The following is a 163,471-nucleotide window of genomic DNA, read 5'->3' as shown; positions in this document are numbered from 1 at the left end:
CTATCGCCAACATCGAGTTATCATCGTTTAGGGCGTGGACTACCAGGGTATCTAATCCTGTTCGATCCCCACGCTTTCGTGCATCAGCGTCAATACCAGCTTAGTGAGCTGCCTTCGCAATCGGAGTTCTAAGACATATCTATGCATTTCACCGCTACTTGTCTTATTCCGCCCACTTCAAATGGATTCAAGCCCATCAGTATCAAAGGCACTGCGATGGTTGAGCCACCGTATTTCACCCCTGACTTAATAGGCCGCCTACGCACCCTTTAAACCCAATAAATCCGGATAACGCTCGGATCCTCCGTATTACCGCGGCTGCTGGCACGGAGTTAGCCGATCCTTATTCTTCCAGTACATTCAGCTAGATACACGTATCTAGGTTTATTCCTGGACAAAAGCAGTTTACAACCCATAGGGCAGTCATCCTGCACGCGGCATGGCTGGTTCAGGCTTCCGCCCATTGACCAATATTCCTTACTGCTGCCTCCCGTAGGAGTCTGGTCCGTGTCTCAGTACCAGTGTGGGGGATTCTCCTCTCAGAGCCCCTAGACATCGTCGCCTTGGTAGGCCGTTACCCTACCAACTAGCTAATGTCACGCGAGCCCATCTCTATCCTATAAATATTTAATCAACCGAACATGCGAACTGTTGATGTTATGCGGTGTTAATCTCTCTTTCGAGAGGCTATCCCCCTGATAGAGGTAGGTTGCTCACGCGTTACGCACCCGTGCGCCACTCTCACCATCTTCGAGCAAGCTCTCCGATGGATCCCGTCCGACTTGCATGTATTAGGCCTGCCGCTAGCGTTCATCCTGAGCCAGGATCAAACTCTCCATTGTAAAATGAAGTTTTTGATTCCAACTATTTATAATAATCAGAATTCTTTTTTTATATCTCTGATCTTGGATCGAATTGAACAATTACTTGAATTTGTTCATGACTTTCGACTTTCGTCTGTCTACTCGTCACGCTTACATGATTGTGTTTTCTTAAAGAACTTTTCGCGCTTCAACTTCCGTATCCGCTATATTCCGAGGGCATTGCGCCGTCTTTATCTTTTTTGTTTTTCCCTTCGTTTCCGTTGGGACTGCAAAGGTAGAAATCTTTTTTGAACTTCCAAAAACTTTCTGAAGTTTTTTTTTCTTTTCTCTTTTTCGATTTCCGCGTTTAAAATAAACTGAGCGGGATTTTAAATCCTGCCAGACTTCTCTTAAACCCTTCTTTTTTCATGATTCCCTCTTTCGGGGTAACCGTCCCTCCCTTGCGGAGTGGTGCAAAGATAGGAAGTTTACTAACAAACTTCCAAGCCTTTTGTTCTTATTATTTTCATTTTATCCTTAACTACCTGTAACGGTGTGAGATTCTTTTTGTAAAACAGGTGATCGGAAGGCTGGAATGGCTCATCCGGCCGCCAGATTGGGACAGATAGCGGCATCAGGCAACGAAAACATCCTGAATTGCACCTGCCGGATCTATTGCCCCACCGACATAGCAAAGGGAGATCGGAAAACGCAAACATAGCCGAACAGAGAACAACAGAAGAATACCGCAGCACAGCAAAAGAATGAGAGCATACACCGCTCCGGATTACCCATTAAATGAACACACTCTTTTACTACTTTACTTAAGGTTTGTTTAGGTATAGCTTAGGTTATAGCTAAATAAATCCTAACCAAAAGCTAACTAAATACTAATTAAAATCTAACTTAAAGAAGAACTAAATAAAAGCGAATAAACATAACATTATGTAAATAACCCTACAAGTGTCCCAGCATCCAACCAGAATCACCATGATATAGGCATTTTTGGAGGGTTTATGGGATCAAAGAAAATGAGCAAGAGAAAGCGTTCAGCTTGTAACACGTTTAGAATAACGACTAAGTTCAAAAAACATAACAACCAAACAAAAGGCTCCGAATCAATTTAGATGATTCGGAGCGTCAGACGTTATTATAGTTTACATGCTCTAATCTCTTAATGCTGTAAGATCAGCCTTAGGCTTGGGCAAGTTCATGTTTTTAATTGCCAGGCGACAGGCATCAACCATTTCCTGCGTCATGGTATAGGTATACTTTCCATAATCGTCGTATTCCAACGTACCAACAAAAAAGAATCCGTATTTATCAAATAAATCTGTCAAATCCAATTTGGCCACTTCGCAGGCTGTTTTAACAAAATTCAGTTGATGAACGGCAGGATTACGCTCTCCCATCATCCGATCGGAGCTCCAATCCGAACGCTGTCTTCTCGGTTTATTCATATTCTGCTGACGGAAATTAAACAATGGACGTGTCTGGTGTACGTGGCCTACCTCAATTCCGGGACTAAAGTTGAACTGATAAGTAATACCAAAAGGCAAGTTAACTTTTGCGAAGAGACTTGCAAAAAGGGTATTCTGCTTGTTCATCCGGTCATTGTAGGTCATATTTAGAAAAGGATTACGGGCATTCAATCCGCTATCACCTGTCGGAATCCGCCTTAATGTGCCATCCGGATTGTATTTACCACCAGCGCGCCCCACATCTGCTCGCCATTTCAGAAAACCAGAGCCATCGTAAGCACGTTGATTACGTACTAGCGGAGCTACTCTCCAGTTGATATTCGCCGTCAACACGGGTTTATCGCCTGTTCCTTTTTTGGTGGTAATGGCAACTACCCCTGTAGCAGCTTTAGCACCATAAATAGCCAATGAGCGCGCGAGAAAAACATAAGCCACAAATCAGCCACAAAAGGTATTGTTGTTATACTTTACACAAATTGCAGCACTCAATCAAAATGCAACCGTTCAAGTTCGTTGTATTAAAAAATAAAAATAATCTCTTCTTATTCGTTATTTAAACAGAATCCCCCAAAAAGAGTCTTTTTATAATGCTTACCCTGTTGGGTTTGCAAACTGTATCGGCCCAAGAAACTCCAACAGCGATCTCTAAAGGAAAATGGATGGTCGAAACGAATCTCTCGCCACTGACCGGCCTTTCTACTTCCGGCTTTAGCTTTTATTCCAACAATGGCGCCCAGCTCTGGTCTGTAGGCGGTGAAGCAGGTTATTTTTTCCAAGATAAACTAGCTGTCAAAGCAGGATTAGGTTTCACTGGTCAAAGATATGTATTCGATTTTGATGGCCAAAAAATCGAATTGAATTCTACGCATTCGTTTATTTATAAAGCGGGATTAAAATACTATATTATCAATCAATTTCCCGTGCAGGTAGATCTAGGTGGTATTAATAGTGGTGGCGAGAATGCTTTCATTTTCGGAGGTCAACTCGGTTATGCCCTATTTTTAAAAGAAAACATTGCCATAGAGCCGGCAGTACGTTATGATCATGGCCTAAACGACAATGCCGATGGCATCAATGCTTTCAGCGCAAGAATAGGTTTTTCACTGCATTTCTAGAACAATTAAAACAATAAAAGGGGAAATGATTAGAATCATTTCCCCTTTTATTGTTAGTATCCTTTCTTTTTTAATGGATGCCTTTGAAAATTCTATTCCATCGTATTTTGGAAAGCCCATTGCCATCTGCATTCCAGCTCATCCAGGTAAACAATGCTTTTCCGACAATATGATCTTCCGGAACAAATCCCCAATCCCGCGCATCGAGCGAATTGTGCCTATTGTCGCCCATCATCCAATAATAATCCATTTTAAAGGTGTAGGAATCTGTTCGGTTTCCATTGATATAAATCCCATCCGATTTCTTTTCCAACTGGTTATTTTCATACACCCGGATAGCTCGTTCGTAGAGTGGAAAGGTCTGTGCATTTAGAGGAATAGTCATGCCTTTCTTAGGAATGACAAAGGGGCCAAAATTATCGTAGTTCCATTTGTATTGTGGATCGTTTGGAAAGGTGTTTGCTTGGGCAACTCCCGGTTTTTCCAAGTTCATTTGCATGGATTTGACATTGGACCAGGATTTCACCATTGCCGCCTGTTCTTGGGTTAAAAAGATGAGATAAGCGCCGGGCTGAATGGGAGAGACTTCTATTCCCATATCTTTCAAGCGCTGTTCGTCCAGACCAGTCTCATCGGTGATCACAATATAATCCATTTGACTTTCCGGAGCAACAAAACCTGGCTTGTCGTTCACAAACAATACCCCTTCTTTCATATCGATTTTATCTCCCGGCATTCCCACACATCGCTTAATCAAATGTTCACGTTTATCTACTGGGCGGGTCTGAATCGTAAATTGTTGGTGTACGGCTTCACGTCCCATGCTACGCACCAAATCATAATAGGGCAAATCCTGATTTTCCACAGCAACAGTATCACCTGCTGGTGCATTAAAAACGATTACATCATTCCGTTTGATCTCTTGAAATCCGGGCAATCGTTTATAGGGTAGTTCAATAAGTTCAGAAAAAGCTTTCCCTCCTATTAATGGCATCGTATGATGTGCAAAAGGAAAGGCTATTGGTGTATTGGGGATGCGGGGACCGTAATTTAGTTTACTCACAAAAAGATAATCGCCAATGAGTAAAGACTGCTGCATAGAACCCGATGGAATCATAAATGCTTCCAATAGAAATCCACGAATTAGCGTTGCAGCGACAGTTGCAAACACAATCGCATCCGCCCATTCACGCACCATCGATTTTTTATAGGGGTATTTTTTCTTATAATCTATATACGATTCATGCGCAATTCCCAGCTCAGAGTCCTTTGTCATCAGCTTACCTGCCTCATTTGCAGCTTTAAGGTTTTTGGCATAAAGACCATTCAGAAATTGCACGTTTTTATCGCTACCCCAAATTGGCAGTACAATAAACGGAACCAATACTGCAGCACAGTTTTCCCAAAACCTTCTCTTTCCAAAACAATGAATAAAATCGAGGTAGAGGTTATAAAAGACAAAAACATTGACAATCGGAACAAACAACAGGATAAGTTGCCAGGTTTTCTTGCCCAGAATGCGCGATTGGATCCACTGGCTATAAAGAGGAACAATTCCCTCCCAGCCTCTGCGCCCTGCTTTTTCAAATAGCAACCAAAAGCCGTAGGCTGCGACTATAGTCAATACAATAAAGATGGTAAGTATCATAAATTCGTTTAATTGCAGTATTAGTCAATATAAGATCTTAATAAATAAACAGTTTCTTCTTTCCCTCCGAAGAGGCATTTGAAGATTGGATCTCATTATAGCGCATAAGGTACTTTATAAAAAGATCATAATCATACTTTTTTTCCTTTTCAAATTCTGCGAATAACTCCGGTTCGTCATTGATCAAACGCCCTAAAGCGATAGTCCGCTTCTTCTTACTGTTACTAAAAAGTCCATTCGTATTGCTATTTATTTCAATCACCTCGCCGGTTGACTTTTTTAATGCATAGGCATATTTAGACTTACTGACTCCAATGGATAACATCGTACCTCCACCGCCTGTACCAAACATCATTCCGCCGCCACCACCGAGATTCAAATTAGACACATAATAAACCATTATTTCTCCATCAACCAGCACTTCTGCAAAAGTTGGCTCCTCTGTATAATATCGACCTATTTGAAATACTTGTGGAGAAGTTCCCTGAACAGGTTCCAAGCCATTTTCGACATAAGAGGGTGCATAGACTTTTCTTTTTGACTCCCAGTAAGCACGAAATACCTGATCTGGGGTAAAAGTTAGTTTCTCTTTCTGTTGATTTTCAAATTTGAGTTTGTGATCCTTGATGGAGGAGATTTTTCCATAAAGGGTATCTGCGTTCATAAGCACTACGTAATCTGATTTATTTGTGCCTTCCTGTGCTCGTGCTGTCATCGAGATCCCTACACAGGAAGACAAAAGCACGGCCGTTAAAATTGATATGGCTTTCATTGGAGTCTGTATTTGTCAATAGCTTATGAACCTATTAACCTATTTTGATTGTATTAATGATATACTCGGCACTCTCTGTCCAAGCTTCATGTAAAACTACATAAAAATATGAAATTCAAGTTCGGCCTTAGGAGTTTTAACGTTTGTTAGCATTTTGTTTTGCTAGGTGCTGTCCTACAATACTGCGCAAAGATTTTAGGACCCCGTGTTTCTCAAGCAAACAACAGCTGTACTACAAAAAACAAAGCCACATCATTTTCGGTGATGTGGCTTACCCAATAGCTCATGCAATAAGGTTAACTTTTATATTTACTTTCAAATGCTGTGGATGCTTGATTGACACCATTGCTCATATTTTCAAATGCTTTATTGATATTTTCAAGCAATGCAGACTCTTTAGCAGCATCAGGTGTCTTATTTTTTCGGAGTTCAATCAATTTCGGATAATCCTCCGTAACGATTTTTTTATACCCATTTAAGCCATCAAGAACTGCTTTTTGGAATGTCGCATCGCCTTTGAAATCTCCCAGATCTTCGACTTTCTTGATATCATTATTCAAAGATTTTTCCCAATCTGCGCGGACCTGTTCGGCTTTCGTATAATCGGAGCCATTCATGGCGGCATTCATGTCTGTCACATGTTTTTCACTACTGTTTATAACGGTAATAATTGAATTGTTGTATGCTGCAGGATCTTTTTCTCCCGAACCACAACTTGATAGGCTCAGAACCGCTGCGGTCATCATGCCCGTAATAAATTGTTTAATCATTTTGATCTATTTTGTTGATATATTTCAGTATTTAATGCTCATTTACACAAAGATAGCCTTCAAAACAACTGAATTTCATCACGGAAATCAGGGATTTCTGCAGCCATTCAAGCTAAAGGGACATTAACTGATTGCGAAAGTTGTGATTGCCATTACGTTGGTCAAAGCGGTCTGCGAGTTGATCCGCCAGTTTCCCATAATGATTAGCCAATTCGCTAGCGGTGTAGGTATTTTTCCCTTGAAAAAAATTATGCTGATTGCCGAGCTCAAGCATAAAAGATTCATCAGAGCCAAAATTCCTCATGGCTTCACAGATATAGCAGGCCAACTGAAACATGGATCGATTGTCGGGACCATCAGCCCAAGGCAAAAATCGTTCGATCCATTCCTTCGCTTTACCAATATCGGTATAGGAAAAATAGGTTGCTAGTTTAATTGCCGAAATCAAAATTGCGGAGTCCTTTTCTTTCTTAAACACCTCCTTTTCTGCCAGTAGCGCCATTTTATCGGCCTGTTCAGTATCACCTTGCTTAAGACCTTCATAAGCCAGGTTCACTGCCGTACGCAAAGGCACATGCGAACAGGTAAACTGGCCTTCAATTAAAGGTAAGGCTTTATCGACTGCTGGGCTATAGCCATCCTGTAATAGTGTTGCTGATACTTCTGCATCCATTTCACAGGCTTCACAATCGCTCATGTCATCTCTTTGCATAGCATTTACGTTTTTCAATGCGCGCTCGATAGCGACAATATCTTTTTGCGCCAGCGCATCACTCAGCTCCTCATTGTATATGGCACGCTTACCATAACCGTTGCGGATCAATCGTTGTTCAAAGTCGCCCAAAGCTGCTTCAATCTGCTCACGGCTGACAGCAGGATTATCGTATAATTCGGACATCATCCATTTGTATTGCCATAAGAAATCTTCTTCATTAAAGAGTTCCGGATTTTCATCGTAAGCTTGTAATATCCACGCAAATGCGGGTAACGACTCAGTTGAAAAAGCGAGGTCTATCTCTTCACTGATTAAATCTAAACGAAGGTCATATCCCCATTCAATATCTTGGTTTTCATCTGCAATCCGTATAGCCTGTGTCAATAGATTAACCTTCTCAAAGGTATTGTCTACGCGTGCAACCTGATTGCGCAGTTTCTGAATTTTAAGTGTATACATCTTCTTATTCTCTTCTTTTAATGAAATATTTCCTTTTTAAATAAGCTCTCTAAAAGGTAAAGGGAAATTCTGACCTAGTGTAGAAATCCCTCAACCGCTTTAAAGATTCACAAAATTATCCAACCCCATGACGATGAGGCTTTTCAGGGCCTCGTTCATAACCTTCATTTCCCGCTCTTGGACAGGGTACTTGCCCAAAATTAGCGCCTGCACGTAAAGCACTTCCATAACTGAACGAAGCATGTAGACATCTTTTATATCCATTAGCGTTTTGATCAACGCATTGTCAGCATTTAAACATAACGTATTCTGGATCTTATTTGGCCTCGATGTCTTGAGTACTTGCGCAAAAGGATTTGCATTTTCCTTTAATTGGCTAATCGTATTTTCTACATTATTTTGCTCCATTTTTGTAAAAATAGCCGGCGTATCAATCGGTTTAAACCGTCTAATTTCAAGGACGCAGCTATAATCGTCTAAAATGCGCTGCACTTCTTTCTGAAAAGAAACATAGTGATTGTGCTCATCTTCATGAATTGGCTGAAACGTTTCCAGGAGCTGATTGGGCGACATCTCTGTTATCTTATAATCGCTATATTTTTGTTTGATCCTGCGGAGCAACTCCGTATCAAAGGTATAAGAAGCATTCACAAGAATCATTCCCTGTGTATCGGCCATACGGTCAATCTGTTTGAAATCCTCAAAATCAGCGCAGTAATAGAGCTGCTGTTGCTGATCGATGATATTTTGGAAACTCCGCTGTCCGCGATTGGTTTCAAACGGGATATCAGCTAAAAAAATAGCCAGGAAGTCGGGATCTTCGAGCGCAAAAGCTTTTAAATGGAGATAATGTGTCTGGATAATACGTATATAAATATCGAAGTCTATCTTCTTCACTTGTTGCAGGTACGTTTTGAGCACAGCTGCAATTTCTTTTCGCGCCTGCCGCAATAGATCATTTTTCATCAGAGACTCCCGTGAGGCAGTAGCACTAAGTTCCTCTGTATTGACAAGCATCCGGACAAAAAATGCCCAATTTGGCAAAATAGACTGATCTTCTTCGGCAAGAAACATACGCTTCAAGTAAATTCGGTGACGCTGCTTACTGCTAAACTGGGTACGGAAAGGTAAAATATACAACACACCCTTTGCCTTACCCGCCTTCGTTTCAAATGGAATTGCATCCAAAAAGTTGACATGAAAGAGTTCTTTGCCTATAGCAAGCAATTCCGTCTTCGAAATCGATGGAGCAAGCCATTTGGGTTCTTCTTTATGGATGACCTTTTCGGCACCTCCTACTACAATAGAAATGGTTTCTCGCAGCGCATCTCCATAAAACTTGATTTTTTTCTCAAAATAATCCCCTTCAAAAATATAGTTGAATTGCTTTTTAGGGCTTAGGATAACCCGTGTTCCGACAGGAATATCTTCTGCCAGACGCTCGATTTTATAGTCCCCTTCAGCTCTAGCCGTCCAACGTAGAGGCAGTTGTTCAAGAGCGGATTTTGTTTCAACAATAATCTCATCGCTGACCACAAAACAAGAAAGCAGTCCAATACCAAACTTACCGATAAAGTCCTGAGCATCCTTGATGTCCTTACTCTTTGAACTCTCCCCGATAACCGACAAAAATTGATGAATATCGGCCTCCTTTAGGCCTATTCCATTATCGCTGAACAGAAACTTCGGCTGTTCAGTGCCTGGCAGCTCAATCGTTATTTTTCCCTGATGTCGTTCATCCAAGTGTTTCAATGCTGTAATTGCATCCACGCCGTTTTGAAGCAGTTCCCGAATAAATGTATTGGGATCGCTATAAAGGTGTTCTGAGAGCAGTGCGATCATTCCTTTCAGATTGACCTGAAAGGAATAGGATTTTTCTTCTTGCATGTTTTTCTTACTTTCTCGTTCTCTTTGTCAATCGAATAGCATCATCATGTCCATTGTCTGCCGCCCGTTCAAACCACTCCAGGGCAAGATCTTCATTTTCTTCTACCCCGTCCCCCATGAGATAACAGTTGGCCAGTTTATATTGTGCGTCAGCATGATCAGCTTCGGCGGCCTTCATAAGCCATTCGACTCCGTCTTGAAGGTCCATCGGTACGCCATCTCCTTCCAGCAGTTGCACCGCAACAAAGTAAGTGGCATACACATTCCCTTGCTGCGCCACTTCCATAAAATACCCATAGGCGGCTGCTTTATCGATCTCGGTACCTATTCCAAAATAATAACAACGGGCCAATCGGTAGCTCGCCTGCTGATTTCCTCGCTCCGCAGCTTGAGTATAATATCCAAATGCTTTTGTCGGCTGCGCTTCCACGCCGATACCAAACTCATAGCACATGCCAATTCCCTCCGTCAGATAGCCAAGTTTTTCGGCACGCATGTAGTAATCAAAACCTTTGTCGTATTCTTCCCGCTGATCATAGTCGAAGAAAAAGTAGTCGCCAAGCAGCAAGAGTGCCTCAGCTACATTTTTTTGTGCTGCCTCTTCCAAAAGCTGAAGACCATGTGCTACATTCTGTTGCACCAAACCGGTCAAATAATATCGTCCCAATACGTAAATTGCATAAGGGAACCCCAGATCGGCAGCTTTCTTAATGTTTTCCTGTGCTTTAAATGTATCTTGGTTCAATCCATAACCATACTCATAACAGAGACCCAGATCTGTCAAAGCCTGTACATGATTTCGTTCAGCAGCCTGTTGGTATAAAGCAATCATCCGGTCCAGATTTATCTCCGTACCTATGCCCCCCCGGTAACATCGCGCCAGTTCATATATACTATTTAGCTCCTGCATCCCGGCTCCGGTTTCAAAGGCGGTAAAAGCTGCTTTCGGTTGGGGAGCTCCGGACTGGTGATAATCATTTTCCAAATAAATACCTTTTAAATAATAGGCATAGGGATAGCCAAGATCTGCCGCACGCGAGAAATAATCAAAGGCCAATTTATAATCCGGTTCGGATTTTAATTCAGCAGCTAAACCCATTTCAGTCAGCGCAGTAGCGTTATTATATACTGCCGCTTCCTCGAAGTAAGGCAATGCAGCCGCCAGATCAGGCGCATCATTATGGATTCCATATTTTAAGAATCTGCCGACTTGATATAAAGCTTGTGGCAGTTTATCTTTTGCAGCGTCCTGATAGTAAGCAAAGGCGGCTTTGTAATCCGGAGCCAAACCCTCGTAACCAGATTCGAGCATATTGCCTAGGCGCAACTTCGCGTAAGCAATATTTTTTTCCGCCATTGCGCTGAAGCGCTGGAATGCTGATGTTTCATTCTTTGGGAGGAACTGACCTTCGAGGAGGATTTCAGCAAGTTCAACCTGCGCTTCCACATAATTATCTTTCTCGTCGAGCAGATGCAATAAAGATAATCCCTTTTCGATGTCCTGCAGCACGTTCTGATAGAGATAGAGACAAGCAAGACGATAGCCCGCATAATTATTATTATAATCATATGCTTTCTGGAGATACCACAGCGGTTCTTCGAAATCCTGTTTTTCCAGACGGTCATTGCCTAATACCTGAAGTTTGATAAGTGCTATTTGCACCGCAGCATCCATCATTCCGTATTCAAACAGCTCTTGATATTCCGGTATAAGAAGCTCCTGTTCAATTAAGGAAGCCGCCCCCGCACGTTTTATTTCATTCAGCACAAATCTGCAGTAACGAGACTCAGCCATCGCAATACCCTCTTCCAGTGTTTGCAGGCGTTTTTCCTTGTCCTCTTTACGCGCATAGTAAAATTGTAGCGCCTCATAATAATGGCGCAGTAGTTTCCTCTCCGGAGACTGCTTGAGCACCTGTATACGGTCAAAGACTTCTTCATATTTATCGGTCCAGACATCAATATGGGCAGCATATGCAATTCCCCAAAGATATCCGCCCAAAGCGAGTGCATCCAGTTCGGCCTTGGCGCTATCGCGGTCGATATCGGCCAGCAAACCTAAATAATTGTAGTATAGATAAAGGGGTCTTGCCCATTCAACCCCAGCATCGATGCCTCTCTTCAAATAAAGGGAAGCCTTTTCTTTCTCTACCACATGTCGGCGACATAAAATATGCTGTAAGCCAAGCTCCACCCATGCATGAGGATTGATCGCAGCATAGCGCTCTAATATTGTCCGTATTTTATCAATAAAAAAGGAATAATCCTCTTCGTTCAGATATACGTTTACGGCAAAATCAGTTCCTTTTTCAAATAATGCATCATAAAGTGCAGCCGCACTGGACTGCTCCAAGTTGTGCTCAAAATAAATCAGGACATCAAGCCATATATCGGGCGTAATTCGTTTCGAAAGGTCAACTGTCAATTGATGTTCAGCCGATTGCAATGCGGCAACTTTAATAGAATATTCTTCACTTAACTTCATATATCATCGTATGTACTACTTGTAAAACATGCTTTTTATACTCTTTAGGCGCCAAAAAGCAATAAAAACTTTGCCACTGTATCATACAGTCTATTCTGTTATTATAATGCAACTATATTGCTTTTAAAATCTTTTCACTATATTTGTTGCAACTTAATTGCAATACATACTACTTGGAATACATATGGATTGCACGACTTACGCTTTACGAATCGAATCCACATAGATGAATAGGTATATTATTTTTTCAATTATCGCAGCACAACAACTATTTCTCCCGTGTTATGGACAGGAGGAGAGCATCGAGCTTGAAGAAGTTAAAGTTGGCGGGCGACGTTATCACCGCGCAGCAGAGGGCGCATTATCGATCCAGCTGTTGACTGCCGACTCTATACAAAAATACCAGACGGGAAGTTTAATGCAGACATTAAGCCGGCTTCCCGGTGTCAGCGCCATCGGCATAGGTGCCAATCAATCTAAACCCCAGATTAGAGGGCTCGGATTTAATCGTGTGGCCACGGTAGAAAATGGCATTAAACATGAAGGCCAGCAGTGGGGATTGGATCATGGACTGGAAATCGATCAATTCAGTGTGGGAAGTGCCGAGGTACTTAAGGGGGCCAGCTCATTTCTATATGGCTCAGATGCCATTGGCGGTGTCGTTCGGTTAGCACCGCCAGCGGAACTACAGGAGACAGGTTTTAAAGGGCAGTTTAACCTATTGACAAAGTCAAACAACGCGACTTTTGGCGGATCGCTACAAGCACAGGGCAGAAAGGGGAATTGGGTATTTGGAGGTGGATTCACGCACTTGGAATATGGCGATTACCGAGTACCCACAGATACCGTCTATGTCTACAATTATGCGGTACGCCTGAAAGATCGGCATGTTCGCAACACGGCAGGACGAGAAACACATTTTCAACTACGTGGTGGATATCTATCGGATCGTTTTTCTTCGATTTTCTATCTGAGTAATTATCATACAAAGTTTGGCTTCTTTGCCAATGCGCATGGCTTGGAACCACGGGGCGTAGATACAGCTCTTTATGACAAATCCAGTCGGGACATTGGTTTCCCTAGCCAGACGGTCAATCACCTGAAGCTTATTAACCGCAACTTTATCGATCTGGATAAGCATAAGCTTTGGATAGACCTGGGTTATCAGAAAAACTATCGGCAAGAATACAACAATTACACCGCGCATGGTTATATGCCACCTGTTTATCCAAAAGATATGACTATCCCAATCAATTTGGAAAGGTTGTATGACAAACAAGTCTATAGTATCACTGTAAAAGACCAATTTGAGTTGGCCAGACATCGACTTACCCTAGGTGCAAATGGAGAGTATCAGGACAATCGGATCGATGGCTGGAGCTTCCTCATCCCCTCTTTTAACCAAAAAGCAATGGGCCTATTCGTCTACGATCAATACAAGCTCGCGGACCAAACGATGCTTTACGGGGCGTTGCGTTACGATTACAGCCATATTCAGACCTCACCTTATCAGGATTGGTTCGAATCACAGCTGGAAGACCATCAGTCGGGAAGAATAGTTCGGGCTTCAGCGCTCAGTCGCCGTTTCAATAGCCTGGTTTGGTCTTTAGGAGCGGCACATCAATTCGGAGATCTGGAAACCAAAATCAATCTAGGAAAGAGTTTCAGGGCCCCTATTGCACAGGAGCTCGGTGCTAATGGTGTCAACTATCACTACTTCAGTTATGAAAAAGGTAATCAATCCTTGTCGCCCGAACAATCCTACCAGCTGGATTTATCATTGACCTGGAGTCCCAGAAAAGTCTTTGTCGCCTTTACGCCGTTCTTTAATTACTTTTCCAATTATATCTACCTCAACCCCACGTCGCGCTACGATCAATATTATGGTGCCGGCAATCAAATCTTTGAATATATGGAAAGCCGTGTTCGCCGCTATGGAGCTGAATTGAAGCTCAGCTATCAGCCTTTAAAACAATGGAAAGTAGAATTATTGGGCGAATATGTCCGATCAGAACAACTATCTGGTGCAAAGAAAGGCTATACACTTCCGTTCTCTCCGGCACCTTCAGCGTTGATGGACATCAGCTGGACAGCAAAAAATAGCAAATATTTTAAAGAGACCTACTTTTCCGTCGATTGCAAATGGACAGCTGCGCAGCATCATATTGTTCCGCCAGAAGAGTCCACAGCAGCTTATCAGGTTTTCAACTTTCGAGCAGGCACACAGCTGCGGTTTTCGGGATCTGCCCTCCAATTACGCTTACAGGTTCAAAATCTATTTGATAAGAAGTATATGGATCATACCAGCTTTTATCGGCTGATCTCATTGCCTGAACAGGGGAGGAATTTTATTCTATCCGTTGGAGTTCCCTTTGGAAAACAGTCCAGATCATAACATGAATCACCGTGAATGAAGAATAAAAATAACATCTACCGAAAGACAACCGCTTTAAATAAGCCTTTGATCGCAATGAATTACGTGAATCGAAGCGTACAGTAAACTCTTATACAATTTTGTAACGAAGACACCTGAATAACCGAACATCACACAGGCATGCTAACAATAAAAGATATACGAATGAATAAAAATTTAAAAATGAAACGATCTCCTATGAAAACAGTCCAAAAATATACACTTATCGCGGTGTTACTTACGATGGCCGTTGCCTGTAAGAAAGATAAGGAAAGTATCGACACCGAAAAACCGGTCATCGCCATCGATTCCGAAACAGCCTTTCCAAAACAGTGCAGCACCATTAAACGCGGTACAAGCTTTACTTTCCACAGTAAGCTATCCGACAATGTAGCGCTCGGAAGCTATAGTATTGATGTACACCACAATTTTGACCATCATTCGCATAGCACAGAAATCGGAGAGTGTACTATAGAACCTATCAAAACGCCTATCAAACCCTTTACTTTAGTCAAGACGGTCAATATTCCGGGTCAGCCACAGCAATACGATGCCGAATTAAAGATTGATGTACCAGCCGATATCGATCCGGGCAATTATCATTTTATGATCCAGGTGACTGACCTGGCGGGATGGAGCAGCCAAAAAGGAATCAGCATCCGTATACTCGAATAATACCATACATATTTATCAACTCAATTTAATTAAATCCATTTTACATGAAAACTAGAAACATTCGCTTCTTCTTCCTGTTAAGTACAATTCTTTTCGGTTTTTTATCATCCTGTAAGAAAGATAACGAGGAAATTCCAGCACTTGCAAAGCCCCAGATTACCGCACTCGAAATCGGCAGTGGCAATAACAAAACTGTTCAGGCAGGATCAGACCTTCATCTTGAAGGCGATATTCTCGCCGAAGCACTCATTGCTAAGATCGAAATAGAGGTTCATCAGGAAGGTGGTGGTCAATATAAGTTCACAAAAGCCTATACGGATGGGAAATACATTGGTGTAAAAAATGCGACATTTCATGAACACATCGATGTTCCGGCGGATGCACCCGCAGGAGCCTATCATTTTCATTTTACAGTAACCGACAAAGCCGGAAATACAACTACTGTAGAATCCCCATTAACCATACAAGGTACAGATGCCAAAGTTGCCTATAAGCTTATATTTACGGAAGTAGCCGGCGAAGCCCATGGAGACCATTTCCATGATCTTGCCGACAAAGAAAAGGTAGAACCAATTGTTATCAGCTTTGATGAGAAGGGAACAGTATTGGCAGGAGGACATGCTCACCTCCATCCCGCAGGGATCTATAAAATTGAATTAAAACAATTTGATACTTCTTCAAAAGAAATCCAGGGGCAATACATTGTCAATAAAGCAACAGCAGACTACTATAAAGCGTTCCTTACAGGTGGTTCTTTTGTTCTTAATCCCAATAGCAATACAGGAAGTGGTGCGATCTTTCAAACGAAAGAGGCGACCTACGGTGATGGCACTGCAGTCAACGGAGCAACGGAGACCACAGGAATCATCACGTACTTTACAGCAGGAAAAGATAATGAAGGCGAAAAAAATGTAGTCTTTGTACTTCGCAAATTTAACGATGCAACCACAAAAGCAAAAGTTACCCGTGCTGATTGGAACTCTTCGGATTATGTCGCTAAGTTTGCTGGTCAGGATCTCATAAAACTATCTTTTGAACTCCACGCAGAGGAAGGAGAAGATTAGTTAGCGCAATAAACTCGGCCTACTTACCAAAAAAACCTTCATGATTTCGCCCCTATGAGTGCGTGTAAAATCATGAAGGTTTTTTTATTTGTACAGAAATATCGGCCTAGTCCCTTACTTTCGTAAGCACATTTCCCTCTGAATCGAGTACCACCTTCCACTCCTCTTTTCGACTTTTCACTTCAAACGCATAACTCACTTTCTGCTCGGCGGTAATTTTTTTTGCGTCTTCAATGCGATAGCCCGGAAAATCTCTTTTCACCCGGTTCAGCACACTCTTCGGTAGTTCTCTTTTGTTGATTTCAGTTTTATACCGCAAAAGTTTTCCGTTATGCTGAAACCAAGCTTCCTGGTCAATGCCAAATAAACCCGTTTCAAACTCAGCTTCATAAACATTCCCCTTCAATTCCCAATCTACTTTTTTGGCTTTTGGAAATTTCTGCTGGAAACTATTCACCACGACAGCGGGAACTTGACTTTGTGGTATATCTTGAGCAATAGCTCCTGTTGTTGTCAGTGCAAGTACGAAAGCACTCCAGATTAATTTACAGTTCATGATTCTATTTTTTAGTGTACTACAAAGTAAAAAAGCGAATCTGTAAAGATTTGGGAACACATGCCTGCTCCTGGAATATTTTCTAAGGGACCATATTGAGCTGAAAGCTATGCTGATGGTTTTCATAATGGTAGACGATTGCAAAACCATAGAGGTGACAGATGGCCTGCACAATGGCAAGCCCCAAGCCAGTACCTTTGGATGCTGCATCTGATTTATAAAAACGGGAGAATACCAGGTTAGCATCCAACGCTGCATGTGTACTTGTATTGGACACGGTCAGCCCTTTGTTCGTTATATGGATATTCACCTCGCCACCCAATTTATTGTGGAACAAAGCATTTCGTAGGAGATTTGATACCACTATATTTGCCAAAGCACCATCCATCTGTACACTCAGCTGATCTTCTTGTACAACATTGATTTTTACCTGTTTAAATTCAGCAATAGCCTCAAACTCCGCCACAATATTTAGTACAAGCGTATTGAACGAAAGATCCTCATTGTGCAAAAATTGCTTATTCTCAATTTTACTCAACAGCAACAAGGATTTATTGAGGCGAACAAGCCGCTCTGCAGTTGCCAATACCGCTGCAACAGTCTCAGACTGTTCCTGGTTCAACCCCTCTGTTTCCGCCATGATTTCCAATTTGTTGATCATAATGGCCAACGGTGTCTGTAATTCATGCGAAGCATTGCCAATAAACTGTTTTTGTTGTTCATAGCTTTCCTCGTTATGGCGAATTAAGGTAGCCACAGCAAGCTGTAGATCTTTAAATTCTTGGATCTGCGTATCCATAGTAGGCTTCTGCTTGGTTTTACCTAAACGAAACCGTGTCAACTGATCCAAGAAAATATATAATGGTCCCCATAAACGTTCTATTACGACTTTATTGATGGATACGATACTGATGACCAACAAAACAAATAAAATAACAACAGAATAAAAGAGATTCTTGATTAGATCGCTTTCTTCGATCATCGAGTTGATGATCGAAAGTTCATAATAATGTCCTTGATGTTCAAATGCTGTCGTCAACATTCGGACTGGTTCCAGCTCCGGTTCGGGATCATCATCGTCCTGCATATACAACATGGTGTCCTTATAAACGTTTTGCATCTTCAGGGCTTGTTCTTCGGAAATCTGGCGTACCTTATAGTTATTTATACCAAACTCTAAATCTGGAGCTACGGTGGGATTGCTAGAAAGTTCCTGGATAATGAGCCGCTTTTGGTTTTCGAGTTCTTCGTCGATATTATCGTGGATCACCTCCAGCATAAATAGATAGAACACTGTTGACCAGAGGGCGATGACCACCAACACGGAGATAGAAAGATACTTTAGTGTTTGGTTGGCTAATCTCATTTTTCGACAAGTTTATAACCGATTCCATATACCGCTTCAAAATCCACATCAGCATGACTAGCCAAGAATTTTTTGCGCAAGTTTTTTATCTGTGAATAGATGAAATCAAGATTATCCGCTTGGTCCGTATTATCGCCCCATACATGTTCTGCCAGCGCACTTTTGCTGACCAGTCTATTTTTGTTCAGTAAGAAGTAGTTGAGCATATCGAACTCTTTCCGATTTAACGGCACAGGCTCCTGTGCAATAAATAAGCAGCGTTCATTGAGGTCCAACACGATGTTTCCCATTTCCAATGTATGCTTACCTTCCCGTTGTTTCCTTCGTAACACGGCTTTAATCCGTGCGTTCAGCTCAGCAATATGAAAGGGTTTTGTCAAATAGTCATCGGCTCCAAGTTCGAGTCCCTTTAGCTTATCGTCCAAAGAATCCTTTGCGGAGATAATGATCACATTATCGGACTTACCCTCATTTTTGAGCTGATCGAGGATCTGCAAACCATTGCCTCCAGGCAGCATGATGTCGAGCAGGATACAATCGTAATCATAAACAGCGACTTTCTCAAGGGCTGATCCATAATCAGCGGCAGTTTCTACCGTATATTCTTCCTTAAGTAAAGATGTCTTCACAATTTCCCTTAAATCCGCTTCGTCTTCAATAACCAATATTTTCATCTTCTTAATTCTATTTAGAGGAAAACTTGTGTAAACAATAGTAATCTGTCCATGCTAAATGACAATTTACATACACAATTGTTTATGACAAATGTACCTTGAATTTGGGAAAGATTTAGGAATACACTGCTAGCCTCCTATTTTAAGCTGACATCCAGGTAAACCGAATGACGTCCGTAAGTATCATAAAAAGGTTTATAAAGCACATCATCAATGTAAAATTCCAATGTTTCGGGATTCCCTTTAATAGACTTAGCAATATCCTTTGCGTCTAAGGTTACTTTACGCCAGTCCTTTCTTGCTGCAGGTTCTTGGGCTGCTAATAAGACTGGTCCATAAAACAGACTTGCAATATTGGGCTGATCCATAACCGGATCCAGATGAAACTGAAATGGCATTTTAAGGTTGATCACATCCCCATCTTTCCAGTTACGGTTTAAGGTCAGGTAAGTTCCGGGCTCAGCCTTGATTTTTTGATCAACACCATTGATTGTAACAAAAAATCCCTTTGTTGCCCAGCTTGGCACCCGCACATGAAGTTCAAATTTCCCATTCCCCTTTATCTTAAGCGATGTTTGATCCGCTTTCGGGAAACTTGTTTGTTGCTCGACGCTGATTCCGCGTTCCGTCCAATGTAAGGTAGAAGGAATATACAGATTGACATACAGCGCCTGATCATCCTTGCTCCTAAAATAGATCGTATTCTGCAATTTGGTACTGCTCTCAATAGCCGTACCATTACAGCAGGTAAAGCCTTTCATATCAGCATTTCCAAACTGCTTGATAGATCCCGCGCGTAAAGGCACATGATACGTATTGGCCGGACTATTTTCCGCAACAGACGCTAAGATATGATTGTATAATCCACGTTCATAATAATCCATCAACTCTGCGCGCTGATCGAACATAAACAGGTCACTTGTCAATTTCAGCATGTTATAGGTTGCGCAGGTTTCGTTCTGCCCGCCTGCAGAAAATCCATTTTCATATAATGTCGCCGGCTCGCTAATAAAACATTCGGCATTAGCCGGATTTCTTGCCCCAGCCACACCACCGATACTATACATATAATCGTTGGTGGCTTTATACCAAAAGTTGTCCGCTATTTTATAATATTCAGGCTCATTGGACACCCGGTATAGCTCCATACTGCCCACAATTTGAGGAATATGCTGATTGGCATGTAGCCCTCTAAAAGTATCTACATTTTTGGCCAGTCCATGTGCATGCGCTGCGTTGCCGTAGAACATATCAATATTGTCAAATAAACGGGCGGTTTTTAAATAGTTCTCTTCACCCGTTATACGGTATAACCTTGCCATCACTTCATTCATCCCGCCAAATTCGCCGGCGATATAGGTATTCCACATTTTGATCAGTGTGTCGGTCGGGACTTGATTTAAACGCGTATACACCCAATTTCCCATTCCCTGCGCGATCTGCAATGCTTTTTTATTTCCACTTACCTCATAAACATCCAACAGGCCGGCCAAGATCTTATGCAGGGTATAATAAGGAGCCCAAATTTGGTTCTTCTGCCCGCCATATTTTGCACCATGCTCGAGCATAATAAACTGATCCGGGGGATAGGCACTGATAAAACCTAGCCCCCAGTTCCAATAATCTGTACGGATTCCTTCGTCACTCAGGTCAGAATCATAAGCCGATTTACCGGGGCCATAAGGTACCGCAGCAGGATCTGCGACATAAGCCTGCCCCGCTTCTTTCCCTTGCCTCGGTGCGCCCGACAACTTTGACAAGGCATAAAGCACGTTGACCATGGTATCCATCTTCCCCATAAATTTTGACTGGAGCGCTTTATCATACCCTGTGCTCGCATACGCCTGTGCAATTGCCGTCAGGTAATGTCCTGTAGCATGACCCCGCAGTTTGATATCCTGACTGTCCCACACTTCCAAAGGCTGCGCACCTGCCGGTTGCTTCTGCCCAAACGCGTGACGAAACATATAGAGGAATGAATTGGGATCCGATTTTGCCAATGTATCAATGAATTTATTCCGATTTTCAATAAACTTCGTTTGATGATGCTTTACATCCGTATTAAGGGAAACCTGATCCAAATGAAATGCGTCCAATTTTAAGTTAGGCAAGTTGGACTTTGCCCGCCCTTTAACGGCAATGATGGCTTTCGGTTTCAGATCAGTCCCGGGAACACGCCCCGTGACTGTATAAGCTGTTTGCTGCGAGACCGCACTATTGTCGGTTGGTGCAGGCCACAACACACGCACTTTCGGCCCTACCATACCGTCTTTATAAGTCCCGACGACATAACTCGGCAATCGGGGTAGCTCACCGACCTCCGTTTCCACGGTCACGTCTGTTACCCCTGTTAAAAAGGCATTATAAAGCTCCGCTTTGTTCATTGGAAATCGCGGTAAGTCATCCTCAGCCTTACCCTTAGAAGCAATATCTTCACTTACACCCTTCAATGCGTTTCTGTACACCATGCCGATCTGGTTTCGATTCAGTGGCACGCGATAAATCCGAAAATCATGCAATAGTGCATTTAAACTTACGTTTCCACCCAACAGGGATTTTCCGATGTATAAAGTCCTCTTACTACCGGTCTGTCCAAAAACTTCAGCCAACTCCTGTGGGATATCTTTAACCTCTCCAGCAGGCATACCATCCAAATACGTTTGCATAGCACCTGAAGCTATGTCAACCACAATGGCCAGATGCACCCATTTGTTTAATGGCACAGCCGAAGAGACTGCATTTTTTACTTCGGTCTTCTTTCGGGCGATTATCCCCATGTAGCCATTTTGCTGCACTGTACCAGTTGCTGTTCCAGCAAAATGCCGGGCGATGTCTTGTCCAAAATCGAATAAATACTGGCCAGACTGCGCTGCGCGTAAGTACACCCAGCCTGTTATGCTGATCGACTCGAGATCATTGAGCACTTGCGGTGGAAGTACGACGAAATCATCCTTTCCTCCTGCCAGAGAAAGCACCTTTGTAAATTGCTTATCTGAAACAAATGAAGCTTTTGTGCCCTGAAATTTACCGTGCAGTCCATTGCGCGACCAATCCTTAAAATCCCCATCAAAGACATAACGGGCCACCATGCCTGTCTCACCAATACCGTCCAAGATCTGATCCCCACTCTGTGCCACAGCTATAGCTGTCGTTTTGATAAAAATCGTAAGAATTGCTGCAAAATATATCGTATATCTTTTCATATCGCTATTTATTATTCGCTGATGATTTAATGTTTAATGATCACCTTCTAGCTGGATGAACGCTGTTACCGTATCTTTTCCTTTTATTGTCTTTAAAGATGACGAACAAGATAAAAAGCAGCCTATTAAGCCTCCAAAGTCGAAGAATATGTTTTGTATTGCTGTCTATTTGACATTTATAAAATTAATGAGTATACATCATTAAACATAGGTTTATTTTAGCCGATATTCTCCAGATTTTAACTACTGTCCGTCGAGTCTACTGTCGTCCACGGGCCCACAAATCCTACAGCCCGCCAGGAGAGGTAAAAACGCCAATATGCTACGAAAATGCTTCATGATCCGCGGTTCAATCCGGTCGCTTAGCAGATAAGCCACGGCGAGCATAAGAACTATAACACCTGAAAGGAGCAGGTATTTATTCAGATACAGATACAGGTGATTAAAAATGATAAAGCCGATGTGTTGATGGATTAAATACAGCGGATAGGTCAACATGCCAATTTTAACGAATTTCGGCGAATTGATCGCCTGAAGCTTTTTACAGGAAACCAGCAACATAAGCAGGTAAAACACAACGATGGTGGTTCCAATAATATAAGGTGAAAAGTCACTGTGGAAAGTCCGTTCCAGCCAATGAATGCGCCCCACGGCACCATCGATGGAAATGTACAAGCACCAAGGTAAGGCCACAAAATGCTGGACTTTGGGCCCCTGTAAAAAGAGCTGACAAAATATAATTCCAGCAATAAAGTAGGCGCTCCAATCGAGCAAAAAGAACTCGTGGAGTGCGTCATAAATTTCAGAAGGCCCAACAAAAAAGCGCAAGCTGGACAATAGCAGCCAAAAATACACCAGGTAATCTAAACTTATTTTTTTAAATTGATTCAGAATAAGGAATAAAGCGATGATCAGGTAAAATTTCAACTCTACATAGAGCGACCAATAAGCGCCATCGACATCCCCCTGTCCCCATAGTTTTTGCACCATGGTCAGATTGGCCAATAGCTGTGTAAATGTGACATGATAACGCGGTGCGCCCCAAAAATAAGAAACGGTAAAAGTCAACAGCAAACAAATCCAATACATCGGATACAAGCGCTTGAAACGGGAATAGCAGAACTTACGCAACGAAAGATGCTTGATGGAAAAAGCGATCACAAAACCACTGATGATAAAAAATAAGTCTACGCCCAGGTAGCCATATTTAAAATATTCTCCGACGCCATCGAAACCCAGTAGCGACATATTTCCGGCAGCATACCCCCGATATAAATAATGATATAATACGACGGCAGATGCTGCAATAAAACGAAACAGATCGATTTGGTAAATTCTTTTGGACTCAGACATTTGGCTGCAAATATAGCCAATAATTTTGCCTATTCTTCCGAAATAGAATACCTTACAATTAAGTGTCCTACTAATTACGGATATTTGCTATTTTTACCGCTCATTCAAATGAGAAACCGATGCGCCATCTATCTTTCCTATTTATTGTTATCCTAATCGTAGTTTGTAACTTTCAGGCACATGCCCAAAACAGTGGTTGGGACAAGTTGGATAAGCAGCTATCGGAGGCAAGTAACGATTCGACCCGAATATTGGCTTATTACAAAGTAGCATCTGAAATCTATCGCAGCAATCCCACAGAGGCGCAAGAAATCGTTTCCAGAGGATTAGGCCTTGCTACCGACAAAAGGTTTGCGGCGTTGCAGATTGATTTATTAAATTTACAGGGAGTTATATACCTGAAGCTAAATAACTTCGATGAAAGTGTAAAAACCCATTTCAACGTACTCAAAAAACGAGAAGAACGCAACGACAAAAAAGGCATGATGCTTTCTTTTCTGAATATAGGAAACGTGTTTAATAAGAGCTACGACCCCGAGCAGGCCTTAAAATATTATCAACGCGCACTAGATCTTGCAAAGGAACTGCGCGACACGAGGAATCGAGCCAATATATCGACCAATATCGGGAATATATATGCCCAAAACGCATTAAATGGAGAGAAGAAACAGGATGTAGCGCATGCCATCGATTATTTAGTAAAAACGGTAGAGTTCTGTAAAGCCAATGCGCCGGATGTTGATCTTTTCAATACCTACATTTTATTGAGCTACCTCTATCTCAAGGCAGATAAACTTGAGTGGAGCACCTATTATACCGATCTAGCGATAGACATCACCACCAAGAAAAAAGATCCTGTTGGCGAAAGTTATGCCCGTATCAACCGGGCAAATATCTATGTCAAAGAAAAGCGCTTTGATCTTGCCGAACAAGAAGTCGCTCTCATCAAGGGCATCATTGCCAAAAGCGGCTTCACCAATCTAACAGAAGACCTACAGGGAGATTTCGATAAAATAGCAAAGGCGATCAAAGATCAAAACCAACACGTCATTCTCAGCGACCAGGACAGCTTGGACCGCAAATTTCATGAGGATGCTGCGACGCTTCGTGTGCGCATCAGGGAAGAACTTCGCGAAAAATATGAAAGTGAAAAAAAGGAGCTTGAAAACAAAAACCTACTCTTAAAAAACGCGCATGTAGAACGAGAAGCCCATTGGATAAAACTGATTTGGCTAGCCACCTTTTTTGTCCTTATAATTATCTCTATTATGGTTCTTTTACTCGTCAAAAAGAATAAATTATTACATCAGGAGAAATTGAAAGTAGAAGAACAGGCGACAGAAATCAAGCAGCAACACGCAGAATTGGTCCACGCAGATCGCTTTCGGGCTAGTATCTTTTCTGTCGTGTCTCATGATTTGAGAAGCCCTTTATCAACATTTCAGGCCTTGCTCTCCGTTTCAAAAATCGTTGACCTTCCAGCGCATGAAATTAAAAGTATGTTGATCACTATTGGATTCGGAAGTACTTTCACGATCCATATTCCTAGATAAACAGTGTTTTTCCCTAAGATCGTTTGCCTTTATTAGCTGCGGGTCTAATGAAAATGCTGTCTTCCAGGAAGATGATATTCTCACTGAAACATCTTGGCTTCGCAAAGACATGGATGCAGAAATTATTTACGGTGGGGGTGACAATTATCTTCGGATTAACTTCAAAAAAAGTAATAATTATGAAATCGTGCAGCTAAAGGGAGAACGAATTACAGGTATTAAAGAGGAAGGTACCTATGCCCTCACCGACAATAAAGATCTTGTGATTACTACAATAAAAAATCAGCAAAAGCTATCCCTACGTTATGTGCTAGTAAACGATAGGACGCTTAACCGTGTTAATGAAAAAGGAGAAGTGCTCAGCAATACCTATGAAGCGTATATAAAGCAATAAAACGGGGGCTATTTATGATTTTATAATCCGTTTTAAATATTCGCCATAACCCGATTTACTCAACGGAGCTGCTATTTTTAGCAGTTGTTGCCGATCGATATAGCCCATGCGATAAGCTACCTCTTCTATAGCACCTATTTTCATTCCTTGCCGTTCCTCAATCACTTGGACAAATTGCGCCGCCTGCATTAGGGACTGAATAGTTCCCGTATCCAACCAGGCCGTTCCGCGATCGAAAACACCCACTTTTAATTTGCCCTGACGGAGGTATTCCTTATTAACATCGGTAATTTCCAATTCACCTCTTGCGGAAGGCTTTATACTTTTAGCAATAGCAACGACATCGTTATCATAAAAATAAATCCCTGGAACGGCATAACTCGATTTGGGTTCTTCGGGCTTTTCCTCAATAGAAACAACATTTTTTTCAGCGTCAAATTCCACTACCCCATAACGCTCAGGATCTTGAACAGGATAGGCAAAAACAACACCTCCATCGGGGTCAGCACAAGACTGCAAAAGCTTTGATAAGCCCGATCCATAGAAAATATTGTCTCCGAGAATAAGGGCGACCTTATCGTTACCAATAAATTCCTCGCCCAATAAGAAGGCTTGTGCCAATCCATCGGGGCTCGGTTGCTCTTTATACTCAAACCGACAGCCTAATTGTGTACCATCACCCAGTAATTTTCTAAAATTTGGAAGATCCTGTGGTGTTGATATAATCAAAATCTCCCTTATCCCGGCCAGCATCAAGGTCGACAGGGGGTAATATATCATCGGCTTATCGTATACAGGCATCAGCTGTTTGCTTACCGCCAGCGTAAGTGGATGTAGTCGTGTTCCTGAACCTCCGGCCAATATAATTCCTTTCATAGTCTTTGTTTAGATCCTTCTTAATTTTTAAATTCTTCGGCCAACATTTTAGCCAGACTTATTTCCCAATGGGGTACCTCAACTGCAAAAACTTCCTTGATCTTCGATTTATCGAGCAACGAGTACTTTGGCCTGCGAGCAGGTGTAGGGTATTCACTTGTCGGAATCGGTTTTACCTGACAATCGAACGAACTGAAATCACGTATCGCTACAGCAAAGTCGTACCAGGAAATTTCACCTTCGTTGCTATAGTGATAGATCCCACCTTCCCATTCGGAGGAATCCACTATTTTTACTATTGCCAAGGCTAGATCCTTCGCATAGGTCGGGCTTCCAATTTGATCGTTAATGACACCTACTTCCTCACGCTCATCCATTAAACGACACATGGTTTTAACAAAATTTTTGCCGTAGGCGGAATATACCCAAGAGGTACGTATGATAATTGCTTCAGGGCACCATTTTTGGATTGCCTGTTCCCCCGCCAGTTTCGTTTGTCCATATACATTGATGGGGTCGGTTTCGGCAGTTTCTGTTAAAGCAGAAGCAGAAGACCCGTCAAAAACATAATCTGTTGAAATAGCGATTAAACGTGTACCATGCAAATGACAGTATTGTGCGATTTCTTCGCAAGCTACGTGATTGACCAAGTCAGCCGTTACCTGATCCTCCTCAGCCTTATCCACAGCCGTATAAGCTCCCGCGTGGATAATAAGGTCCGGCTCATACATTGCCAAAATTTGCTGTATGATGGTAATTTGATCCAATGGTAATTGTTTCCGATCCAAAAAATAACACTCCTTTTGGGTATTATCCAGCAAAAGATCTTTTAGCTCTGAGCCAAGTTGCCCTGAAGCTCCGGTGATAACAATGCGCATACCCTATGATATTAATTTCAAACGTAACCCTTCAAAGGATTGTGCCTCCTGATCCTTTTGTGAGAGAATCATTCGTTCGTTAGGAATTTGCCAGTCTATAGAAAGTTCCATATCCAATGGATTTACACCATCTTCCGACTCTTTATGATACTTGTTATCACATTTATAGAAAAAGACCGCATGTTCGGACAATACAGAAAAGCCATGCAAAAAGCCTCTAGGTACAAATAATTGTTTTTTATTTTCAGCCGAAAGTTCAACCGAAACATGCTGCCCAAAAGTGGGTGATCCTGGACGCACATCGACAGCGACATCCAATACTTTACCTTCAACAACACGGACTAGTTTTGCCTGTCCATATTCACCAATTTGCATATGCAAGCCACGCACCACGCCAAACTGTGATTTGGATTGATTGTCCTGCACAAAGTGTGGTGTGTAACCGAGTATCGCCGTTAATTTCGTTTCATTAAATGATTCAAAAAAATAACCTCTTTCATCCTCAAATACGGTCGGTTCAAGTATAAAACAGCCCTTTAATTTTGTTTCCGTATAGGTCATGCTATGCGTCTTTGTATTGGTTGTCGTAATATTTTTGATAATCACCCGAAGTCACGTGATCCAACCATTCCTGATTAGCTAAAAACCAATCTATGGTGCGGGATAAACCTTCTTCAAAAGTTACAGAAGGTTTCCATCCCAACTCCTGATTGATCTTCGTGGCATCAATCGCATAGCGCAAATCATGACCAGGCCTGTCTTTCACAAAGGTAATCAACTGTGCTGAGGTACCTTCAGCACGGCCCAGTTTCTCATCCATTTGTTTGCATAGCTCCTTGATGAGGTCTATATTTTGCCACTCATTAAATCCACCGACATTATAAGAATCTCCGTTTTTCCCTTCGTGAAAAACCAGATCGATGGCTTTGGCATGATCAATCACATATAACCAGTCGCGGGTGTATTTTCCATCACCATAAACAGGCAGCGGTTTATGATTTAAAATATTATGAATACATAGGGGAATCAATTTCTCGGGGAAATGATTCGGTCCATAATTATTGGAGCAGTTTGTCAGAACAATAGGCAAGCCATAAGTATCATGATAAGCCCGCACAAAATGATCGGAACTGGCTTTAGAAGCTGAATAAGGTGAATGTGGATCATACTTTGTTTCTTCGGTAAAAAAGCCCGTATCCCCGAGCGCGCCAAACACCTCATCCGTTGACACATGATGAAAACGTTTTCCTTCCAGATTATCCTTCCAGATTATCCGGGCAGCGTTCAATAAATTGACCGTTCCAATGACGTTTGTCATAACGAAAGCCATGGGATCGACAATAGAACGATCGACATGGGACTCCGCCGCCAAATGGATAATACCATCGGGCTGATATTCCTGAAAAATAACCGCGACAGCTTGCTGATCCGTAATATCCGCCTTAACAAAAGTGTAATTGGGCAAATGCTCTATATCCTTTAAATTTTCCAGATTCCCAGCATAGGTCAAAGCATCCAAATTTATAATTTGATATTCAGGGTATTTCAACACAAACTCACGGACAACGTGTGAACCTATAAAGCCTGCTCCTCCAGTAATTAAAATTGTTTTTTTCATATTATGATTCTCGAATATTTAGACCATTGGTCCGCGAATGATGAGTTCACCAAATAGTTCGCTAAAATTAGGATGATTTTTGTTAATTGACAAGTTTTAATCCACGAGTAAATGGAATAAACAAAAAAAGCCTTCTATTCAGAGGGCTTTTTACATCTTTATCGTGTTATTATCTAAAACTTACCTGTTTTATAATAGCATTACAATACATTCTTTACCACCGAATATACCGGTACTTCCGCGACGGATTCATGGATCAATTCAATCTCTTTTTCTTCCGGCACTGCATCCAGCACCTCGTATTCCGAATTTTGGGATTTAAACTCCGGAACGATCTGCTTCATTCCGGCGACAAGCTCCATAAAATCTGGCAACTGTGTATCCGCATCCAAAATCTGTCGGCAGATCGCATTAATACGCTCTGCTTTAAGCGACAATTCATCGTGGTTTACTTTCGCGATCATGATTTTTGGATGGTGTGTCTTTACCGTATTCTCATTATTCGCCAACAATTCCTCATAAATTTTCTCGCCAGGGCGCAGTCCAACAATTTTAATATCAATATCTTCCGGGTAACGATAACCTTTCAATTTGATCATGCGTTTTGCCAGATCTATGATTTTAACAGACTTACCCATATCGAACACAAAGATCTCTCCTCCTTTGCCCATCACGCCAGCCTCTTGCACCAATTGACACGCTTCGGGTATGGTCATAAAGAAACGCGTGATTTCAGGATGCGTCAGGGTCAGCGGACCACCATCTGCCATCTGTTTCTCAAAGAGCGGAATAACCGAACCATTTGAACCCAGTACATTTCCAAATCGGGTAATAATAAAGCTGGTGTTGGATTTACCACTGCAACTACTGACATAGATTTCAGCCATGCGTTTTGTTGCCCCCATGACATTCGTCGGATTGACAGCTTTATCTGTCGATACCATCACCATCTTTTTAGTGCCATATTGCATACAAAGATCAGCCACATTTTTGCTTCCCAATACATTGGTCTGAATAGACTCGTAGGGATTCGCTTCCATTAACGGCACATGTTTATAGGCTGCTGCATGAAAGACCAAATCGGGTTTGTATTGTGCAAATATCTTCTGCATAAAGGCATAGTTACGCACATCGCCTACCACGCAGTGCATCTGCTCAGATTGTGTTGCCTTGATCGATTGTTGGATATCATAAAGTGCAGACTCAGCCTGATCCAGCAGAATCAAAGTCTTGTAGTGACGCCTTGCGATCTGACGCGCCAACTCCGAACCGATAGATCCGGCCGCGCCGGTCACCAGGATTACTTTCCCCTGCATCTCCTGTGCGATCTCTGGGTGGTCCAATTTAATCGGCTTCCGTCCTAATAAATCTTCAATCTTTAACGGTCTGATTTCACGCTTGACCCCCGAATTAAGCAAGATTCGCGCGGGGGGCATAATCTTGAGTTCAAGCCCAATATTTTGAAACCAGTCCGAAACATACTCCAAACGCTCGGGATCGTTATTTTCAACGGCGATAATGACCTGGCTAATCTGGAATTTTTCGACATAGTCCTTTGTGATTTCGGTAATATCTTTAATTTTTATTCCTGCCAATCGCTTTCCTATCCGTGATATTTTATCTTCCACAAAAGCGACAACCTGATATTTGATCCGTTGATCTTCTTTTAATAAGGAATACGAAACCAAACCGGGTCTTGAAGCGCCAAAAATCAGCACGTTCTCGCCTTTTCTCGCAGGTAAAAACAGGTATTCATAAATTGTACGATAAACAACCCTTGCCCCGACCATGATCACCAATAAGATACAGGCCTGCATCGTCAAAACGCCATAGGAAAGACGCAAATAATCGCCTGCCATCGTGCCTTGACCAAAAACAGCCCTGATCAAAAATGTCAGCAACATAAGTACAAGATAGGCCGAAGCTACTGTTTTGAATATTTTAATGGTATCACGAATTCCCGTCTGCCTGACAATACCTCGATACGTATTATAGCAGAGAAAGGTGATAAAAAACACCGGTAATACGACCACAAGCTTCTTCAACATTAAAGCGATATCAAACACACCTTTGAAGTTGTTGACCACATAGTTTGAAAACACATAACTTCCAAATACAAACCACATATCGATCATTAAAATGACCCATCGTGGATTATCCTTGCGAAGACGTCTTTTTAAATCTCCCAGAGAACCCATCATAAATTTCTTTTTATTTTTATAATATTGTTTTAAGCTTTAGTCTTAAAAACCAATATATATGGCTTTTGCTATATTTTAAAGAGATCGCCAAGATAATTAAAATCTAACAAGCAATTAAACAATCTCCTACAATATCAATAACAAAAACCTATTCTTTGTTATTTGTCCACCATGAGGGGGACAAGCAAGTATTATACCGAAACTGTTACAGTGCTGAATTAATTATTAAAAATCACAAACAAAAGTAGTCGCAAGCGTATTCAGTCCATTAAAGCAACCTCTTGAGCTATTTTCTCATTCCTGTAAACAAAAAAACTGGCATATTGTTTGTAAAGTGCTATTAGGGGATATCTCTCGGAAATAAATGCCAGCACAATCATATATTGAATACCAACAAAATACCAGATATCCTTAGTTGACTTAGCATTTTTAAAACTATCATTATGGGCTTTTTTAGCAATTTGTTTGGTACCAATAAAAAATCATCCATTAGACCCTTGGCGCAGCTGGAATTTCTGGAAGTCGACATGCACAATCACCTGCTGCCGGGAATCGATGATGGCAGCAGTTCGGTACAAAATTCGCTAGCTTATATTGAAGGATTGCAACGCCTGGGGTTGAAGAAATTTATCTGTACACCACATATTATGGCTGGCGTTCATCCCAATACCAAATCAAGTATAGAGGAAGCACAAATTAATCTTGAAAATGGCCTTAAGAATATCGGCAGCAAGGTTGAGATTTATGCCGCTGCTGAACATATGATTGACGATGGCCTTTCCAATCTTGTTCGGGATAATGAGCTTTGTGTTATGCCTGGAGGCTATGTACTCATTGAGATGTCGTATTTATCCGAGTCGAAAGCGTTGTTTCATACGATCCGTGATATCCAAAAATTAGGCTACAAACCCATTCTTGCGCATCCCGAAAGGTATAATTATTATCATGGCAACTTTAATATCTACAAGCAGATTAAAGATGCAGGCTGTCTCCTCCAGCTCAACCTGCTATCCATCAGCCGTTATTATGGGGTCGACGTCAAAGCAATCGCGATGACTTTATTGAAATCAGGTATGTATGATTTTGTGGGCACTGACTTGCACCATGAAAAACATCTTAAAGCCCTTACAGATATTGCTGAAAAATATCCCCTCCGTGACATGTTAAAAACATCCCCTATTTTGAATCCGTCTCTTTTAGATCATATCAGTGCAGTAAAATCCCAGCATATTGCCGGATAGAAATTTATTGTCCAAAGCGCTTGACATTGACCTTTTTTGACTTCACTTTTAACACAAAAGGCTCCAGCACCAAATCGGCATCAAGTCTCACCGTTCCCGATTGGGCCTCTTGATCGGTAAATACATTTGCCGGGAAGCTCGCATTATCCAAATAGAAACTATAGGTGCCCTCTGGCAGGCCAAACTCAACATGTCCATCCTTATCGGTACGCATTTCGATAACCTTTCCATTCCTGTCTTTTGCCAACACTTTGTAAATATCTAAATTCAGATCAGTCTCCAAGCTGAGCCCTTGGGTATACTCTACACGAACAGCTCCCTGTACCATCCCCCCACGCTGAAGCGGAATCTGGACTTCTAAATTCGACTGCTGTATCACGATTTCTTTCGAAACCGCCATATACTGTCCCTGCTTTGGTGAAAAAAGCAAATATGATCCATACGGCAATTTTTTAAAGGAAGCATATCCCGCTTTATCTGTTACAAAAAGGATCCCTTTTACCGTAAAGCTATGGTCAACCATCGGAATATCCCCTTTATCAAATATTCCATTAAAATTTTTATCCTGAAAACAGAAAAAACGCGCATTCCCTGTCTTGATTGCTGGACGATCAAGATTTGATCCTTTTAAGTTTTGCCGAACACCAATGCGTAAATTGTTAAAATCATAGTCATATCCGGTTTTCATAACACTATAATTGTACTGAAAAAGACCGGTGAGTAAGGTATTTTTCAGCACACGGTAATTTATACTCGCGTTCCCTCCAAAACTATTCCCGTAACTACTACTCAGATTCGCCCGGGCATTGGCCACCCACTGTAATCTCTCCTGCAACAAGGTACCACTTACACGGGGTCCTAAAGAAAAACGCTTTCCAAACGAACGTCCTATTAATAGTGCACTTACCAGATCTGAAATCTGAAAAGCGCCTTGCTGGTAAGAAGCTGAAAGTCCCAAACTTTTGTAGTTGTAATTTAAATCTGTCCGTACTGCGAATAGCCCCGCAGCTTGATCGCTCATTGACACAAGCCCCGTCTCAGTAGTTACATTCAAGTTGTGCTGCAGGTTACGCGACCGAACATTTACCGTTGACAACAGGCGCCATGAGGTCGACTTGAGTTCACGGGTACCTGCGGCAAACATATAGGTTCCAATCTCACGATTATAGTTTGGCAATACGGAAAGCGTTACAAATGAACTCAAGGGCATATACATACTTAAATCCCAGCGCGAAGATTGGCTTGCGTAATTGAGAAAACGTGTATTGAGATAGCTTGGGTGATAGCGGTAAAAGGTATAACTTAGCGCCGCCGATAACTTACCCCAATTTCGATTTACACGTTCGACAAACTGCAAAGAACCACGACGATTCCCTGTATAATAAGGAGAACTATAAAAATTATCGGAGCTAAAACTCCATTTGGCAAAACGCTGGTCCATTCGCATACCCAATGCCCAGGAAGGCATGGATGAGTCCCGTCCTACGTGTTGGCCATTTTGGCTTTGAAGTCCAGCGGCGACAAAACCGCGCAGTACGGTGTTGCCTGCATATTTTTGTTTCAGAAAGTCAAAAGAATTTGCCCATAGCAGGCTCGTTGTACTATCCAAACCATTGCGATCGTAAAAAAGCTGACCTTCATAACGCCGGTGCTCAAGTTTATTTTCGGCCAGCACTACCTTTCCAAAAGCTGTATAACCGGGATCGCTGGAAGAGCTGTAATCCAGCAGATCCACAGCACGTTGCAACAGGCCTACTGTAAAATTGGCGGCCCGTGCCGTATCGATATGGTCAAATTTGACGCCTCTTCCAAAGGCCGAAGCCTCCATACTTTCCTGCAAATTTCCGATCGTGTAGGTATTATTTCCTTTCTGAAAGGCTGCAAAAGTATTGCTTAAAGCAGGCCGGTCCATTCCACCCGTTTTAGTCAGATAAGCACTGTATCGAATCTGCCCATTGGCCAGGCGATATTCTCCCTCCGACCTTAAATAAAAGGATTTTTGTTCACCGAGCAGGTTATCGAGCTGCAAATCAAAAAAATTACGCGAGTATGCGGCCAAATTCCCCCGGTTGTCAAATAATTGCTGGTAATTTCGATCGGCTGCAATATTGGACAAGAGCAGCGATAGATTCCCAAATACATCGCCATTCTCGTATAAACCAGTGATATTGAGCGCGTATTGCGCCCTATTCAACATATATTTCTCCACAGCAAAACGGAGAATGAGGAGCGTATCACGCCCTGCCGGAAGGAAAAGACTCTGCTCCTTAAATTTCGTGTTGCCAATGCGATCCGGAGAGGAAAACAGGATTTTGATCTGCTCATCAGTTGTACCATTATTGATAACTCGTGTCCGGATAAAAATAGAGTCACCCACATGCTTCAGATACTGCGGTTCCGAAACATCCTGCAGGATCACTGCTTTTTTTGGAGGCACATCGATAGCCATTGTCTTGTTGTCGACCAGATGAACCTGTGAATCCCGGAGCTGAATACCAACAGTTTGTCCCCTAAGCTGAGCGGGCGCCTGGACTTGTAGACGCTGGGTAATAAATCGTTTTTTACCCGCAGGTACTGTAAATGTTAAACGATCCGAACCTAGGGCACGTAAACCCTGCGGCAACAGCAACTTGAGCTCGCCTGTAAAATCCTGCCTGCTGTTGTTGATCAGCTGCAGATCGATACTATTGAGACCAGCCTCTAAGCGGAGCTGTTCCGGCAAAACGAGCTGCACCGGCTTTTCCTGCTGTGCCCAAACGAACTTGACCAGCAGCAATAACAGCGCGAAGACTGTAAATCTAATCTTATGAGAAGAGCATTTAAACACGCGATGGGGATCAAACTATTGTGGAATCAATAAATAGAGGAGAGACACGCTATAGCTTCCAGATTTAGAAGCCGACACCTGATCAGCCGTCAGATTCGCTTTATACTCCACATTAAAGGTTTGCGCTTGCTTTTTATCCACCGAAGCCGCCGATACAGCAACTTGTTCCTGTGTCGTTAAAAATACTTTGGGGTTGGATCTTATCCTGTTTATTCCCGTTCCCGCAGTTAATTGAAGTGACAGTGTCGACAATGGTAGTGTTCCGCCGCCATTGCGAACAAGCTCACTGTCAACCGACTTAACACGGAGCTCGTAGTCCGTTATTGAATTCACGCGGATTGCATTTGAAACCAACGAACTTACTCCCTGCATGTAGTCTTTTTGTGTCGAAAACTGCAAGGTGGCATTAGCGGCATCTGCGGCAATCTCCAAGCTATAGTCAGGCTCCATATCGACCATCCCACCGTCAGTCAGACGCGGCGGCAATTGCATTTCATAATTAATTTCCTGCGTCCCCAGCACTTTTCCGTTTTCACTATACAGGGTAAACAACAGGGGAATGCGGTACTTCAGGTAGGTATATTGATCAGGACTTAGATAGTCGTCCAGGTATTTACCTTGCGCAACAGTCAGCGCACTATAAAGTTGGTATTGCTGGTAATAGTTTCCATTGGAACTAATGGGTTGTTTCGCCCGGTTAATCAGCAGCACATCGTTGCTATTTTGCAAAATAATCGGCGTGCGGCTTGCGCCGATACCATCGAGACGAAAATTCGCTTCATTGTTATCTCCAGTCCACCGCAGGCTTATTTTGTCTACCGGAAATGTATTTCCGCTCCGGTTCCTTCCGCCTGAAATGGTGCGTATCGGTGCCAGCAAACGCACGGCGAGCGACCAATTTTTCTCGTTTACATTGAGACCATTCAGGTCAAATTGAAACACATTGAATCGATCCGGCGTGGTTTTCCCCAAATAGGAAGCCACTTCGAAATAGTTGTCCGACCAGACTGAAAACCGCAATTGTGCAATTAGAGGAGCTGCTGAAAACAGCCCCCACATCAACAACGTTATTATTTTAGTTCTTTGCCACATGTTTAAATTCCAATTCCGCGATCTTCACCACATCCTGATCGCCATAAAATGCCAATACTGAAACAAGGTAATTCCCAGATTTCAACGATTTGGGAATTGCAATATATTGTTTACGCTTATCACCGGGCAAGCAGTAAAAATTAAGATTGTCCACCACTTCCTTTTCACCTGTTTCCTGATTTAAAAACTCGGCACGCAATCTTCCTTCCAACCAGATATTGCCGGTCACATCGTAACTGACCTCCAGAAACTGTCCAACAGAATCTATATCTTTATAAACCAAGTTTGTAAGTTCAAGATCTGGCGTTTCCCTCCCATTGAAACGATGATAAACCTTTACGCCCGAACGAACGGCCAAACGGATATTAGCTCCTTCCTGTTTTTCTCTTGCCCTAGGGTTCAACTGCGTTACAAAGAGCATTGCCGTATGAACGGGTACTTCGGCCGTGAATTTTGCATCCTTAGGGACCTGCATATTCAGTTGCAACCGTTTTGATTCACCGGGTTTCAGCGAGAAATACGATTCCGATACCGACAGCCAGTTTGCGCAGCTTGTTGGCAGTGTTCCTTTTGGACTCAGTTCATTATCACCAACAGCTGAATAAGACCAATCTTCAAAAGACACCCCCAACTCGAGTGTATAATCTTTGCTCGGATTTGTCACATCCACATATTGCGTTTGCGCCTGCCCGGCATCGCCCACAAAATACAATCTGGGCGGACCAACTGTCAATCCCGTTTGAGCTAAAGCTATTGTAGCCGTAAAAAGCAAGAAAAATGAGGCAATCAGGTTCTTCATAATAATACAATTTGGCATAAAAATACATAAAAAAGCAGGTATCTTCCGATACCTGCATCTATATGATTTTCATAGCGTAGAATAGGATCTACTAGTTTGCTGCGATTGTGTATACCACATCGATGGTATATTTTGCTTTTGTATCTTTACCACCATTACCCAACAATTCTTTTACAGTTGCTTCATTAAGTGGTTTACCGATATATTTTACATCCAATTCTTTGTTCAATACAGAAGATTCAGCTGTACTTGTGCTTCCGAAAGGACCAAACTCCATGTTTACATCTGTAGAAGCAGTTTTACCATCCACTTGAATTTCAATTAATTTTTTAGCATCGTATGTGTTCGCACCATTTCCAGCTACTTTATTGAACTGACCGTTAGAAGACAAGGTTGCTTTTACTTTGTAACCAGAACCTACCGAAGATACTTTCAATTGTTTTGTAATCGATTTACTTACCCCATTTGTATAGTCAGCTGCCTTTTCGTATTTCAACGTTACTTCGTCATCATAACCAGAAGTCGGCGTACCATCTTGCCCAGCACCACTACCAATTTCAATCGATTGAAAAGGATTCAATTCAACGTTCACTTTTACTTTTGCTTGTGATTGTGCATTTACTGCAGTTACTGAACCGATGATCGCTGCTGCGAAGAAAATAATTTTTTTCATTTTGAAGTTTTTATAATTTTATTGACTTATTCGTTATTATCTATCCTCTTTGGACAAAACAAAAGTACAGCAGGAAATGAGGCAAAAAGTATGAATTTGAGTCCAAAAAGTATAAAAAAGGGAGCGCGTAGAATCTTGTAGCTATACAGCTACAAAGGTATGTAGCGGCACAGCTACGCCGACACTGGTGCATTAGGTGAGAAAGATTAAATTTAGACCGTTTTTATCTTGTTTCGATGCTATAGAGCACATCGTTCGTAAAAGTTACCGTATTATTTTTTTCCACATATTTCATCAAGCCATCTGCTCCGGGACCAGTGTAGGTAACATCGAACAGTCCATTGAGGGTGGGTGAATCTGAAGAAATGATCGTTTCCTTATTGGTAGAGAGGACGCTACTAGCTGTATTTATGGCTTGCCCTATATGAGTGGCAGTAGCTTTAACACGAATCAATGGTGCGGGAATTTTTTCTGTCTGTGCCTGACCGAGCTTTATAAAATCTTGATTGGTCATTTTGACCTTCACTTCATAGCCCGACGTGCTAAATACCGAAAGATGTGCTTTTTGGACAGACTCAACACCATTTTGATAATCTGCTAAGGTGTGATAGGCCAAGGTAACGGTCGATTGATCTGGATTAATAACAAGATGCTGCACATCGTGTAGCTCAATATTCAATCGAATCCCTGTCTGTGCGAAGGCTGTACCTCCTAAAAGAGCCAATCCCAAAAACAATATTTCCTTTTTCATAGCCTGATACCTGTTCTTTTGATGGTCTTATGGATCATCTGTGATTAATTGCGCAACTTTTTCCTTAGCAAATCTTAGCAATTAAGGAATCAGAATTGTGTAAATTCTAAGCTATGGATAATTTCATACGCTTTCGTTGTTCTATTATAAATATACCTTTTATCTCGAAAACGAAAGAATAAGAACAATTCTTTTTAATAGGAAAACATGTATTATTTTTAATACAGAACGGTTATTGCTGCCAGCGCTTGCGGTATTCTGTTGGTGTGAGGGATGTTTCTTTCAGAAAAAAGGTACTAAAGTTATTCACGTCTGTATACCCTAATTCCCAAGCTACTTGTTTGATCCTGAGTGAAGATTCCACAAGAAGCTTCTTACTGACACGGAGCAATTCTTTGGTGATAAGTTCTTTGGGTGTGGTACCCAGGGTCTCTTTGGTGAGATTGGTCAATTTTTTACTTCCTATATTTAATTGATCCGCGTAGAAAGCGACCTGTTTTTCCTTTTTTACATGTTTTTCAACTAGATCCTGGAAACGCCTTACCAAGGCCACATCTGTTCGTTGCCCCAGAAGCTCACCCGATAGCTTATCTTCAGCATATATAGCAGCCAAGAGCACGATTTGCTTCACGATATTATGTGCCAGATCGCGGTAAATTGCCTGATTATAATTCTGCTTGGACAGCTTCAACTGCATACCGACAAATTCATAGTACGTCGCGTATTCTTTGGGCACACTAAGTGTTCGATAGGTATATTCGCTTTTGTTAAATGACTTGAAGTTTCGAAGGAAGGCCGTATCAACCTCGGTACGTGCAAAAAAACTTTCCGAAAAATAGATAATCAAAAATGGGCGCTGTTCATTTGTGTTGGCTTCGATTTGTATCCCACGCGGAATCAAAACCAGGCTATACTCCTCAATCTCAGTGATCTGTTTATTGATCTGCATGCTACAGCCGCCACTTGACACAAAAAGAACGACATAGTTCTCTTTTGCTGTTGCATCCTTAATTTCCGAAGACTCCCGTTCTACACCAATAACCCGATGAACTCCAAATTCCATAATAATTATTTACCGCATGTAATGCCTGAAAAACATTTTACGTGCTTAGGCGTGAAGCAATTTAGTAAATAAATCCCGAACACAAAAACTCGCCTCATATTGTATCAACCTATGATTAAAATGATTAGGCAGCAGACCGACCCAGAAAAAGAAGCCTTTTTAAAAATAGTTTTTTTGTTTGAGATATCTGACCACCTGACTGGCCCCAGCAGAACTGAGATGATGCGTATCAAACCTATAAGAATCCCCAAAACTATCGTTGTGATGCTTCACATCTTTCAGTTTTATCTGTCTTCATTTTCAAGGCAACCTTATGGTAAGGAAGCAGGTATTCCCGTCATCAGAAGCACATTTCATACATTATTTTTCACAAATTATAATTGATAGATCAGCCTCCAAAAGCCACTAAGTGTTTTTTCTTTGCCACTAAGAGGCAATCCCACAGCCATACCGATAGCCAATTTGTTGTTAAGTCCTAACTTAATCTGGGGATGCAAAATTGTTCTTATCTCATCGGAAGAAATTTCCTGATTGACCTCAATACCGATAAAATGGTCTGTCTGTGGCACGGTATAATGAAATGAAGTGTTGAACTGCCATATCATATTCATTTTGGATGAAGCATAATGATACGCCAATTCTGGCCCTGTATAGACCAATGCATGCCAATTGTTATGCCAGTTTTTGGCAGCAATAAAGAATGGGTTAAAAGCTGTACCCCCGTCGACAAAATTAAAGATCTGCGTATATCCAACAGCTAAAGTCGTTGCATGTTTTTTGGAAACATAAAAAGAATATTGCGAAGATAAACGCAACCTTTCCAATTGATTGCTCGAAGATACATTCGCCATGCGGCTTCTTGAATACGTAAAATCCGTCTCCGCTTCCAATCCCAATCGATCTATAGGCGCAAATTCATATTCTAGGAGGTAGCCAAATTCGTCAGCCGAACGCGTTCTTTTGATATCAGCGCCGACATTAAACTCCTTCTCCCCCTTCCGCGCGCCAAGATCCCGTACAAGATCATTATATAAAGGTTCGGCATGATGTACTTTATCGGGCAGGGATTTATTTTCTTGGGCAAGGCCAGCAACTGAAGTGACGAGGGCACATATAAATAAACATGCGCGCAAGCACCGAGAAGTAAGTTTATTGTTTTCCATATCACAAACCTCGATGTGAAATATGGAAAGACTTGGGAATGTTCTTTTCCTGCTTCAGTAAAGAAATAGCAATGTATAATTCCTTAAGATATATTGATCATAAGCCCGACCAAACATACAATAATGCAGCGCAAAATGTTGGCACGATTAACCGTTAACACCGATTATCACTTACTTCCTCTTTACCCTCAGCAATCATTTCATTGACTTCGGCCATGTCACCTTCCTCCAAATGCTCAATATCTTCCGCCTGCTCTTCGGAATAGCGGTCGATAAAAAAGGTACAGCCCATGGGAAAATGATCGGACCCAACAGAAGGATAAATAAACAATTTGTCAATAAATACGGTCGGACTATGAAACAGCAGGTCCAAAGGCACTCTGAAAAACCAATAATTGGCATGAAAGGTGGAAAGAATACCTCGCCCGATGCGTGCATCAATCAATTTGCTGGTTTTTTTGAACAAGAGCGAAGATTTGGCCCAGGCCACATTGTTAAAGTCTCCTGTGACAACGACTGGCATTTTATAATCGCGTACCCGCTTGGCCACACTGAGCAGATCACCATCCCTTTCTTTGGAGTTTTCTTCTTCTGTCGGACTTGGTGGTGGTGGATGAACAGCAAAAAAGATAAAACGATGCCCATCGGCTGTTTCCAGTTCTGCTTCAATACTGGGAATATCATCTGCTACAAAATAATGCACTTGACATTTGTTAACCTTCAGATTGGTATAAAAATGCATACCGTAGGTATTGTCCAGGGTCACCTTCTCAAAATTGGGGTAATCGCTTTCCAATATACGTAGTGCTTTTTCCCAAGCAGCATCACTTTCCATGGTCAAAAAGATATGTGGCTTTTCTTTCTGAATCAGGTCAATAAAGCGATCATAAGCCGTATTGAATTGCAGCACATTACAGGAGATCACTTTGATACTATTAGATGCATCCTTGCCCTTTTCATATTTTTCGCGACGCCAAAATTTGGTGTAACGTATCAATATATAGGCGTGGTATACAATCAGCGCCAGCTGTATCCCCTGCAACCACCATATCCACGAATCTTTCCCCACGAGATAAAACCCCATTGCCAAAGCCGGCACCTGAAACACCAGCAGTTGCAGCTTCACAAATTCAGCTACCCGAAAGATCCAATGCTGGCTTTGAAAAAAAGGTAACACACTCAGTAAAATCAATATACTGGAGAATATAACATAGAAAATCAGCATATCGCTAACGCTAACATTTTAAACAAACTTAAATAAATTACACTTATTTTTCAACAGATTATCATTTCTCGATCGCTACTTAGCTATTATAGCCCCTTTTGCAAACTCTCCTGATAATCCACCCTTGTCCTGGCTAGCGCATTCGGGAAGTTCGTGTGGATATACGCTATCATTTGTTCCCGAATATAACAGCTTAGATAAAACAAAGCTAAAAATAAAAAATGATTGCTATTTCAATCATTTTAACTACTTTTGTTTATAATAGCGAACAAAAATAATATATGAGCTCTAAGAAACAAATCATTTTCCCTAAGTTAGCCAAACTTATGGAACAAGTAGGCGAAAATATTAAGTTAGCAAGAAAGCGTCGTAAATTAACAACTATTCAAGTTGCAGAGCGAGCTGGAATTGCGCGTTCAACCTTATACCTTATTGAAAAAGGAGATACAAGCGTCGCATTTGGCGCATATTTAAATGTGCTGCGGGTACTGGGGTTACAAAATGATGTATTGCAATTAGCAGCGGACGATGATTTAGGAAGAAAATTACAAGATCTCGAATTATTAAAGTAGCAAGCAATGGCACATAACAAATTTGATATATACGTATATGCGCACTGGAAAGGGATGAGAGAGCCTAAATTTATAGGGACACTTTCAGCACACTTTGCTAAAGGCAAAAAGGCATTCAGTTTTGAGTACGATAAGCTATGGTTGAAATCGGAACAACTTCAAATCTTAGACCCTGAAATACAGTTTTTTTCAGGGACACAATATGCTAGCGACAAAGGAAACTTCGGTATATTTCTAGACAGTATGCCCGACACTTGGGGGCGAACACTAATGAAAAGACGTGAGGCTCAGTTGGCGAAAGAGCGGAACGAAAAGACGCCCATCTTATATGATATCGATTATTTGTTGGGAGTTTATGACGAGAGCCGTATGGGAGCATTACGCTTTAAAACGAGTAAAGATGGCCCTTTTTTAGATGATAATAATCAAAAGCCAACTCCTCCCTGGTCATCGGTCAGAGAGCTGCAGCACGCTGCTGATGGGCTGGAAAATGACGAAAGCAACGACATAAAGGAATGGCTGACGATATTAATGGCTCCCGGATCTTCATTAGGAGGAGCCAGACCTAAGGCTAATATTTTAGATGATAATAATGAACTGTGGATTGCCAAATTCCCCTCTAAAAATGATATTTTTAACAAAGGTGCATGGGAGTTTTTGTCATACCAACTTGCCATTGGAGCAGGTATAAAAATGGCTCCATCCAAAATGGAAAGAATAGCTGGAAATTATCATACCTTTTTTACTAAACGATTCGACCGTGAAAAAAAAGATCGTATCCATTTTGCTTCGGCAATGACTATGACCGGCAATAACGAAGATACAATTCGTGACAATCCTGCGAGCTACCTGGAGATTGCTGAATTTATACAAACACATGGAACAATGATCGAAGAGAATTTGCAACAGTTATGGAGAAGGATTGTTTTCAATATTGCGATATCCAATACCGACGATCACCTACGAAACCACGGTTTCATTTTAACAGATGAAGGCTGGATTTTATCTCCAGCGTATGATTTAAACCCCTCAATTGAAAAAAATGGTTTATCATTGAATATCGATATGGAAAATAACGCCCTAGATTTTGCCCTGGCGATAAGTGTGGGGGAATTTTTTAGACTTAATACAACTCAAATGAATCGTATAATAGGTGAAGTACTGGAAAGCGTAAATCAATGGGAAAATGTTGCAGATAAGATTGGCATATCAAGAGCAGAAAAAGAACTAATGAGTAGAGCATTTAAAACACATTTATAGATCATCCATCACCTGCCTCTATTATTTTTCAACAGACCATCATTGATCAAGCGCTCCTCAGCTATTATATTTCCTTTTGCAAACTCTCCTGATAATCCACCCTTGTCCTGGCTAGCGCATTCGGGAAGTTCGTGTGGATATACGCTATCATCTCCTCGCGGATAAAACAACGCAGGTCAAAAGCTTGCCCCGAATTGCGGCAGCTCATCAGGCAGCGGATCTCCATGGTACGCTCTTTAAAGTCAGTTACCTGAAGCACATTGACTTTACCGTCCCAAAGGGGGTGTCCGGTAAGTAAGGCTGTCAATTTCTCACGCAATAGCTGAACAGGTACGGTAAAATCTGTATAGATAAATACGGTTCCCAATATTTCAGAAGTCGTGCGCGTCCAATTTTGGAACGGCTTTTCAATAAAATAAGTGATGGGCAGTACCAAACGGCGTTTGTCCCATATATTGACCACTACGTAAGTTAGATTGATTTCCTCCACACGGCCCCATTCCCCTTCGACTACCAGTACGTCATCCATACGTATAGGTTGTGTAAAAGCGATCTGAAAGCCAGCGAGGAGATTTCCCAAGGACTTCTGTGCAGCAAAACCGATGATAATTCCACCAACCCCCACGCCTGTGAGCAAGCCGGCGCCGATCTTCTGCATACTATCAAAGCTTAATAGGATAATCGCCAGTGAAATCACAATGATTAGGGTAACCACTACTTTTCTGATAAAGATGATTTGCGTCCTGATCTTACGTTCGCGCAGGTTATTCTCCTTGTTAATATCAAAACGATGATAGAGATAATCTTCAAAAACCTTAATACCCTGTATCAGCGCAACCGCAAAGAAACTGACGAGCAAAAGTTCGTTGATTTTGCTCACCGCACGAAATGTCCTTTCGTTAAATTGAGTAAACGGCAGTAAACTATTGAAAACAATTAATGGGATAAACACACTTAGTACACGATTAAAACGCCTAATAAAGGAACGGAAAAGGGAGTAGGATTCCTGTTGGATGGCCTGACGCCGTAGTAGAGGAATAAATATGAGTTTAATCAGGATACCGATCAAAAATGAAAAGAGGATTAATGCAATATTCCAGAGCCAGGCGGGCCACTTCTGTGAAAGTTGAATTAATGTTTCGTTCATCATGCTGTTCTTTCTTTGTGTTCACGATTTATTTTCCTATTTAAAGATAACCGCTATGAAGGCCTAACGTTTGTTTTATTTTGAGAAAGATCGGTTGACTAAGCGGTCGTCAATCTAGACAAATTTGCCGCAGTTGCATGAACAGCAAATTAATATAATCGACCTACATCTACTACGTAGTAAGCCCTGCTCCCAGAAAGAGCAGGGCTTACTTTATTCAGATAAAATGCTTTATGTACCGAAATAGTTCAAGCCAATATACAGGGCTACTGTTCGTATCGTCCTTATTGTGGCCGGAAAGGCCTGTAAATTCTATAGTTTTGAACGATAATGGATACAAGTGAATAAAAATCTATATTTTTAAGCTTTAGAAGGTATGGAAAATAAAAAAATCTCAATAAATGACATTGCGAAACACTTAAAAATAGCAAAGTCAACAGTATCACTGATCATTAACGGAAAAGCTGATGAAAGACGTATCAGTAAAGAATTACAGACTAAGGTACTGGACTATGTTAGGGAGGTTCGTTTTTACCCGCATCACTTAGCGCAAAGCCTCGCAACAGGCCGAAGCAACAGTATCGGACTTATTGTTGAAGATATTTCGGACTCATTCTTTGGACCAATAGCACTTATGATCGAAAATCTAGCCAAAACGAAGGGTTATAGAATAATGTATAGTAGCACCCTTGGTGACACCAATACAGCTGTAGAGATTATAAACTTTTTCAGACGGAGCCAACTGGATGGCTATATTATTGCACCAACCAAAGGAATAGAAGATCTAGTTAAAGAAATGGTGGATGAGCATATCCCAATTGTTCTATTTGACCGGGATCCCGTCGAAGGTGTAGATTTCGTCGGAACCAACAACAAGGGAGCAATGATTGAAGCTTGTATGCATCTTTATGATAATGGTTTTCGTCAGATTGGATTCGTTACACTCGAATCTACACAAAGCCAAATGCATGACCGATTATTAGGTTATAAAGAGGCCATGGAAAAATTAGCTATTGACCCTAAAGTTGCCTTTGTACCCTTTGAATCAAAAAAACCAGTCAAACAGCAACTCATTAAAGATTTTCTTGAAAAAAACCTGGAATTGGACGCTATCATCTTTGGAACCAATTATCTTTGTCTTGCAGGGTTGGCCGCGATAAATAAACTAACGGCTAATAGGAAAGTGGATTTCGGAATTGTGTCCTTTGACGATCATGAGGCATTTAACCTGATCTCTCCAACGATCACCGCCATACGCCAGCCATTGGAAGAACTAAGTAACAACATTATAAAATTATTGCTCAAGCAGATAGAAAAGGCACCAAGGAATAATAGTAGTCATGTCGTGTTGCCCTCAGTGATAAAGACAAGAAAGTCATCGGAAAGAAAAATCAATCTCCTCCCGACCAGCCTAAAAAACTAATCGACAGGAGATTATACAAAAAAATACAACCAGTTATTCAACTTTCATTGAAGACGCCTTATCGTTGGCCGTTGGAGTTAATTGTGAAAACAGCGGAGTATCCGTCGTCAGCACCCAGTTGGTTCCAGAGAAATTTTGGTGTTCATAGAGCGTCAAGCTAAGGCCATTTGGAACTCTCGCGGAGGATGCCCAATCATTTTCAATACCTTTGGCATTCAGATCTGCCAGATTATAGCTTCCTTTCGGTAAGAAAACTCCCTTTCCGCCATAATTGCGGTTGGTAGGGATAGTTCTTCGTCAGTAGCCGAAGAACTTACCAGATCTTTGGAACAAGCGGCAAAGACAAAGCTCAATATAAGTGGCAACTGTAGTCCATAAATTAATTTTCTCATAATTTTTATTTTAAAATGTTCTAATAACTACATTCAATTATTCAGACTATTTCATATAAAATGTTCCTACAACTGGAAAATGATCGGATTCTTTGTCCGCCCAAAATTGAACTGCATAATCCTTAACTTCAAAAGCGTGCTGTGGGGCATATATTAACCAATCACAGGTGTAAGTAGGTTTTGGCGCCGGTACCGTCCATTCGCAATCCGAGATCTGACAGGGAAGGGTAAACCACTTCTGCAGCGCTGGCATAGTCTGCGAGTTCGGCCGTGAATTCAGATCTGCACCCAAAATGATCGGCTTCTTTAAATTTTTGATTTCTGCCAAGATCTCAGCAATCTGTTTTAAACGGGTGGCATCGTCCTTTTTGTAGCCCAGATGGGTTGTCGCAAAATAAAATTGTTTACCTTGCTTTTCCAGCAACGCATAGCCAAAGGATCGTATATCATCCCCATCATTAGCAACGCTCAAATGAATGGACTTTGTTTGCAAAAGCGGATATTTTGAAAGGATAACATTGCCATAGTCACCTTTTTTCAGGGTGAGCGCATGTGCAAAAAAATAATATTTCATACCCGTCAGCGCCGCTATTTCCTTTGAAAAATCCATCGGATTTAAATCGGTATTGCGCTCTACTTCTTGTAGAGATACTACATCGGGATTGACCTTTCTGATTACCGCTGCAATAGCTTCAATACCCATTTTTCGAGCACTATAGATGTTGTAGGTCATCGTTTTGATCTCAACTTTACTATTCAATTTTTGGGCGGATGCTTCGTTCGTGCGAACTGATAACAGAAGAACGGTTACTAAAACACACAGAAGGGGGCGCAAGTTTAAATTTCTTGCTTTAGAGAAAGCCATCATAATGATCCTATTCTTTAATGTAAGTAAGAATGAGTTAAATTATATTATAGTTATTCGACAACGATCTTTCGGATAACGTGATTCCACGTATCAGCGACGTACAATGCTCCATCGGGGCCAAACTGCAGACCTTCGGGCTCATAAAATTTTGCTGATAAAGCATTTCCATTCTGGAGGCCGTTTGTGCCAGCAATACCTGCATAGGTGGTCACAGTACCATCAGCAGTAATTTTCCGTATGCAATGGTTTTTACGATCGGCAACATAGAGATTTCCACCAGTATCGAGGTCCATCTGTGCAGGCGTATTAAATCGGGCAGATGCACCATCCCCCTCTGCATTCCCTGTAACATTGGCATTTGGCCCTGCAAGGACTTGCACAGTCCCAAACGTTTTGCTTGTAATATCGTAAGGTACGCGGTATATACTGTGTGCATTGTAAGCGCCAGAAATAAACATGGTTTGACCATCTTTAGAGAAAATAATATCCATGACATTCACATTTTTTGAATTGATAGCAAACAGGCCCTCCAGGCTCCCATCGGATTTTAATCGACAGATCTTTCCGCCAGAATACACCCCCACAAATACCTCATCTGTCACTGGGTTCGTTGCTACAGCGGTCAATCCTCCTTGCGCGGACACAGCCGTCAAATTGTTGTACTTACCTGAAGATTTTGTCATTTTGCCCAGCCCCATGGAGCCATTTGCGTTATTGTCATTAGTAAGAAATAATGTACTCTGATCCATTGAAAAGTCAAAAGCCCGGAGACGTTCGAATAAAGGGCTTTCAAAAGCCTTAAGCAATGTGGTTACTTTATTATTTTCCGCAACTCGGAGCGCAGCAAAATTATCGCGGCTACTCGCCCCTTCTTCGACAAAATAAAGGGCATTATCTTTGCTCCATTTCAAATAGCGTGGTCCCGACAGTTTAGCCTGGGCATAGTCTCCATCTACATCATCCTTGGTACTTCCCAAATACGTGTAAACGACGGTTTGGTAACCATATTCAAAATTTTGCTTGTAGGTATAATTTTGACCATTTATAGCAAGTTTCACGCTGCCGGAACCGGCATTCTGTGGAATACGTGCCGTAATAATCCTTCCATTGGAACTCAATACGGTAGCCTCCTTATCATTGACGGTAACTTTTATTTTTGTTAGATCTGTTTCAAAGTTACTTCCGTACAACGCTATTTCAGTTGCAGATCCTCCAGAGATCGGCGTATACTGCGTAATTTGGACCGCATCAGTTTTATCAGGGTAAGACATGTCGCTGCCTTGATCTTTATTACAGCTCAAAATGCCCAGGGCGAGTGCCATCAATGCTGCAAAGCGGAGGGATCTGGAACCTGATCGTTTAGAAAAACACATTGTTGTCATGGTTTATTAGGTAAAATTTTTATGGATTTTTGATCAAAAAGTTAGCAATGACCGGAAAATGATCAGACTGCGAATAAGAACTGTAATCAACATCATAAGTTTCTGCGATTATCGCATCTGTGGGCGCATACATCAGATAATCTATAGTTCCATCCGGTTTAGGTGTCCCAGCCGTAAAACCACAATATCCATTGAGGCAGCCAGGTGTAAACCATTTGGTCAAAACTTTATAGCCCTCTTCTGTCGGTTTGGCATTTAAATCTGCAGACAAGATAATTGGTAACGTAAGGTCTTTGGTATATTGGTGGATAAGATCTATTTGATGGAGTCGATTTGCATTATCGGCCAAATGGTCCAAATGGGTTACGGCGAAACAAAAGTCCTTATTTTCTTTGGTCACCTTAACAGTTCCGAGCGCCCTGATGTATGCATTTGCTTCCGAAGTTACAACATCTAATAAATACGTTTTCGTCTCTTTAAGCGGAAATTTAGATAAGATTAAATTTCCGTATTCTCCTTTCACTAGGTCGCGCGCCTTAACAAAATAATAATAAGGCATGCCCGTGAGCTCCGAAAGCCGCTTACCCGTATCAAAATTCATATTGATGGAGTTTACCTCCACCTCCTGCAGTCCCACCAGTTCGGGATCATTTTTCTTGATCACTTCGGCAATAGCCTCTATGCCCTTTTTTTGCGCTGAATAGATGTTATAAGTCATGGTTTTGACAGATACACCAGTTACAGGCAGCTCTTCAACCTTGGTTTCATTTTTACTGCATGATACCAATAAAAAACCTATTATACTTAATGTTATGATTTTTTTCATCAGTGACTCGTTTTTAGTTTTCACTTTGCGTGCTATGTGATCAGTCATTTGCTATCAATTCTATGGTATCACTATAATTGACGACTCCGTTTACAGTCGCACTTACCCTGACGTAGATTTTGTTGCCATTTGCCTTGATCTTGTAAAAGTTTTCGACAAACTGTTTATCATTGGCCAGTTCAAAAATATGCGTACCTTCATCTATTTTGCCTTTAGCAATCTTTGTGACATAATTAGCATTATTTTCATCTACCCGCGGCGTATAGTTCCACATAACAGATACGTTGGTAAACGTAAAGGAGTCGTCCGCCTTATCAACCTTAAATGCTATTTCGACCCGGTTTCTTTCGGAAATAGTAGCCGAAGCCGTAATACGGGAAAAAGGAGTTGCCTTCAAATCGAACTGCGTCTCACCATTGACCTTGGTATAACCTTCACAAACCCCTATAAAAGGGCCATTTACGGAAACCCTGTACTTCCCATTAAACACTTTATTATTGGTATAAGATCCATCTGCATTCGCCCTGAAATCGACAGAAGCAGTCGCCTTTGTGCCTATTTCAAATAAAGAAACGAGCACGCCGCCCGATCCCTCCACAGGCAGCGGAATAGGCTTGTTAGTTTCCATGTCATATATGGTACCGTGCAGTCCGCCATTCGGAGCCTCCATATTATCGATCTCATTTTCACAACTGTTCATAACAGCAATAAGCATAACACCGAGCATAAAAAAAATATTCTTCATACTTATCATAATTGTATACATCTAAATTAATTACCGTAGCCCGGATTCTGAATCAGCTGCGGATTTGTGCTCAAGTCCGTAGGACTGATGCGGATATAGTAGTTTCTTTCCAGAAATAATCTCTTTTGTTTTGGAGGAACTCCAGTTTCAAAAGTATACTTCTTACTTTTGACATTGTACCAAGGATATAACGCTGTACCCCTATAGTTAGTAAGTCCTCCCTGGGATTCATCCAGATGAGCCACGCGCCACCGCTTGAGGTCCCAGAAACGGAGCTTTTCAAAAGCAAGTTCGACCTTACGTTCTTGTCTTACTTTAGCAGTGGATATCGTTGCAAGAGGTTGAATTCCGGCGCGTGCACGAATGTTATTTACAGCCTGAAGAGCTTCTGCATCTTTGCCACCAAGCTCCACGCAGGCCTCAGCAAAATTGAGGTATATCTCACCAAGACGAAATACCACCCAAGGTGTCTCCGAGCGCTTAGCATCAATATTTGTCATATCCGTGAGAGTTTCATCAAAAAACTTACGCATATAAAACCCCGTTTTTGACGCATCCCCAACGTCTGCACCACCGTCTTTACCCGAAGTATTGTACCTCACACCATCAATTGTAGCCACATTATCTTTGTCCGGCTGATTCTGCGCCTGATATTTTTGTCCCGAGCCGTTCTGTCCGTTAATTACCCCCCGTATCCATTCGACCTTACTGCCCTTTAAAGGAGCTCCGGGGACGTAGATGGAAGCAAACAATCGCGGGTCTTTCCCGACAAAAAGATCGTAGGGACTATCAAAACTACGAGGTGTCCCATCCGTATTTTTTAAGGCTAATTTACCGGCACTACCATCACTGTATTCAAATGCTTCGACCATTTCGAGCGTAGGTGTTACACCGCATCCCCACCCGTCACCACGATAGGAAAAAGGAGCATTCATCTTATCCCACATGTGACCTTTTCCCGCTGAAACATTGAATGTTTTCTGAAAGATATATTCCCCGTTATTCCCATTTACACTTTTGGAAAACAGTTCATAGAAGTTCTCTGCTCTGTCGGAATTTTTGTTATAAAGGCTGTAAGTGCCGGCCTCCAGCAATGCTTTTGAAGCATTATAAGATTCCGTAAAATAACGTGTTGCCTCATTGGCTGCTATACCCACATATCCTCGCGTTACAGCCTCGCCACTTAAATTTGCATTTGAACCATATTTAGCGATCGAGCCAGCATACAGCGAAGCACGGGACCATAAGGCAAGAGCTGCACCTTTGGAGGCTCTATATTTACTTTCTGCAGATCGCGATACCGGAAGTATGTCGCTGATCGCCTTGCATTCACTGATAATAAAATCGTAAACTTCCGATTCTTTATTTCTTGGAACCTGTAATGCCGAAAAATCGCCGGGCACATATTCTTGTGGTGTCGTTAGCAAGGGGACACCACCATAGCGTTTAACCAAACCAAAATATTGCATCGCTCGTATCCACCGTGCCTCGGCATCGACTAGGCGCTTCTCCTCGTCGCTCAAGACTGTATTCTCGCTCAGTTTCTTCAAAAAGTCGTTGGTACGCCGTATCTGCACATATCTAGTCGCAAACGGATCTTCAAATACATAATCACTATACGTATATATCGAATTGGCATTGCTAAATGCATAATCTTTTTGATAAGCTCCTGTGGCTTCATCCGACAAGGAGGTCAAATTAAGCAGATTGGATTTCCCGGTAAACCAATCGTCAAATTCATCTAATCTTAATCCTTCATCGTACATGGTGACCAATACAGACTGTATCGCCTGCGGACTTTTCCAGATGAGATCAGAGGTGATAATTCCACTGGTGAGCTCCCGGTCCAGGTAATCGTTACAACTATATAAACTCAGTGTAAATGCACAACTCAGAAGAAGTGGACTGAAATATTTCATTTTCATAGTATAGGGTTTTATAAAACTATATTAATACCAAAATTGAACGTTTTCAATTGTGGATAATAGCGCAATCGGCTTTGATTGCTTTCAGGATCTATATTTTTCAATAACGCATCACTCCCCGTGAAAGTCAGCAGGTTATTGGCATTAAAATAGACTCTGCATCGGTCAATCTTTAAAGACTCTATCCATTTTTTTGGAAGAGAATACCCTACTTCCAATGTTTTTAACCGTAGATAATCCGCTTTATGTAAAGACCATGAGTTATCAGACCGGTTATCCACCTGGCCAGTTACCCGGGCGGCGGGCATCGTGCCAGCAATCCATTCACTATTCGGATCGGCAGGATCTGCCCGATGCCATCTGTCTGTCATAAATGCAAATCCATTGCCGAGCCCCTGTTGAATAAACGGATCAAGGATATCTCCGCTGATGTAAATATCATGACCTGCAGCACCCTGAAAGAATAAGGTCATATCAAATCCTTTATAGTTTGCTCCCAGGTTTAGTCCATAATACATTCTTGGTGTTGCACCATGGCCTATCGGTTCCACATCGTTCCCGTCGATGATACCATCGCCATTCACATCTTTGAATTTTAAATCTCCAGGAAGCAGGGATCGATTTCCATTATTATCCTGCACAGGTGAGTTTAAAATATCTTCATAAGATGAAAATTGCCCAACGACCGTCTTCCCCCATCGGATATCCTTATTCCTGTCATTGTTATTGTTCTGCCAGTCATTGTAAAGGTTGGTTGATGCTGCACGTTCAACATAGCCATATCGAATGCGTGTAACGGAAAAATTGGCCGAAACATTATAAGCAAAATCAGCAATTTTATTTTTATGGCCTACCGTCCATTCAAAACCAGTATTGATATCAGAATTTAAATTCTCTTGCGGCATTGACTCGCCGAATGTCGTCGGGAAAGTACCTTGCCTTGTCGCCGGAAGGCCAGAGCGTTCGCGTCTAAACCAGTCGAACTCCGTATTGATCAATCCGTTTTTAAAGGAAGCCTCAAAGCCTAGATTCATGATATTAGACTCGTACCATGTCAGCCAAGGATTGGCCATTCCACTGCTTCTCAACCCAGAAGACAAGCCTCCTGTGCCCAGCACATAACTTCCCCCATACACATATCCATCGAGGTATTGGAATGCCGAAAAATCCCCCTCATCTCCCACTTTGGCATATGAACCTCTGATTTTGACATTATCAAAGTGGGGTAAGTTGTCTTTGAAAAATTTCTCTTCCGAAATCCGCCAGCCCGCTGACACTCCCGGGAAGAACCCCCATCTGCGGTCGCGCTGAAATTTGTAAGATCCATCATAGCGGAAATTCAGTTCAAGCAGATATTTTCGGTCAAAAGCGTAGTTGAACCGTCCCACTAAACCTGCGTGAGCCGTTTCTACACTTTTGCCGCTTGCATTCTGATTCTCGGTATCCCCTTTACTGATGTCGTCGATGATACCGATGGATGATTCCCTAAAACCTAATATATCGGTCAAACGGTCATGATAAGCTTCCCATAACAGTAAGCCGCTGACATCATGTTTTTGTCCAAATACACGGTTGTAATTGATCGAATACTGCTGTGTAGGCATATACAGATTTTCCATCTTGGACTCCAGACTTGCCTTTTTTCGTAAAGCAACTTCGGTATATTGATCGTTCGCCTGATTATACTGATAATCGCTCAACGCCTTTTGCCATGTTTTCCATTCGCTGTTCTTATAGTCATAAGCGACCATAGCGCGCAAAGAAAGTCCAGCTACCCACGGTAGCTTCCAATTTAGATCCACGGACCCATTGAACTCCCTTCTCAACCGCGACTCATATCCGCTATTTTCGATATAAGAGCTATGTATAGGGTTAGCCATATTTCCGATAGCCTGCCAGTAACTGGGATTATTGTTGGCATAAATGGAATAAATCGGGATAGCCATCTGTGCCTGCGTAAAAAGATCATCACCTCCATAGGGTTTTTCACGGTCCTGTAAACGACCTGTCAATTTAAATCCGACCGTGAAATTTGATGTAAGATTCAGATCTATATTGGAACGTAGATTATACCGTTTAAAGTTCCAGTCATCTGATTTCAAAATCCCCCCTTGATCAACATAGCCAACAGAATTATAATATTTGACCTTATCATTTCCGCCATAGATGCTGACGTTGTGTGAGCTCTGTGGAGCATTGTCACGCACCAAGGAACTCCACCAGTCAGTCCCTTGCGTTCCATTTTTGTAACTATCGAGCTGTTCCTGGCTATAAGCGGGCACCCCCGTGTATGGATTGGAGTTATAAATCGCTTCATTGTACAAGGATGCATATTCGTAGGCATTCATCATGCGGGGGTATCGTGTTACCTGTTGCAGTCCATAATAGCCATTATATTCTACTTTAGTCTTTGAATTGCTTCCTTTTTTTGTCGTCACCAATAAAACGCCATTTGAGCCTTTAAATCCGTATACTGCGGCGGCAGCATCCTTTAAGATAGATATAGATTCAATATCATTAGGATCTACCTGTGCAAAATCCCTTTGTACCCCATCTACAATAACGAGCATACTGCCATACCCGCGGATATCGACCGAAGCACCATCATCCCCCGGAGCACCGCTGCGTTGTACCGCACGGATCCCGGGCAATCGACCTGCCAGCATATTTGTGACGTTTGGCGTCTTTACCTTAATCAGCTCTTCAGCCTGTATGGATGCAACTGAACCTGTTACCGAAGCACGCTTCTGGACCCCGTATCCCACCACAACCACCTCGTTCATCATTGCCACGCTATCCTGTAAAATAATGGATAAGCTCGTTCTGCCCCCCAGCATGATTTCCTGGCTTTTATAGCCAGTGGCAGAGATCAATAGCGTTTCATTAGGTTCTGTTGTAATGGAAAACCTTCCAGTGCCGTCCGTACTGGTTCCGATAGACGGTGTGCGCTTTACTTTCACAGTCGCCCCAGCGATGGGATTGCTGGCAGCATCCATTACTTGTCCAGTTATCTGGATGGGCGCTTTGGCTATGACCATGCGTATAGGATTATTGTCCCATCGCTCATGCCCGTAAGCCGCGGATGTCATTAGTGCGAGCCCTAGCAAACTCACTTTTAAAGCTTTTTTGTAGGGCGCATTCAAATCACGCTGTATCATTCTATAAAATTTATTTTGGTTATTATTTTTTAATTAAAAAACGTAGACGTTCTTCAATATGGCCATATAGTTAAACTTATTTCTAATTAGGCAGCGGATCTAAAGCAGCTGGCTTATTGGGATCAAAAATGGCTACTCCTACCTTTGAATCAGCACAGCCATAATAGAGAAACCATTTCTGCTTAAAATAAACGAGGCCTTCGATAAACACTGTCCCGTCTACGTATTGACCGCTTTTTTCAAAAGCTTCCATTGGCCGCAGAAAAGGTACGTCCATCCTTGCTAATACTTTTCCCGGGTCTTTGCTATCGAAGAGGACCTGCCCCGCTGAATAAGTACCTTTATTAAACCGCTTATCTCCTTTTTCGGGATGGTTTTTGCCGTTATACAATAGTAGAATTCCTTTATCTGTCAGGATGGCGGGCGGGCCACATTCTGTTAATGAGCTGTCAAAATAACCCGCTCGCGGTGAAATGAACGCTTTGAGTTCACCTTTCTCATCTACAACCGGTTCCCAGTCAAGTAAATTATCCGAAGTAGCACCATATACACCGTGCTCGCCCCAATACATCCAATATTTACCGTTTACTTTAGTAATTATCTGCTTACCATGTTCCAGTTTAGTGACAATCGATGCCGATTTATGCGATCTGTTGACTAGGTCAGGAAGGATGTTCGATTTTTTAAAAATAGGTCCATATTTTGTCCAGTTTTTAAGATCTTTTGAGGTAGCTACCCCCAAGCGAGGTACTTTTCGATTCCATTGCGTATAAAACATCACATAGGTACCATCTTCAGCTTCTGCTATGCGCGGATCCTCGGTGCCACCAGGCCATTCAAATTCACGTTGATTGTCATTTCCAGGATAAAACACAGGCGTATGCTGGCGGTCAAAATGTGTCCCATCAGCACTCGCGGCTAGCCCTAGGCGGGAAGTTCGATGTCCGATTTTCACACCTGTCCTATCTTCAGCCCGATACAGCACATAAATACTATCACCTTTAACAACGGCGGCAGGATTGAAGGTGTCATTATTCTCCCACTGTACGAGTTTTCCAGTCATGGGATCCAAAAATGTTGTGGTGCTGTCCGGCTCGATTACAGGGTTTACACCTGCTGGACGAACGAAACCGCCCATTACCCAATTTGGACCGGAATGTGCTTGTTGTTTTTGCACGCTACAGCTCCAAATAGTTATCAAAGTAGCCATTATAGACAGCGACGTTACTAAATGTGTTTTATGTTTCATATGCTTTAACTTTTTAATTTATATTCTTGTCGAAATTTATTATAGATCATTTAATAGCCAATTTGATTTAGAAAACCGGTTTTGCAACGCGAAACTAAGAAGTTTATAGATCAATATCTTTTATTTGGAAGAAATTAACAATTATTTAATATAGGTAATCTTAGTTTATTTCCTCTAATACCTTACCTTTCGTTTCGGGCATAAACAGAATAAACACGAAAGACAGGATGACCATGAGTGCGTAGAATAGGAAAACATAATAACCGCCCAGCGTACTGCCCTCTACGATAATGGGAAATACCCAAGATATGATTGCAGCAAATAGCCAATGGGTCGTGCTTCCTAAGGAAGAGCCTTGAGCGCGAACTTCGTTCGGAAAAATCTCGGCCAAAAAAACCCAAATCACAGCACCTTGGGATAAGGCAAAAGATGCGATAAATCCCATAATGTAGAAAAGTAAAAATTGTGCGTTTACGCCTTTTAGGCCAAACGCGGCCAATAAAAGAAATAAGAACATACCTATGGCACCTGTCAACAGCAGTTTTTTCCGCCCAAAACGATCGATGATGCTCATGCCCAACAAGGTGAAGAGCAAGTTGGTACCACCGATAAAAATAGGCTGAAGGTAGGCTAATTCTGCATTAAATCCAGCCATTTCAAAAATCCGTGGTGCATAATATAGAATTGCATTGATTCCTGTCATTTGATTGAAGAAGGCAAGCAAAACAGCGAAGAGTATCGGTCTGGCATACCTTTTTTGAAAAAGTTTGACATTTTTAGCCGGTGTCTGAGACTGATTGCCCAGCATCTCAGCTTTTATATCTAGTCTCAAATAACTCGCATGCGCTTTGTCAATCTGTCCCCGTTGCAACAACCATCTGGGGCTTTCGGGAATGAAATTCAATAAAAGCACAAACAATAGGGCGGGAACGGCCATGATGCCAAGCATGTATCTCCAGCCTTCTGAGTTTACGTTCATAAAGAGAAAGTTTGTCAGATAGGCCGTAAAAATGCCGAGCACGATCATAATCTGAAATGTTCCTGTAAGTTTACCCCGGTCTTTTGCAGGAGCAATTTCAGAGGTATAAACCGGTCCGACCACAGAACTAATCCCAACAGCAAGCCCGCCCAGCAGGCGGAACAGCAGGAAAAATTCCCAAAGAGAAGCTACGGCGCAGCCCAACGCCGAGAGTAAATATAAAGAGGCAACAAAATAAAGCACGGGTTTACGCCCATACCTGTCGGCCATACGCCCGGCGATAATAGCTCCTATAATAGTTCCGATCAAGGAGATGGACACAGTAAGACCGTGGCGGACAGCATCCAGGTTCCATAGTTTTTGTATGATTTGTTCCGCGCCCGAGATGACGGCTGTTTCGAAACCAAACAAAAAACCTCCTAAGGATGCGATTAATGTAAATTTCCAAATAGGCTTCATATACTAAATGTCTTAAGGGTTAATCCTAGAAATAAGTTGCGTTCATCAAATGACGCAAGAGCTAATTTCATGTCAAGAGAGGACGCCAGTTTATCAAAAAAGTGAGCGTGAGCTTTGGCAATACTGCCACCAATGATAATTGTATCTGGAGTTAATGGACCAATATATTCTTTAATGAAAGTAATCAGTTCGTTGCTTAAGAAGTCAAAAGCTTCCTTTCTATAAATCTCCAAATGATCCTGTTGTACTAAATCCTTTATATTGTTTGCGGGTACCGATCCGAAGACTTTTTTTAAATGGGATAGAATGCCCCGGGTTGAGATCACATCTTCCACGATACCATTAAGGTAAGGCGCCGATCCTAAATTGAGATCTACAATCTTTCCATCCTCGTATAACGAAGAGCCTAATCCTGTTCCTAAGGTCAAGCCTATAATGCGCTTATTTTCCATTTTTTTGTCGACAACCTCCCCCAACAGAAATGCTGCAGCGTCGTTATAAAAGTGGATCGAACTTAGATCAATTCCAGTGATATGCGCAAAAAATGCTTTTAGATTAACGTTTAGTAACGACTGATATTTGTTCATTCCGTCCATTAGGGATATACCATTTTCGTAATCGAACGGACCAGGGCAAGAGATGAGAATTTCGGATGGCAGGAGCGTGGTTGAACTTAGGGTTTTGTCGATGGTTTGTTTTATTTCTGACAAAATCTGTCCTCTTTCTGCGTTGCTATTTACATTTCCGCGAAAGTAGGATCCGTCCATGACACGTGCAGAAGGCTCAAATACAAGACCAGCAGAACAATGGGTACCACCCAAATCGACACATAAAATTATATTTTCGGTATGAGGCATGTTATTTTTAAATTGGTTATCCGTAATGATTAAGCAAAACCGGTTTTGCTTAATTTTGCTAATATAGTACATAAATTTTAAAAACAACTATTTTTTATTTTTTTTGGCGAATATTACAGCTTACTCAAGCTTTGATCCATTAAAAACCAAAAACAATGTAATTTATTGAAGCACTGCGCTATAGCTATCAAAAGAGTCCAGACAAAGCATATTTATGCGGTTTTATTCAATAATGTTCGTCTTTAAACGTAAAAAACCGTCAAAAAATTTTAAAAATTGCACTTTTATGCTATATTTGATCTAAAACATATACAAACCGATTTCTAACCGCTATGAATTTTTTATGGAATAGCACAGTATTACCTTGCCCAAGCACCAGGTGCATTAGCAAAACAAATTAAACGAAACTAATCAAACAACAATTTTATTATGAAAAGAAGTATGCTCATACTAGTGAGTTTACTGAGTACGTATGGTGTCGCCCTGGCCCAAAAAATCGTTACCGGTAAAGTCACTACGACAGATGGGTCGGCATTAGGCGGTGTTACAGTTCTCGAAAAAGGCAAAAACACCCAGTCCATCACCAACAACAGTGGAATGTACAAGATCACCGTACAAGAAAACGCCACCTTAATTTTTAGACATGTCGGTTATAAACAAATCGAGAAAGCGCTTTTAGGCCAGCAAGTGCTCAACGTCAGCCTATCCGAAAACAGTTCCTCATTGGACGAAGTCGTTGTCACCGCATTCGGTATCAAGCGTGATCGTAAAACGCTGGGATATTCGACCCCAATTGTCGCCGGATCCGATGTATCCGAAACACAGCGTGAATCGTTTTTCCAAGGCCTCCAAGGTCGCGTACCGGGTCTTTCTATCAATAGTACAAGTGGTATGCCGGGTGCATCTGCACAGATCGTACTGCGTGGCTTTGCCTCTATCTCTGGAGACAATAATGCACTCATTGTAGTCGATGGCGTCCCCATCAACAATTCCACATTAAACGAAAATGATCTCGCCAGCAATGGTGCCAATAGGGATCTAGATTATTCTAATCGTGCCATGGATATTAATCCAGAGGACATCGAAACCTATACCATTCTCAAAGGCCCCGAAGCTACAGCTCAGTTTGGGAGCCAAGGTGCCGGCGGCGCTATTTTGATCACCACAAAAAGAGGCAAGGCCGGTAAGTTTACAGTCAATTATTCCTTATCTGGACGCGTTGAAACGGTAAATAAATATCCCGAGCGACAATATGTGTATGCACAGGGTACCAATGGTACGTATTCTGGGACCTCTGTCTACGCTATGGGGCCAAAATATCCTGAAGGAGCTACCCTCTACAAAGACAATGTCAACAATTTTTTCCGCACCGGGTATAACCAAAAGCATAACCTCTCCTTTGAAGGTGGTTCTGAAAAAGTGACCTACCGCTGGTCCAACGAATACAGCAACAATACCGGTATTGTACCAAATACAAGCTATAAACGCTTCTCGACCCGTCTCAACGGAACAGCTAAGTTTAACGAAAAGCTTGAATTCAACACCTCTTTCAATTATATCAATACACAGAACGATAAAGCCCGAAAAGGAAATACAGGTTATTTGATTACACTAATGCGCTTCAACCCGCTGTATGATGTTCGCGACTGGATTGACGAAAAAGGGAATCGTGTACTCCACAATTCAGATATTTACAACGAGCTCGACAATCCCTTTTGGGATGTATACCGCAATACCGCTAATGATGACGTAAACCGCATTCTGGCCACTTCCAATATGACGTATCGCGCAACGAACTGGCTAAGTCTAAACGGCATCATCGGCATCGACTTCGCCAACACACTGGGCCAAAGCGTTTACCATCCGCAATCCTACTCCGGATCTGGATCTTCGACCAATGTACGCAACGGATCCATGAATGTGTATCAAGTTAATGGCCGTGTGCTATCAGGATCATTCATGGCTACGGCAAATACAAAAATCGGCCGTGATATCAGCTTTCGGGCAAACTTGGGAACTGAATTTAAAGATTATAATACCCTCACCAACTCACAGTATGGCGAGGACTTTTACGATCCCAACTTTTACAGCATCAACAACACATTCCCGAGTACGCGCCTGGCAAGATCTGTTGCCAATAACTTTCGGACAGTTGGATTTTTGGCACAGGCTGGATTTGGATATCTTGACAACCTGCTGTATCTAAATTTAACCGGACGACTGGATGCAGCCTCCCGAATGATGCCCAATAATCCGTATTTTGGCTATCCATCGGCTTCGTTGGCCTTCAATTTTTCAGACTTGTCTTTCTTCAAAAATAAAGTGCAATGGCTCAGCGACGGAAAATACCGCATCTCTGTGGGAACAACGGGAAAAGCGCCCTTTAAAAGCTATTACACTTTATCTAATCTCGAGCCCAAGCTATCCACAGGTGGTGGATTTGCCTATGGTGTGAATGGCGGAAATCCCGATCTGAAAGCCGAAAAAACCCGCGATTTTGAAACAGGACTCGAATTTGGCTTTTTTAAGCGCCGGCTTACATTTGATTTCAGCTATTTTAACCGTTTAAGCACCGGGCAGATCATTCTGCCACGACTGAGTTATGGCTCAGGCTTCGTTTTACGGATGATGAACGGCGGTGAAGTCAAGACTTACGGTACCGAATTGCAAGTCAACGTCAACCCGATCAAAAAAACCGATTTCAGTTGGGACATGACCTTTAATTTTACCCAGTACAAAGGAAAAGTACTTTCATTAGCGGAAGAATTGCCCGAACTGTATGATTCTGACACCTGGGTACTGAGCGGCGTAAGGTCTTCGGTCATGCCGGGCTATAGTATCGGTACCTTAACTGGAACACAATTTAAGCGAAACGATCGCGGAGACATTTTGATAAACCCTCAAACCGGTCTACCCATCGCCGGCACCGACAAATATTATCCTATTGGAGATCGTATTCCTGACTTCACGCTGGGCATTGTCAATAAGTTCAACTACAAAGATTTTTACCTCACCTTCTTATGGGACCTGCGCAAAGGTGGCGATGTGCTCAATGGACTGGATTATAGGCTCTATACCTATGGGCAGTCTGTTAAGACGTTAAATCGGGAAAACCCTCGGGTGATTGAGGGGGTACTCGAGGACGGACTCGAAAATACAGCCAATCCAACAACGAACCGTATTGCGGTAACCCCTTATTCAGCTTCAACCTACTATATGACCAATATAGAACCGCAGATGTTTATCGAGAAAAACATCTATGCATTTAGGCTGCGCGATGTTACGCTCCGCTATGCACTTCCCAAGCATCTCACACAGCGTATTTCGCCACAAGCTGCATTAAGTGTATTTTTTACCGCTACCGATCTTTTTCTTTTTACGAATTATACAGGACTTGACCCGGAAAGCAATAGTAATACGGCCGGCCTTGGCGGCATCGGCGGATATGGTATAGATTACGGAAACATGGCTAAGCCAAGAGGTTTCAATTTTGGTCTTAACTTGAGATTTTAGGAGGAATATATCATGAAAACAAAACTTTATATACTCATCTTTTCAGTCCTTGCCGGATTGAGCAGTTGTAAAAAATACCTGGACATCAATGAAAATCCGTCCAATCCGCAGCTAGTCAAAGCCGAATTGCTTCTAGCTCCGATCATCTATCAGATGGCCAATGGTTATGCCAATGACCAACGGCAGATGAACAAATTCAATCAAACCATCTTGGGCGCGAGTACAGACGAATCATCCCGGATCTGGGAACGTCATGGTTTCCCGCAGCAAAGTGATGTTGGCGGTGTGATGTGGCGTATGGTCTATTTTGATCATGGACTCAACCTGCAGCTGATGATCAACGATGCAATAGTCAATCAAAAATATGAATACGCCGCGATCGGCTATGCGGTAAAGGCCTGGGGCTATCAGATGCTCACCGATTACCACGGCCCGATTATTCTCGATGAAGCCTTGCGTACACAGCAGTTATCTTTCAAATATAATGATCAGCCCGAAGTATATGCTAAAGTACGTGTATGGTGTGACTCGGCTTTATATTATCTGGATCAAAAAAGCCCAGTCGATTATAGCACCAACCTGAATTCAAAAAAAGGCGATAATCTATTTCGGGGAAATATGGACCGCTGGCGAAAGTTTGTCTACGGCTTAAAAGCACTTCAGTACATTCACCTGGTCAACAAACCCGATTTTAAAGAAAAATATGCCGATTCCATTGCCTATTTTGTGGACCGTTCATTTGATTCGCCGTCCGATGATGCAGGCGTTAAATTTGACGGTGATAAATCGGAAACAGCCAATGTGGTAAGCTCCAGATTTGGTCTTTACACCACATCTTATTATAACAGGGCAGGCAAGCCGATCGTACGCTACCTCACCGGAGGATTGCGCGGTGAACCCATTGAAAACCCGAAAGTATCGACCGATCCACGTCTTTCGCGCATGTTAATGATCAACAATCCGGTTGACAGCATCTACATCGGCGGCGATCCCAATGTATCCAACACAACAGTTCCAAACATCCTTGGAGACGTCAGTAGCGGCGTGGGCAAATTTATCTTTAGGGACGCAGCTGATTTTCCGCTGATGACCTACGCGCAGCTGCAAATGGTCAAGGCCGAAGCACTATTTATCAAAGGCGATGCCGCAAAGGCCTATGAAGCATACATCAAAGGAATTTATGCACACATAAACTTCGTCAATAAGTACATCAATACCACCAACGAAAAAGTCATCACTTCTGTTGAAGCAGATAACTATATCAAGGGAGGAGAAATACCCCTCTCTGCTGCCGATTTGACCTTAGCAGACATCATGGGACAAAAGTACATTGTGCAATGGGGCTGGGGAGGTCTTGAACAATGGTGTGATTTAAGAAAATATCATTATAACACGGAAATATTCAAGCAGTTTATTCCATTGGCCGGCAGCCAGCTGACTTACAATGATTATTGTTACCGCGTCCGGCCGCGTTATAATTCGGAGTACGTATGGAATGCTTCAGAGCTTGAACGATGGGGCGCCCTAGAGCCGGAGTATGTGATTAAGCCCACCTGGTTTGTCACTTCAACTTATTAACGGATTAAAGAAAAAATTATGAAGAATTTCAAAAAAATAGTATTTCTTGCTTTAGGTGCATTTGCCCTATATTCTTGCGAGAAGTCCATTCAAGACTTTGGAAAAGTAGAGTTTCTCGGCCCCGATGATGTCATTGTGAAGGTAAATATGGCATCTATCTATCCCGATGACCGCTATATGTATGTCAAATTTGATGACCAGCGCGTCACTTCGCTCATCCGGGGACGTGAGCCGTTTCCCGGCGGCGGGTACAACACCCGTGGGGACTCCAGACCCGACTTTTTAAAATGGAAGGCCGGCAATGTGAAAGTACAGGTTGCCCTTCCACATAAAACCGATGATGGACGCGACTCCATTATATTGGCCGAATCATCCGTAAACCTTGGTGCCGGCAAGCGCTATACCCTGCATATTACAGATACAGCGCAGCATACGAAAATGATCTTAAATGAAGAGGATCTTTCGCGACCCGACAGTACACAGGCAAAATACCGATTTACCAATCTGATGCCCAATGTCCCATCCATTGATCTCTATTATGGCGCTGCAGCAACTGGAAGCGCAACTGCTATTGCTGTCCAAGACTCGCTTGTAGCAAAAGATGTAAAATACCTAGAGACCAGCCCCTATTTCCAACTGAACCGTATTGCGACACGGACATGGAAGATCCGCAAAGCCGGATCACCTGTAACAAATGGTACAGTAATCGCCTCTTATAGCAATGCCGGAGCGATACTTGACCGCAGGTCGTATGTTGTTTATGCCTTAGGCTATGATGGATTTACCAGTACCATCATGAAGCCCTATGTTTCATTTTTCTTAGTTCGATAGATATGAAAAGAAAAACAATTTTTAGTTTTGCCCTGCTATGCATATTCTGCATGAGTATAGCTAATTCGTGCAAACAAAGGGATGACTATCCCTCCTTTGATGATAAAGTCGTAGAAAATCCGATCACAGACACAATCCCCAATGATAAACAGATGGAGGCGGTCACCAAAACGATTATGGAACGGACCGACCTAATCAAAACGTTTCTGGTCGATTCATCCGTCAAAGTGACGGATGGACTTATACGCACCCATATTCGTTACCTGAATAAGCTCGATCAACGGGTGAGCCTTCAATTGCTAACAGTAGACCTTTCATCCAAAGTAGTGTTCCCTACAATTATGAGTGCATTTGACGATTATTTATATGTTAGTCAGCCAATTGGCGATATGGCAAAGTATAATGAACCGCGGGCCGGCGGGGAGATTCTATCGGCTATCAATGGCGCTTTATCTACGACCTACTCTTACATTAAAAATGGTCGGCAGATCAATATATCCACCAGTAATATAAAAACCAAAGAAAAGACCAGGCCTTTCTTTGCCATACGCAAAGATGGCTCGCCTTATATTGGCAATTGTGCCGATACCACCAAGTTTGCTTTTGAGCCTTATGATTTGAATCAATTTAGCGGACTGGTATCCGGTACCAACTGGCTTCGTTACCGGGGTTATAACGTTTTGACTACAGCAGCTATTGTTCAAGCGGTAACAGCCATTGGCCTGTCCGCAGACAATAAAACGATGTATGCCTTGGTTGTTGATGGTGGCGACACAAATTTTTCAGTTGGCATCAGTTTAAATGATGTTTCTGCTTTGATGGGTGCTTTAGGCAGTCATGATGCTTTTGTATTAAACAGTGGCACCACCAGTGTTATGGTCCAGAAGACGATCACCAATGACCAATTCAACCCCGTGGTCTGGAATACAGTATCTAAACCCCTAACGGCAGGCGGATCCGCAAGCATCAGTGGTATTGGATTTGTGAAGCGATAAATCGTTTTTAAAAAATCAGCTACTCTACATACAAGTTGGAGTAGCTGATTAAATCACTATAAATTTCAAAGCTACTTATTTACAGTTTCTCAATTTCTTCAGCTATACCCTTCGCCATGCCATCTGCTGAACGTTTAGCCATGCCTTGACCCGTCCTAAAATTATTTTTGAGCATGTACTAGACATAGATGAGCATTGACCTGCGCAAAAAATTCGCTTTAAGACAAAAGTTTACACCTTCTAAACGACTAAAAGCAGATAAAACCCCACTATATAATACATTCGAAGTAAAAAAACCAAATAAAACACCTACTTGCCACAAATAAGCAGACATTTGAACAAAAAAAACACAAAATATTAGTTGAAAATGCAAAATAAAAGACATAATGATTTAAAATATCTATAAAAAGTGCTTCCAATTTAAAAAATGAGCAAAAAAAAACAGATTAAATTTGAAAAAGAAACAAAAAATCCATATATTTACAACACCTTAATAGGTTTATAATTGGTTATTTAAAGGTTTTCATCTCCCCGATTGAAAACCTTTTTTTTTATTTTATATTTAACCATCAAAAAATATGTTCTTTGAACATTCTTTACAGAAAAATCCAATCAATCTCTAGCAAATCACCACAAATATGTCCAAGAATTTGATCCCCTTAACTTAAATTATCAGCATTAACAGATAAGACTATCCTCGAACAGCCTTTTGGTATGTTTTTTGAGCTCAAAGAGCCAATGACAGACAGGTGACTAAATTTATGTATTGAATTACTTAAATATACTATCTAAGAGGTAATCTCCGTTTATTAAGAAATTTAAAAGATGCGGAACATCAAGCTTTCCAAAAAAAATTAAACCAAAACATAGAGATAACAATGAGCAAGAAAAAAGACAATTCTAGATGGCTGAATGTGGCCATATCCTGGGGAGCGAGTATCGTCATCATCGGGGTACTATTTAAGATTCTACATATCGGTGGCACCACAGCCAACTATATGATCGGAATCGGTTTAGGTGTAGAAGCCTTCCTTTTCTTTTTAATGGGTTTCAATCCACCTGCACCAGAACCAGACTGGACCCGTGTTTATCCCGAATTGGACGACAATTTTAATGGCGAGCTTCCACAAAGAGGAAAAACGGTTGTTGCCCAACCGGCAGGACCATCGGCAACTGCAGCTTTAGATAAAATGTTCGCCGATGCCAACATTGAACCGGCAAGCATTGAAAATCTAGGTCGTGGCCTACGTGATTTCAGTGAAAAGGTATCAGCTATCAATAAACTGTCTGATGTTTCATTAGCAACCGAGGAATTTACAAATAAACTCAGAACAGCAACTTCCAAATTTGACAACCTGAGTCTCGCTTTTGAAAAAGCTTCGCAAAACCTAGTCGCCATGTCGAACACCTCAGGTGATACATCCAACTACCACGAACAGGTAAAAAGTCTGACGACCAATCTAAGTCAATTAAATGCGATGTATGAACGTGAGTTACGCGATTCGGCCTCACATTTACAATCCATGAACAAGTTTTATGAGAACCTAAGCTTTACCATGCAGAACTTCAACGAATCGCTGGATGATTCCAAAGCATTTAAAGATGAAGTGGGCAAGCTTGCGAAAAACCTCAATGCCTTGAATGCCATCTATGGCAACATGTTGAGCGCGATGAATCAACCGCGTGTGTAATTAATTCGTGTATTACTTAAATCAAAAACAATGGCATTAGGAAGAGAAACTCCAAGACAAAGGATGATTGGCATCCTCTATCTGGTCTTGCTCGCCTTATTGGCGCTCAATGTACCGGATTCCATCTTGGATGCATTCAAAAATATCAACAACAGTCTCGAAACATCCAAGTCGAATGTCAGCACGGCCGTTCAGCAGCTGTTCGCCGCATTCGAAAATACCAAATTAAAGGAAGAGCCCGCACGTGCCAAGCCCATTTATGAGAAGGCTAAAAAAGCACAGGCTATTATTGGGGAACTCAATCAATACATCGCTTCCTTAAAAGAAGAGTTTGTTAAACAAGGCGGTGGCTATGATGAAGAAAAGGGCGATCTTGCTCAACGTGAAAACGAAGACATTTCACCGAATCTGATGATCAATGAGAAAAAAGGAACCGTCCTAAAAGACAAAATCAATTCAACACGTACCAAACTGTTGGCCCTACTGACACCTGAAGAACAAAAGATGGTTTCGTTCTCCCTGGAGGCGAAAGATCCCAAAAAATCTGTAAACGGTAAAAAATCCTGGGAAGAAATTAATTTCGGCAGTGGTACACCTTTGACCGCAGCAATGACGATTTTGACCAAAATACAGACCGACGCACAAAACGCAGAGTCTGATGTGGTTAAGCTTATTTTAGGTAAAATGGATCAAGCCGTCGTGAACCTGGATAAATTTGCAGCAGTTGCTGTCGCTCCGACTTCTTACTTGGTACAAGGTCAACCTTACAAAGCCGAGGTATTTCTGACGGCATCCGATTCCAAATCTGAACCGTCCATTTCGGTCAATGGATCATCGCTTCAGGTGATGGACGGAAAAGGTGTTTATTCCGTCAACACGAGCCGTGAAGGTATCTACACCTGGACTGGGGTAATTAAAGTCAAACAGACAGACGGATCGTATAAAGAATACCGTACACCTGTACAGACCTATCAAGTCGCTCGTCCTTCGGCAGTGGTATCACCAGACAAAATGAATGTACTGTATATAGGTGTAAACAACCCCATTTCGGTATCAGCTCCGGGTACATCTACCGATAAAATCCGTGTCAGCATGAGTGGCGGTAGTATTTCCAGTGCAGGGGGTGGTAAGTATAATGTGAAAGTAAGTTCTCCGGGTACGGCACATATCTCTGTTTCGGCTGAGGTAGCGCCAGGAAAAACACAAACCTTGAGTTCGACAGAATTCCGTGTGAAACGCATTCCTGATCCTATTGCCAAGTTTGCTGGCAAAACAGGTGGATCAATGGCTACCGTAGCATTGAAAGCGCAAAATGCTCTTTTTGCAAAACTGGATAATTTTGACTTTGATGCAACCTTTAGGGTCACCAAATTTACGATGATCATTGCCAAGCCCCGTGCAGATGCCATTGTATTATCGACTTCTGGGGGCCAGTTAAGCTCAAGCATGTCTTCGGCACTTAATGGCATTGTACCGGGCACACGTGTTATCTTCGACAATATCGTTGCTGTAGGTCCTGATGGAACCTCAAGACAGCTCAATGCAGTTGCATTGACGGCCAATTAATATAACCGACCTACATCTGCTACATTATAAGCAACTGCTCCTCCTTAGAAACTGGCAGTTGCTAAGAAACATAAGCCCTGCTCTTTCTGGAGCAGGGCTTTTTATTCAGATAAAATGCGATATAATTCAAGGTTTAGGTAATACACGTTACGGCTCACCGCACGTTTTTCGAGTATCCCCATCTCGGAGAGCTGATCAAGATATTTACGCGCCGTATTTTCGGCATAGGCCCCCTGATCCGTTAGGTGTTTAACGCGATGAAACCGGAAAAAATAGGCGAACTACGGTACCTTTGTTTAGTTCGCTCGACAAATGAATCGTCCCACCGATATGTTCCATGAGATGTTTGACCAACGCCAGTCCGATTCCTGTTCCAGCAACCTTGGCCGTATTACTCGCCCGTTCATTCGTAAGAAAAACCTTCTGCAACTCATCTCCGGGAATTCCAATGCCATTATCCTCGATATAATATACTACCCCCTTGTCAGCTTGTTCACTGTAAATATGCAATAAAGCCTCTCCTGATTTTTTTGCATATTTTACGGCATTACCAATGAGTTTGATAAAAACCTGATAAACGATTCCACCATCCGTATACAAAGGAAATAGATCTCCTAATATGAATTCCATGTGTTTATCGGGATATACCAGTTTAATTTCATCAATACAATTGCCTATTTTTTTATCCATTGCCACACACGCAACTTCTTTCTCGGCACGGCGTATCTTGCCAAGCTGCAACGTCTGATTTATAATACTTTCTATATTTTGAATAGATGCCGCAAAGGTTTCAAACCATTTTTTACTTACCTTAACGGAAACACCCACATTTTTACTCAGAAAACTATTCCCAATTTTCAAAACAGACAATGGATTTTTCAGATCATGTGCCAATGTGCTGGCGAGCACGTCCAATTCGCGGCTAAACATAAGCTGCTCTTGCTTTTCTTTCACATTTTTGTAAGCAAGATGCCGGTCCGTTACATCACTTGCAGTATGCATAATAGCATAGGTTTTCCCATCCTCGTCAAGCAATGGTCTATATTCAAAATTAAAATATCGCAGTATTTTCGTGCCATCATGAACAATATAAGCGGGTGTATCCTCAGCCTGATAGACAATTCCTGTTTCCCATACATTTTTTAAAATGGATGAAAAACCTTCTTCCTTAAAATTTGGAAAGCATGCACAAAAACTACGCCCCAGGATGGAGCGATCCACACAACAGATATCCAGCATCCCTTGGCTAACAAAAGCAATATTTAGCTCCTTGCTATCATAAATTGCGATCGCACTAGGGCACTGCTCCAAAACAGACAACAGAAAATTAGCTGCAATTTTCATATACGCTAATATAATTATTTTATTTTTACAGCTGATAAAATAGTACCAAAATCCTTGCTCCATTTCGAGGAGCTGTTTTAGTGATTAAAACTAGTCGTTGAGATTACTTATCCAGTTATTAGCCACCCCATAATCTGTAGGATTTTCCGTAGATTCAATAGAGAGCGTCCCCCCTTTTCTGAGCTCATCGTGTGTTATCCATAAACGCCCTAAATCCTTACCATTGAGCAGGATGGATTTAATATAACGCTTTTTGTCACTCGCATTCGGCACCTCAATGACCAGCGGATTTGAACCATTACCTAGAATAATCCGTTCAAAAAAAGGTACGCTAACATAGAAAATAGGCTCACCGATCAAGGGTTGTTGCAATCCGATGGCCGAAAGTACCCACCAGCTGGACATCGCGCCGGCATCGTCGTCCATCGTCCGCACAAAAGCCTTGGGCTCATTTTTATAAATCCGATCGATATGTGCTCCGATGCCTCGGCTATTGTCGTTGAAATAATATTGAATAGTGGTATCCAAAGCGATGCGATGTATCCATTCTTGATAACGCCAAGGCGACTTGCTCGCATTATACAAAGTCAGTGATTGCATGTCCGGTTCATTCGCCCGGTTGAAATAATAGCCGTCATAAAATTCATTTAGTTCCCGCAGAAAGTCTTCCTCGCCACCTGCGAGCTGCTTTAATCCAGCGACATCGAAGGGTACATTCCATCGATATTGCCTGATTGTGCCCTGATACATATCACGCGCAGACATACGATCTACATCCCGTTTTGTCAGATCTTTAAAATCTTTATTCCAAATAGTTCGATATGACTTTGCCCGTCCCAGGTAGGTCTTGCGCTCCTGCGGAAAAAGTTTGGCCATTGCCCACATATCATAACATGCTTCAAGGTATTTGTCCGGTTTCTTAAAATCAAAGCGGGCGGTATCACCTACCAAGGAGTCTCTAATACCAGCAAGATCAACCTCATATCCCTTTCTGACCGCATCCAGCAGGATCACTGCGGCATGCTCTGTCCGGACTGAATTGGCAGGTTCATGCGGGCCAGCAAAATCATATTTCCCATAACGATAAAGGTCGGCTATAGACGTGATGATGCCTTGATACATATGGGGATCTAGCAATTCCAGAAGTGGTAATTGTGTTTTGTAATTGTCCCAGATGGCCCAGCCGTGGTAACGTTTCTCTTTTGAACGATGCATTTTTCCGTCTGTTCCCCAAAAATCGCCCTGCGAGTTGCTGATACTATAGGGAGATTGCAAACTGCGATATAGTAAGGAATAAAAAAGATCTACTTTATCCGGATCGCCCTTTACTTTGAGCCCTGAAAGGGAATTTTTCCAGCGATCAGCCGCGCGTTTTTTTATGGTCTCAAAATCCAGCTTAGCGTATGCTGAGATCGCCATTTTTGCATCATTTTTACTCACAGCCGAAAAAGCGATATTAATATCTGCGACTAAAGTTTCCTCTTTTAGATCCACCCATATCTTATTTCCTTCTTTTCGCCATCCCCTGGCTTTAGGAATCTCCAGCGCATAATAAATAGTATAGACACCAACATGGCAGGTCGTTTTCGCACGCATTTTACCTAAAAGGAGATTACCCGCTTGAATAAATTCATTGTCAACAAAAGCTCCATTGAAAGCATGTTCCAAATCAATAAAAAAACCTTTTCTCCCCGCGGGAAAGCTATAGTGTTCCCGGCCAAAATCATTATCAACAGCGACTTCAACTTGTATGCCTTCTGCTGTATTTACCGTATAATAACCCGGGCTCGCCTGCTCAATGACTTTATTCAAAGGTTTTGTATCATTTTCTATAAATGGTTTAATCAGGATCAATCCTCCACTACCCATACAGCCCACCCCCTCCAGGCGATTGTGGGTAAACCCCTTAATTTCTTTGGCCAGATACTCGTATCCTGTATGCGTTGTAGGATTAGTATAAGGTACGATACTCAATTGGTGAAAAGGAGAGGACGCTGCCGGCGAAAGCTGGCCATGGTCGCCGGAAGATCCTAAGAAGACATTCACGCGTTCGGTTTGCGCTCCAGCAGCAGCTGAGTAACAGAGGAGCAAAGAAAGCAGCAGCTTTTTCATTTAAAGTCTATTAATTTTTTAATTCTGCTTTCAAGCAGCATAATCCGATTAAACAAATCCCGATTTAATTACTAAAGCACTTTGAAACCAGTTCTTTATGTCGCACTTTTGAGACTAGCTCACGGGATAGATAAACATATGCAAGCAAAAATACGATCTTTCTTATTCTTTTTTAGTGTACGGCTAATGAATTTCCAATTTAATAGTGCAGCTGCACAATCCCTGCAGTTGGACACCTCATCTCAAAAGGAGTACCGCTTCAGCATCAAGAAAGTAGCTGGTACGACTTTACTTACGGCTTCCCTAGGATTTTATTGGATCATCAGCCGAATGAAAGTTTAATTGGATTTACGATGATCATTGCCAAGCCTTGTAATGCTTCCCGATAATTTAAAATTTCCTTGGTAGCTCCCTGTACCTGTGGTTGCTGAGACTCACTGAATGCTTAATATAATTCATCGTCTGTCGTAAAGATATTTTCTATCGCACTCGACGCCTTATCCTCTTGCAAACTGATGGAATTGATTAATATACCCTGGTTCGGTATCACAATGCTTCGCCCCTGTAGACAGCCTATTGTCGCTTTGGCATTTCCCAGTTGCTCATAAATTTATTTTATAAAAACAGTTCGCCTTAAAAACACACGTTTTTTAAGGCGAACTTCAATTTGAGCCTCAAATCTATGAACCTACTTTCTCCGCCGCCACCAGATCCAATAGCCTAGCACAGCTAGCATAACGACCCCTATAGCAAAGATCTCAGTTGATACGACTTTATTTTCCCGTTTCACGCGCGTGTCCGCAGTGCTTGACTCCTTTCTATTGGTCTGCTGACGCTGCCAATTCTCTTCGGCACGTTTTATGTTCGACTGGTGAATAAAAATTTTCCCGCCCTTGGCCCATAATCCACTATCTGGGAGAAACCAGAATGGACTATCCGTACTAAAATACCAATAGGAAGACAAACTATCCTGCTGCTTCTGATGAAATTGCAAATTCTGCTGCTCATATTGACTATGGATCTTAGTGGATTTCTCTTCCAGCTGTTTTTTCCTCCGGAAAACGCTACAGCTGATGACTACCGCAGTACTGATAATAAAAAGGAAAAACAGGAGGTTTCCAACGACCGAAATTAGATATTTATTCATGACCGTGCCCTCCTCAATCGATCCAATTTGCAATCGCATAAATGGTTTTTAAGGGTCTCCGCCGCGATTCTACCCGGTCATGACTATTGCCTTCTACCGAAATCAACATGTGACCCTGTATAACTTTAACTAGGCCTACATGATGTATCCGTTTCAATTGGCTGCTATAGATCGCAAATAGATCAGCCTGCTTGACATATCCCTTATCGATTTGGCTTTGTGGGCGACGACGTGCTTTCGGAAAGAGCGCAGGACTCCATGCACTGCGCGGTATTGAAAGACCAGCCTGACCATAACACCAGCTGGCAAATGCGGCACACCATTCATAACCTTCATCTAGGCCTACATAGGCCAGGTACTTCGAGATCTCTGGCCCCTTATTATCGCCTCCGGTCTCCCTTACCCCAATTTCATTTGCTGCAATTTCATAGATCTGCTGCCTAAGCAGATCGGTATTAGGTGCAGTCCTATAAGCATTGCTATACGTTTTCTCTAAAACAGCATTTCCAGTAAGAGCAGAAATGTAAAGAGCAATAGAAAGAAAACCGAGAAATAAAGAATGGATTGTTGCCATGAGTTCAATTGATTAAAATGGTAATAAATATCCTGTCTATAATATTTAAAGGGTCTCCATAGGTATTCCAGCAACCAGATGCAGCAACATATAAAGACCAGTCCGGCCATTAGCCCAAAATAAAGCAGGGACAGTACCCCCAGATCAAGCGCAGCTGATGCCGGGTCGAAAAATTGTAATATACTCCCAACAAATAGGAAAATAATTACCAGTAATATACTTGCCATACCAAGCAGATACTTGGGCTCAATCGGCAGTTTTTGTGTTAGACCATACCATGGTCCTTTCATTTCTACACTGTTCATAGTGATATAATTTAATGATATAAAATAGTTATACCTTACCTACATATTGACTGCGCGAATAGCGGTTTCGATTCCGGTCGCGCACCAAGATAAAGACATCGAGGCCGACATTTTGCATGTAATCCGGTAGTTCGAGCACTAATCCTGAGTCCGAGCGCGTTACCAGCGTCTCATTACGGATAGCAACTCCTGCTATCGGATCATAAACCACTAGTAGCACCTCGTCATCGTGGTTTAAGGCTGTAATCTCACCACCGTCAAAACTCAGCCGCAAGGCATTATTTTCCAGTCTAATATTTTCGACGCTTACATCCTGCACGGGGCCATCGGATAGCAGGATTAGAGCCGGATCAACATACAACTGGGGGTACTCACCCCTGATAGCATATTTTACAGCATGCGCCATCGCCAGATTGCGTGCAGACAGCTGCTTTGCTTTTTCCCGCTGTACACGCTGCGCAAACCCATCCTTAATAATCGATGCCAATGGAAGCAGATATTGGCTCGCCAGGTAAAACTTCTGCTGCGTCAGCAGCATGCCTATTGTCTTATTTTGTTTTCTTTTTTTCATCTGAAACTGTACTAATGATAACGTTCAAATTTCCTTTCTAAAATCTGCCAGGGGCAAATGATCCCCTGGCAATTGATCCAGCTTATGCGAGCATTATTTCACCGAGATAACTGCTTCTACTGATTTTGGTCTTTGTCCGATCGGACATAAAATACCAGATATGCACAGCATCACCCAGCAGATGCTCAGGTACCCCAAATGTGACCTCTCCATCTTGCCTTTTCGCCACGGTCGGCGAAGTCATGAATTCATCTTTCACCGGATGATAACAGATTAAATAAAATAGATCGTCACCCTTTGTTTCGTAGACATCGTTATTAGCCGTCGACCAGACCACTGTTAGGGCATCTGCATCGAACCCCGCTTCTACTGTTCCACCACCACCGTAGATTCCATCGGCAATTCTGATCTTGCTATAATCCAAATTAAGTGCAGGATAAACACCCTGAATAGCCAGTTCCTGATTCAGCTGAAAAGCATAGTTAAGTGGCGTGATACGGTCTGCCTTCTTCTGGCCAAAACCGATTTTTAGAAAATTATTGATTGGCAGCAGAAAGCGCATCAGTGTCTTAAATCTTGCCTGTACGATCAGCTGCGCTTCCGTATAAGGTTTGTTGCTCTTTTTAGCGAGTCCTCTGATGTAGTTGATGCTCTTCCAGCTGGCACCGATCACTGAGCCGGCCTTACCACTAAAGCCCCCGTTTGCTCCGTTTACTATTGTTCCCATTTTTAAAAATTTTAAGGATTAAAAAATAAATCGCCAAGATTTTTATACCGGTATTTTTGCTTGACAGAACAAACATAAGGCATTCATAAACAGAAAAATACAGGACAGAAGCGATTGTCCGACGCTTGTCCGAAGGTTACCTACTAATTGTCCGACGACCGCCAATAGCCATCGCCAACGCCGCTGCACAGACCATTGACAGGGCTGCTTATGACCTGCGTCTGAGGTTAACCTATCAGCTACCGACGAAGCCCCTAGTTCCGACCTAGTTTAGTAGGTAAACACTAGGTCTAAACTAGGTGCAGACTAGGGATATCATCGAACAAAGCCTATGGAAGGAGTGAATAAAGGCATAAGCAGGTGCGAGGCGCTAGCCATTTAAGTAACGTTTGAGCCGGAGCACGTCATCAAGCTTAAAATACTTTTTGCCCCCTTTATCGCGCTGGTACACCTGAATAAGGCCTAAGTTTTGATACCGCAGCAACGTACGGTCTGATACGCCTACGGTGTCTTTGACAAATGCTGTATCACGAAGTTCGACAGTGGTATCCGCTGTCTGAAAGCTATCCTGTATTGCTCTTTTTAATACTTGTATTTCTGTAAAGAGAATATGTAAAGCCTGCAAGAGATGCGCATCTGTCTTACGGCCGATATTGTTAAACGAATCTTTTCTCATATTTTTAATTGTTTATAATGACAAATACGCTTAGCCACCAAGGATATTGGAGTTAATGAAGCTAAAGAAGTCTGCATACAGTTTCTTATCACCTACAGGAAGTGTTTTTTTCGTCCCTTCAGTCATCAAGACACCGCCGACTCCATAGCTGTAAAAAAAATTGATATTAATTACAATACTCTGATGGCATTGCTTAAACCACTTAACCGGCAGTCCCGCCAGTACTTCCCGCATGGTACTGCTGCAGCTCAGTGTTTTACCCCCGATCATGTGAAATTTAACCTGTCCATTGGTACTTTCCACATAAACAAGTTCTTTCATACGAACCTCCGTACGCTGATAACGCACCGGCCCTTTGATCATAAAATAATACGTATAATTTTCCAGTGAATCGTGATCAGCGAGTGGGATCAATTTAGCGAGCGCTTCATCCACCCGGCGCAGTGCGGCATAGAAACGGCTCTTAGACACCTCTTTAAGCAACACATCAACGACACCGAGATCATATCCCGGATCTTCATATTGGCGGTGGGCTGTATAAAGAATCGTTTTTAAATTTGAGCTGGGCAATGTTCTTAAAAAATCGAAAGCGTTAATCCTTCCAAGCTCCACGTCGAGGATCATAAAGTCCACTTTGTTGGCACGCAGAAAAATCCGGGCTTCCTGCGGATCACTAAATGTTTTGGCAATCTGCACATAGCCAATCTCTTCGACCATCTCAAGCAGATGGTCTATATGTGCCTTTTGGTCATCAATGATGATTCCTATCCATATTCTATTCATATTTTCCGTCATTTTTTATTCCTTTAATTAGTTGTAGCGCTGCACGCATAACGTTAGTTCATAATGATCATCGTCCTGATTTTCTTCCATCGAAAAGTCAGTTCCAAAGAGATATTCCATGCGTATTCGTACATTTCGAAGTCCCACATCGTGACTTGGTAGGATTTGAGGACCGCTTCGTTTTCTATTCTGAACCGTAATCCGATAACCGGCATGGACGACATGGACGTCGATTCGGGCCGGGTGATCTTTATCCCACAAATCCGCATGCTTAAATAAGTTACCAGCAAGCGTCTGCATTACTGTTGGTGCAATACTAAATCGCATCAGGTTACCCGAGCAAGAAAGTTTTATGTAAAAAGGATTTGGTTCGACTTTCTCCTGTATCGACAAGTACTGCTTCAGTGCTGTCACTTCATCCGCTAATAAAATATGGGTTGCCCCCTCCACATGATGGGCCTCCATATAGAATTTCATTAAGCGATAAAGTTCCGAAAGCTGTTTACCCAATTCAATATCATATGGGTCTACCTTATTTTTTAAATGGCTAAAGATATTCGCCATCATATGCGGATGCACCTGTGCAGATAAGGTCGTATATTGAAAAGATTTCATACTTGATTCTGCAGCGAGACGTGCGTTTACAGCTTCAAGCTTATCACTTGATTCACGAAGCTTACTCTTATAGTAATAATAGCCCACCGCCATCACCGTATAATTACTATGCATGACGAGAAAGGTCTGAATATACTTCGCCCAACTAAAAGCGTGTTTAGTGATGACATACCTATTATTTATAATTTCCAGTCCAAATCTTCCGTACAATTCATAGTACACAATCAGGGCGGAGAGTAAATAAAAGCCTATCATCAACACTATAGTTCCCAGAATATGCCCCCGATCGTAAACATACTTCAAGATCAGATACACCGCATAGAAGATAGTCGCACAATAAAACACGGTGATGAAGGAAGCTCCCAGATTCAGTCTGGAATTGCCTAGTGCATTTACAGCAAAAAAATAAAAACTATATCCCATCCAGAAACAGCAGTGCAACAACCACTTTCTTTTAAAGAACCTATTCATATTATTGGTTTATAATTGATAACCTAAAGATAATTATAACATCATGTTTAAACAAATATTCCCCTATTTTCTTATAAAATCGTTACAGGAAGGGGATAACTCAGGTAATTAAACTTATCGAGCAACAGCTGTTTATCTTGCATGCTAAATGAAATTATGCGATTATTTGCCGACCAGGTTGCTACATCCGAGCTCGGTGACATGGTTTTGTGCAGGTAGAGCCAGGCTTCCCAAGCCTCCGGATATTCCAACAGGACCTCTTCAAAATCCCGATAGATGATGCGGCTAAAATAGTCCGCAAACTGCCTGGCGCTCGGAAACCAGTTTGAATACCAATGACTCAATGCACAAATAACAATGGGCTCATTTTCTGCTGCTATTTTGGCAATTAAAACTGTTATATTTTTTTGAAGCAAAAAAGCCATATGTAGAATCCCATGCTTTATCTTAATGCTGCCATTTAGAAAAGGAATTTCGCTTAATTTTTGCGCCTGTAAATCTTTTGCGGCACTTACCCCGCCATCGAGGTAGCAGAATATGTGAAAGCCAAGATCCATCTGCTGTCTTAACTTAAAGAAAAGATAAGGATCCTCGGCGTCTAGAAATACAACTTGTTTTTGCCAACGATCACCGAGCAAAGCTGCGTAATGCTGTGACTGCTGCAATATAACCTCTTTAGCCACAGGTATACAAAGTTTATAACCGCGCTGAAGCAGAAAGGCAGGAACAGCCCGATAGTAGCCAAAATGAAAGCTCAGGATAACTTGTGGTCGCTCTGGCGGCGAGAGCCAAAAGATGTTGTCCGCGAACAGAAATTTAGTGGCGTCCGTTTGCGCCTGCCGCCTTGAGAAATTGATCGCGGCACGGTGTAGATTTTGCTGGATATCGAGCTGATGGATACCCAAAAGATGCTGCACATTGGCCGAGAAAAAAACAAAGTTCCGCCAGTCCTTTTCTGTATAAGCCTGCATAGCGGCTCTCCAAGTAAATTGCATATAAAAATACGTTAGGGTTAATATTGGGAATATGCTATGCCCAAGGATAAGGCACAGCATACTCAGTTATTATATTATGCTTTTAAGGGAAAACGATATTGCATTTCCCTCCATCTTCCTCTTCATCAATACCTAACATCAGGTCAGTGATGTTCAGAGGATGTGGATTGTATAGACCAAATTGGGCCAAAAGTGTTGTTATTTCCACGTTGTTTCTCGTAAAAGATAAAACCATAGGCTGTTCTCGCAACAGCATTACGGCTTCAGGCACTGAAGACTGTGGATCGATCGGGAGTAAAATTTCAACTAATAATTGGATAGCCAAAGGACATCGCCTTCATCTACCATTTGGTCCCTAAACTTTCCATTTTGTAGATAATTTGGGTGGCAAAAGAGGTTTTTCTAGAGGCAAAAGGCTTTATAGGGGTAGTTTCGTCAATGATTTTCAATCGTCGTAATTTTGTTAGTGTAATATATATTACTGACAGTAAGCCATGTAAACAAAAAAACCTTATTATGTCAATTAAGCATAACCCCAAGGCGGGATTCAAACTATTATTTGATTTTTGGGGGAAATATCACACAATAGATCATTTTCACTATCAGTGGGCAAAAGACAACCTCAAAGTCAAGATCGTCAAACGAGGCGAGCAACTCAGTCCAGCTGACCGTCATTCGGAGATGACCTATTTTGTCGCGAAAGGCCTCCTGGCTCGGGTTGAAGAGAACACTGAAACCGGCAAGCGCAGGATTATGAGCCTAGCTATTCCAAACATGGCTTTGATGACGACCAATCATCTCTATACACATCATCTACACAGCGGGCATGTAGTGGCACTCCGTTCGGGAATTATTATTGCGATCCCGCACTCCGTACTACGGCAGTTTCAGGAACAGGAAAAATCCATCGATACATTGATTGACGTATTAGGCAATAAAAAGAAAAGACAGCTGGTGTTGCTAAGGCAGGCCACCTTGGGCTACTCGCCTTTTGAGCGCTATCTTAACTTTACCCGGCTGTTGCCCGAAATTAAAGCTGCGACCACTCAAATTGAGCAAGCAGATCTGCTCGGCATCTCCCGTCACACGGTGCAGCAGGCCCAGTATTTTCTGCTCACGGGCAAATATGCTCAAAAATAGCCCCTATGGTACAGGCCTATATCAGACTTATTTTTCATGCAACTTTGTATTAGAGGCAGCGAAATTGCTGGCTTTAATAAAAACATTTTATAAACTAAACTTTAAGCTTATGCTTACAAAAAGAAACAGCTGGCTACGCGCCGGCGCATTAACCGTATTAGGATTGGGTCTCGCTTACGGAGCCCAAAGTTTCACCGACAAGGAAGAAGTGAAAGTAGAGCGGAAAGCGGATTTTGTTGAATGGAAGTACGAAGGTACATCCAACAATGTATCACAGGCTCTTGATGCCGACAACTATTCTCCAGCCGGATCGACTTCCTGTGGGGGTACCCCACAGACAATCTGTCGTATTTCAGCGCCAGAAGACCTCTCAAATCCCGGGCACCCGGATATGAATGCAGCCGTGGGATCGTCAACAGTAGGAGCAGATATTCAGAACTCAGTATCGAATCCAACACCTACGATTAACAATACCGTGAAAAGTCTACGTTCATTTTAGGCTACTTCCTGCCCAGATTAACAAGGGGATACTCCAGTGGAGTTCCCCTTGTCTGCTAACGTATATTTTGCTCCATACCAGTCAGCCTGATCACTTCATCAGGTATTAGGTAGTAATAACGGCTATCATTTGGCGGCAGTTCTGCGATGACATTTCCAGCGTCGTTCCTTCTTTGCAGAACAATTTCCCGTCCCTGCTCGCGATTCAAACGTTTTATATCGCTCCACCTCAGCCCACGAAAAATCAATTCCTTACGCCGCTCGTTTAAGATTGCACCAATAGCCGCCTCCTTATCAGAAAATGTAATTGGACTATAGCTTCCTAACCTCCATTTATAGGTTAACAAGTTATTTAGTCGCTCCGCTGCTTTATTCAGATTTCCTTTTCGTGCAGCACATTCTGCTGAGATCAGCAACACTTCGTCCGTTGTCAGTCCAAAGAATAAAGTTGAAAATGTACCGGGATAATTCCCTTTCAAGCCAATGTGTCCATTTCCTTTGTCATAGAAATAAGCACTTTTACGAAGATCATTATCGGCATATTGTTTATACAGTTCGCGATTTACATTAGCACTGTTCTGTAAAAGCAGATTTCCTGTTACGCCATAAACCGCATAAATTATTTCATCATGGTTGATCGGAAAGGGACTCATGCTTATCAGATTAAGAGTATTCAGATCAGTTACTTTACGATAAAGTTTTAGCGCTTCATCAGCATATTTTTCAGCCAGCTCATATTGATTGAACGACAGATAAATGCGGGACAAAAGTGTATAAGCTGCAGCTTTTGTCGGTTTAACCTTTGATAGAGCGGTTTCAGGGAGAAGATCTAGCGCTTCGTTGAGATCCTTTAATATGGCGGTAACATTTTCAGCAACCGTACCACGTTGTGAGACTACACTGTAATCTGAGGTGAGGCGAATTGGTATTCCCGGTTTTGCATCGGCCCCCAACTGACCGATTTCTGTGTATACCTGTGCTTCACAGTAATGAACAAGTGCCCTAGTAAACAGCGCTTCGCCCCGCATTGTCTTCTTCTCTGATTCTGCACCCGTTTTTATTCGATCGAGCGCCTCTAAGGCTACATTTACCGTCATCACTGCCCGATAGCCATTGTACCAATCTCCTGATAGATCAATAGCAGGATAGTTCTTCCTCCATAGGTACATTCCCTGATCGGTTTCATTCATATTTCTAAGCGTATTATCATCAAGGTAATAGTCGTCGGTGCCATTTTCCAATAACGAAGAGGCGAACACATTCAGATTAGAGACATCATTTAGCAAACCCCTGATATCCTCCATTGTTTCGGGTACTGCAATTGATGCGTCCGGTTTTAGATCAAGATATTTTTTACAGGACACTAACGTGAAGAAGGTGCAGCCTAAAATTAATAAAATACAGTTTTTCATTATTTAATATTTTACGTTGATATTTAAACCATAAGTACGTATAGCGGGAATACCATAACTATCCGGATCAAGCCTATATTTGTTTTTCCTCCAGATAATCCCCACATTGTTTACATAGCCATTCACAGCTATTGCTATCGGTTTATGTGCTGTCTTGGCAGCAAACGAATAACCCAGGCGAATATCCGAGATCCTTATATGGTCACCTTTTAGCACATTCATCGACGAATTGGCATAAAAATCATCCCTACTGGCATTAGCAGGATAAACCATTGAGGGCACCGAAGTTCTGGTCTCGTCGCCAGGCTGCTGCCATCTATCTGCAAAGTCTGCATTTCCTTTCCATGATTTGAAGAGCGCAGCGTAATTGATTGTCTCCTTTTGGAAGAAGTAACCAAATTTATACACTAGATTGAATGAAGCTTGAAATCCCTTCCATTGGATACTGGGCCTCAAGCTTCCCTGATACGTTGGCAGGCCTCTACCATGATAGTTCAGGTTCTGTACAGAGTCATACAGCATGCCCGAATAATCCTTACTGACTTCACCACGATACCAGCCAAGGGGATCTCCCGTATTGGGATCAAGCCCTTTAAATGGATATGAAAAGACAGGGTAGAGTCCTCTTCCCTCAAATGGCATTAATGCCCTTCCACCAGCAGAAGCATAAAACAATGCATTGGATACCGTACCCGTATATTTTGTCACCTTATCTGCGCTGTAAGCAAACAACGCCTCTACCCCTACCTTCAACGATTTATTCAATGCCTGTCGATAGCTGATATTGAGATCGAATCCCCTTCCCTTTAATTCTCCAACATTACGTCGCATATTATAGAGCCCCAATGTCGGGTCAATTTTCTCTGTCGACAATAGATCAGTAGACTTTTTGAGGTAATAGTCAAAACTCCCCGACAATCTACCATTTAGAAAAGCAAAATCTACGGCAAAATTATTCATCCGTACATCCTCCCATTTTAGGTTGGGATTTGGTAGCTCTCCAACGCTGGCCTTTCGCTCTGTCTCCAGGTCATTTCTAGGATTGTCATAATAGATGATCGGCAGTGTAGTTGATACCCCACCTAAGTTACCCGAATGCCCGACCGTGGTTCTAAATTTCAACAGGTCTATCCAGTTCAGTTTATCCATAAACTTCTCATTTGTCACGACCCAAGCGAGACCTGCAGACCAGAGCGGGTTCCACCTATCATTGGTTTTTACGCCAAATAAATTCGATGCATCGCGGCGAGCAGAAAAATTGGCGATATACCTATTTTTATAGGTCACCGCAGCATTTCCAAATAAGGATACAAAGCGATTGCTGGTCCGTCCGTATCCATTATAAAATGGGATACGTGAATTTCCAGAAAGATTACTATAGATGGGATAAGTGTTAATGGGATCAACGTTGATGCTGGTCATTGTATTTTCATCGTAGCCATAGGCTGTATTCAATCTGGTATGTGTACTTGCATGACTAATTTCTGCACCGGCAAATAGGTTAAACTTCCAATCCTCCTGTAAGCTGAAATCCGAGCTCGCCTGAAACCGTGCTTTGTGTGACAGCATCCTGCTGGTATTATTCTGCATAATATCCCCCAATGGTACAATCCGTTTAACGACCCCGTTTTCCATCTGACTGAACCGATTAATTAGATCACGCGTGTAAAAAGAATTCACACCATTTCGCTTTTCCGTGTCGACAGACTGGTTCTCATAATTGTACAGACCACTAAGACTCAAAAACGGAAACGGTTTATAGGTCAAGGTTGCATTTAGTGAAATATCCTTTGTATTACTATTTGACTGACTTTCCTTATAATCTTCCAGGGGCTTATACGTCCAGTCGAGCAACTGCGTTTCAGGGATATTCTGTACAAAAGAGAGGTTATAGTTGTACGGAATTGCCAGCGAGCTTCCATCATCACTTTTCAATTGTGCATACGGATACAGCGCAGCCTTACCTCCTAACGGATTGATGGGGAAAGAAGGAAAAGTAGGACTTGAAGTCGACTTTTGGTTGGACCAAGCCATGCCTACCTGCACCTGTAGCTGATCCGAAAAATCGTATCTATTAGAAGTCTGCAATGTCAGACGCTGGTTATTACTCGCCAGCGGTTGCTCGCCATTGCTATCATACCCAAGGGCAATACGATTCGTAAATTTATCCCTCGCCAGATCATTAGATAGATGGTACTGCTGCCGTATCGGATTGCGGTATAGGTTGTCCATTAGCTCCCTCCTATAATCGTGGTTTCTGAACGAGTTGATCTGCCGGTCTGCCTCTTCCATGGAGATCAGACCCTTGGACTGTTGATAGAGCAGCTGTACCACCGGCGAGAATACAAGAAGTCTGCTATTGACACTATTCAATGACGCCTTGTAAAAGCCTTTGTCAAACAACATACGCTCGACATCGATAAAATCCGTTGAAGAAATATTCCGCAGGTAAAACAGATCCTGTTTTTCGCCGAAAGTCAGATTGTGGGTCAACTCCATTTTGTTGTACCCTTTGCTATTCTTTTTCAGATTAATCACAATTACGCCATTTCCTGCACGCGCCCCCCAGATAGAAGCAGCCGAAGCATCTTTTAATAAGGTTACGGACTCCACATCATTGGGATTGATATTGGCGATATCTCCCGAATAAGGAAAATTATCAACAACAATCAGGGGCTGCATCAGGTTGTCCGATAACGTATTAATACCACGAATATTAATGACCGATTTACCCGTGCGATTATCAAACTGCAGCCCAGGAGCCAAATATTCCAATTTCTGCAGAATATTGTTGGATATCCGTGTGGTCAATTTTGTACTGTCGATCTGTGAGAAGCTTGCAGTTGATCGCTCTTTAGCGAAAGACTGATACCCTGTGTTAACTTCCACAACATCCAATACCTGTTCTTTTTGTTTTAGGACCACCTCGAGCTTATCGGCATAATCATTCCATAATAAGCGCTTCGTTTCAAAGCCCAGCATCGATATCACAACTTCCAAGGGTTTAGGTACATTGGGTATCACAAAGGCTCCATTTTGATCAGTCTTAAAACTCTGCGTTGTTTTCGCCAATCGAATATTAACATTGGCAATGGGTTTACCATGTTGGTCCATCACCTTACCACTATATCTACCCTGGGCAGATACTGTTAGGCTATAGCAAAGTATAACCAGCAGACTAATTAGGCATCTCATATTGCAGACTATAATCGATAAAGGCCTTAACTTTTTGTTCGTCTACAAACTCTGCGCTTGTGATAGCTGATATCCGGCCGATTGGTGTAATCCAGACATAATAGGGCACGCCCCTATGGGGAAACAAGGCATTCAAATACCGATCGCCAAACACTGTCGGCAGTATATTATCACGGAGAAAATCATTTCGCATACGATGAATCTGATCATTATCTTCGCTGTTGACTAGTAACACATTTAAATCGCGCTGAAACTTCGATTGCAAAACATGGAGTTTTGGGAATTTGGAGATGCAGGAGGCACATGAGGTACTCCAAAAATCAAGGATCAATGGCTTGCCTCTGAACTGCCCCATGGATACTACGGCGGTATTACCGTTACTATAAACTTTCAACTGCTGATTCCAGAAATCTTCGGGGACATAATAATCTACTCCAATTGGAGTTATAGGAGGAAGCCCATTGGCCCCGCTGTCCTTGCGGGGCGTTTGGGCAGATAAACTAAACATAGAAACCAAACACAGCAGCATCGCTCGTGCTCGTTTGCTTTTAAAAGCCTTGTATAAATTATATAGTATTGTTTTCATCATCTTAAGGTTTTAGGTTGGTTAATGGATTGAAAAAAATCGTTGATTTTTTTGGTCAGTCTGATTTCCTCCAGATTCGCTTCCAGAGCTGACAGTCTAATTTGGCCCGTATCTAAATGGCGGCTATGCGTCAGGAAATAGGCTATTAGCGCGCGCAAAATATCCGACAAAAACAACGTTTGCTGTAGAGCTTCTAATTTGCTTTCGGTAGCTTCGCCGAGGGTTTTGCATTTGAGATCCAATGCATAGAGGTTTTCGCGTATCGTGACTAGCGAATAATGATCCCAAAAGTTTTCGATACATTTCAATGGATCGTAACTGTCTTCATGGATCTCGTAGAAAGGCCTGTCAAGATGCAGGAGATCTTCATAAATCGCTTTCATGTGTTTAGTTTTTAGCTGTGACCATAGCGAATAGATCTCCCAGTCCGACCGAAATCAGCTTTTTTGTGGGAACCTGAAAGGGTTCAGGTCACAGCGGTTAAAAAATAAGAAATAGGTTATCAGGCGCGGTGCAGGACAGTTACACGTAATTTGATAGAGACGATACCGCGTCCGTTGGCAAAATAAAAAACCGACCTTTTTTATAGAATTTCTATAATAGTATTTTTCTCAAATCTTTGCTTTTGAAATCGGAAACCCTTACTTTTAAAGTGCGAAGATAAAAGAGATGAGGGCTGTTCAATTTTAGAGCGTGGATCTAAAAAAATAGGCCGGCAAAATCAACAATTGGTATGCTATAAATAGCCCATTACGGCTTTTATATCCATTCGATACCCAGGGGCTATCGGCCATTGTTAATTTTAAGCTTTTAAGGAGCTATTCTGGTGGGCAGTATTTGTTCTTGATGAGCAGTGATACTGCAAGCTGACGAAGCTGATTCTTAATCTGCCGTCGTTCTGTAAATGTTCTTAGCTCTTTTGATCTCATAATCTTACAATTTGGTTAACAAAAAGAGTCTCAAAGGGGAAGTAAGACGCAAGCATCTATAAATATAAAAGAGGCAAGCCCCACTATCTTCCACTAAATACGAGGTACGACGAATACCCATGACACAGTTTCCAATAGGGGAGCTTGCCCCTTCCTTTTGCGAAAATACAAAAAGCATAGGGGGTTCGCAAACCCTACGTCTCGCGTCATTGAAATTTCGTCGTTTTCGTATTCGAGACTAAATCAGATCAACTGATTATAAGACAAATATAAATATAAAAATCAATATTAGTCCCATTTGAGACTTTTTATTTTAAAAAACAAATAAAAATGACTGAATATCAATCAAATAAACTCGAAGAATTCTCCAAATATATTTTATCCATACTTAAGAAAAAGATTAAAAATAAATCTGAATTAAAAAATAAATCTAAAGAAATATCAAATCTTCTTAGTGAAAGCTCTCCCAAACTAGACGGCAGAATCTTTCATAAGACCTTGATTTTTTTAGGAGAAGATATTGATACTTTCTGTAATAATTATTTTAGAAAACATGAGGGCCATATTTTAGCAAGTCTAAAAAAGAATGAAAACTTATTTCACGATTTGATCAATCCTTATATAAATAGCCAGAATCAAATTAGTGATAGCTCTAAAATTATTGCGAAGAGATTTAATAGACTTTTCTCAGGAGAACTTAATGAACTATATGCGGATGAAATATATGGACTTTCTAAAGCTCTAGCGTGTAAACCAAGTCAACTCTTCGACTACTTCTATCGCGATGGCGAGCGACCAATAATTGGGTTAAGCTAAGCCAGCTCAAAAAAATGGAGAAGCAGACATAAAAAAATATTTTTATTTTTCCAATTCCAAAAAATTATTTCTATATTAGATCAGGCGGTTGAAATATACCAACATCTAGCTAAGCGCCTTAATTTATTAGGGCACTTTATTACTAAAAAGCGTCAACCCCGTCTACATAAAAACAGATTTTTTTCATAATATATTTAGTTTATAAAAGGTACTCCTCTCTCATCACTCGATGAATGGGGAGTTTTTTGTTAGAGCTACTCCATCCTGAAAATGAAAAAGCCATTCCCTTTCGGAAATGGCTCACAATAAATATCTATAAACTTTAAAAGTATTTGATTACAGTTTTTCGATTTCTTCGATAGAAAGCCCGGTACCTTTAGCAATATCAGCAATAGGTAAACCCATTTTCTTAAACTCCAATGCAATGGCAGTAGCTTCTTCCCGCTTTCCTTCAATCTTGCCTTTCTGAATTCCTTTTTGAATTCCTTTTTTTTCAGCTTTATCTAATAAATATTCTTGAGTGCCCATAGTATCGCTCCTTCCTATTTTTATTTCTATTTCTTTTTCAAACTTAGATAAATTGCCTACAAAAAGCAATTTATCGATCTCTCCTCTGCCATTAAGGACTAATATATTGAGGAAATATACCCAAAACTTCCTCATTATCAAAACTTACGTAGTAAGTTAGGAACCGTAATGAGCTATGCTCATTACAGCATCATTTCCTATTAAAAAAAATTAAATCAATGATAATCATATAACCCTTGTCGCGTATCCTTATCCATCTCCCTGTTTATCATTTCATCATAAAGATCGTGCTTAATCGCTTTCAGGCCTTCGTCGCTTATCTTCTTGTTCTTGATAGCCAAAAGAGCGGTAAGAACAATCACAGAAAATGGATTCTCATTTGATCGCAATACCGACTCTTCCTGATCCATGATCTTGTAACTGTTAAAATCATAGCGCAATGACGTACCCATAAATTCTTGCCTATATACCTCCGGTCGATAGCTTCCATTTTCATCGGCCAGAATAGCTATAGCCGTAATAGGAACTTTATAACGATCCCATATACGGTAGAAATAACGGAACATGCGCTCGGCTAAATCACCATTTCCTTTGCTGCTCTGTATCTCCACATGGCACAGCACAAACTGTTCGCGGCCATCATTTAAAAATACCTTCACAAGCTTGTCTACATACCGCACTCCCTCTCAAATGGACTCTTGAATTGATTATAAGCAGTGGACAATAAAAATAAATATCCATACATATAATAAGTTTCAGTTATTATAACTATCTTTAAAATTATATAAAGCTTAATAATCACACAACTTGTTTACTCAAATCGCAAAAAACATGCAATTTAAAATGACTCTACGACCACTACTGTTTGTCTGTGCCCTAAGCCTGTTTTTTAGTTCTTGCCAAAAGGACGACCTTTCTAATCCAAAGGGTCGTATCGATATTGAAACGAAAGATGCTACTTGGACAAAATTGAGTATCCCTGGACAGCTCAGAGGGACATCGGCTATTTACGGTAATATAGACGACACCTTGGTTGTAGCCACCATGTATAAGATTTATATGACTACAGATAAAGGAGCTTCATGGCAAATGGTCAACGATGCTGGATTTGGCATACCAAGTTTCAATATGTATCAGGGAGAACTGATGGCTTTAAGCAACTTCCAGGACCATTCGACAAGTCCGACTTTATTCTCGTTGGACCAGGGTAAAAATTGGAGCAGAAAGGGCAAATATGGGTATGAAGTCTATGATAAGATACAGGTCAATAGAAAAGAAACAAAGATCAGTGAAAATGAATCTTACAAAATCTTCCCTCAGCCCAAAGAAATAATCGACAAAGAATATGGACGTCCGTTATCGCAGCCAGACAAACTAGTGAAGGTTACTGATAAAGGTGAACAGCTGCTTGATTTTCCTTTCCGTCGACAACTGAACTATATTTACCACGATAAGAAAAACCGACTTTATATTGGCGCTGAAGGAACTCGTTTTGAGTGGTCTGTTAAAGGCAATGAGCGTACTTATCCGACGTCCACAGATACAGCGATCATTTACATCAGCAAACTGCCTTTTAACGGAAAATAACGAAACAGTACCTAATTATTCGGAAAGAACAAGCGAATAATCGTCCCCTTACCCAGCTTACTGGAGAGATTAACGTTACCGTCCAGACGTTCCATCAACTCTTTAACTAAGGAGAGCCCTATGCCCGATCCCTTTGCTTCAAGCGCATTGGTTCCGCGCTCATGGGCTTTAAAAATGACATCCAGGTCTTCATCTGGAATGCCGATCCCATTATCTTCCAAATAGTAAACAATGCCTTTGCTTGTCTTTTCACTATAGATCGCAAGATAATCCTGCTGGGTATTTTTAGCATATTTCATCGCATTGGAGATCAGATTAAAAAAAATCTGATAAGCGACACCACAGTCTGTATACAGCTTGTAAAGATTTCCCAATCTAAACTCCAACTGTGATGCTGGATAAATAAGTTTTATTTCAGCGATCCATTCAGCAATCTTTTTATCCATTTCTAAGCATTCCCTTACCGGATTGACAGCTCTTATTTTATTTAGCTGCAGCGTTTGGTTAATAATAGACTGAATATTCGCTATGGCAGCTTGCATATGATCAAACCATTTTTGTTGAACACCTTCGGGCAGACTTATATTTTTACGTAGCATTTCACACACCAAGTATCCAGCATTGCCTGGTTGGCAAAGGCAATATTGAGATCTGGACTATCATAAATAGCCGTGGCTAAAGGTGACCGTTCTAGAACAGACAACAAAAAGTGCTCATCAAAAGGCATACAGAAAGAAATTTAGTAATCGTGAATGTATAGATATAGGGAACTCTAAAAAATTAATGCAACAGAAATGATGCCATTCTTTATATCCTTTTTTCGTATCTTAACCTCTAAGAAAGTTTAAGATGAATAAAGTAGGAAAAAAAATTAGGTTACTTAGGCACCAAAAAGGTTGGAGCCAACAGGATGTAGCAAAAAAATTGGGGATTTCCATTCCCGCATTTTCAAAAATAGAAACCGGCATTACCGATCTTAATCTCTCGAGATTAATCCAGATCGCCAAGTTATTTAATTTTACAGCAGTGCAGCTTTTATCTTTTTCTGAAACAGATCACGTAAATGATTATGTTGACGGAATAACTCTAATTCAGCAAAAGCTGAAAGAACGAGAAGAGGAAATAATCCGGCTTCAGAAAAAAATTATCGATCTCTATGGTCAGCTATACAAAGACTAAAACTCATATGTGTCCTAAATAAATTTTAGGATTGGATTTCTGTGGTACAAGCATAGCTTTTTTCATCATTTCGATATTGACCCCTATTTTTCAATCTGCGAAGATCTTTAGCTGTCCCTTTTTTCCTTTTATAGGCGGCCTGAGAAAGGGATCATCTATCCATTGCCAGATGTTTATTTTCACGAAGATATTCATTCTGATGAATGCGACCAGATTGGACAGGTTCCAGTCATATTTGGCCTTTTTTTGTAAGTATTTTAACAGTAATATGCCAATGAGTGAAGTCCAGATCTGGATCATCACTGCATTTTCAGAAGTCCCTATGAATGTCGATACTTTTAAGCGCTGCTTTAGATGCTTGAAGAAGACTTCGATATGCCAGCGTTGTTTATAGATGTTTGCCACCAAAGAAGCCTTCCACTTCGTATTATTGGTCAAAAAGTGGTACTCATTGCCAGTGGTGCTGTCCCAAAAGTGGACTAGGCGTAGCGGCTTGCCGTTGTATTTATTGCAGGCAGCACCGGATAGCTCAATGAGCTCATCCTTAAGGATCCCCTTTTCCATGAGTGCTTCACTCTGATAGGACTTGATAACCTTGTACTTCATATTAACTTTACTCCTGGTAACGAAGTAACACCCCCTGCTGTCCAAATCCCCAAGCCAGCTGTAATCCACGTAGCCACGGTCCACTACCACCACGCTTCCCTTGGAAAAACTGTAACTACCGGCTCGCTGGCTCTCATGTACTTTTCCATCGGTAATCTGCATAAAAACAGGTAGGCAGCCATCATAATCCAAGACAGTGTGCAGCTTTACGGCACCTTTGGTGCTGCGAAACTTTGCCCAGTCAAATACAGATAGACATAAGGGGATGATGCTTGCATCCATCAGATATACTTTACGCTTTAGCTGACCAAGATCTTTGCGAAAATGGGTGTCCTTTTGCCAAATCCTATCCAAAACAGAATAGTAAAGATCTTTGAAAAGTTCATGGGTACGGTGTGTGTTGATATAGGATATATTAGACTTACTTGGAGCTCTTACTACACCTAAGTGGTTCAGATTACCAGTGGTACTGCGTAGACCGTTACTAATATCACGAACCGAATCTGCCGAGGAAAAATGACAGAAAAGCATACTGACTAGATGCGTCCAGCTGTTGATCCCTTTCTGATGTTTGTCACTTTTGTGCTTTGAAACCAAATCTTTGAATAATTCGCGGTCGATAAGAGATAAAATCTGACTAAAAACATTTAAATTTATCATGGCGGTGTGTTATAATTTTGCAATTTAAATATAGCAACTTTGCTATATCCAAACACCGCCACTTTTTAAACGTTTAGGACGCAAGTGACTAAAACTTTTAAAATTTAACCGAAACACTGAGCCAAATAAGGTGCACATAGATCGATTTAGAGATAGTTTCTTTAGAAAAAAAGCCACTACCTTACGGAAATGGCTTTAATAAATATTTTAAGCTTAAAAATTCCGTGATTACAGTTTTTCAATTTCTTCAATAGAAAGTCCAGTAATATCACGGATATCCTCTATTTTAAAACCTTTACTCAACATCTTCCGAGCAGATTCAATAGCTTTTTTACGTTCACCTTCAGCAAGACCTTTAGCAAGACCTTTAGCAAGACCTTTAGCAAGACCTTTAGCGAGACCTTTAGCTTCTCCGGACCTCACAGCCGAATTAAAAACGCTTTCAGCATCTCGTTTATGTTTTAGACTTGATTCATATGACATGCGATCTTCCTCCGTTAATTTACCTATTTCTCCTACTTCAAAGATAAGACCAAATATCCTTTTATCCAAAAAAGATGGCAACTTATCCATGGTACTCAAGTGTTTAAGCACATATAGCCACTGATCCATTACAGTCCGCAATTCTGTCGACTTCTTATTGAAGAGTGGTAATGAAACCAATTTGTACCCTAACTTATCATAAAAAATTTCATGCGTATCCTTATCACACAATGCAACATCATAGAAATAGGGCCGATCGGTATTGCGCATAGGAAGGACCTTATCGTCTCCATAGAGTTTAAATTCTAAAACACCAATAAAATAAACCTCTGGTAGACAGTAATCATTTCCTTTCTTTCCCCTTGACAATTGTTTATTAATCAATCGTGAAGTGTAGTAAACAGCTCGATCCCTAAAAAATTCTTGAAATAATTGCTGCATTTCAATAATAAATAACTCGCCATCACTTCCGATACAATGTAAATCGAAGACGACCCGACGCATATCTTCCTGATCACCATCATATTCTACGGATTTGTAGAATAAATCGGAAATTACTTTCTCCCCTTCAAATAAGCTATTGAGAAATTCAATCAAGAGAATTTTATTTTCCTCCCGCCCAAAATAAAGCTTCCAACCAAAGTCGGTATTGGGATCAACATATTTCCCGATATATTTAAACTTTGCCATAATTATTAAGTTACTGGTTATTAGCACAAATATAAATAAAACTAAAATTATTAGCAAAAAAAACAAGAAAAAGGAAATCGTACAATCTGACAACCTCCACAAATCGTCTCAAAATATCCTCATATTGTCTCAAGCAGCAGTGCCTATACTGCTAATGCTGTAAATTTAGTGTTCATATCACACCAATTATATGCAGTATCTTGAATTTGAACATATCCATTTTATCTGGAGCCGACAGCTGACATCGACCATTCCACAAAAATCCTGTCAAGCTCTTATATCTTAAAAAACCAATATTATTTAATAAACATTAGCACATGAATTTTAAAATCAACAGTTTTAAAGTGGCTACTAAATTATTGCTATTCAGCAGCAGTTTTTTTGCTGGAGCCGCTTATGCCCTACCCCATGCACCCTATGTGCAGCAGGCCCAAACTACAGTCAAGGGCAGTGTTAAGGACCAACAGGGCAATCCCCTAGCCGGAGCCACGGTGTCTGTGAAGGGCAGCAATCTACGAACTTCGACAGACGCCAACGGTGTGTTTACACTAGCCAATGTGGCGGAAAATGCTGTCCTAGTCATTCGAATGATCGGCTTTAGCGCCAAGGAAATCACGTATACGGGTGGTTCCAGTTTGAATGTACAATTAGTATCTGACACACAGCAGCTTGAGGAGGCTGTTGTGGTGGGGTATGGCTCCCTTGACAAAAAAGAATTGACTAGTGCCGTTTCGAGCATCAAACAGAAAGACATGGTCGCGGGTGCTGTCTCTCCCCTTTTGGCGATCCAGGGAAAAGTTCCGGGACTCAGTGTCATCTCCACCAATGGAACCGACCCTAATGCGGGTATTTCCCTGCAATTGCGCGGTGTCAATTCAGTAAATGCCTCACAGGGACCCCTCGTGGTTATTGACGGCGTTCCCGGCGGCGATATCAACTCCGTAGCGAAGGAAGATATTGAATCCATTAACGTGCTGCGCGATGCCTCTGCTGCCGCGATCTACGGAACGCGTGCCTCTGGCGGTGTGATCCTGATCACCACAAAACGACCACAGATCGGAAAAGCACAGGTGAATTTTACCTCCGAATACTTTGTCGAATCCATCCGAAAACGGCCAAAGGTCCTATCGGCAGAGAAATTTGTGGAATATGGCCTTGGTGAAGATCTGGGACATCGCACAGACTGGTATGATGAGGTTACCAACAATAATCCATTTAGCCATCGACAGGTCGCAAACATCAGCGGCGGTTCAGAAAATGCCAATGTCTATACCACCTTTACTAAACGCGACGCCAAAGGAATGGCGATCACCTCCAAACGGGATGAAATCGGCGGTCGGATCAATAGTGCCTTCAAATTTTTCGATGGCTTTGCGGAATTGAATACCAATGTAAGCTACAACCAGGTGAAAGCGTATGGCTCTAATGGCGACATCTTTAACAACAATGACATTTTTAACATGGCCCTGGTGATGAATCCTACGGAAACACCTTACGATGCCAATGATGTCAGCGGTTACAACGTCTTAGAAGGTGGATATGACACCTGGAATCCCGTGGCTGAAGCACGCCTCCGCAGCGATGAAAAGCAATTTAAATACCTGTTGGCCAATGCGACCTTAAAGTTAAACCTCACAGAACATCTGACCACAAGCGCAACCATCGGAATTAAGAACAACAGCGAACATGGCAATTATTACCGATCGGCACAGCATCGTATTTCGCGGGAGAACAATGTGGACGGATTTGCCAAACAATATTATAGCCGGTTCAATGACCGCGTCTTTGAATGGACCGCTAACTATACAAACCGTTGGGACTCTCATTCCCTGAATGCTGTGGCAGGTTATAGCTACCAGGATTTTAACGGACAGGGATTTTCTGCCGAAAACTCCAATTTCCCCGTCGATGGCATCGGCGAAAACGACATGGGTACAGGCACCTATTTGCCTGACGGACGTGCAGGTATCGGATCATGGAAAAATCCCTGGGTCAAACTTGCCGCCTTTTTCGGCCGTGTCAACTACTCGTATCTGGATCGCTATATCCTGACCGCAACAGCACGTTACGAAGGCTCAAGCAAATTTGCGCCTAAAAACAGATGGGGATTTTTTCCGGGACTTTCCGCAGGCTGGCGGGTTTCCCAGGAATCCTTCTTACGGGATGTCAAATTTATCAATGACTTAAAATTACGCGCAGGCTATGGAGAAACGGGCAATGAAGGTTTTGATGCAAAAGTTGCCACCCGGATGTATAGCGCCGACACCTGGTTTTTGCAAGATGGCAAATGGTTTAGGACTTATGGCGTTATGCACAACCAAAATCCAAATATCAAATGGGAGGTCAAAAAGGAATACAACCTCGGTTTAGATTTCACTGTACTGAACAACCGTTTAAGCGGTCGTTTTGATATCTACAAACGCAAGATCGACGATCTGATTTATGACATCAGCGTTTCCCAACCGCCGGCGATCCACGATAAAACCACCATGAATGTGGGTAGCATGCAAAATACCGGATATGAATTTGAACTGAACTTTAAAGCCGTAGACAATGATCATTTCAGTTATACCACCAGCATTGTCGCCTCGCATAACAAAAGCAGGCTCAATACCTTATGGGGCAGTCAGACCTTTACCGACCGAAAAGACTTCCCGGCACCAGGTTCGCCAGGCTCGGCGGTCAGGTTGTACCCAGGGCAGGATATTGGCCAGTTTTTCCTCTGGAAATTTGCCGGATTTACAGATGACGGCTATTGGAAACTCTATGACAAGGACGGAAATGCCTTTGATGTGCGGGACCGCAACAAGACCGTGGGCGACAAGTCTTTTGTCGGCAATGCGATCCCGACCTTACAGCTTTCCTGGAACAACCAATTTACCTATAAAAACTGGGATGCAAGTATCTATATGCGTAGCTGGATCGGACACGATGTGTTCAATATGATCAATATGTATTATAGCCTGCCCAATGTAAAAGGACAGAATGTATTGGAAGAGGCCTACGACAAGCATAAAAATATCAAGGGTGAAAAAGAGTTGAGCGATTACTGGTTGGAAAAAGGCACTTTTCTGAAGGTTGACGCGCTGAACATCGGTTATCGTTTTAACCAAAATTGGATCAAACCACTGAAAGCACTGCGTGTCTATGCTACTGCACGCGACCTTTTTGTGTTTACCAACTACAGTGGCCTGGATCCGGAAGCGAATATCAATGGTCTTGAACCGGGATTTGAAGAGCGCAATGTCTATCCAAAGACCAGGACTTTTATGATGGGATTACAAGTAAACTTTTAAAGCGAGCAAAGATGAAAAAATATATTTCAATAGCAACATTATCCGTAGCATTATTGCTATCAGGATGCACCAAATTGGATCAGGAATTTTATAGTTCGGTCACGCCGGACACCTTTTTCAAAAGTGAGAAAGACATCAAGGCAGCCCTATTTAGACCATTTACCCATGCGAAGTGGTATATGGGCGAAGACCGTTGGCGCCTTCAGGAATATACAGCCGACAATTTTGCCATTACCACCAAGGGCCGGCATTGGTATAACGGTGGTGAGAATGAGCGCTATCATTACCACCGTTGGACGGCGGATGACAACTGGATTTGGGGAAGCTGGCGCGGAACCCTGATGGGGGTTGCCCTCGCACTGGATACAAAGAGTGATCTGAGCAAATTGGACTACGGCAAATTTGCACTGAGTGACGAGCGGAAAGCAGCAGATCTCGCTCAATTAGATGCCTTGATCGCCTACTTTTATCTACGTGGATTAGATTATTTTGGCGGTATGCCTATTTTCGAGTCATTAGACCAAGAGTCCCTACCACGCAATAGTGATCAGGAACTTTTTGCCCATATCGAAAAGCTACTTAAAGCTGCTATTGAAAATCTTCCGGCAAAGAAGGCCGGGGACAAGGAAGAAGGCGCGATCCGAAAAGCTGCCGCTGCAGCCATGCTGGCACAGCTCTACTTCAATGCAGAGGCCTATATCGGCAAAGCGATGTATGCTGAAAGCCAAAAATTGGCACAGGATATTGTCAATAAGGTTTATGGTGATTATGCCCTAGATACCAAATGGAACGGAGTGCACGGGTTTAAAAACAATGAATCGCCCGAAATTATTTGGTCTATGCCATCCGAATTCAAGATGCTGGAGTATAATTGGTTTTATGCCGACTTCTATCATTACAACACGAAACAGTTCTTTGCACAGGACATGGGCGGCAACAATGGGGCCCACCTGACGCCGTCGAAGAAACCCAACGGCTCACTTTATACTGCAGACTTCAAGTTAGGTTCACCTTTTGAAACCTTCGACCAAGGCGATCTACGCAAAGCACCCTACGTTTACCGTGGCTCAGACCAATATGAGGGCATGTTTATCGTTGGTCCCCATAAAACACCGAGCGGCGAGGCTATTCTCGGAGGTGAGGAATATAAGGACAAGCCCTTGAACTTTGTCGACCAGGTCGGCCGCTTTTCAGAAGTTGGGCCAGGAAAAAAATACAGTTCGATCGACCAGCTGCCCTCCAAAATGTCCGAAGGCGAGGAAAACACAGGTGTACGGCTTGTGAAGGTGCCGATCCCAAATCTCGCGAACAACACTTTACGCTGGGGAGCTGATATGCCGATTATCCGATTGGCAGAGGTTTACTATATGCTTGCCGAATGTGATTACAGATTAGGGAACAAGGAAAAGGCTGCAGAACTATTCAATACCGTCCGAAAGAGAAACTTTGTCAATGCTACCGATCCTAATCCCGTGACTGCTGCCAATATGGACAAGTACCGTATTTTGGATGAATGGAGTATTGAGTTTTTAGGGGAAGGTCGGCGACGTACAGATCTGATCCGGTGGAAAACTTTTACTACGGAAAAGTGGTGGGATCATAATCCAAGTACCTCCGCACATCTGAATCGTTTCCCAGTGCCCAACCAAGCTATTGCTGGCAATAGCAGTCTGGCACAGAATCCGGGATACTAAAATTGACATGGGGCATTTCACTTAATTATATGCTCCTTAATTTAATTATTAATGTATCTTTGAAAATATTTAGGTATATTTTGTAAGTGCAAAAAGGTTGGGAACTTAGTTTCCAACCTTTATTTTTAAGGCATCAACGAATTGAAACCTAAGCTCCCCATAACCATTTCCCACTTGTATTTAGAACATTCATACAGCTTAAACTGTAAATTTATTATATTAGCATAACAATTTGATATTATACATCTAAATGAGTAATCAGCTTAAGGATATTTTTTTTCAATTATTACGTATAGGTCTTTGGGGTAAAGGTCGACTATCAATGACACAGCCCATGACCTCGGAAGATTGGAATACAATCCGAAAATATGCCATAAATCATACAGTTGAAGGCATTATTTACGATAGCTTTTCTTTTTTAGAGGAACAGCAGCTTCCTCCCCAGTCCCTTAGAATGAAATGGGTTGTTCGCATGGATAATATTGAAAGACAGAATGAAAAGATGAATACTGTGATTGCAGAGCAATTCACCCTTTTTAGTGCAATGGGCCTCAGACCTATTTTGTTAAAAGGACAGGGCATAGCTTCCTGCTATCGCATCCCCAACCACCGCACATGCGGAGATGTAGACTGGTATTTTGATAACAATGGATATGCTGAAGCTCGAGATTATCTAAAAAAGAATTCAATAAAATTTCGTGACACTGTAGGGTTTAGTCTTGACTATGCATGGAGGAATATCTGCATCGAACATCATAAGAAATTGTTTGATATCAGGAGCCCATTTAAACTTAACTATCTGCGTAGATTAAAAGAAGATTATAGAGATTTGGAGCAAACACTAACGATCGAAGACACTTCTATTCGCTTACTTGCTCCAGAATTGCAGCTCCTCCAAGTGAATGGACATATATTAAAACATATGATTTCTTTTGGTATCGGTTTACGCCAATTATGCGATTCAGCTCGTTTATACCATACATCCCATACGACGATTAATAAAGAAGATTTATTGGAAATGTATACCAAAAGCGGCATTATAGATTGGATACATTTACTGCATAAGATTTTAGTTGAGTATCTGGGATTACCAATCGATGAAATTCCTTTTCCTTACCCTGAAAATTTAGATGCAGATTGGATGATGACTGAAATTTGGTATTCGGGCAATTTTGGCTTTCATGATGAGCGGTTCGAAGATGGTAAGATTATCAATGCCATATCCTCACTCCCAGAAGGTCCTAAAAGATTATGGAAAAACTTTAAGAGATATGTGAAGTATGCGCCGCAAGAAGTTTTTTTCTTCACGCTAGTCCACTCCTATTCCAGATTTATTGGCAAAGACAGCGATTAAAAATATAAAAAGACTTGCCTATTCGGGAAGTCTTTTTATAATAGAGTTATAATTTCTGTTCAGTAGGAGTACTGCTTTCTTTCTTTTGGAGCTGAGTTTGATTCCCTTCAAGCTCTTCGGCCTTTACACCTTTTGGATTACTCCATAATTTTTTCTTATAAGCATCCAGCTTCTCCTCAACTTTCTTTCCATCAAGCTGCTGCCCTCCATTTTCGGTATCTTTTAGATTCTGTAACATCCCTGGGGAGGATTCACGTACAATTGTGCTTGCAAACTTGTTCTGTACGAAAAAATCATCCATGCTCATTTCATAAAGCCCCTTGTCCGGATCGGAGATATCGACCTGAACCAAGGCATAACGTAGCTGTGGAAAGTAAAGCCAAAAAGCTGGTGTAGCACCTACCGATTCTGCCAGTTCAGCCGAAGTTGTTATATTCATCAGAGGAGCCACGCCGATAATACGCGTTTCAAGCCTACTGCGCTGTTTATCGAAAAAGATATCCTCTTTTACCCGGAACTTAGTCACACGAGCAGGATCAAATTCATTCAGCGCCATTTTGGAGTCAATCTGGTTTCCTTCACCATCAAAAATGGGCACAAGCACGCTATCTGCAAATCTTGCCATCCCCTCCTGTGCACTTAATCTTCCTTTAAAAGAATCATCGTCTGGGCTATATAACGATAGTTTTCCCTTTTCAATGGCTTTCATAACCACCTCTATTAAAGAATTACCGGGCACAGCCAATATGGCGTTCTTCTCATCTTTCAGGTCTATATCTCGCCAGACGCGTTTATAAAAACGAATATTCTTTTTATTCACCTCTGGATAAGCAAAAGGCACAGCATCTTCCATATTATTTGCCTGATAGAATCCATCTGTTGTCGGAATAGTATCTTGGATAACATCCTGAGAAACGTTTACATTAAAGGTATCGGGAATTATATTTTCTTGTGCTGTAACAGTTCCAATGCCTAATCCCATCAAAACTGTCGTCAATATTTTTATGTTCATCACGTTTAATTTATATGGTGATCAATGAATTAATACTTCCGTGTTTTACTTTGTACAGTAGGCATTTCAAACGCCGACATCACACAACGGAAACCGATATAGGAATGTGGCTCATAATCTACGGAATAGTTTCTGGTTTCACTATTCAGCTGCTCACCATTATCTTTCCAGGAACCGCCACGTACCACCTTACGTTTGAGCGCATCACCATCCTTTGGATCCGCATCATATAATAAAGCGGGGTTTAAATCATTTACAAACACGACTGCAGAGGGGCTATACGCATCCAAAGTCCACTCAGATACATTTCCCGCCATATTATAAACGCCAAAAGCATTTGGCATATAGGATTTAACAGGCAATGTAAAGGTTGCACCGTCACGGGAATATGTCCCCTCGCCCTGCTTGAAGTTTACTGCTAATTTCTTTTTACCTTCCGTTCCATCAATCGTCATACGAGAACCTGCTATTGTATCCTGAGGGTCCAATTTACCAGAAGCCGCATATTGCCACTGGGCTTCCGTAGGAAGACTAAGACTTAGCTGATAACCATTTAAATACGAGTTTTTTAATACTGTTGCAGCCATTTCATTAGCGCGCCAATCTGTGAAAGCACGAGCTTGTCTCCATGTGACCCCTACAACGGGATAATAGTCAAACGAAGGATGGGTAAAATAATTCGCATCTAGCGATGCAAGCTGCGAATTTGGAAAATCTTTGGTCCATATATCCTCTATGGGCATTACCGAAACTGTATCTGTTACGTATTTCTTTTTCATATTTCCTTTCGACTGCAAATAGGAGAACCTGTACTTAATCACTTCTGGATTGAGTGCCCGTCTATTCCCTCGCATCTCCAACATAGGAGCCAAACGCTCCTGAACAGTCGGATCGTTACTCTTCCAAAGCGGAGAAACTTTCTTGACTTTGGCCCAATTAATACGTTTCTGACCAACTTCCTCTCCAGCAATATCCAAAAAATAACTATCATCCTGCAGGTAATCCGTTACGGCTACAGAATCAGCTACCCAATTGACAAATTCACGGTACTGTTTATTGGTTACTTCGGTTTCGTCTATAAAGAAAGCGCTTACACTAACGTTCTTACCCACATTTCCACTATCCAATGAGCCTTTAAAAAGTATTGTTCCGGAAGGAATATACACCATTCCCGGTGGCGGGGGCAACTTACCGCCCTTAAAAGCATTTACCTTTGGCGCCTTATACATAGCGGAATTAGACTTACAGGCAGCGAAGCCAATTAATATAGCAAAAGCCAATAGCCCAAACAGCTGACGCTTATAATTCGCTTTAAATATATTTTTCATACGTTTATTTTTTCAATTAGCTTACTTACGATTGAATAGCGCATATTTGACTCCCAAGGAAACAAAGCCATATTGGTCATTGCTTTTATTCTTGATCCCGTCAAGGTTATCATTTGTTGTTAAAGTATGTTGGTAATTAATGTTGATTGCCCATTGAGGTCCATACAACGTGCGGCCAAATGGAATATCCACCCCAATATTTAAAGGCACGACAAAATGGATTTCGCCCAGATCAGTAGAAAGTTCACCTCCATTATTCTCAAGATAATCCTTATAGAAACTTGACGTTGTTCTATTTATTCTATTTTTCACCAACCCGGCCCCAGCTCCTACATAGATATTGGATAAAATTCTTGACAAAGTATTGGCTTCTAACGTATAATAACTATAGTTATCAGGATGACCCATAAATTGGCCTATACGGATTTTGCCATTTATATTGCCAGCAAAATATCTGTTTTTAAATTTACTGTCATATCCATTACCGGCTAAAGTTCCTTTTTCACCTCGCAATCCAACAGATAGATAGGGCGTGATTAAATAGTCAGCCTCCCCATAGAAGGCAAATTTAGGTTCGACATTCGCTAAATCCGTAAAATTTAAAGCAACACCTGCCCCCGCCCCTACACTGATAGGTCGAGAAAACTGTCCGAAAGCAGTCTTAGCCATCAAAGACAGTAAGGCCACAAAAGCGCATAGTAACTGTTTTTTCATTTGTATAATTTATTTTTCACCGATAAAAGAACTCTTAAGGTTAGGTCGAATAGATCGCATATCAATCTAAGCAATCAAAACGATATAATTAAAAACGACGGTGCTCAGCCTTTATTGTAAAAAACAAACCCCAAGTCGAAGTATCGACTTGGGGTTAAACAACAATAAGGCCAAAAATTCGATGATCTAAAATTTATTTTATATTTAGTCGATCTTTAAGATCCTGCCAAATTTTAGCGATCCCTGTTTTCTTCTTCCCTTTATCGCCATAACCGTAGCCATAGCCATAGCCATAGCCGTAACCATAGCCTTTTGCAAAATCAACATCATTGACTATTGCAGCCAAGTTTTTCAACTTGCCATCAACATATAACTCTCGAGGTACCTGTAATAAGCGTTTGTCCAGATAATTTGCTCTAGAAACATATAATGTAAGGTCAGCATTATGAGCAATTAGTAAGGTGTCGGTAACCAAACTTACTGGAGCGGTATCAACAAGAACATAATCATAATGCTCGCGTGCATACTTAATTACATCGTCAAAGTGTCCGTTCATTAAAAGTTCAGCAGGATTTGGTGCTATATATCCAGAGTAAATTACATCGAAATCATAATTCCCCGGTTTTTTAATGATGATGTTATCTACATCCATATCCGGATTGATCAAAAACTGTGTAATACCCACATTTGTATGTTGTAAGTGTGATAAACCCAAATAGTCTAACACTTTCGGGCTACGAATATCCGCACCTATCAATAATACATTTTTGCCCGACATCGATAAGATTTGGGCGAGGTTTGTCGTTACAAAGGATTTTCCCTCCCCCGAAATTGTAGAGGTAACAAATACAACTTTTGAGCTTTCCTTTTGATCAGCACCAAACATAAAGTTCATATTGGTTCTCAAAATTCGGAATGCTTCAGCCAAAGAAGAGCGGTCATTTAAATGAATGACTGTATCCTCTGCACTAGGAATCTCACCCAATACAGGAGCCTTCACGATATCCTCTATATCTTTTCTAGAATGAACTTTATTATCCAATAAGAATTTAATGTAGATAAGTGCGAATGGAATTAGAAAACCAATAATCAGGGCTGAAAAGAGGATAATGACTCCACGCGGAGAGACAGGTACGCCATTATTGTACGCAGCATCAATGATTTTTAAGTTATCTGGAGTCGCCGCAGCTTTGACTTCACTTTCTTCTCGTTTTTGCAATAATAATAAATACAAAGACTCTACAATCTGCTGCTGTCTAGAGATTTTTTTAAATCCTTGTTCCTGATTTGGAATAGAACTTATGCGTCCCTTAATTTCATTAGATTTCCTTTCAATACTATTTAATGCTAGCTTCGTTACTTTCTGATAGTTATCGAGAGATTGTCGTATATTTTTATCACTTTCTTCAATATTCTCATTCAAAGCTACCACTGTGGGATTTAATTCTGATGCAGATTTTAATAAATCATCTCTTTCCAATACAAGTTTATTATACTCTGCTATTGTTGAAACAATAGATGCATCTTGAAGGCCTATATTTGATGGCAACAACTTGCCTGGCTTTTGATTTCTCAAAAAATCATTCATATGATCAACGAGCTGCAATTGCGTGCGGTATTCCAAAACTTTCTTATCATTTTCAGAGGCATTATTGAGAAATACTCCTGCTTCAGTTGCCATATCCACCATCGAATTGGACGTCTTAAACTCCGCGGCTTCTTCATCAGCACCGGAAAGATCTTTTGAAATCAATACCAGTCTCTTATTAATAAAATCAGAAGTTGCGCGCGTCATTCGAAGTTTATCATTTGTCAGGTCGGCATTATATGTTTCTATAAGACTATTCAACACTAATTCTGCCTTTTTCCCTAATGTGGAAACCATAGCAAAGTTTACAATGTAAGATTGCATTTCTTTACTTGGAGAAATCAAAATCGAGCTTAAGTTAAGATCTACGGCCCAGTCTCTAGGAATAACTTTAATCTCAAAATCATCATTCCTATTTAATGGAAAAGAGCCGTTACGCCGAAAAATAATTGAATTTTTACCTATCTTAACTATCTTATCGAAACCTGCAGTTATTTTCTCGTCAGTAGTCGTATTAGTAATCTTTAAATTCAACTTCTCGTCCAAACTTACCTTAATTGATAACCTTACACTATCCAAATTCCCTTGTGGTTGTATGTAAAAAGGCATATCTCTTTCCAACAGTTCAGAAGACCTTATATTACCTTTTTTCTCATAAATTATATTGAGGTGATGCTGATCCACTACTTTTCGCATCAGTCTTCTAGAAGTCAGTACTTCAATCTGATCAGTCACGAAAGCAGATCTAGAACCTCCAAACCCCATGCTACTGCTTAACTCTGCAATCCCAGCCAATTCTCCAGCAGATGCGCTTCGTTCATCTCTCAACAAGATCTTTGCAGTTGTGCTATAAGTCTTCTGCGCATAACGCAAATAAACTACTGCGACTGCCAAAGAAAGAATAACGGAAATTACAAACCATTTCCAATAGAAGGCATATTGCTCAAATAACTGCCTTAAATTAACTTCTTCTTCCTTATCTTCTTTAAGATGTATAGATTTCTGTTCCATAGATAATATTATCGGGTCAATATTGATATGACGGTAATTAAAAGACTTGATATCGAAATTATAATATTTGTATTTGCGCCTAATTTCGAACTATTGATCTGAGCTTGATTAGGCTCAACATATATAACATCGTTCTGGGCTAAATAATAATAAGGCGAGTTTAGCGTGCTTTGCTTTGTAAGATCTAAGCGATTCATCGTCTTCTGACCGTTCACTTCGCGAATGACCATTACATTTTCCCGTACTCCTCGAATAGTCAGATCTCCAGCCATACCAAGAGCTTCCAATACCGTCACCCTTTCAGATGGTAAAACAAATGATCCCGGCCTAGCGACTTCGCCTAATACTGAAACCCGGAAGTTATTAAAATTTATATTAACTCCTGGATCTTTTATATACTTCTCAAGCTCTAATCGAATCTTCTCAATTGCTTCAACGCGTGTCAAACCAACAACTTTGGTTTTACCTAACATTGGTAAAGTTATATTACCATCATTATCTACTGTATAAGTTGGTCGCAAAGCCATATCAGTATTTTGGGACATATTTCCGTTTGCTATTGAACTTATAGGGTTGAATGGCGCTGTCACTTTAGGATCAGCAGCTGTTACCACAACAGTCAGGATATCATTCACCTGAATTTTGGGGACATACTGATCATATAAAGTATTTATCTGCGTCGAATCATTTTGCAGATAAACCATTTTTTTCCTTGATCCACATGAACTAAATAATATAATTATCAAGGCGCAAAAGAGCCCCATTGATAGGCCATACTTTAAAATTGATTGCATGTTTTTATTTCTAATTTGAATTGATTGCTATTATCTAATTGACAAAATTATATTTTTTTTACAAATACTTGAAATTCGTTGACGTTTACAAAACGCAAGCCAATAAGCAAAATTTGTGCCTGAAAAATTTTCACCTTCGAATAATCTAAATTGATTTAAAATATTCCACAGGCCAGGTAAAATCATCTTCTACAGCATGCGATAAAGGATAATCTGCATAAACCAACAATTCACTATCCTGTTCCAACGCCCTAAAGGCTGTTGCATAGCCATTTGGCACATTCAGCACCTTCATTTCCGCAGCTCTTAATACGATATTATGAATTGGTAATGATTGATCGGGCTTTGCCCAATTGTCGATTTTCACCAAATCTAATGAAAATTCTCCTGAAAGTACATAAAACCATCTTTGCTCAATTTTATGTCCTCGCCAACCTCGAGTCAACTCTGTATCTACATTCCTTATAATATAAAACCGTTTGACTGGACTCATATCAAATTCATTTACAAAACGAATTGACCCTCGTTCATCCTGCGCTATTCCACCTTGGATTGTATTTGGTTCCATGCTTATCATATTAATGAATTGCGTATTTTTTTACAATATATGTTTTTAATATCAAATAGACTGCGCTTAAGAAAGTGAGTAAAACAATAGCAAATATAAGTTGCAAATAGACTGAAGCATCAGCGTATTGGATAACCAAATATCCAACAATAAATTGTAATAGTCCATAGACAAAAGAGACTAAAAGTTTATTCACCTTTGCTTCATTAGCCAAGAATTGATATAAATGAGAACGATGTGCTTCAAAAATATTTTCTCTGCGTAATAATCTTCTAATAATAGTCCAAACTGCGTCTAATCCGTAAACAGCTAAAAATAAGATATAAATCAAATTACCGGTTTTCATTATAAGAGCGCCTAATGCAAAAAGTAGAATGTAAGCAATAGCTACAGACCCAACGTCACCGGCGAAACACTTAGCCTTCATCCTAAAGTTGAAAAAAGAAAAAACGATCACCCCTAATAGGGAATAAGTTAACAAATTTTGGTCTATAAACATCAGCTTATTATTGACAATCGAGAGTAAAACGCCAACCGATAAGCTATAACATGCTGTAATGCCATTGATCCCATCCATAAAATTATACGCATTAATAACACCTACAATAATGATAAATGTAAGGAGGAGATAATACCAAGGCATGGAAAATACTTCTAACTGATAAGTCATTAACAACACCGATACAAAGTGAATCAATAGCCGCACCTTATTGGAAAGTGTGAATATATCATCAAGAAAAGATATGATGGTCATTAACGACAATCCAAGAAAAAACCAAGGATACTGAAAACCAGATTGAACGAAGTAGATCAAAGCTGCGAAATAAAAAATTATGCCTCCTCCGCGTAATGTTATCGTACTGTGGGACGATCTTTCATTCGGTTTGTCAATTATGTTAAATTTGTCTGCGACTTTGAAATATACAAGCTCCAAAATGAACAGTCCAATTAAAATAAATATATATATCATTACTTCAAATATTGTAGTTTAACCTGTACTAATTTGTTAATAAATTATTATCCAGATTTTCAAAAATAGAATTTTGAGATTTAAACTCCGGCACAATGGATTTAATCAAAGAAACCATCTGCATTTTATCATCCATCGGATTAGCCCGCTTAACTAAATCACAGAGATTATCAATTATAACCTTTTTTTCCGCCAAATTTAGGGTATTTACTTTTGCAATCATGATTTTTTCATGATAAGTTTTTTCGGTATTTTCCCCGTTAGCCAACAATTCCTCGTAGATCTTTTCTCCCGGTCGCAATCCAACGACTTTGATATCGATATCTTCAGGATAAGATAACCCTTTTAAGCGGATCATCTGTTTTGCTAGGTCCATTATCTTAACCGATTCACCCATATCAAATACGAATATCTCGCCCCCATTTCCCATTACGCCCGCTTCCTGCACAAGCTGACAGGCTTCTGGAATAGTCATAAAATATCGTGTAATGTCCGGATGAGTTATCGTAATTGGCCCGCCTTTCTCGATCTGCTTTTCGAACAATGGAATAACTGATCCATTTGAACCGAGCACGTTCCCAAACCGCGTTACAATGAAGTTAGTTTTTGAATGCTCATTAACGACACTGACAGCGATTTCCGCAACACGCTTTGTCGCCCCCATAACATTGGTCGGATTTACAGCTTTATCCGTCGAAACCATTACAAATTTTTGGACTTCATATTTATCTGCTAATAAAGCAAGATTATAGGATCCAAAAATATTAGTCCAAATAGCTTCATAAGGATTAGCCTCCATCAACGGCACATGTTTATATGCAGCAGCATGGAAAATCAATTCAGGTCGATAGTGCTGAAATACACTTTCCATGAAATCCTTATCGCGAACATCCCCAACTATAAAATTGAAATGTTCAAAAAAAGGATTAGAACGCAGTTCTTGTTGTATATCATACAATGCAGATTCAGCCTGATCCAGGACAATTAAATGTCTCGTAACTAATGCAATTTGACGCACTAATTCTGAACCGATAGATCCTGCACCTCCTGTAACAAGAACTACTTTATCAGCCAACGCCTCCTTAATAATAGGATTGTCAAGCTGTATCGCTTTGCGGCCGAGAAGATCTGAAACTTTTAAAGCCCTGATTTGCTGGGCAGCAACATTTCCTTCTAATAAAGCCGCAGAGTTAGGAATGATCTTAATTTTAATTGGGAGCAACTCAGCTTTCGATGAAATATTCTTTAGTCGTTCTGGCGATGAATTATCAATTGCAATAACCAATTCCTGCGCCCCTCCTATGCGCTCCAGCAATTTCTCATTCAGTTCTTCAAGCGGTCTGACGCGAATCCCTTGAATATAACGGCCTATTCTATTGGGATTATCGTCAATGATAGCGACTACTTTATAGCGATTTCGAGAACCTAATTGCAATAAATTATACGTATTGTGACCCATATTTCCTGCACCGAATAAAATAACCGGGATCGCATTCTGTCTGCTGTTCCAGAAAAAGCTATGATATGCTGTTTTATAGAGCAAACGAACGGATGCCATGGAAATCCCAGTTAAAAGGGCATGAAACAGCAGCTGGGTTTGGGAAACATAGTAACGGCTCTCAATTGGGTTCGAAACAATAGTTTCCCATAGGTAAGACAAAGAAACTCCGATAATAAACGCAACGGCGATACAATTTCCAATTAATTTGAGATCGCGCAAGCCCGTACGTCTTACAATACTTTGATAAGGCTTAAACCAAATGAAGACAAGAACATAAATTGAAGACATGATCGCAGACTCCAATAACATAATAGGCCACGAAATTTCACCGCGATGCTTCATAACCAGAATATAGCTCAAAACAAAATTGAACCAAACTATAAAAAGGTCGATTAGAAACACCAACCAGCGCGGTCCATCTTTCCGGAGAAATCCCTTAAGACGATCTCCACTATCATTTTGCTTATCCCTAATTTCCATCTTTATGTTGTGTTATATTGCTATACTCCATTTTGCTTCCCATGACTTCGTTCCGTCAAGCTTTACAATTCCCTCTTTCTCGGAAAACAGCAAATTGTGATTAATATGGTCTGGTAAACCCTGCCATGGCTCCAAACAAATAAAAGAACTACCCGGCACAGACCATAATCCAAAATATGGGAACCCTTCAAAGGAAAATATCAGCTGTTTATTGTCGGATTTTAAGCGGACCGAAGTGGAATTTAGATTTTTAAGTATCCATGCATCCTCTTTAAAAGTGTCCTTATTGAGAAATAGACAGTGATTTTCTAATTTGATCTTATTATAAGTTTTAGACAGCAAATTATCATGAAGAAAATACCGTTCCACCCTATCATCTGCGGGGAATTCTATATAACATCTCGTATCAACCTGATCGTATGAACAATTAAATGCAGGGTGGGCGCCTAGCGAAAAATAGATTTCCTCTGTCCCTTGATTGAGAACAGCATAACTGACTTCCAGCCTGTTTCCCTTCAATTCATACTTTATTCGCAAAGAAAATTCAAAAGGAAAACAATATCGTGTAGTTTCATTGGCTTGAAAAGAAAAAACAATACTTGTTTCTGTCTTTTCCACAAGCTCGAAACTGTTATCGCGAGCAAAGCCGTGCCTAGGCAGACTGTAGGATTGTCCGCTGTATATAAACCGACCTTCCTTCAATGCGCCTACTATAGGAAAAAGGATTGGACTAGATTTTGCCCAGTATCGCTCATCGGCCTGCCATATCCATTCATAATTATCACCTTTGTCCACGGCAGACCGTAATTCCGCACCTTTCTGTGTTATCCCAACCCTAAAAAATTCATTCTCAATCGTATGCATCAATCAAATTATTAACCTATGATATCTTTCATCATTCTGTCCACTTTTTCCTGAAGAACAAGTTGTAAGCCAGGATAATCAGCTGAATCCTTTAAGTTTTCTTTCACTGAACAGTAAAACTTGAGTTTAGGCTCTGTCCCAGATGGTCGTGCGGAAATTACGTCACCATCTACTGTTATGAATTGTAACACATCCGACTTGGGCAAAAAGATCGCTGTTTTTTCGCCAGTAAACATATCTGTGGTTTGGGAAAGTTGATAATCCCGAATTTCTTTGACTTGAACACCTCCAAGACTCTTCGGTAAATTATCGCGTAGTCCCAACATCATAGCCTGAATTTCCTCGGCACCAGCTTTCCCTTTTTTAGTTAGGGAAATGAGCTTTTCTTGATAACAGCCAAATTCTTTGTAGATATCTAATAGAACTTCATAGACAGTTTTTCCTTTTGTTTTGAAATAAGCAGTCATTTCGGCAAGAAAAGCACAAGCGTTTAATGCATCCTTATCTCTAACAAGATCACCGACAAGATAGCCATAGCTTTCTTCACCACCGGCCAGATATTGTGCTGAATCGCCTAAACGGGTAATCAATTCACCAATATATTTGAAGCCTGTAAGTGTTTCATAACAAGGCACACCAAAATGTTCTGCAATGTCTGCCTCCAGATTTGTTGTTACGATAGTTTTTACGATATACGGATTGGCCCCCAATTGTTCTAGGTGACTTTTTTCGCTGAGAACATAGTATATCAACAGGCTACCGATCTGATTGCCATTAAGCAGTTGAAACTGTCCTTGATTGTCTTTTACGACAATACCTACGCGATCGGCATCGGGGTCTGTCGCCAATACAAGATCGGCATCAATTTCTTCACCTTTTTTTAATGCTAAAGCCATTGCATCTTCCTCTTCTGGGTTTGGATAGATTACCGTCGGAAAGTTGCCATCGGGAGTAGCTTGTTCGGCAACAACGGACACATTTTCAAATCCCCAGGCAGCCAGCATTTTAGGAACGATTGTAATTCCCGTACCATGTATCGGAGAAAAAACAATTTTCAAGTTTTTTTGAGCTAGTACCGCTTCAGGGTGAATACTTAATTTTTTATTGGCGTCAATATAGAGCTGATCAATTTCATCGCCGACGGGAATGATATTGTGTGTGTTCCCTTCAAATTTAATGTCGTTCACAGCATTGATTGCGTTTACTTCATCGATTACATTTTTATCATGTGGGTCAGTCAGCTGGCATCCATCATTCCAATAAGCCTTATAACCATTGTATTCCTTTGGGTTGTGTGAAGCCGTTAGCATGACACCGCTTTGACAGCCGAAATGACGGATGGCAAACGATAACATTGGGGTCGGGCGTAATGCTGTGAAGAGGTATACCTTGATGCCGTTGGCTGCAAACACGTTGGCAACCAGCTGGCCAAAAGCCTGCGAATTGTTGCGGCTGTCATATGATACCGCTACTTTAATCTCCTGATCTGGGAACTGTTTCTTTAGATAGTTGGCTAATCCTTGAGTTGCTTTGCCGATCGTATACTTATTCATACGATTGGAGCCCACACCCATAATACCTCTTAAGCCGCCGGTTCCAAATTCAAGATCCTTGTAAAAAGAATCCGTAAGTTCTGTATCCTCATTATTGTCGATTAAATCCTGAACTGCTTTCCGAGTTCCTTCATCATAACTTGGGGTTAACCAATCTTCGATTTTTTTTTGTAAGTTTTTATCTAAATCTAAAAGTCCCATCATTACTAAGGTTATTGAGTAGTGTAAAACACTATTATATAAATGATTGTATTGTATGTTTTAAACCTTCTTTCGCGCTTATTGGTAGTCGCTCTAAATGCAGCGATTGCTTTATTTTTTCATTAGATACGACATATGATTCTGTTAACTTTTTCAAACGCTCCGAATTCAGCGGAAGAGGCAAAAAATCGCCAACTTTTACGAGCGCTTTAATAAAAGCAGAAGGAATTGCAGATAATCTTGGTTTTTTTCCGAGGGTCTCAGAAATCAATGTAACCAGGTCATTCGTAGATAGAGATTCGTCATCAGCGAAATTATAGATACCAGAATCAAGATCTTTTGTCTCGAGCATCGCCTCAATCAAAAACGACAAGTTATCTACACTTAGAAAAGAGCGTTCATTATGAAAAGAAGCTAACGGCCAAGGGATACCTTTTTTTACCACATTGAATAATAGATTTAGATTACCTTTATTACCGGGCCCATGAATCATGCAAGGCCTAATAATAAACAAACGTTTACCTTCGGCTAATTTATTCCCCAAAAGATATTGCTCGGCTTGGTATTTGGATCTACCATAAGCCGTTAGAGGGTTGCCGGTTATATCTTCTCGGACGATAGTATCAACAGAATCTGCTACAGCCTTCACCGAAGAAAAATAGAAGAAATCTTTAATATCAGATTTTATAAACTCTTCAAATAGATGTACAGTCAAATAATAATTAACATCGAAGTATTCCTGATCATGTGATGTATTCGCTGTATCGTGTGCTTTACCTGCTAGATGTATGATTGCATCCGCCTTATTATCAAACTGGTTGATCCAATTATCATTCCTTAAAGAAAGGCTCTTAACTATATGCTCATTTTCGATAAGATACTTTGTGAGATTTTGACCAACAAACCCCGAAGCTCCAGTAATAATAACATTCATAGGTAGAAAAAAGAATTATTTACGTTTTAAAAAGCCGAATATCTTCCATACGGCACGAGATTTAATTTTGAAAGTACTATATGAAATTTGATTCATTTTAAGGGCTTTCATAATTTCCTCGGAAACTTTTTTATAACTTTCCCAGCCAGAAGAACTCACCCCGCCGACAAGCATACGATGAGTCACAATATTAGAGTAAGCCCAAGAAATCTTATTTTTAAGGAAGAATCTTGTAATCAGCTCATAATCTGCAGCTATTTTGAAGTCAAGTGCATAGTAACCAAGCTTATCAAATAATTCTCGCTTAAAAAATATACCTGGATGCGCAGGCATAAAACCAATTTTAAGTTTTTCAGGTGACCATTTTGCTGCAGAGTAATGCCGTAAAATTTTCCCATCATTATTATGTTGGACAATATCGCCTAAACTCGCACCGACATCATGGTTCTTTAGGAAGTTAACAGTCTCACTAATCACATTTGGGTTAGCAAGCGTATCATCTGCATTGACTATACCCACATAATCCCCCGTAGCCATTGTGATCCCTTTATTCATTGCATCATATAAGCCCTTATCCGGTTCCGAAATCCATTTTGAAACGACTTGTGGATATTTTTTTATGATATTGAGCGTCTCATCTTTAGAATTTCCATCCACAATGATATATTCAATATCATTATAGTTCTGCTCTTGCAGCGATCTGATGGTCTTTTCTATTGTTGCTGCTGAATTCCAGCAAACGGTAATAATTGAGATTTTCATACTAATCAAATTTTGGAATAAAGCCCTTGCAAAAAGCTACGAGCAAATCTTTCGGTTCTTTCGGGTAATTCCCCCCAGTTGACAAACCTTTCCGGTCCATTTATCAATATGTCCATAGAACTTGCGAGTTCGACAGCATTTTCTGGATCGAAAAAATAACCTTGATCTCCCAATTGCTCTATATGAACATCAAGGTTAGACGCAATAACCCTTCTCTTCAATGTCTTTGCATCTTCAATAACCGTACTCCAGCCTTCAAATTTACTTGGTTGAATAACACAAATAGCATATTTCATCAAAGCTAGTTGATCTTCTCTTGGTAATAACCCAACTAATTGGACTTGGTCGGAAAGATCGTTCGCCTTAATATAATCTTCAATTTCATTTATTAGGGTTACATCATCGCTTTTATTCGGGCGGCCTGTCATTAATATATTTGCAAAAATCCCGCGATTTTTTAATTCTTTTAAAGCCTTTAGTACAATTAAATGGTTCTTATGAACATAAAATTGATTGCTAACAATAAAGTATTCTCTCGTAGTGTTGTATTTTTGAGTGACGTATTCTTTGCTAGGTAAAGCTTCAACATCGAAAATAGAAGTAAATCTCACTATTTTAGGAGCAAAAGCTGCTTTCATCGGATAAAATTGCTTAAAATGATCTACTGCAGATTGACTAGACAGAATTAGCCCATTACTATTTTTAACAATACTTTTGAACTTTAATTCTCTTAAAAATAGGTTCAATTTGTTAAAATATTGTGGGTAAAATTTGTGTTGAAAATCTGGAATCCAAGAGACCAAATCAATATTCTCAGAACAAGTTTTACCAATAAAGTCATTGAAAGGAAATAACACATCCAAATTGTGGTGGGTAAAATCATTTGTAAAATAAAAATTCCTTCTCAGAAAAAAAGACTTAAAATATCGCTTATAATCGAAGTCGAGATCCACTTCAACAAATTTCACTTTAGAATAGTCTATTTCCTTTAGATATTTTTGCGTTCTCTGATTATAAAACACTACTATTTCAGGTTGTTCATCCGAAGGAAGATAATTGCAGGCTTTTATTACATTAATGAGATAATAAAGCCCTCCTAACCACCTACTTTTAAAAATAAATAAAATACCTATTCTTTTACTTTTCATTTGTTTCATTTATAAGCCAATTATGGTAATTTTTCAATCCTTCCTGAATTGTTATTTTAGCCTTAAACCCGTATTTCTCCAGTTCACTCATATCCGAACACCAAAACAGTGGATCTCCAGGTTTTTGAATTCCGTTAAAATTAAGTTGCAATGAAGGATTAATGATATTTAAAAATGTTGAAGCAATATCTTCAATAGAAATTTCTTCGCCCGAACCCAAATTATAAGTTTTACCCTTGAAAAGATTGTTTTGAATAGCAATGTTCAATGCCTCCATAAGATCTTCTACATAAATAAAATCTCTTGTCTCATTACCTTTACCGAATAAAGCCACCTCACCTTTGTTGTTGGCAGAAATAGATTTTTGATAAATATCCCATAACAATTGCTTTTTTATACCGGGGCCGTATGCAGAAAAAATTCTAAACGATACGGTTGATATTCCAAATACCTGAAAAAACTCAGAAATCAATTGCTCGGTAATCATTTTATGGAAACCATATGGAGAAAGCGGATTTAACTTGGAGTCTTCTTTGATGGGAAGCTCTTTGGGGTTACCATACACTGCGGCACTTGAAAGATTAATAAATTTACAATCCTTATTATATACCCTTATTGCATTAAGTAAGGAATAAACGTTACTTACATTCATCCTAAAGTCTTCTTGAGGATATTCTAGTGAGAAACCCACTCCGGGCGATCCCGAAGCGTTTATACAAACATCAAATTTTTCTAACTTGAAAATATTGTTATAATCTGGAGCAAATCTATCAACCTGAAAATATTTCTCATCCAATGGATACTCCGACACACCGCATCCATACACATCATGTCCCAAATTTTCAAAATAGCTTAATGCATTCGAACCGATAAATCCTTTCGATCCTATTATAACAATCTTCAATTTTTCTGTATTCATAATATATTTTTATCAAAATCTCTTGAGATTTTATTGTTGAATATCTAGAACTTTTACGACTTTTGCCGGATTACCGGCAACCACGGTAAAGGGAGGAACATCTTTCGTAACCACGCTTCTAGCTCCTACGATCGCTCCTTTTCCAATCGTAACCCCTTTCAATATCATAGATTCGGCGCGTATCCAAGCATGGTCTTCAATAACTATAGGCAACGAATTAACAACATTCCAATTCTTATTTTTCAGATAGTTGCCTTTTTCATTCACATAATCAATATATGTCTGCTTAACATCTTGATCTCTAAATCTATAATCCAAAGAATGAGAATCATGATCATAAAACACAACACCCCAAGCTACTAGAATGTCATTTCCAAATGAAACTGATGATTTGCAAATAATGCTACTATTTCCCATATATACTCTATCACCTATTTTAAACTTTGCCGTATCACCCTCAAGAATTATTGTCATACCTAATAAGCATTCATGGCCTATTTGAACCATTTCCTTCTGTCTTCCATTAAGTCGGTTTTTGACTATGCTAAAATTTACTTTCTCCCGCATTCAGAATATTTTTCTACCTTCTCTTGCCCCCTATCAGCTTACTTAAAATGTAATTTATAATTTTATTCATCGCTTCTAATTCAATTGCTTGATAAATTTAGCTGGGTTTCCAGCAACTAAGGTAAAAGGGGCAACATCTTTAGTCACCACACTTCCTGCAGCGATTATTGCACCTTTTCCAATTGTAACCCCTTTTAAAACGGATACGCCATAACTTATCCAAACATGATCCTCTATAATTATTTTGGCAGTCTCAACAGCCCCTTGATCTGATGGATGGCCAATTTTTAACAAATTTTTATAAGATTCAGCCCTCTCCAAATAATTTATTTCGTGGGAATTAGAATCTATTATATTTACATTGTGAGAAATTAAAACATTATTGCCAATACTGATCGATTCTCCTGACCTAATATTTGAACCCACACCTATGTATGCATAATCACCAATACTAATCTTACCTCCATGTTTAAATGTCAATAAACTACCATCGATAACTACACTGTTTCCAATAGTTATATTATTAACATCATCGGTTTTATTTTCTACACTTGCATTCCTTCTAAAATGGCAACCACGACCATGGGTAACGAAACTTTTACAAGAAAGATCATTTATTTTATCTGACATCTTCCTTTTCAAAGTCAAAACGTAAAAAGCTATTAATCCTATAATTTTCTTCATCTCTATTTTTTTAAATATTGACTCATCCTGGCCAATAATTTTGTAAAAAAACTGGTCCTCTTCTTTATGTATTTTCTTGTTTCATTTACGATATATTCATCCATTTCAATTTTTTCTGGAAATGAAGTAATTTTATAGTCCCAATCCCAAGATTTTAGAGGAAAAACTTCATAACTATCTTGATGTCTTCCTGACCCGTCCCAACCAATATTTCTTACCAAAGTGATATCAGGGTATAATATTAGACCATGATTTTTAAATGCGTTCCAATAAAATCGAATTCCCCAAGAACTGACCTTTTGCTGTTCCATTTGCTGAATAAACAATTTTCTATAGTCATAACTCCCTTCAAAATTAAATTTTTTCGCGAGGGCCTTATCCAATTTAAGTATATTATAATCCTTACATTCAAAATCTACATTCTCCCAAACTCTATTCCATGTAGCCCAACCCCAAGTAGAGGTCAGAGGAACAAAAAAGCTTTTGTGATCAATCTCTATACTTGGCACGTTATAACTAAAACCAGCTATTTGAAAAACTCTATTTTCATTTTCATAAAGGGTTAGCGCAGTATTCATATATTCCAGAAATGTAGTACTAGTGAGCAAATCATCTTCAAGTACAATCACTTTTCCAAATTTTTTAATGATTTGGCTTACACCAGAAATAACAGAATTTGCTAAACCTTTATTTACAGGCGAAGTGATAATTTCAACCTTACCACACCAAGCTTTTGAAGCAATCACTTCCTTTACTAGCTCATTATTCTTTTTATTCTCATCGGAAGCAGCTTCAGCCACTCCATCACAAAATATAAAAAGTGAAGACTCCGCAGCCAAAGTATTATTTGAAAGTGCTTCCAAAGTCCTTTTAGTATGCTCAGGACGGTTATAAACAAATAAAACAATTGGTGCCAGCGCTGTATTTAAATCCATGTGTATATTTTACTTATTTTTAAATTAACTATTAAGTATAGAATTCCTTTTACCCAATAAAACCCCCATACTCAACCATAATGTCCGGTTCATTTCAAGAGACATCGAACTTAATGATTGAAAAAAGGAGAATAGAAAAACCATAGAAAAGAATAGAAGTACCATATCAGCCTCTTTATTATAAATATATTTTACTGCTCGAATTACACAGGTTAGAATTACCAAAATAAGAGGTATCCCCAAAATCAGCCCAAACCTTTGTATTATTTCAATAAATATATTATGTGGATAAGGGGTGTAATGTCTCTGACCAACAAAAAGATATTGATCATAGTTATTGAAAAAATCGTTATACTTGTCTTCCCTCTCCTCACTTGATCGGTCAACAGAAGTACCCTGAACCGATCCAACCAAGTCGTCCATTCTATTCATAAACCCGTCAAATGATCGTTGCGCTCCGGGATTGATTTTTATAAAGGCAAAAACTAATAGTGCTCCTAAAAAAAGATAAAGAAGTGTACGCATTAACATTGGAATAGCCTTCTGCAATTTCAGTCCAGAAAAGGAAAAAAGAATGATAATAATGGCTAGATATATAATTGCACCACGAGACTGTGTTTGAATTATCACCAGCACTGACAATAACATTAATGCCAATGCTGTATAAGACATTAACTTGCTTCTTTTACCCAAAAATCTATGAATTATAAAAAGGATAATAAATATTAATGCATTCGTGTAAGCAATCCCAATAACATTGACACCATCATCTTCACCACCTACGGCACGACCCGACGTACCAACAGTTACGACTAAACTATTTTGAAAAATAAAAAAGAATATCGCACCAACAAATGTTAATATGAAGATTATAATTATAGTCTTTTTATTTGGAAACTTTATCAGAGATTCATTTTTCGCAATAAGCGCACCCGTTATTATTAGCAATACGTTTATAACACCAAAAATGATAATTGTCGGAGATGTGGTATACTGCTCCTGTAAAAACGCTTTAACAATAACCAGAAGGAAATATAAAGATGCAAAAATCGATATTTCTACCCACCCCTTATGCTTCTTTAAATGACCATTAATATTGTACGAGAAAATCATCAACAAACCAACTGCAAGAATAAGATATTTCAGGGCATTTCCTCCCACAAAATAACCATTAACAGACCATAATACCAGGAAAAAACCTAAATATAAAGTATTTGATATATTTATCTTTTTCTTCACTTTTTCAAATCAAAATAGTCCAAAATAATATTATCCTGCATTCCTTTGCCAGGTTGTGATTTATAGGCCCCTTTATACCAATTAGCAAATATAGAATCTTCGGCTTCCCACCATACAATACCACTTACCGACGAGTTTTTATAAGTAAAATTTCGTATTGTTTGAATATAATTCTTCATCTCGCTCTTGGAAACCAATTGATATGCATATCTTTTATTCGATGGATGGATCATACTCCAAACGAATGGAACTACAGGTTTATTCAATCTACTTCCATAAGATAATGCCTGACGGAGGTTCTTCTCCAAATAGGATATATTCGCATTTTTTCCGACCTGCTTATCGGGATAGAATAAATAGAGACTCGGCATAATAACATCACAGTTTTGCAAAATGCTATCGTATTTAGTTAAATCGGTCTCCTTTGATTGATCGTAATAATAGCGCTGTGGAAGAGCATAAATTCCAATTTTAAGATTCGGCCGCAATTTTCTAACTAACCGAATCATTGAGATAAACTTCTGCTCAGCATTTTTATACCTAGAATCAGTTTTTTTATATTTTGAAAGATCATAAAAAAGACTGTTCTCCAAATCTAAACAAATAAGCTCGTTAGCGCTCTTATCTGGGAAAATACGTATAATGTTTTTCTCTAGCAAATCGAGATCAACAGTCCCGACATTTTTCGGGTCAATAAAATGTTGTGTTATTAAACGATAATTCTGAAAATTCCCGCCTACTGCTAGCAGATCATTAGATCCTTTGTTGTGAAGTGCTTTTGCGTAATATACAGTAAAACCCTTTTGCCCATAAACGATAGAGCTTATAAATAAGATCCATAGCAATAAAAACCATTTGCTTCTCATATCGGTATGTATTAATTTTTAAATAAGTCTATAAATAAATTTTGCCACCTTTGGCCAATTTCATCTATTGTAAAATCTATAGCTTTTAATAAGCATTTCTGACCAATTTCTATCCGTTTATTCTCTTCCTGAATAAGTTCGATAACCTTCGTAACATAAGCGTCGACATCGAAAGGCTTTATTAAAAAACCATTCTTTCCAGAATCAATTATATCCGATGCAGAAGCATAACTATCAAATGCCAGAGGAATCGATCCAAAGGTCATAGCCTCAACCAAAACAATGCCAAACCCCTCATATGCAGATGTCATACAAAATATTGGTGAATCTTTATAAAATTCCACAGGGTTTTTAAAACCCTCAAATTCAACATTTTTTAACCCTTTTTGTTGCACTATATTCTTTATAAAAGCTAGATCTGGTCCATCACCAACAATTTTTAAAATCCAATCTGGAAAATGAGGTGAAATTTTGCTCCAAATCTCTATTAAAAGATCCACTCTCTTTTGTCTTATATCGATCCTGCCAACATGTAAAATTTGCTTCTTTTTATTACCTAAATATTTTTCATTCTCATCACTCACAGCGAAAGAAGTAGGGTTACTGATTGCGACTACTTTATTTTCATTTACTTTTTTACCCAAGAAAAATTCCAGCTCTGCTTTAAAGCTATTTGATAAAAGCACTACTCTGTCAGAATTCTTATATAATGATTTATAATGGTCTTGATATTTTCTTTTGTAAAACCATAAAAGTGTATCCTTAACTATTTTAATTTTAGTCAAAGGCAACAAAAAATGTAACCCTTTTTTCCTTGCGTCATTATAATACGTAATATCAAAATGTTTAATTGGCGATAAAAATGAATTATGTATACAGGATATCAACTTAACACCTGCCTTCTTTGCATAATAAGCTAATTGAGACAGCTGACTATGCATACCTGCTTGATTAATAACAATATCAATTTTATAGTTATCAATTAATTTTAGCAAAAAATCGACATTATCAATGTTAAGACATTCATCTTGATTTGGTAAAAAAAATTGTCTTTCCTTATTAAAACTATCGGAATTTCTAATGAGAGATAGGTAGAAAACAGAAAAGCCTCGATCAACAAAACAATTTGTTAAGACCTCTGTGACACGCTGAATTCCTCCTTTTTCAGGGTCGATAGTTGAACCATATAGAAATAATATATTCATATCAAATTGTTAAAAAGGTAATAGCTTAATCTTTTTTAAAATATTGTAACCCCAATATCTAAACTTAAAGAAACCAACAGGGGAAAGTTTAAGAAATGCAGCTTGTATTTTTTTTGCTGATTTATCAGTATGATTAAAACAATATAGTAACGATTCCCTATTCACTCTGAGAAGCCTGTAATACGCTTTTCGATCATCTTTTGAAAGAGTTTGCGCTTTAACAAAAAATGGTAAAAATGTCTCCCATCTTTTTTTCATAATAACCTTAACCTGATCATCAGAATATTGGTTTCCTTTTACAAATTTGATATGACTATTTAAAATTTCTATAGCAGCCGAAAGTCTTTTCAGACTAATTGACTGCATGATAGATCCAGGGCGTTCAGCTATATAATTTAAGCCAATTACAGGTTTATATGTTACCTTTTCAGCATATGCAAAAACTCTAGGTAAAAATTCCATATCCTCATGAAGAAGACCCTTATAAAATCTAAAATTAAACTTATTCAGAAAGCTCCTTTTGTACAATATATTCCAAGCACCATAAAATGTAACTTTTGACATAAAATCAAAACCACTATAAACCTTTCCTTCTTCTATTCCTTTATATACGGTCCTTCTATTGTAGGTATTATAAATAAAATCTGCATCAAATACGATAAGGTCTTGTTCAGATACTGTACTAAGAATATCTTTTAGAGCAGTTGTTGAAACTGAATCGTCGCTATCTACAAACCAAACGTAATCTCCATTAGCAATTTCAAGCCCAGCATTACGCGCATCTGATAATCCCCCGTTTTCTTTGTGCAATACTCTGATACGCGCGTCTTTCAAAGCGTACTCTTCACATATTTCACCACAGCCATCTGGAGATCCGTCGTCGACTAATATAACTTCTAAATAACTATATGTTTGTGACAGTATAGAGTCAATGCAGCTGGGTAAATACTCCTCTACATTATAAATCGGAATTACAACTGAAACTAGAACATGACTATTCATGTAACGATTCAATTAAAGGGTTATACATACTTTCAAGCAGTTTACTATCATATGGACTGTAACTTTCCAAACTATTTAATTCTCCGAAGGCCTTTTGTGCTTCCCCTATATCTCTTACGAATCGAATATAATTTAGATCTTTAATCCAATCATATGTTCCCAAAACTTTTTGATTATAATTACTAAATACAATGCATGGTGTTCCAGTTATAGCTGCCAAAACCATTCCATGAAGTCTGTCTGTTATAACAATTTTTGCAGATCGAAATTGCGATAGCTTAAATTCTAACACAGCCTTTCGCTTTTCTAATGTCTTTACAGTACGTGAATCCTCGGCATGCATATCAGAATTAATTACTTGGTCAAAGTTTGAAACAAGAAGCTGATGTACTTGCTCTTTATCGGAATTCGACAAAATAGATTCTTGATCAGCTCTGATGACTTCAAGACCGTAGCTTCGCGGTTGATTCTTAAGTTGAGATTGTGATAAAACTATATCGGGTGTGAGGATGACCTTATTGGAAGGAAAATATTCTTTCATTAAATCAAATGAAACATTTTCCCTTGCTGTTAAAGTCAAATTAGGATGGCCTGCAAAAAGCCTCTGAATAGCTTGTAATTGTTCTTTTCCTGAAATATCATTGGAGTAATGAATTGTTTGTGGAAATACGACAATCTTATTATTTGGGAAATTCTGGATAACAAAAGTTCTCAATTTTTCCTCTCTCATATATTCATTACCAAAATTCCCACCTCCATGTAAAAGTATAATATCGTTTTTATTGATCAAAGAACTATATTTTTCGATAAAATAAACCATCAAATCTTGATTCAGCTCATATACTGTATGGCCTGGAAAATTCGCATTTAAAAAATCTAATTGTGCTTCTGCAATTGCATGATCACCTATATTTGAATGCGTAGGTGTTTGAAATAAGAAGAAACGTTTATGCTTATTTTCAGACTTTATTAGACGAGCTATTTTGTCTGCTTTTCTCTTATCTAACATTTTAATGTAAGCAGACATGATTTTAATTAAACTTCTTTTAAGCATTTTTGCCAAATTTTGATTTGATAAATGAATAAATAAGATTTCTTTCAGATTTACCTATTCCCAGGATGAAAATTGAAAAAAATATAATAGTTTCGAAAATCAAGGTATATAGAAAGAAAGATGCCCATGTAGTTTCACGCATAACCCCTTCTTTAATAAGATAAAATACCCCTCCAAATAAGATAAATATTGGAATTATATTAGAGGCATAAACCAATATGTTTTTAAGACTTAGGTGGATGATTTTTTTGATAAAGTAAAACCGATAGATGAATGCGATGAAACTCAGACCGAGTTTACCGATTAACACATAAACTGGACTATATCCCAATTTTAATAAGAGATATGACAGCGGTAAATTCAACAATAGAATAAACGATATGCTTAGTTGATAATTACGAATTTTCCCAGTAGCATGAGCTGACATCCACAACGGACCACATAATGCATCAAACAGAGATGACAATATTATAACTCTTGCAAATGGAATAACAAACTGAGGAATAACATCACCCAGCCATAAATGTAGTATAAATTCTGTATGAAGCAAAAATGGCGCTGCTAGTATGCTCATTAAATAAAATGAATATTTTGAAGTATTGATAACTAACGCTCTATGCTTCTCATAATCATTAAGTGCATACGTCTGGATGATTTGTGGATTGAAAGCGATTTGAAAATTAGATATAAAGTTATAGATAGCAGCATTTACCTGGTTTGCTATTCCCATCGCCGCGTTTACAGTCACACCTATAAAAATATTTAACACCATACTAAGGCCTTGGTTTGCGCCAACTGTTGCAACTTGTCCAAACAAGTTCCACCCCGAAAATGATGTCATTTCCCGGGTGAGAACTTTATCATAATACTTTCTAAAGTGAGTTTCTGTCTTAAAATTTTTGACACAAAACACACGATAAATAACGTTTCCTAACAGATTTACAAACATTAAAAGAACTCCATACACAACCAGATAGTCGTAATTAGTAAAAAGAGAGAGCATGTAAACTATCAATAATTTCATGATGGTCTCAAAAATCCCGAAATATGCGTAAAAAGACATCCTCTCATACGCTAGTATAATCGCGCTATAAGGTATTCTCGTAATGTCTATAATAGTAGTCAAAATTGACATTTGAAAAACCAGATTAGCGGCAAACATGCGGTCAGCGGGAATATTGAGTTTATAATTTAAAAACCATAAACCAAGAGTTTCTGCTAATATAAGAACCACTAGACTAATGCCTATGTGTATATTCATACTCGTGCAAAAAACATGATTAATACGCTCTTTTATTCCTTTTGCAATCTCTATATTTAAGAACCGCTGAGTAGCTGAAGACATAGCACCATTCAAAAATGAAAACAATACAACTACCCCGCCTACCAAGTTATAAATACCGAAATCTTGCACACCCAGTGTTTTCAATATAATACGGGAGGTAAAAAGTGTTACCCCCATATTGAAAAACATTCGGAAATACAAAAAAAGTGTATTTTTAGCTATTGTTCTATTTGATGACACAGTAAAATATTGCTATTAACCTACAAGGTGCTCCCACTGAGCATTAAATGATTCCTTTTTAACGACGTTAAGATCCGAATTTACCATATCTTTTACCAGTCCAGCTAAATCATACTCCGGTACCCAACCAAGCTTTGTTTTAGATTTTGTGGGATCACCGATAAGAAGGTCAACCTCTGTCGGACGATAGTATTTAGGATCTATGCATACAACCGTTTTACCTATCAATTCATTAATACGTTGTTCAGAATTGTCTCCCACTTTCTGAACAAAAATCTCTTTGTCCACATTCTCAACTATCGCCTGTTCATTCTCAGCTTCTCCCTCAAAACGAAGAGTAATACCAACTTCTGCAAAAGCAAGACGTACAAAGTCACGGACTGAAGTCGTTACTCCCGTAGCAATCACGTAATCTTCAGCAACTTCTTGTTGCAAAATGCGCCACATTGCCTCAACGTAATCTTTCGCATGCCCCCAGTCGCGTAAAGCATTAAGATTACCCAAAAATAATCGATCTTGTTTACCTAAAGCAATAGCGGCAGTAGCCATCGTAATCTTACGTGTTACAAAGGTTTCACCACGACGAGGTGATTCATGGTTAAACAATACACCGTTACATGCATACATATTATACGCTTCCCTGTAATTTTTGGTGATCCAAAAACCATAGATTTTGGCAACCCCGTAAGGTGAGCGTGGATAGAAAGGAGAGTTTTCATCATAAAAACCTTTTTCATTTTTGTTTTCTTCCAAACCACCATAAAGCTCAGAAGTCGATGCCTGATAGATTCTTGTTTTCTTTTCCAATCCTAAAATCCTTACAGCTTCTAAGATGCGCAATGTACCAATTCCATCAACGTTAGCAACATACTCAGGCGAATCAAACGATACCTTCACATGAGACATGGCACCTAAATTATAGATTTCATCAGGTTGGACCTCTTGGATAATACGAATAATATTGGTCGAATCTGTTAAATCTCCGTAATGCAACTTGAAATTAACATGTGCCTCATGCTGATCAATGTATAAGTGATCAATCCGCTGCGTATTAAAAGAAGACGATCTTCTCTTGATACCATGAACCATATAACCTTTTTCCAATAGTAATTCGGCCAAATAAGAACCATCTTGACCAGTGATACCAGTAATTAATGCTGTTTTCATATTATTAATAGTGAGTTTTGATTTATATATGTTAAATCAATAATGTTATAATTTTACTTCTTTATAGTGTCCTTCATTTTCTAGAAACCAAGCATAGGTACGCTCAATTCCTTCTTTTAGTTCTATCTTGTGTTTCCATCCCAATTCATGCATCTTCGAGATATCCATCAATTTACGGGGTGTTCCATCGGGCTTAGTAGTATCCCAAACAATCTCACCCGTATGTCCCACTACTTGCTGAATCAATTCAGCAAGCTCTTTAATGGTTAGGTCTTCCCCTGTACCCACATTATACAGATGCTCCGGCAACTTATTTTCCAATGCGAAGATAACGGAAGCTGCCATATCATCTACAAATAAGAACTCACGCATGGGTGTGCCTGAACCCCATAAAGTTACCGCCTGATTGCCATTCTGCTTTGCATCATGAAATTTACGGATCATCGCCGGCAATACGTGGGACGATTTCAAATCGAAATTATCATGTGTACCGTATAAATTGGTAGGCATTAGACTAACGTAATCTTTTCCAAATTGCTTCCGAATAGCTTGACACGTTTTTACTCCCGTGATTTTTGCAATCGCATACCACTCATTGGTAGGTTCAAGGCTATCGGTTAAAAGATAATCTTCTTTTAGAGGCTGAGGTGCAAATTTTGGATAGATACAGGAAGAACCCAAGAAAATAAATTTATCTACATTGCCCTTAAGAGACGTATCAATCAGATTATTTTGGATCTGCATATTTTCCATCAAAAACTGATACGGGAAATCATTATTAGCCAAAATACCCCCCACACGAGCAGCGGCATCAATAACGACCTCAGGCGACTCTTCTTTAAAAAATGCTTGAACAGCAACTTGGTCGCGTAAATCAAGTTCTGCACTGGTTTTCCCGACAAGGTTATTATATCCCTTTGACTGCAGTATTCTCCATATTGCGGCCCCTACCATTCCACGGTGACCAGCAATGTAAATCTTTGTATTTTTTTCCATCAAAAATGTTTTTTCGGCTAATCCAATAATTTTGACTGATGCTTTTCAAGCATATTATAAATTTTCTTGACGTCTTGAGATTTTTCTTTTTGTATAATTAAAAATGCATCTTTGGTATGGACGAATATGGCCCTTTTAAGCCCTACAAATCCAGTAAAAATATCCGTTCCGATTACTATATTTCCTTGATCGTCTTTTGGATAACCGCTATCGATAAAATAATCGTACAACGATTCAAAAGAACCTAAATCGGACCAGTCAAAACTTGTCGGCACAACCCGAATTTTTTTAGAACGTTCCATTACAGCATAATCAACGGATATCGAAGGTATAGCTAAAGACAGGTCCTCATCTAAAAATCCTTCTTTAGATGCTTCCCATACAGCCAATGCACGCTCGTAAACCGCTGGCTCATATTTTTTCAGCTCTTCTAGAAAAACAGAGGCTTGGAAACAAAACATCCCGGAGTTCCAAAGAAAATTACCTTTTTCGATAAAATCTTCGGCTGTGTCCTGATTGGGTTTCTCGCGGAAAGACTTTACCTCGTCACCATCAAATTCAATATATCCATACCCTGTTTCCGGACGAGTAGGGCGAATACCAAAGGTTACAATAAACCCTTCCTTGGCCTTCTCCACTCCCTCTTCCATCGCATTTCGATAAGCCTCGTCTCCAGCAATCATGTGATCGGAAGGGGTCACAATAAGAATGTCATCTGGGTCTACACTAAACGCCGCAAAAGCTATTGCCGCTGCTGTATTACGTGGAGTTGCTTCTACAATATTTTTATAAGGTAATCCACAGGATACCATCGCCTTATGACTCAAATGCGTATTATCTTTATTTCCTACGACGATAACCCGCTCCGCCACCTGTTGGTTGCGTTGCACGGTCATTTCAAATAGCGATTTGCCATCAAATAAGCCTAAGTATTGCTTTGGGCTATGCTTGCGGGAGAGTGGCCACAAACGGCTACCGATCCCCCCTGACAAAAGAACGTGTACAATGTTCATTAGGATAATCTTCTTTAATAGTTATTCAATAAATTATTCACCGATTGCATAATAATCAAACCCCAAAGCGTCTAATTGTTTGCGATCCAACAATTTTCTACCGTCAAACACAAAAGCCGGCTTCTTCATCTGTTGCTTTATTTTGGCCCAATCATACGATTTGAACTCATCCCATTCAGTTAAAATAGCTGTGGCATGCGCGTCCAAAGTGGCTTCATAAGGATCGTTAACAACAGTCACCAAACGACGGTTATCTTCGGCTGAACGTGTACCCAAATAATCAAGGTCTTTATAAATCTGTTCAGCGGAGACTTTAGGATCATAAACTACGACATGTGCCTCTTCTTCCAAAAGATGGTCGGCGACATAAATTGCAGCAGATTCTCTCGTGTCATTGGTGTCTTTCTTAAAAGCCCAGCCTAAAAAAGCAATCTTTTTCCCATTGACGGTATTGTACATGGTCTGAATGATATGCTGCGCAAAACGTGCTTTCTGATGATCATTTAATGTAATGACCTGTTCCCAATAATCTGCCACTGCTGTTAAATTATAGGTACGTGCAATATAGACGAGATTTAAAATATCTTTTTGGAAGCAAGAACCACCAAAACCGACTGAGGCTTTTAGAAATTTAGGTCCAATACGGCTATCATGACCAATAGCACGGGATACTTCATCCACATTGGCTCCAGTAACCTCACACAATTCCGAAATGGCATTGATCGAGGAAACACGTTGCGCTAAAAATGCATTGGCAACGAGTTTTGAAAGTTCGGAAGACCATAGGTTAGTTGTTAAGATGCGTTCGCGTGGAACCCAAGTGGCATATACCTCCACCAAAGCTTGTATAGCTTCTGCGTCTTCTCCACCGATAAGAACACGATCCGGATTGTGCAGATCAGTAACTGCTGTGCCTTCGGCTAAAAATTCCGGATTGGAAAGAATCTGAAAATTGACACCATTACCAGTATTGTCTAAAATGCTTTTCAATGCTGCTGCAGTACGCACAGGCAAAGTCGACTTTTCGACAACTATTTTATCATTTTTCGCCACAGAAGCAATCTGACGAGCACACAATTCAATATATTTTAAATCTGCAGCCTGACCTTTTCCCTTACCGTAAGTCTTGGTCGGTGTATTGACAGAAATAAAGATCATGTCTGCTTCGTCGATGGCTTTGTTGACATCGGTCGAAAAGAAAAGATTACGTCCTCGTGCTTCTGCCACCACAGCATCAAGACCAGGCTCATAAACGGGAAGATTATCCAGATCGGCATCATTCCAGGCATTAATACGTGCCTGATTGAGATCAACTACTGTTACCTGCACATTAGGATTTTTCTGTGCAATGACTGACATGGTAGGCCCCCCTACATAACCTGCACCAATACAGGCTATTTTTTTAATTTCTTTCATTTTATTGCAGTTAATTCTTATTTTTTGAAATCAAAGTCTTTCGGTAGTTTTACAGGACTGTCCACTTTTTGATAGAGAACAATTACCCCTTGCACATTTTTAGGGACTTCTGTATACACGGTCACCTTCTTACCAAGTATTGTGCCAGCTTTGGTGGCCGCTTGCATTAAATAGGCCAAATTAAGTTGTTCACCGACAACAAGAACTTCAATATGCCCAGAATCCATTCCTTTAGCATATTCTCCCAGCAAAGCAACTTCGTGCACATCACCGGCCCTTTCCAATATCTGATCAACGAAGGTTTCAATACCCAGAAAACTATGGATCAGACCTTGAAGTGATGTAAATAAAGAATGTTGAATGTTGGCTTTGTAAAAAACTTTATGTTCACTTTCCTCGCGCAGTAAATATCCGGCTTCGGTTAATTGATTCAATTCCTTGCGAATTGAATTGGTCGATTCTTTGAATTCCTCCGCCAAGCCCCGTAAGTAGCCACGATTGCCTGCCGAGACAAAAAATTTGATCAATAACTTTAAACGTGTCTTGGATGTAATTAAGGTATCCAACATTGGAATAGCATTTAAGTTGAGTAACAAAAGTACTCATTTCTATTTTTCGTTCCAAATTAAATAATTATTAACTACCTGATAACTTAACAATATGCACATAAACTCCACGTGGAACATGCCGAAAAACAAAAAAAGAAACCCCGGCAAGCAGGGTCCCTTCTAGTTAAATAGGTATGTAATATGGAATAAAAAACACGTAAATTATGTATTTATAAAATCTTCCGTGTTATCGGAATGAATATGATATACCCCCATCATGGGAAGAACCGTACTAAAGGCTTTCTTTTCGCCATTTTGATAGCTTACCACCGCATTCACCCGAACCTTGTACTTGGTCAAATCAACGCGCTCGGCTTTGTCAGCGTCAATACGAAAACGGACAGATACTTCGGATGAGCTTTGCTGGTTTGCTTTAAAAGGTAATACGAGCACCTGCTGCAGCCTCACTTGAACCTTTTGATCGGTAGAACGGACATCTTTGACCACAATATGAAGCACGTCATCGTGAAACCGCTCGGCTCTAAACACCAACGCCCCATGGGTCGAGCTGAGCCTCCCGCTATACTGTCCCGGATGTTCCTGAAAACGGTAATAAACACTTAACGAGACATCATCTGGCTTCTTTCCTGAAGCAAAAAACTTAAATAGGGCAAACATAATCGCAGCTAACAGAGCTATATATAAGAAAATCATAATAGAATAAATACTGTATCGGAATCAACATATGGTCTGCATTCTTTCTAATATTAAATGCGTAAAGCAAAAATAAACACTAAATACCCCCCAAAATAGAGACCCTAGGGTCTTATTTACAATTAGGAAAATAAAACCTTATTATTTATTGAAAAATAATGCACTTTTGTTTTGCTATATGAGACCAAACATTATAATCATCCTATTACTGCTGCTGAGCATAATCGCCACTCATTATGGGATGGGAGCAATCGTTTCACATAATAGGGCTATTCAAAGCACCTATATGGCCAGTGAATCTCCTATAGTCATCGCCCAGGAAAAGGAAAACCAAACCGATCCCATCTATTATTACACCAATAAACAACTGTTCAAACCGCTCGCACAATTCAAACCGGCAAAAAGCCAGGATAAAAATAGCTATTGGTTAAAAAAGGTAATTTCCCTGGATGAAAATGCCTTAACGGGCGATTATGTGCTGTCATTTGATAACCTAACGTTTGTCGACATGGCGCTCATCGGTATGGAAGGACAAATCATCGAGCGAAGGAGCGCCGGCTTATTTTGTAAAAAAGCAACGCTATCCCCTAAAGGAGGGCGTGACCATTTTAATATTCATTTAGACAGCAAGAAAGTTTACACCATTTTACTGCGGGTCAAGCACATTAAAGGCTATACCCCGTTTTATGACTTCCGCTTACAAACACAGAAGGACTACCTGAAGAAAGTGCAAGGCATCAATCTTACCCATGCTTTTATGGAGGGAGCCATTATTGTATTGCTACTGTACATAGCTTTTGCATGGCTCGTTTCGCGCTATAGACCTTATATCTGGATATTTTGCTTTTTACTATTTATCGGATTTTATAGTTATGGGCTGCAAAATCAATTTATAGACATTTTCTTTCCCAATAATCCGCAACTTGGGTGGAGCCTGGTATCGGTATTTAGAAATCTGGCGGGGATTAGCTTCTCACTGTTGACAATTGCCTTCTTAAATCTCAAGAAAATAAGCCCCCAATATTATAAGCTGATGCTTGGGCTCATTCTGCTGGTCGTAATGACGTCTATATTCAACTTTATCAATAACTATTGTTTCGCCAATTTTAAACAGAGCAATTCGATTAACCTCTTTGTCGGCGTGGTATATGTCCTCTTCTTTTCGAACTTATTCATATCGCTCTGGAAAAAGATAGACAGGATGCAGCGCTTCCTGATCTACTCCGTAATTTTTCTCGTCATCGGCGTCAGCATACTGATTTATTGTGGATTGATCTTGAAGGAACAGTCCATCCAATATGTGTCTATCATGACGCAGTTTTTTGTTTTATGCATCACTATGATCCTCTTGATCGGCATTCGGCTGAAAATACGCAAGTCAGAACTGGAACATCACCAAACCACCGAAACCATTGTACTGGAGCGGACAGCAGAGCTCAAAAAAGCCAATGATGCCCTCTATGAGCAGCAGATTCAATTGCTTCAGAAAAACCATTATATCGAAACCCTCATTGATGAGGTCAACCATCGGGTTAAAAACAACCTCCAGCTGCTGTATAGTTTAGGGAGCCTGTGTCGCTCCGATCATGGCAACCAAAATATACAGTCCATGCAGGACCGAATACATGCCATGATGCTGGTAAACCAGTTGCTGGTGTACAATCAGAATAGTCAGCTGAAACTGAATATTTTAGTAGCGGAAACTGTTAACTACCTGAGACAAATGCATGATCCCGAAGAAACGATAGCGATTCAGGTTGATGTTAGCCAAGACTGGTTGGTCACCACTCAAACCTCTATTCCCTTGGCGCTCATCATTACGGAGCTTTTGACAAATAGCTATAAGTATGCTTTTCCGAAGGGTACAGTCGATTCGCCGGCGATTTACTTGAGTATACTCAAAAATGAATGGGGAACGACCATGCGGTTTGAGGATAATGGCGTCGGTGCGAAAGCTCCTGCACCTACAACTTCCTTCGGAATTGGCCTCGTAAAGGACCTGACCAGGCAGATCAAAGGAACAGTGACCATTCATCCGGAAAACGGATTTAAATATTTATTTGAATTTAACAATATCATATGAGCCTAAAAGTATTAATTGTAGAAGACGAAATGATCATTGCCCGATTTATTGAATATCAATTGCATTCACTTTACACCGGTCTGGAGCTGCACATTGCACTTACTGTGGATGAAGTGGATCAGTATATGGAACAAAACACACCCGATTTGGTGCTCTGCGATATACAGCTCAACGACCGGCTGGATGGTATTGAATTAATGGAGAAATATACAGCAACGAAGCATTTCAGTCTAATCTTTATCACTTCTTATCAATCTAAAGGTAGCATAGATCGCGCAGCTGCCCTCCGTCCAGAAAACTATATCATTAAGCCATTGGGAGAAAATCGCCTCTATGCAGGTACGCATATGGTGATCCAGCGCCTGCAGCAACAAAAGGATAAAAATCAGGCCGTGGAAAAGCTGAAGACGTTGACACCGGCCGAGTTAAATATTCTTAAACTCATTGCGCTCCGACATACCACCAAATATATTGCCGAATCATTATTCCTCAGTCCATATACCATCAAAAATACAAGACACCGCATCTGCCGAAAACTTGATCTCAATGAAGAAAATAATGCCCTATTATCCTGGGCTATCGAACATCAGCATCTGCTTAAATTTTGAGACAAAAAATAAGGGTTTGCAATGAAGCAAACCCTTTTGGATATTACGGATCGAATGGTGCCAGTCATTACGGTCAGATGATGCCACATATTTCGGTTCAATTTGTGCCATTTTAGGTTGAAATAAGGCCAATGGTTTACGGTTCGGTTTGTGCCACTTTAGTGTTGGATTACCAGAGCTGCCATATCACCGGAATATTACGGTTCGTTTTGTGCCACTTTAAAAGATCAAGCTATTACCTTATCGCTGTACTTAGAAAAAGCGATATGGCCAACACTCTTGATCCGATGGACTTAAAACAGATCATTACTTTACACCTTGACGGTATCAGCAACCGCAGGATAGCGTCGATCCTTGGGATCTCACGCAATACGGTAAACACATATATGCAACTCTTTGCTGCAAGTGATCATCCGCTACAGGAGCTACTTGACTTTGATCCGGCAGCATTATCCGAACTCTTTACCTCCCATACGACGATCGATACCGTGCGGCATAACGAGCTGATGCTCTATCTTGAACAGGCCAATCAGTCCCGTACCCATCCCGGCTTCACCTTTCAGCACCATTACCAGCAGTATGTTGACCAGGCAGTGGATCCTTACGGTTATACCCAGTTTCTGGAACACTACCGACGTAAGTATCCCAGGGAAAAGGGATCGATGAAGCTTGACCATATCGCCGGCCAGGAGCTGTTTATCGATTTCGCAGGCAAGAAGCTCCATATTGTGGACAGGGAAACAGGCGAATTGACCGCTGTGGAGGTATTCGTAGGGATTCTTCCCTGTAGCCAGTACACGTACGTCCGTGCCTGTATGAGCCAGAAACGGGCTGATTTCATCGACTGCTGCACGCATGCCCTGAAGTTCTATGGCGGAGTTCCCAAAGCAATTGTCTCGGACAATCTCCGTTCGGCCGTCAACCGTGCCAGCAAATACGAAGCTGACATCAACCGTAGTTTCAAGGACTTCGCACGGCACTACAATTGTGTAATCAACCCCACCCGTGGATATTCGCCGCAGGATAAGGCCCTTGTAGAAAACGCCGTACATCTGGTCTATCAGCGCATCTATTATCCGCTGCGGGATATGACCTTCTTTTCCCTGGAAGATCTCAACAGGGAGATCTCCAAGCTGTTGCAAGGTTACAACAATCTGCTGTTCCAGCGCAAGGAATCCAGCCGCATCGAGCTTTTCCAGCGTATTGAACGGCAATACCTCAAGCCTTTGCCTACAACATCCTACGAGCTCAAGGATTACAGAAGAGCCAAAGTCCAGAAGATGGGCTACGTCTACTTTTCCCCTGACAAAAGCTATTACAGTGTTCCTTACCGCTATATCGGCAAAGAGACCCAGATCCACTTCACGGGCAGCAGAGTGGAGGTTTTCTATAACCAGCAAAGGATCGCTATACATCAGCGCAACCTGTCCAGGGGCTCCTATATTACCGATACAGATCACCTGAGCAGCACCCATAGGTTCTACTCGGACTGGAACCCAGAATTCTTCAGGAAGAAGGCGGCCGTTCACGGTCCACATGTACTGCGCTGTGTGGAACAGATCCTTACGGCACAGGATTACCCGGAGATAGGCTACAAGAGAGCCCTGGGCGTCATCCAGCTCCACCGTCCGTATGGCTCCGAACGGCTCGATGCGGCCTGTAAGCGGGCACTGGAAACGGATGCCTGTTCCTATATGCGCATCAGGAATATGTTACAGAACAGGCTTGAAGGGGTCACCTGTGACGAATATCTTGCATTATTGACCGATCACCAATGGGAAGAACGTGAAAACAGCAAAATTGACCGGCTGCTGAAGCTTGCCGCATTCAGGCAGGATGCCAGCCTCGCTGATATCCGTTATACCCCGGAGCGGAATCTGGACAAAAATGTGTTTGCAAGACTGGCCACACTCGATTTCATGCAGCGGAAAGAGAACGTGGTCATCTGCGGAGCATCCGGAACAGGAAAAAGCTACCTGTCACAGGCCCTTGGGCACCAGGCATGCATGTCGGGAATGAAGACCCTATATGCCGTTACGGCTAGACTCTTCAAAAAGCTCAAGCTCTGCAAAGTCGATGGGACTTACATCAAAGAGATCGAAAAGCTCGGCAGAACAGAACTGTTGATCCTTGATGACTTTGGTCTGCAGGCATTTGATGGTCAGGATAGAGAGACTCTCATGGATATCATCGATGACAGGCACGGTAAAAAATCTACCATCATATCCTCACAGATACCCGTATCCGCATGGTATGATATTATCGGTGGAGAAGGCACCATTGCAGATGCGATATTAGATAGGATAATAAACTCCTCACACAGGATAGACCTCAAAGGTGAATCCCTCAGAAAAGGAATATTAAGACAGGAATAATCAACAACTTTTTATATAATTGTATGATCTTTTATAGTGGCACGGTTTGACCGAAATCACTGGCATGGTCACTCCGAAATAGCCACCTTTCCCATAAAATAAGAATTACGCAAATTATGTCGTCTGATCAAGTGGATCTTTGGATTGATAAAGCTCCCCGATCTTCAATACGGTACTGAATGTTTTTGGTTTAGTTTTTCCAAAATTCAACACACCCGATACGCGGATTCCTTTTCCTTCCAAGGTGCTGAGTTCTCCTTTCTTTTTGAGCAATTTAAAGCGGACGGATACGTCGGAGTTCCCTTCTTTTTTCTTTTCAAAAGGCACCACCACAATCTGCTCCAGATTGACAAGCAAAGCAGGATGACTGGGTTTGACCGCTTTGATCACCAAATTTTTGAGTGCCTCGTCTTTCGATTCCGTACGAAAAACAAAGACGCCACTTTTTGTCCGGTAGTCGCCGCTATATTGCCCCGGTCTGTCCTGAAACAGGTAATTGACCTCCATCGAAACAGCCTCGTTAAAGAGCTTCCGCTTTTGTTTTGCTTTTAAGATAAAATAAATAAAGATTAAGACAAGAGCTGCAAGTGCTATAAAAGTTGCCATAATAAAATAGTTAATGAATAGGAATAGTTACCCAAAAATAAGGTAATCGTCTATAGCACACGAAAATGGGACGGGGACAAAAAGGGGACAATTACAAATCAGACCTTAAAAGGACAAAAAAGGCCTATCCGAGGAACAGGCCTTTTAGTGATTTCAGCTGTCATACTAGATCAACTAATTGACAAAAAACGGGAGTATAATTCGAAAATTGAAAATATTGGCGCCCATTAATCAATCAACTTCGACTGATGACGTTCTAACGTATTGTAAATCTTTTTAACATCTTGCGATTTTTCCTTTTGCAATACCAAGATCGCATCTTTGGTATGAACAAGTATACTATCGCGCAAACCTACAAATGCAGTATAGATATCCGTACCGATAACCATATTACCATTCTCATCTACCGGGTGACCTGTCTGCTTCAAGTAATCATACATCGATTCAAAAGAGCCCAAATCTGACCATTGGAAGCTGGTAGCAACAACGCGAATTTTCTTGGAGCGCTCCATCACTGCATAGTCAATGGAAATCGATGGAATATCTTTCGAAAGCTGAAGATCGAGCTCGCCATTTTGACGATGCTTCCAAGCGTTATAAGCCGTTGCATACACTTTAGGCTCAAAATTTTGGAGTTCGGCCAAAAAGGTATCTGCCCGAAAACAGAACATGCCCGAATTCCAAAGAAAATTGCCGCGTTCAATAAAGTCCTCTGCCGTATCCTGGTTTGGCTTCTCACGGAAAGACAATACTTTGTCCTCCTTATATTCGATATAGCCATATCCCGTTTCAGGTCGGGTTGGCTGAATCCCAAAGGTAACGATATAACCCTTATTCGCTTTTTCAACACCCTCCTTTATGGCCGTAGCATACGCTTCATCCCCGACAATCACATGATCAGACGGTGTAACGACCAAAATATCATCTGGCTGCGCAGCAAAAGCAGCGAAAGCAATCGCAGCAGCCGTATTGCGCGGGGTTGCTTCAACAATATCGATGTAATCAATCTTATTGTTTTCCATCACCTCTCTACTCAAGGTATGATTATCGCGATTTCCAACCACAATCACCTGTCCACACAACGTTTGATTGCGCTTTACAGTCATTTCAAACAATGATCCATCCTTAAATAGCGAAAGATATTGCTTCGGGTAACTTTTTCGCGAAAGCGGCCATAGACGGCTGCCTACACCTCCGGTTAAGACAACATGTATAATATTACTCATATTAAATTAGTGTTTCTCAGCTTCCTTATCTGCAACAACCCGGCGTAAACCCTCACTGGAGAAACGGTGTGTGCGCTTATTGTAATAGATCTCAATATTTTCTTCCACACAGTACTTACGGCCAGAGAAATCTTTGTCGCGATATTCTTCCCCGATAATACGCATATCGATCGGCAGTGCTTTGATGAGGTCAATCAAATCTTGCTCGGTCTCATAGGGAATGATTTCGTCCACATAGCGACAGCCTTCCAATTGAATATAACGCTCCACAATAGTTTGGGTTGGCTTGGCCTTCTCTGGAAAGACCTCTGATGGGTCGGTATTAAGACCAATAATCAAATAATCGCAGTGTCTCTTTGCTTCTTCAAGCATCATGATATGTCCGGCATGCAATAAATCAAAGACGCCAAAAGTAATTCCTATTTTCATGTTTTTTTAATAGCTGATGAGAACTTAATTAGATAGATTTCAATACGGTTTCCTTGTCCGAATTCGCTTGAGCTACAATACGACGTAAGCCTGAACTAGAAAAGCGATGATCTCGACTATTGAAATAAAGTTCAATTCCTTTTTCCTCACAATACGCCCTTCCCGTAAAGTTCTTCTCGCGGTATTCATCCCCAACAATACGAACATCAATATTAAAAGACCGAAGAATATCTTCCAAGTCCTGTTCTGTAGCATAAGGCACGATCTGATCTACATACTTACAGCCTTTAAGCTGAATATAACGTTCAACGACGGTTTGTGCTGGCTTGTTTTTCTCTGGACGGTCAAGTGTTGGATCTGTCTGCAATCCACAGATCAAATAGTCACATTGTCTTTTGGCATCTTCGAGCATTTTGATATGCCCTGCATGGAGTAGGTCGAATGCGCTAAAGGTAATACCTATCCGCATTCCCTTGGCTGGGATTGTTATCATCATCAAAAATATGGATATAAAATTTATTAATAAAACGGCTGTATAGCTACTCAAAGATATAAAAATATCACACTTAGCGTACTTTTTACACCGAATTTATAATAGATTTAACGTAAAAATCATGCCAAAGAAGGAATATCGGCATGCCGCAAATACAATTGCGCGCAAGCGCGCGCATCGGAAAGCGCTTCGTGGTGATTAAGTTCAATACCAAGCACCTCACAGCAGGCGTTCAAACGAGCTGGTTTAAACCCTTTACCTTGATAAATTTTAAAGGTGCATTCCCACTTCTCCATCAGTCCCAAATGATCGTAAGGCAAATTGTAGTACCCCATTGTCTTACGTAACACACCACGGTCAAATAATTCATTGTGAGCCACCATAATGCGATTATTAATAAGCGGGTAAATCTGAGGAAATATATCTTTAAAGGTAGGCGATTGTGCTGTATCCCTCGGCCGGATACCATGCACCCGTGTGGTCTGCCACATATACTGATTATTAGGAGGCTGTATTAAAGAATAAAATTCATCCACAATAATTCCCTGCTCAACAACGACCAGCCCAACGGCACAAGCCGAGTTCTGATTCGCTGTAGCTGTTTCGAAATCTATTGCGGTAAAACTTAATCCTGATTGCATAATCACTCCTTCTAAAGTTGTGGTAAAATTACTAATTTCCAATCAATTTATTTACGACCTTTCTATGACCAAGAACAACAAATCGAAGACCTACTTTCGAAAAAAAGTGTTATAGATGTATAGTACTATTTTCGGGGACAACAGTCGAATTGGAAATTTCAACAACTTGTACTTGAAGATATGCGAAGTACTAAAAGCGTTAATCGAACGGGCATAAGCTAAAAACTTACTTTCCTTTTTTAAATAATGTAAACCGCTCCTACGTTTAATCGTTTCAACTCCATCCCCAACCCTAAAGTCGAGTAGGGTATCCTGGATATTATAAAACCTAGCACCTTTTTTCCATAAAGCAAGAAAAAGTGCATAATCTTCAAAAAGCAATAAATCCTCCCTATAGCTGCCAGCCTTTAAAACAGCTGCTTTTCTCATCATAATAGATGGATGATTAAAGGGATTACGAAGATATATTGTATTTACAATATCGTCATGATACTCAGGAGAAATCTTAAATCTACTCAGATCGCCAGGTATACTATGAAATTCTTCTATATTAGCGCCCACCACATCCACTTCGGGGTTAGCACTCATAAACTCAATCTGTTTTTGAAAACGTTGTGGTCGACTAACATCATCGGTATCCATTCGTGCAACGAGCTCTTGGCTGCAATGTTCGAGCCCAACCTTCAAAGCATGACCTAAACCTCTATTTTCAGCAAGATTTATCAAGTTTAAGAGCTGCGGATGTTTTTGATCAAATTCACTGATAGTTCGCTCCAATTGCAGCGTTAATGGCCCATCTTTCACCAAAACAATTTCGTCGGGAGGATATGTTTGATCCACAATACTGTTCAATGCTATTGCCAGATACTCAGGTTTCTCTTTACTATAGACCGACATCAAAACAGAAAATTTCATCATATTTCTTATATTATCTTTATCTAATTCTGTGGAAGTATCAATTAACTTTATCGCTTTACCACCATACCTTTACTCCCTTGATTTTTAATGTCGAAGGTCATCTCTCCGGACAACTCGCTAGTTTCATATATATTAGATAATGTTCCATAGTCTAAGATCCCATATGAGTATTCTTTGCCTAGGTAAGAAATGTTCAATCTATTGCCAACATAAACGTTTGATCGAGAATAATAAGATACTATACCAAATCTTACTTTTTCAATAACATTTCCCTTAAAAATATTATTAAATGCCCCATAATAAGTGCCAATACCTTCCGCAGCTCCATTTATATTGTTATTGGTAATTCGATTATTAAAAGACAATGCATGAGAAAATATACCTCCAAAGTCTCGACTCCGTTCACCAATATTTTTAACATCATTATAACAAACCTGATTATTGTATGCCCCCATTAATAGGATAATTGCACAGTCACCGCCTGTATCTAGACCGTTTCTCCGAAAAACTACATTGTTCCTTAAAACAGCATTATCCGAAGAGAAATTTTCTATACAAACCGCATAGCCTCGTTCAGAATCAATAATATTATCCGTTATTGAACATTTATTTGCGTAATGAGATAGTAAAATACCCCCATATCCTTTAATCATAAGCTGGTTCATAGAGACATTAAGTGGTTGTTCCAATAATATGGCATACCCATCGGTTTGCCTGACGATGGCTAGCTTTTTAATTTTAACATTTGAGATTCCTGATCGCAGGGAAATCATACTGTGCTCAGGTAGAGCAAAGGGAAGCTTTGTATCTAAAAACAGAGTATCCCTTTGAATATTTTTGACTTTAAAACTGCCTCCTTTTGCAAAATAATCACCATGATCACCATTCCATTTAGTTGACTGCTTTTCATCCTCTAAAATTACCCAACTATCTAACTTGTTGTTAAACATGACTATATTATCACCTACCTTAAACAAATCAGAATTAGCCACCTCAATGTGATCTACCCCCTGATTGACCTTACGCCTAAGCCGTGTATATTTTGCGTCAGGTACCACCTCATTATTATAGTTATTGGTATAATAAAAGTTAACGCTTCCATTTTTATACCCTCGAACACCCCCTTTATTAAATATAAGCCTAGACGCCTCTCCTTCTCCGATCAATGAACTACCACTTGGCAGAAAAAGATCCTGGCTGAAATAATAAGTTCCTTTAGGAACGTAACAATCACATTTCTTAACAGCAGATTCTGCTAAACATTTTTGAAAAGCTGTAGTATTATCTGTTGATTCCTCTGATCCGCCAAAGTTCTTTACGTTCAACTCATGCGCGCAGCTACTAAAACCGCTCAGCAACAACGCTAAAATTACTTGTGAGACAACTCTCTTAATAAAACTTCCCATTTCTCTATAACTTGTTCCGTATAAAATTGCTCTATTGAATCCTTTATTTTGTCGGGGCTTGACTCACCTAAACCATTAAAGATATTCACAAGTTTCCCGGCCGCGTTTTCTTCAAATCCATGTTCGACTAAAAATCCATTAATGCTATTCTGAATAATATTTCTGGGACCATAGCCAACATCATAGGAAATACAGTATATCCCCTTACTCATGGCTTCCAGCAAAACCATCGGAAATCCTTCGATCTCAGATGTTAACAAAAGGCATTTCACATTGTCTAACATCACATTTGGATCTGTCTCACCTTCCACAATCGAAACAAAAGATTGGATATTATATCCTCTGATAGCAGCTAGCAGGTCAGGCTTCAAATCCCCATAGCCGTATATTCTCATTTTTACTCCTCGCTCGAAAAGACGACTCAAATAAAATATACGGAGTGCACCCAATGGATTTTTCTCTTTTGAAAACCGGCCAATAAAAACCACCTCGTTACCTAGATGATGCTTTTCAGCTGTATCCCTTTCTATAAAATTGGGTATATAAGTCGAAGTAATACCACTTTTTTTATAATATAAGGCATCTTCTGGTGTCAAACCCACCATATAGTCCAATCTGCGCTTCAATAAATTGATAACAAATGTAAGTTTATTTTTACTATACGTGGTCGCGGTATGGTCACAGCCAATAACTTTAAAACGTTTATTAAACAGGCTAAAAAGAATGTTTATGGGAGCGGATGTTGTAACAAAAACCGCATTACTATGTCCACTTAAAAAATTCAGCACCTTCCTATAGGACATTAAAAAGAAAAGTAATTTGTTAATGCCACTTAATTGTCTGGTGTCGTAATATTTCAGGTTCAAACAGATTAGCTTCACCGCATCATCTAATTGGTAGGCCGGCATGGTAATTCTGCCTAGGCTGAGTACACTTACATTCCACCCCCGCTTTGCTAACGCATTAGCTTGCATGCTGGTAATCTTCAAAACCCCTCCGATTTGACTTTCATCAAATGTATGTACAACAAAAACAACACTGCCCATAATCTTCTTTAAGCTTTAAATTTCTTTAGATCGCTCTAAAAATGAAAAACAAATATAAAATAACATAACTTGGATAATCGGCATAAAGAGTAAAACCTCTCCCTTATATTGGAGAATTACTGTATACAAGAGCAGACCAAGAAAAAATAGAAGTGTGTTTAAAGTAGCAAATGAACCTTCTTTTTTTAAATCGGAAAATATTAGCATTAAAGGCTTGAAGAAATAAAACAAATGTCCTATCAAAATCAATAGCAAGCCAAAAATTCCATAAAACAATATATTCCTCATTATACCTGAGTCAGTATGCATATAATACGCCCCGTCCTCTCCAGTATAGATCCCATCACCAAATAAAAATGTTTGCCAAGAAAGTGGAAAATACATCTGTTCAAGTACCTCTCCAGATTTTGTACTGGTTTCCCCGGTATCAATATAATTGTAGACTACCTCAAAAGCAAATGGTAACAATTGATTCTCAACCATATCTTTTGTCTCTGGAGGCAATAGAATATTGTATAAAAGGAATGAAGTTCCAGCTACAATTAAGATAAGCCGAATAAAACTTATTAATTTCTTAAATCGCGATCCAAAAGATAGAAAATACAAAGCCAGGGCTGTCCCTAAGCCAACAAATGCAGTTCTTCCAGCGAAGAAGCTTCCCACAAAAAGAACTATAAAAAAAAGCGAATTTCTAAGTGAAAAATACTTATTGCCGTTCTTATTGACTGAAATACTAAAAGTAAACACTATAAATATTAATCCAAAACTTGCAGCTAAATCAAAAAAAGGATTTCCTGTCAAAGCTAAAGCACGAATTCCGCCCATATCTTTCTCCGATACAAGATCCTTTTGAAAAAATGCAACAAAGTCTTTAGCAACGGGTGAAAGAAATGCCGTAACTTCTATTACAGATTGGAGAAAAAAGACGCTAATCAGTAGATTCAAAATATAATAAAACCGTTCACCTAGTGATATTTCTTTTATCAGTAAAGGATAGATATAAATTGCAATAAATAGAAGAATTATATTAAGTAAATAAGGTTTAATTATTGTAAAATCAAATGTAAAATGTAAAATACCAGGAATGAATCCAATAAGCATGAGAAGCAGAAATACACCAAGTAAGGATACGATATATTTGTTTCCAAAACAAGATCTCAAATCTTTTATTAAAGAAGGTTGCGCGAAATAAAAACAAGTCGCAATACTCAACGCTAGAAAAGCTGAATTGTAAATTACAGGTATCGGAAAATTAAAAATTATGAAAAAAACCAGTATAACTTTAATTAAATACATATCTCAACCGGCTATATATCAACGAAAAAAAACCTATATAGGTATATTTTGATAGAAAATAAACAAATAGGTCATTGCTTGTATGACTTGCTAATATAAACGTTCCGAACCATCTTTCGGATATACGCATCATGAATTTCCAGTCATTTTGTGCTCTATTTATCTTTTTATAAACTTTCTTCAATAATAGAGGTTTAACTTTACAAAAATTAGGTCGAAACATAGAATAGGTATACTGATCCAATTCAGCATCATCAAGCTTGATACCATTTAAATCAAAAAGGTAATTATAGACAGATTTAAGTGTCGAATGCCTGAAAAGATGATCTGCCTGAGATTTTTTTGTCTCACTAGTATCTAGAATCCTATAATTGATTAATGCATTCGGGATATTGTAAAATTTAGTTTTCTTACTCAATTTCACCCAAAGTGCATAATCTTCCACTTGGTAAAAATTAGCGTCATAATTTTCCATAATTTCCCTTCTTACCATAACAGAAGGATGAATAAAAGGAGAATCGAAATACAGCTCTCTTTTTATCTCCCAATCTGTAATTGGTTTAACAAATTTACCTATAATTCTATTTTCTTTTATAATGTTACCAAAAGTACCTACTACCCCATAATCGAGGTTTTTAGTCAAAAAGTCTACTTGTTCAACCAACCTTGCGGGTTCGGAGATATCATCAGCATCCATACGAGCGATGAATTTTCCTTTAGAGATAGATATGCCTAGATTAAGTGTTTTTATAAGCTTTAAATTGGTTTCATTTCTCAAAAAAACGATTCTAGAATCTTCTAACGAAAGGGATTGAAGGATTTCATTTGTACGATCTGTGGAACAGTCATCTATTACAATAATTTCCAAATCTAAATATGTCTGTTTCATTATAGACCTTACTGCTTCCTCAACATACTTTTCAGCATTATAACAGGGAATTATTACTGAAACCAATTTACTCATCTAACATATGTTTGAATTTCACCATTGCATTGTCTATCCACATTTCTCCAGAAGCATTATACGCTTTGCGCGACATTTCCACAAGTTTCTCTCTCGAAAATTTTGCTACAGTCCGTATACCTTCTATGAAATCCACCTCACTATTACAAAATACACTAAAACTATCGTGACAATAATCTTTTATAGAACCAACTTCTGAAACGATCTGGATCTGTCCCATTGCCAACGATGTAGTGATGGCGTTACTTCCAACTGTGTCTATTAAAATCGACATGTTTACCAATGACCTCTCCATTAGAGATTTCAATTCATCTTCTTTCAAGTAACTATATACTTTTGTATTTTTAAAATCCTTGAAAGCTGGTTTTAATTCGTTATATGATCTTCCTAAACACAAATGGAAATAAACCGATTCCGGCGTCTTTTTTAAGACATTTAGTAAAGTTTTAAAATCTCTTTTAATGGATCCCATCACGAGTACCTGAATGGGATCATACCTAACAGTCAGATTATCACCATATTGATAATAGTTATTCTCAACATAATGTAAGACTTGATTTAATTTTAACCTTGAATTGATCCGCGTAATAAATGATGATAAGCTCGAGCCGAAAGAAAAAACTTCATCAATATTATTGAGTCTACGTTTTATAGGTTCTTCTCCCCCATACAACTCGAGGAGGTGCGAAGGTGCTAGGTGAACCAAACCCGAAAAATGATTTTTGCACCCCATCATCCGTAGCAAACGAGCCGTAACATCATGAAATGCAACATCTTTTGTGAGATACTCTCCAAATACAACTTTATCTTTCTTCTTTAAAATAAGTTTTAAATAAAAAGCTAAGAGAATAGAACATATAAACCCTATAAGCTTCGAGCCACTAAAATTCTGATTTATATTTTCTATCAAACGAATGTCGGGATACTTATTTGCTAATTCTTTAAAAAAATAGGCCATCCCAGTATGATTATCCTTCGTATTATCAAATTTGCAATATAGAATATAGATCATTATGAAAAAGATTTAAGAATTGACTTAATTAAATTATAAGTCGTAAGTGACGCATTGCTTCTATTTTTCATAAGAGCAAATAGCGTCTTAATTTTATAAGGAATAGATTTGCTACCTTTGAGTGCCTGTATTATACAATCTTCTTTTTTCCTGTCAAAAAAACGATCGAAATTTAAATTTATATATGATTTCAAAATTTCATCAGCCTTTGTTTGGGGGTTGATTTTGGAAACTAATTCTTTAGTCAACTTATATTCATAATTTACCGCATCCAATTTCAACAAATAGGCGTTACTATTGCTAATTGTATACGGGGATTCCCTATAAAATAGTAGTGGAATTTCCGTATGGCATACCCCATGTTCAAGCGCTGCGCAATAAAAACTTAGGTCGTCAGACGCCCATGCCAATGGTAGCTTAACAAAACCACCAATAGCCTTAAGAATCTTCGTCGAATACACAAAATCCGAAATATACCAATTTCGGAGATTCGATAATCTATGGTACATACTATTGAGAACGGTTTCGTTATTCGGCCACGAATTAGTTAACTTAAATTCTGTTGATTTTTCATCTACTATATAGGATCTACAATGAAAAACAGCATATTGTGGATTAGCTATAATAAGTTGATGAAAATTGGAAAGATAATCTGGCGACAAATAGTCATCATCTCCGACAATAACAATATAATCACCGGAACATAGATCAAGCAATTTGTTCCAATTATCAACCAAATCTAGAGCGCCAACGTTCTTTTCGTTTTCATAATAGTAAAGATTAGGATGAACAACAGCATTGCTAATTTCACGGATACAGCCGGGAGAACAATCGTTTAAAATAATGATTTCATAATTATCGTAATTTTGATTGATCAGACTATTTAAGCACTCCTTAAAAAAAACATCTTTATATGCTGAAACACATAATGAAAACTTCATATCTCCAATGATTTAAAATGCGGCATTAACGATTTTTATTTAAATAACTCAATGCCTTACCGTACAATTCATAAAGTAGACTATCTTTAAAAATTAGGAGATAAAGCAAATATGTTATTAGTCCAATGAAAGACTTCAAAAATATTGTAAAAAGCAAATTATTAGACAAAACAGGAATGAAAGGAATTAATAAGCAGATAAAACCTCCAGCGAAAAAATAATGAAGATTTGACTTAGAAAAAAATCCCAGGCTATTTAGCTGTTTCTTACATACAACTATCATCAAAATTATGCCTAAGAGTTCAACAAAAACACTCACGCTCGCAGTTGCAATATGGAGAAATTTGGGAATGAGTAGGATGTTCATAACAACACTTACTACAGCTGACACCACAACAATCTTTGTGTATAAACTTTCTTTTCCTTGAGGATATAGTATCATAAAAGCCAAATAATATGCAATTCCAATAATAATAATTAGAAAAGATAAAATTCTCATAGCTCCGACTGCGCCAAGAAATTGTTCGCCAGCCATTACCAGTATAATTTCTCTTGAAAGTGAGAAAATTAAGGCTGAAATTGGTACAGAAAAAAACAAAATATATTTAAGAGACTTCGCCAAATATGTTTCATATTCTATCAATCTTCCATTATCATACAGATATGATAGCCTAGGTAGCATTACCGCTCCTAAGGTAGTTATGAATAGTATTGAAAACCTTACTAGCTTGTTGGCTGTAGCATACAGCCCAACTGTCTCGTCGCCTCCAATTGCTCCTAATAAAGTTATATCAAGTTGTAAGTAGATGCTTACTGAAATAGTAGCCAAAAAAACTGTCAAAATACCGCGAAAATGTCTCTTAATGTTAAGACACTTTAAAGATGATACAGTTAGATTTACATACTTTCTGAGCCTGTAAAGGTTAAATATATTCCCCCCAACACCGGATACAACTGTTATTCCCGCATAAATAATATAGTCATCTTTAGTTTTTACAAGCGTAAATAGTAAAACAAGAGTTATAGCTTTTACTACTATAAATCTTATGGTAATGTACAATTGATCTTCAATACCCTGAAAAAACCATTCCGCTCCGATATTGGTTAACAATATAATTGGACATAAAACAATTATTAAGTCTCGATATGAGCCTTCTGAGAAAACTGTAAGCGTCAAAATGAAAACGACGACATAAGAAATTACGGTAGTTATAAATAATATTAGAAGCAACTCCAGCACCACCGATGAACGTTCCGCAATATTATCTCTTACTCTTGCAACTTCTCGAACACCATACATTGGTATGCCCAAAGCGGATATCAATACAAAATAAGTAATTATCGAATTAATATATTCAACCTTGCCAACGGATTCTACACCTAATGTGCTATTAACATATGGAAGAGTAAAAATACCAATTAATGTTGTTAATATTGTTCTTACAATATTTAAAATATAATTTGTCTTTATACCTCTAACTTTCATCCTCAGTCCTAATGGTTCCTAATAAAATAGCTCGAATCATCCTTCTTATTGTTAGAAATATGATACAAACTATTACCATCATTACAACACCTGCAAACGCAGCTTTTAATTTACTAACTGCATTCTTTTCCAAAGGATATAGTGGCTTGTCAATAATCTCAATTAAAGGAGCTTCTTTTGCCAAGGCTAATTTTGAAAGTTCGAGATTTTGAACAAGTTGGCTTAATATAGCTTTATTTGCTTCCGCCGAAAACTGAGATTTCTGAGTAGGAACAATACGTTGTACCTGTCGAGTAGGATTCAAATTCGGAGTTGCATCTAAAACAATTGCAGCTGCCTCGATTGACCCGTTCATAACCGACCTGACAGAATCAGCTTTCCTTTGAAGTAATAATACATTGTCCAAAGATTTCTTTGTCTTGGTCTGGATATAGAAATTATTAACCTCATTTACTAATAATTCGTTAAATTCCTTAGAAAATATTTCATCCTTAGAAACTACGTCAACTTTCATGATTGACAGTTTTTTGTCAATCTTGTCAACAACAAGATATTTTTTATTAATCTCTGAGATCACTTTTGATATTAAACTATCTTTACTACGACTTTGAGAACCTTTATAGACCTTTCTAAAATCAATTTCCAAAAGTTTTGGATTATTTTTAGCCCAATCTCCTTTAGCTTCATTTAAATCCAAATACCTATCAATCATAAGTTTTGACGTATCGCTCGGGGACTTAGCTAACAAAACTTTTTCTAGCATTCGTCGAGACTTATAAAATGCAAATAGATTATCTCCCTGAAACACTCCCCCTCCATTACCCCCTAAATTTACGCCAACCATAGAAGCTATACTTGCGTACTGCCCTAATGAAGAAGTTTCCGAATCAGACTCTAACACGAAAGTAGTCGTCGCGGTATAGGTTGGTTTAGTAAATTTAGCGTAGATAAAACCTAGCCCTCCGCCAAGAAGACCGATTATAATGAGTAACTTCCATTGTGAAAATATGTATTTTACCCAATCATAAATTTTTAGAATAATATCCCTCGCTGATATCTGACCGTTATCCATTTTATAGGTACTTTATTTACTTTAATTCTTAAAAAGGCTAATGATTATAGCTAATGTTGAAGCAATACCAGTGCCGATACCAATCCAGGCCTGAGAGCTTAATCTTTCTCTTGGTGCACGCTTAGGAACAACAATTTCCGCTCCTGGCTTAACTTCTGGGTATCCTCCATCTTTGCCCTTTACAGCACCATTAGCGTATTGAACAAATACTCTTTTCTTTAAAGCATTATCCGTAAATCCACCAGCTTGGTTCACATAGTATTTTAAATTCTTACCTTTAACATATACCACATTGTTTGGATTTAAAACTTCACCGACAACCTTCACCGTTTCTAATTCCTTTGGTACGTTTATAATATCGCCATCTAAAACCAAGAGATCACCTTTTTCGTAAGGTTTCTCTAAAATCTTATTTAATTCAATACCTACAAGGTCGCTCGGCTCAATATCAGATGCTGAAGTTCCTTGTTGTGATACTTTTGCCAGAGCTGCACTTTTTGCTTTCGAATTATCTACATTCTCTTCCTCGGCATCTTTATATTTTGCCGTTTTGCCATCTTTTTCCTCAACATCAAGGCTGTCTTTTTCAAGCTCCCTTTTCAAACGCTCTTTTTCTTTCTTCTCCTCGGCTTTCAGTTTAGACATTCCGGTGCGTTTTAATGAAGCTCCCTCGGTGTAGGCATACGTTGTCAAACCGCCTGCGCGCTTTATAATATCCGAAATACGCTCATCTTCGCGGGAGATCGTATAGTAGCCTGGATATAGCACCTCCCCTTCGATTTTTACCTGACGTTGAGTGCGGAAACCAGCATCGCCCAAAATAGAGATAACATCATAAGGTTGCAAAGTCATATTAGGATCCATGAGCACGCCATCTTTAATATCAACCAATACAGTTTGCGAAGAACGATGATCTGTCACATCTAAGTTTTTAATACGGCGAGCGATTTCTACGCGAGCATTTTTCGCCCCTTCGGTCAATCCCCCGGCTTTCTGAATGATATCGCCCAACGTTGCATTGCTGGCAAATGGAAAATCACCCGGAAAACGGACCTCTCCTTGAACAGTGAATTTATATTCATCCCTTAAATCAAAAATGGACGAAATCTCAATCTTATCTTCTCTTTTTAGGGGGATATCCGCAGCTGTACCGGCTAGGATATCGCGTACATTAAAACTAATTAATTCCGAAGTATTATCTGCTTTAAGACGATTAATGATACCGCGCTCCAAGAAGGCATCTTCACGCACGCCATCGGCCATCTCCAGAACCTGTTTTAACGTCATGCCTGGCTCCAAACCGAAAATACCGGGACGGAATACCGCTCCTAATACACTAATACGATTGGCAAAACGTTCCAAAATGGGTTCTACAATATATTGATCTCCACCTTTGGGTGTATAATTTGCAAACTGATCGGCATAGATATCTTGTACACTACGTTCGCGACCTGTTGTTTGAAGAACTTTAATTTTTGCACTATAGGCATTCTCTGTAAAGTCGCCAGCATAGCGCAAAATATCCGATAGCGACTCTCCGGGCACCGTTTCAAATATGGCGGGACGCTTAACTTCTCCTTCGAACTGCACTCTGGCTCCATAAACGGGTATATGAATAATATCCTGATCCTGCAGACGGATATTTCCTTGTTGTATGCCATTGGCTAAAAAGTCGTACACATCAATCGTACTCACCACACGATTGCCGCGGATCACCTGAATTTTGCGATAAGTTCCGTTTTTATTCGGTCCTCCTGAGGCATACAATGCATTGAATACAGTCGCCAAGGAAGGCAAGCTGTAAGTTCCCGGCTTAGTAACCGCCCCTGTCAATGTCACCCGAATCGTACGGATATTGCCAATATTAACACTCACTTGGGTTCTTCCCGAACGTAAAGCTGGATAAGTACCACTCAATCGTTGTTCTATTTTACTTTTTGCTGCGGCAATGGACAAACCAGCCACGTTGATCTGCCCCACATATTCTACTTTAATCGTTCCATCGGGACTTACGGGAAGTTGATAAGATGCTTCATTGTCACCTGTAATATCTAACAATATTTCATCGTCTGGACCAATAATGTAGGAGCTGGGTGTAGCCATACGCAGATTGGGTTCAAAAGTGATGGCATTATTCCTAAAAAGGTCTGAGCCAAAAATCTTGAGCTTGCCTTCTTCATTATCAATCGAATCCCTTGTATTCCTCTGCTTATTTTGCAAAGAATCCGCGTTGGAGTAACCATCCACCTGACGACCATTTAAACGACTATTACGCGATTGGTTTGAAGAGCCTTTTAATTGATTTGGTTCTTGTTTTTTACGCTTGATTTTCGCTAGACGATCTTTTAATTTCTGAACTTCTACAGCTGAAACACCCTGTGCACGTGCGAAACCGTCTAACTGACTTTCGTCATAACCCATTAAAGCGGCTTGTTTCACATACTGTTCAATCTGTGCATCACTTAGATTGTCTACTTTTATATTGGCAGGGATGGTCTGTGCGTGTACTGTACCCACAAATCCTGTAAGGCATAACCATAATATTATTCTTTTCATCGACACCGCGGTATTTGCCGCAAAATTAGTAAAACTATTTAATTAAATGATTGAAATATTTCTTGAATCGGCTTTTCAACTGTAATTCATTTGTTATTAAAGACACTTTGCCAAAATACATTGTAACGAACGTAAAAATGAGTAATTTTGCTACAATACAGGATAGCGGCTTATTCATGGATCTATTTTCTTATTTAGTGAAATAGTTATTCCAATAAGAAGGCCTATATTTGCGCATGCGCCAAATTATTTACACAAAAGCTATTCTTATTACGTTAGGATGTACCCTATTATCTTCTTGCCTAAAAAAAGATCTTTACTCGGGCAGTAAAAACGAAGATGAAAAAGAAGTATCACCACCCGATAACAGCGAAAATACAAACCGATATAGCTATCCATTTGGTGAAGAAAAGACAGGACAAGAAGCGGAGCTCATCATTGAGTTTGAAGCTGAAAAAGGAATAATCCATACTCCGACTGTGAGTATTCCGCCGCTGAAATATAATAAGAGCTTATTGTTTATGCTGACACAGGACGATTGTAAGCAGTCGGCATTCAGCATGACCTGGGCTGCCATTAATGGTAAACCAATTGATCGCTCTGATATTAAACGAAAATATTACTACGATATTGAACACCTGGAAGCAGATGACCTCCCTCCAAACAGTTACTTGCTGGGAAAAACGCTGGGTAGTACTGATGGTTTTGGGAATGAAGTACGGTTCCACTTTACAACTACCCTAGCACCCGAATGGGATTTTATGGACGCCCAGACAAATTCCACAGTCAGCCGGATTTCTACTACCCTGCACTCACGCTCAATATCAACGGATTGCACATGAATAGCATTAAATCCATCTCTTCGAATGAAGCTGTAACAGGTTTGACATACGGCAATTTCGACAAGGGAATCAGCGTCAATATAGACTGCCGTAGATTTATACAGGATCATGCAACGCAGTATGTAAATCGGTATCTATCGAAAAAATCCGCCGCAAACCTGTTAGACGCAACGTATCATGTCAACGCACTAAAAGATTCACAAGAGAAAAAAAATCTACTTAGAACGCTTGGTATAGAGTAAAGGTAGCTTAAAATGTATCGTACTGAAAATTTATGATTATATTGTATTTCACTCGTTTGGATTGAAAAAAGATAAAGTGAAAGGATTAACTTTACGAGTGCTCTAAACTGATAAATAATTATAGATAAATTAAAAAATGAAAATTATTTCGATTGTTCTACTGATACCTATTAGCGCGCTCTCCCTTTTGTTTTGGTCTTGTACCAGCACCACGAAAGAAAAGCATAAAAAGAATGAGGCAATGTCCCAAAATATGGCGTCTATCAGCTCGACAGATAGCACATTATTCCATTTCTGGGATAAATTTGATATGCAGGATACTGCCAAGGTAAAAAATCCGGAAAAAGGGGAGCAACAGCTTGCTGATTTTCTCCAGCTCTTGGCGCAGCATCCAGATTCCGCAACAAGAGATAAAGCGATCGATCTCATGCTGGACAAGGCAAAAGTCAATCGGAAAAGCTTTGACTATTTCATCAAACAATATGAGCATTATCTATATGATGGCAATTCGCCCATGCGCAACGATATTGTCTATGAATCCGTATTACGCTATCTGATCAAAACAGATCTGTTTTCCGATCTTGAAAAAGAAGCTTATAGACCAATTTATAAACTAGTACGCCAAAATAAAGTTGGGCAAAAAGCAGAAGACTTCAGCTTTGAACTGGCCAATGGGCAAAAACAAAAGCTGTCCGAAATTAATGCGAAATATAGCCTTTTAATTTTCTACGACCCGGACTGTTCTCATTGTAAGGAAACCATCCATCAACTTCGTGATACCCCTCAGCTCGTTCAGCTCTTTAATCAACTGCAGATACAGGTAGTGGCCATCGACCCATGGGGCGACCGCAGCAAATGGAAAAATTACCAATCCGAGTTATCGTATGAATGGATCAATGGTTTTGACAGCGAAAATAAACTTTTAACGTTCAATTTGTATGATCTCAAAGCTTCGCCAACAATTTACCTTTTGGACGAAAACAAAAAAGTACTATTGAAAGATACCTATTTACAGCAGGTCATTGGGTATTTTGTTAAAACCAATTCCTAACTGATGGCTGAAAACACAAACGAAAGCAAAGCACGGGTTATATCAAACGAAGACTATTTCGCCGAGGTACAACGCATCCTTCGTGAAGGCAAGGAAGTACGCATAAGAGTTAAAGGAAATAGTATGCGTCCATTTATTCAAGATGGGGATACTGTCCTACTCCGTGCATACAGCGGTACCCCCCTGCCCTTAGGCAGCAATATACTCGCTAAAGAAAATGATAAATTTGTGTTCCACCGCTTTGTAGGGAAGAAAAATGGCCAATATATCTTGGCCGGTGATGGTAATCTTATACTCCGTGAATACATTGCGGAGACAGATATTATCGCAATTGCCATTATACATTATCCCAAAGATAAAGGCAAAGTTATAGCTGTAAACGGGACATGGGCAAGATTACGTGGGCTGTGCTGGTACCGCTTCCGATTGTTACGTCGCGTGCTTACCAAATTAAAATTGATTAATTCTGCTCCAGATAGACTAATCAAGTAATTATTTACTCAAGCGCTAAGTAAGATGCTTTAAAAGAATAGATAGAAATTATCAAACAGTTGAATAAAAATTTCCATTTAAAAGCATTGATTTTTAAATGGAATACACCGTTCGTAATTTTTGCTATTGTAGGAAAATGCTAAACTTTAAAAAAAATTAACATTAAACTGTAGCAATTAAGATAGAATTAACGTTGGGTAAATTAAAATAAGTAAATATATGTATATTTGCATTAATTATTTTAGCTCGAATTATGAAGAAAGTTTTTTACAATGTTAAATATCCTTTAAACTATTGCTTTTAATTATCCATATTAAAACTTTTAACAAACTATTTAATAATGCATTAAAAGATTCAATATTCAGAATTCTATAATAATTAAACATATTTATTTAGCTATATAAATATCGAAGAGAAAGCGTTAAGGGTAATAAGATGAAAGTATTAGTTTTAGGGGGAAGTAACGGATTCCTAGGGAGTCATTTAAAGAAGAAGCTTAAGGATCCAATTCAATGTGAATTTGTTTCCATGAGAAATCTGAATTGGTCAAAGGACAATTATCCAACAGATTGCATCATCAATTTAGTAGGTAAAGCCCACGATTTTACGGGCAAGGCAACCGAAGAAGATTTCTTTTTTGCCAACTTTGAGTTAGCAAAAAAGGCGTTTAACCTATTTATTTCCTCCCAAGCGAAATTATTTATCCATATAAGCTCCCTCGCGGCCATTGAAGAAGTAGAGTCTGCAAAATCACTTTCTGAAAATGCTACCTATAACTCCGTTTCACCTTATGGCCGATCTAAACAAGCGGCCGAAGAGTGGCTGATGAAGCAACAATTGCCTGCAGATAAGAAACTAGTTATCTTGCGTCCACCCATGGTGCATGGTGCCGGTGACAAAGGCAATTTAAAACAGTTGTATTCCATCGTAAGCAAAGGAATTCCTTATCCATTGGTTCGATTTAAGAATAAACGCTCTTTTCTGTCCGTGGACAATTTTTGTTTCTTCGTTGAACAGATTCTTTTACAAAATGAAAAGATAAATTCAGGAATCTATCACTTATCCGACGATGAAACTTTATCGTCCAATGAAATCGTAAATATCATGAAACAGGAAACAGGCTTAAAAATTCCTTGTTTTCCACTGCCAAAGCGTATAGTTTCCTTTCTATCGAAAATCGGCGACCATAGTAGAGCTTTCCCTCTGAATACATGGCGCTTAAAAAAATTGACAAGCAACCTCGTTGTTTCAAATAAAAAAATAAAACTTGCATTGGCAATTGAGCGTTTACCCAAAACAGCTAAGGAGGGTCTGCGTGATACCATTAGAGCATTAAGGCAACAGTAAAATCATATTTGAACTTCAAAGCAACAAAACGGACAAGCACTGAAATAAAAATTAAAATTGTGCCTTAAATACGAGCCTTTTATATTGTATTTAAGGCACAATTTATTTATGTTTGATACCATAGCCTGAATCAAGCTATCACTTATTATTATATTTTAAACCTTATGAAGTTAAGAACGGATTTAATTTTGAGAACCATCGGTTCAGATCATTTGATTGTAGACCCCAGCCAAGATATGGTCGACCTGTCAACAGTATATACGCTAAACAGCTCTGCAGCATGGTTGTGGGAACAACTCAAAGGAAAAGAATTCACGACTGACACAATCGTCGAATTACTTTGTGAAAACTACGACGTAAATATTGATCAAGCAAAATCTGATGCTGAAATCCTCCTTCAAGACTTCCAAAAACAGGGTTTGTTGGAAAAATGAAATGAACAACAATAGCTTGAAGCAACACCTGCGTTGGGCTTGGTCAATCACCCAGGGATACCGAAGCAAACTGTTCCTCTATTTCATACTGGAACTGATATGCATTGGCCTTTCCCTCGCTTTTGTGTTTTTATCCAAAAAAGCTGTTGACACCGCCACATCCCACGGAGATCTGCCCTTGAAATGGCTCCTCATTGGTATTGTTGGAAGCATTGCCTTAAATGTCGGAATCAAGGGCTATTCGGGTCGCATGATGGAGCAGATCAAATTGATGCTTACGCTCCAGCTCCAACGAACGATGCTCGACGCACAGATGCTCTCCATATGGCAATTAGTCAAGAACTGGCATACGGGCGATATTCAGATCCGCATCCAGACGGACTGTGAGGAAGTCGCCAATACCATCGCCAATACATTCCTGTCTTTTATATTGACCACAATCCAGCTATTGGCATCGGTCGGTTTCCTGTGGTACATGGACCCGATGCTGGCGCTGATGATCCTGGCCATCTCGCCCCTTTTTGTATTTTCAAAATTGTATTTCCGCAAGATGCGTAAGCTCAGCAAGGAAGTCAAGGAGGAAGAAAGCAATTTTTCAAAGGTACTGCAGGAAAATTTACGTTTTCGGCTGCTCATTCGGGCAATGGGCATCTTCCCCAAGAGAAGAGAGAAGCTCTTAGCGAGCCAGCATCAACTGCTTTTGTTGAAAATACGCCAGCTCAACTTTTCCACCTATACGCAAGGCGCCATGAAAGTAGCCATGAATGCCGGTTATTTAATCGCTTTTATCTGGGGGATCTATCGATTACAAGCGGGGCAGATTTCATTCGGAACAATGACCGCTTTCCTACAACTGGTTGCACGGATACAATCGCCCATCCTCGCATTGATTGCTTATATCCCCGGCTTTGTGCGTTTCCGGGTATCTGCAGATCGGCTATTGGAACTACAAGCTGGAGAAATCGAGCCGCAAGTAACACAGCAGCGTCTCAATCAGACACAGGAACTTCGTATCGATGATCTCTCCTTCCGCTATGAAGATAAGTGGGTATTACAAAATTTAAATCTTTCCTTAAAGGTGGGTGAGCCCACCGCTATCATCGGACCGAGTGGAAAAGGAAAGACAACATTGATCCGTTTGCTGCTGGCACTACTAAAAGCTGAAAAAGGAGAAATTTCACTCATAGACAGGGATGGTGAAAGGCCACTAACGGCCAGCCATCGGATCAACCTCGCTTATATTCCGCAGGGAAATTCGCTGTTCAGCGGTACCATTCGTGAGAATTTACTGCTTCATGTCAAAGACGAAGGAACAATGGATATGCAAAAAGCGCTTTGGCTTGCTTGTGCGGAATTTGTATTTGAGCTACCCGACGGCATCGATACCGTCGTCGGTGAATCTGGCATCGGCCTATCGGAAGGGCAGGCGCAGCGCGTTGCGATTGCCCGCGCACTCATGCACGACGGTGATATATGGCTCTTCGATGAGGTTACTTCCGCATTGGATAAGACGACATCGGATACGTTAATTCAACGACTATTGGAACATGGAAAGCACAAAATCTGCTTATTTGTAACACATGACCTACACCTGGCCGAAAAATGCCAGCAACATATTTATCTCGACTAATCCTAATTCGAGCAACATAATGGATCAATAAGACGCATATCGGCACAGTAGACAAATGAAAAGAAGTAGCTGACAACAGCTATGAAATAAAAAGAAATGACCGGCAAATACTTAAGTCTGAATTTCTAACAAGTTTTTAAAAGACAAATCGGGCGAGCCCACGAAATAATTATTGAAACATGAATTTGACGACATCATCCGAATTATCCCAGACTCGCTACCGCATCGCGGAATTAATACTGGAGTTTAATCATCCTGTACATTATCCGCTAGCACAGCTTCTTCCTTCGTTTCGGGACTTTCAATGGCTAGACTCCGGCGACAAAACAGACATTAGCATCACGGTCAGTCTAGCAAAAGCACCGATACCTGAGGATATGGGCGTACTTCGAACGGACGAATCTATTGCATGGGGAGATCGATTTCGCTTTTATGAAAAAGAGGATACGTTCATCACAACAATCAGCAACGAACAGGGGAACGGACTTTGGTATCTCCAAAGTGACCGCAACTTTGAACATTCAACACTGTATGTCCCATCAAGCTCGGCGGATGAACAGGGCGGTGTTATTACCTGGATGGCCATGATGATCTTTGGGCAGGCGAGTCTTTTACACAATACAATCATGATCCATGCTTCCGTGGCAAACCATAACGGCAGGGGTGTCGCTTTTTTAGGCAAAAGCGGTACCGGTAAAAGCACCCATAGTCGCCTTTGGTTACAACATATTCCAAACACCATTTTACTCAACGACGATAATCCAGCCATTCGAATAACCGATGAAGGCGTATTAATTTATGGAACACCGTGGAGCGGAAAGACGCCTTGTTATAAAAATGAACAACTGCCCTTGCAGGGATTCGTTCGCTTACAACAGGCTCCAATGAATGAATTTGAATGGCAGAAAGGCCTAAAAGGCTTTATCGCGGTATTGCCCAGCTGTACTTCTATCCGGTGGAACAAGGAATTATTTTCCAGCATGAATACCATTTTGGAAAAAATCATCGCTCAGGTTCCTGTCGGTTATTTAAAATGCTTGCCGGATGCTGCCGCGGCAGAACTATGCCATTCTTATCTTTTTTCGAACGAATAAAAGGGGCCTGATTCGTACCTGCTTCGGACTTGCTTCGACCGCGGACAGATGTTGACCCAATATGCAACAGAGCTTGACCAGATCCCGAACAGGAATTATCTGGTCAGGATCTGTACAAAGACGGCACAGCCTTTGTTCGCGCCCGAACGCTGTACGAACAAGGTACGAACACAAGACGAAACTAACGTTTCTTGATCATACCCCGGTCTGGCCGTATATTGACCTCGCCCTGGTTAAGCGTACGATATCCTTTCCGGCTAATGGCATTGATGGAAGCTTTGGTGGTGATACCCGGTGCAGCATCGTTCAATGCTGTCGCCAACATCGTTTCTTTCTTGTCTCCCACGTCGACAAACAAATAATCCTTTACATCGCTTTTATCGGGAACCAACCCATCCCAATAGTCCGAGAAACCAGCAGAATTCTTCAAAAGAAAGGAAACTGGCCAAAAAGACACCTTCTTTTGGACAACCTGCTCAAAGAAGCCTACTGGCTTGCCGTATGTACGGGTACCAGAGGCGATGATCTGCACTTGAAGATAGGGCTTGAGTACATTAATTATCATTTCTGCTGCCGATGCTGTACGGTCACTCACCAGAAAATAGACTTTACTCAAGTTCAAATTGCTCTTGCCTTCAAATTTTGTATCCTGAAACATCTTATTGATGCTCGGCGTCGCTTTGATATAATCGTTCACCTCATAGGTGAGCATCAGCTTTCCTTTGGTAATGGCTCCGCCAATTTTATCGGCGACATAAGCAGACGCATCTACATATCCCCCTCCATTGTAGCGTAAATCAACAATTAAACTTTTAATCTGCTGAGTCTGGAATTTTTCAAAAGCGGCATCGATCTTTTGTTGATTGACATTATTATTTTCAATCTCTTCAAAAGACGATAGGGCAAGATAGCCTACGTTGTTTCCATTATAGGTATAGACGGAATCTTTATAAATGGGATCAATGGTATAACCATTCGCATAAGTAAGATCTTTGATTGTTGTTGTCCCGTCCTGATGTTTCACCTGCAACTTAAGTGTACCAGCGTCCAGGGCAGCATTCAGTTTATTCATCATTTTATCCCGCGCACTTGCATCATTAATCGTACAACCTGTCGTCGTACAGGTGACGGCGATCGAATAATCGGAATCACCGTTGACTGCCGTAATAAAATCGGAACGCTTAAAACCCGCCTTTTGCGCCGGTGATCCACCTTCTACAAAATAGATAATGGGCTGTGCCGTTTTTTCGTCTTCTGTCCCCAATTGAACATAGATGCCATACCCGTCGTTCGTATCCATTTTAAGCCTGCCTGAAGCCGTTGTTCCGGTATTATAACCATCTAGTCCCAGCACATAGGAAAATCGGTCAAAGACCCCGTTTGGATAAGCAGCATGTGCCGGTGTCAGCTTCTTCAGCGCATCGAGCACTAGATCTGCCGAACCATATTTATCCGTGAATTGCGAAGGATCACTGGTATAATCAGGGATGGATTTGTCCCACAGCGAATATAGCTTATAATATTTGTAGATATCATCTTTGATCAGCTGCGCTTCGGTACGCTCCACGGGTTCTGGCTCGGGTTCAGGTTTAGGAGTATCCTTTTTGCAAGAAAAGACAAAAAGTCCAGTCAGTGCTATGGTGGCCAAACGTCCTGTTTGTTTTAAAGGCGCTAAGTTCATAGTTGAAACATTTGTAAAACAAACATAAATAATTTAAGTTGATCCGCAATAAAAAAAACACGCTGACCATGGGGAGCGCCAGCGTGTTTACTACCTATTGAAAAACGTTAGGAGAACAAGCAAAGGCATAAGATAGTTTTAACAAAATCAAAAAATACCCGCCAAGCCTATTTTTTATGCCATATTGATTTAATACTTATATTTTTCCTTCCATTTGTCCCGTAAACTTTGTCTTAGTTTTTCCTCCTGTGAATTTTGCCCGGGCTCATACAATTTGACGCCACTGATTTCTTTGGGAAGAAATTCCTGAACAACAAAATTCCCAGGATAGGCGTGTGCATATTTGTATTCGGCACCGTAATTTAAGTCCTTCATCAATTTGGTCGGCGCATTACGGATATGCAGCGGTACAGACAGATCTCCGGTTTGTTTCACCAAGGCCTGCGCCTTATTGATCGCTTCATAGGAAGCATTGCTTTTAACCGAAGTCGCCAGATAGATCACCGTTTGCGACAGAATGATACGTGATTCGGGCCATCCAATAACATTGACTGCCTGAAAACAATTGTTGGCCAACAACAGGGCATTGGGGTTGGCATTGCCAATATCCTCAGAAGCCAAAATCAACAACCTTCGGGCAATAAAGGACGGATCCTCCCCCCCTTCGATCATCCGTGCAAGCCAATAGACTGCGGCATTCGGATCAGACCCACGGATGGATTTAATAAAAGCGGATATAATATCGTAATGCTGCTCACCCGCTTTATCATAAATGGCCATATTTTGCTGTACCTGTTTCAGGACAAAGGCGTTTGTAATTGGCTCTTTGTGCAATACTGCCGCATTGACAACCAGCTCGAGCACATTTAACAATTTACGTGCGTCGCCACCAGACAGCCGCAACAAGGCCTCATATTCTTCGACAACAATTGCCTGTTTCTGTAAATATTCGTCTTCATGTAATGCTTTTTGGATCAATCCAATAAGATCTTCTTCCGAAAGATGTTCCAATACATATACCTGACAACGCGAGAGCAATGCGGAGATGACTTCGAACGATGGGTTTTCTGTCGTAGCACCAATAAGTGTCACCAGACCACGCTCAACAGCCCCCAAAAGGGAATCTTGCTGGGACTTGGAAAAACGGTGAATCTCATCAATAAATAAAATGGGTTGATCTTGGTTGAAGTTCATCAGCCGCTCGGCTTTTTCAATCACTTCACGAATATCTTTCACCCCGGCCTGAATTGCACTTAATGAAAAGAACGGCCTGTCGAGTTCTCTTGCGATCAGCAAGGCCAAACTTGTTTTTCCGACCCCTGGAGGGCCCCACAAAATCATGGATGGAATATTTTTTTGCTGGATCGCATGGTAGAGTACTGCATCTGGGCCGACAATATGTTGTTGTCCCACATAATCGCTCAATTGCCGCGGTCTAAGTCGTTCTGCTAATGGAATTCGTGTCGCCATAACACAAAGTTAAACATTAAACGGCACAGCGACTAAATATTTTAGCTTTAATCATCCAGTCTCTTCGACGAAGAGTACGGTAAAGCGATAAGCTTCAAGCTTTCATCAGCATAATTCTAATGGTCAGCATTCACCGCCCGATAGTACTTTAACATTTTTTCACACAATTTTTCGTCATATTTGCTCTATTATATATGTAAATTGCTTTTGGCAGAGCATAACCGAACGTACAGGTTTATCGAATCAAGGAGTAGATTGCTCAAATATGCCCTTTAGCTAAATTTAGGTAGACGTTAATGATAACGTAATATTTTATGAGAATGACAAAATACTGGATTTCTATAGTTACCGCTTTGACTGCATTCATGAATATACCATGTCAGGTAATCGCACAGGATGCCGCCAAAGATTATACTGGCGCAATAAAACAATACGATGCTTCCTTTAGGGGTATCGGCCCAGAGGTCTATTTTTTACCGCCTCCAAAAACGGCCAATGAAATACTAGCAGAGAACTATGCGGACAAGAAGTCTTTCAGCAAAGAAATTGCAAGGCAGCTCCTGCTCCAGC

At 40.3% G+C, this 163,471-nt stretch carries 140 protein-coding genes, 1 rRNA gene and 1 pseudogene (1 of these 142 only partly in view); 37 read left to right on the top strand and 105 right to left on the bottom strand.

Annotation, left to right across the window (positions count from 1 at the left end; translation table 11 throughout):
• Window positions 1-842, bottom strand: a 16S ribosomal RNA gene (locus A9970_RS16940); the annotation flags it as partial.
• A 1,127-nt stretch (window positions 843-1,969) separates the two neighbouring features.
• On the bottom strand, window positions 1,970-2,719 hold the full coding sequence (locus tag A9970_RS16935) for a hypothetical protein (RefSeq protein ID WP_182983153.1): 750 nt from the start codon (window positions 2,717-2,719) through the stop codon (window positions 1,970-1,972).
• A 152-nt stretch (window positions 2,720-2,871) separates the two neighbouring features.
• On the opposite strand from A9970_RS16935, the gene A9970_RS16930 reads away from it, so the two are divergent.
• Window positions 2,872-3,399: an outer membrane beta-barrel protein gene (locus tag A9970_RS16930; protein WP_182983152.1), complete on the top strand. Its 528-nt coding sequence runs from the start codon at window positions 2,872-2,874 to the stop codon at window positions 3,397-3,399.
• 70 nt (window positions 3,400-3,469) lie between these two features.
• Here the strand turns inward: A9970_RS16930 and lepB are convergent, their stop codons facing one another.
• The 6 genes from lepB to A9970_RS16900 all read right to left on the bottom strand — a co-directional run bounded on the left by lepB (window position 3,470) and on the right by A9970_RS16900 (window position 12,135).
• A complete protein-coding gene (gene lepB, locus A9970_RS16925; protein ID WP_182983151.1) occupies window positions 3,470-5,047 on the bottom strand; it encodes a signal peptidase I in 1,578 nt (525 codons plus the stop codon).
• A 37-nt stretch (window positions 5,048-5,084) separates the two neighbouring features.
• Window positions 5,085-5,819, bottom strand: a complete 735-nt coding sequence (locus A9970_RS16920; protein WP_182983150.1) for a hypothetical protein — start codon at window positions 5,817-5,819, stop codon at window positions 5,085-5,087.
• A 296-nt stretch (window positions 5,820-6,115) separates the two neighbouring features.
• Window positions 6,116-6,589, bottom strand: a complete 474-nt coding sequence (locus A9970_RS16915; protein ID WP_182983149.1) for a hypothetical protein — start codon at window positions 6,587-6,589, stop codon at window positions 6,116-6,118.
• Window positions 6,590-6,701: 112 nt separating this feature from the next.
• On the bottom strand, window positions 6,702-7,763 hold the full coding sequence (locus A9970_RS16910) for a hypothetical protein (protein WP_182983148.1): 1,062 nt from the start codon (window positions 7,761-7,763) through the stop codon (window positions 6,702-6,704).
• A gap of 99 nt (window positions 7,764-7,862) precedes the next feature.
• Entirely contained in the window at window positions 7,863-9,650 is a 1,788-nt protein-coding gene (locus A9970_RS16905) for an HSP90 family protein (RefSeq protein WP_182983147.1), read from the bottom strand.
• A gap of 7 nt (window positions 9,651-9,657) precedes the next feature.
• Complete coding sequence (locus A9970_RS16900) at window positions 9,658-12,135, bottom strand: tetratricopeptide repeat protein (protein ID WP_182983146.1); 2,478 nt, start codon at window positions 12,133-12,135, stop codon at window positions 9,658-9,660.
• A 226-nt stretch (window positions 12,136-12,361) separates the two neighbouring features.
• On the opposite strand from A9970_RS16900, the gene A9970_RS16895 reads away from it, so the two are divergent.
• The 3 genes from A9970_RS16895 (at window position 12,362) to A9970_RS16885 (ending at window position 16,287) form a co-directional block, all read left to right on the top strand.
• Entirely contained in the window at window positions 12,362-14,530 is a 2,169-nt protein-coding gene (locus tag A9970_RS16895) for a TonB-dependent receptor (protein ID WP_182983145.1), read from the top strand.
• Between the two features lie 216 nt (window positions 14,531-14,746).
• Window positions 14,747-15,223 carry a DUF4625 domain-containing protein gene (locus tag A9970_RS16890; RefSeq protein WP_259655420.1) on the top strand — a complete coding sequence of 159 codons (477 nt, stop codon included), beginning with the start codon at window positions 14,747-14,749 and terminating at the stop codon, window positions 15,221-15,223.
• A gap of 44 nt (window positions 15,224-15,267) precedes the next feature.
• Window positions 15,268-16,287, top strand: coding sequence for a DUF4625 domain-containing protein (locus tag A9970_RS16885; RefSeq protein WP_182983143.1), 1,020 nt, complete (start codon window positions 15,268-15,270; stop codon window positions 16,285-16,287).
• A gap of 106 nt (window positions 16,288-16,393) precedes the next feature.
• On the opposite strand, the gene A9970_RS16880 is transcribed toward A9970_RS16885, so the two are convergent.
• The 5 genes from A9970_RS16880 to A9970_RS16860 all read right to left on the bottom strand — a co-directional run bounded on the left by A9970_RS16880 (window position 16,394) and on the right by A9970_RS16860 (window position 23,439).
• Window positions 16,394-16,843, bottom strand: a complete 450-nt coding sequence (locus A9970_RS16880) for a PepSY-like domain-containing protein (RefSeq protein ID WP_182983142.1) — start codon at window positions 16,841-16,843, stop codon at window positions 16,394-16,396.
• 82 nt (window positions 16,844-16,925) lie between these two features.
• Window positions 16,926-18,209: a cell wall metabolism sensor histidine kinase WalK gene (locus A9970_RS16875; RefSeq protein WP_182983141.1), complete on the bottom strand. Its 1,284-nt coding sequence runs from the start codon at window positions 18,207-18,209 to the stop codon at window positions 16,926-16,928.
• Window positions 18,206-18,883, bottom strand: a complete 678-nt coding sequence (locus A9970_RS16870) for a response regulator transcription factor (RefSeq protein WP_182983140.1) — start codon at window positions 18,881-18,883, stop codon at window positions 18,206-18,208. Before A9970_RS16870 ends, A9970_RS16875 begins: the two co-directional genes overlap by 4 nt.
• 137 nt (window positions 18,884-19,020) lie before the next feature.
• A complete protein-coding gene (locus A9970_RS16865; RefSeq protein WP_182983139.1) occupies window positions 19,021-22,086 on the bottom strand; it encodes a beta-L-arabinofuranosidase domain-containing protein in 3,066 nt (1,021 codons plus the stop codon).
• A gap of 243 nt (window positions 22,087-22,329) precedes the next feature.
• Entirely contained in the window at window positions 22,330-23,439 is a 1,110-nt protein-coding gene (locus tag A9970_RS16860) for an acyltransferase (protein WP_182983138.1), read from the bottom strand.
• Between the two features lie 119 nt (window positions 23,440-23,558).
• On the opposite strand from A9970_RS16860, the gene A9970_RS16855 reads away from it, so the two are divergent.
• Complete coding sequence (locus tag A9970_RS16855; RefSeq protein WP_182983137.1) at window positions 23,559-24,992, top strand: tetratricopeptide repeat protein; 1,434 nt, start codon at window positions 23,559-23,561, stop codon at window positions 24,990-24,992.
• A gap of 109 nt (window positions 24,993-25,101) precedes the next feature.
• Window positions 25,102-25,386 (top strand): hypothetical protein, encoded by a 285-nt coding sequence (locus A9970_RS16850; RefSeq protein WP_182983136.1) that lies wholly within the window; start codon window positions 25,102-25,104, stop codon window positions 25,384-25,386.
• Between the two features lie 12 nt (window positions 25,387-25,398).
• Here A9970_RS16850 and rfbA read toward each other — a convergent pair whose 3' ends face one another.
• From rfbA to A9970_RS16825, 5 genes are all read right to left on the bottom strand, one after another.
• The gene (gene rfbA / locus A9970_RS16845) at window positions 25,399-26,262 is read right to left on the bottom strand and encodes a glucose-1-phosphate thymidylyltransferase RfbA (protein ID WP_182983135.1); all 864 of its coding nucleotides are present in this window, start codon (window positions 26,260-26,262) and stop codon (window positions 25,399-25,401) included.
• Between the two features lie 20 nt (window positions 26,263-26,282).
• Entirely contained in the window at window positions 26,283-27,140 is an 858-nt protein-coding gene (gene rfbD, locus A9970_RS16840) for a dTDP-4-dehydrorhamnose reductase (RefSeq protein WP_182983134.1), read from the bottom strand.
• Between the two features lie 3 nt (window positions 27,141-27,143).
• A complete protein-coding gene (rfbC, locus tag A9970_RS16835; RefSeq protein WP_182983133.1) occupies window positions 27,144-27,701 on the bottom strand; it encodes a dTDP-4-dehydrorhamnose 3,5-epimerase in 558 nt (185 codons plus the stop codon).
• A gap of 1 nt (window position 27,702) precedes the next feature.
• On the bottom strand, window positions 27,703-28,758 hold the full coding sequence (gene rfbB, locus A9970_RS16830) for a dTDP-glucose 4,6-dehydratase (protein WP_182983132.1): 1,056 nt from the start codon (window positions 28,756-28,758) through the stop codon (window positions 27,703-27,705).
• A 200-nt stretch (window positions 28,759-28,958) separates the two neighbouring features.
• Window positions 28,959-30,959 (bottom strand): nucleoside-diphosphate sugar epimerase/dehydratase, encoded by a 2,001-nt coding sequence (locus tag A9970_RS16825; protein ID WP_259655419.1) that lies wholly within the window; start codon window positions 30,957-30,959, stop codon window positions 28,959-28,961.
• 443 nt (window positions 30,960-31,402) lie between these two features.
• Here A9970_RS16825 and A9970_RS16820 point away from each other — a divergent pair, with 443 nt between their 5' ends.
• Complete coding sequence (locus A9970_RS16820; protein WP_220801638.1) at window positions 31,403-32,200, top strand: tyrosine-protein phosphatase; 798 nt, start codon at window positions 31,403-31,405, stop codon at window positions 32,198-32,200.
• A gap of 4 nt (window positions 32,201-32,204) precedes the next feature.
• On the opposite strand, the gene A9970_RS16815 is transcribed toward A9970_RS16820, so the two are convergent.
• The 8 genes from A9970_RS16815 to A9970_RS16780 form a co-directional block, all read right to left on the bottom strand.
• Window positions 32,205-35,027, bottom strand: a complete 2,823-nt coding sequence (locus A9970_RS16815; RefSeq protein WP_182983131.1) for a collagen binding domain-containing protein — start codon at window positions 35,025-35,027, stop codon at window positions 32,205-32,207.
• Between the two features lie 15 nt (window positions 35,028-35,042).
• A complete protein-coding gene (locus A9970_RS16810) occupies window positions 35,043-36,119 on the bottom strand; it encodes a hypothetical protein (RefSeq protein ID WP_182983130.1) in 1,077 nt (358 codons plus the stop codon).
• Entirely contained in the window at window positions 36,103-36,918 is an 816-nt protein-coding gene (locus A9970_RS16805) for a molecular chaperone (RefSeq protein WP_182983129.1), read from the bottom strand. Before A9970_RS16805 ends, A9970_RS16810 begins: the two co-directional genes overlap by 17 nt.
• Window positions 36,919-37,009: 91 nt before the next feature.
• The gene (locus A9970_RS16800; protein ID WP_182983128.1) at window positions 37,010-37,591 is read right to left on the bottom strand and encodes a hypothetical protein; all 582 of its coding nucleotides are present in this window, start codon (window positions 37,589-37,591) and stop codon (window positions 37,010-37,012) included.
• Window positions 37,592-37,814: 223 nt separating this feature from the next.
• A complete protein-coding gene (locus A9970_RS16795; protein ID WP_182983127.1) occupies window positions 37,815-38,342 on the bottom strand; it encodes a hypothetical protein in 528 nt (175 codons plus the stop codon).
• Between the two features lie 232 nt (window positions 38,343-38,574).
• Window positions 38,575-39,405, bottom strand: coding sequence for an AraC family transcriptional regulator (locus tag A9970_RS16790; protein WP_182983126.1), 831 nt, complete (start codon window positions 39,403-39,405; stop codon window positions 38,575-38,577).
• Window positions 39,406-39,779: 374 nt separating this feature from the next.
• Window positions 39,780-40,568 (bottom strand): HAEPLYID family protein, encoded by a 789-nt coding sequence (locus tag A9970_RS16785; RefSeq protein ID WP_182983125.1) that lies wholly within the window; start codon window positions 40,566-40,568, stop codon window positions 39,780-39,782.
• A gap of 154 nt (window positions 40,569-40,722) precedes the next feature.
• On the bottom strand, window positions 40,723-41,793 hold the full coding sequence (locus A9970_RS16780) for an endonuclease/exonuclease/phosphatase family protein (RefSeq protein WP_182983124.1): 1,071 nt from the start codon (window positions 41,791-41,793) through the stop codon (window positions 40,723-40,725).
• A 281-nt stretch (window positions 41,794-42,074) separates the two neighbouring features.
• On the opposite strand from A9970_RS16780, the gene A9970_RS16775 reads away from it, so the two are divergent.
• Window positions 42,075-42,365, top strand: coding sequence for a helix-turn-helix domain-containing protein (locus A9970_RS16775; protein ID WP_070570037.1), 291 nt, complete (start codon window positions 42,075-42,077; stop codon window positions 42,363-42,365).
• A gap of 6 nt (window positions 42,366-42,371) precedes the next feature.
• Complete coding sequence (locus A9970_RS16770; protein ID WP_182983123.1) at window positions 42,372-43,625, top strand: type II toxin-antitoxin system HipA family toxin; 1,254 nt, start codon at window positions 42,372-42,374, stop codon at window positions 43,623-43,625.
• Window positions 43,626-43,689: 64 nt separating this feature from the next.
• Here A9970_RS16770 and A9970_RS16765 read toward each other — a convergent pair whose 3' ends face one another.
• Window positions 43,690-44,775, bottom strand: a complete 1,086-nt coding sequence (locus tag A9970_RS16765; RefSeq protein WP_259655418.1) for a mechanosensitive ion channel family protein — start codon at window positions 44,773-44,775, stop codon at window positions 43,690-43,692.
• Window positions 44,776-45,148: 373 nt separating this feature from the next.
• Between A9970_RS16765 and A9970_RS16760 the strand changes: the two genes are divergently transcribed.
• On the top strand, window positions 45,149-46,195 hold the full coding sequence (locus A9970_RS16760; protein ID WP_182983122.1) for a LacI family DNA-binding transcriptional regulator: 1,047 nt from the start codon (window positions 45,149-45,151) through the stop codon (window positions 46,193-46,195).
• Window positions 46,196-46,410: 215 nt separating this feature from the next.
• Here A9970_RS16760 and A9970_RS16750 read toward each other — a convergent pair whose 3' ends face one another.
• The 10 genes from A9970_RS16750 to A9970_RS16705 form a co-directional block, all read right to left on the bottom strand.
• The gene (locus tag A9970_RS16750) at window positions 46,411-46,587 is read right to left on the bottom strand and encodes a hypothetical protein (RefSeq protein ID WP_182983121.1); all 177 of its coding nucleotides are present in this window, start codon (window positions 46,585-46,587) and stop codon (window positions 46,411-46,413) included.
• 46 nt (window positions 46,588-46,633) lie between these two features.
• Complete coding sequence (locus A9970_RS16745; RefSeq protein ID WP_220801637.1) at window positions 46,634-47,347, bottom strand: endonuclease/exonuclease/phosphatase family protein; 714 nt, start codon at window positions 47,345-47,347, stop codon at window positions 46,634-46,636.
• A gap of 158 nt (window positions 47,348-47,505) precedes the next feature.
• Window positions 47,506-48,828 (bottom strand): IPT/TIG domain-containing protein, encoded by a 1,323-nt coding sequence (locus A9970_RS16740; protein WP_182983120.1) that lies wholly within the window; start codon window positions 48,826-48,828, stop codon window positions 47,506-47,508.
• A gap of 28 nt (window positions 48,829-48,856) precedes the next feature.
• Window positions 48,857-49,663 (bottom strand): endonuclease/exonuclease/phosphatase family protein, encoded by an 807-nt coding sequence (locus A9970_RS16735; RefSeq protein ID WP_182983119.1) that lies wholly within the window; start codon window positions 49,661-49,663, stop codon window positions 48,857-48,859.
• Window positions 49,664-49,703: 40 nt separating this feature from the next.
• On the bottom strand, window positions 49,704-50,408 hold the full coding sequence (locus tag A9970_RS16730) for a DUF3823 domain-containing protein (RefSeq protein WP_220801636.1): 705 nt from the start codon (window positions 50,406-50,408) through the stop codon (window positions 49,704-49,706).
• Window positions 50,409-50,434: 26 nt separating this feature from the next.
• On the bottom strand, window positions 50,435-52,333 hold the full coding sequence (locus A9970_RS16725) for a RagB/SusD family nutrient uptake outer membrane protein (protein ID WP_220801635.1): 1,899 nt from the start codon (window positions 52,331-52,333) through the stop codon (window positions 50,435-50,437).
• An 11-nt stretch (window positions 52,334-52,344) separates the two neighbouring features.
• Window positions 52,345-55,491: a TonB-dependent receptor gene (locus A9970_RS16720; RefSeq protein ID WP_182983118.1), complete on the bottom strand. Its 3,147-nt coding sequence runs from the start codon at window positions 55,489-55,491 to the stop codon at window positions 52,345-52,347.
• 82 nt (window positions 55,492-55,573) lie between these two features.
• Window positions 55,574-56,740 carry a glycoside hydrolase family 130 protein gene (locus tag A9970_RS16715; RefSeq protein WP_182983117.1) on the bottom strand — a complete coding sequence of 389 codons (1,167 nt, stop codon included), beginning with the start codon at window positions 56,738-56,740 and terminating at the stop codon, window positions 55,574-55,576.
• Between the two features lie 160 nt (window positions 56,741-56,900).
• Window positions 56,901-58,178: a sugar porter family MFS transporter gene (locus A9970_RS16710; protein WP_182983116.1), complete on the bottom strand. Its 1,278-nt coding sequence runs from the start codon at window positions 58,176-58,178 to the stop codon at window positions 56,901-56,903.
• Window positions 58,175-59,035 carry an ROK family protein gene (locus tag A9970_RS16705; protein WP_182983115.1) on the bottom strand — a complete coding sequence of 287 codons (861 nt, stop codon included), beginning with the start codon at window positions 59,033-59,035 and terminating at the stop codon, window positions 58,175-58,177. Before A9970_RS16705 ends, A9970_RS16710 begins: the two co-directional genes overlap by 4 nt.
• A gap of 429 nt (window positions 59,036-59,464) precedes the next feature.
• Between A9970_RS16705 and A9970_RS16700 the strand changes: the two genes are divergently transcribed.
• From A9970_RS16700 to gldM, 6 genes are all read left to right on the top strand, one after another.
• Window positions 59,465-62,548: a SusC/RagA family TonB-linked outer membrane protein gene (locus tag A9970_RS16700; RefSeq protein ID WP_182983114.1), complete on the top strand. Its 3,084-nt coding sequence runs from the start codon at window positions 59,465-59,467 to the stop codon at window positions 62,546-62,548.
• Between the two features lie 12 nt (window positions 62,549-62,560).
• Window positions 62,561-64,126 carry a SusD/RagB family nutrient-binding outer membrane lipoprotein gene (locus A9970_RS16695; protein WP_182983113.1) on the top strand — a complete coding sequence of 522 codons (1,566 nt, stop codon included), beginning with the start codon at window positions 62,561-62,563 and terminating at the stop codon, window positions 64,124-64,126.
• Between the two features lie 18 nt (window positions 64,127-64,144).
• Window positions 64,145-64,957, top strand: coding sequence for a DUF4397 domain-containing protein (locus tag A9970_RS16690; RefSeq protein ID WP_182983112.1), 813 nt, complete (start codon window positions 64,145-64,147; stop codon window positions 64,955-64,957).
• 2 nt (window positions 64,958-64,959) lie between these two features.
• Window positions 64,960-65,952 carry a phosphodiester glycosidase family protein gene (locus tag A9970_RS16685; protein WP_182983111.1) on the top strand — a complete coding sequence of 331 codons (993 nt, stop codon included), beginning with the start codon at window positions 64,960-64,962 and terminating at the stop codon, window positions 65,950-65,952.
• A gap of 878 nt (window positions 65,953-66,830) precedes the next feature.
• Window positions 66,831-67,643: a gliding motility protein GldL gene (gene gldL / locus A9970_RS16680; RefSeq protein WP_046673819.1), complete on the top strand. Its 813-nt coding sequence runs from the start codon at window positions 66,831-66,833 to the stop codon at window positions 67,641-67,643.
• 30 nt (window positions 67,644-67,673) lie between these two features.
• Window positions 67,674-69,209, top strand: a complete 1,536-nt coding sequence (gene gldM / locus A9970_RS16675) for a gliding motility protein GldM (protein WP_182983110.1) — start codon at window positions 67,674-67,676, stop codon at window positions 69,207-69,209.
• A gap of 101 nt (window positions 69,210-69,310) precedes the next feature.
• Here the strand turns inward: gldM and A9970_RS29060 are convergent.
• The 3 genes and pseudogenes from A9970_RS29060 to A9970_RS16665 all read right to left on the bottom strand — a co-directional run.
• Window positions 69,311-69,412 (bottom strand): annotated as a pseudogene (locus tag A9970_RS29060) (hypothetical protein); the annotation flags it as partial.
• 46 nt (window positions 69,413-69,458) lie between these two features.
• Complete coding sequence (locus tag A9970_RS16670) at window positions 69,459-70,553, bottom strand: PAS domain-containing sensor histidine kinase (RefSeq protein WP_182983109.1); 1,095 nt, start codon at window positions 70,551-70,553, stop codon at window positions 69,459-69,461.
• A gap of 90 nt (window positions 70,554-70,643) precedes the next feature.
• On the bottom strand, window positions 70,644-72,665 hold the full coding sequence (locus tag A9970_RS16665) for a glycoside hydrolase domain-containing protein (protein ID WP_182983108.1): 2,022 nt from the start codon (window positions 72,663-72,665) through the stop codon (window positions 70,644-70,646).
• 186 nt (window positions 72,666-72,851) lie between these two features.
• Here A9970_RS16665 and A9970_RS16660 point away from each other — a divergent pair, with 186 nt between their 5' ends.
• Complete coding sequence (locus A9970_RS16660) at window positions 72,852-73,007, top strand: hypothetical protein (protein WP_182983107.1); 156 nt, start codon at window positions 72,852-72,854, stop codon at window positions 73,005-73,007.
• Between the two features lie 103 nt (window positions 73,008-73,110).
• On the opposite strand, the gene A9970_RS28725 is transcribed toward A9970_RS16660, so the two are convergent.
• From A9970_RS28725 to A9970_RS16610, 10 genes are all read right to left on the bottom strand, one after another.
• The gene (locus tag A9970_RS28725; protein ID WP_259655421.1) at window positions 73,111-73,263 is read right to left on the bottom strand and encodes a Fic/DOC family N-terminal domain-containing protein; all 153 of its coding nucleotides are present in this window, start codon (window positions 73,261-73,263) and stop codon (window positions 73,111-73,113) included.
• A gap of 90 nt (window positions 73,264-73,353) precedes the next feature.
• Entirely contained in the window at window positions 73,354-73,851 is a 498-nt protein-coding gene (locus tag A9970_RS16650) for a hypothetical protein (protein ID WP_182983106.1), read from the bottom strand.
• Window positions 73,826-74,386: a CHAP domain-containing protein gene (locus A9970_RS16645; protein WP_182983105.1), complete on the bottom strand. Its 561-nt coding sequence runs from the start codon at window positions 74,384-74,386 to the stop codon at window positions 73,826-73,828. Before A9970_RS16645 ends, A9970_RS16650 begins: the two co-directional genes overlap by 26 nt.
• Window positions 74,305-74,691 (bottom strand): hypothetical protein, encoded by a 387-nt coding sequence (locus tag A9970_RS16640; protein WP_182983104.1) that lies wholly within the window; start codon window positions 74,689-74,691, stop codon window positions 74,305-74,307. The genes A9970_RS16645 and A9970_RS16640 overlap by 82 nt, the downstream gene beginning before the upstream one ends.
• Window positions 74,692-74,719: 28 nt before the next feature.
• Window positions 74,720-75,262 (bottom strand): DUF6266 family protein, encoded by a 543-nt coding sequence (locus tag A9970_RS16635; RefSeq protein ID WP_182983103.1) that lies wholly within the window; start codon window positions 75,260-75,262, stop codon window positions 74,720-74,722.
• A gap of 82 nt (window positions 75,263-75,344) precedes the next feature.
• The gene (locus A9970_RS16630) at window positions 75,345-75,989 is read right to left on the bottom strand and encodes a DUF6266 family protein (RefSeq protein WP_182983102.1); all 645 of its coding nucleotides are present in this window, start codon (window positions 75,987-75,989) and stop codon (window positions 75,345-75,347) included.
• A 370-nt stretch (window positions 75,990-76,359) separates the two neighbouring features.
• Window positions 76,360-76,665, bottom strand: a complete 306-nt coding sequence (locus tag A9970_RS16625; RefSeq protein WP_182983101.1) for a hypothetical protein — start codon at window positions 76,663-76,665, stop codon at window positions 76,360-76,362.
• 30 nt (window positions 76,666-76,695) lie between these two features.
• A complete protein-coding gene (locus tag A9970_RS16620; protein ID WP_182983100.1) occupies window positions 76,696-77,448 on the bottom strand; it encodes a LytTR family DNA-binding domain-containing protein in 753 nt (250 codons plus the stop codon).
• Between the two features lie 27 nt (window positions 77,449-77,475).
• Window positions 77,476-78,534, bottom strand: a complete 1,059-nt coding sequence (locus A9970_RS16615) for a histidine kinase (RefSeq protein WP_182983099.1) — start codon at window positions 78,532-78,534, stop codon at window positions 77,476-77,478.
• A gap of 71 nt (window positions 78,535-78,605) precedes the next feature.
• Entirely contained in the window at window positions 78,606-79,529 is a 924-nt protein-coding gene (locus A9970_RS16610) for a hypothetical protein (protein WP_182983098.1), read from the bottom strand.
• Window positions 79,530-80,045: 516 nt separating this feature from the next.
• Here A9970_RS16610 and A9970_RS16605 point away from each other — a divergent pair.
• Together A9970_RS16605 and A9970_RS16600 are read left to right on the top strand one after the other, a co-directional pair.
• Entirely contained in the window at window positions 80,046-80,669 is a 624-nt protein-coding gene (locus A9970_RS16605) for a hypothetical protein (protein WP_182983097.1), read from the top strand.
• A 109-nt stretch (window positions 80,670-80,778) separates the two neighbouring features.
• A complete protein-coding gene (locus A9970_RS16600) occupies window positions 80,779-81,168 on the top strand; it encodes a hypothetical protein (RefSeq protein WP_182983096.1) in 390 nt (129 codons plus the stop codon).
• A 55-nt stretch (window positions 81,169-81,223) separates the two neighbouring features.
• Here A9970_RS16600 and A9970_RS16595 read toward each other — a convergent pair whose 3' ends face one another.
• Genes A9970_RS16595 through A9970_RS16580 form a run of 4 tightly spaced genes read right to left on the bottom strand, consistent with a single transcriptional unit; the run spans window position 81,224 to window position 86,743 of the window.
• A complete protein-coding gene (locus A9970_RS16595) occupies window positions 81,224-82,579 on the bottom strand; it encodes a RagB/SusD family nutrient uptake outer membrane protein (protein WP_182983095.1) in 1,356 nt (451 codons plus the stop codon).
• A gap of 3 nt (window positions 82,580-82,582) precedes the next feature.
• Entirely contained in the window at window positions 82,583-85,774 is a 3,192-nt protein-coding gene (locus A9970_RS16590; RefSeq protein ID WP_182983094.1) for a SusC/RagA family TonB-linked outer membrane protein, read from the bottom strand.
• On the bottom strand, window positions 85,758-86,363 hold the full coding sequence (locus A9970_RS16585; RefSeq protein ID WP_182983093.1) for a TlpA disulfide reductase family protein: 606 nt from the start codon (window positions 86,361-86,363) through the stop codon (window positions 85,758-85,760). Before A9970_RS16585 ends, A9970_RS16590 begins: the two co-directional genes overlap by 17 nt.
• Window positions 86,360-86,743: a hypothetical protein gene (locus A9970_RS16580; protein ID WP_182983092.1), complete on the bottom strand. Its 384-nt coding sequence runs from the start codon at window positions 86,741-86,743 to the stop codon at window positions 86,360-86,362. The genes A9970_RS16585 and A9970_RS16580 overlap by 4 nt, the downstream gene beginning before the upstream one ends.
• Window positions 86,744-87,619: 876 nt before the next feature.
• Between A9970_RS16580 and A9970_RS16575 the strand changes: the two genes are divergently transcribed.
• Window positions 87,620-88,105 (top strand): hypothetical protein, encoded by a 486-nt coding sequence (locus A9970_RS16575; RefSeq protein WP_182983091.1) that lies wholly within the window; start codon window positions 87,620-87,622, stop codon window positions 88,103-88,105.
• Window positions 88,106-88,441: 336 nt separating this feature from the next.
• Here the strand turns inward: A9970_RS16575 and A9970_RS16570 are convergent, their stop codons facing one another.
• Both A9970_RS16570 and A9970_RS16565 read right to left on the bottom strand, forming a co-directional pair.
• Window positions 88,442-88,768, bottom strand: a complete 327-nt coding sequence (locus tag A9970_RS16570) for a hypothetical protein (protein ID WP_182983090.1) — start codon at window positions 88,766-88,768, stop codon at window positions 88,442-88,444.
• 80 nt (window positions 88,769-88,848) lie between these two features.
• Window positions 88,849-89,292 carry a hypothetical protein gene (locus A9970_RS16565; RefSeq protein WP_182983089.1) on the bottom strand — a complete coding sequence of 148 codons (444 nt, stop codon included), beginning with the start codon at window positions 89,290-89,292 and terminating at the stop codon, window positions 88,849-88,851.
• Between the two features lie 172 nt (window positions 89,293-89,464).
• Here A9970_RS16565 and A9970_RS16560 point away from each other — a divergent pair, with 172 nt between their 5' ends.
• A complete protein-coding gene (locus A9970_RS16560; protein ID WP_220801634.1) occupies window positions 89,465-90,220 on the top strand; it encodes a hypothetical protein in 756 nt (251 codons plus the stop codon).
• Between the two features lie 11 nt (window positions 90,221-90,231).
• On the opposite strand, the gene A9970_RS16555 is transcribed toward A9970_RS16560, so the two are convergent.
• Entirely contained in the window at window positions 90,232-90,819 is a 588-nt protein-coding gene (locus A9970_RS16555) for a sensor histidine kinase KdpD (RefSeq protein ID WP_182983087.1), read from the bottom strand.
• A gap of 250 nt (window positions 90,820-91,069) precedes the next feature.
• Between A9970_RS16555 and A9970_RS16550 the strand changes: the two genes are divergently transcribed.
• Complete coding sequence (locus A9970_RS16550) at window positions 91,070-91,399, top strand: helix-turn-helix domain-containing protein (RefSeq protein WP_182983086.1); 330 nt, start codon at window positions 91,070-91,072, stop codon at window positions 91,397-91,399.
• A gap of 90 nt (window positions 91,400-91,489) precedes the next feature.
• On the opposite strand, the gene A9970_RS16545 is transcribed toward A9970_RS16550, so the two are convergent.
• Both A9970_RS16545 and A9970_RS16540 read right to left on the bottom strand, forming a co-directional pair.
• On the bottom strand, window positions 91,490-92,665 hold the full coding sequence (locus A9970_RS16545) for an IS4 family transposase (protein ID WP_182983085.1): 1,176 nt from the start codon (window positions 92,663-92,665) through the stop codon (window positions 91,490-91,492).
• A gap of 228 nt (window positions 92,666-92,893) precedes the next feature.
• Window positions 92,894-93,838 carry an Rpn family recombination-promoting nuclease/putative transposase gene (locus A9970_RS16540; protein WP_182983084.1) on the bottom strand — a complete coding sequence of 315 codons (945 nt, stop codon included), beginning with the start codon at window positions 93,836-93,838 and terminating at the stop codon, window positions 92,894-92,896.
• Between the two features lie 317 nt (window positions 93,839-94,155).
• On the opposite strand from A9970_RS16540, the gene A9970_RS16535 reads away from it, so the two are divergent.
• The 3 genes from A9970_RS16535 (at window position 94,156) to A9970_RS16525 (ending at window position 100,182) form a co-directional block, all read left to right on the top strand.
• Window positions 94,156-97,134 (top strand): SusC/RagA family TonB-linked outer membrane protein, encoded by a 2,979-nt coding sequence (locus A9970_RS16535; protein WP_182983083.1) that lies wholly within the window; start codon window positions 94,156-94,158, stop codon window positions 97,132-97,134.
• An 11-nt stretch (window positions 97,135-97,145) separates the two neighbouring features.
• On the top strand, window positions 97,146-98,828 hold the full coding sequence (locus tag A9970_RS16530; RefSeq protein ID WP_182983082.1) for a RagB/SusD family nutrient uptake outer membrane protein: 1,683 nt from the start codon (window positions 97,146-97,148) through the stop codon (window positions 98,826-98,828).
• A gap of 250 nt (window positions 98,829-99,078) precedes the next feature.
• The gene (locus tag A9970_RS16525) at window positions 99,079-100,182 is read left to right on the top strand and encodes a nucleotidyltransferase family protein (protein ID WP_182983081.1); all 1,104 of its coding nucleotides are present in this window, start codon (window positions 99,079-99,081) and stop codon (window positions 100,180-100,182) included.
• 46 nt (window positions 100,183-100,228) lie between these two features.
• Here the strand turns inward: A9970_RS16525 and gldN are convergent, their stop codons facing one another.
• The 29 genes from gldN to A9970_RS16380 all read right to left on the bottom strand — a co-directional run bounded on the left by gldN (window position 100,229) and on the right by A9970_RS16380 (window position 131,424).
• Window positions 100,229-101,194, bottom strand: coding sequence for a gliding motility protein GldN (gene gldN / locus A9970_RS16520; RefSeq protein WP_182983080.1), 966 nt, complete (start codon window positions 101,192-101,194; stop codon window positions 100,229-100,231).
• A 29-nt stretch (window positions 101,195-101,223) separates the two neighbouring features.
• Window positions 101,224-102,522, bottom strand: coding sequence for an SUMF1/EgtB/PvdO family nonheme iron enzyme (locus tag A9970_RS16515; RefSeq protein ID WP_182983079.1), 1,299 nt, complete (start codon window positions 102,520-102,522; stop codon window positions 101,224-101,226).
• Between the two features lie 21 nt (window positions 102,523-102,543).
• Window positions 102,544-103,236, bottom strand: a complete 693-nt coding sequence (locus A9970_RS16510; RefSeq protein ID WP_182983078.1) for an outer membrane beta-barrel protein — start codon at window positions 103,234-103,236, stop codon at window positions 102,544-102,546.
• Between the two features lie 193 nt (window positions 103,237-103,429).
• The gene (locus A9970_RS16505) at window positions 103,430-105,835 is read right to left on the bottom strand and encodes a polysaccharide biosynthesis tyrosine autokinase (protein ID WP_182983077.1); all 2,406 of its coding nucleotides are present in this window, start codon (window positions 105,833-105,835) and stop codon (window positions 103,430-103,432) included.
• An 8-nt stretch (window positions 105,836-105,843) separates the two neighbouring features.
• The gene (locus A9970_RS16500) at window positions 105,844-106,629 is read right to left on the bottom strand and encodes a polysaccharide biosynthesis/export family protein (RefSeq protein WP_182983076.1); all 786 of its coding nucleotides are present in this window, start codon (window positions 106,627-106,629) and stop codon (window positions 105,844-105,846) included.
• Between the two features lie 145 nt (window positions 106,630-106,774).
• Window positions 106,775-107,197 (bottom strand): WxcM-like domain-containing protein, encoded by a 423-nt coding sequence (locus A9970_RS16495; RefSeq protein WP_182983075.1) that lies wholly within the window; start codon window positions 107,195-107,197, stop codon window positions 106,775-106,777.
• A 10-nt stretch (window positions 107,198-107,207) separates the two neighbouring features.
• Window positions 107,208-108,167: a glycosyltransferase family 4 protein gene (locus tag A9970_RS16490; RefSeq protein ID WP_182983074.1), complete on the bottom strand. Its 960-nt coding sequence runs from the start codon at window positions 108,165-108,167 to the stop codon at window positions 107,208-107,210.
• 28 nt (window positions 108,168-108,195) lie between these two features.
• Window positions 108,196-110,148: a nucleoside-diphosphate sugar epimerase/dehydratase gene (locus tag A9970_RS16485; RefSeq protein WP_182983073.1), complete on the bottom strand. Its 1,953-nt coding sequence runs from the start codon at window positions 110,146-110,148 to the stop codon at window positions 108,196-108,198.
• Window positions 110,149-110,160: 12 nt separating this feature from the next.
• Complete coding sequence (locus tag A9970_RS16480) at window positions 110,161-111,012, bottom strand: aldose 1-epimerase family protein (RefSeq protein ID WP_182983072.1); 852 nt, start codon at window positions 111,010-111,012, stop codon at window positions 110,161-110,163.
• A gap of 11 nt (window positions 111,013-111,023) precedes the next feature.
• Window positions 111,024-112,766, bottom strand: a complete 1,743-nt coding sequence (locus A9970_RS16475) for a phospho-sugar mutase (protein WP_182983159.1) — start codon at window positions 112,764-112,766, stop codon at window positions 111,024-111,026.
• Window positions 112,767-112,800: 34 nt separating this feature from the next.
• A complete protein-coding gene (locus A9970_RS16470) occupies window positions 112,801-113,700 on the bottom strand; it encodes an NAD-dependent epimerase/dehydratase family protein (protein ID WP_182983071.1) in 900 nt (299 codons plus the stop codon).
• 15 nt (window positions 113,701-113,715) lie between these two features.
• The gene (locus tag A9970_RS16465) at window positions 113,716-114,462 is read right to left on the bottom strand and encodes a glycosyltransferase family 2 protein (RefSeq protein ID WP_182983070.1); all 747 of its coding nucleotides are present in this window, start codon (window positions 114,460-114,462) and stop codon (window positions 113,716-113,718) included.
• 5 nt (window positions 114,463-114,467) lie between these two features.
• Window positions 114,468-115,610: a glycosyltransferase family 1 protein gene (locus A9970_RS16460; protein WP_182983069.1), complete on the bottom strand. Its 1,143-nt coding sequence runs from the start codon at window positions 115,608-115,610 to the stop codon at window positions 114,468-114,470.
• Window positions 115,600-116,529, bottom strand: coding sequence for an NAD(P)-dependent oxidoreductase (locus A9970_RS16455; RefSeq protein WP_182983068.1), 930 nt, complete (start codon window positions 116,527-116,529; stop codon window positions 115,600-115,602). The genes A9970_RS16460 and A9970_RS16455 overlap by 11 nt, the downstream gene beginning before the upstream one ends.
• Before the next feature lie 30 nt (window positions 116,530-116,559).
• Window positions 116,560-116,946, bottom strand: coding sequence for an acyltransferase (locus A9970_RS28940; protein ID WP_409079953.1), 387 nt, complete (start codon window positions 116,944-116,946; stop codon window positions 116,560-116,562).
• A gap of 225 nt (window positions 116,947-117,171) precedes the next feature.
• On the bottom strand, window positions 117,172-117,726 hold the full coding sequence (locus A9970_RS16445; protein ID WP_409079952.1) for an acyltransferase: 555 nt from the start codon (window positions 117,724-117,726) through the stop codon (window positions 117,172-117,174).
• A gap of 56 nt (window positions 117,727-117,782) precedes the next feature.
• A complete protein-coding gene (locus tag A9970_RS16440) occupies window positions 117,783-118,715 on the bottom strand; it encodes a glycosyltransferase family 2 protein (RefSeq protein WP_182983065.1) in 933 nt (310 codons plus the stop codon).
• Between the two features lie 24 nt (window positions 118,716-118,739).
• The gene (locus A9970_RS16435; protein WP_182983064.1) at window positions 118,740-119,954 is read right to left on the bottom strand and encodes a hypothetical protein; all 1,215 of its coding nucleotides are present in this window, start codon (window positions 119,952-119,954) and stop codon (window positions 118,740-118,742) included.
• A complete protein-coding gene (locus tag A9970_RS16430) occupies window positions 119,951-120,820 on the bottom strand; it encodes a hypothetical protein (protein WP_182983063.1) in 870 nt (289 codons plus the stop codon). Before A9970_RS16430 ends, A9970_RS16435 begins: the two co-directional genes overlap by 4 nt.
• An 11-nt stretch (window positions 120,821-120,831) precedes the next feature.
• Window positions 120,832-122,025 carry a glycosyltransferase gene (locus tag A9970_RS16425; RefSeq protein WP_182983062.1) on the bottom strand — a complete coding sequence of 398 codons (1,194 nt, stop codon included), beginning with the start codon at window positions 122,023-122,025 and terminating at the stop codon, window positions 120,832-120,834.
• A 9-nt stretch (window positions 122,026-122,034) separates the two neighbouring features.
• Entirely contained in the window at window positions 122,035-123,027 is a 993-nt protein-coding gene (locus A9970_RS16420) for a glycosyltransferase (protein ID WP_182983061.1), read from the bottom strand.
• On the bottom strand, window positions 123,020-124,081 hold the full coding sequence (locus A9970_RS16415; protein ID WP_182983060.1) for a polysaccharide pyruvyl transferase family protein: 1,062 nt from the start codon (window positions 124,079-124,081) through the stop codon (window positions 123,020-123,022). The genes A9970_RS16420 and A9970_RS16415 overlap by 8 nt, the downstream gene beginning before the upstream one ends.
• A complete protein-coding gene (locus A9970_RS16410; RefSeq protein ID WP_182983059.1) occupies window positions 124,074-125,543 on the bottom strand; it encodes a polysaccharide biosynthesis protein in 1,470 nt (489 codons plus the stop codon). Before A9970_RS16410 ends, A9970_RS16415 begins: the two co-directional genes overlap by 8 nt.
• Before the next feature lie 78 nt (window positions 125,544-125,621).
• Window positions 125,622-126,773 (bottom strand): GDP-mannose 4,6-dehydratase, encoded by a 1,152-nt coding sequence (gmd, locus tag A9970_RS16405; protein WP_182983058.1) that lies wholly within the window; start codon window positions 126,771-126,773, stop codon window positions 125,622-125,624.
• Window positions 126,774-126,818: 45 nt separating this feature from the next.
• Complete coding sequence (locus tag A9970_RS16400; RefSeq protein WP_182983057.1) at window positions 126,819-127,769, bottom strand: GDP-L-fucose synthase; 951 nt, start codon at window positions 127,767-127,769, stop codon at window positions 126,819-126,821.
• A gap of 17 nt (window positions 127,770-127,786) precedes the next feature.
• Window positions 127,787-128,782, bottom strand: coding sequence for a mannose-1-phosphate guanylyltransferase (locus A9970_RS16395; RefSeq protein WP_182983056.1), 996 nt, complete (start codon window positions 128,780-128,782; stop codon window positions 127,787-127,789).
• 33 nt (window positions 128,783-128,815) lie between these two features.
• Complete coding sequence (locus A9970_RS16390; RefSeq protein ID WP_182983055.1) at window positions 128,816-130,198, bottom strand: nucleotide sugar dehydrogenase; 1,383 nt, start codon at window positions 130,196-130,198, stop codon at window positions 128,816-128,818.
• A gap of 17 nt (window positions 130,199-130,215) precedes the next feature.
• The gene (locus A9970_RS16385) at window positions 130,216-130,767 is read right to left on the bottom strand and encodes an ArsR family transcriptional regulator (RefSeq protein WP_182983054.1); all 552 of its coding nucleotides are present in this window, start codon (window positions 130,765-130,767) and stop codon (window positions 130,216-130,218) included.
• A 201-nt stretch (window positions 130,768-130,968) separates the two neighbouring features.
• The gene (locus tag A9970_RS16380; RefSeq protein WP_182983053.1) at window positions 130,969-131,424 is read right to left on the bottom strand and encodes a hypothetical protein; all 456 of its coding nucleotides are present in this window, start codon (window positions 131,422-131,424) and stop codon (window positions 130,969-130,971) included.
• Between the two features lie 214 nt (window positions 131,425-131,638).
• Between A9970_RS16380 and A9970_RS16375 the strand changes: the two genes are divergently transcribed.
• The 3 genes from A9970_RS16375 to istA all read left to right on the top strand — a co-directional run bounded on the left by A9970_RS16375 (window position 131,639) and on the right by istA (window position 136,526).
• Window positions 131,639-133,543 (top strand): 7TM diverse intracellular signaling domain-containing protein, encoded by a 1,905-nt coding sequence (locus tag A9970_RS16375; RefSeq protein WP_182983052.1) that lies wholly within the window; start codon window positions 131,639-131,641, stop codon window positions 133,541-133,543.
• Window positions 133,540-134,151 carry a response regulator gene (locus A9970_RS16370; RefSeq protein WP_145328078.1) on the top strand — a complete coding sequence of 204 codons (612 nt, stop codon included), beginning with the start codon at window positions 133,540-133,542 and terminating at the stop codon, window positions 134,149-134,151. The genes A9970_RS16375 and A9970_RS16370 overlap by 4 nt, the downstream gene beginning before the upstream one ends.
• 266 nt (window positions 134,152-134,417) lie before the next feature.
• The gene (gene istA, locus A9970_RS16365; protein ID WP_220801633.1) at window positions 134,418-136,526 is read left to right on the top strand and encodes an IS21 family transposase; all 2,109 of its coding nucleotides are present in this window, start codon (window positions 134,418-134,420) and stop codon (window positions 136,524-136,526) included.
• A gap of 114 nt (window positions 136,527-136,640) precedes the next feature.
• On the opposite strand, the gene A9970_RS16360 is transcribed toward istA, so the two are convergent.
• From A9970_RS16360 to A9970_RS16290, 15 genes are all read right to left on the bottom strand, one after another.
• Window positions 136,641-137,132 carry a hypothetical protein gene (locus A9970_RS16360; RefSeq protein ID WP_182983051.1) on the bottom strand — a complete coding sequence of 164 codons (492 nt, stop codon included), beginning with the start codon at window positions 137,130-137,132 and terminating at the stop codon, window positions 136,641-136,643.
• A gap of 227 nt (window positions 137,133-137,359) precedes the next feature.
• The gene (locus tag A9970_RS16355) at window positions 137,360-138,358 is read right to left on the bottom strand and encodes a mannose-1-phosphate guanylyltransferase (RefSeq protein WP_182983050.1); all 999 of its coding nucleotides are present in this window, start codon (window positions 138,356-138,358) and stop codon (window positions 137,360-137,362) included.
• 6 nt (window positions 138,359-138,364) lie between these two features.
• Entirely contained in the window at window positions 138,365-138,787 is a 423-nt protein-coding gene (locus A9970_RS16350) for an adenylyltransferase/cytidyltransferase family protein (RefSeq protein WP_182983049.1), read from the bottom strand.
• Between the two features lie 28 nt (window positions 138,788-138,815).
• A complete protein-coding gene (locus A9970_RS16345) occupies window positions 138,816-139,283 on the bottom strand; it encodes an adenylyltransferase/cytidyltransferase family protein (RefSeq protein ID WP_259655417.1) in 468 nt (155 codons plus the stop codon).
• A 116-nt stretch (window positions 139,284-139,399) separates the two neighbouring features.
• Window positions 139,400-139,921 carry a 3'-5' exonuclease gene (locus tag A9970_RS16340; protein WP_182983048.1) on the bottom strand — a complete coding sequence of 174 codons (522 nt, stop codon included), beginning with the start codon at window positions 139,919-139,921 and terminating at the stop codon, window positions 139,400-139,402.
• Window positions 139,922-140,011: 90 nt separating this feature from the next.
• Complete coding sequence (locus A9970_RS16335; protein ID WP_182983047.1) at window positions 140,012-140,839, bottom strand: glycosyltransferase; 828 nt, start codon at window positions 140,837-140,839, stop codon at window positions 140,012-140,014.
• A 47-nt stretch (window positions 140,840-140,886) separates the two neighbouring features.
• Window positions 140,887-142,245 (bottom strand): glycosyl hydrolase family 28-related protein, encoded by a 1,359-nt coding sequence (locus A9970_RS16330; RefSeq protein WP_182983046.1) that lies wholly within the window; start codon window positions 142,243-142,245, stop codon window positions 140,887-140,889.
• A complete protein-coding gene (locus A9970_RS16325; RefSeq protein ID WP_182983045.1) occupies window positions 142,209-143,291 on the bottom strand; it encodes a glycosyltransferase in 1,083 nt (360 codons plus the stop codon). The genes A9970_RS16330 and A9970_RS16325 overlap by 37 nt, the downstream gene beginning before the upstream one ends.
• A 15-nt stretch (window positions 143,292-143,306) precedes the next feature.
• Complete coding sequence (locus A9970_RS16320; protein ID WP_182983044.1) at window positions 143,307-144,587, bottom strand: hypothetical protein; 1,281 nt, start codon at window positions 144,585-144,587, stop codon at window positions 143,307-143,309.
• Window positions 144,574-145,551, bottom strand: coding sequence for a glycosyltransferase family 2 protein (locus A9970_RS16315; RefSeq protein WP_182983043.1), 978 nt, complete (start codon window positions 145,549-145,551; stop codon window positions 144,574-144,576). The genes A9970_RS16320 and A9970_RS16315 overlap by 14 nt, the downstream gene beginning before the upstream one ends.
• Complete coding sequence (locus A9970_RS16310; RefSeq protein ID WP_182983042.1) at window positions 145,544-146,563, bottom strand: hypothetical protein; 1,020 nt, start codon at window positions 146,561-146,563, stop codon at window positions 145,544-145,546. Before A9970_RS16310 ends, A9970_RS16315 begins: the two co-directional genes overlap by 8 nt.
• Entirely contained in the window at window positions 146,563-147,504 is a 942-nt protein-coding gene (locus A9970_RS16305; protein ID WP_182983041.1) for a glycosyltransferase family 2 protein, read from the bottom strand. The genes A9970_RS16310 and A9970_RS16305 overlap by 1 nt, the downstream gene beginning before the upstream one ends.
• 25 nt (window positions 147,505-147,529) lie before the next feature.
• The gene (locus tag A9970_RS16300) at window positions 147,530-148,990 is read right to left on the bottom strand and encodes a flippase (protein WP_182983040.1); all 1,461 of its coding nucleotides are present in this window, start codon (window positions 148,988-148,990) and stop codon (window positions 147,530-147,532) included.
• A complete protein-coding gene (locus tag A9970_RS16295) occupies window positions 148,980-150,062 on the bottom strand; it encodes a Wzz/FepE/Etk N-terminal domain-containing protein (protein WP_182983039.1) in 1,083 nt (360 codons plus the stop codon). Before A9970_RS16295 ends, A9970_RS16300 begins: the two co-directional genes overlap by 11 nt.
• 21 nt (window positions 150,063-150,083) lie before the next feature.
• The gene (locus A9970_RS16290; protein ID WP_182983038.1) at window positions 150,084-152,618 is read right to left on the bottom strand and encodes an SLBB domain-containing protein; all 2,535 of its coding nucleotides are present in this window, start codon (window positions 152,616-152,618) and stop codon (window positions 150,084-150,086) included.
• Window positions 152,619-152,854: 236 nt separating this feature from the next.
• Here A9970_RS16290 and A9970_RS16285 point away from each other — a divergent pair, with 236 nt between their 5' ends.
• From A9970_RS16285 to A9970_RS16255, 8 genes are all read left to right on the top strand, one after another.
• Window positions 152,855-153,460 (top strand): hypothetical protein, encoded by a 606-nt coding sequence (locus A9970_RS16285; RefSeq protein ID WP_220801632.1) that lies wholly within the window; start codon window positions 152,855-152,857, stop codon window positions 153,458-153,460.
• Window positions 153,457-153,702 (top strand): hypothetical protein, encoded by a 246-nt coding sequence (locus tag A9970_RS28530; protein WP_259655416.1) that lies wholly within the window; start codon window positions 153,457-153,459, stop codon window positions 153,700-153,702. The genes A9970_RS16285 and A9970_RS28530 overlap by 4 nt, the downstream gene beginning before the upstream one ends.
• A 136-nt stretch (window positions 153,703-153,838) precedes the next feature.
• The gene (locus tag A9970_RS16280) at window positions 153,839-154,753 is read left to right on the top strand and encodes a DUF5106 domain-containing protein (protein ID WP_182983037.1); all 915 of its coding nucleotides are present in this window, start codon (window positions 153,839-153,841) and stop codon (window positions 154,751-154,753) included.
• A gap of 3 nt (window positions 154,754-154,756) precedes the next feature.
• Window positions 154,757-155,245, top strand: a complete 489-nt coding sequence (locus A9970_RS16275; RefSeq protein ID WP_182983036.1) for a S24/S26 family peptidase — start codon at window positions 154,757-154,759, stop codon at window positions 155,243-155,245.
• A 435-nt stretch (window positions 155,246-155,680) separates the two neighbouring features.
• On the top strand, window positions 155,681-156,592 hold the full coding sequence (locus A9970_RS16270; protein ID WP_182983035.1) for an NAD-dependent epimerase/dehydratase family protein: 912 nt from the start codon (window positions 155,681-155,683) through the stop codon (window positions 156,590-156,592).
• 164 nt (window positions 156,593-156,756) lie between these two features.
• On the top strand, window positions 156,757-157,026 hold the full coding sequence (locus tag A9970_RS16265; RefSeq protein WP_182983034.1) for a PqqD family protein: 270 nt from the start codon (window positions 156,757-156,759) through the stop codon (window positions 157,024-157,026).
• The gene (locus A9970_RS16260) at window positions 156,974-158,656 is read left to right on the top strand and encodes an ABC transporter ATP-binding protein (protein ID WP_259655415.1); all 1,683 of its coding nucleotides are present in this window, start codon (window positions 156,974-156,976) and stop codon (window positions 158,654-158,656) included. Before A9970_RS16265 ends, A9970_RS16260 begins: the two co-directional genes overlap by 53 nt.
• 179 nt (window positions 158,657-158,835) lie before the next feature.
• Window positions 158,836-159,750: a hypothetical protein gene (locus tag A9970_RS16255; RefSeq protein ID WP_182983033.1), complete on the top strand. Its 915-nt coding sequence runs from the start codon at window positions 158,836-158,838 to the stop codon at window positions 159,748-159,750.
• A 181-nt stretch (window positions 159,751-159,931) separates the two neighbouring features.
• On the opposite strand, the gene A9970_RS16250 is transcribed toward A9970_RS16255, so the two are convergent.
• Both A9970_RS16250 and A9970_RS16245 read right to left on the bottom strand, forming a co-directional pair.
• Window positions 159,932-161,431, bottom strand: coding sequence for a S41 family peptidase (locus A9970_RS16250; RefSeq protein WP_182983032.1), 1,500 nt, complete (start codon window positions 161,429-161,431; stop codon window positions 159,932-159,934).
• A 189-nt stretch (window positions 161,432-161,620) separates the two neighbouring features.
• Window positions 161,621-162,901 (bottom strand): replication-associated recombination protein A, encoded by a 1,281-nt coding sequence (locus A9970_RS16245; protein WP_046673775.1) that lies wholly within the window; start codon window positions 162,899-162,901, stop codon window positions 161,621-161,623.
• Window positions 162,902-163,215: 314 nt separating this feature from the next.
• Here A9970_RS16245 and A9970_RS16240 point away from each other — a divergent pair, with 314 nt between their 5' ends.
• Window positions 163,216-163,471, top strand: partial view of a lipopolysaccharide assembly protein LapB gene (locus A9970_RS16240; protein WP_182983031.1) — the beginning only. The gene runs 848 nt beyond the window's last position; the window shows 256 of its 1,104 coding nt (coding positions 1-256); it begins with the start codon at window positions 163,216-163,218; its stop codon lies off the right edge, out of view.

Source organism: Sphingobacterium sp. UME9 (assembly GCF_014170215.1).
Classification (GTDB): domain Bacteria; phylum Bacteroidota; class Bacteroidia; order Sphingobacteriales; family Sphingobacteriaceae; genus Sphingobacterium; species Sphingobacterium paramultivorum.
Note: the sequence above shows the minus strand (reverse complement) of the source record. Positions and strands in the feature narration are given on the sequence as shown.

Excerpts from the sequence above, each read along its gene's own strand:
- A9970_RS16555 (WP_182983087.1), bottom strand. The coding sequence starts at position 90,819 with ATGCTACGTAAAAATATAAGTCTGCCCGAAGGTGTTCAACAAAAATGG.
- A9970_RS16355 (WP_182983050.1), bottom strand. The coding sequence starts at position 138,358 with ATGAGTAATATTATACATGTTGTCTTAACCGGAGGTGTAGGCAGCCGT.
- A9970_RS16380 (WP_182983053.1), bottom strand. The coding sequence starts at position 131,424 with ATGTTTGCCCTATTTAAGTTTTTTGCTTCAGGAAAGAAGCCAGATGAT.
- A9970_RS16880 (WP_182983142.1), bottom strand. The coding sequence starts at position 16,843 with ATGAACTGTAAATTAATCTGGAGTGCTTTCGTACTTGCACTGACAACA.
- A9970_RS16695 (WP_182983113.1), top strand. The coding sequence starts at position 62,561 with ATGAAAACAAAACTTTATATACTCATCTTTTCAGTCCTTGCCGGATTG.
- A9970_RS16285 (WP_220801632.1), top strand. The coding sequence starts at position 152,855 with ATGCGCCAAATTATTTACACAAAAGCTATTCTTATTACGTTAGGATGT.
- A9970_RS16325 (WP_182983045.1), bottom strand. The coding sequence starts at position 143,291 with ATGGGCAGTGTTGTTTTTGTTGTACATACATTTGATGAAAGTCAAATC.
- A9970_RS16620 (WP_182983100.1), bottom strand. The coding sequence starts at position 77,448 with ATGAATAGAATATGGATAGGAATCATCATTGATGACCAAAAGGCACAT.
- A9970_RS16300 (WP_182983040.1), bottom strand. The coding sequence starts at position 148,990 with ATGAAAGTTAGAGGTATAAAGACAAATTATATTTTAAATATTGTAAGA.
- A9970_RS16705 (WP_182983115.1), bottom strand. The coding sequence starts at position 59,035 with ATGCCTCATACCGAAAATATAATTTTATGTGTCGATTTGGGTGGTACC.
- A9970_RS16570 (WP_182983090.1), bottom strand. The coding sequence starts at position 88,768 with ATGAGGAAGTTTTGGGTATATTTCCTCAATATATTAGTCCTTAATGGC.
- A9970_RS16505 (WP_182983077.1), bottom strand. The coding sequence starts at position 105,835 with ATGGAACAGAAATCTATACATCTTAAAGAAGATAAGGAAGAAGAAGTT.
- A9970_RS16715 (WP_182983117.1), bottom strand. The coding sequence starts at position 56,740 with ATGAAACATAAAACACATTTAGTAACGTCGCTGTCTATAATGGCTACT.
- A9970_RS16525 (WP_182983081.1), top strand. The coding sequence starts at position 99,079 with ATGAGTAATCAGCTTAAGGATATTTTTTTTCAATTATTACGTATAGGT.
- A9970_RS16560 (WP_220801634.1), top strand. The coding sequence starts at position 89,465 with ATGCAATTTAAAATGACTCTACGACCACTACTGTTTGTCTGTGCCCTA.
- gldM (WP_182983110.1), top strand. The coding sequence starts at position 67,674 with ATGGCATTAGGAAGAGAAACTCCAAGACAAAGGATGATTGGCATCCTC.
- gmd (WP_182983058.1), bottom strand. The coding sequence starts at position 126,773 with ATGAAAACAGCATTAATTACTGGTATCACTGGTCAAGATGGTTCTTAT.
- A9970_RS16850 (WP_182983136.1), top strand. The coding sequence starts at position 25,102 with ATGGATGCAGAAATTATTTACGGTGGGGGTGACAATTATCTTCGGATT.
- A9970_RS16400 (WP_182983057.1), bottom strand. The coding sequence starts at position 127,769 with ATGGAAAAAAATACAAAGATTTACATTGCTGGTCACCGTGGAATGGTA.
- A9970_RS16670 (WP_182983109.1), bottom strand. The coding sequence starts at position 70,553 with ATGAAAATTGCAGCTAATTTTCTGTTGTCTGTTTTGGAGCAGTGCCCT.
- A9970_RS16910 (WP_182983148.1), bottom strand. The coding sequence starts at position 7,763 with ATGTATACACTTAAAATTCAGAAACTGCGCAATCAGGTTGCACGCGTA.
- A9970_RS16790 (WP_182983126.1), bottom strand. The coding sequence starts at position 39,405 with ATGGAATTTGGAGTTCATCGGGTTATTGGTGTAGAACGGGAGTCTTCG.
- A9970_RS16645 (WP_182983105.1), bottom strand. The coding sequence starts at position 74,386 with ATGGCAACAATCCATTCTTTATTTCTCGGTTTTCTTTCTATTGCTCTT.
- A9970_RS16700 (WP_182983114.1), top strand. The coding sequence starts at position 59,465 with ATGAAAAGAAGTATGCTCATACTAGTGAGTTTACTGAGTACGTATGGT.
- rfbC (WP_182983133.1), bottom strand. The coding sequence starts at position 27,701 with ATGACCTATACGGAAACAAAATTAAAGGGCTGTTTTATACTTGAACCG.
- A9970_RS16770 (WP_182983123.1), top strand. The coding sequence starts at position 42,372 with ATGGCACATAACAAATTTGATATATACGTATATGCGCACTGGAAAGGG.
- A9970_RS16615 (WP_182983099.1), bottom strand. The coding sequence starts at position 78,534 with ATGAATAGGTTCTTTAAAAGAAAGTGGTTGTTGCACTGCTGTTTCTGG.
- A9970_RS16905 (WP_182983147.1), bottom strand. The coding sequence starts at position 9,650 with ATGCAAGAAGAAAAATCCTATTCCTTTCAGGTCAATCTGAAAGGAATG.
- rfbB (WP_182983132.1), bottom strand. The coding sequence starts at position 28,758 with ATGAAAAAAACAATTTTAATTACTGGAGGAGCAGGCTTTATAGGTTCA.
- A9970_RS16420 (WP_182983061.1), bottom strand. The coding sequence starts at position 123,027 with ATGAATAGTCATGTTCTAGTTTCAGTTGTAATTCCGATTTATAATGTA.
- A9970_RS16900 (WP_182983146.1), bottom strand. The coding sequence starts at position 12,135 with ATGAAGTTAAGTGAAGAATATTCTATTAAAGTTGCCGCATTGCAATCG.
- A9970_RS16335 (WP_182983047.1), bottom strand. The coding sequence starts at position 140,839 with ATGATGAAATTTTCTGTTTTGATGTCGGTCTATAGTAAAGAGAAACCT.
- A9970_RS16740 (WP_182983120.1), bottom strand. The coding sequence starts at position 48,828 with ATGTGTTTTTCTAAACGATCAGGTTCCAGATCCCTCCGCTTTGCAGCA.
- A9970_RS16430 (WP_182983063.1), bottom strand. The coding sequence starts at position 120,820 with ATGAGAAGCAAATGGTTTTTATTGCTATGGATCTTATTTATAAGCTCT.
- A9970_RS16465 (WP_182983070.1), bottom strand. The coding sequence starts at position 114,462 with ATGAAAATCTCAATTATTACCGTTTGCTGGAATTCAGCAGCAACAATA.
- A9970_RS16295 (WP_182983039.1), bottom strand. The coding sequence starts at position 150,062 with ATGGATAACGGTCAGATATCAGCGAGGGATATTATTCTAAAAATTTAT.
- A9970_RS16280 (WP_182983037.1), top strand. The coding sequence starts at position 153,839 with ATGAAAATTATTTCGATTGTTCTACTGATACCTATTAGCGCGCTCTCC.
- A9970_RS16470 (WP_182983071.1), bottom strand. The coding sequence starts at position 113,700 with ATGAATGTTATTATTACTGGAGCTTCGGGGTTTGTTGGTCAAAATCTC.
- A9970_RS16780 (WP_182983124.1), bottom strand. The coding sequence starts at position 41,793 with ATGCTGATTTTCTATGTTATATTCTCCAGTATATTGATTTTACTGAGT.
- A9970_RS16445 (WP_409079952.1), bottom strand. The coding sequence starts at position 117,726 with ATGTCAGATAAAATAAATGATCTTTCTTGTAAAAGTTTCGTTACCCAT.
- A9970_RS16550 (WP_182983086.1), top strand. The coding sequence starts at position 91,070 with ATGAATAAAGTAGGAAAAAAAATTAGGTTACTTAGGCACCAAAAAGGT.
- A9970_RS16370 (WP_145328078.1), top strand. The coding sequence starts at position 133,540 with ATGAGCCTAAAAGTATTAATTGTAGAAGACGAAATGATCATTGCCCGA.
- A9970_RS16375 (WP_182983052.1), top strand. The coding sequence starts at position 131,639 with ATGAGACCAAACATTATAATCATCCTATTACTGCTGCTGAGCATAATC.
- A9970_RS16890 (WP_259655420.1), top strand. The coding sequence starts at position 14,747 with ATGAAAACAGTCCAAAAATATACACTTATCGCGGTGTTACTTACGATG.
- A9970_RS16660 (WP_182983107.1), top strand. The coding sequence starts at position 72,852 with ATGAATTTCCAATTTAATAGTGCAGCTGCACAATCCCTGCAGTTGGAC.
- A9970_RS16580 (WP_182983092.1), bottom strand. The coding sequence starts at position 86,743 with ATGAAAGCGATTTATGAAGATCTCCTGCATCTTGACAGGCCTTTCTAC.
- A9970_RS16260 (WP_259655415.1), top strand. The coding sequence starts at position 156,974 with ATGCTGAAATCCTCCTTCAAGACTTCCAAAAACAGGGTTTGTTGGAAA.
- A9970_RS16480 (WP_182983072.1), bottom strand. The coding sequence starts at position 111,012 with ATGCATACGATTGAGAATGAATTTTTTAGGGTTGGGATAACACAGAAA.
- A9970_RS16710 (WP_182983116.1), bottom strand. The coding sequence starts at position 58,178 with ATGAAGCCTATTTGGAAATTTACATTAATCGCATCCTTAGGAGGTTTT.
- A9970_RS16440 (WP_182983065.1), bottom strand. The coding sequence starts at position 118,715 with ATGGATTTAAATACAGCGCTGGCACCAATTGTTTTATTTGTTTATAAC.
- A9970_RS16500 (WP_182983076.1), bottom strand. The coding sequence starts at position 106,629 with ATGCAATCAATTTTAAAGTATGGCCTATCAATGGGGCTCTTTTGCGCC.
- A9970_RS16860 (WP_182983138.1), bottom strand. The coding sequence starts at position 23,439 with ATGTCTGAGTCCAAAAGAATTTACCAAATCGATCTGTTTCGTTTTATT.
- A9970_RS16575 (WP_182983091.1), top strand. The coding sequence starts at position 87,620 with ATGACTGAATATCAATCAAATAAACTCGAAGAATTCTCCAAATATATT.
- A9970_RS16600 (WP_182983096.1), top strand. The coding sequence starts at position 80,779 with ATGCTTACAAAAAGAAACAGCTGGCTACGCGCCGGCGCATTAACCGTA.
- A9970_RS16805 (WP_182983129.1), bottom strand. The coding sequence starts at position 36,918 with ATGAAGAACCTGATTGCCTCATTTTTCTTGCTTTTTACGGCTACAATA.
- A9970_RS16390 (WP_182983055.1), bottom strand. The coding sequence starts at position 130,198 with ATGAAAGAAATTAAAAAAATAGCCTGTATTGGTGCAGGTTATGTAGGG.
- A9970_RS16290 (WP_182983038.1), bottom strand. The coding sequence starts at position 152,618 with ATGAAAAGAATAATATTATGGTTATGCCTTACAGGATTTGTGGGTACA.
- A9970_RS16250 (WP_182983032.1), bottom strand. The coding sequence starts at position 161,431 with ATGAACTTAGCGCCTTTAAAACAAACAGGACGTTTGGCCACCATAGCA.
- A9970_RS16510 (WP_182983078.1), bottom strand. The coding sequence starts at position 103,236 with ATGAAAAAACAGTTACTATGCGCTTTTGTGGCCTTACTGTCTTTGATG.
- A9970_RS28530 (WP_259655416.1), top strand. The coding sequence starts at position 153,457 with ATGAATAGCATTAAATCCATCTCTTCGAATGAAGCTGTAACAGGTTTG.
- A9970_RS16395 (WP_182983056.1), bottom strand. The coding sequence starts at position 128,782 with ATGAACATTGTACACGTTCTTTTGTCAGGGGGGATCGGTAGCCGTTTG.
- A9970_RS16350 (WP_182983049.1), bottom strand. The coding sequence starts at position 138,787 with ATGAAAATAGGAATTACTTTTGGCGTCTTTGATTTATTGCATGCCGGA.
- A9970_RS16930 (WP_182983152.1), top strand. The coding sequence starts at position 2,872 with ATGCTTACCCTGTTGGGTTTGCAAACTGTATCGGCCCAAGAAACTCCA.
- A9970_RS16270 (WP_182983035.1), top strand. The coding sequence starts at position 155,681 with ATGAAAGTATTAGTTTTAGGGGGAAGTAACGGATTCCTAGGGAGTCAT.
- A9970_RS16415 (WP_182983060.1), bottom strand. The coding sequence starts at position 124,081 with ATGCTTAAAAGAAGTTTAATTAAAATCATGTCTGCTTACATTAAAATG.
- rfbA (WP_182983135.1), bottom strand. The coding sequence starts at position 26,262 with ATGAAAGGAATTATATTGGCCGGAGGTTCAGGAACACGACTACATCCA.
- A9970_RS16610 (WP_182983098.1), bottom strand. The coding sequence starts at position 79,529 with ATGCAATTTACTTGGAGAGCCGCTATGCAGGCTTATACAGAAAAGGAC.
- A9970_RS16605 (WP_182983097.1), top strand. The coding sequence starts at position 80,046 with ATGTCAATTAAGCATAACCCCAAGGCGGGATTCAAACTATTATTTGAT.
- A9970_RS16650 (WP_182983106.1), bottom strand. The coding sequence starts at position 73,851 with ATGCGATTGCAAATTGGATCGATTGAGGAGGGCACGGTCATGAATAAA.
- A9970_RS16305 (WP_182983041.1), bottom strand. The coding sequence starts at position 147,504 with ATGAAGTTTTCATTATGTGTTTCAGCATATAAAGATGTTTTTTTTAAG.
- A9970_RS16535 (WP_182983083.1), top strand. The coding sequence starts at position 94,156 with ATGAATTTTAAAATCAACAGTTTTAAAGTGGCTACTAAATTATTGCTA.
- A9970_RS16595 (WP_182983095.1), bottom strand. The coding sequence starts at position 82,579 with ATGAAAAACTGTATTTTATTAATTTTAGGCTGCACCTTCTTCACGTTA.
- A9970_RS16590 (WP_182983094.1), bottom strand. The coding sequence starts at position 85,774 with ATGAGATGCCTAATTAGTCTGCTGGTTATACTTTGCTATAGCCTAACA.
- gldL (WP_046673819.1), top strand. The coding sequence starts at position 66,831 with ATGAGCAAGAAAAAAGACAATTCTAGATGGCTGAATGTGGCCATATCC.
- A9970_RS16875 (WP_182983141.1), bottom strand. The coding sequence starts at position 18,209 with ATGAGATTAGCCAACCAAACACTAAAGTATCTTTCTATCTCCGTGTTG.
- A9970_RS16665 (WP_182983108.1), bottom strand. The coding sequence starts at position 72,665 with ATGAAAAAGCTGCTGCTTTCTTTGCTCCTCTGTTACTCAGCTGCTGCT.
- A9970_RS16530 (WP_182983082.1), top strand. The coding sequence starts at position 97,146 with ATGAAAAAATATATTTCAATAGCAACATTATCCGTAGCATTATTGCTA.
- A9970_RS16785 (WP_182983125.1), bottom strand. The coding sequence starts at position 40,568 with ATGGAAAACAATAAACTTACTTCTCGGTGCTTGCGCGCATGTTTATTT.
- A9970_RS16915 (WP_182983149.1), bottom strand. The coding sequence starts at position 6,589 with ATGATTAAACAATTTATTACGGGCATGATGACCGCAGCGGTTCTGAGC.
- A9970_RS16810 (WP_182983130.1), bottom strand. The coding sequence starts at position 36,119 with ATGTGGCAAAGAACTAAAATAATAACGTTGTTGATGTGGGGGCTGTTT.
- A9970_RS16855 (WP_182983137.1), top strand. The coding sequence starts at position 23,559 with ATGCGCCATCTATCTTTCCTATTTATTGTTATCCTAATCGTAGTTTGT.
- A9970_RS16310 (WP_182983042.1), bottom strand. The coding sequence starts at position 146,563 with ATGATCTATATTCTATATTGCAAATTTGATAATACGAAGGATAATCAT.
- A9970_RS16320 (WP_182983044.1), bottom strand. The coding sequence starts at position 144,587 with ATGTATTTAATTAAAGTTATACTGGTTTTTTTCATAATTTTTAATTTT.
- A9970_RS16545 (WP_182983085.1), bottom strand. The coding sequence starts at position 92,665 with ATGATAAATTTAAATGTTTTTAGTCAGATTTTATCTCTTATCGACCGC.
- A9970_RS16735 (WP_182983119.1), bottom strand. The coding sequence starts at position 49,663 with ATGAAAAAAATCATAACATTAAGTATAATAGGTTTTTTATTGGTATCA.
- A9970_RS28940 (WP_409079953.1), bottom strand. The coding sequence starts at position 116,946 with ATGGGAAATAGTAGCATTATTTGCAAATCATCAGTTTCATTTGGAAAT.
- A9970_RS16775 (WP_070570037.1), top strand. The coding sequence starts at position 42,075 with ATGAGCTCTAAGAAACAAATCATTTTCCCTAAGTTAGCCAAACTTATG.
- A9970_RS16475 (WP_182983159.1), bottom strand. The coding sequence starts at position 112,766 with ATGGGACTTTTAGATTTAGATAAAAACTTACAAAAAAAAATCGAAGAT.
- A9970_RS16760 (WP_182983122.1), top strand. The coding sequence starts at position 45,149 with ATGGAAAATAAAAAAATCTCAATAAATGACATTGCGAAACACTTAAAA.
- A9970_RS16410 (WP_182983059.1), bottom strand. The coding sequence starts at position 125,543 with ATGGGGGTAACACTTTTTACCTCCCGTATTATATTGAAAACACTGGGT.
- istA (WP_220801633.1), top strand. The coding sequence starts at position 134,418 with ATGGCCAACACTCTTGATCCGATGGACTTAAAACAGATCATTACTTTA.
- A9970_RS16765 (WP_259655418.1), bottom strand. The coding sequence starts at position 44,775 with ATGATGAACGAAACATTAATTCAACTTTCACAGAAGTGGCCCGCCTGG.
- A9970_RS16255 (WP_182983033.1), top strand. The coding sequence starts at position 158,836 with ATGAATTTGACGACATCATCCGAATTATCCCAGACTCGCTACCGCATC.
- A9970_RS16275 (WP_182983036.1), top strand. The coding sequence starts at position 154,757 with ATGGCTGAAAACACAAACGAAAGCAAAGCACGGGTTATATCAAACGAA.
- A9970_RS16515 (WP_182983079.1), bottom strand. The coding sequence starts at position 102,522 with ATGAAAAATATATTTAAAGCGAATTATAAGCGTCAGCTGTTTGGGCTA.
- A9970_RS16795 (WP_182983127.1), bottom strand. The coding sequence starts at position 38,342 with ATGAAAAAGGAAATATTGTTTTTGGGATTGGCTCTTTTAGGAGGTACA.
- A9970_RS16685 (WP_182983111.1), top strand. The coding sequence starts at position 64,960 with ATGAAAAGAAAAACAATTTTTAGTTTTGCCCTGCTATGCATATTCTGC.
- A9970_RS16635 (WP_182983103.1), bottom strand. The coding sequence starts at position 75,262 with ATGAAAAAAAGAAAACAAAATAAGACAATAGGCATGCTGCTGACGCAG.
- A9970_RS16340 (WP_182983048.1), bottom strand. The coding sequence starts at position 139,921 with ATGCAATCAGGATTAAGTTTTACCGCAATAGATTTCGAAACAGCTACA.
- A9970_RS16720 (WP_182983118.1), bottom strand. The coding sequence starts at position 55,491 with ATGATACAGCGTGATTTGAATGCGCCCTACAAAAAAGCTTTAAAAGTG.
- lepB (WP_182983151.1), bottom strand. The coding sequence starts at position 5,047 with ATGATACTTACCATCTTTATTGTATTGACTATAGTCGCAGCCTACGGC.
- A9970_RS16895 (WP_182983145.1), top strand. The coding sequence starts at position 12,362 with ATGAATAGGTATATTATTTTTTCAATTATCGCAGCACAACAACTATTT.
- A9970_RS16495 (WP_182983075.1), bottom strand. The coding sequence starts at position 107,197 with ATGGAACCAAATACAATCCAAGGTGGAATAGCGCAGGATGAACGAGGG.
- A9970_RS16625 (WP_182983101.1), bottom strand. The coding sequence starts at position 76,665 with ATGAGAAAAGATTCGTTTAACAATATCGGCCGTAAGACAGATGCGCAT.
- A9970_RS16885 (WP_182983143.1), top strand. The coding sequence starts at position 15,268 with ATGAAAACTAGAAACATTCGCTTCTTCTTCCTGTTAAGTACAATTCTT.
- A9970_RS16540 (WP_182983084.1), bottom strand. The coding sequence starts at position 93,838 with ATGGCAAAGTTTAAATATATCGGGAAATATGTTGATCCCAATACCGAC.
- A9970_RS16330 (WP_182983046.1), bottom strand. The coding sequence starts at position 142,245 with ATGGGAAGTTTTATTAAGAGAGTTGTCTCACAAGTAATTTTAGCGTTG.
- A9970_RS16245 (WP_046673775.1), bottom strand. The coding sequence starts at position 162,901 with ATGGCGACACGAATTCCATTAGCAGAACGACTTAGACCGCGGCAATTG.
- A9970_RS16640 (WP_182983104.1), bottom strand. The coding sequence starts at position 74,691 with ATGAACAGTGTAGAAATGAAAGGACCATGGTATGGTCTAACACAAAAA.
- A9970_RS16630 (WP_182983102.1), bottom strand. The coding sequence starts at position 75,989 with ATGGGAACAATAGTAAACGGAGCAAACGGGGGCTTTAGTGGTAAGGCC.
- A9970_RS16690 (WP_182983112.1), top strand. The coding sequence starts at position 64,145 with ATGAAGAATTTCAAAAAAATAGTATTTCTTGCTTTAGGTGCATTTGCC.
- A9970_RS16485 (WP_182983073.1), bottom strand. The coding sequence starts at position 110,148 with ATGGAAATTAGGGATAAGCAAAATGATAGTGGAGATCGTCTTAAGGGA.
- A9970_RS16490 (WP_182983074.1), bottom strand. The coding sequence starts at position 108,167 with ATGATATATATATTTATTTTAATTGGACTGTTCATTTTGGAGCTTGTA.
- A9970_RS16730 (WP_220801636.1), bottom strand. The coding sequence starts at position 50,408 with ATGAAGAATATTTTTTTTATGCTCGGTGTTATGCTTATTGCTGTTATG.
- A9970_RS16870 (WP_182983140.1), bottom strand. The coding sequence starts at position 18,883 with ATGAAAATATTGGTTATTGAAGACGAAGCGGATTTAAGGGAAATTGTG.
- A9970_RS16825 (WP_259655419.1), bottom strand. The coding sequence starts at position 30,959 with ATGATGGGTTCTCTGGGAGATTTAAAAAGACGTCTTCGCAAGGATAAT.
- A9970_RS16455 (WP_182983068.1), bottom strand. The coding sequence starts at position 116,529 with ATGAATACAGAAAAATTGAAGATTGTTATAATAGGATCGAAAGGATTT.
- A9970_RS16315 (WP_182983043.1), bottom strand. The coding sequence starts at position 145,551 with ATGAGTAAATTGGTTTCAGTAATAATTCCCTGTTATAATGCTGAAAAG.
- A9970_RS16725 (WP_220801635.1), bottom strand. The coding sequence starts at position 52,333 with ATGAAAATGAAATATTTCAGTCCACTTCTTCTGAGTTGTGCATTTACA.
- A9970_RS16920 (WP_182983150.1), bottom strand. The coding sequence starts at position 5,819 with ATGAAAGCCATATCAATTTTAACGGCCGTGCTTTTGTCTTCCTGTGTA.
- A9970_RS16750 (WP_182983121.1), bottom strand. The coding sequence starts at position 46,587 with ATGAGAAAATTAATTTATGGACTACAGTTGCCACTTATATTGAGCTTT.
- rfbD (WP_182983134.1), bottom strand. The coding sequence starts at position 27,140 with ATGCGCATTGTTATCACCGGAGCTTCAGGGCAACTTGGCTCAGAGCTA.
- A9970_RS16585 (WP_182983093.1), bottom strand. The coding sequence starts at position 86,363 with ATGATGAAAACAATACTATATAATTTATACAAGGCTTTTAAAAGCAAA.
- gldN (WP_182983080.1), bottom strand. The coding sequence starts at position 101,194 with ATGAACATAAAAATATTGACGACAGTTTTGATGGGATTAGGCATTGGA.
- A9970_RS16820 (WP_220801638.1), top strand. The coding sequence starts at position 31,403 with ATGGGCTTTTTTAGCAATTTGTTTGGTACCAATAAAAAATCATCCATT.
- A9970_RS16345 (WP_259655417.1), bottom strand. The coding sequence starts at position 139,283 with ATGATGATAACAATCCCAGCCAAGGGAATGCGGATAGGTATTACCTTT.
- A9970_RS16425 (WP_182983062.1), bottom strand. The coding sequence starts at position 122,025 with ATGAATATATTATTTCTATATGGTTCAACTATCGACCCTGAAAAAGGA.
- A9970_RS16800 (WP_182983128.1), bottom strand. The coding sequence starts at position 37,591 with ATGAAAAAAATTATTTTCTTCGCAGCAGCGATCATCGGTTCAGTAACT.
- A9970_RS16865 (WP_182983139.1), bottom strand. The coding sequence starts at position 22,086 with ATGAAAAGATATACGATATATTTTGCAGCAATTCTTACGATTTTTATC.
- A9970_RS16385 (WP_182983054.1), bottom strand. The coding sequence starts at position 130,767 with ATGTTGGATACCTTAATTACATCCAAGACACGTTTAAAGTTATTGATC.
- A9970_RS16360 (WP_182983051.1), bottom strand. The coding sequence starts at position 137,132 with ATGGCAACTTTTATAGCACTTGCAGCTCTTGTCTTAATCTTTATTTAT.
- A9970_RS16460 (WP_182983069.1), bottom strand. The coding sequence starts at position 115,610 with ATGAAAAGTAAAAGAATAGGTATTTTATTTATTTTTAAAAGTAGGTGG.
- A9970_RS16265 (WP_182983034.1), top strand. The coding sequence starts at position 156,757 with ATGAAGTTAAGAACGGATTTAATTTTGAGAACCATCGGTTCAGATCAT.